Origin of the sequence: Arthrobacter sp. AL05, from assembly GCF_029960715.1 — a bacterium.
Taxonomy (GTDB): Bacteria; Actinomycetota; Actinomycetes; order Actinomycetales; family Micrococcaceae; genus Arthrobacter.
On the sequence record NZ_JASBRC010000009.1, the window covers coordinates 1 to 168,577 of the forward strand.

The following is a 168,577-nucleotide window of genomic DNA, read 5'->3' on the forward strand; positions in this document are numbered from 1 at the left end:
CGTTAACGACGTCCATAATGACGCCGCCCTTGAGCATCTCCGCCATACCGCGCTTAACGCGGCTGCTGCCCGTAACGCTCTGTGCGGACGCGCCGGCTTCGCTGCTTACATCAGGTGTAGACACAAAAACCCCTATGGGTAGATAGTTGACCTCGCCGGAGCGCTGACGGCGCACAAGAACCGCTTCGCACGCACCGGGTTACCGGATCCATTGGCCGGCACAGCTAATACTAGTCCCCCGTTGCGTGGCGCTGAATTTCCGTTACACCCCGGGCCGCCGTCGAAGGCGCACGCTCAGGCCGCCTGTTCGGACGCGGTGCCTTCGGTCGATTCGATCCACTGGCGGTGCACTGCGATGATCCGCTGGACGATGGTGACGAGGCTCGCGGCGGCCAGCAGAATCAAGGTCACAAAAAGCACCACGCTCGGCAGGCCCAGGCCGGTGAAGCCCGTCACCACCAGCACGGACACCAGCCGCTCGGCGCGCTCTGCAATGCCCACGTTTGCCTCGAAGCCCAGCGCCTCGGCCTTGGCCCGGGCGTAAGAAACCACCATGCCCAGGACCAGGCAGAGGATGGCGGCCACGGCGATGGCGATGTTCGCCCCGCCGGTGAAGAACCAGACCGCGACGCCGGCGAACAGTGCCCCGTCGGCCACCCGGTCCAGGGTGGAGTCCAGGAAATTGCCCCAGCGTCCCCCGCCCTTGTGCATCCGGGCCATAATGCCGTCGATGACGTCGGAAAAAATGAACGCAGTGATAAAAAGCGTCCCCCACCAAAGCTGGCCCAGCGGGTAGAAAACCAGCGCCCCGACCACCACGCCTAGGGTTCCGACGATGGTCACGGCGTCCGGGGAGACGCCGATCCGCAACAGCCACCGGGCGAGCGGGGAGAAAAGCGCGGTGAAGAATCCGCGCGCGTGCCTATTGAGCATCCGTGGCCCCGACAGTCGCCTGCCCCGCGCCGTTCTCCTGCGGCCACGCGTCAGCCACTTGCTGACGTACCTCGCCCAGGGTCTGCGTGATGGCCTTGGTCTGGGCGATGATCGGGAAGAAGTTTCCGTCCCCGCCCCAGCGCGGAACCACGTGCTGGTGCAGGTGCCCGGCTATGCCGGCACCGCCGGTTACCCCCTGGTTCATGCCCAGGTTGAATCCCGTCGGATTGGCGACCTTGCGCAGCACACGCATGGCCGTCTGGGTCAGTTCGGCGAATTCCGCCGTTTCCGCCACGTTTAGGTCCGTATAGTCGGGAATGTGCCGGTACGGGCACACCAGCAGGTGGCCCGGGTTGTACGGAAAGAGATTGAGCACCACATAGCTGGTCCTACCACGGTGGACGATCAACGAATCATCGTCATCGCGGTCCGGCGCCACGCAGAACGGGCAGTCGTCCACGTTCTTGAACTGGTTCTGGCCGCCCTTGATGTACGCCATGCGGTGCGGAGTCCACAGACGCTGGAAGGCGTCCGGCACCCCGGCCAAAGCAAAGTCGTCCGTCACGCCAGCATCCCCCGGATAGTCCGGGGCGGCACCTGTGGATTCCCGCATCGCTGGTCCCTGTCCGCTAGCTGGTCCGGTTACGGACGGCGTCGACGATCCGCTGGACGGCTTCAGCAACCGGCACACCGTTGTCCTGGCTGCCGTCACGGAAGCGGAAGGACACGGCTCCGGCTTCGGCGTCGTCGCCCCCGGCGATCAGCACAAACGGGACCTTGTCCTTGCTGGCGGTGCGGATCTTCTTCGGAAAACGGTCCGAGGAAATGTCCACCTCCGCACGGATGCCGGCGGCCTTGAGCCGGCCCACAACGTCGAACATGTAATCGTTGAACGCCTCGGCCACCGGAATGCCGACCACCTGGACGGGAGCCAGCCACGCCGGGAAGGCACCGGCGTAGTGCTCGGTCAGGACCCCCATAAAGCGTTCAATCGATCCGAACAGCGCGCGGTGGATCATCACGGGGCGCTGGCGGCTGCCGTCGGCGGCCTGGAACTCGAGTTCGAAGCGCTCGGGCAGGTTGAAGTCCAGCTGGATGGTGGACATCTGCCAGGTGCGGCCGATCGCGTCGCGGGCCTGCACGGAGATCTTGGGGCCGTAAAACGCGGCACCCCCCGGATCGGGAACCAGGTCGAGTCCGGATTCCTCGGCCACCTCGGCGAGGGTCCGGGTGGCTTCCTCCCAGATCTCATCCGAACCCACGGACTTCTCCGGGTCCTTGGTGGAGAGCTCCAGGTAAAAGTCGTTCAGGCCGTAGTCCTTGAGCAGCGCAAGGACGAAGTTGAGGGTCTTGGTGAGCTCATCCTTCATCTGCTCGCGGGTGCAGTAGATGTGGGCGTCGTCCTGGGTCATGCCCCGGACCCGGGTGAGGCCATGCACAACGCCGGACTTCTCGTAGCGGTAGACGGAACCGAATTCGAACAGGCGCAACGGCAGTTCGCGGTAGGACCGGCCGCGGGAGCGGAAGATCAGGTTGTGCATCGGGCAGTTCATCGGCTTCAGGTAGTAGTCCTGGCCGGGCTTGCGGACGGTGCCGTCCTCGTTGAGTTCCGCGTCGATGTGCATCGGGGGGAACATGCCGTCCCGGTACCAGTCCAAGTGGCCGGACACCTCGTAGAGGTGGCCTTTAGTGATGTGCGGGGTGTAGACGAACTCGTAGCCGGCCTCGACATGGCGCTGACGGGAGTAATCTTCCATCGCTTTGCGGATGATGCCGCCCTTGGGGTGGAACACCGGCAGGCCGGAACCCAGCTCGTCGGGGAAGGAAAACAGGTCCAGTTCAGCCCCGAGCTTGCGGTGGTCGCGACGCTCGGCCTCGGCCATCCGCTCCTGGTAAGCCTTGAGTGCTTCCTTGGTGGGCCACGCGGTGCCGTAAATGCGCTGCAGCTGCTTGTTCTTCTCGCTGCCGCGCCAGTACGCCGCTGAGGAGCGGGTGAGCGCGTAGGCGTTGGAGATCAGTTTGGTGTTGGGCAGGTGCGGTCCGCGGCACAGGTCACACCAGACGGCTGTGCCTTCCTTGCGCTCGACGTTGTCGTAGATGCTCAGCTCGCCGCCGCCCACTTCAACACTGGAGCCGTCGGCGTCGGAGCCTGCGCCCTTGAGGCCGATCAGTTCAAGCTTGTAGGGCTCGTCCTTCATCGCCTCACGCGCTTCGTCCTCGGTAACCACACGGCGGACGAACTTCTGGTTCTGGTTGATGATCTTCTGCATCATCTTTTCCAGAGTCTTCAGGTCCTCCGGTGTGAACGGCTCCCCAACGTCGAAGTCGAAGTAGAAGCCGTCGGTGATGTACGGGCCGATGCCCAGCTTGGCGTCGGGGCGCAGCTGCTGGACGGCCTGGGCCATCACATGGGCGGCGGAGTGCCTCAGGACGTTAAGGCCGTCGGGGGAATCGATGGTGACGCCCTCAACTGCCGCGCCCTCGGGCAGCGGCTGGTCCAGGTCCTTCAGCTCGCCGTTAATGCGGGCCACAACGACGTCGCGGCGCTCAAAAAAGAGTTCCGCGCCGGTGGTCCCGGTAGCCACCTTGGTCTCTTCGCCATCGACGAGAAGGGTGATCTGCTGGGCATCTGACACGGGTGTCTCCTATTCAAAGTTGAGGCTTCGTAGCTTGTGGCGTACGGGGGCCACAGCCAGCCCCGTCCATGCTATCGGTTTCTGCAGAGGCCAACCAACGCGCCACTCAGCCTCCCAGCCCGGTAATGGCGAGGTGGCGGCTGATGCCCTCCAGCGGGCCCGGCGGCTCAGCTTCCCGGTAGTCCGGGATCCCGGCCGCCGGGGCCGGGAATGGCAGGGTCTGCGTGCGGCTCAGGTCCCAGGCCATGCTGGCGCTGATACTGATCCCCCTCGGTCCGGTCCGCCGGGTTGTTCCCCTGATCAGCAACAACCGGGTGCCGAACAGCAGCGGGCCTGTAAGCTCCTGGGCTTCATGGAAGAATACCGAGTCCACACAGCCCGTGCCGTCGTCGATGCTGATGAACACCACGCGCCGGCCTCCCCGCATGGGAGGGGTCTGGGTGGCGACCCGGACCCCCGCGACCAGCACCTCGGTGCCGTTGCGCAACCCCAGCAGCTTGTCCGCGGTGGTGACGCCGAGCCGGTCCAGCATCGGCCGGTGGCTTGCCATCAAGTGGTCGCTGACATCCACGGCCATCAGGTCCAGTTCGGCCCTGACGGTGTCCACCAGGGTCGGCGCAGGCAGCCCGGCCTTGAGGTTTTTCAACTCGACATCACCCAGCGGCAGGGACAGCTGACCATCGATCACGTCGATGCCTTTGCGGTGCGGCCGGCTTTGCAGGGCCTGCAGGTGATGGACCAAGTCCGCCCGGTTCGCGGCCCCGCCGGCGGCCCGGTGCAGGGAATCGAAAGCACCGAGCTGCGCCAGCCGCTGGATGCTGGGCCTGCTCAGCCGGGACCTGGCCCGCAGGTCCGCGAGCGAATCATAGGGCTGTCCTGCCACGATCCGTTTCAGCTCGGACCCGGAGAGTCCATAGATGCCGTTCAGGCTCAGCCGGATACCCAGTCTGCCGCGGTCCTGACCGGTATCCACACGTTCCACCCGGTACTCGGCGTGACTCCGGTTGATGTCCAGGGGCAGGATCGGGATTCCCAGCCGCCGGGCCTCGGCCACCAGGAGCCGCTTGGGATACATGCCCGGATCGTGCTCCCACAGTCCGGCGAGGAACGCCTCCGGGTGGTGGGCCTTCAGCCAGGCCGACTGGTAGGTGGGTACGGCAAAAGCAGCGCCGTGGGCTTTGCAGAACCCGAAGCTTCCGAAGGCCTTGAGCGTTCCCCAGACCTTGTCCACCACTGCGGGGCTGTACCCCCGGGCGCGGGCTTCCTTCCGGAAGAACTCCTCCACCTTTCCTTCGAGTACATCGTTGCCGAGGGCGCGGCGGAATTCGTCGGCCCGCGCCAGCCCGCATCCGGTCATCACGTCGAAGGTCTTGAGGATCTGCTCATGGAACACCGTGACGCCGTGCGTCTCCTTGAGGACGGGCTTAAGGTCCGGGTGCGGATAAACCTCGGGTGCAAATCCATGCCGGTACTCCAGGAAAGGCCGGACCATATCCGATTTCATCGGACCAGGCCGGAACAGGGAGATATCGATGATCAGGTCATTGAACTCCCTGGGCGCGAGCTTGCCGATCAGCTCGCGCTGACCGGGTGACTCGATCTGGAAACAGCCCAGGGTATGGGTACTGCGGATCAGTTCATAGGTGGGTTCGTCGTCGAGCGGCACGGCGTTGAGGTCGATCTGACCGTCCTCGGCGATGTAGTCCGGCCCCGTCCCGTCAGGCCCTGCCGGATGTGCGCCTGCGGCGACCACCTCGGCTTTGGAGGGATGGAGCCGGATCACTTCGCGGACGGCGAAGGCCATGGCGCTTTGCATCCGGACACCCAGGACGTCGAGTTTGAGCATGCCCATCGGGTCCATGTCGTGCTTGTCGAACTGGCTCATCGGCAGACCCAGCCCGCTGGGCTGGACAGGCGTCCGGTCCAGCAGGGTCGCATCCCCCAGGATCACCCCGCAAGGGTGCATGGAGATATGGCGCGGCAGCCGGTCCAGCCGTTCGGTGAGGTCCACCAGCAGATCCAGCTGCTGGTTCCCGCTGAAGTCGCGCTGTCCCACCCGGCCGGCGAATTCCTTCAGCTCAGGCTTCTCCACGAGCGCTTCACGGAAGTTCCGGGCTGAAAATCGCCACAACTGCTTGGCGATGTCCCCAATCTCGCCTTCCTCCATGCCCAGTGCCAGGCCGGCGTCTCGCACGGCACCGCGAGCGCGGTAGCCGTTTTGCATACTCATCAGGGTGACGCGCTCGGACCCGAAGCGCTCAAAGATCTTCCGGTACACGTTGTGCCGTTCAGCGCTTTCGACGTCGATGTCGATATCCGGCAGGGTGGCACGGTCCCGGGAGAGAAAGCGTTCGAAGATCAGGTCGTGCTGGAGCGGGTTTACCTGGCTGACGTCGATCAGATAATTGACCAGGCTGGAGGCCCCCGAGCCTCGGGCCGCTGCCCGTACCCCCATGTCCAGGATCATCCGGGACACCTCGGCCACGGTCAGGAAGTACGCGGCGAAGCCCAGGTTGTCGATGATTCCCAGCTCATGCTCCAGCCGCGAACGCAGTTCCCCGGCAGCTTTGCCGGTGATCCCCGGGAACCGCCTGCCGATGCCGGCCTCGCAGCGCAGGATGAGTTCGGCGAGGGGATCCCCGGCGATTCCGATCACTGTGGCTTCCGGCACCACGGGCTGTTTCCAGCCCATGTCCGTTACCGGGTCCATCCTGCAGCGGTCCGCGAGCGCCTCGGTCTGCGCCATCAGGCTTTTGAGGTCGGCAGCGCCGTATCCGGCGGCGTGCATGATCTCCTTGCCCAACTGCAGCATCTGGCCGGAGGATTTCAGCCAGCCCTGCCCGTTGGGCTGAAGCAACGGGGCGGCGGAAAGCTCGGGCAACGATTTCAGCGTGCGGGCGGAATCCAGCACGTCCGCGGTAGCCGCCCCGTCCTCGGCGACGTAACGCACGGCGTTGCTCAATACAGCGGGAACCCCGTGCTCAGCGGCAAGCTTGAGCATCCGTACAGCGTGGGCGGTGCTCAGCGGTTCCCCGGGCGGACTGAGCTGGCTGACCACCTCGGCGGCGATTGTTCCCGGGGGCATGGCATCGAGCCAGCGTTTGAACAGGGTGCGGGGGCGCAGGTAGCGCCTCCCGCCCATGGCACGTCCCACGTCGGAGTCCGGGCCGATCAGCACGGTCAACACCGGCTTGAGCGTTTCCGGGTGCAGGGTCCGGGAGGCCAGCTCGGACCTGGTCACCGCGACCGGCACCGCTCCCCCGGCCTTGCCCGTGGTGCGGGCATGCGCATCGGAGATCAGCCGGCACAGCGCACGGTAGCCCGCACCGCTGTTGTTCCCGTGGGCCAGCACAACCACACGTCCCGCTACCTCGGTGCGGAGGTCGCCGTCGTCGTCAAAGACCGCAAGTTCCACGCCGGCAATCGGATCAAGTCCCGCAGCCATGCAGGCCTTGAGGTGTTTGACTGTTCCATAGAGGCCGTCACGGTCCGTGCAGGCGAGCGCCGTCGCGCCGTCCGCGGCAGCGGCGGCGGCCAGCTCATCCGGCCAGGAGACCCCGTAGTGGGCGCTGAAGGCGGTGGAAACATGGAGATGCGTAAAGCTCATGCTGATTCGGGCGCAAGGAACGGACGCAGGGCGTCGTGGATCCGCAGCAGGCGCCAGCGTCCGCTGCCCACATGCCGGGTGAGGTCAAGGGTGAGGCTGTCGGTGTCGGTGTCGGTGGAATCTGCCGGGCGCACCTGCACCCGCCAGATCTCGTGATCCACCAGCCCGGGACCGCTCCCCAGCGGTGCCCGCTGTTCCTCAGCCCACCATTGACGCCGCTCGTACCAGCGGACCGGTTCCGCACAAAGGATGTAGTGGCGGCCGGCCCAGCCGAGCGTCAAAGGCTCGCCCGAAGGGGTGCAGACGACGTCCACGGTCTCGCTGAACATACCCACTGCGCCTCCCGGACCACACCATGTGAAAAAACGACCGGTAGAAAAACGATCGGCAACTATTCGAACATATATTCGAACAACTCCAGTCTACGACGGTCCTTCGGCAAAACCTAGGTCAGGGGTGGACGGACGTACGCGCAGGTAGCAGGATTGAGCCATGAGCTCCCATAACGCACTTCTGAAACACGTCAGCATCGCCGCCGAGGACACGTCCCTGGTGGCGAAGTTCGATATAGACGGAAACATCCCCGGCCAGGGCGCTTATGTGGTGGGGCTCGTCGCGGCAACACCGGATCATTCCCACCAGCGAAGGATGGGGATCGAGTTTATGAACGGGGAGGCGGTGTCCTTCTACTGCTTCAGCCATGACGGTACGGAGGAGAACTTTGACCTTAAGGGTGTCGACCACTCCGGAAACACCATCACCGGGCATTTCCCGCTCAGCACTGTCATGGGCCTGGCCAAGGGCCACCTGATGACGGCATTCAGCGACTGTGACGGCCGGGAGTACCAGTCAAACGTTGCGGTAGAGGAAGCCCTCTAAGCCGCCCGTCAGGAGCTGGCTTTGTAAACCTCCAGCTCGAGCGTGATAAAAGCATCGACCATGGCCCGGTAGGTTTTTTCGATGAGGTCGACGTCGATGTCCTTCTGCTGGGCCGTGGTGCGGACGTGTTCGATCACCCGCTCCACGCGTCCGGGGGCCCGCACCTCGGCGCTGTCCGCTTTGAGGGTTCCGGCGATCCGGATCAGGCGCTCGCGGCGGCCGATCAGGGACACGATCTGTTCGTCCACCTCGTCAACCGCCACCCGGACAGCCGCGAGCTGTTCCCGGTCGGCTTTGGCAGCTTTATCGTTTTCGTGATTTGTGGACATGTCCATGACAGTATCGAAAGATGCAGCCACGAGTCGATTTAATTTCACTGGGTGTCCGCAGCGTTGGCGCCTCCCGTAGTTTCTACGTCGATGGCCTGGGTTGGCCCGTCCACCGAGAAGTCCGCGGCGAGGTTCTGTTCATCCAGGCCAACCACGGGCTCATCCTCTCGCTCTGGGACGCCGGCCAGATGCAGGCAGAAGCCGGCACCGATCCACCCGCCGGCATTCCCTGCATCACATTGAGCCACAACCTGGCCAGCGCCGCGGAAGTGGACTGGGTGATGGCGGAAGCCGAATCCGCCGGAGCGGCCGTTATCGCGGCGGCCAAGACCCAGCCCTGGGGCGGCTATACCGGCTACTTCGCCGACCCCGACGGCTACCGCTGGGAAGTTGCCTTCAATCCCAGCTGGGCGGTCGACGGCGGCGGGAAGGTGACACTCTGAACCGGCCACCCCGCGTGCCCGCCGCAGCACTGCAGCACGGCTGTGTGCGCATCCCTAGAACAGGCTTCCCACCGGCCGGATCAGCTCCGGGGAATCATTTTTGACATTCCCGACCGCGGTACCCACGGCGTCGATCGTCCAGCCCTCCGCAACGTCGTGCGCGCCCGCCCGGACCAGATCGACCAGCCCTGCGGCATCGTCGGCCTGCGGATCCAGCCACGCCTGCAGCGTCGTCCGGTCCATTGGCAGCGGAACCCGGTCGTGCAGGGCCGTGAGCTCGGCCAGCATCCCCCCGGCATAACCCTCCGGCGGCGCGTCGGTAGTCATGATCGACGTCGAGAGCAGCCAGCGTTCCGGGTCATCGTCGGCCTTGGCGGGGTCTTTCCACCATTCGTAGAGACCGGCGAAAACTATCGGATGGCCGTCCTTCGGGTGCACGTAGTAGGGCTGCTTGCCGCGGCCCTGGCCCTTCCATTCGTAGTATCCGTCAGCGGGAACCGCACACCGCCGGGCCCGGGTTGCCTTCCGGAACGCCGGCTTCTCCAGCACACTCTCGCTGCGGGCGTTAATCATCTTGGAGCCGATCCCCGGGTCCTTGGCCCAGGACGGCACCAAGCCCCAGCGGGCGATATGCAACTGCCGGACCGGCGTGCCGTCCACCAGCCGCTCCAGCAGGATCGGCACCTCCGCGGTCGGGGCCACGTTCCACGACGGCGGAATCACGGTCTCCTCTTCGAGTCCCGCGTCGAACTCGGCCAGCAGGTCTCCGACGGCCCTTGCCATCACGTAGCGTCCACACATGGCACCAGCATGCCACTGCGCCCAAACGGTGTCATCCGGCGGTCTTCGAACCCGGGCCCGCGGCGGCCGGCGTCCGGCCGCCGCTTCGCATCAGGGCGCGTCGTCGACGGTGAGGACTATCTTGCCGCGGGTGTGCCCTTCCATATTGAACCGGAAGGCATCTGCCGCCTGCGGCAACGGGAAAGTCCGGGCAATTTCGACCCGGATTTTGTGCTCGTCCACCAGGTCGGCAAGTTCCTGCAGCTCGGCGCCTACAGGGTTGACCCACATCCAGGTCCCGCCGTGCTGCTCCACTTCACTGTCGGCAATCGAGGCGTGCCGGCCCCCGTCGGCCAGGACAGCGAGGGTGGCTTCGAGATTCCCGCCCACGAAGTCTGCGACAACGTCGACGCCGTCCGGACGCAGGGCACGAACCCGCTCCGCGAGTCCTTCGCCATAGCTGACGGGCTCGGCGCCGAGGGAACGCAGGAAGTCGTGGTTCTTCTCGGAAGCGGTGGCGATTACACGGGCGCCGAGCGCCACGGCGATCTGGATTCCGAGGGACCCCACACCGCCGGCGCCGCCGTGGATCAGCACCGTCTCGTCCGCCGTGAGACCCAGCCGGGTGAGTACCTGATAAGACGTCAAACCGGCCAGCGGAAGACCTGCGGAGGCATTCCACCCCAGGGATGCAGGCTTGCGCGCAAGGAGCCGCTCCGGCAGGGCGATGTACTCAGCAAAGCTACCGCCGTGGACGTAGTCCTTGCGGCCATAGGAAATGACTTCATCGCCGGGCCGGAAATGCGGCGCGTCGATCCCCACCGACTCGACAACGCCGGCCACATCCCAGCCGGGGACCGCCGGGAACTGCACGTCCATCGCCGCGTCCAAGTAGCCGGCCATTATTTTCCAGTCGACCGGGTTCACCGACGCCGCCTTGACCTTTACCAGGACCATGCCCGGCCCTACCTTCGGCAGCGGGAGCTCTGCGAATTCAAGGACGTCCGGATTGCCATATTCGCTATAAGTAATTGCCTTCATGCCAGCGTCAACGGCTGCCGCCGGGACCCTATTCCACAACCTGCCGGAGGGTGTCGGGCCTCACCTCCCGGGCGCTGAGCGCACACGGCGCGGGCATTGCCCGGGAATAGCGCGCCGCAGGTTACGGTTATTTCCAGTGACATCCCACTTTTGCCGGCATGGGCGCTGCCATCCAGCGCCGGCACCCAGCTTTGAGGAGAACTTCGTGGACTTTACCCCCGAATCCGGCACCATCACCATGTTTTCGACCACGTGGTGCGGCTACTGCAACCGCTTGAAGAAGCAGCTGGATGCCCAGGGCATCGGCTACACCGAGATCAACATCGAAGAAGTTGAAGGCACCGCCGATCTCGTGGAAAAGCTCAACGGAGGTAACCGGACGGTCCCCACTGTGCTGTTCCCGGACGGCACTGCAGCCACCAACCCCTCCGCGGCTGAGGTCAAAAGCCGCCTTGCGGCTTAAAGCCCACCCTTGAACCGGTAACGAGCGACGGCAGGGTCTCCCCGGAGGCCGTGCCGTCGCTCGTTATGCGAAAGAATGTTGTGCGGCAAAAACCCCGATACAAGCAGAGGAGCTATTCCCATGGTCCATAAAGTCAAAGGCGTCATAGCCCGCTCCAAGGGCGCGCCCGTCACCCTGGAAACCATCCTGGTCCCGGATCCCGGACCCGGGGAGGCCCTTGTGGACATCCTCACCTGCGGTGTCTGCCACACCGACCTGCACTACAAGCAGGGCGCCATCAACGATGACTTCCCATTCCTGCTCGGCCACGAGGCCACCGGCGTTGTCAGCGCCGTTGGACCCGACGTCACCGAGGTTGCCCCCGGCGACCGTGTGGTGCTGAACTGGCGCGCCGTCTGCGGCGAATGCCGGGCGTGCCGGCGCGGCCAGCCGCAGTACTGCTTCAATACCCACAACGCCACCCAGAAGATGACACTCGAGGACGGCACCGAGCTCACCGCGGCGCTGGGCATTGGCGCGTTCGCCGAGAAGACACTCGTCGCCGCCGGGCAGTGCACCAAGGTCGACCCCGAGGCTGACCCGGCCGCGATCGGCTTGCTCGGCTGCGGAGTGATGGCAGGCATCGGCGCGGCCATCAACACCGGAAACGTCAAGCGCGGCGATACCGTCGCCGTCATCGGTTGCGGCGGTGTCGGCGTGGCAGCCGTTGCCGGTGCCGCGCTCGCCGGTGCCACCACGGTGATCGCCGTTGATATTGATCCCAAAAAGCTCGAACGCGCCAAGGACCTCGGCGCAACCCACACCGTGGACTCCTCCGCCGCGGACCCGGTGGAGGCAATCCGTGCACTGACCGGCGGCTTCGGCGCCGACGTGGTGATTGACGCCGTCGGACGTCCGGAGACCTACAAACAGGCGTTTTACGCCCGGGACCTGGCCGGGACCGTCGTCCTGGTGGGTGTGCCCAATCCCGAGATGACCCTGGAATTGCCGCTGCTGGATCTCTTCGGCCGGGGCGGCTCGCTTAAGTCCTCCTGGTACGGCGACTGCCTGCCTTCGCGCGACTTCCCCATGCTGATCGACCTCTACCAGCAGGGCAAGCTGGACCTGGATGCCTTTGTGACGGAACGGATCACGATCGACCAGATCGAGGAGGCCTTCGAGAAGATGCACGGCGGTTCCGTGCTGCGATCGGTGGTTGAACTGTGAGCGGAGGTTCCGCGCAGGGCCTCCGGATCGACCGTCTGGTCACCTCGGGTACCTTCTCGCTCGACGGCGGCACCTGGGATGTTGACAACAACGTCTGGATCGTGGGCGACGAGTCGGAGTGCGTTGTGATCGACCCGGCGCATAACGCCGGTGCCGTGGCCGCAGCCGTTGCGGGCCGGAGAGTGAAGGCGATCCTGTTGACCCACGGACACGACGACCACATCGCCGCCGTCGGCGATTTCCGCGGCCGCGTCGGCGCGCCGGTATATCTGAACCGGGACGACTGGATGCTGTGGGAGCGGGTCTTCCCGGGAACCGAACCGGACCACGCGATCGAGGACGGCGACAGCTTCGAGGTCGCCGGCGCCCGGCTCGTGGCCCTGCACACGCCCGGACATTCGCCGGGTTCCATGTGCTTCCTGCTGGCGGAGGAGGGAACCGTTTTCAGCGGCGACACCCTGTTCCAGGGCGGTCCGGGGGCCACCGGCCGGTCCTACAGCGATTTCCCCACCATCATCGAGTCCATCAAGGGCCGGCTGCTGACGCTGCCGGCGGACACCGTGGTCCGGACCGGGCACGGTGACCCGACCACTGTCGGTGCCGAAGCGCCGCAGCTGCAGGACTGGATCGCCCGGGGCCACTAGGGGCCAGGGACCACCACCGGCAACAAGCAGGCCGGGCACCGCTGGTGCCCGGCCTGTTTGTTCGAACGTTCACGCGGGCCGGAGGCCAAACCGGGGTGAGCTATCCTGCGGGGGCGAACTGCGGGTCGGCATCCGGGACCGTCTCACCGCCGGTGGCTCTTGCCCTCCGCGGCAGGTTCGCGTAAGAGGGAACCATGAGTTCACAACAAGATCTCCTGCGCGGGCGCGTGGCCGTCGTGACTGGCTCGACACGTGGTTTGGGGTTTGCCATGGCCAGGGTCCTGGGGCACAGGGGCGCCACTGTGGTGCTGGCGTCCAGGTCGGAGGTCGACGTCGCGGCCGCCGTCGAGCGGCTGCGCACGGAAGGGATAGCGGCGTCCGGACGTCACTGCGACACCGGAGAACTGGCCGACGTCGAGGCCCTGCGCGAGGAGGCCCTCGGCCGCGGGATGCTCGACATCTGGGTAAACAACGCAGGTGCCGCCGGCGTCTTTGGGCCGACGGCGTCTACCCCGGTCGACGACTTCACGCGGGTGGTGCGCACGAATATCCTCGGCACGTTCCACGGCTCCAGGGTCGCGTTGCCAGTGTTCCTCGCCCAGGGCCACGGCGACCTCGTTAACATCTACGGCCAAGGCGACCAGGGTCCGGTGGCGCTGCAGAACGCCTATACCTCGAGCAAGCGCTGGGTCCGCCAGTTCACCGAGACGCTGCGCCGGGAGACCAAAAGCAGCGGCGTGCGGGTACATGGCATGAACCCCGGACTGGTGATGACGGACATGCTGGGGCACATCACCTCCCAGCCCGGGTACGGGCACCGACTGGGCGGGCTGCAGATCGTCGTCGGACTCTGGGGGCAGACCGCCGACGACGCAGCGCGCCCCATCGTGGAACTCGTCACCTCGGATGCCGCCGAGTACCGGTATCTGAGCAGGACAACAATGGTGACCCGGGGGGTGCGCAACGTGCTGGCCGGGCGCCTGCGGCGCGCCAACCGCATGCCCCTGGACGTCACAGTCCTTGGCGGGGCCGGCCGGGACTGACTGCGCCGCTACGGCCGCACTGAGGCGGTTGTCGAGCTGCCGTCCGCGCCGCGAAACAGCGCGTGAACAGTCGGCAAAGGCCTTCCGAACTGGGGCCCGGGGGTGGCCGGAGCCGGTGGCGGGGAAGGTAGTTTCGAGCCATGACACCTCCCACTTTGCGAAAAGGTGCGGCCGCAATTGCCGCCGTTGCCCTTGGACTTCCTGCAGCCTTCATTGCTCCAACAGGCGTGTCCTTCGCAGACACCGCGGTGCCTGCATCCCAGGTACACGGACGGCAGGACGGCGGCAAACTCGAACTCGGCGCCCCGGATCTTCCCGAGACGCGAACCGTCACCACCTTGGCCCCTGGCCTGACACGGACTTCCATCACCCGCGGCGCTCCGGACGCCGCGCTGTTCTGGACCGCCGAAGTCGCCATCCCGTCCACATCTGCCGATCCCGACGCTCCGGCTTCCGCATTGTCGGATGCAGCGACAGCCGAGGCGGTGGCCCTCAAACTCCGGGACGCCGGAGTCCAGGCGCGGGTTGAGCACGTCCAGTCACCCCAGCTCGCCGACGCCGGCGGAGACCTGGGATACCGTGTGCGCGCCGGCGCGTTTGAATCGAAGGACGCCGGCACGGCAACGATCAGCCAGCTCAAGGCAGCAGGCTACGCCGCCTCCGCCTTGTACACCGGCTGGGACGGTGATGCCGGGACCGCAGGGACAACCCGGGGCCCCTGGAAGCTGGAAGTCCTCACTCTTGATCCGAAGACTTTCCGGGGTGAGCTCACCTCCGGGTTCGGCCCGGACCTGCAGGACCGGGAAACCACAAGCCAGCTCGCGACAGCCGAAACTGCCCTGGCCGGGGTGAACGGCGGCTACTTCGTCCTGGACCCGAGGGCCGGTGCACCAGGCGACCCGGCCGGAACCGCAGTGGTCGGCGGCAAACTGCTCAGCGAACCCGTCGCGGACCGGCCGGCTCTGGTCATCGACGGCAAAAAGAACGAATCATCAATCAAACGGCTGACCTGGAGCGGTCGCATCTCGTCCCCCGGCCACGGCGCGCCGCTGGCCCTTGACGGCCTGAACCGGGTACCGGGGCTGATCCGCAACTGCGGAGGTACCGGCGATCTTCCCACCAACCTGCCCCTGCACGACGCCACTTGCACGGACCCCGACGAGACCGTCGCCTTCAGCGGGGAGTTTGGTCCCTCCACACCGTCCGGTCCGGGACTCGAAGTAATCCTCGATCAACACGGCACCGTAACAGCGGTCAACAACGCCCGGGGTGCAGCCGTCCCGGCCGCCGGCAGCACAGTGCAAGCCACCGGAGCGGACGTGGCCAAGCTCAAGGATGTGGCCATCCTCGGCAAACGCCTCGATGTCGAATCGGACCTGAGCAATGAAGCCGGCAAGGTGGAGAAGACCGGCGGGGCCACCTCCGTCGTCAACGGCGGGCCGATGCTCGTCTCCGGCGGCGTCGAGAACATCACCGCCCGAAAGGACGGTATGGTTCACGCCGACGACAACAACAGTTTCTATTACGGCTGGGTCCACAAGCGCAACCCGAGGACCATCGCGGGCGTCGACGCCCAAGGGCGCACCCTCCTGGTCACGGCCGACGGACGCCAAACCACATCGCTCGGGCTGAGCATCAAAGAAGCCGCCGACGTCGCCCGGTCCCTGGGAATGGTGGACGCCATCAACCTCGACGGCGGTGGCTCCACCACCATGGTCGTAGCCGGCCAGGTCGTCAACTCCCCCTCCGACGCAGCCGGGCAGCGGCCGGTGGGCGACGCACTGCTGGTCCTTCCGCGCCGCAAGAATTGATGCCACCGGCCCGGAAACGGTTGGGCGGACACGGATGGTCAAGGTGGCCGCCCACCGGGGCCGCGGCGCGGGGCTAATGGCACTCCCGGAGAATCTCCCGGAGTGCCAAGATGGCCTCACTACAAAGCCAGGACCCATTGCTAAGCGAAGTGGAGGACTCATGGACGATAGCGGGAGTTTCAGGATTGTGGTGGGGGTGGACGGTTCGCCGCAGTCCAAGGCCGCCATGGACTGGGCAATCGTAGAAGCCAAGCTCCGCAACGGCCAGGTGCTGGCGCTTGCGGCGTGGAACTTCCCCTATGTCGGCGATGCCCTGGGCCAGGTCTGGGACTACGACGTCTTCCAGTCAGATGCCGAGGCCATCCTCAAGGCAGAGCTGGCCCGCGTCACGGACCAGGGAGTGAACATCACCGGACGCGCAGTGCAGGCTAATCCCGGCTCAGCGCTCGTGGAAGCCTCCCGGGCGGCCGACCTGGTGGTCGTCGGTTCACGAGGACACGGAGGATTCACCGGCATGATGCTCGGGTCCGTGTCGGCAGCTACGGTTCATCATGCGCATTGCCCGGTGCTTGTACTTCGCGAACGCAGCACGGAGTAGGTCCCGATGGTGCGGTGCCCCTGGATCTCTCTTGGGCTATCGTGGGGCCATGCCCAGTCAATTAGCTGCTGTTGCCATCGACGCGATCAGGCCAAAAGTGGTCGCCGATTTCTGGTGCGCCGTCCTGGGCTGGCACGTTGTTGAAGCGGACAGCGACGTCATCAGCATTGCGCCGCAGGATAAAACCCGGCCCTCCATCGATGTAATTGCGGTGCCCGAAGGCAAGACCATCAAGAACCGGCTGCACTTCGACCTGCGGGCCGACGGCTTCTCCACTGCCGAGGAACTGGAGCGCCTGCTCGCCCTCGGCGCGCAGCGCACAAATGTGGGCCAAGGCCCGAATGCCAGTTGGGTGGTACTGGCTGATCCCGAGGGCAACGAGTTCTGCTTGCTGTCCCGAACGGTCCAGGACGTCGACCCGGACTAAGCGGTTGAGCCGCCGGCGGACTCAGTATTTGTAGAAGCCTTCGCCTGTCGCGACGCCAAGCTTGCCCTTGTCGATGTAGCTCTCCTTCAGGTACCGGGCGAACGCCTGCGACCCGGCGTCGGCTGAGGACGAGGCGATGTTGTACGCGGTTCCCAGGCCCACAACGTCGTAGATCTGGAACGGGCCGCTCGGTGCTCCGGTAGCAATGCGCCAGGTTTTGTCAATCGTTTCGGGGCTGGCGACGCCCTGGAGCAGCAAGCCGGCGGCCGCATTCAGGAGCGGGACCAGCAGCGAGTTCAGGACGTACCCCGCTTTCTCCTTCTTGATCTCGATCGGCTCCAGTCCGCTGTTTCGGGCGAAGCCAACGACGGCGTCGAACACCGCCGGGTCCGTGTCGGCGGTGCCCATCACCTCGGCAATGTTCTGCGTCCAGATGTTGTTGGCGTAGTGGATGGCAAGGAAGCGGTCGGGGCGGCCGGTGGAATCCTTGAGGTCGCTGGGCAGCAGGGTTGAGGAGTTGGTGGCGAAGATGGTCTTGGCGGGAGCAAGATCCGCGAGCTTGCGGTAAAGGTTCCGCTTGAGCTCAAGCATTTCCGGTACCGCTTCAATCACGAGGTCAGCGTTCGCGACGGCGGCCCCGAGGTCAGCGGTGAGGTGGAGGTTGCCAAGAGCTGCCTCAGCCTTTCCCGCCACGGCGCCGGCAACCGTTTGTTCCCGGTAGATACCGGCGAGGTGATCGAAGCGGGCCCGGGCCTTTTCGAGAGCCGCGTCGTCGATGTCATAGGCCGTGACCTCGAATCCGTGGAAGGCGGCCTGGTAGGCGATCTGCGATCCGAGCACTCCGGTACCGAGCACGGTCAGCGTTTTGATGTCGGGCATTCGAGTTTTTCCTTTCGAGCCGGGCGCTAGGGGCGGCCGGGGTTGACGGACCCGTAGATACTGCGGATCCAGATGGTTGATAACACGTCCAGTGCGCGTGACTCGGCGATGGCGGGGCTCTCCTGGTTGAGCACCGCGGTGATCACCCGCTCGTTCATCAGGTTGAGGCTCACGGCGAGGTCGTGGGCATCGATACCCCGCGGCGCGGCCCCCCTGGCTTGCTCTGAGGTGATCACATCGGTCGAGAAGTCGGCCCAGGACTGCATCGACTTGGACCAGAGCTTGCGGACCTCATCGTTGCGGGAACGGGCCGTGATCGCCGCCGTGGCGACGCCGCGGTGGGACGCGAACACCGCCACGAACATGCCGATGGAACGGGTCCACGCTGCCGCGGGATCGCTTTCGAAATCCCGCGGCAAGTCACCGACCCGGTGTTCCACCTCGGTGATCACGCGGTCCAGAAGCGCCAGCAGCACCTCGTCTTTGGAGGAGTAGTAGAAGTAGAAGGTGGGACGGGAGATGCCGGCGCCACGGGCAAGGTCTTCAATTGAAATGTCGTCGAAGCCCCGCTCGCCGAGGAGCGCCTCGGCGGCAGCAAGGATTGCATCCTGGCGTTCATCCCCCGAGACCCTCGCGGTACGTCGTCCTCGTTGAACCATGCCGCCCATCCTAATCCAATTTTTCGACGCGGTGTTGACTCTGTCAACGCTAAGTCGATAACTTGGCGACATGAGTGAACACGTGGATGTTTTGATTGTTGGAGCCGGGCTGAGCGGCATAGGTTTCGCCAGCCGGTTGAAACGCGAGGCACCCGGGAAGACCTTCGCAATCCTGGAGTCACGCAGCGCCGTGGGCGGCACCTGGGATCTCTTCAGGTACCCGGGCATCCGCTCCGACAGCGACATGTATACCCTCGGCTACTCGTTCCGGCCCTGGGAAGGTGCCAAGGCGATCGCCGACGGCGACTCGATCCGCGAGTACATCGAGGCGACGGTTTCGGATGAGGGCCTCGGATCGCAGATCCGCCTGAACCACCGGGTCATCTCGGCCGAGTGGTCCAGCGACACCGCATTGTGGACGGTCACGGCCACCCGCACGACCGGCAGCGAATACCGACAGGACGATCCGTCGTCGACCGCCGAGGAAGTGACGTTCACCTGCTCCTTCCTGTCCGTCTGCTCGGGCTACTACCGTTATGACGAAGGCTTCGCCCCGGACATCGAAGGCGCCGACACTTTCGCCGGATCGATGGTGCACCCGCAGCACTGGCCGGCCGACCTCGATTACGAGGGCAAGCAGGTGGTGATCATCGGCAGCGGGGCTACCGCAGTGACGCTCGTGCCGTCGATGGCGAAGTCTGCCGCCAAGGTCACCATGCTGCAGCGCTCCCCCACGTACATCGCGCCCGTCCCGTCCCGGGACCACCTGGCCGACCGCCTCCGCGGAAAGCTGCCCGCTCAACTGGCTTACGACGTCGTCCGGGCCAAGAACATCCTCTTTTCGATGTTCACGTACCAGTTGAGCCGGCGGCGGCCGGAAACAATGAAGGCGATTCTACGCAAATCGGCAGTCGCCAAGCTGCCGGCCGGATTCGCCGTCGACACGCATCTGGCCCCGTCGTATCAGCCCTGGGACCAGCGGGTCTGCGCCATCCCGAATGGGGACCTTTACCGGGCGATCAGCGCCGGTACCGCCGACATCGTGACCGACGAGATCTCGCGGATCACTCCGGACGGAATTGATCTGGCCTCGGGCAGGTCAATCCCGGCGGACGTGATTGTCACGGCAACAGGACTGAACCTGCTTGTGATTGGCGGGATGACCCTCACCGTCGACGGCGAGCCGGTGGACGTGGGCCGAACTTTGACCTACAAAGGCATGATGCTCGACGGCGTGCCCAACTTTGCGCTCACTATCGGCTACACCAACGCATCATGGACGCTCAAAGCCGATCTGGTCGCGGGATACATCTGCAGGCTGCTCAAGCACCTCGACCGCCGGAACCTGCAGTGGGTGGCACCCAAAGCACCCGCCGAGGTCGCGGGCGCTGAGCTGACGTCCCTGATTGACCTGAAGGCCGGCTACATCCTGCGCGGCGCCGACAAGCTCCCCCGGCAGGGGGCAGAGTCGCCCTGGCGGCTGCACCAGAACTACTTCCGCGACTTCGCCCTGCTTAGGGCCGGCCGGGTCACGGACCACGTTCGTTTCGGCCGGCGCGGGCAGCAGGTGCGCGGATCCGGACGGACGACGACGGCGGCGGCGCTCCCGGATCCGCTCGACCTCCCCGGCACCGGGCACGTCGACGTCGGCGGTGCGCGGTTTCGCTACCGGAAGACCGGCAGCGGGGATCCCATGCTGCTCCTGCACGGCATCGGCCAGAGCCTGGAGGACTGGAACGAGCAGCACGAACGGCTCGCGGCGCGGCACACCCTCATCAGCGTGGACCTGCCCGGCTTCGCCTACTCCGACCGTCTCTCCGGACCCGCGACTTTGGCCAAGCTTGCCGGCTCTCTGCCTGCCTTCCTCGACGCCGTCGGGGTGCACGAGCCGCTGCCCGTGATCGGCAACTCGCTTGGCGGCGCCGTTGCCATGAAACTGGCGGCGGACCATCCGGACCGCGTCTCAGCCCTCGTACTTGCCAACAGCGCCGGGTTCGGCCAGGAGGTCGCGCTGGTCCTGCGCCTGCTCACGGTCAGGCCCCTCGCGGCTCTGCTCACGCGTCCTGCTGAGGCCGCTTCCCGCCGAACTGTGGAGTCGATCTTCTACAACAAGGCGCTGGTGACCGATGCCCGGGTCGGCCAGGCTTACGCCCTGTCGCGACGGGCGACGCACCGCAGGACCCTGCTCGAGGTCGCCCGCGATCTCGGCACCGTCTCCGGCGTCAGGGCAGAATGGCGGGCTGACCTCATGGCGGCCCTGGCGCAGTCGGACATTCCGATGCTCGTGGCCTGGGGCGACCACGACCACGTCCTCCCCTTCAGCCACCTCAAGGCGGCGACCGCGGCATTGCCACGCGCCGAGTCCCACGTCTTCCCAAAGACGGGTCACATGCCCCAGATCGAAACACCGGACGAGTTTGCAGCGGTAGTGGAGGACTTCCTCGCACGGCGCGTCGCAGACCGCCGGACGGCACGCCGCTGATCCGCCCTTCGGGGCCAGTCCTGACGGATTTTGGCCGCTTTCATCAGCAAGGAGACCAGCCCCTGGCGGGTGCCGGCAGCTTCACTCCCGGCACCCGTCAGCTGAACAGGCTGCCGAAGTCGCCGTAGGCCAGGGCTGCGTAGCGGGCGTAGGTGTCGAGCACTGCCGCCTCGACGGCATCCACGTCCAGGTGCGGGACAAGGTCGTTGACGGCGCCCGCGGTGGCAGGGTCCCAGTCCAAGCCCAGGGCCGCGTAGCTTGCCTCCAGCACGGCGCGGATCGGCACCGAGTTCTGCACGACGATAACCGAGCTGAACAGCCAGCCACCGGCCACCACGCGCTGCGCGGTACCAACGAGTTTGAGCTGGCGCCGGGGCACCTGCGGATCCTGCCCGTGGACACTGAACTCGCCCGGGCAGTATTCACCGGGAATCTCCCCCACCGCCGCGTCGACGCCGGCGGTCCGCAGGGCGCTCGCAAGCAGTTCGCCAAAGAAGGAGAAACGCCCTTTGGCTCCGGCGATCGCGTCTGTGGCCGGTTCCAGGTGATCGATCACCAGCGTGCCCTCGTGATAGGCGGCGGCGCGTCCGCCTGCCTTGCGGATCAGCGGCTCGAACCCCAGCTCGCGGCAGGCCAGCGCCGCGGCATCGAAGCCCGGCAGGTGGGTGTCCCGCTGCCCGAAGGCCACCGTGGGCGCCGGGCGGTAGAGCCGGAGCATGGCCCCCGCTTCGCCGGTTTTGACCTTCCGGAGCAGCTCCAGGGCGAGGTCCAGGTCCGCGGCTGCCCCCAGCGATTCTTCCTGCCGGAAAATCGTCAGCGTCCGTGCTGCGCCAGCGGCCTCCGGCATCTTGTTATGCTCCCTTATGCTCATCTTGCAATTCCTCGTCGTGGCCGCCGCATTCGCCGTCATCGATTCCATCTGGCTCAAGTCGATGAGCAAGTTCTATCGAAGCCATCTCGGGCACCTTATGGCAGACAAACCCAATCTAGGGTACGCCGTTGTGTTCTACGTGCTGTACATCGCGGGGATCGTCTTCTTCGCGCTCCAGCCCGCGCTCGACGGCGGCAGCTGGCTCACCGCACTCGGCTACGGCGCCGCGCTGGGAACCTTCGCCTACGCCACCTATGACCTGACGAACGCTTCGACCCTGAAGAACTGGCCGCTGGTCATCGTGGTGGCGGACATTGCCTGGGGCGCTGTGCTGACCGGCCTTGCCACCGTCGTCGGCTGGCTCGTGTTCCACTAGGCGGCGCTCCACCGGCGCCAGCGCGGATGGCGCCGGACGGGCCGGCCGCGCGCTAGGACTTCCGGAGCGTCAGGATCTGCTCGGCGCGGCCGAACGGGCCGTTGAGGTCGTGCAGCACGGTGGACGTCAGGCCAATTCCGTCCGTACCGAACGAGACTTCGTTGTCCAGTCCCAGCCACTCCCCTTCGGGGCGCCGGTACATGTGGATCTGGAGGTCCAGGTTGGGAAAGGCGTAGCTGCCGGTGCCCGGCGGAACGCGGGCGGCAATGCCGTTGGCGGTGTCCACCAGCCCGATCAGCCGGGCGAGGTCACTGCTGTCCGCTGTGTCCGTCAGCGGATGGTCCGTGTGCAGCCAGACGGTGCCCGAACCGGCCCGGTGTCCGTCCGCGATCCGCATCTGCAGCGAGGCAATGTACCCGCCCGGCCAGACGGTGGCCGCGTCGTACGGTTCGCAGTCCTCCGGTGCGGGGATCTTCGGGTCCTCAAAGGCCGCGACGGCTGAAGTGTCGGAAGTGATCATCCGCCACGCCGTGGCCCGGATCGCGGTGCGGCCGCCGGCCACCAGTTCGGCCTGCAGCAGTTCGATGGTCCGGCCCGGCCGCAGGGTCGTGGTGACAACCTCGAATTCGCCGCCCGGAATCAGCCCGAGGATCTCATAGCTCAGCCGTGCCATCCGCATATCGTTGCGCGGGTTATGCCGTGCAAGGCAGTCGGCCATAATGCCCGAGGCGGGTGCCATGTGCTGTTCGTGTACATTCCAGGCTCCCTGGGCGTGGATGGTGGAGCGAAAACGCCCGCCGCCCAGCGATTCGTAGTAGAAATTGCCCTCGGCAAGCACCGGTAGTTCAAAAGTCAACGTCTGCCCTTTCGCGTGGCTGGTAATCCCAGAACACACTATCGCTTCCGCTGCGCCGGCAGGCCGGCCCTCAACCGGGCAGGTTTCAGTCTTCTACCCGGACACCGCGCCAGAAGGCAACATGGTCCTTGATCTGCCGGGCGTCCGCCTTTGGCTCGGCGTAATACCAGGCGGAATCATCGTTGCGCTGGCCGCCGACCACAAGGCTGTAATAGCTGGCCTTGCCTTTCCAGGGGCAGACGGTGCTGTAGTTGCTCTCCTGAAGGTAGTCGGAGTTCACCGAGGACAACGGGAAGTAGTGGTTTCCCTCCACCATGACAGTATTTTCGCTCTCCGCGATGACCTTGCCGTTCCAGATTGCCTTTGCCATGATGTTCTCTTCCGTTGGTGGATCGGACGCCTGTTCAGGCGGGCGCGCCCCGCTGCCCGCCATTGGTTCAACGACGGGGGCCGCCCAAAGATTCCACTGGAACGGCCGGGAACCGCGGCGTTAAGTCCCCGCCGATTCACTCGACTGGGTAGACTCGGAAGTGAATTCCCGCGACTATCCGCTGAAGAGGTGCCCCCTGATTCGAGTCATCAGCTACAACCTGCGTAAGCACCATGCCAGCGGCGAGCTGGTTGATCTGGCGCACAATTTTGGCATTGATGCCTTGTGCCTGCAGGAATGCGACACTGACGATCTCCCGGACACGATCGGTGATCTGCACCTTGCCGACTCCACCAAAGGCAACCGGCTGGGCCTGGCGATCTACTACCGCAGGGACCGGTTCCGCGCCTATGAGACGAAGACTTTCGCGCTGAAGAAGTCCCTGCATGACCGGGTCCTGTCCCCCGCCCACGAACGGCTCATCGGTACCCGGGTGGTGGACAACGAAACGGATCACAACCTCGTTATCGCTTCCTTCCACGCGGCTCCTTTGACCGCTTCGAACTCACTGCGGCGGAACCAGATCCATGCGGCCCATGCGGAATTGCTGAGCATGGGCGGTGGCCTCATGTCGCTGATGGTGGGCGACTTCAACTACCCGTTTTTCACGAAGTACCTCACGGAGGAAATGAAGGATGCCGGCTACGACCTGACCCTCAGCGACCGGCGCACCTACACGCGCTACAAGGTGTTCAAGGGACACTTTGATTTCGCCACCTCGCAGGGCCTCAATATCGAAAGCGTGGAAACCCTCCCCCGGGGCGCCTCAGACCACCTCCCCATCCTTATCTCGGCGGAGTACGGCCAGGACGCCACCGGCACCTCCTCGTCCCCAGCTGCGTAGGCAGTTGCACCGTGCGGGGAGCTTGGGTGCCCAAAGCCCCGCCCGGGCTCCTGACGGTGCGCAACTATAAGCGAATCTGGCTGAAATCGGATCTGATGGCCGGCGCGGCCCTCAGTGCCTTCCTCATCCCCACCGGAATGGCGTACGCCCAGGCCGCCGGGCTGCCGGCAGTCACAGGCCTCTACGCCTCGATCATCCCGCTGCTCGTCTACGCCGTCTTCGGACCGTCCAGGGTCTTGATTATCGGACCGGATTCCAGCCTGGCCCCGATGATCGCCGCAGCCCTCCTGCCGCTCGCCGGCGAGGATCCGGACCACGCCGTAGCCCTGGCCGGTCTCCTGGCGCTGATGATCGGCGGGCTGCTCCTGGCGGGCAGGATCCTCAGGCTCGGTTTTGTCACCAACCTGCTGTCCAAACCCATCCGCGTTGGCTACCTTAACGGAATCGCCGTGGCGATTATGCTCAGCCAGTTGCCTAAACTGCTCGGCTTCCCGTCCCCCGGCGGCTCGCTTGTTGGCATCGCAACGGGCACCTTCACGGAAGTGGCACGGGGCGCCGTTCAACCCCTCGCGTTTTTGTTCGGCGCGGGCACCATCGCCGTCATCGTGGTGTGCCGTGTTCTGCCCTGGAAGCTCCCCGGCGTGCTGATCGCCGTCGTGGCGGCCACCTTGCTGACCGCGGCACTGAACCTGGCGCCGGCGCTCCCCACCGTCGGAGCCCTGCCCCGCGGCTTGCCGCTCCCGGCCCTCGGCGGAGTCAGCTTCGCTGACGTGCTGGCCTTGGTCGGCCCGGCGGCAGGCATCGCGCTGATTGCCTTTGCCGATACCTCGGTGCTCTCCAAAAGCCTGGCCGCCCGGAGCGGAGCGCACGTCAGCGGGAACCAGGAAATGGGTGCCCTCGGCATGGCGAATCTGGCCAGCGGCCTCTTCGGCGGATTCCCAATCAGCGGCAGCACCTCGCGGACGCCCATCGCCCTCGAAGCCGGCGCCAAGAGTCCGTTGGGCGGAGTCTTTGCCGCCGTTCTCGTGGCGCTGTTTATGGTCCTGGCGCCCGGCGTCACATCGTACCTGCCCGCACCCGTGCTGGCAGGTGTGGTTGTGGTCGCCGCGGCGTCGATCTTCGACGTCCGAACGCTGCTGCGGTTGCTCAAGATGAGCCGGACCGAGGCCGCACTGCTGGTTGCCACGTTCCTGGGCGTCGCCTTTGTGGGGGTGCTGGAGGGGATTGTTGTCGCCATCGGCCTGTCCCTGATCGCCTTTGTCCTGCGCGCACTGGACCCCTACCGAACCGAACTGGGCAGCGTGCCGGACGTTCCCGGCTACCACGACCTGAGCCGGCATCCCGAGGGCCACCGGGTCCCCGGCCTGGTCATCGTCCGCTTCGATGCGCCGCTGTTCTTCGCCAATGGGGCCGTCTTCACCGATCACATCAGGATGCTCGTCGCCGGCACGACCCACCCCGTGCACTGGGTGATTGTCGCGTCGGAGGCCATCACAGGCCTGGACACCACAGCACTGGATGACCTTGTGGCGCTCGACGACGAGCTCGCGAGGGGCGGGATCAGCCTGGTCTTCGCCGAGATGAAGGGTCCCATCAAGGACCGGCTGATCCGGTTTGGGGCCAGCAGCCGGTTTGGCCCGGAACACTTCTACCCCACCGTCTCCAACGCGGTGCGAAGCTACAAGGCAGCCTTCGGCCTAGAGTAGGGCAGGGCCTCAGTCCTGCAACGTGATCACGTCGATCGTGCCGTCCGGCCTGACCGTCACGAGTACACGGCGTCCGCTCACGCCCTGGAGTTCACCGACCTGCCCGATGGCGTGGGTGCGGGCCCGCCGTCATGGTGCCTTTAGGCCCCACCCCGCCCTGACCTGCTGTTTCGCCGTCGGATTCCCTTGAGGATAAGCCAGCCGGCGACGGCAGCCAAGGCAGCGTAGGCGGCAACGTTGAAAAAGCGGGAGTACTCGTCAATGAGCCGGTACTGCGCCCCGAGCAGTGCCCCCAGCCCGATTAGCAGCGCGTTCCAGATTCCGCTCCCCGCAACCGTGAACGCGCTGAAGGTGCCGAGGTGCATCCGCCCGGCGCCGGCAGGCAACGAGATCAGGCTTCGAACGCCCGGCAGCAGCCTGCCGAAAAAAACCGCGGACTTTCCATGACGGCTGAACCAGTCTGCGGCTTTTTCACAGTCTTCCCGGTCCATCAGCGGGACCCTCGACAACCACCGAATGGACCGCTCCAGCCCCAGCCGCGCCCCCAGCCAATACAGCAGCAAGGAGCCAAGGTAGGCACCCAGGGTACTGGTGCCCAGCACGAGAGCCATGTTTATGCTCCCCTGCCGCGTGAGGAACCCCGCCAGCGGAAGGATGACCTCGCTGGGAATGGGCGGGAAGACCGTCTCCGCCAGGGTAAAGAGTCCCACACCCCATTCACCAAGGGCGTCAACTGCGCGCGCGGCTAGACCGGCCAGGCCACCCACCCCGTCGACGCCATCGACAGCAGGCACTACGCTCGGGAAATGGGAATCGTTCGGAAAATACGTGCTGTCCTCGCTCTCGTGTTGATCGGACTGGCGGGGACCGGTCCGGCGGCACAGGCCGTTACCGCTTCCGACATCGTTGTGGAGGACAAGGCGGGCGTACTTGACCAAAAAACCCTCCTGCCTGCAATCCGGCAGATTGATTTCTACCAGCCCACCAAGGTGGCCGTCTACACCTACAGTGGTGCGGCGTCGGATAACCTCAACGAGGAAGTCCTGCGCTTCGCCCGGTCCGAACATCCGGAATGGATCAGCGAGGACGGGCAAAAATGGGCGAACGGGCTCTATATCTTCGCCCTGGACCCGGTGGGCCGGCATGTTGGCACGTACATGGGCGAGGACCGGAAGGTCTCGCTGGATCAGCGCGAGGACATCCAGAACGCTACCAAGGAGCTCTTTCGCGATGCCCAGTGGACAACCGGCACCATCGCCGGCATCCAGCGCGGCGCCGAACTGATCAACCAGCCCTGGTACCGGTCCACAGCCTTCCTCGTCGCGGCCTGGGGTGCCGCGGCTGCCGCCGTGGCCGGCGCCGCGACCTGGCTGATCGTGCGGTGGCGGACCAGGCTCAGCAGCCGCAAGGAACAGGCTCGCGGCGACGCGAGCTACGCCAGCGTCAGCATGGACCTCCAGGTCACCGAACTGAACGCCGGCACCATCCCGGAAGCGTCCCGCTACGGCAGTACAGTGCTGGAAAAGCACCGGACCTTTATGGCGAAGTACCGCACGGCCACCGGTCTCTCCAACCAGGTCCATTCCTTGTCCGCCAGGGACCTCAGCCGCCGGCCGAACCTGAAACTGATCCGCAGCTACGCCGACGCCGCCGCCGAATTGGATGCCCTCGACGACGTTATCGCCGACACCAATGCCCTGCTCAATCGTGGCTCCGTGTGGGCGCCTGCCTGGGACCGGCAGCTCGCTCCGTTCCGCGCCGACCTCGCGGCAATTGAACAGATGCTCAGCAAGCGCAACGCCGGGGGCAACACGGCGACCGCAGCGGCCCTGCGTTCGTTCCGGGACACAAGCCACCGCGATATCGAAAGGTGGACGGCGGAACTCGCGGACGGAACCATCAGCCCTGAGACGGCCCTGGACCGGCTGCGGGACGCACGCACCCAGCTCTCCGAGCTGCTCAGGGACCACGCGGATACCGTCATCGCCGGCTACGCCAAAAACGAAAAGGAAGCCAACCTGATGCGCAAGGAAATGGAAAGCGCCCAGGCCGGCAGCAAAGCCAAGTACGGGCGTACCTACGAGCCCAGCATCCTTGGCACCGTGTACCCGGCCTACTACTTCTTCTCCGTTCCCACTTTCAACTCCGGTTTCAACACCGGTGTCAGCAGCGTCGGAAGCGCCCGCGGCGGCGGCGGCACCACCGGCTACGGCGCAAGCGGCGGAAGCTTCTCCGGGTCCGGCAGTTCATCCAGCTTCTAACGGTTCGGCCGGAATTGACCCTACCGGAGAGCCGAACTGCGGCGTACGCTCGAACTCCCGGGGTGCCGGGCAGCGAAGGAGTGATGCAATGCACAAAGTCATTCTGATGTTTCAGGTATCCCTGGACGGATTCATCGAGGGGCCGGGGCAGGACCTGAGCTGGCATCGGGTCGATGAAGAACTGCACCAACATTTTAACGAAGAGCTCCGCGGCATGGGAGCGTTTCTAGACGGCCGCGTGACGTACGAGATGATGGCCGAGTACTGGCCCACGGCCGCCCAGGACCCGTCCAGCACGGCCCCGGAGATCGAGTTCGCCGGGATCTGGCGGGACATGCCCAAGGTCGTCTACTCCAGGACCTTGTCGAAGGCCGGCTGGAATACGCAGGTGGTGCGCGAGGTCGTTCCCGGGGACGTGAGGCGGCTCAGGGAACACTCGGATGGCGACCTTGCGCTGGGCGGTGCAGAGCTCGCGGAGGCCTTCAGGCGGCTGGGGCTGATCGATGAGTACCGGATCTATGTGCACCCGGTCCTGCTTGGCCGGGGCAAGCCTTTGTTTCAGGCGGCCGATGACATCACGGCGCTCCGGCTGCTGGAGAGCCGTACCTTCGGCAGCGGGGTGGTGTTGCTGCGGTATTCCCCGGAGCCTGCCTCCGGGCAGACCGAAGGCCGGTGATCCGCTGCCCCCAAGGCAACCGATCGACCGGCCTTCAGTACAGTGCCTGCGGTTGTGCTAGCCGGCGCGGACGAACGTTACGGGCCCCGTGGCGGTCAGCCAGGACAGCGGGTGGGCCATGGTGGCGTTGACACCGTTCATGCCGCCGCTGATGGCCTGGCCGTTGCCGGCGTAGATGGCAACGTGGCCGGACTGGACAATGATGTCTCCGGGCTGGGGGTCGCCGACTACCTTCCCGTAGTTCATAAAGCCCATCGGACCAATGTCACCAACCGGGATGCCGGCAGCGTTCAGGGCCTTCTCGACCATCGCGGTGCAGTCCTGCGTGATGCCGACCTGGCCGTACGCCACGGCCAGAAGGGTGGCATTGACCCCGCCGGCAGCCGGGGCAGCAACAGGAGCCGCTGCCGGCGCAGGTGCAGCCTGGACGTTGACAGTAGCCTTCGCGGCGGCAGGGGCGGCAGGGGCGGCCGCACGGGCCGGTGCTGCGGGGGCCGCGACGGGCTGGGGTGCCTCGACCACGGGCGCCGGGGCAGTCTCAACGACGGGGCGTTCGAAGGTGATCTGCACAGCGGAGTCCGCCATAACCGGGGCGGCGACCACGCCCTTGACATCGACGGAACTCGCGGGTGCGGAGTCGCGCTGGGCAGGCACGTCCGCTGCATTGGCGGCCATCGCGCCGCTGAAAACCATTCCGGAAGCGGCGGCGAAGACTGCGGCCTGACGGCCGATGGTGCGGCGGGTACTGCGAAGATCGTCGCGGTTGGGCGCGTGAGTGTTGCTGAAAGTCATTAGTTGAGCCTCTCCCAATGCCTGCGGGGTGAGCTGTCGGATTCGGATGGGAGACACCCGGCCGCACGCGGACCCGATCATGTCGGGCCGTGCGGCTTCACCCCAAGACCCCTGGAGAACAGCGGGCCAAAAGTGGTTTCCCCGTCTCTGCCGGACGTTGCTGCGAGTTATCCCCGCGCCGCGGCAGAGTTAGGCAATCGGCTGGGGAGAGCCCGTCTCGGAGACAACAGGCACCTAACAAAGATAACGGAATGATCACAACATGTCACGTTGCGGTAACGGCGGACCGGGCTGCGGGGGCCCGCTGGCCCTTCCCGCACGCGGTCACAGGCATAGGATGTTGCCAACACCGTCCCCCGAAGCAGAGGCCCGAAAATGACCGCTCCCCACGCCGCCCGGCCCGCTGTGGCAATCTGCCAGCTCAGTAACCAGCCGTTGGCGGACTTCAGTGTCAACACCGAACTGCTGGTCCTGGAAAACGGGGAAGTCCACGTTTCGACGTGGGACGCCGAGCCACGCGACGGCGGCTTCGATGTTCGCGTCCTGAATGACCGCGTGGATACCCTCGGCTACATGGTGATCACGGATTGGGAGTTCTTCGACGAAAAGGCCTACGCCGTTGTGGAGCGCCGACCGGGCCACACAGGGTAGCTTGCCGGCCGGGACGTCCGGGTCAGAACTCCAGCTCCGGCCGGTGCCGTTCCATCTCGGCGAGCATCAGGGCCACCGCGACGTCGGTGACCGCACTCTCGCCGTCCTGCCCCGACTCCGCTCGGGGTGGGCACGCCAGCGCCGATCGGGCGTGACGCACGAACCGGGGCCAGTCCCCTGCGCCGGTGCGGAGTGCGCGCAGCGGGGACAGCAGGGCCGCGCGGCGCAGCCAGCCGTCGGGATCCCGAATCCAACGGTCCAGGACGCTGTCGGCGCGCACCCTGCCGACGACGTCGAGCCCGGCGATCAGGGGACCAACGACGTCGATGGCCAGCGGATCAACCAAGGCGCCCAGCCGCGCACTCCGCACAAATCCCTCGATCCGGGTCAGGTCCGTATTGGTCAGCACGCCCACTTTTGACTGCAGCAGCACAACGGCGGCGAGGCGGCGTTCAAAGACCGGCACGTCCCACAGCTCGGAGCCCAGGGCGGTGATGTCATCATGGGTCAGTTCTGGATGGCGGCGGAGGGTGTCACGGACGGTTCCGCGGACGGCTCCGACCGATGCACCGTAGTACCGGTGATTGCTGCCGTGCCTGGCCTCAGCGTCCTCGGCTCGGCTCCACGAGGACTCGCGCTGGAGGGCCGCGTCAATAGCATCACACGCATAGCTCATGGGGATATTCTCCCGCAGACCCTGGGCTGTTGATGATCCGGACCGCAAGGGGCGAGCCAACGGGCCCCGCTGCTCAAGACTCCTTGGGCCGGACAACGAGCACAGGGCAGGGCGCGTGATTGATGATCTGTGTTGCCACCGATCCCAGGTGCAGCCCGGGGAATCCGCCGTGACCACGCGCCCCCACGACAACGAGGTCGGCAGCCTTGGCGGCGTCGAGCAATGCAGACGCCGCCGAATCGCCGTGAACGACCTCTCCACTGGCTGCCACGCCCTGGCTTTCAGCAGTCTCCAGGGCAGCAGCCTGCAACGTCTCGGCTGCGCGTCGGGGGGAGTCCTCTGCCACAACTTCGCCGGCGGCCGTTTCCAACAGTGCGGGGTACCAGGCGAGCGGGGGCTTGCTCCAGGCGGTGATGAGGCGAATCCGGCCATTGCGGCGCTTTGCCTCATCCACGGCCCACTTCAGTGCACTGTCCGAATTCTCTGAGCCGTCAAAACCAACCACAATGACAAACGGGCCTGTACTGGTCATGTCTTTTCCATTCTCTAGATTCAGTGGGCGAGGTGGGCGAGTCGGTCGTGGCGGGAGCGAAAGCCGGTGCCAGTGGCCTAGACCTCGACGGCGGGTTTCAGCCCCTTCGCAAAGGCTGCCTGGCCCACGTGCTGGAGGCAATCGGCAAGGGTGCTGACCAGCCGCGCCCCAAGGGTGACGGGCGGGTCCCAGCGGGTATCGACAATGCGGTCGAAGTCCTTGTCGCCGAGGGATTCCAGGAACTGCACGGTCTGCCGGTGAACCGCGTCATAGTATTCCGCCAGGAGCTCCGGGGAGGCTTTCACCGCGTCGACCTGGTCCGAAGTATGGCGGTATCCGGTGTCTTTGGCAGCCAGGGGCAGATCAAAACGATCCGCAAACCCCTCCGCAATCCAGACCTGTTCCAGTCCTGCCGCAGCGGCGAGTTGCGCGTCCTCCACCCGGCTGAGATGCCAGATCAGCCAAGCCATCGAGTTTCCGGTGCCCGCTGGCCGACGGAGGAGGGCCGTACCGTCACTCCCGTCAAGGGTGTCTGCCACGGTTTCACGGAGCCGGCCGAAGGCGTCCAGCAACAGTTCGTTGGATTTCATCGAGTCCCCTCATCGAGTAGCGTCGCTCCGCCCCATGCTTGCACGGAGAACACTCCCCCGGATAGGGCCGAATCGATCCTAAGTCCGGCCTGATCTTCGATCCTGCGTCCCGCCTTCAGCACACGCCTTCAGCACACCGCCTTCAGCACACCGCCGCCGTGCGAACGTATTCAGGAGAGCAGCGCCTGCACCGTCACGTAGCTTGCGACCAGCAGAACCAGGACGCCGAAACTTCGCTTCAGGACTTTGTCCGGGATCCTGGTCCCGAGCCTGCCGGCAAGGAGGGACGTGACCATGGCCGCGCCGGCGAAGGCGGACGTCACGGCCCAGTCGATCTGCAGGTCCCCGAGGTGTGCAGCAAAGCCGGCCACCGAGTTGATCACGATGATCACCAGTGAGGTGCCAACGGTCACAGCCATCGGCAGGCCCAGGACAAGGGTCAGGGCGGGGACGATCAGGAAGCCGCCCCCCACTCCGAGGAGACCGGTCAGGAACCCCACGACGGCACCGGTGGCGATTGCCTTGGGCAGGCAGCTGCGCCAGTTGACGCCTCCGCCGGGCAAGGCGCAGGAACCGCCGGACGCCTTGGACGGAAGCATCATCCGGATCCCGGCGAGGACCATAATGGCGGCGAAGGCGAGCAGCAAAACCTTCGGGTCGAGGAGCCGGTTAACGAAAGCACCAAGATACGCGGTAGCCGTGCCGGCTGCGCCGATGATAAGAGCCAGCCGCCAGTTCACACCGCCCCGCAGCCGGGGCAACACCGCGACGGCGGAGGATGCTCCGACCACAACCAGCGACGTCGGGATTGCCGCACTCAGCGGCAGCCCCACCCCGTAGACGAGGGCGGGGACGGCCAGGATGGACCCGCCGCCGCCAACCAAGCCCAGCAGGCCGCCGACGATCAGTCCGAACGCCGCCGCGGTGATGATCACGCCTTGATGCCCAGGTTCTGCAGCGCCTGGTGTGCGGTGGGCTCATTGACCGAACGGTTCCAGGGCATCTTGGAAAGCATCTGGCCCATGGCGCAGCTGTTGGTCGCAGCCGAGAACGTCAGCCCGGCGCCAATGCCGCCGGCGAGCAGGCCCAGTTTCGGCGAGAGGAACCTGCTGCCCACCACACTGGCCAAGACCAGGGATCCGGCTGTCATCCGGACCTGGCGTTCCATGGCCCAGGTGCTTTTGCCCTTGACTACGTTGCCGCCGGCGGCAGCGAAGGCAGGAACCCCGCCGGCCAGCACGCTGGCGCTGCCCAGGCCAACGGCGTCGAGGTACTTTCGGGCCTGTTCGGCCCGGCTTCCGGACTGGCACACCAGGACCACGCGGGTGCCCATCTTGGTGGCAAACTCTTCAGTATGTTCACTGAGCATGGGCAGCGGAACATGGTAAGAGCCCTTGATATGCAAGGAATCAAACTCGGCGCCGCTGCGAACATCGATCACCATCAGGTCATCGTGGTTGTCCTCCCAGTCCTTCAGGGTGGACGCGTCAATGGTCTGCGGCGCGGGGCGGGCTGAGGCGGTGTTGGGTGCGATAGTCATAATCTCTTTCGGTCTGGCTTGGGCGGTTCCGGCGGTTGGGCGCGGAAGCGGAGGGTGGCCTGGCAGCTCAAAACTGGGAACGATGCCCCGGCACACCCGTAAGGGGTCAGCCTGTGGGGAGTCCGGCCGCGGTCCAGTCCAGCATCCCGCCGGTCATTGTGAAGGAAGTAAAGCCGGCCGCTGCCAACTGCTCGGCGGCGGCTTCGCTACGCCGGCCACTGCGGCAGACGGCAACCACACGGCGGGATTTGTCCAACTCCCCCAGCCGGGCCGGCAATTCACCCAGTGGGATGTGCTTGGCTCCGGCGATCATGCCGGATGCAACTTCATCGGCCTCGCGAACATCCACAATCTGGATGTCGCTGTCCTTCTGGAGGTGGTCGCTAAGCTGCTGGGAGGTCATGTCCATGGGGTTGCACCTTTCGGGATGCTGGTACGGCTACGTGGCGAATCCGGCCCTATACAACATACCCCTCGGGGTATGTGGTTTCAAATTTCAGGCCCGGGTCCGGGCCGATCCCCTCGGCATCGACGTCCCGGGAGGCGCCGGCACCTCAGGCCAGGCGCAGGAACAATCCTCGTATTTCCTCAAGTGTGAGTTGCTGGCCCGCCGCGCCGTCGGGAGTTGTTGCCTCAGGTTCAGGCGGCGCCCCGGCGAGGCACTCGCCCATCGCTGCCGAAATGAGCTCGAAACCCGCCTTGTCCAAGGCGCCGCGGACAGCCGAGAGCTGGGTGACTACACTCCCGCAATCGGGCCCGGACTCGACGGCGGCAATCAGGGCTGCGAGCTGCCCGTGGGCCCTTTTGAGCCGGTTGACAGTCCGGCGCCGGCCGGCATTATTGCCCGGGGTTGGCGCCGGAACGCTGGCTACCGAGGACATGCTCAATCACTTCCGCGGCGATATAACACAGGGCCATATGAAACGGGGTGACCATTGCGGTACCACTCAGTAATGCCGCCCAGGACGTTTACCGCGTCGTAGCCCTGCTCCACCAGGTGCGCTGTGGCCCGCGCACTGCGCCCGCCGGAGGCGCACATAACGTAGACCGCACGCCCGATCGGAATGTCGCCCAGGGAGTGGCTCAGCCGCGACAGCGGCAGGTTCCTGGTGCCCGGAACATTGGCCTCGTTATACTCCTCAGCCTCCCGGACATCGATAATGGGGACCTCGGGTGCGAGCGCTGCCAGATCATCAACAGAAATGCTTTTCATACCGCTTTCCTTCCGGCCTCCCGGGGCTCCGGGCACGGGCCTAATTCTTCCATTGTGATACCCCCGGGGGTATATAGGCAAGCGCCGCCTCCCGAGCGGACAATGTCCGGAACCCAACAAAGGAGCGGTTGCGGTTATACCCCCGGGGGTATACAGTTGAGGCATGGCAACCCTCGACATCTCCGAAAAGACCTTCAACGACACCATTTCCGGCAATGACATTGTGCTGGTGGACTTCTGGGCATCATGGTGCGGCCCGTGCCGGATGTTTGCACCCACCTTCAGCAAGGCTTCGGAGGTGCACGCCGACGTCGTGTTCGCCAAAGTCGACACCGAAGCCGAACAAGGCCTCTCCGCGGCCGCCAACATCACCTCCATCCCCACCCTGATGGTGTTCCGCGAGGGCATCCTGGTCTTCTCCCAGCCCGGCGCCATGAACGCCGCCGGCCTTGAGGAGCTCATCACCGCCGTGAAGGGGCTCGACATGGAGGACGTCCGCAGCAAGATGTCCACCGCAGCCGCGTCCTGACCACTCACTAGCGCCCTCAAGACAGGGCTCCCAGCCGAATCAGCTTCACCACCACAACCAAGGAGAAAACCAATGTGTAGTCCCGTCCGTTGCAACAGCTGTGGCAAGATCACCTGGGCCGGTTGCGGCGAGCATGTCGATTCCGTTATGGCCGACGTCGCCGCAGAACAGCGCTGCACCTGCAAGTAATCCGACGGCGGGCCGGGAAGCTTCTTCACCAACTGGTGGAAGGCTTTCCGGCCCGTCTTCGCAGCGCTCCGGGGACCGCCCTGGGCTAGCATAAGCAGACGGCGTAGCTTCGCTCCACTTCGCACCCGACGCCCTCTTGACCGCCTGCCCGAGGGGATCCACCGCCATGTCAGACACCGCCGCAACCCGCTCCGCTGAAGGTTCCGGCGGCTCCCCGGGCGGCTCCGGCAAACCTGTCCGGTGGGGAATCCTGGGCACCGGATTCATCGCGGGGCTGCAGACCTCGGATCTGGTCGGGCACGGTTTCAGCGTGCAGGCGGTGGGATCCCGCGAGCCGGCGAGAGCCAGGGAGTTTGCCGCTGGATTTCAGCTGCAGTCTTCCCATGGCAGCTATGCAGCCCTGGTAAACGACCCCGACGTCGATGTTGTGTACATTGCTTCGCCGCACCCCTTTCACTACGAGCACGCGTTGCTGGCCCTCAACGCCGGAAAGCACGTGCTGGTCGAAAAGCCGTTTGCCATGAATGCGTGGCAGGCCCGGGCCGTGGTGGACCTGGCCGAGTCGAGCGGACTGGTTGCCCTTGAGGCCATGTGGACGCGCTATCTGCCGCACATGGTCCGTATTCGTGAGTTGATCCGTTCAGGGGCCCTCGGCGACGTCCGGACGCTGATTGCGGACCACAACCAGAACCTGCCCAAGAACCCGGAGCACCGGCTCAACGATCCCGCCCTCGGCGGTGGCGCCCTCCTTGACCTGGGTATTTACCCGGTGTCCTTCGCCTTCGATGTGTTCGGGAACCCCACCAGGATCCAGGGAGCCGCCAGCATGACAGCTACCGGCGTCGACCGCCAGAGCTCGATGATCTTCGACTATCCGGATGGACAGCAGGCCGTCCTGCAGTGCGCGCTGGACACCGCGGGGCCCAACCGGGCCGCCGTCATCGGCACCGAAGGCCGCATCGAAATCGATCCGGTCTGGTACACCCCCACCGGCTTCACCCGGTACGACGACGGCGGCACCGTCGTCGAGCGGTTCGACGAACCGGTCACCGGCCGCGGCATGCAGTACCAGGCGTGGGAAATCGAGCGGCTCATTGCCGCCGGCGCAACGGCAAACGATATCCTTTCGCCCCGCGAGAGTGTGCAGGTCATGCTGGCCCTGGACGCGGTCCGGAGCCAGATCGGGCTTTCTTACGCCAGCGACGAGCGGTAGCGGCCGCCAGTGCCACCGGCTAAGGACGCGAAGCCCGTGCCGTGGCATGCGTTGGACTCGGCAGCCGTCTTTGCCAGGCTGACGTCCGGGCCCTCCGGACTCACCGCAGCGGAGGCGTCCCGTCGACTGGGCGATGCCGGGTCCAACGAACTGACCGTCGCAGCAGCCACGCCCTGGTGGCGGGTGCTGGTGCGGCAGTTCGTCAGCCCGTTGATTGGGATCCTGTTGACCGCCGCCGTGGTCACCCTCATTCAGCAGCACTGGGTGGATTCCGGCGCGATTTTCCTCATCCTGTGTATCAATGCCGCCCTCGGGTATGTCCAGGAGCGCAAGGCTGAGGCTGACGTCCGGGCGTTGCAATCGCTCTCCACGCCCTCATGCAGGGCCTTGCGGGACGGCACCGAACAGGTGGTTGCCGGGCCTGAGATTGTGCCCGGCGATGTGGTGCTGCTCGAAAGCGGTGAACGTGTCCCGGCCGATCTCCGGCTCTTCGAAACCACCGGCCTGCAGCTGGACGAGTCTATGCTCACCGGCGAGCCCTTCGCCGCCACCAAACGCACCGAACAGCTGCCGGCCGATGTTTCCGACGCGGATCGGGCAAATATTGCCTACAGCGGCACGTTCGTGGGCAGTGGGAGGGGCAAGGGAATTGTTGTTGCGACCGGGGCCGGAACTGCGCTGGGTGAAATCAATGCCCTCGTCCAGGGCCCACCGGGCAAATCACCGCTGCAGCTGCTCACCCGGAACCTGGAACGACGAATTGGCCTGATCATCCTTGCGGCACTTGTCTTCATCTTCATCGCCGGGCTGGTGCTGGGAAACGACGTCTCCACCATGTTCCGGATATCCGTGGGACTGGCGGTAGCCACCATCCCGGAGTCCCTTCCCATCGTGCTCACCGTGGCCCTCAGCCTCGGCGTGTCAAGGATGGCGAAGCGCAATGCCATCATCCGCACCCTGCCCGCCGTCGAGACCCTGGGCTCCACCACAGTCATCGGATCAGACAAAACAGGGACCCTGACCGAGAACCGGTTGACGGTGGAAAGGCTTTGGACCACTGCGGGCCCCCTGGAGATTTCGGCCGGAGACCACGACGGCGGCGCGGACACGGCCCTTGTCCGGGCTGTTCTGCGTGCCGGTGCCTTGACCAACGAGGCAACGCTCTCCTCCGAGGACGAGGACTTGGAGTACTCCGGCGACGCCGTTGATGCTGCCATGGCGAAAACCGCCGTGGCCCGGGGCGCCATCAGTGAACAGGACCGTACCGCCCAGGCCCTGCGCCACCAGCCCTATGAACCGCATCTGCGGTACTCGCAGACAATCCACGCCGACGCCCAAGGCGGGCGGACGCTGTACGTCAAAGGGTCCCCGGAAGCGGTCATGGACGCAGCCGGCACAATGGCCGGCCGGGCCGGCGAGGACCCGCTGGACAAGGCATTGATCCATGCGGCCAATGCGGAGATGGGCCGGGATGGCCTGCGCGTTATCGCCACCGGGTCCCGCAGCCTGGCCGCCGGCGAGGAAATCCCTGCCGTATTGCCGCCCCCGTCCGGGCTTATGTTCCTTGGCATGGAAGGAATGACCGACCCGCCCCGGGCCGGAGTGGCTGACGCGATCGCACGGTGCCGGCTGGCCGGAATCAAAGTCATGATGATCACCGGCGACCACCCGGTCACCGCGACGGCCATCGCCGGGCGGCTCGGGCTCTCGACGGACAAACCTGCCCTGACCGGTTCCGAAATGGCGGAGCTGGACGATCACATGCTCGCCGCCCGCCTGCAACAGACTTCCGTCGCGGCCCGGGTCTCCCCGGTGGAGAAACTCAGGATCGTCCACGCCCTCCAGAACGCCGGCAACGTGGTGGCCGTCACCGGCGACGGCGTCAATGACGCCCCGGCGCTCCGGGCCGCAACGATTGGCGTCGCGATGGGCCAATCCGGCACGGACGTGGCCCGGGAAGCAGCCGACGTCGTTTTGACCGATGACAACTTCGTCACCATTGTGCACGCGGTAGAAGAAGGCCGGGTCACTTTCGCCGCCATCCGCAAAACCACGTATTTCCTGCTCTCCACCGGGGCCGCAGCGTTGGTAGCTGTGACGTTGAGCGTCTTCGCCGGCACTCCCCTGCTGTTCCTTCCCGTGCAGATGCTGTGGATGAACGTGGTGACCAACGGGGTCCAGGACATTGCCCTGGCGTTCGAACCGGCGGAAGGTGATGAACTCAGCCGCCCTCCGCGGCCCCCCTCCGACGGAATCCTTTCACGCACCCTCTGGTTCCGGGCCGGAATCACCGGTGCCTGGATGGCGCTGGCAGTGCTTTTGAGCTTCATCGTGGAGCTGCATGCGGGTTACCCCGAAATCCATGCCAGGACCCTGGCGCTGACAGTGTTCGTGATGCTCAGTTTCTTCCAGGTCTTCAGTTCCCGGGCCGAGAACAAGTCGCTTTTCCAGCTCAGGCTGCTGGCCAACAAGCCGCTCCTTTTTACTTCCGTGGCCGCACTCGGCCTGCACTGGGCCGTCATGAGCTGGCCGCTCACCGCCGGACTGCTCGAGCTCACTGCGTTGAGCGCCGGGGAATGGCTCCTTTGCGCGGCCATCGGATCGACAGTGCTGATCATTGTCGAAGCAGAAAAGGCGGTCCGGCGCTGGGCCCACCGCCACGATGCCCCGGCCACGTAACGTCCGCCGGGTATCCTGCGGCACGATGCCGGCCGTCATCAGCGCAACGGGTCTCCGCCGGACACGGCCGTCCTGACGTGCTCATACTTGTCCACCAGCATGCGTTTTTCCGCGCTTGTATAGCTGTGCAACTCCATACTTTCGCGCACCTCGCCCAGCCCGCTGTGCAGTGCCTCCAGCGCAGCCCCTCGCCGGTCACACCAGGCGACCTCTTCGAACAGTGCCAGGAGCCTGCTTCCAACCGCAGCGTCCTGAAGGCCGTAGTGGCGGATTTGCGATACGGCAATGGACAAAAATTCGTAAAACCGGGGCCGGGCCAGGATGACCCGGACCGTGCCGTCAGAGTCTCTAATCCGCTCGTCACTAAGGTCGCGCCCCACCAGTTCGCACAACAGGCTGGACAAGTGTCCGATGACGTGGACCGCCGTCGTCGGATCGTTGGTCCCGGGAGACAATGCCCGGGCCGCGACATCGGCCAGCTGGCGGAAACCAAAGGCGGGATCCTGGTCGTCGGTGCGTTCAAAGCCGATCGTCACCTCGGCACCGATCTTCGCCGTGAGCTCCTCCAACTCCGCGGACGAAAACGGCCTACCGGCCGAAGCCCAGACCGTGGCGAACGGAACGCCGGCAATAAGGGAAGCCCCGGGCCGCTGATCGAGCCGGATGACTGCCCCGGACTTCCGGGCGGCCGCAGCCAGGCCTGCAGCGTCGACGGCGGACAGAAAACCCGAGGACGAGGACATAATCCGTTGACCCCGCGGGTTTTCCGCTACGCCAACGGCGGTGGCCGCGCCGACGCTGGGCGGTGCGTCCGTGGCTCCCGGTGCCTGGTACTGCGGAATGACGCGCCGAATGGTGGCCGAGGTTGCCGTGTGGACATTGCGCATCATCGACTCGACGCGGATCTCACGGGTCAGATGCGCGAGGAACAGCACTAGACCCACAACGCTCGCGATGGCCAGCAGAAAAGCCACCGTGACGGCGATATCCGGGACGAATTCGCTCCCGGTGGAGGTGCTGCTGCGGACAGTCCGCAGCACCGTCAGCGAATACGAGAACGTTCCCAGGAACAACGCCAGGGTCCCGTGCACAAAACTGTCACTGGTGAACGTGCGCAGCAGCCGGGGCGAAAACTGGCTGCTAGCCAACTGCAGCGTCACGACCGTGAGGGAAAAGGTCAAGGAGGTGACCGTGATGAGGGAGCCCGAAATCGACTGCAGGACTGCCCGGGCGGCTTCCGGCCCACCGCTGAAGAGGTACCTCTGCAGCACTTCGGGCAGCTGCTGATCCACCAGGTCATCGAGTATCGGCAGTCCGACGCCCAGCGTGACGGCCAGCGCTACCGCCACGACCGGCAGGGGCCAGAGCCGGGAACGAAAGGCTGCGCGGATCGTGTAGATCCGCGCTCGAACGCTTGAAACGGCAGCTCTGCGGGGCCGTTTCTCCGTGGTGTCCATCATGATGCGAGTCTAATGGCCGTCCGCGCGCCTAGGATAAAAGCCCAAGGACAGCACAATATGCGATCAAGCCGAGCTGTGGCCGTCGCCGGAGGGAATGCCGTGGTTGCGACGCTGACGCTGGTTTTTGCGGTTCTCCTGCTCCTGGCGGTTCTCATCTCGGAACGGGCCAGCCGGACGATTCTTTCCACGGCGGTGTTGTTTCTTTTGGGCGGGTTCGCTTTGGGCGAGGGCATGCTCGGGGTCCTTCCGGTAGCGCCCGGGGATCCGGTCGTCGGGGCCCTTGCCCAGCTTGCCCTGTTTTCTGTGTTGTTTACCGACGGCATGAAGGTGGGGCTCTCGGACCTGCGGTCTGCGTGGCGTCTGCCGGGCCGGGCGCTGCTTCTGGGGCTTCCACTGACGCTCCTCATTACGGCCCTGCTGGCCCATTTTGTGGCCGGGATCCCCTGGCTGGAAAGTTTCCTGCTGGGCGCGGTGCTGGCACCGACCGATCCGGTGTTTGCGGCCGCCATTGTGGGCCGCGCCGAAGTCCCTGGCCGCTTGCGCCACCTGCTCAATGTCGAGTCGGGCCTCAATGACGGCCTGGCCCTGCCGATCGTTCTGGTGCTCGTTGCGCTCGGCGGCGGCGGGGACCTTGAGCTGGGACTCCTGGCCGAGGAGATCGTCCTGGGACTGGTGGTCGGCGTCCTGGTGCCCCTGATTGTCATCCGGCTGGAACGGCTGCCCTTCCTCAAGGCGACAAAGGGTCTTCAGCCGCTGGTAGCGGTATCGATCGGACTGCTCGTACTCGCCATCTGCCTGGTGTCCGGGGCCAACCTCTTCCTGGCCGCCTTCTCCGCCGGTATCACCGTGGCAACCGCAGGACCTGGCTTCCGTGCAGAATTTGAGCAGTTCGGCGAGCTCGTCTCAGAGCTGCTGAAACTCGCCGCCATCCTGGTCTTCGGTGCGCTGATCACCCCAACATTCCTGTTCGGCGAAATTGCCTGGACCGGGTGGATCTTCGCGGTCCTGGCAATTGTCGTGGCGCGTCCTCTTGCCCTGCTGGTCTCGTTCCTGGGCACCGGGCTGCCGGCCAAGGAACAGCTCTCGGCAATGTGGTTTGGCCCGAAGGGCTTCGCCTCGGTGGTGTACGGGTTGCTGGTCCTCGAAGCCGGCGGGGAATACGCCGATGAGGTATTCCATCTGGTGGCGCTCGTCATTGTCCTGTCCATCCTGGCGCATTCCTCGACTGACGTCCTGGTCGCCAAGCAATTCGAACGGGTCACGCCGAACGCTCCCCCCACGCCAGGGTAGGTTCCCGGAAGATCAGGTTCCCCGGTGCAGCGGGACCACCAGCACCGGGACTCGGGAAAACTCAAGAAGCCGAAGGGTGTGGCTGCCGATATAGGGGGCTGCGCTTCCGGGACGGTCCACCAGGGCGACGACGATCAAGGCTGCGCCGATCTCCCGGGCCTCGGCCAGGATTTCCGCTGCTACCTTGCCGGAGCGCTGCTTGAAGGCCACCGCCACGTCTGCCGCAGCGGCCAGTGCGGCCACGTGGCTGAGCGCCGCTTCGGCTGCCAGGTCAGCGTGTTTGGCCAGGGCCGCCGGATCAATGCTCCCGGGGTGCCGGTCCAGCGCCCCAGGTTCCCGGACGGTGACCACGCTCAGGCCTGCGCCGAGCCGGCGCGCGTAGTCGACGGCGACTTCGGCCGCCCGGAAGGCAGCACGGGAATCATTCACTGCCACCAGGATCACATTGCTCATGGTTCCTCCTCCGTGGCCGAAGCCTGCGGTGCCCTGCCGCTGTTCCTTGAGGCCCGGTCAGCGGCCCAGCGCAGGCGGAGGCTTTCTTCCAGCTCCTGTGCGTCAAGCTGCCGCCGGATTTCCAGCAGCTCATTTTCCAGTCGGGGAATCCAGCGGTTCTCCACCGCCCGCTGCCGGGTCCGGGTACCGGCAAGTTCAGCGGCTAGAAGCAGTTCCGCCCGTTGGACCGCGGCGTAGCGCACGCCCGCTTCAAGGGCGCTGCGATGAACGGCGGCGGTGTAGGACAGTGCCGAGCTGCCGCCGGACCGGGCCGCCGCCGGGAGCGAACACTGGGGGTCTTCCGGATACATCACACCCATCGCACTGCCCCACCGCATCCGGACTTCGGCGGGATCCGACGGGACTGCAGCCTCGAGTTGACGGGTTCCGTCCAGGGCGGCGGCGCGGCGCAGCCAGGCCGCGGCTTCCGTTGCCAGCTGTTCCCATTCCCCGCGGGCCAGCTCCGCGCGGAGCTGGAGCCGTTCCAGCTCGTCGGAGAGGATGTGCTGCTTGCGGTCCAGCAGGCGCGCGCCGTGCCGGGCAGTCACCAACCGGCGCTCGATCCGGACCTTGCCGGCCCTCCCCATCCCGCTCACGGCTGTTCGTCTCCGCGGGGCAGGTAGCGGTCCAGGAACGTCGTCGAGACCATGGTCAGCTCTTGTTCCGGCAGCGCGGCGAGCGCCGTCCACGCCCGGCCGAGGGTGTCGTCCAGGGAGCGGATTTCGTCCCGCCCCTGGTTGAAGAGTCCCTCTTCCACGAGCGTGCGGTACTTGATGTAGCTTCGGTCGGTTTCACTCAGGGCCGCGGCGCCTACCAGCTCAGCCAGTTCGGTGGCCTGCCGGGCCCGGGCCATGGCTGCGAGCACCTGGGCCGCAACGTCGAGATGGTCCTCGCGCGTCCGGTCCTTGCCCGCCCCGCTGCGCATCAGACGCGACAAGGAGGACAGGACATCGACCGGCGGGTAGATGCCGCGCGCAGCGATATCGGCGGCAAGGACAATTTGTCCTTCCGTGATATAGCCCGTCAGGTCCGGCACGGGGTGGGTAATGTCCCCGGCCGGCATGGTCAGTACCGGCACGATCGTCACCGAACCGTCGTGGCCCTTGACCCGGCCGCAACGCTCATACAGGGTGGCGAGATCGCTGTAGAGGTAGCCGGGGTAGCCCCGGCGTGCCGGGATCTCCCGCCGGGCCGCAGACACTTCACGGACCGCTTCGGCGTAACTGGTCATGTCTGACATGATCACCAGGACGTCGTGGCCCTCGGTGTAGGCGAGATGTTCGGCAACGGTCAACGCGATCCGCGGAGTGAGGATGCGTTCGATCACCGGATCGTCAGCGGCGTTGAGCAAGAGCACCAGCTCTCCCCCGGCCGAACGTTCTTCAAGGCGGTCCCGGACATAGGCGATGTCCGCATGGGTCAACCCCATGGCGGCGAACACCACCCGGAACGACTTCCCGCCGGAGGTCGCCTGCGCCGCGATCTGGGTCGCCAGCGTTAGGTGTGGCAGGCCCGGGACGGAGAAGATGGGGAGTTTCTGGCCCCTGACCAGCGTCGTGAGGCCATCGATGACCGATATGCCCGTCAACACCGGTTCCTGCGGGGGTTCACGATAGACCGGGTTCAGCGGCCACCCGCTGACCGGAAGGGTTGCGGTGCCCGTCACCGGCGGGCCGCCGTCGAGCGGCTCTCCGCGTCCGTTGCAGACCCGTCCGAGCCAGTCCGTTCCCACCTGGATATGCAGCGGACGGCCCTCAAAGCGGATCCGGATGCCGTCCAGTGCCATTCCGTCGGTGCTTTCGAGAACCTGCAAGGTGGCGAGGTCCTGATCCACTTCAAGGACCAGGCCATGCCGGCGCTCGCCGCCTTCCATGTCGACGGTAGCAAATTCGTCCCAGCCCACACCCTCGATCCCGCCCGCAACGAGCAGCGGCCCGCGGAGCTCCCGCACGTCCCCGTGGGAGATCCGGGCGGCGAAAGATAGCGGTAGCGGTACAGGTTCAGCACCTTCGGCCGTCCGGCGGTTGGCCATCGGACCGTCCTGGTCAGTCACTGCAGGGCCTCCAGTGCTTGTAGTACCTCGACGCTGCGGGCTTTGACAGCCGCCGCGTCCGAGGGCCCTGTTTCTTCACGCGCCCGCAGGACCGGACCCAGATCGGCCTCCTCAATGGTGGTGGCTGCGACGCCTTTTTCCACCAGTGCCTGGCAGGCGTCGACGACGTCGAGCACAAGGTCCAGCAAAGCGGCACCTTTTTCTGCCGAACAAAAGCCGTCGTTGGCGCTCAGCGCGTTCTGCATCAGGACGCCGTCGCGCAGCAGGCGGCCACCGAGCAGCACCATCCGTTCATGGCCAGGCAACGATGAGGCGCCGATGATTTCCGCGAGCTCGGCCAGTCGGTCCGCCTCGGCCAGCAGCGCTGCAGCCCGGGCCCGGCGGGCGGCCCATCCCGGGTTCCCGTTGGCAGCATGCCAGCGGCCGAGGGCTTCCGCGTCGCGGGCAAAAGAGCCGGTCCAGCTGACGGCTGGATAGTGCCGGGAATAGGCCAGATCACGGTCCAGCATCCACAGCGACCGGACGAACCGCTGCGAGTCCGTGGTCACCGGTTCCGTCATGTCGCCGCCCGGCGGCGAAACAGCGCCGATCACCGTCACGGATGCCGTGTTCCCGCCGAGTGTCGTCACCCGGCCGGCGCGCTCGTAGAAGGACGCTAATTCAGATGCGAGATTGGCCGGGTAACCCTCCTCGGCAGGAAGGTCACCGTTGCGGTTCGCGAATTCACGCAGCGCCTCTGCCCACCGGGAGGTCGAATCCGCGATCACTACAACGTCGTAGCCCATGTCGCGGTAATACTCCGCCACGGTGATCCCGGTGAAGATACTGGCCTCCCGCGCCATCATGGGCATATTGGAGGTGTTTGCAATGATGACTGTCCTGTCGATCAGTTTCCCCCCGGTACGCCCGTCCTCAAGCTGCGAGAGCCCGTCGAGGACGTCTGCCATTTCGTTGCCGCGCTCCCCACAGCCCACGTAGACGATGACGTCGGCATCGCTCCATTTCGCGATCTGCTGCAACATCATGGTCTTGCCCGTGCCGAAACCCCCGGGAACGGCCGCAGCGGCTCCGCGTGCCACCGGAAACATCAGGTCGAGGACCCGTTGGCCGGTATGCAGCGGCACCGCAGCCGTGAGCCGGGACCGGAATGGCCGCGGCCGGCGCACCGCGCAGCGCTCGGACAGGGTTACCTCGCGTCCGGAAATCACTGCCACTTTATCCAGCACGTGGACCTGGCTTTCCGGTGCCAGCCAGGTGAGCTCCCCGGAGACTCCGGCCGGCACCAGCACACGGTGCACCACCGACCCGGACTCCGGCACGGTACCGAGGACATCGCCGGCAGAGACTTCCGACCCGGCAGCCGCCTCCGGCCGGAAGGTCCACTGGCGGGCCAGGACGGTGGGGTCTTCAGCGGATCCGGAGCGCTCGGGCGTGAGCCACATCGGCGCGGAGGACAGCGGGCGCATCAGCCCGTCAAACACCTGGCCGAGCAGGCCCGGACCCATCAGCCCCGAGAGCTCCCCGCCGGTGGGGACAGCGGCGTCGCCGGCTTTGAGTCCGCCAGTGTATTCGTAGGCCTGCAGCGTTGCCCGGCTCCCGGCTATCGCCACCGTCTCGGCGCTGATGCGCCGGGGCCCGACGGCGATCAGCTCAAGCATGGACAGGCCTTCGGCCCCCTCGATCTCCACCAGCGGACCGCTGACACGCTTCACCGTGCCCTCCGCCCGGGCTGCTACCTGGTCCACAACTCACTCACCTCAGGCATGGCGTCGAGGGTCATCTCGGCGAGCAGGGGAAGGGAAAGGTCCAGTCGGCGCGAGCCCGCTTCGGCAACGACGCCCCCGTCGGGGCTGGTGGAGACGACGACGTCCGGGCCCAGCAGCTCCCTGCACCGGGCCGTCAGTCGATCCATCAGCCCGGTGTACCGGGGGTCGGACGTGAGGCCGCGGACTGCCTCACGCAGCCCGCGGTGGAGTTCCAGACGCAGGGAATTGCGCTGGGCGAGGACCAGTTCATGAGCCTGGCGGCGTACCCTCGCCGAACGCAGGACGGCTTCGGAACGGGCTGACTCCCCGCCCTCCTTGGCCGCCGCGCCGAGAATTTCCGCGGCTTCGGCCCGTGCGTTGGCCAGCAGCTCGTTTGCTTGCCTGCCGGCACTGTCCCGGAGCTCGGCTGCCTGCTTTTCGGCCGCCGCCCGGAGTGCGCGGCGCACCGGTTCCAACGCCTTCTGTGATTCCGTTGCGAGCCCGGTCATGAGGGCAGCACCACTGTCATGGGCGAATGGGGATCGGCCAGTAGAAGCTGCAGCGCCTGCGCTGAACGGGGCGTGAGGAAAACGATTGCCGTGTTCCCGGGCAGCTCCGTCCACGCACGACGGATCTCCTGAGCAGAGGCTGCGGAGAAAACGCTCACGCCCGCGAGCCGGAATCCGTCCAGCAGCGTCGGCTCGCCGATCGCGGCAATAATGTCGGTCAAGGTTCCAGCTCCCCCTCAGGCCTTGCCAATAAGGATGATGGCGATGATGAGGCCGTAAATGGCGATCCCTTCCGCCAGCCCCACCACAACCATGGCCCGGCCGAAGATTTCCGGGCGTTCACTCATTGCAGCCAGGGCAGCGGATCCGGTGTAAGCGACAGCAAAAGCCGCCCCGATCGAGGATCCGGCAACGGCGATGGCGGCGGCGATCAGGGCTGATCCGCCGGCACCTGCCGGGGTGTCGGCGGCTGCTGCGGCGAGGGCCGGGACCGCTGCGCCTGCCGCGGCTGCGGGCGCAGCGCTCAGCGCGCCGGCCAGTACTGCCAGGGATCCTCCCATCACCACGACATTGAGTGCGGCGAGGATCTTGAACGCGGACTTTCGCCAGCGCCTTACGCACAGGATGGCCCCAGTGGCCGCGAGGAGAAAAACAGGAACGGTTCCGAACCAGAGATTCACAGGAGTTGCCTTTCAGCCGGTATGCCGGACGGAGCACTGGACGAATCGTCGCCAGGACCGGAAGCGGCGGTGAGTTCCGGGGACCACGGCGTGAAGGGGCGCCCCTCGGATTGGAAGATGCGTGAAAACAGTTCGTAGTATTCAAGGCGGAGGGCTTGGATGCCTGCAACCAGGGCCTCAAGGGCAAAGGTGACCGCATTGCCCACAATGAACAGCACAATGGCGGCCGCAGCACGCCAGTCCGGGGCCCACAACGCCGTCGTCCCGTTCCAGACCACCATCAACAGCGCAGCGTGCGTCAGTCCGAAGGCTGCCAGACGCGCGAAGGAGACAAGGTTCGAGCCGAGCCGGATGACGGTATCCACCAGTTCGATCACGGCCTGGAAGCCGGCAGTGGCTCCTCCCCCGGCCTCAACGAAGAGTCCGATGAAGATAAAGACCAGCGCAGCGAGCGAGACAACGACGGCGGCCGCCGTCAGGATCCCGGTGCCGGTGCCGACCCCCCAGACGAGGAGTCCGACGGCAACGAACAACAGGGAACCCGCGATGCCGGAGCGGGAATAGAGGGCATAGCCCCAGCCACCCTCCCTGACCCGGTTGATGGTTCCGATGGCATAGGCGCCGGCAAGCAGGAAAGCCCCCACCCCGAGTCCGGCCACCAGGAGCGGCACCGGATTCGCCAGGGGTTCCAGCCACAGCACGGGTATCAATCCGGTGGGACCGAACGCCTCCCCGTAGAGTGCCCCGAAAACCATGGCGGCCAGGCCGGCGCCGGTCACGAACAGCCAGGTCCTTTGCAGCTTGGCCAGCTTCTTGATCCGGCCACTTCGCAACAGGAGTCCGACGGCGAGCAGGACCGCCCCGTGTCCCACATCGCCAAACATCATCCCGAACATAAGCACGTAGGCAATGCCGGCGAGGCGCGAAGGGTCCAGATCTGCGTAGGGAACCGTCCCGTAAGTGTCCACGAGGGTCCGGGACACTCGGCTCCGGTCCCCGCCGGCGAGCATCGTGGGTGGCTGTGTCCACCTCGGCCGGGGCAGCGGGACAACGGCCGCCCCAAGTGGCGCCAGCGTGGCTTCCAGTGCGGGAATCTCACGCCGCGGCGTCCAGCCTACGAGCGCCGCCGAAGGCCCGGAGGCGATGAAGGCAGCCGCCGCCTTATCCAGTTCTTCGGCGTCGTTGCCCGGTGTGTACGGGAGGTCAAGCTCGACGACGGCGCTGGCCGCCAGGTCCACGAGCATTTGGCGCCGGTTCTGCTCGGGCACCACCAGGGCCACCCGTTCCATCCGGACCGGGGCCAGCGATTCACGCTGCCTCATCGAGCACCTCGCTTGATCCTGCACCGGCGGCAGCGGCCGCCAGCGCCGCCCGGACACGCCAAGCATCCACGGACAGCACAGCGATGGCGCCCAGCACCACATCCGGGCCCGGCATGGAACCGCGCAACAACCGGAATCCGTCCTTCTCCACCCCCGCGCGTGCCCGGGCCTCCGCACGCCACAGCTCTTTCGGTGATGCAATACCTCCGAGGACCGTCCGCAGCGACGGCGGAAGCGCGGATGAAAGCTCGGCGATGGTCCTGGCGGTTTCCCACGAGCGGCCGAGCACGGGGTGCAGCAGGTGCAGCACCGGCGGCGCCGGGGATTCGGCGTCGACGGTGAGGATCCGGGCCGCGATGAGAACGCACGCCGCACCGCACCACGGCTGCGCCGGCGGTGCGGCAGCGGCCAGCCGCCGCAGCCAGGCGACGGTCAGGGCGTCCCGGAGCGGGCCCTGGCCGGCAGCGCCGACGTCGCCCCAGGCCGTCGCGCGCAGGGTGATGGCGAGATCCTCCGGTGATCCCGCGGACCGCACACGGGGCCATGCGGTCGCAAGTGCACCAAGCCGATACGGCTCCGGCGCCTTTGCTCCACCGCCGAGCTGGTGGGCCAAAGCCGTGATGTTCTCGATCTCAAAAGCCCCCGCTGCCGCCCGGGCGAGTGCTGTGCCCGATGCCGGGAGCCACCCGGCAAGCACCCGCAACTGCCACAGGACGGTCTCCTGGACGGCCCGCTGGGCAGCGGCGAGTCCTGCGGCCGCACCGAGACGTTCCGCGTAGCTTGACTCCTGCAGCGCGGACAGCGCCCGGTCCAGGTTCGGCAGGGCCGCCGTCGTGCGGCTGGCGCCGGCACCTACACGGCGCTGCGCCATGGACCGTGCCCGCACGGATGCCGCAACCCAGTCCGCTTTCATTGTTGCCCGGCGCGCTGCGGGGCCAGGAGCACGTTGATGACCTTGTCGACGGCGGCGGGGATGCGGGCCGCACCGGACTCTTCCAGGGCTGCGGCCTCGTGGTGTGCCTGCTCCAGCGCCTGCGAATCCCGGTCCGCTGCTTCCTTGGCCACCCGCGTGGCTGCATTTGCCCGCTCGGCCGCGGCGTCCAGCCGCGCCTGGGCGACGATGGCCGACGCCTGCACCCGCGCTTGGGAAACGTCGCTTTCCGCGGCGGCCCGCGCGTCCTCCACCAGGGCCGCACACGTCAGCACATCAGCGGCAAGTGCTGCGAATACCGGTGCCAGTTCAGCGGCGGGACCCTGGTTGTCCGCGGCAGGCACACCGGCCGGACCCGCCGGGCCAGGGGCGCCGACGGGCCGGAAACGGTCCAGGATACTTAACCGCGGCATATCCGGTAACCGGGGGCGTTGGCGGCACACGTGAGCATCTTTTCAGCATCCACGCAGATGCCTACGGCAACAAGGGCACAACGGCCCGCCCGGTGTTGGCCCCTAGTGGTTGGCGACTTCGTCCCGGTCGCCTTCGCGGTGGGCCTTGATGCTGTCGGCGACGGCCATGGCGACCAGCACCAGCACGCTTATGGCCGCCGCGCCGACTTTCGGCAGCGGCAGGGTCGCCGCGGCGAGGAGGGCAAGCGCCACGAACGCTAAGGGGCGGGACGCCGGCAAGTCCCCGTCGACCCGCCACAGGTACCACCCCTGGGCGAGGACAAACAGGGCCGGGCCGCCGAAAATCATCAGGTTGGTAAAAACGTCCGTCGTTTCCAGCGGGTGCGCAATTGCGATCTCGTCGCCGACGGATGCAAGGATCAGGCCCGCCACCATGCCCATCAGCGCGTAGATGGCCTTGCGGCTCAGCCGGGCAGGGTCCGGGCTATTCTTCAGCGTTTCCATCGTGACTCCCTCGGAGCGGCGGAAGTAGCTCCACCACAACGCGATCGTGCCGATGATCGCCACGCCGGTGACGAGGCCTGTAGGTACATCCAGTTTGACGCCGACCACGGTTGATCCGGTTACCAGGATGGTGTCGCCGAAGGCGATCAGCAGGAAGAGCCGGCACCGCTCGAACAGATGCTCGCCAACGAAGGGAAAATGCCGCGTATCCGTCCGCCGTCCCGGCAGCGGGTGCCCGGAGACAAATCCCAGGAGGTCGATCAGCGCCGCAGCGCCCCAAAGTGCCAGCCGCAGCTCGCCGTCGGCCATGGCGCCCGGAATCCAGAGGAACGTGGTTCCGAGGATCCAGACCAGCATGCGGCCGTGATGATCGTGCATGGTCTTCTCAAGCCCCAGCCGGAGGGCCCAGATGTTTCGGCCGATCTGCAGCGGCAGGTAGAGGGCGACAAACAACCAGCCGCTCTCACCGAAGGCCTCACCGAGGGTGCTGTTCATAAAAAAGCCCAGGAACATGGTGGTCAGCAGCATCCAACGGACCGGGTTCTTTTCCGTGTTGGTCAAGGACGTCAGCCAGGCGGTAAAAGACCACACACTGAACACGGCCAGGAATAGGATGGCCGTCTGCCCGGCTCCCACCCAGTCACGGTGCTCGAGCAGGTGGTGGGAGATCTGGTTAAGGGCAAAGACGTAGACCAGGTCGAAGAAGAGTTCCAGTGGACGGACCTCAGCGTCGTCAGGATGCCGCGTCATGCCGGCCGCGACGCCTGCCTCAGTGGCGGGTCCGTCGTCGTGCGCGTGGTGGTCCGGTTGCTGCACAGGGGTGCCTTTCCTGGCCAGGCCGGATGAATACACCGGCACAAGAAATTGCTGCCTGCGGGTCACCCCCGGATCCGCTCGGCAACGCTGAGTACAGTGTGCCACGCACCCCCCGGGGTTCGCCCGTCCGACGCCGGCAGGGAAGTGCGCAAGCGGGCAGATTCCCACGCTGAGTTGCCCACGCCACCGGCGCACACAGACTGCCCGGCGAGTCCCAGCAGGTCCCTCGAACGCTGAGACGCTCCCTGCTGACCACGGGCAGTCGGAGAATCGATCTTTTGTTCAACAATTCCTTGCGTAGATTGTTCAACAGTCTGTAGAGTGGCGGAAGACAATAATTGTGACGCCAGTCACCCAATCGTTGGGAACTCCCATGGAAACCACCTCCGTCAAGGCCGGCCTCAAGCCAGCCGCCCGGCGTTCGGCCCTGCTTGGCGCCATGTTCCTGATGGCCACCAGCGCCATCGGCCCGGGCTTCATCACCCAGACGACGGCCTTTACCGTCCAGCTCGGCGCCGCCTTTGCCTTCGCGATCCTGGTCTCCATCCTGGTTGACATCGCCGTGCAGGCGAACGTCTGGCGGATCATTGGCGTCTCGGGCCTGCGGGCCCAGGAGCTCGGCAACAAGGTTCTGCCCGGCGTCGGATGGTTCCTCGCCGCGCTGGTCTTCCTGGGTGGCATCGTCTTCAACATTGGCAACATCGCGGGAACAGGGCTCGGGACCAACGCGATGATGGGTGTGGATCCCAAAATCGGCGGGGCGCTGTCCGCCGTCGTGGCCATTATGATCTTCCTCAGCAAAAGGGCCGGGGTGGCCCTGGACCGGATCGTGGTGATCCTCGGGGCCCTGATGATCCTGATGACGCTGTATGTTGCGGTGGTTTCCGCCCCGCCTCTGGGTGAGGCGCTCAAGAACACCGTGATGCCGGAGAAGGTCGACTTCCTGGTCATCACCACCCTCATCGGCGGCACCATCGGCGGCTACATCACGTACGCGGGTGCCCACCGCATGCTTGACACAGGCATCACCGGCGTCGAAAACGTCAAACAAATCACGCAGAGCTCGATCGTCGGAATCCTGGTCACCTGCGTGATGCGCATCCTGCTGTTCCTGGCGATCTTCGGCGTCGTCGCCGGCGGCGTGGCGCTGACCGGCAGCAACCTGGCAGCTTCGGCATTCCAGGCAGCAGCCGGCGATATCGGCATGCGCGTCTTCGGCGTCATCCTGTGGGCAGCTTCCATCACCTCCGTGATCGGTGCGGCGTACACCTCGGTCTCCTTCGTGACGAAGTCCAGCACCAAGGCGCGGACCCGGAACCTGATCACCGTCGGCTTCATCGCTTTCTGCAGCGTTGCCTACCTGCTGATCGGCCAGGCCCCGCAGCAGCTCCTGATTTTCGCCGGCGCCTTCAACGGCCTTATCCTCCCGGTTGGTTTCGGCGTGCTGTTGTGGGTGGCGTGGCGGCGTCGGGACCTCCTCCACGGCTACGTCTACCCGAAGGGGCTGCTCATTATGGGAGTGGTGGCCTGGCTGCTGACCCTGTTCCTTGGTTATAGCTCGCTGACCAGCCTGGCGAAGCTGTGGTCCTAGAACCCATGATCTCTACTCCGGTCAATCCGCGGTCCGCCGTCGTCCCTCCTGAAAACCCGGCTGGCCTGCTCCCGGCGGCGGCACGGTCCCTGTTCCGCGCCGGCCTTGTGACTCCCACCTCCGGCTGGAGCAGCGGCTACGCGCAGGCCAATCTGATAATTGTTCCCAAGGCGCAGGCGTTCGACGTGCTGCTGTTTGCCCAACGCAACCCTAAGCCGTGCCCTATCCTGGGCGTCCTGGACGCCGGGGCGACCTCCGGAGCGCTGCTCGCCGGCGGCGATATCCGCTCCGATGTGCCCAAGTACGTGGTGTACAAGGACGGCGTGAAGGTCGACGAGCCGACCGACATAACGGATCACTGGCGCGATGACCTCGTTACGTTCATTGTGGGGTGCAGCTTTACCTTCGAATCTGCCCTGCAGGACAACGGCATCCGGGTGGCGCATATCGACCAGGGCACGAACGTGCCCATGTACCGGACGTCGGTTCGCTGCGACCCGGCCGGCACCATGGCCGGGCCGTTGGTGGTCTCCATGCGCCCCATGCCGGCATCCCTGGTGGCGGACGCCGTTCGGATCACCTCCCGCTATCCGGCCGTGCACGGCGCCCCGGTCCATGTCGGCAACCCCGCAGAACTTGGCATCGCTGATCTGGGCCGGCCGGACTTCGGCGACCCGGTCCGCATCCCGGACGGCCAGGTGCCGGTATTCTGGGCGTGCGGGGTAACTCCGCAGGCAGCCGTGATGGAATCAAAACCTGCACTGGCCATTGGACATGCTCCGGGGCACATGCTCATTACGGACGCACGCGATACGTCCTACCAGGTCCCGTAGGCCAGCGGACTACGAGCTCCGAGCTCCGAGCTGGACTGTTGACGGCGGTCCGCCGGAATCCCAATTCTCCCGAGGGCAGCTGGGCTCAGCGTCGAAACTCGCCCGGCCGCAATTCACGCTGATGATCGCGTAGCTACGATTCGCCGAGCGCAATGTCATCGCCGGGTTCTGCTAGTCCAGAACTTGAAGTGCCAGAACTTGCAGTGATCGGAGGTTGTGGCCTGTTTCCTTGGCCCGGGAAGTTACGTCTGGGAAGTAGACGTCTGGGCGAAGAGCCGTGCCGAAGCCCGCGATGCCGCGCCTCGTTCATCCGAAGCCGTCTGCACGCAATGTCGACACTCGTCTGCACGACCCACGATGTGTCCGTGCCGGGAGCCTTGGGTTCTTGCGGGCACCGTCGTCGCTTTGGGCGCGCAACGCTTCGCAGGTGGCGCGCTTATCCAAGGTGCTATCGATTACGATGACGCGCATCTCGCCAGTGTGAAGCATCAGTTGATGATTTCGCCCCGCTCGCTCGAGAGCAGCACCGATAGCCGTTCCCGCCACGTCTGCAGCTGTTCGGGTGTCAGTCTGGCCCACTCGGTGATCTCGCCGCAAATCCTCAACGGGTCTCTGCTCCGGTACGACAGGGTGGGGTTACCAGGGAACTTCTTGTCGGTCACGTTGGGGTCGTCCTCGAACGCTCCGGTGGGCTCGACCACATACACCCGTGGAGTCGTCGCGCCCTCTGCAAGTTCCGCGGCGATTTCCGCTGCGAGGCCGGCTCCGTCGGCAAGAGCTGTGAAGTAGATATGGTTCATCACGATCTCGGGGCGGTAGTTCGATCGGTTGCCCGATGTGAGCAAATCGCCCACCTTCAAATCCGCGACCGTGCCATGGAAAAAAGGGCCCTCTTCGAGCGGTCTGGACACCTGGACTCCTTCTGTTGGCATACTCAACTCCGCGAGTATGCCACGTCAGCAGTCCCTTGCCGCAAGTCCCCCTCAGCGCTTTATCCTGAGAGTAGTGGAGGTACAACCTGCATTGCAGCGAGTAGCACGACTCCGCAGAAGAGGTTTGCTTAGCGCGAGGTCAGGACGCCGTATTGGCGCCGCGCGGCGACACGCACGCACGAGGACGCTCGGTAAGGAATCGCTCACCGGACACAAGGATCCCGGACGTTTGGTGATCTCAGCGAACAAGCACCGAATCTGAGATCTGTTGCGTGGCTTGTTCCGGCGTGCGGCATGGGGTGTCGATGACCTCGGCTTCATCATGCAGCCAGGTTTGAGCTGCCTGGGCGTCCGGTTCCAGGTACGCGAAGCGGAATGTTGACGGGGCGAGGCGCGACCGCCACTGCGGCGGCGGAGGGGGCAGCCAACGACGGCGCCTCCGCCGCGGTCACGTCGCTGGCTTCCTTGGTTCCACCGGAGCAGGACCCCAGTGCACTGCCGAGCAGCAGCACGCCGGCGGGGATGAGGAAGCGCTTCATCTTGAAGAACGGCTTAGTGTGCGGTTAGCAAGGTGGTAACAAGCCTTTCTGCTGACGTCCGTGCATCGTTTCCCTACGCCTCGGGCTTCTCGCCACGGAACCCCCGCTTCATGAAGTCCTTCGCTCAGGAGTGGCCGGACTTCCCAATGTTGCATCAGCCTGTTGCAACATTGCCTTGGGGCCACAACGTCATTCTTGTGGACAAGCTCGGCGACGCTGAGACCCGGCTCTGGTACGCAAGGTCTGCCGTCGACAAACGTGCTCCCGGAATGTTCTGTCTCATCACATTGAGACCAGACTCGACGAGCGCACGGGTAATGCCGTCACCAACTTTACGCAGACTTTGCCGCCAGCTGAGTCGGACCTAGCCCAGCAGGCATTCAAGGACCCTTACGTCTTTGACTTCCTGTCGCTGACAGGCCAGCAGAATGAGCGTGGGTTAGAGGATCAGCTGATTGGCCACGTGGAGAAGTTCCTCCTGGAAGTTGGCCAGGGTTTCGCCTTTGTGGGACGCCAGTTGCAATTGATAATCAGCGGTGATGAATTCTTTGCCGATCTGCTCTTCTACAAGTTCAAGCTCAGGTGCTTTGTGGTGGTCGAACTGAAGGCAACGGCGTTCAAGCCGGAGTATGTGGGCCAGATCAATATGTACATGTCTGCGGTGGACGATCTGCTGGGCCATGCGGAGGACAAACCCACCGGATTCAACTCAAGCCGCTCATCTTTTTGTCCTGCCTTGAACAACTGCCCGGTGTGCGGCCCATGGAACTGCTTTTGAGATCTGGTCGTCGTGATTCAGACGCCCGATTCGCTGAATGCGCCGACGATAATCGTTTCGAAGGCCTCGCGCGTACGACGATTCTCCACATTCTCGGCGACGCGAGGGGCAAGTTCGGCATGCATTTCCTGAATCGCCATATGGAGGTCGTCGCTGCCGGGGTCAAGGCTTCGGTACGGCGCCGCGTGGACGTCCATATTGATGAATTCTGCGAGTAGTGCTTCCGTCAACACCTGGAGTACCAGGACGGCTGCCTGCGCTCCGAACTCGGCCTCGATCCTTGCAGCGGCAAGGCCGGGTCCCTCACCCGCGGACAGAGTTGCCCAGCCGTCACTCAGAGGAAGGGCTTCGACCTCACAAGGGCTCAGACCCGAATCCTCCACAGGAAGGGAGAGCTGCCCAACGCAGTGCCGCCAGTCCGCGGTATACGTCAGCCCGTCCTGATCGACGCCCGCAACGACGACCGGATACATACTCAGCTCCAGCATCGGCAGACCGTGCTCATCTACTCCGGCGACGACGAGTTCCATCGCGAAGCTGCCGTCAACGTGCAGGTGGTTCTCTTCGTACATGTTCATGGTTTTGACCTTTTATAGGTTCGGAGTGGCTTGAGACGCGAGAAGACCCCCGCCGGCGATGCCGTGCGGAGGTCTTCTCCTGATGATGCGATTGTGTTCCGCATTGCGCTACAAATGCAAGAAAGCTTGTCTAAGACAGTCTCAATGTGGTGCAACTTCCGTTTCACCGTCAAGCCACGCAGGGGCCGCGCCCCGGGAAACACATACTGACTAAGCGAAGACGGTCTTTTCGACCTTCCACTGCATCAGTCGCGGGTAGACCCAGAAGGTGTAGATGCCCAGCGTGATGATGCTCAGGAGCGCCCATTTGATCCACAGTCCGAAGATGCCCCACCCGGTGCCGACGAAGAGGAGCTGCCGGCCGTGAAGATAGGTGTTCTTGGCCCGCCATCGCTCCACGAGGACAAGGGCGAACGGGTAGCAGATTCCAATGGTGCAGATCGTAATCAGCACGCCGAGAATCTGGGTGCCGAACCAGGATGCGGCCCCGCCACGGAACTGATAGATCTGGGCCACAGGGACGGCCCCGGCGCCGCTGGCCACTATGGTTCCGGCGTCTGCGGCGGGCATTTGCCCAGATGGCGAAACGTGCTCTTTGTTGATGCTCAAGGAATCCCCCAATTGATAACGCGAAAGTGAACAGTTGAACTGTAAGGGTCGAGAGGGAGCCGGGCACCCCCGGACACGGCTCCACAGTTGCACTACCCCGGGATCTGGATCCGTGCGGCTTCCTGCATCAGCGGGGTGGAGATCATCACGGTCGAAGCACCGGCCGCGGTGTCGAAGGCAATGAATCCCCGGGTCTTGTCACCCGGCAGAACGTCGCCGGAACCAAGCTGGTTGTCCGCGAAGAGGTTCAGATCGGCTTTTCGCCCGTTGGAGTCCTTGGCCGAGAAGTAGAACGGGTTGGAGCTGGTTTTGCCCGTCTCCGTTTCCCACAGGACGTCCAGGAGCAGGTAGCTTCCACTCTTGGGTGCCGCCGCGAAGGCAGTGGTGGTGACAGCGTCAGTGCGGACGGCAGAGACAATCGTGATCTTCGCGACGTTGCCGTTGCCCATCTTGACGCTGAACGGAGCGCCGACGGCGGGTCCGGCAGGCGCCGCCGGTGGAGCAGGTGGAGCAACAGGGGCGGCCGGCGTTGCGGCCGGCGCAGCAGCTGCCGAAGAAGCAGGTGCTGCTGCCGCAGGAGCTGAGGTCGCGGCCGCCGGCGAGGCATCGCTGGCCTGCTTGGAGCCCCCGGAGCACGAGCCCAGGGCCATGCCCAGCACCAGGACTCCGGCGGGGATAAGGAAACGCTTCTTTTTGAAGAACGGCCGCGGCTGAGGCGCTGCAAGCGCAGTGGTCAAGGGCTGTTCCGAAAGTTCGTGGGACATGTGGTGCCTTTCCAAGGTGAATGAATGATGCGAGGCGTGGAACTGTTACTGCTTTTCCCATTTGCCGCAGCGGCTGGACTTGAAGTCCTGCCCGCCGGAGAGCGCCACTGAGGGCCGGCCGCCGCCGGGGAGATCGTTGTCGATAATGGTGCTGCCGTTGCTTCCGGTCGCGTAGATGCCCCAGTAGCAGGAGGAGCCGACGTCGGCAGTGGCCCGGTAAGTGCCGGCCTCAAGGTCCTTGCCGACCGTCCAGGTGCCGTCGGCGATGGTGTTGGCCGCCTTGGTCTTCTCGGCGCCGGTCACCGCATCTTCGCGTATTTTGACGGCCGCATCGGCGGTTTTGACGGCCGCATCTGCCTTGCCAACCTCAAATTCCCTGGCCGTGAGCTTCGCTTCGCGGGCGGCATTGCCGTTCTGAAGGGTGTCGTACTTCGACTTCATCGACTGGTAGTCGGTCTGAGCCGAGTCGCGCTCAGACTTCGCAGCGGCTTCCTCCCCCGCCAGCGCCAGGTAGGCGTCGCTGGACCTCGGGTCAGGCAGCGTCGTGCCGAGCACCGTTCCGCCGGCCAGGAGCGCGATGGCGGCGACAGCCAGCAGGGCCCGCTTCTTGCGCGCCGGCTTCAACTTCCCCAGGAACGGCGTCTCGTCCGTTCCGTGGCCCGTGACGGAGTTCAACATGATCTCGTCCTCTCTTTGCTGTAGCTACTGAGCGGCGGCGGGATACCGGTCCCCCAATGCGTGGTTCCCCGCCGCCGTCGCAGCATCGGAGGATTCCCTCGGCGCTGCAGAACCGAAGCTACGGCGGCCCTGCACCGGCACGACGAAAGACCACTGATAACCCCCCTTATCAGCACTCCAGCAGGAATGTCACCACATCCCGTTAGGCTTGGGGCGACGTCGTAAGGAGACGCACATGACCAAAGCAGAAGCCCTGCGTATGACCCTTTCCGACGTCGCCGCACTGGCGCAGGTCCAGCGGCCCGTCGTGTCCATTTGGCGCAAACGCAGTGCCGGGTCAGCTCACCCGTTTCCCGAGCCCAGCGCGCTGGATAGCGGCCGTGAACTGTTCGACGCCGATCAGGTCGCCGGCTGGCTGGACGCTACCGGACGCGGCAACAACCCTGATGCCGTGAACGACGCCGCCGCTTTCGCCCGGATACCCGTAACGGCGGCCGGCGGCGTCGAAGGGAACACCCTGGCTGCCCTCACCGCCCTCCTGACTCTCAAGGCCATGACAGGAGCCGGGATTGGAACCCTGACCACAGCTGAACTGCTGGACGCCGCGGACGAGTGCGACCCCGATGACGGGTTTCTTTACTCGGAACTGGAGGCCCAGGGCCCGTCGCTCGCTGCTACCGCAGCGTTCGCGGACCGGCTGGTGGACAGCGCCTACAACGCACCTGCCGCCTTTGAACAGCTTCTGGCCGCCCGGTTCCGGGCGGGGCTGCGGGAGCACTCGGATACCGCCCTTACGGAATCTGCCGTGGAGCTAATCGCCGCCGCGGCGGTCGAACTGTCCGCGGTGCTGGGCGGGAGTCCCGTCTTTGCCGACTCCACCCGCGGCGGCAGCGACCTCCTGATGGGCGTCGTGCACGCTTCCGGCGAGGGTGCGCCCGTCACCTTTCTGACAGCGGACGACGACGGCGGCGCCGGCCGGCTGGTGCGTCGCCGCCTGCGCGTCCATGGTGTGGACTCCGGACAGATCCGTGTCGAGACCAGCGGCGAATTCGCCATGCATGGAGCCGTGGTCCATGTGGCGCAGTACCCATCCCCCGGCCAACCAGGCATGGACGCCACCCAGATTCTCTCCGCGGTGGAACACCTTGTCCTCCAGATGGACGACCAGCAGCGGGCGGTCATCATTGCCCCGGCACGTGTTCTCTGCGATGTTCCGCTGGCCGCCGGGGCCGCGGGTTTGCGTTCGGGGCTGCTGCGCACCGGCCGGGTACGTGCCATTGTCCGGCTGCCCCAGGGCCTGCTGCGGTCCAAGCCCCGCGAAGCGCAGGCGCTGTGGGTGCTGGGACCGTCGTTCGCAAAAGTACCGATTGCGGAACGCTGGACCATGGCGGCGGACCTCAGCGCCTGTGCCCTCACCGACGACGTGAGGCAGGACCTGGTGAGCGACATGGTCGCCTCTATGGGTAACCGCGCCACCGTGCGCGCCCACTCCTTCAGGTTTGCCCGACTGGTCCAGACCCGTCTGCTGCTGGCCGCCCGGACATCCCTCGTGGCAGCTCATCACCCCGGGCCGGCTCCGAGTTCCGGCGGCGCGGGGGCTGTCCTTCGCGTCGAGGAACTGGTGCGTCTGGTCGGAGCCGGAGGAACGAAGCCATCAGCTGACATGGCCGTTCTCCCGGGAGGTCCAGCCACGAAGGCCCAGCCCGCCGCAGTCCAGGGACTTCTGGCCGCCGGCACCCTGAAATACATCAAGGGGAACCGGATTGTCGATGCGGACCTGGCGCCGGGCGGCACCACACGGGTCCTGGGGCCGGCCGAGCTGCTCCACCCGCACACCGCCCCGGCCCGGTACATCAGCTTGCTGGAGTTCGCCGCCAGCAACCCCGGGGGCCGGCTCACCGAGCCCGGCGACGTCGTGTTCTGCACCAGCCCGCGTCCGGCGGCCACTGTTGACGCTGACGGCGGCTCCGCCGTCGTGTTCCCCGCGAGGGTGCTGCGGATCGACGCCGGGGACCCCGGCGGGCTGCTGCCCGACGTCGTCGCCGCGGACATCAACGCACTGTCCGGCAGGGACAAGGTCTGGCGGCACTGGCAGCTGCGCCGCCTGCCGGAGGCCCAGCGGGAGAAGCTTGCCGAAACGCTCGCCCGGCTGCAACACGGGCAGCATCTGGCCCGCGAACGCCTCAAACGGCTGGAGGAACTCGCTACCCTGATTACGGACGGCGTAGCGGGCGGAAGCCTCACCCTGACAGACCCCAGCACTAAGCTCGCCGAACCACAGACCAAAGGAACCCAGTAATGCCCCCGAAATTAAAGGTGGACCTCGCCCCGTCCACCATGAAGGAACTCAAGGACACCCTCTGGAAGGCCGCGGACAAGCTGCGCGGTTCCATGGACGCCTCCCAGTACAAGGACGTCATCCTTGGCCTGGTGTTCCTGAAATACGTCTCGGACGCTTTCGAGGAGCGCCGCGCCCAGATCGTCACGGAGCTGGAAGCCGACGGCCTCAATGAGGACCAGATCGCCCAGCTGATCGACGACGTGGACGAGTACACCGGCCGCGGCGTCTTCTGGGTCCCTGCCCGTGCCCGCTGGGACTACCTCGCGGAGAACGGCAAGGGCCTCGCCGCCGCGATGGGCGAGGCACCGAAGAGCATCGGCCAGCTGATCGACGAGGCCATGGACCTCATCATGGCCGCCAACCCCACGCTGGCGGCCACGCTTCCCCGCATCTTCAACCGCGACAACGTGGACCAGCGCCGCCTCGGCGAGCTGCTGGACCTGCTGAACTCGGCCCGCTTCACGGGCCAGGGCGTCAGCAAGGCCCGCGACCTGCTCGGCGAGGTCTACGAGTACTTCCTGGAGAAGTTCGCCCGGGCCGAGGGCAAGCGCGGCGGCGAGTTCTACACCCCGGCCGGCGTGGTCCGGGTGCTCGTGGAGGTGCTGGAACCCAACCGCGGGCGGGTCTATGATCCCTGCTGCGGCTCGGGCGGCATGTTTGTCCAGACCGAGAAGTTCCTGGAGCACCACCAGAAGGAGGGCTCGGACATCTCGGTCTACGGCCAGGAGCTTAACGAGCGCACCTGGCGGATGGCCAAGATGAACCTCGCCATCCACGGCCTCAACGCCAACCTCGCCTCCCGCTGGGGCGACACCTTCGCCCGGGACCAGCACCCCGAGCTGACCGGGACCAACGGCGCCGACTTCATCATGGCCAACCCACCCTTCAATATCAAGGACTGGGCCCGTTCCGAGTCCGACCCCCGCTGGAAGTACGGCCTCCCGCCGGCCGGAAACGCCAACTACGCCTGGATCCAGCACATCATCTCCAAACTCGCCCCGGGCGGGTCCGCCGGCGTGGTCATGGCCAACGGCTCCATGTCCTCCAACTCCGGCGGCGAGGGCGAGATCCGCGCCCAACTCGTGGAGGCGGACCTGGTTTCATGCATGGTGGCACTCCCCACCCAGCTCTTCCGCAGCACCGGCATCCCCGTCTGCACCTGGTTCTTCGCCAAGGACAAGACCGCTGGCAAGAACGGCTCCGTGGACCGCACCGGGCAGGTCCTGTTCATCGACGCCAAGAACCTCGGCTACATGGTGGACCGCGCCGAACGCGCCCTGTCCGATGAAGATATCGCCAAGATCGCCAACACCTACCACGCGTGGCGCGGCACTGCGTCGGCCGTCGAGGCCGGCCTGACGTACGACGACGAAGCCGGCTTCTGCTATTCGGCCACGCTTGCGGAGATCAAGGCTGCTGATTATGCGCTAACGCCGGGACGGTATGTTGGGGCGGCTGAGCTTGAGGACGACGGCGAGCCGATCGAGGAGAAGATCGCACGGCTATCGAAGGAGCTCTTCGAGCAGTTCGACGAGTCGGAGCGGCTGGCGCAGGTTGTGCGCGAGCAATTGGGGCGCCTGGATGTCTAGGAATACCTCCATCGGCGAACTAGCAGCTCTCGGTGCCCTCCAGTTCGGAGACGGTTACAGAACCAAACGAAGCGAGCATGGCCAGCCGGGTTACCGGATCATTCGTGTTGCCGACGTGATGGACGATGCTGTCAGCTTCGAGGGACCGGACTTCGTTTCGGCTGATTACGTCAGGGCCATCGGAACGAAATTGGGACATCCCGGTGACATCCTTCTGACCACAAAGGGGACTGTTGGCCGAGTGGCCGTTCTACCCGAAACCGGTGAGCAGGTTGTTTACAGCCCGCAGCTCTGCTATTTCCGGGTTCTGGATTTCGATGTAATAGCCCCGCGCTTCCTACGCTACTGGTTCAGTAGCCAGGAGTTCTGGCTTCAAGCCGCGGACAGAATGAACAACACGGACATGGCCGCATACATAAATCTGGCGGACATCCGGTCCCTCAAGATGACGCTGCCATCGATTCACAACCAACAGGCAATTGCAGAGGTGCTCGGTGCGCTCGACGACAAGATCGCCGCCAACACCACACTCCTGGCCACACTCGATTCGCTCCGCCGTGCCAGATTCCACTCGATGCTCAACAAGGAGGTGTTGGAACTACCACTTTCTGGCACAGCGGAGTTCGTTAACGGCAAGGCATTCACAAAGAACGCAAGCGGGACCGGCCGGGTAGTTATCAGGATCGCCGAGTTGAACTCAGGACTGGGTGGTTCGACAATCTACAACGACATCGAGGTTGGGGAACGGCATCTGGCCCGCCCGGGCGACATCTTGTTTGCTTGGTCTGGCTCACTGACTCTGCACCGGTGGTACCGCGACGAGGGAATCATTAACCAACACATTTTCAAAGTGATTCCCAATGCCGGGTTCCCCCACTGGTTGGCGTACGAATTGATCCAAAACAAGCTCGATGCGTTCAAATCGATCGCTGCCGACAAAGCAACAACTATGGGGCACATTCAACGCAGGCACCTCGACGAGCCAGTTCGAGTACCGTCCGAACGCAGCGTGAAGACTAACAACGAAGCAATGGAAGCCTTGTGGAAGCGAAGTCTGCTTGCTGAGAGGGAGAGCTTGGAGCTGGCCACCACCCGCGACGCATTGCTCCCCCAGCTCATGTCCGGGAAGCTCCGTGTCAAAGACGCTGAGAAACTGTTAGTGGAGGCCGGCGTCTAGCTGTGCACCAAACTGCACGCCGGCCCAGAAGATCCATGCCCCTCGTGTGCCGCTTTCACAGGGACTCCAGACGACGCGGCAACGATGCAAGGACTGGCGGCCACTTTCCAATCTTGCAAGTGGTCCTTGCAACTTTGCCGGAACGGCGTGTCCTCAATGTTGCAAGGCTGTTGCAACATTTTGCGGACACCCGCGGCCTTAGCGGATGGCGTCAGACGCTTGGCTAAGCTGGACAGCAACACGACATTGGGGGAACAACCGTGAACACAGCATCCATCAAGATACCCGCGCTCGGCTTTTCGGAGGCCGACTGGGAGGGCGTCGCACTCGACCGGCTGGCTGAGCCGCTCGGCTGGCAGCCCAAAGCCGGCCAGGACATCGCACCCGGCACGGGTGAGCGCGACTCCTGGGACGAGCTGCTGATCCGGCCGCGGCTGCTCGCGGCCCTGCAGCGGTTCAACCCGGCGGTCCCGGTTCAGTATCTGCAGCAGGCCCTCGCGGAGATCGCCGCGCCCAAGTCCAAAGACGCCGTCGCCGAGAACCACCGCATCCACGGCTACCTTGTGGACGGTTTCCGGCTAAGCTACATCGACTCCGACGGCACCGAGGCCAACCCCACCATCCGGCTGCTCAGCACGGACCCGGACCAGAACGACTGGCTCGCCGTCAACCAGGTCACCCTCATCCAGGGCGACTACAAACGCCGCTTCGACCTCGCGCTCTACTGCAACGGCATGCCCGTCAGCATCATCGAGCTCAAGAAGGCCGGCAGCTCCCACGCCGACGTCGCCGGGGCGCACGCCCAGCTGCAGACCTACCTGCGCGAGTTCCCCCTGGCGTTCCGCTTCTGCGTATTCACGCTCGCCTCGGACGGCATCGACGCCAAATACGGCACGCCCTTCACGCCCCTGAATCACTTCTCCCCTTGGAACGTCGACGACGACGGCGTCCCCCTGGCGCCGGGCTATATGGAAGACGGCGAAGCCGTCACGGCGCTGGAAACCGCCCTGCACGGGCTGTATAACCAGGACCGTTTCCTGCAGCTCCTGCAGAGCTTCACCGCGTTCGACGGCGGCTCCGACGGGCTCACCAAACGCATCGCCAAACCGCACCAGTACTTCGCCGTGACCAAGGCCGTGGGCAGCACCGTCCAGGCCGTGGAGAGCAACGGCAAGGCCGGCGTTGTCTGGCACACGCAGGGCTCGGGCAAGTCGATGGAGATGGAGCTCTACACCAACCTGGTGGCCCGGCACCCCAGGCTGAAGAACCCTACCGTCGTCGTCATCACGGACCGCAACGAACTCGACGGACAACTTTTTGAGGGCTTCTCCCGCAGCCTCCTGCTGGCCGAATCGCCCAAGCAGATCAAGAAACGCTCCGAGCTGCGCGAGGAATTCTCCAACCGCACCACCGGCGGCATCTACTTCACCACGCTTCAGAAGTTCGGCCGCAGCAAGGCCGAGAAGGACGCTGGCACCGACCACCCGCTGCTGTCCGACCGGCGGAACATCATCGTGGTGGTGGACGAGGCGCACCGCAGTCACTACGACGACCTCGACGGCTACGCCCGGCACCTGCGCGACGCCCTGCCGCACGCGACGCTCATTGCCTTCACCGGCACCCCGATCTCCTTCGATGACCGCAACACGCAGGACGTCTTCGGCGACTACATCGATGTCTACGATCTCTCCCGGGCTGTGGAGGACGGCGCCACCGTGCCGGTCTACTTCGAACCGCGGCTGATCAAGGTGGGACTGGCCTCTGAGGTCACGGAGGAAATCCTGGACCGGGCCGCCGACGAGGCGACCCTGGGCCTGGACGACACCGAACGGTCGCGGATCGAGGCGAGCGTCGCCGTCGTGAACGCCGTCTATGGCGCGCCCCAGCGGATCGCCGCGCTGGCCGCGGACCTCGTGGCGCACTGGGAGAACCGCAGCGCCCGGATGCACAAGTTCATCGAGGCGCCCGGCAAGGCCATGATTGTCGGAGGGACACGGGAAATCTGCGCGAAACTGTACTCGGCGATCGTGGAACTGCGGCCGGACTGGCACTCGGATGACCTAGGCAAGGGCAAGATCAAGGTGGTGTACTCGGGCAATGCGACCGATGGGCCGCCGGTCTCGGACCATGTGCGCCGCGACTCCTTGAACGCCCAGATCAAGGAGCGGCTCAAAGACGTGGATGACGAGCTGGAACTGGTGATCGTCAAGGACATGATGCTCACCGGCTACGACTCCCCGCCCCTGCACACCCTGTACTTGGACCGGCCGCTGAAGGGCGCGCTGCTCATGCAGACCCTGGCCCGGGTGAACCGCACCTTCCGCGGCAAGGAGGACGGGCTGCTGGTGGCGTACGCCCCACTGGCGGAGAACCTGGCCAAGGCGCTGAGTGAGTACACGCGCTCGGACCAGGACAAGAAGCCGGTCGGGAAGAACATTGATGAGGCTGTTGGCCTGACGGTGTCGCTCGTAGATTCGCTGCGTGCCCTGCTCGCCGGGTACGACTGGAAGGCGGTGCTGATGAAGGGCGGCAACAAGGCGTTTCTGAATGCCGTGACCGGCGCGGTGAGCTATCTGCGCAACCCGGGCACACCCGGTAACCAACCAGCCGACGGCGAGGAGTCGCTCGCCGCCCGGTACCGCAGGTTCTCCAGCCAGCTGTCCAGAGCTTGGGCTCTGTGCTCAGGGTCGGAGACACTGGCGGAGCTGCGCCCGGAGATCCAGGTTTACGAGGAGATCCGGGTCTGGATGGCGAAGTACGACGCCGCCGACCGGCAGGCCTCCGGCGAGCCGGTGCCTGAGGACATCCAGCGGCTGCTGGGCGAACTGATTGCCTCGGCCACTTCGTCCGGCGAGGTCCTCGACATCTACGAGGCCGCCGGCATGCCGAAGCCGTCATTGGATGACCTGACACCGGAGTTCATCGCCAAAACCCAGCAGGCGCGGAACCCGCAGCTGGCCATCGAGGCGCTGCGCAAGTTAATTTCTGACGAGACCGTTACGGCCACCCGGAACAACGTGATCCGCCAGCGGGCCTTCTCCGAGCGCATCACCGAGCTCATGAAGAAATACACTAACCAGCAGTTGACCTCAGCCGAGGTCATTGCCGAACTGGTGGAACTGGCCCGCGAAGTGGCTGCCGAAGCCAAACGCGGGGCGCACTTCACTCCCCCGCTCAACTCGGACGAGCTCGCCTTCTATGATGCCGTGGCTTCAAATGAGTCGGCGGTGGAGGTCCAGGGCGAAGGCATTCTGGCGGACATCGCCCGTGAGCTGGTTTCGGTCATGCGGCGGGATGTGCGCACCGACTGGACCGTCCGCGACGATGTCCGGGCCAAGCTTCGGTCCTCGATCAAGCGGCTTCTGGTACGTTTCGGCTACCCGCCGGACAAGCAACCCGAGGCCATCAAGCTGGTCATGGAGCAGATGGAGTCGATGGCCCCGCGGTTCGCTGAGGCCCGTGGCTAACCGCACCGGAGTTTCCGCCGTCAGGCGGTCGCAACAAACAACACGAAAAAATGGGGAAATGACTACTTACGAAACATCCACTGGAAACGCGATGCCGGAGGTACCGCCGACTCCGGACCACGAACCGCAGCTAAAGTCCAAGAGGCTGAAGTTAGCGAAGCTCCGGTCGGCCAACGGCGCCCGGATCATTTTGGGGGCGCTGCTGGGTCTGCTGATGATCATCACATGGATCGTCAACAACCCGGCCTTTCAGAGTGGCAGCAGCCCTTCCGATTGGAAGTCCGGGCTCAGCGCAGCCGATCTTAAGAACACCATGAACAACGGCGAGACAAAGGGCGCACCGCAGCAGACTGTTGTCAACGGTTGGTACGCCAATGACATCGCCGCTGTCACTGCCGCGCAGAACACGTATATTGCGGCGAGTTCCGCCAGGAATGGGAATCTTTTGATGCTGCTGGGGATTGGAGCGGCAGGCGAACTGATCATCCGTGGTGCGGAGCGCGCACGCATCAACCTCCGAGCTACCGCGTAGCGAAGGTCGCCTGCACGTCGCCGGAAGTCACTTCTGGTAGACGTCCCGACGGTGCCCGAGGTTTACGACCACTACCAAGAGCACGTCGTCCTGGATGGTGTAGATGATCCGGTAGTCGCCGACACGGACCCGATACCCGGGACGGCCGCTCAAAGCAATTGCTTTGGGCGGCCGTGGGTCTTGGCCTAGCAGCGCGATCGCACCTTGAATGCGTTCTTTATCCTCGGGATGAATTTTTCTCAGTGCGCGGATGGCGGCAGGTCTAAGCTCAATCCGGTAGGGGCTCATGCCCAGCCCAGATCCGCCTTCACTTGTACCCAGGGAATGTTCTCGCCTTCTTCCGCCATTGCGGCATCAAACGCCGCAATGTCCTCGACTTCTTCCAAAGCATCAAGCATCTGCTCATATCGCTCAGGCGATACTAGAACCGCCGCCCGATGTCCGCGGCGTTCGATAAATACCGGCTCAAACTCGGCCTTCTCGATGAGCTCCGGCAAGTGTGATCGCGCGTCCGTGATGTTGATGGTCGACATGCAACAAATGTACATCCGAGAGCATCAGATGTACATCTGCCGCATCCCCGCCGAAGGAGAGAAGAAGACTAGAAGTCCCAGTCGTCATCCTCGGTATTAACAGCCTTGCCGATCACGTAGCTCGAACCGGACCCCGAGAAGAAGTCGTGGTTCTCGTCAGCGTTCGGCGACAGGGCCGAGAGGATCGCCGGGTTCACGTCCGTGACGGAGGCCGGGAACATGGCCTCGTAGCCCAGGTTCATCAGGGCCTTGTTGGCGTTGTAGTGCAGGAACTTCTTGACGTCCTCGGCCAGGCCGACGGAGTCGTAGAGGTCGTGCGTGTACTGGACCTCGTTCTCGTACAGCTCGAAAAGCAGCTCGAACGTGTAGTCCTTGATCTCCTGCTTGCGCTCCTCGGACAGGCCCTCCAGGCCCTTCTGGAACTTGTAGCCGATGTAGTAGCCGTGCACGGCCTCATCGCGGATGATCAGGCGGATCAGGTCAGCGGTGTTCGTCAGCTTGGCCCGCGAGGACCAGTACATCGGCAGGTAGAAGCCGGAGTAGAACAGGAAGCTCTCCAGCAGCGTCGAGGCCACCTTGCGCTTCAGGGGATCGTCGCCCTGGTAGTAGTCCATGACGATCTGCGCCTTCTTCTGCAGATTCGCATTCTCGGTGGACCAGCGGAACGCCTCGTCGATCTCCTTGGTGGAGGCCAGCGTGGAAAAAATGGAGGAGTAGCTCTTGGCGTGCACGGACTCCATGAAGGCGATGTTCGTGTAGACGGCCTCTTCATGCGGGGTGATCGCGTCCGGAATCAGCGAGACGGCGCCGACGGTGCCCTGGATGGTGTCCAGCAGGGTCAGGCCGGTGAACACGCGCATGGTGAGCTGCTGCTCGTCGGGCGTCAGCGTCGCCCACGACTGCACGTCGTTAGACAGCGGGATCTTCTCCGGAAGCCAGAAGTTGTTGACCAGGCGGTTCCAGACGTCAACGTCCTTCTCGTCTTGGATGCGGTTCCAGTTGATCGCATCAACATGGGTGAGAAGCTTTACTTTTGCTGTCATGACTCCGACTCGCTTTCTGCAGAGAAACTGGGTTTGGCTGAGTCCTCGATGCAATAGCTGCACTCGGCGTTCTCGATGCCTTTGTTGGTGTGATGTCTGGTGTGTGCGCTGCGCTGGCTGGCAGGCTTGGGCTTGCCTTTTTGAGCGGCTGACAGCTTCGCCCGGGTTTCCGCGCTTAGCTTCTTGCCAAAGTTAGGATTCCCCGGCCCCTTCCTGGCGTCGGAAAGAGCCCTCCGTGATTCCTCACTCATCGTATGGCCAAAGCCCGGGTGCTCCGCTCCGAACTTACCAAAGTTGGGATTGTCCGCACCGGAGTAGGTTCCCTTGCGGTCCTGAGACCACTTCCCGCGTTGCTCCAGGCTGTGCCTGCCACCGTAGAAGGGGTTCTCCGGCCCGGGCCGGAGAACCCCTTTCCGACCCGTGCCACGGATACTTGCGGCTTCCCGCATCTCCTCAGTCCACACAACTCCCGTGGGACCCAGACCGCCGTCGGAGAGATTCAGGAGACGGTCTCCCTCACGCCGCAGATAACTGATCCACTCGATCTCGGCCCGGCCGAGCTCCGGCAGGCCTTCAATCCAGTCCAATTCATCTGCAATGAGATCAGCCGGATCATGCTTTCGGAGCCAATCGTAGAAGGGCGTCTTTCGCCCTTCAGCGGCAACGCGCAGGTGCTGATGGAAACGACGACTGGCCGTCTTAGTCGTGATACCGACATAGCGGTACTCGACCTCCCGCCTAAGCCGGATGCCGTAGACCAAGCCGCCCGTCGCCGTCGTCGGTTCCATCATTTCATCCCTAAAGCAAATCAACCTATTTCAGTTGATTACAACATACACGAGACACAATTTTCCACCTCAGTCCCTTCCAGCGCGAGCTGGCGGAGACGGATGTAGTAGATGGTCTTGATGCCCTTCTTCCAGGCGTAGATCTGGGCCCGGTTGATGTCGCGCGTGGTGGCGGTGTCCTTGAAGAACAGCGTCAGGGACAGGCCCTGGTCCACGTGCTGCGTGGCAGCGGCGTAGGTGTCGATGACCTTCTCGTAGCCGATCTCATACGCGTCCTGGTAGTACTCCAGGTTGTCGTTCGTCAGGTACGGCGCCGGGTAGTACACGCGGCCCAGCTTGCCTTCCTTGCGGATCTCGATCTTGGACGCCACCGGGTGGATCGAGGAGGTGGAGTTGTTGATGTAGGAGATCGAGCCGGTCGGCGGGACAGCCTGCAGGTTCTGGTTGTAGATGCCGTGCTCCATGACGGACGCCTTCAGCTCGCGCCAGTCATCCTGGGTGGGGATGTGGATGTTCTGGAACAGCTCGGCAACCTTGGCCGTCTGCGGGACCCATTCCTGGTTCGTGTACTTGTCGAAGAACTCACCTGTTGCGTACTTGGACTTCTCGAAGCCGCCGAAGGTCTGGCCGGTCTGGATGGCCAGCCGGTTGGAGGCCCGGACGGCGTGGAACACCACCGAGTAGAAGTAGATGTTGGTGAAGTCGATGCCCTCTTCGGAGCCGTAGTGGACCCGCTCGCGGGCCAGGTATCCGTGCAGGTTCATCTGGCCCAGGCCAATTGCGTGGCTCTGGTCGTTGCCGCGGGCGATCGAGGGGACCGAGGTGATGTTGGACATGTCCGAGACGGCCGAGAGGGACCGGATGGCCGTTTCGATGGTCAGGCCGAAGTCCGGCGAATCCATGGCCTTGGCGATGTTCAGCGAACCCAGGTTGCAGGAAATGTCCTTGCCGGTGGTCTCGTAGGACAGGTCGTCGTTGTACGTGGTGGGCTGGGAGACCTGGAGGATCTCCGAGCACAGGTTGGACATGATGATCTTGCCGTCAATCGGGTTTTCCCGGTTCACGGTGTCCTCGAACATGATGTACGGGTAACCGGATTCGAACTGGATCTCGGCGAGGGTCTGGAAGAACTCGCGCGCCTTGATCTTGGTCTTTTTGATCCGGGAATCGTCAACCATCTCGTAGTACTTCTCGGTGACCGAGACGTCGGAGAACGGCATGCCGTAGACGCGTTCGACGTCGTACGGCGAGAACAGGTACATGTCCTCGTCCTTCTTGGCCAGCTCGAAGGTGATGTCCGGGATCACGACGCCGAGCGAGAGGGTCTTGATCCGGATCTTCTCATCCGCATTCTCCCGTTTGGTGTCCAGGAAACGGTAGATGTCCGGGTGGTGGGCGTGCAGGTACACCGCGCCGGCACCCTGGCGGGCACCGAGCTGGTTGGCGTAGGAGAAGCTGTCCTCGAGGAGCTTCATCACGGGGATGACGCCGGAGGACTGGTTCTCGATCTGCTTGATCGGCGCGCCGACCTCACGGATGTTGGTCAGCGCGAACGCCACGCCGCCACCGCGCTTGGAGAGCTGCAGGGCGGAGTTGATGGAACGGCCGATCGACTCCATGTTGTCTTCGATGCGGAGCAGGAAGCAGGAGACCAGCTCGCCGCGCTGGCGCTTGCCGGCGTTCAGGAACGTGGGGGTGGCCGGCTGGAAGCGGCCTTCGATGATTTCGTCGACCATCTGCAGCGCGAGCTGCTCGTCGCCGCGGGCCAGGTGCAGGGCCACCATGCAGACGCGGTCCTCGTAGCGCTCCAGAAAACGCTTTCCGTCGAACGTCTTGAGCGTGTAGGAGGTGTAGAACTTGAACGCGCCGAGGAAGGTCTCGAAGCGGAACTTCTTTTTGTACGCGCGGTTGTAGAGCTCGCGGATGAAGTTCATCGTGTACTGGTCGAGGGTTTCGCGCTCGTAGTACTCGTTCTTCACGAGGTAGTCGAGCTTTTCCTCAAGGTCGTGGAAGAAAACGGTGTTGTTGTTCACGTGCTGCAGGAAGTACTGGTGGGCAGCCTCGCGGTCGGCCTCGAACTGGATCTCCCCGTTCGGGCCGTAGAGGTTCAGCATCGCGTTGAGCTCGTGGTAGCCCAGGCCCTGGAAAGCGGCCGGCATGGCCGGCTTCTCGCCGGGAACGGTGTGCTTCTCGACGGCGGAGCTGGTCTTCTCGGCTGAGCCGAGGGAGCCCGGCCCGGTCACTTCGGTGTCTGCGACAGTCGTGTCCAAAATTCTTCCAATCCTTGGTGAACCCGGCTGACGTCTTCCGGCGTCCCCATAAGTTCAAATCGATATAAGTGCGGGACCTGGCATTTCGCGGCAATAATGTCGCCGGCCATGCAGTAGTTGTCCCCAAAGTTCGTGTTGCCTGCCCCGATCACGCCCCGGATTTCTTCCCGGTTGCGCGGATCGTTCAGGAAGCGGATGACCTGCTTCGGAACGGAACCTTCTCCCCCGGTGCCGCCGTAAGTCGGGAGCACCAATACAAAGGGCTCGGTGGCCACCAGCGCCGGTTCCCGCCCATGGAGCGGAATCCGGGCGGCGTCGATGCCCAGCTTCCCGACGAAGCGGGCGGTGTTTTCCGAACTGGAGGAGAAGTAGATGAGGTGACTGGCAGTGCTCCGGACCGTAGCCGGGTTCCGGTCGTCTGCCGCCGGCGAAGTGTGGGCCGTTGCCGTTGCCACTGGTGCCATGGGTGTCACCTCATCGAACGTGATTTCGTGTCAAGCGTTTTAGGCGACGGCGACGGCGTACGCCTGCGCCAGTTCTTCGATCTTGTCGGGGCGGAAACCGGACCAGTGGTCCTGGTCCGTGACGACAACCGGGGCCTGCATGTAGCCGAGGCCTTTCAGGCGCTCGAGGGCATCCGCATCCTGGGAGATGTCGACGCTCTGGTAGGTGATGCCCTTCTTATCCAGCGCGCGGTATGTCGCGTTGCACTGAACACAGGCCGGTTTCGTGTAAACCGTAACGGTCATGGTCCCTGTCCCCTTTGTTGAAGTCTTTGGTACTGCGTAATCCACGGCGAACTGCGTGCTGCGCAGAGGCTGTTGCTGGTGAGCTGAGGCTCTGGTGCCAGTGGTCCGGGCGGGCCGGTCCGGGACAGGAATCCTGATCCGTTACTGGTCTTGCCTGGCGAGCACTGCTGCTCCGCTGGAACTGTATGTCGATACTACATGTTGTGCAAGAGCCCGATGTGGACCCCAAGATGATGTATTACAAGTATGTCATTTAATGCACCATCAGTCCACAGGCAGGGTGGCTCAAAATGTCCGGAATTCCGCCGTTTTGACGGACGAAATCCACAGGCTGTGGAGTACCTTTGCACAATTAACTCCCTGCGTGTCGTGGGGTGGACGGCGTGTCGCGGGAGCCGGGAACCGGGTCCCGGCGTGGCGTTAAGCACCCGGCGTGGTGTCCGGAAACACGAAGAAGGCGGACACCCCCCGGGTGCCCGCCTTCGCCGGCGTGCGGCGACTCAAAGTTGCTGTTACCTGCCGGTCTCCGGCCTGCTGCAGAGAATCTGCTCCACGCCCATCCGGCGTTCGGCAAAGCTGCGCAGCGCGCCGACCAGGTACAGCCGCCAGACCCGGGCGACTTCCGCCCCCATCATTTCGACGGCGGCCGCGTGGTTCTCCTCGAACCGCGCGTACCAGGCCTCGAGGGTCCGGACATAGTCACGGCGCATGCCCTGCACGCCCTCGACCTCCAGGCCAGCGTCTTCCAGGAAGCCCAGCGTGTCCCCGACCGGACGCATGTGCATGTCCGGGGCAATAAAGGACTCGATAAAAGGACCCCCGCCGGGATGCTTGCCCCGCCGGGACATTTGCTGGACCAGCACCCGGCCACCAGGGGCGAGGTTATTAAACAGGGCGGCGGCGTAGACGGGGTAATTCTGCTGGCCAACGTGTTCGCCCATTTCCAGGGAGGCGACGGCGTCGAACGGTCCGTCCGGGATTTCCCGGTAATCCTGGACCCGGATCTCAACGCGCCCCTCAAGGCCGCGTTCCTTGATCCGGGCGTCGATGAACGCCTTCTGCTGCACGGAGAGGGTGACGCCGACGACGTCGACGCCGTAGTACTGCGCCGCATGCAGGCTCAGCGAGCCCCAGCCGCAGCCAACGTCCAGCATCCGCATCCCCGCCTTGAGCCCGATCTTGCGGCAGACCAGGTCCAGCTTGTCCCGCTGGGCGTCTTCCAGCCCGTAGTTCGGGGACGAACTGCCGTCCGCTGCCCGATCCGTCCAGTAGCCGCTGGAGTAGGCCATCTGCGGGTCCAGGATCAGCGCATAGAAATCGTTGCTGAGGTCGTAGTGGTGGCTGATCGCGGCACGGTCCCGGAGGAGGCTGTGCAGCCGTCCCTTGACCCTGGCCTGGCTGGCCGGCGGCGGCGGCGGCGCGCCGAGAGCCCCGGCGGCGCGGGCAATCCGTGCGACGCCGGCCAGCACCGCCGGCGTGGGGCGGATACCGGCGAGGCCCCGGTCCCGTACCACCTTCCAGAGGTGCTCGAGGGTGCTGTTCAGGTCGTCGTCGAGATCCAGCTCACCGGTGACATATGCCTGCGCGGCGCCCAGCTCCCCCGGCGCCCAGAGCAGGCGCCGGATGGCATCCGGGGAGTTGAGCCGGACCACCGGGGCGCCGGCCGGACCGGCCTCGCTGCCGTCCCAGGCGACGAGCCGGACGGGGAGCTCCCCGCCGGCAAGCGGCCGCAGGACCTCCTCGACCATTGTGGCCAGCGGCGCCGTCATTCGGCGGATCCGTTGTTCGACTCGCCCACTGTCCGACGGTCCAGCACGATCTGCTGCACGTCGAGGTAGCCGGTTTCGAAGCCTGCCCGGGAGTAGCAGAGGTAGAACAGCCACATACGCTGGAAGATCTCATCGAAGCCCAGCGCCCGGACCTCGGCGGAGCGGGCCATAAAGCGCTCTTCCCAGAGCCTGAGCGACTGGGCGTAGTGCTCCCCCATGGCCAGGCGTTCGCGCACGCGCAGTCCCGTCTGCTTGGCCGTGGTGTCCTCGATGGCGCGCACCGAGGGAATGACGCCGCCGGGGAAGATGTACTTGTGCACCCAGGTGTAGCTGGTGCGGGTGGCCATCAGCCGGTCGTGGGCGATGGTGATGGCCTGGATGGCGACCTTTCCGCCCGGGGCCAGGAGACGCTCGATCGTCTGAAAATACGTAGCCCAGTATTCGAAGCCCACGGCTTCGATCATCTCCACGGAGACGACGGCGTCGTACTCGCCTTCAACCGCGCGGTAGTCCTTCAGTTCGATTGTGACGGCGTCGGCGTACCCCGCGTCGGCGACCCGCTTGCGGGCAAGTTCCTGCTGCTCGCTGGAGAGGGTGACGGAGTAAACGGTGGCCCCGCGCTGTGCTGCCCGGAGGGCGAGCTCGCCCCAGCCGGTGCCGATTTCCAGCACCCGGGTGCCCGCCCCGACGCCGGCCTTGTCCAGCAGGCGGTCGATCTTGGCCTGCTGCGCCGCGGCAAAACCGTCCCAGGCCACGCTCTTGAGGGCCTCGCCGGTCTCCGGGAACAGCGCACTGGAGTAGGTCATGGTCTCGTCCAGGAACGTGGAAAACAGTTCGTTGGAAAGGTCATAGTGCCGGGAGATGTTCGAGCGGGTGTTCTGCTCGGTGTTGCGTTCCTTGCGCGGCTGGCGCGGCAGGTAGAACGCACGCAGTTTCTGCAGCGGCTCCGGCACGAGGGTCCCGACGCGGGCGGCAAAAACCTCCATCACGGCTGTCAGGTTGTCAGCGTCCCAATCGCCGGCCATAAAGGACTCGCCCAGGCCGATCAATCCGCCGTCGCCGAGCCGGGCCGCAAAGGCCTGGGGACGGTTCATGGTCATAACCGGGTAGCGGTGGCCCGGCGTGGCTGCCTTGCCCAGGACGGTCCCGTCCGGGTAGCGGACCTCCAGCGGGAGCCGGCGGACCGCGGCTTTGAAGATGGCGTCAGCAGCACGGCCGGCCAGCCGCGCCTTCAGGCTTGAGGGGACTGTGGCGATGCTGGGCCAGATGGCGGCGTCAACCACCGCCGGAGGCTGCGGAACGGTGTAAGGGGCTGCGGCCTCATTCTCGCGGCGCGCCGCGCCCGATCCGGTCGCTTCGGTCATTGTCACTGTACTGCCTCCTGGGAAGGGTGGTGCGGTCGTTTGATAAGGGGCAGCCGGCGTGCCCACAGTTTGATTCCCTGCCAGCGGATCTGCGCCGAGACGCGCAGCGGCGCAAGCGGGACGGCGAGCGCCGTGGCGAGGATAGTCCGCACCGTGGCGTCGTGCCGTTCACCGTCCATGCTGGCGATAAAAGGCCGGTGCCCTTCGCGTTCCAGCACTATCGAGACGGCGAGCCGTGCGCCGGGTTCCGGCAGTTTCATCCGGTACTCGCCGTCGACGTCGTTGAACGGTGAAACGTAAAAGGCCTTCGGCACGCTGGCCCGGCCGGCGTCGTCCGTCTCCAGCAGGTAGCAGTGCCGTTCACCGTAGGTGTTATGGACCTCCGCCACAACGCAGCGCAGTTCCCCGGCAGCGTCGTGGCACCAGAACAGGCTCAGCGGATTAAACACGTGCCCGAATACCCGGGCACTGGCAAGCATCGTGATCCGGCCGCCGCCCAGAATGATCCCGCGGGTGGCCAGGAACGCCTCCACGTTCCCGCGCAGCGTGCCCTCCGGGTCACCCAGATGGTCCGCGACACGAAAATCGGCCAGCGGACGCAGCAGCCGGGGCACCCTGGGCAGCCGGTCGACGTCGACATACCAGCTGTAGCTGCGGTACGTGAAAGCGTTCTTCAGCGGGGTGCGCCGCACATGCGCAATCGAGGTGCGGTAGATGGCCGCCGCGGCGCTCATAAGCCCTCCGCGGCGGCGCTTTGCAGGTCCGGATCGATCGCGACGGCGCGGTACTCCGCGTTCAGGGCCACGGCTGGGACGTCCCAGCTGCGACCGAGCCGTTCCGCGGCCCGGACCCCGGAAAGGGCGCCGTCTTCGTGGAATCCCCAGCCGTGGTAGGCCCCGGCGAAGGCCAGCCGCGCGTCCCCGAGGGCCAGGATCTGCCGCTGGGCCCGGAGCGATTCGGGTGTGTACTGCGGGTGCTCGTAGACCATCCGGTCAAGCACCGTATGGTCGGCAATCAGCTCGGACTCGCCGAGGCTGACGATGTAGCGTCCGCCGTCGGCGGTGTCCAGCCGCTGCAGCCGGGTCATGTCGTAGCTGACCAGGACCTTGTCCGGGCGGGCGTCACAGGCGGGCAGCCGGTAGTTCCAGGACGCCTTGGCATTGTCACTGGCGGGCAGCACGGCGGCGTCGCGGTGGAAGACGGTGTGGTTGACCGAGTACGGCATGCCGCCGAGCGCGGCCTGCTCCGCGGGCGAGGCGTCGGTGAGCATGCCCAGCGCCTGGGCCGGGTGGGTGGCGATCACCACGGCGTCGAAGTTTTCGGTGCGGAAGCCGGCGTCGGCGTTTCCGGTCGTTAGTTCCACGCCGTCCGCGTGCCGGCGCACGCCGGTGACCGGGCTGGCGAGCCGGATATCGTCAAGCGTGGCCGCAAGCTTGTCCACGTAGGAGCGTGAGCCGCCGGTGACGGTGCGCCACTGCGGTGAACCGGATACTCCGAGCAGGCCGTGGTGGCCGAGGAAGGTAAAGAGGTAGCGGGCCGGGTACGCGAGCGCCGTGGCCGGGTCGCAGGACCAGACGGCGCTCACGATCGGGGTCATAAAGTGCGAGATGAAGTAGCGGCTGAACTTCTCCCGGGCCAGGAACTCCGCCAGCGTGATGTCGGTACCGGCCGGATCCGTCTCGGCGAGCAGGGCGCGGGCCTTCCGGTAGAAGCGCATCACCTCCAGCAGCATCAGCAGGTATCGTCCGCGCAGCAAGGTGGCAGGCCCCGGAAGGATCCCGCGGCCCTTGGCCCGGGCACCGGCGTATTCCAGACCGCAGCCGTCGCAGCGGACGGACATGGACATTTCGGAGTCCTGGGTTTCAACGCCCAGCTCCGCGAAGAGCCGGAGCAACGTGGGGTAGGTGCGTTCGTTGTGAACGATAAAGCCGGTGTCGATGCCCAGCACCGGCCCACCGTCCTGCGGCACGTCGTGGGTGTGGGCGTGGCCGCCCAGCCGGGAATCGGCTTCGAAGACGGTGACAGAGTCCTCACGGTTCAGGACGTACGCGGCGGTCAGCCCCGCCACGCCGCTGCCAATCACGGCGATCCGCCGGCCTTGCGGAATCCCTGCTGCATCTGACACTGATTTGCTCCTGTTGGCTGCTCTATCCATTGCCTGGATCGTCCTGGTTAAACTTCTTACGGGCAATTCGTCGCCGAGGCGCCCGCGGATGTGTGCGGTTCCCCAGCTTTCTGCTTGAAACCAATGTGCCAGAATGAAGCGGGATTGCGGTCCCGCCTCACCGGAATCCGAGAAGGGCACCCCTTGATTAACCCCGTCCATCTGCGGACACTGGTCGAAGTGACCCGGCTCGGGTCCTTCGCGGCCGCCGCCACGCGCCTCGGGTACACGGCGTCGGCCGTTTCCCAGCAGATGTCCGCCCTGGAGCGTGACACCGGCGTCGAACTGTTCCAGCGCTCGGCCCGCAGCATCCACCCCACCGAGGCCGCCCAGGTTATGACCCGGCACGCGGCCAAGGTGCTCACCGACATCGAGGCGCTGATGGCGGCGGCCTCCCGCACCGGTGACACCACCCGGCAGGAACTCCGGCTGGGCATCTTCCCCAGCCTGGCCACCTATGTGCTGCCCCGGATCCTGGCGAACCCGGCCTGGAAGAAGCTTGGCATCGACCTGCGGGTCTCCGTCGCTGAGCCGGCCCAGACCATCCAGGGCCTGCGCACCGGCGGCGAACTCGACGTCGCCTTGGTGTACCAGGTGGGGCAGTCGGGCCTCGCCTGGCCGCACACCGTCAACCGGCAGTGGATCGGCGATGACAACTTCCGGGTGGTGCTGCCGGCCGCCTGGGGCATCGGCACGGATTCGAAGATCGCGGCCGACCACCTCTCGGACATGCCCTGGATTGTGCATCATCCCGGCACATCCGACGCCACGGTGATCGAGCGCCTCTTCGCCAGCTGCAACCTGCACCCCCGGGTGGTGGCGTACAGCGATGACTTCCATGCCAGCCTGGAAATGGCCGCGGCCGGGCTGGGGGCTGCGCTGGTTCCCGAACTGGCCCTGCTGCACCGCCCGGCCGGTGTGGTGGTGCTGGACGTTCCGGAGATCCGGCTGGCCCGCAACGTTTTTGCCCTGCTGATCAATGAAAAGCAGACAGCCCAGGTGCAGCTGTTTGTCGAGCTATTGGGCGAAACGTTCAATTCACCGTCCGTCCAGCGTGCCGTCACCGGCAACGGGTGAGTCAGTTCTTGCGGAACCGCTTGCCAACGGGTGCCACCAGCGTGCTGACGACCCAGCGTTTGGTTTTGTTGTAGGGCGGATAAATCAGTTCCAGCGTGTCCGGCCGCAGCGGCTTGGCCAGGGTTGCCCGCTCGTGTGAAAAGGTCCGCAGTGAATACTCCCCGTGATACGCGCCCATTTCGCTGGCGCCGACGCCGCCGAACGGCAGCCCCGGAACCATCAGGTGCGCCGCGGGGACGTCGAAGCACAGCGCTCCCGACGATGTCTGGTCCGCGAATGCCCGGCGGGTGCCCTCGTCGCCGCTGAACACGTACAGCGCCAGCGGCTTGGCGCCGTCGTTGATTCTCCGGATGGCTTCCTCCCGCCCGGCGACGGGAACCAGCGGCAGCAGCGGACCGAAGATCTCCTCCCCCATCAGGGCGTCCCCGGGAGCGGGCCGAAGCAGGGTCGGGGCGAAGTACCGGGTCGCGGCGTTCCGTTGGCCGCCGTGGACGACTGTGCTGCCGTCGGCGAGGGCCGCGAGGCGCGCGAAGTGCTGATCGTTGACGATCCGGCCGTAGGAGTCGCTGCGGGAAGCATCCGGCCCGAAGAGCTCGCCGATTGCCTTAACCAGCTCTCGCTCCAGCGGCACCAACACGTCCTTGGTGGCCAGGACATAGTCGGGCGCCACACAGGTCTGCCCGGCATTTATGAACTTCCCCCAGGCGATCCGCTTGGCTGCCCCGGCCAGGTCCGTGGAGGCGTCCACATAGGCCGGTGACTTGCCGCCGAGCTCCAGGGTTACCGGTGTCAGGTTCTCCGCCGCCGCGCGCAGCACCACTTTGGCGGCCGTTTCCCCGCCGGTGAAGAAGATATGGTCAACCTCCGCAGCCAACAGCGCAGTGGTTTCCGGGATTCCGCCTTCCACCACCTGCACCGCCCCGGCCAAATATTCGGGAATCCACCGGGCCAGGGCCGCCGAGGTCGCGGGCGCGTGCTCGCTGGGTTTCAGCACGGCTGTGTTGCCGGCGGCGAGCGCACCGGCCAGCGGCGCCAGCAGCAACTGCAGCGGGTAGTTCCAGGGCCCGATCACCAGCACCACGCCGAGCGGGGTCAGCTCGGTCCAGGCTTTGGCGGGCCGGACCGCAAGCGGCACGGCGACGGCACGCGGCCGCAGCCATCCTTTGAGGTTTTTTTCCAGATGCGCGGCTTCTGCTGTGACAAATCCGACTTCCGCCAGCAGCGACTCGGTCGCGTGTTTGCCCAGATCGCTGCCCAGCGCTTCGGCAAAATCGTCGCTGTGATCGGCCAGCATCCGGCGCAATCCGGCGAGCCTTTCAAGCCGCCAGGCCAACGGACGCGTGGCTCCGCTGTCAAAAATTTCACGGGCGCGGGCGACGGCGGCGGCTGCGGGTTGCATGTCATAAATGTACCCGGACGTTGCCGCCGGCAACGGTGTCCGCACCCTGGCTGCCAGGAATCCCTGCTCCCAGCCGGCTCTCAGGCAGTTAGGCTAGAAGGATGGCCGAAAATACTAGACCCCGAATCGTAGAACGGTGGGTCTTCTGGCCCGCTGCAGTGCTGGTGACCGTTTTCGCGGCATTTGCACTGCTGGCTCCCAAGACCGCCGAAGCAATGTTCAGCACCATCCAGTCAAACATCGTGAACTCCTTCAACTGGTACTACGTCCTGATTACCAGCTTCTTTGTTGCCTTTAGCCTCTTCCTTGGCTTCAGCCGTTTTGGCGACATCAAGCTCGGCCACGACGACGACGAACCCGAGTTTTCCCTGCTGGCCTGGTTTGCGCTTCTGTTCGCAGCCGGCATGGGCATCGGCCTGGTTTTTTATGGTGTCAGCGAACCGCTGAGCCACTTCGCCAATCCCCGGCCCGGGGTGAGCGGTACCCCCTCGGAACTGGCCCAGCAAGCGCTCAGCCAGACGTACCTGCATTGGGGGGTCCACGCCTGGTCCATCTACGTGGTGATCGGACTTGCCCTCGCCTACGCGATCCACCGCCGCAAACGGCCCGTGTCCATCCGCTGGGCCCTTGAACCGCTGCTGGGCAAGCGGGTGCAGGGTTCGTGGGGAAACGCCATCGACGTTGTCGCCTTGGTGGGCACCCTGTTCGGCGTGGCGACCTCCTTGGGCCTGGGTGTGCTGCAGATCAGCGCCGGGCTGGAAAGCATCAACCTGGTGGAAGCCAGCCGTGGCTCCGAAATCGTTATTATCATCATCATTTCCTTCTTCGTCCTGCTCTCCGTCCTCTCCGGACTGACCAAGGGCATGAAATGGCTCTCCAGCATCAACCTCGTGCTCGCCGGCCTGCTGGTGGTCTACCTGCTGGTCTTTGGCCCGTCGACCTTCCTGCTGCGCGAATTTGTCCAGTCCATGGGCGCCTACGTCCAGAACTTCGTTTCGCTCTCCTTTAACGTCAATGCCTTCACCGGTGCTGCCGGCGAAGCATGGCAAGCCTCCTGGACCTCGTTCTACTGGGGCTGGTGGATTTCCTGGGCCCCCTTTGTTGGTATTTTCATTGCCCGGATTTCCAAGGGCCGCACGGTCCGCCAGTTTGTTGCCGGCGTCATCCTGGTCCCGACCCTGATCGGCATCCTCTGGTTCAGCGTCCTTGGCGGCACAGCCCTCGCTGTCGAACTCGGCGGCAACGGCACACTCCTGGAATCCGACGGCAGTGTCAATGTCTCCAGCGCCCTGTTCAGCATGCTCGACTTCATCCCCGGCACTCCGGTCCTGACTGTGGGCGTCATCCTGCTGATCGCCATTTTCTTTATCACCTCCTCGGACTCCGGGGCCCTGGTGATGGGCATGATCGCCACCGGCGGCCAGGTCAACCCGAAGAAACGCATCAGGACCTTCTTTGTCCTGATCACCGCGGTCCTGGCCATCTCCCTGCTGATCTCCGGCGGGCTGGTGGCCCTGCAGACCGCGGCGATTATCATCGCGCTGCCTTTCAGCGTGGTGATGCTGCTGATTTGCTGGTCCACGTTCATCGCCTTCAGCCGTGAGCGCCGGGCCTACGACAGGGCCCGCCGCGCCCAACTGGTAGACCACATCGGTGACTTCTACGGCCTGGAAGTGGAAGAACTCGCCGAGAACGGGATCCTCGGCAATACACCGCGCTGGATGCAGCTGCTGCGCCGCCGCGGCGCCCCGGCCGGGACGGCAGTCCCGGCGGAAATCCTGCCAAGCCCCGAGCCATCCACCGCGGCCGTCGACACCCTGATGGCCGAGGCGCCGCAGCCACGGCACGCCTCGGAACGGGCCCTGGCGATCGAAAACGCCGAGTCCCATGACGTCCTGATCTCCGACGTTGACAACGTTGTGGAACACGATCCGTTTGTTTCCCGGGATGCCAAGGACATCCCGGACCGGGGCGATCAGGAACCCTCGCGCTGGTGATCCTGCGCTAAAAAGGCAGGGCGAACGCTGGAACGGAGCGGTATTCAGGGCTATGTTGAAAGTATGAGCAAGGTAGCCAGCCAGCATTTCGGAGAAGTCGAGCTCAACCACGGGAGAGACCATAATTTCTCCGCCAAGCATGATCTGGCGGGTCAAACCCTGGAGCTTGACTTAAATGTCCAAGCGCACGACCACTTCGATGAAGCGGCCCTGCGCAAGGTCGACTACCGCCTCCGGTTCCTGCCCGAGCTTGTGGACGAGGTCCGCGACATGATCGCCGAGGAACTCGATGAAGACGGAACCAGCCCGCAGGAATACCGCCATTTTCACTGCAACGCGATTAAGGCCGAACACCTGCAGAAGGTCTTTGGCATCACGGACAAGAGCCAGCTGACCAATGAGGTATTCCTCAAGGCCCTGAAACTGGGCCATGTGGGGATTTTCCCCGGCCAGCCGGAGCGCTACTTCGTCCTGGATTTCACCCTCGGAAACCATTTCACCGACGAAGTCCTGGTCGCTTCGGCGGACGAGGACGGCGTCGTGGATGATGAGATCCTCTGGGAGAGCTGACTTCACGGGCACAACTTCAAACGTACGACGCCGGCCGGTCACCTTTGCGGGGTGACCGGCCGGCGTCGTTCCTGGCGCTGGGCTAGTTGGCCGCCGCAAGCAGCCCGGCACGCACCGTGCGGGTGGCGGCGACGAGGTTGCGCAGGGATTCTTCGGTTTCGGCGTAGCCGCGGGTTTTCAGGCCGCAGTCCGGATTGACCCAGAGCTGGCGGGACGGGACGTGCCTGACGGCGGTGCTGAGCAGCTCGGTGACTTCCTGCTCGCCCGGGACGCGCGGCGAGTGGATGTCATACACCCCCGGGCCGACGCCGCGGCTGAAGCCATGGGACTGAAGATCATGCACAACCTCCATCCGGGACCGGGCGGCCTCGATCGAGGTGACGTCGGCGTCGAGGCCGTCGATCGCGTCGATGATGGCGCCAAACTCGGAGTAGCACAGGTGCGTGTGGATCTGGGTCGCATCCGCGGCGCCCGCGGTGGCGAGGCGGAAGGAGTTCACCGACCAGTCCAGGTACGCGGCCTGGTCCGCCGTGCGCAGCGGCAGGAGTTCGCGCAGGGCTGGCTCGTCCACCTGGATGACCTTGATGCCGGCAGCTTCGAGGTCCGTGATCTCATCGCGCAGGGCCAGCGCCACCTGGTTGGCGGTCTCGCCGAGCGGCTGGTCGTCGCGGACGAAGGACCAGGCGAGGATGGTGACCGGTCCGGTGAGCATCCCCTTCATCGGCTTGCCGGTGAGCGACTGCGCATAGCTGGCCCAGTCCACTGTGATCGGTGCACCGCGGGTGACATCGCCCCACAGGATGGACGGGCGCGTGCAGCGGGAGCCGTATGACTGGACCCAGCCGTGCACCGTGACGTCGAAGCCCTCGAGGTTTTCGGCGAAATACTGGACCATGTCGTTGCGCTCCGGCTCACCATGAACCAGGACGTCGAAACCGAGCTCTTCCTGCAGCTCCACAACACGCTTGATCTCATCCTTCATCAGCAGCCCGTACTGTTCTGCGCTGATCAAGCCCTTGTTGGCGCGGGCCCGGGCGGTGCGGATCTCACCGGTCTGCGGGAAGGAGCCGATGGTGGTGGTCGGCAGTGGGGGCAGGTGCAGCGCCGCAGACTGCGCGGCTTCGCGGACGGCGTAGGCGGAGCGGCTGAAGTCGGCCCCGGTCAGCGCGGCGGTGCGGTTCCGGACCTCGTCGCGGCGGACGCCCTTGGCTGCGGCACGGTCGGCGATGATGCGGGTGGCCGCCTCGATGGCGGGCCGGGCTGCTTCCGGCCCGGCCAGCCAACCGGCCAGGGTAACAACTTCGGTAGCCTTCTGGTCGGCGAAGGCGAGCCAGCTGCGCAGCTGCTCGGGGAGCTGGACTTCCTCGTCGACGTCGTGCGGAACGTGCGCGGTGGTGGTGGAGGTGCTGACGGCCAGCCGGGCGACGGACTTCCGGAGCTCGGTGAGCTTCCCGGCCGAGGCGGCAAGATCGTTGCGCCAAATGTTGTGGCCGTCCACAACGCCTGCGACGAGGGTTGTATTGCCCAGCGCGGCCAGGGCCGCCGCGGCGGGCACACCGCCCTTGTAGACGTCCAGGTGCAGGGCGTCGATGCCGGTGGCGGCGAGCGTGCCGAGCTGGCCGTCAAGCGCGCCGTAGGGGGTGGAGACGAACAGCCGGGGGCGGTTGGCGGCGGCGGCGAGCACCTCGTAGGAACGGGCTACGGCGGCCTGGATCTCTTCGGCGGGGGTGTCCTGGTCCACCACCAGGGCGGGCTCGTCGAGCTGGACCCAGCTGGCCCCGGCGGCGGCGAGCTTCTCCAGCAGGACTGTGTACACCGGCAGGACGTCCGCCAGGCGCGAGAGCGGGCTGAAGCCGGCGGGGGCGTCCCCGGAGGCCTTGCTCAGCAACAGGAAGGTGACCGGGCCGACGAGGTACGGCCGGGTCTCGACGCCGTTGGCCAAAGCGTAGGCGAATTCCTCAACGATGCGGCTGGAAGTCAGCGAGAAATCGGTTTCCGGGCCGATTTCCGGGACGAGGTAGTGGTAGTTGGTGTCGAACCACTTGGTCATTTCCAGTGGCTGCTGGTCTTTGGTGCCGCGGGCCAGGGTGAAGTAGCCGTCGATGCCGAGCTGGCCCCCGGCATCCAGGAGGTTACCGAAGCGGGCGGGCACCGCGCCGAGGTGGGCGGCGGCGTCGAGCACCTGGTCGTAGTAGGAGAAGGTGCCGGGCACTGCTGCCGCCTCGGTCAGGCCCAGGCCCTGCAGGCGCTTGGCGGTGCCGAGCTGGATCTCCTTGGCTGCGGCATCGAGGGCCGCGGCATCGATGCTGCCGGCCCAGTAAGCCTCGACGGCCTTCTTGAGTTCGCGGCGCCGGCCGATGCGCGGGTAGCCCAGGATCGAAGCGGACGGGAAGGGGGTGAGCGTGTCAGTCATGGGAAGTCCTAGAAGTTGGTGGTGTGGTGCGGAGGAGAGTTTTTGGTGAGCCGTCAGCCGGCGAGCTGTCGGCGTCCGGCCGTGCGCTGGTGGTTTCTGTGCCGGCTGGCGCTCCGCGGGCGCGGCAGCGCGAGTTTGTCCAGCACGTCCAGTGCAGCGGCATGTTCATTGAAGGTATAGAGGTGCAACCCGGGGGCTCCGGCGTCCAGCGCCGCGTTAGCCAAGTCCACTGTGGCGCCGACCCCGATCCGGGTCCGGTCGGTGTCGGTGCCCGCGGCGGTGAGCCGGTCGATGAGGACCGGGTCCGGCGCGACGCCGGTCAGCTCGCTGAGGCGGGTGAGCCGGCGGACGCTGGTGAGCGGCATAACCCCCGGAATAATCGGGATGGTGACGCCGGCCCGGCGTGCCCGTGCCAGCAGGTCCGCGTACTGGCCGGTGTGGAAAAAGACCTGGGTGATGGCAAAGTCCGCGCCGGAGCGCTGCTTGGCCAGGAGCACCTCCACATCATGCGCTTCGCTCGGGGACTCCGGGTGCCGGGTGGGGTAGGCAGCGACGCCGATCGCCACCTTACCGGCGCAGAGCAGCGCGGACCGGCGCTGTTCGACCCGGCGGATGAGCTCAATCAGGTCCTGTGCGTATCGCAGCGAACCCGCGGGCGGCACAACGCCGCCTTTGGGCTGGTCGCCGCGCAGGGCAAGGATGCCACGCACGCCGACGTCGAGCAGTTCGCCGATGATGTCGGCGAGCTCCTGCGGTGAGTTTCCAACGCAGGTCAGGTGCGCCAGCGGCCGCAGCGTGGTCTCCTGGACAAGCCGGTTGATCAGTTCGACGGCGGTGGTCCGGTTCGAGCCGCTGGCGCCGTAGGTCACGGACACGTAGTCCGGGTCCGTGCTTTCGAGTTCGCCGATGGTGGTCCAGAGCGATTCCGTGGCAGCGGGTGACCGCGGCGGGAATAGCTCGTAGGAGAGGGCGACAGGAGCCGTTCCGGCAAGATCTGGATGGGTGTCAATAAGGCTTGGTGGAGACATTTGCGTCCTTGGCTGTGACCACTGACGGCGTTGCCGTCGGTGAATTGAGTTTGGGGAACACGGAGGAGACTCCAGCAGGACGCAGCCGCGACTGTTACGCCTGATACGAAGTATTCCGTGAGCAAATGTCAGGCCCACATGGGGGCACCCACACCCTCCTGGGCCGCCGGTGGGCAGGCCTTCAGCGGAGGATCGCTGACACGTTACCGGGGTAACTTGGATAGAACTTTACGGCCCGCCCGGTCAGCGTTCAAGTCCACTGCCGAATTAAGACGTGCTCTTACGGAACTTTCCGGCTGGTGACAGAACATTCTTCGCTTTAATGCGCCAGGGGCCGGTTTGCGGACGGTATACCCGGCGGAAGTGTTGGCGCCGGCATCTGCCTTTCACACCCGCGCAGGACTATTCTTTTGCCATGATCCAGCTTCCAGCCAGCTACCAGGAGTACCTCGCCGGCAAGAGCGAGAGTTTCATCAACGCCGTGCGTCCCATTTTGATGCAGTCCGCGGCGGACAAGATGCACGGCGTCCGGGTTGTGGTGCACCCGCACGACCACCAGGCCCATCTGGACTCCACCATCCCGTTCGGTTCCGTTGTGGAGGACATCGACTGACGCCTGCCGGCAGGCTTTAGCCGTCCAGCAGGAGGCGCTGCGAGCGCGGTGCCAGCGTGTGTTCAAGCACGAGGCAGGCGGCGCCGACAGCGCCGACGTCCTCGCCGACGCCGGTGCCGACCACTTCGATCTCGTGGATCTTCCGGGTGGCGCTGCCGTCCCGGACGAGCTCCGGGACCCGTTCAAGGTAGCGCTGTGAGAGGCAGGTCCAGAACGGGCCGCCGAAAACCACACGGTCCACGTCCAAGGCGTTGGTAACGATGGAGACGGCGCGGGCCACCAGCACGGCGGAATGGTCAATGATCGCCTCGGCCCGGGGCTCGCCTGCGACCGCCGCCGCGCACAGCGCGGCGAAGCTCTCCTGGAGGGCAGGACCTGTCTGGACCGCAAGGGGTCCCGCCAGGACCCCCGTTTCGACGGCGCGGGCCACCAGGACCTGCGGGATGCAGGAGGACAGGACGCAGCCGCGCGCCCCGCACACGCACGGCGGGCCGTCAGGATCCACGATGATATGCCCGATCTCGCCGGCGTTGCCGGAGGTGCCGCGGACCACCTCGTCATTGAGCACGATCCCGCAGCCGATGCCGGTGCCCATGTACATAAACACGAAGCTGCCGGAGCCGCTCGGACCGCCCGCCCAGGTCTCCGCCACAGCGGCGCTTGTTACATCCTTATCCACGATGGTGGACAGCCCCGTCGCCGCTGCGAGCGCATCCCGGAGCGGCACTCGGTCCCAACCGAGCAGGAGCGGAGGGTCAACCACCGAGCCCTCCTCCAGGTCGATCGGTCCGGGAGAAGCGACGCCGAGGCCGGCGATCCGCGCGGGGTCGACGCCGGAATCCAAGATCAGCTGCTTGATTTCGGCGGCGATGGTGTTGATAACGGCGCCGGGATCCGAGCCCATCGGGGTCTTGATCCGGGAATGCTTGACCACTGCTCCGACCAGGTCCAGCACGACGAACGTTATGACGGCGGGATCCAGATGGACACCCACGGCGTACATCCCGGAGGACTTGAGCCTGAGCATGGTCCGCGGCTTGCCCGGGCCGGTGCCTTCCTTGCCCGCCTCGTAGATCAGGTCCTGGTCCAGCAGCCGCCGGGAGATGTTGGAGATCGTCTGCGGGGACAGCCCGACAATCTGCGCCAGTTCCACCCGGCTAAGGCCCGCCGGGGACCGACGGATGGCGTCGAGGATCACCGTGAGGTTGAAATCCCCCATCCGCGGCAAGTTGGTTCCGCGCCTCGGCGAGGGCTGGCGGATTTCAGGCACTGATACCCCTAAACGTCTTTGGCTGCGCACTGCTTATCTCAGAATCGTACGTTAAGCTCCGGTGGCGGCCCATACACCCCGCTTCACACTGCAGCGGATTTCCGGATGCTCGCTGTCACGGTGAATTTAGGGTTTCTTCCGACCTCGCGGGTGGGGCCAATAAGCCGCTGCAGCGTGGGCCGGTAGTGCAGGTGGCTGTTGAACACCGTCCAGAGCTCCCCGCCCGGAGCCAGCACCCGGCCTGCCGCCTCGATAAGTTTGATGCCAGCCCCGGAATGCACCGCCGCACCGACGTGGAAGGGCGGGTTGAGCAGGATTAGCCCGGCGCTGGCCTCCGGGAGTGAGCCCATCGCATCGTCCTGCAGGGCCGTGATCCGGTCACCGAGGCCGTTGGCCTGCGCCGTGGCTCGGGCGGACTCGACGGCGGCGGCGGACTGGTCCGTGGCCGTGACCCGGGAACCGGGGTGGCTGCGGGCATACATGGCGGCGAGGATGCCGGTCCCGCAGCCGAGGTCGACGGCGTGCCGTGCGGCCGGCATCCGGGGCAGGAACTCCAGCAGGAACCGGGTGCCGATGTCCAGCCCGGTGCCGGCAAAGACTGCGCCCCGGGCACAGACAGCCAGTCCCAGGTCGGTATTGACCGCCGTGCTGGGGAACGGCGGGGCCCCGGTGGCGGGGCGGGGACGCCGGGCCAGCAGGATCCGGGACTTTTGCCGGGCACGCTGCGGCTGGACTTCACCGAAGTGACGCTCCAGCACGGCGTTCATGCCCAGGCTCATGTGTTTGACCCGGCCGCCGGCCAGCAGCACAACGTCGGGCGCGGCGTAGCGGGCGACGGCGTCGGCAATCTCCTCGAGCTCAGCCAGCGACTTGGGCAGCTGGAGCAACACCAGGGTGGCACCGGACAGCAGCCCGGCGCCGAGCGGAAACGGCTCAAAACCGCCGTCGACGCCTAGCTTCTCCGCGTTGTTGCGGAGGGCACGTTCCCCGGTGATGAGGTCCTGGTGCACACGGACCGGGCCATTCAGCGCGCCCGGCTCCCCGGTGTTCCACCTGTTCAGCGCCAGCGCGCCGAGGGTCAACGCTCCGTACCGGTCCCCCACGATGGCCAGCCGTCCGCCCGGAGGCAGCAGCCCGTCCGCGAGCAGTCCGCCGGCGGCCTCGAGCAGGAGCGGGTCCGTGGCGTCCCAGGCCTGCAAGTTGGGCGCCTCCACATCCGGAGACCTGCCCAGCCGGGAGAAGAGGGATTCAAGAGTGTTGTCCGCCACGCGCGAGTTGCCGCCTTATGTGAGTCCGGTGAGTGAGTGTTCAGGACGGGTAAACGAAGTCCCCTGCCAATTTATCCTGCCCGCCAAGTAAACGCAGGATGCCTGCCACCGCGGACCGGCCCGCCCGGTTGGCACCGATGGTGGACGAGGACGGACCGTAGCCCACCAGGTGGACCCGTGGTTCCGCGGCCACCTGCGTGCCGTCCATGGCGATCCCGCCGCCCGGGCCGCGCAGGTGCAGCGGGGCGAGGTGTTCAAGCTCCGCCCGGAAGCCGGTGGCCCAGAGAATCACGTCGGCGGCCAGGAAGCTGCCATCTGCCCGCCGCACTCCCCCGGGCTCGATGCCGGTGAACATGGGCTGGCGCTCCAGGACACCGCGGTCCGCGGCCGCGCGCAGGGCCGGGGTCCAGAGCAACCCGGTCACCGCGACGATGCTTTGCGGCGGCAGTCCCTGCCGGACGCGTTCTTCCACCAGCGCGACGGCGTTGTGCCCGGCCCGGCGGTCAAAGTCCGTCTCCCGCCAGACCGGTTCCCGGCGGGTGAACCAGCTGGTCCCGGTGACGTGGGAGATCTCGTCGAGCAAACCGACGGCGGAGATTCCCCCGCCCACCACGATCACGTGCCGGCCGCGGAACTCTTCGGCGGAAACGTAGTCCGCAACGTGCAGCTGCCGCCCCTGGAAGGTGGCCCGTCCAGGGTAGATCGGCCAAAACGGCCGGGTCCAGGAACCGGTGGCGTTAATGATGGCCCGGGCGGACCAGTCGCCGCCCGTGCTGGCGATCCGCAGCCGCCCGTTCGGCTCCGCGTCCTCCCGGGTGACCGACCGGACTTTGACGGGGCGCTCGACGGCGAGCGAGAGCTCGTGTTCGTAGCCGCCAAAGTACCTCGGCAGGAAGCTGGAGCTCGCTTCGTCCGGGTCGACGGCGGGCTGCGGCCGGCCGGGCAGGTCGCTGATGCCGTTGACGGTGGACATCCGCAGGCTCTTCCAGCGGTGCCGCCAGGCCCCGCCTGGACCGTCCTCCCCGTCGAGGACATGGTAGCTGCCGGCCGGCCCGCCGGTTCCTCCGCCCTCGGCCGTTCCTCCGTTGTCGGGGCGGGCCGTGGCCGGGACCAGGCCGCGGCGGCGCAGGTGGTAGGCGGCGGAGAGCCCGGCTTGGCCACCGCCGATAACAACCACGTCGGCGGACCTGAGCGTCCCGTCACCCGCTGTGGACATTACGGCTCACATTTTCTTGACGACACTGGATTTCAGCTGCATGGGTCCGACGCCGTCGACCTTGCAGTCGATGTTGTGGCCCCCAACCCCGTTGACCAGCCGGATTCCGCGGACTTTGGTCCCGACTTTGATGACGGTGGAACTGCCCTTGATCTTCAGGTCCTTAATGACCGTCACTGTGTCCCCGTCGGAGAGGACGTTGCCAACGGCATCCTTGACCGGTGCTGGTTCCTGTCCGCCGGTCTCTGCTTCCGCTGCGGGCGACCATTCGTGGGCACACTCGGGGCAGACCAGGAGCGCACCCATCTCATAGCTGTATTCACTGGAGCATTCCGGGCACGGCGGCAGGGTCTCATTCACGACCCCAACAGTAGTCGAGGTGCCGGGCCGAATCGCGGGAAGGCCGGCATTGCTAAGCTGAGCTCCCCAGAGTGAAGGCGGCGCCCCATGGCCCAGAGCCCAGTTCAACCCCACCGCCCGGTCCCAACACCGGGTTCGCCTCCCGTGCCGGGGGATTCCCGGCTGCGCTCCGGCGTCCGGACTGCAGGCAGGATGCTGCTGGGAGGATTCCTGTTGCTGGCCGGTGTCAGCCACCTGAGCTGGGCGCGGGAGGCGTTCCATGCCCAGGTGCCGCCATGGTTGCCGTTGGACGTGGACTTTGTGGTGGTTGCGTCCGGACTGGTGGAAATCGGCCTGGGCGTTGGCCTGCTGCTGATCAGGCGGCGGCGGGTTGCCCTCGGTTGGCTGGTCGCTGCCTTTTTTGTCGCCGTTTTTCCCGGGAATATCTCCCAGTTCGTAACCGGCACCGATTCGTTTGGTCTCAACTCGGACACCAGCCGCGGGATCCGGCTGCTGTTCCAGCCGCTGCTGGTGCTCTGGGCCTTGTGGTCCACGGGCGCCTGGCGGGCCTGGCGGATGAATCGGCGCGCCGGCCGGTAGACCGGCACCGCTGCCTGCCCTTGTCCCGGCTGGTTCGTGCATTGCAGCCGGCAGCCCGCTCCGGGCCCAAAAATTCCCCGAAAGACAAAAGGTCCTGCTCACTGAGCAGGACCTTTTTCGGTGGAGCTGAGGGGACTCGAACCCCTGACCCCCTGCATGCCATGCAGGTGCGCTACCAGCTGCGCCACAGCCCCGAACGTGCCGGGAAATCCGTCCTGCGAAGGAACGTCTCTCCGGAAGCAACCTGTTTATCTTAAACCACAATTCCGGTTCACGCGAATCGGCGGGCCGGCTCGGAGAAACCGGCCCGACCCCGACGTTCCACGCCCGGGCCGGACAACCGCCATACGCAAAAAATCCGCCGGAATCTTTCGATTCCGACGGATTATCCGGTGGAGCTGAGGGGACTCGAACCCCTGACCCCCTGCATGCCATGCAGGTGCGCTACCAGCTGCGCCACAGCCCCGAATTTTCGCTGCCCCGACCCCGCCGGCTTTCGCCTCCGGGCTCCGTACTTGGTCCGGATTTCTCCGAAGCAACTCAAATATCTTAGAACAGTCTTTCGGAAAATTCCAAATCGGGCATATTCCGCAGCTGCATGCCGGGTTACTCCGCTTCGGGGCCCGCCGCTGCCTGCGCGGAAACGTCGTCGCCAAGCTGAAGGTCCACAACGGGGCAGTCCTTCCAGAGGCGCTCCAGGGCGTAAAACACGCGGTCTTCCTCGTGCTGGACGTGAATAACGATGTTGCCGTAGTCCAAGAGGACCCAGCGGCCGCCGGAGCGGCCCTCACGGCGGATCGGCTTGAGCTCGAATTTGGAGAGTTCGTCTTCGATGCCGTCCACAATGGCATTAACCTGGCGTTCGGACGGCGCCGAGGCAATCAGGAAGATATCCGCCAGGGCCAGCCGTTCGCTGACGTCCATGGCGACGATGTCCTCAGCGAGCTTCTCGGCAGCCGCTCGGGCTGCGTGGCGGGCTGAGGCGATGGATGAATCTGTTGCAGTCACGGGACTCCTTATTGGGTACAAAAGTGTTGGGTAAAAAGCGTTATGGGTAACAAGCGTGTGTTCTGAAACTGCGCGGGTGGCCACCGGGCGGAAGCGCGCGGCCCGCAGCGAAGGTGGCTAGCCGGAGATGGCAGTGACAATCAGCGTGATGCCGGCGATCAGTGCCAGCACCCCCAGGGCCAGTACCACCAGGCGCAGGCGCCGCGCCCTGCCCAAACCGGCCGTGACCGCGTCCAGGGGTTCAAGCCCGTAGGCTGCGCTTGCGGCCACCGGCGAGCCGCCGGCGAAGTCCTCCTCGGACCGGAGCGTTGGCGGTTCCCCCGCCTCCGGCTGGGATTCTGCCGGCGGCACGGACGAAGCACGGGCAGCGGCCTCGGCGCGGGCAAGCACCCCGGCACGACCGGTCGCAGGGCCGGGTTTGCGCTGGCGGGATGCACCGGGGCGGTGGCCGCCGGACTTGCGGTTGTCACCAACCCGGGGGCCCGGGTTGGTGACAACCGGAACGTGTGAGGTGGCAGGGCGCTTCAGGACCGGCCGCTCCACGCCCGGAAACTGGACGAACTCCAGGGGTGTGACCATTGCCAGGTTATTAGCTGTGGTCGGATCATTGCGCACCGGCTCCGGCACGCTGTTCTGCTCGGCCAGCTTCTGCTTCGCGGCGGCACGGCGTCCCAGTACTGCGGCCCGTTCGGCCACGGCGATCTGCTCCGCCAGTGCGCGCGGATCCACGGCATCGGCGTCCACGGCGTTGATGTGTTCCATCTTGGCCAGTTGGTTCTGCGCCTGCTGGGCGAGGAGTTCGCGTGCGGCGAGGGCCTGTTCCACGCTCATCCCCACGGCGCCCGGAGCTCCCGGGCCGGCTACGGCTTCCTCGTCCGCCGGGGCGGCGGTTTCCGCACCCGCGGCCGGCGCGTCGGCTTCCGCCCCCGGCGGGGGCGCGGAGGGGCTGACCCGGGTGCGGGGCGAGGCAGGGACGATCAGATTGGCGGACGTTGCCGGGGCTGTCTCGGCGGCCAGCTGCAGCAACCGCAACTGGCGACGCGTCGGCGGTCCGCCGGCGGCGAGGTTGCCTTCCTTCTCGGCTAATTCCTTGATGGTTCGCAAGGTGGCGCGGTCGCGGGCCCGGATCTGCGAGGACCGTTCGGTTCCCGGGGAACTGCTGACCGAGTCGACCGGGCCGGGAATCCGGCGCCGGCCGGTGGTTTCCGCTTCGGTGGGTTCACCGGGATCAACGGCGTCCGGCCGCGGGGCATCCTTGTTTGCGGCGTCCTTGTTTGCGGCGTCCTTGTTTGCGGCGTCCTTGTTTGCTGAGGCCGGGCTATTCGAGGCAGGGGGAACCGCGCCGGAAGCGGGGGCACCGGGCTCCCGGCGTTCATCTCTGGCCTGTCGCAGTTCGCGACGGCTGCGGATTGGTGGCTGTTCCTGACTCATTGCAAACTCATTCGATGCTGGCGGGGTGGGCTAACTCGGTACTGCGGTCGTAGCGTGCGGCGCCATTTCCGGCGGAGGTGTCCCCGACGTCCGGGTGGCCGCCGTACAGTCCGTATTTGGCGATGTACTGCACTACACCGTCCGGCACTAAGTACCAGACAGGGTTTCCTGCAGCTACCCGGGCGCGGCAGTCGGTCGAGGAGATTGCCATCGCTGGCACCTCGAGCAGGCTGACGTCCTTGCGGCCCATTCCGTCCAGGACGTGTCCGGGCCTGGTGACGCCGACGAAGTGCGCAAGGGACCACAGCTCGTCAATGTCCTTCCAGGACAAGATCTGCGCCAGGGCGTCGGCGCCGGTAATAAAAAACAGGTCCGCCTCCGGGCGCAGGGTTCGGAGGTCACGAAGGGTGTCGATAGTGTACGTGGGACCGGGCCGGTCCACGTCCACCCGGCTGACGGTAAAGCGCGGGTTTGACGCCGTGGCGATGACTGTCATGAGGTAGCGGTGCTCGGCCTCGCTGACCTTTTTGCTCATCTTCTGCCACGGCTGGCCGGTCGGCACAAAAACCACTTCGTCCAAGTCGAACTTGGCTGCCACCTCGCTGGCGGCAACAAGGTGGCCGTGATGGATGGGATCGAAGGTACCGCCCATCACGCCCAGACGCAGACGGCGCCGGGCACCGCGCTGCGTCACGATGGCGGAAATATTAGTGGCCTTGGCTGTGATCGTGCTTGTTCGGGTGCTGGCGGTGCGGATCCGCGTGCTCCTCAACGGCTGCATGGCGCCTGCCCAGGTTGCCGTAGGACAGTGTGACCGACAGCATGACCATCAGCAGCGCGAACATCACGGCGCCAATTACGATCGGCGGTGCGATGAGCGGCGCGAGTTCCTCGTGGCCTGATCCGCCCACGGCGGCGACGATTGTGGCGATCTGCTGGGACAGCATGTTCTCCCCTAGTGAGTTCACAATTTAACGACGGCGGATATCCCCGCCGTTCCGGACTTCTGTTCCATGTTACAGCGTTGCTAGGACCTGATCTGGCCCTCGCCCTGGACGATCCATTTGGTGGTGGTCAGTTCCGTCAGGCCCATGGGTCCGCGGGCGTGCAGCTTCTGGGTGGATATACCCACCTCGGCGCCGAGGCCGAGTTCACCGCCGTCGGTGAAGCGGGTGGACGCGTTGACAATAACGGCGGCCGAGTCAATCTCGGCAATAAACCGCTCGGCGTTGCCAAGGTCATTGGTCAGGATGGCCTCGGTGTGGCCGGTGGACCAGGTTCGGATGTGCCTGACGGCGTCCTCCACGCTGTCGACCATGGCCACGGCAAGGTCCAGGTCCATGTATTCGGTGGCCCAGTCCTCGTCCGTGGCGGGGACCGAGTCTATCGAGGCGGGCAGTGCAGCGCGGATCCGATCGTCGGCATGCAGCGTAACGCCGGCGTCGCGCAGGGCAGCGGCGACGGCGGGCAGCACTGTCGAGCCGGAGTGGACCAGCAGGGTTTCCACGGTATTGCAGACGCTGGGCCGTTGGGTCTTGGAGTTCAGCAGGATCTCCACGGCCATCTCCTCGTTCGCGGAAGCGTCCAGGAAGATGTGCACATTGCCTTCGCCGGTCTCAATCACGGGAACATTGGCGTTGGCCACAACGGACTGGATGAGGTCACGGCCGCCGCGGGGAATCAGGACGTCCACCCGGCCGCGTGCACGCATCAGGGCGTTGGCTCCTTCGCGGCCGAACTGGTCAACACTTTGCACTGCGTCGGCGGGCAGGCCCACCGACTCCAGGGCGTCACGGAGCACGGTAACGAGCGCTGCGTTGGTGGCGGCGGCGGCGGTTCCGCCGCGCAGGATGACGGCGTTGCCACTCTTGAGGCCGAGCCCGGCGATGTCCACCGTGACGTTGGGACGCGCCTCGTAGATGGCGGCGACGACACCCATCGGGACGTTGACCTGGCGCAGCCGCAGCCCGTTGGGCAGGGTCTGGCCGCGCACTACGTTGCCGACCGGATCCGGCAGGTTGGCGAGGTTCTCCAGGGCGGCGGCGAGGCCCTGGATGCGGGCATCGGTGAGGGTGAGCCGGTCCAGCAGCGCCGCGGAGGTGCCGTTGGCCTTCCCGGCGGCCACGTCCGTGGCGTTGGCGGCGAGGACCCCTGCCTGACGCTCCAACAGCGCTGCGGCGATCGCGCGCAGCCCCCGGTCCTTCCAGGCCCGGTTGGCGCGGGACATCCTGCGGCCGGCGGCACGGGAACGGTCGGCGATGGCGTGGACGGCGGCCTCGACGTCGGCCGGTGAAAGCGAGGATGGTTCAGGCACGGAAGAGCCCGTGGTTGAGTCGATGGAATTCGCTGCGGATTCGTGAATCAGTGCCTCAGTCATCATTCCAGTCTAGGCGAGCCTCCCGGTTAGACCAGAACCAGGTCATCTACGTGGATGACCTCCCGGTCGAAGCCCCTGCCCAGCGACTCCCCCAGTTCCACTGTGGAACGGCCCAGCATTTGCGGGAGCTCATCGGATGAATAGTTGACCAGCCCGCGCGCAACGACTGTCCCATCCGCTGCAACCATCTCGACGGCGTCGCCGGATTCAAAGGTCCCTTCCACGGCAGTGACGCCAGCCGGAAGCAAGGAGGTGTGGTGGTCGCGGACGGCTGTGACGGCGCCGTCGTCGAGGATCAGCCGGCCCTGCACATGGGCGAGGTGGGCCAGCCACATCATCCGCACGGACTTTCGTCCGCTGTTGACAGTGAACAAGGTGCCGACGTCCTCCCCCGCCAGTGCGGCGGCAGCGTTTGCCGTGGAGGTGACCAGCGCGGGGATACCGGAATCCGCGGCCATCGTGGCGGCTTCGACTTTGGTCTGCATTCCGCCTGTTCCGACCCCCGCCTTGCCGGGCGAGCCGATGGTGACGTCCTCCAGGTCCGCGGGGCCGTCGACCCGGGGAATGCGCTTGGCACCTTTGGCGGGCGGGCCGTCGTAGAGGGCATCGACGTCGGAGAGCAACAGCAGGGCATCGGCCCGGACCAGGTGCGCCACCAGGGCGGACAAGCGGTCGTTGTCGCCGAAACGGATCTTGTGCGTGGCCACCGTGTCATTTTCGTTGACAACCGGCACAACGCCCAGGTTCAGCAAACGGTTCAGCGCCCGGAACGCATTCATGTGGTGACTGCGCCGCATCAGGTCATCTGCGGTCAGGAGCACCTGGCTGACGGTAATCCCGTGGGCACCAAAGGCGTGCGTGTAACGGGCCATCAGCAGCCCCTGGCCCACGCTGGCGGCGGCCTGCTGGGTGGCGAGGTCCCGGGGACGCTTCGTCAGGCCCAGCGGCGCGAGCCCCGCGGAGATCGCTCCCGAAGACACCAGGATGATTTCGGTGCCGCTATTGCTTTTGGCCGCCAGCGCGTTCGACAGTTCGATCAGCGCGTCCTCGGAGATTCCGCCCTTGATACTGGTGAGCGACGACGAACCCACCTTGACCACAATGCGGCGAGCCCGGGCGAGCAGCCTGCGGTCGTTGGTTTTGGGTTCCTCGATGACAACTGCGGACTTGTCGCTCACGTGTTAAGGCTCACTCCTCATTCTCGGTGTCAAGGGCGCTTTCCTTAAGCGGCTTGGGCCGGCGGCCGCTGACGGATTCAGTCCAGATACCGGCTTTGCGCTCGGCTTCGAGCTCGGCGCGGGCCGCAGCCTTGGCCTCGCGGCGCTCCACCTGTTCATCGCGCTTTTGGCCACGGGTGGGGCGGTCGCCGATGTCGGCAAAGCGCACGTCGGTTCCGCGGGGTGCTGCCAACAGTTCGGCGCCGGCCATCATGGTCGGCTCCCAGTCGAAGACGACGCCGTCGTCTTCACCGATGACCACCATGTCGCCCGGGGTGGCGCCCTGTTTGAACAGCTCGTTTTCTACGCCGAGCTTAGCCAGTCGGTCAGCAAGGTAGCCGATAGCCTCCTCGTTGGTGAAGTCGGTCTGCTTGACCCAGCGCACGGGCTTGTCGCCGAGGACGCGGAACAGCGGCTCCAGGTTCTTCTCCTCGCGGCGGATTTTGAAGCCGGACTCGTTGACGGCGCGAGGTTTGAGTACCGGGGCGTGGACCTTCGGCGGCGCGGCAGCAATGGCGTCGCGGGCAGCCTGGACGATCTCGCCCATCGCGAAGCCAAGCTGGCGGAGACCTTCGTGGCTGGTCGCCGAAATTTCGAAGACCTTGAAGCCGCGGGATTCGAGTTCGGGGCGGACAAATTCTGCCATGTCCTTGCCGTCCGGGAGGTCGACCTTGTTCAGGGCGATCAGGCGCGGGCGCTGGTTCAGCGGAACAACTTCACCGTCGGAACCGGCATAGCTCATGTCCACCGCGTATTTGTCCAGCTCGGCTTCGATGACGGCGAGGTCCGAGAGCGGATCGCGGTCTGATTCGAGCGTGCCGCAGTCGAGCACATGCACCAGGGCGGCGCAACGCTCAACGTGGCGCAGGAAGTGGTGGCCGAGGCCCTTGCCTTCGCTGGCGCCTTCGATCAGGCCGGGGACGTCGGCGATGGTGAAGCGCACCTCGCCGGCCTGGACCACACCGAGGTTCGGGATCAGGGTGGTGAACGGGTAGTCGGCGATTTTGGGCCGGGCGGCAGACATCGCGGCAATCAGGCTGGACTTGCCGGCGGAGGGGAACCCGACCAAGGCAATATCGGCGATGGATTTCAGTTCCAGGACAACGTCACTGGATTCGCCTTCGATGCCGAGCAGGGCGAATCCCGGGGCGCGGCGTTTCTGCGAGGAGAGCGAAGCGTTGCCCAGTCCACCGATGCCGCCGGCCGCGGCGATGTATTCGGAACCCTCACCGACCAGGTCTGCGAGGACCCTGCCGTCCTTGGACTTGACCACGGTGCCCTCGGGAACCGGGAGGATCAGGGTTTCGCCGTGCTTGCCGGCGCGCCAGTCGCCCATACCGGGTCCGCCGTTGGTGGCGTGGCGGTGCGGGGCGTGGTGGTAATCGAGCAGGGTCGTGGTCTGGGGGTCCACGCGCAGGATAACGTCGCCGCCGTTGCCGCCGTTGCCGCCGTCGGGACCGCCGAGCGGCTTGAACTTCTCGCGGTGAACGGAGACACAGCCGTGGCCGCCGGTACCGCCGGATACGTGCAGTACTACCCGGTCTACAAAGCTCGCCACGTGGATCTCCTCAGTGCTGTTCCCGTAAGCGTGCAAAGACGCTCAGGATGATTGTAATGCGGTTAAAACACCGGTGGAGCGGACCTAATGGCCCGCCCCACCGATTTAAAACGTAGGTACTACTCTGCAGCTGCTGCAGCCACAATGTTCACAACGCGACGACCGCGGCGGGTGCCGAACTCGACGGCTCCGGGAGCCAGGGCGAACAGGGTGTCGTCGCCGCCGCGGCCAACGCCGGCGCCCGGGTGGAAGTGGGTTCCACGCTGGCGGACGATGATCTCGCCTGCGGAAACTACCTGACCGCCGAAGCGCTTGACGCCGAGGTACTGGGCGTTCGAGTCACGACCGTTGCGAGTGGAACTCGCGCCTTTTTTATGTGCCATTTGGAAATGCCTGCCTTAAAATTCTGGGGAATCTGCTGAAAACCTGAACAGTAACGAGTAGTTACTTGATACCGGTGATCTTGACCTTGGTCAATTCCTGACGGTGACCCTGGCGCTTTTTGTAACCGGTCTTGTTCTTGAACTTCTGGATGACGATCTTGGGACCGCGAAGGTCCTCAAGGATCTCAGCCGTAACCTTTACCTTGGCCAGGTCCGAAGCAGCAGACATGACCTTGTCACCGTCTACCAGGAGCAGTGCGGGCAACTCAAAGGTGCTGCCGGCTCCACCGGGGACGCGGTTCAGGGTAACGAAGTCTCCAACGGAAACCTTCTCTTGCCGGCCGCCTGCGCGGACAATCGCGTACACCACTGGGGAACTCACTTCTCTCGACGTTTATTACTAGATTTGCGTGCGGAACCTGGGTCCAAAGTTGATGGTCCGGCTCACGCTGTGCCTCTACGCCGGTGGGTTCCCCGGGGGAACCCATGAGCTATCCCGTGGACATTCGCACCTGAAATCAAGTGGAGCGTCCTCAAGGTCATAACCCAAGTGTTGGCGTAAGCACCGAAGATCTAGACTACGCTAATTTTGCCTTCGGCCGCAAATGAGGCTGGTTCCGAAGGGAGGTACGTGATAGGTGACACCCTGTATGGACAGGACGTTGCCGCAACGACTTCCGGAACCGCGCCTCCCTATCGTACAGGCTCCCTGCTGTCCCGCGGCTCAGGCGTGCACGCGCGGCGCGTCGAAGAAGTCCACTTCGTAGCGGGCGGACTGCCGGAAGGCCACGGTCATGGCGTCCCGTTCGCCGGGTGAGGCCGCCCGGGCTGCGGTGTCGGTGTGGGCGATGGCCTGCCGGGTGGCGTCGGCGAACTCCGGATCGGCGTAGGTGCGCAGCCACGCGGCGTAGGGGTGCGATTCCGGCGCACCCGCGGCGAGGAACCGGTTGTGCAGTGCCTGTCCCACCTCGGCATAGAGCCAGAAGCACGGCAGTACCGCAGCGATCAGCACTCCGTAGCTCCCGGTGACCGAGGCGGCCAGAAGGTGGTCTACGTAGGACTTGGTGACCGGTCCGAGCGTCCGCTCCGCCGTGCGTCCGCGCAGCCAGGTCCGGTGCAGTTCGGCTTCGACGCTGAGGCAATTCTGTGCGGAGCGGGTCCAGAAGAGCTGTTCGTCTTCCGTGGGTGCGATCGCGGCGGCCCGGGAGAGGACCCGCGAATAGCCGTTCAGGTACAGGGCGTCCTGTCCGAGGTAGTACGCGAAGTCCTGCTCCGGCAAGGACCCGTCCGCCAGGGCCGTGATGAAGTCCAGGCCGTAGATGGCCTCGAGGTCGGCAGCAGCGGTTTCCCGCAGCCCACGGGCGAATTCACCCGCGGCAGGGACCCGGTGCAGTTCGCCGCCGCCGGCACCCGTACCGTGATGGGCGGTCTGATGCTGGACATGGTGGAAGTGATGGACCGGGCCGTTGCCGCTGCCGACGTCGAGGTCCGCCGAGGTGCGCAGCGCCCCTTCCAGCCACGGCTTAACTTCCCGCAAGGCGGCCTCCCAGTCCCCGACCCGGGCCTGCACGGTCGCCATCGCCGCGGACAGTGAGCATCCCGTTCCGTGGCTGTTGCTGGTGCGGACCCGCTCCCCCGGTACTACTATGACGTCCCGGGCCAGGACCCCGCAGGTGTTGACGAGCGCGTCCGGGCAGCCGTCGCCGTGCTCGCCGGCTCCGCCCGCAGCGCCGGTGCCGTCGAGGTGGCCGCCCTTCACCAGGACGGTCGTGCCGGTGCCGGCGGCAAGCCGCTTGCCCTGTTCCAGCGCCGCAGCCCAGTTGCCGGCGACGGGTTCGTTGAGCAGAATCGCGAGTTCGGCGAGGTTCGGCGTGATCAGGTCCGCGTAGGGCAGCAGTTCTTGCAGCGCCGATTCGGCCGGCGCCTGCAGCAGCCGGTCACCGCTTGTGGCCACCATCACGGGGTCCAGCACCACAATGGCGGGCCTGACCTTCGCCAGCCAGGTCCGGACGGCGTCGATCACGGCGGCGTCCCCCAGCATCCCGATCTTGACGGCGTCGATCCGGATGTCGGCGCTGACCGCGTCAAGCTGGGCGGTCAGGAAATCTGCCGGCGGGACGTGGATGGCGCTGACGCCGCGTGTGTTCTGTGCGGTCAGGGCGGTGATGGCGGCCATGCCGTAGCCGCCATGCGCGGCAATGCTCTTCAGGTCCGCCTGGATCCCGGCACCGCCGGAGGGGTCCGAGCCTGCGATCGTGAGCACCCGCGGGATCCGGGATGCCGGGGCTGCGGGGACAGCGGGAAGAAACGGGGAGGCGGCGGTCATGGGAGACATCCCTTCGCCGGTGCTAACCGGACAGGTTCAACGGGTCTGGATCTCAGCCGGCTCGATGCGCGGCACCCCGTGTCAGGGACCAAGCCTAGCCGCATCCTTTAACGAAGTCGCGGGCACGGCCCGAACCTGGCGTATTGCTACGCGGCCCGGACCGCACCCGCGGCCTTCCCGAACTTTCTTGGGGTTAGAGTTCCGAGGCCGGAACGCCGACGCCGAGGATAATCGGTTCGTTTGTGGCCGGTTTGGCCGCCGGCGTTGTTGCTGCTGCCGGGGCCTTTGCCTCGTGTACCGAAACGGCAGCCTGCGGCGCTTCCCGGCGCTGCTCTACCGAGGTTTCGTTGGCTGCTCCCTGCGCGCGGCTGGCGCTGCGGTTGCGCCGTCCGCGGCGGGCACGGGAGGCGCCGGCCTCGGGGGCCGCCTCCGTCTGGGAGCCTGGCGCCTGGGCGCGGCCCGGGCCGGTTCCGCCGGCACGCGCCGGAGCCGCCGGTCCAGTCCGGGCTGCGGCCGCCTTCGCAGCCGGTGCAGCGGGATCCGCCGCGGAGACTTCCCCGCTGTCACCCAGCTGGGCGAAAGCCTCGGTCAGCAGGTCCATGGTCAGCGCGGGCGCACCCGACTCGTCGGCATGCTCCACAAACGGCAGTGCGACTTGTTCGCCGCCGAAGGTCAGCACGGCGCCGGGACGTCCGGCAGCCTCCTCCGTTGCGGCCAGCTCGACGGCTGCCTCAACAGCGGCCTGGCGGACCCCGGCGTCGACTCCCGTGGCCGCTTCATCGTCATGCAGATGGGCAGCATGCGCCGCCGCAGCGATATTCGCCAGCGCGTGGCGGGTCGCTTCGGCCTTGGCATGGCGTTCAGCGTCGGTGGGCTCGGGGTGCGCTGCGGCCGGCACCGACTGTTCGTCCGTGCCCTGGCCGCCCCGTCCGCGGCGGCGGCTCTTGCGTTCGGTCCGCGGGGGGGCAGGCTGCTCCGCACGGGGAATGTGATGCTCGGCGGCAACGACGTTGGCGCGGCGGTGCTCCACCGGCTCGTCGTGGGTCACAATGCCGCGGCCGGCGCAGGCCTCGCACTGTTCGCCGAAAACTTCCAGCAGCCCGGTACCCATCCGCTTCCGCGTCATCTGCACGAGGCCCAGCGAAGTCACCTCCGCGACCTGGTGTTTGGTCCGGTCCCGGCCCAGGCACTCCACCATGCGGCGCAGTACCAGGTCCCGGTTCGATTCAAGCACCATGTCGATGAAGTCGATCACGATAATGCCGCCGATGTCGCGGAGCCGGAGCTGCCGGACAACTTCTTCGGCCGCTTCGAGGTTGTTTTTGGTGACGGTTTCCTCAAGGTTGCCGCCGCTGCCGGTGAACTTGCCGGTGTTGACGTCCACCACTGTCATGGCTTCGGTGCGGTCGATTACGAGCGAGCCGCCGGAGGGCAGGAAAACCTTGCGGTCCAGTGCTTTGTGGATCTGCTCGTCGATGCGCCAGGCACCGAAGATGTCCGAGTCCTTGGTCCATTTCTCCAGCCGGCCGACAAGGTCGGGGGCTACGTAGGTCACGTAGGCCTCGATGGTGTCCCACGCTTCCTCACCGGAGACGATCAGCTTGGAGAAGTCCTCGTTGAAGACATCACGGACTACCTTGATGGTCAGATCGGGTTCGCCGTAGAGCAGTTCGGGGGCAAGGATCTTAGTTGAGCTCGACTGGCCCTCGATCCCTTCCCACTGGGCACGGAGCCGGTTGATGTCGTGCGTGAGTTCTTCCTCGGACGCACCCTCCGCGGCGGTGCGCACAATAACGCCAGCATCCTCGGGCAGGCGGTCCTTGAGGATCCGCTTGAGGCGGTTGCGTTCGACGTCGGGCAGCTTGCGCGAGATTCCGGTCATGGAACCGCCGGGTACGTAGACGAGGTAGCGGCCGGGCAGCGAGATCTGGCTTGTGAGGCGGGCGCCCTTGTGCCCGACGGGATCCTTGGTGACCTGGACCAGCACGGAGTCGCCGGACTTCAGCGCGTTCTCGATCCGGCGCTGCTTGCCCTCGAGGTTGACGGACTCCCAATTGACCTCGCCGGCGTACAGCACGGCGTTGCGGCCGCGTCCGATGTCGACGAAGGCGGCTTCCATCGACGGCAGTACGTTCTGGACCTTGCCCAGGTAGACGTTGCCGATCAGGGAATCCTGCTGGGTCTTCGAGACAAAGTGCTCGGCCAGCACGCCGTCCTCGAGGACGCCGATCTGGATTCTGTCATCGCGCTGGCGGACGATCATTTGGCGGTCCACCGATTCGCGCCGGGCCAGGAACTCGGCCTCGGTGATGACGGTGCGGCGGCGTCCGGTATCGCGGGATTCGCGGCGGCGCTGCTTTTTCGCCTCCAGGCGGGTGGAGCCCTTGAGCGAGGTGACACGGTTGTTCACCGGAGCCTCGCTGGCTGTGCGCGGCGCACGGACGCGCGTCACCGTGTTGGGCGGGTCGTCGTCCTCCCCGCCGGTCAGTTCCAGATCCTGCTCGCCGCGACGGCGGCGGCGACGGCGGCGGGAGGTCACGCCGTCTTCGAGCTGCTCGCCAGTGCCTTCTTCAGCGTCATCCGCGTCGTCGGATTCGTCTTCGGAACCCGGTTCGCTCTCAGCTCCACGGCTGCTGCGGCCGCGGCGACCGCGGCTGCGGCGACGGCGGCGGCTTCCGGCGTCCTCGCTCTCGCCTTCTTCGTCGTCGTCGTCGTCAGCTTCCGCTGCGGCGGCAGCCGGGGCCGGGACAGGGCGGGCCGCGGCGGCCAGGTCGGGTGCCTGGAAGATCATTGAGGTAACCGCTCCCGGCTCCATGAACAGCGAAGCGGCAGCCGAGGCTTCCGCCGGGGCTTCAGCAGCCGGGCTTTCAGTTGCCGGGCTTTCAGCTGCCGCGGCGGCTGGGGCTGCTGCCGGGGCCTCGGCGGCAGTTTCATCCGCGACCGGGCTGGCGGCGGCGGTAACGCCTGCGGTTTCCGTGGCGGCGGCTTCCGGTTCCGCACTGGCGGCCCCGTCAGCTGCGGTCCCTGCGGCCGGGGCCTTGGCCTTGGCGCGGCTGGCGCGGCGACGGACGGGCTTTTCGGCCGGGGCGTCGGCGGCCTCGGCTGCGGCTGTCATTCCGGCAGGGACATCAGAGGGAACGTCCGGGGTCTGTGCCGGGTCCGCAGCAGGAACGGATTCGGCCGGCTCGGCTACCTTGCGGGCACGTGAGCGGCGGGCGGGGGCCTTGGTTTCGGCGGCCGGAGCGTCCGGCACCTCCGCGGGGACCGCGGTGTCCGCGACGGTCTCCGCGGCGCCTGTACCGCTTTTGGGAAGGGTCTTGCGGCGGGTCCGGACGGGCCGTTTCGGCGGTGACGCGGCCGCTGATTCATCAGCTGCCCCGGCACTTGCGGCCAGCACGTCTTCGTTGCCTGTTACAACCTGGTCATTATCCATATATGGCGACACTCCTGCCCCTGACATGCCGCCACATCCGGCACCCGTTGGGGCAAATATTTGTCAACACCCGCGGGCATTGACAGAAGTCAATTGAATACCCTCAGGTTCGCACCGGCAGTGGGGTGCGGCAGCCCTGGAGAGCCGGCGGAATTGCTCTGAAACCCGTTGATCTACACACCACAACCAGGTGCCGTCCAATGGCATTGCGGGACAGCCTGGATCAGAGGATCCGTGGCTCCCTGCTCATCATTGGCGGTCTTGGGAACAAAATCGCCGGACCGGGACCCGGATGTGGATCGGGTTCCAGCCACGATCATTGTCTCACAGGACACGTCCGAGCAGGCGTAAGCGGGGCATCCGGCCTGCCCCGTGGACCGAATCCCCCATGAAGGCAACAGCGTCCGGACTCCCTCCAGGGTCCGGCGATACAATCGGACCAGTTGCATCCAAGCGAAGGACATCCATTCCATGCCCAGCATCTCCAGCGCCACCGACGAGGCAGCCGTGCGGCAGCAACGCCGCGGCACCTCAGCCGACGCACTTCAGCTGCCGCCGATGACACGCGACCGCCCGTTCGCGTGGCTCCTGCTGATCACCGGCGTCGTTGGCTGGCTGGCCTCCGGGGCCCTGGTGCTGGAAAAGCTCGAGGTACTCAAGGATCCGAACCATGTAACAGTCTGCGATGTGAACCCATGGATCTCCTGCGGGCAGGTTATGCAGACCTGGCAGGGTTCGGTGTTCGGCTTCCCCAACATGTTTATGGGAATCGTGGCCTTTGCGGTCATCATCACCACAGCCATGGGAATTCTCTCCGGAGCCGCGTTTGCCCGCTGGTACTGGCTGGGGCTGCAGGCCGGCGTGACCCTTGGCTTCGGGTTTGTGGTCTGGCTTTGGTCGCAGGCGCTGTACTCCATCCATATCCTCTGCCCGTTCTGCATGATCGTCTGGGCCGCCATGATTCCGCTCTTCGTCTGGGTCACAGTCCGCAACGTAACGCACGGCGTGATCAGGCTGCCGGCGGGCCCAACCAGGATCCTGGGCGACTCCGGCTGGGTCATCACCGCGCTGCTTTACGTCGCAGTGGTTGCCACCATTTTCTTCGCGTTTATCCAGGTCTTCATCGGAACCTCCGGCTACTGAACCGAAGTACACCGGTTAACCGCCGCGAGGTGACAGCTAAGGCCAATGTTCGACTCGAACATTGGCCTTAGCTGCCACCTCGCGGCTGGGCGGTCAGGAACCTAGAACCAGATCTTGATTTCGCGCTCCGCGGACTCCGCCGAGTCCGAGCCGTGGACGAGGTTCTGCTGGACCTTCAGGCCCCAGTCGCGGCCGAAGTCGCCGCGGATGGTGCCCGGCGCCGCCGTCGTGGGGTCGGTGGTGCCGGCGAGCGAGCGGAAACCCTCGATCACGCGGTGTCCCTCGAAAATCGCGGCTACTACCGGACCGCTGAGCATAAACTCGACGAGCGGCTCGTAGAACGGCTTGCCCACGTGCTCCTCGTAGTGCTGCTCCAGCAGTTCGCGGCTCGCATCAACCTTCTTCAGCTCGGCCAGGGTGTAGCCCTTGGCTTCAATCCTGGCGATGATGCTGCCTGTCAGGTTGCGGCTAACGCCGTCGGGCTTGATCAGGACGAGGGTGCGCTCAATGCTCACAGCTGCTCCAATGTGTAGGGGTGGGGTTCGGAAATAAGTCTAGTTGCTTTGGCCCTCGGGGTGGGATGCGTCCCAGGCGGCCTGGTCGTGGTCCCGCTGGGCGGCTTCCCGGTCAATCCGGATGCCGGTGCGGATGCCGTACCACCAGGCCAGCGCGAAGAGGCCACCGACCAGGAACATCGCCGGTTCCAGGATCCCTGCCAGGATCAGCACGATTTGCAGGATCCAGCCCAGCGCCACACCCCACGGCCGGGAAAGCACGGCGCAGGTGAAGGCGTAGATGAGGCTCAACGCGATGCCAACGGAGAAGATCAGGACCGGCGGGAATTCGTCCCGCCGCAGCCCGAACACGGTAAGGGTGCCGAAAAGGATCACAAACGCTTCAAGGAGCAGCACCGTGGAGGCGAACATAACCTTGGTGGAGCGGCGTTTTTTGGGCATACCGGGGCGCCACTCGCGCTGGGCCTTGGTAAGTTTCGCCATGGTCTACGCGTCCGCCTTTCCGAGCAGGATCCGGGCTTCGGCGACGAGCGTGATGGAGCCCGTGACCAGGACGCCGCCGGCGAGATCGTCATTGGCTTCGGCGCGTTCCACCGCCCATTCGAGGGCGTCGTCGAGCTTCTCGGCCACGTGGATGGTGTCCTCGCCGTACCCGAGGTCCACCGCGAGTTCCGCAAGGTCCTCGGCCGGCACGGCGCGGGGCGAATTGGACTGGGTGAAGCAGTACTCTGCGGAGAGCCCGCCTAGGGATTCCTTGAGTTGGCGCAGGATTTCCTCGGCGTCCTTTTCCCGCAGCACGCCGACCACCACCACAAGCTTTGTGAAGCTGAACGCTTCATGGATGGCTTCGGCCGAGACCCTGATACCTTCGGGGTTGTGCGCGGCGTCCACGATGATGGTCGGTGCGGTCCGCACCACTTCGAGCCGGCCCGGCGAGGTGACCGAGGCGAAGGCCTCCTGCACCAGCCCGGGGTCGAGCGGCTTTTCAGCGCCGAAGAAAGCCTCCAGCGCAGCGATCGCGACGGCCGCATTCTCGGCCTGGTGGGCCCCGTGCAGGGGCACAAGAAGGTCCTCGTAGCGGCCCGCGATGCCCTGGATGGTGACCATCTGGCCGCCGACGGCGACGGTGCGGTTTTCGACGCCGAACTCAACGCCCTCAAAGCGGAACGGGACGGCCGTTTCCTTGGCTTTCTCCAGCAGCACCTGGGCCGCGTCCCGGGGCTGCGCGGCGCTGACCAGGAAGCCGCCCGGCTTGATGATGCCGGCCTTTTCGTGGGCGATCTCCTCGGTTGTCTCGCCCAGCAGGTCCGTGTGGTCCAGCGAGATGGGCGTGACCACAAAGACCTCGCCGTCCCCGACGTTGGTCGCGTCGGTGATCCCGCCCAAGCCAACCTCAATGACGGCTACGTTGACCGGCTGGTCGGCGAAGACTGCGAAGCCCAGTATGGTGAGGCATTCGAAGTAGGTCAGCCGGGGCTGGCCCGCGGCCTCAAGTTCGCTGTCCACGATGGCAAGGTAGGGCCGGATCTCGTCCCAGATCCGAACGAACGTCTCATCCGGCACCGGAGCGCCGTCGATGCTGATCCGTTCGGTGACCTTGGACAGGTGCGGGCTCGTGTAGCGCCCGGTGCTCAGGCCGTGGGCGCGGAGCCCGGCCTCGATCATCCGGGCAGTCGAGGTCTTTCCGTTGGTGCCGGTGACGTGGATGATCGGGAACGCCTTGTTCGGCTCCCCCAGGATGTCCATCGCCCGGTGCAGCGGGGCCAGCCGCGGCTCCATCTTGTTTTCCGGGGCACGCCCCAGCAGCTCGGCGTAGACACTTTCTACGGAGAATTCGTCGGTCATGGCTTAGGCCTCAATTTTCTCGACGGCGATGTGCAACTCGGTGCCGTCTCCGTTGGAGGACAGCCCGAGTTCCACGGTGAGCGTTTCGGTGGATACCAGGTTTTCGTGCACCCGGATGGCGTCGATGACGTCCACGGGCGCCGCGACGGTGGTCCTGATCCGGTCGCTGACATTGAGCCCGGCATCCTTGCGGGCCTGCTGGATGCTACGGACCATGTCCCGGGCCAGGCCCTCGGCCTCGAGCTCGGGTGTGACCTCGGTGTTGAGCACCACAAACCCACCGCCCGGGAGCACGGCTGCCGCGCGCGAACCGGCGCCTTCAGCGGCTTCGGCGACGACGGTTTCCAGGGTGTATTCCTGCGGCTCGAGATCGAGCCCGCCGACGGTCACAACACCTGCCTCGCTGACTGACCAGTCGCCGGACTTGGCGCCCTTGATGGCCTGCTGGACGTTCTTGCCCAGCCGCGGTCCGGCGGCCCGGGCGTTGACTACGAGCTTCTGCTCGATCCCGAACTCCGCCGGCGAGGCGCCCCCGGCGTCGAGCAGGCGGACGGACCGCAGGTTCAGTTCGTCGGCGACAACACCGGCGAAGCCCGCCAGCGCGTCGGCGCCCGGTGCCACAACAGTGAGTTCCTGCAACGGCAGCCGGACCCGGAGGTTGGCGGCCTTTCGCAGTGAGGATCCGGTGGAGCAGATCTGCTGGATCTTATCCATCGCCTCGACGAGTCCCGGGTTGGCCGGGAAGAGCTCAGCGTCCGGCCAGTCGGCCAGATGCACGGAACGCGCGCCGGTGAGGCCGCGCCAGATCTCCTCGGAGACCAGCGGCAGCAGCGGGGCCGCGACCCGGCACACCGTCTCCAGCGCCGTATAGAGCGCGTCGAAGGCATCGGGGTTTTCGTCGAAGAAGCGCTGCCGGCTGCGGCGGACGTACCAATTCGTGAGCATGTCCAGGTAGCTGCGCAGTTCATCGCAGGCGCCGGAGATGTCGTAGCTGTCCAACTGGGCGGTCATATTTCGGACCAGGTCGCCGGTGTTAGCCATCAGGTACTGGTCCAGGGTGTCGGCGTAGCCGTCATGGCGCAGCTTCGCATCGTAGCCGGACGCTGTTCCGTCCACTGCGTTCGATGCGTTCGTGTACAGCGTGAAGAAGCTGTAGACGTTCCACAGCGGCAGGATGACCTGGCGGACGCCGTCGCGGATGCCCTGCTCGGTGACTACGAGATTCCCGCCGCGCAGGATCGGGCTGGACATCAGGAACCAGCGCATCGCGTCGGAGCCGTCCCGGTCCAGGACCTCGGAAACGTCAGGGTAGTTCTGCAGGCTCTTGGACATCTTCTGCCCGTCCGAGCCCAGGACGATGCCGTGGCTGATGACGTTGCGGAAGGCGGGCCGGTCGAACAGTGCGGTGGAGAGGATGTGCAGCATGTAGAACCAGCCGCGCGTCTGGCCGATGTACTCGACGATGAAGTCCGCCGGGTTGTGGGTGTCGAACCATTCCTCGTTCTCGAACGGGTAGTGGACCTGACCGTAGGGCATGGACCCGGAGTCGAACCAGACGTCCAGAACATCCTCGACCCGGCGCATGACGGATTGGCCTTCCGCCGGGGTCCGCGGATCATCCGGGTTCGGGCGGGTCAGTTCGTCAATAAACGGCCGGTGCAGGTCGACCTGGCCGTCGTTGTTTAGCGGCAGGCGGCCGAAGTCGGCTTCGATCTCGGCGAGCGAGCCGTAGACGTCGGTGCGCGGGTAGTCCGGATCGCTGGACTGCCAGACCGGGATGGGGCTGCCCCAGTAACGGTTCCGGCTGATCGACCAGTCGCGGGCGTTGGCGAGCCATTTGCCGAACTGGCCGTCCTTGACGTTGCCCGGGATCCAGTTGATCTCCTGGTTCAGCTCGGACATCCGGTCCTTGAACTTGGTGACCTCCACGTACCAGGAGGACACGGCACGGTAGATCAGCGGGTTGCGGCAGCGCCAGCAGTGCGGGTAGCTGTGCTCGTAGCTGGCCTGGCGGACCAGGCGGCCCTGGGCACGGAGTACCTGGGTGATGGGCTTGTTGGCTTCGAAGACCTGCAGCCCGGCGATCCCGGCGAGGTCGCCCTGGCCGAACAGCGGCAGGAACTTCGCGCCCTCGTCGACCGAAAGGACCACGGGGATCCCGGCTTCTTCACAGACTTTCTGGTCGTCTTCACCGTAGGCGGGTGCCTGGTGGACGATGCCGGTGCCGTCGGTGGTGGTGACGTAGTCCGCCACAAGAAAGCGCCAGCCGTTCTCGGTGCCGTACTTCTCGGCGTCGGAGAAGTAGTCCCAGAGCGGTTCGTAGGTCAGCCCTTCAAGCTCGACGCCGGTGTGCCGGGAGGTGACGGCGGCTTCGGCAGCCGCCACACCCTCGGCGCCGTCGCCGTAGCCGAGGTCTTTGGCGTAGGCGCCAAGGAGGTCCCCGGCGAGCAGGAAACGCCCGGTGACCGGGGCATCGGCGGATGCGGCTTTGATCCCCTGCGGTCCGGCCGGCAGCACAACGTAGGTTATGGCGGGCCCGACGGCGAGCGCCAGGTTCGTGGGCAGCGTCCAGGGTGTGGTGGTCCAGGCGAGCGCCTGGACCCCGGCGAGCTGCTTTGACAGTTCCGAGTCCCCCGCAGTGATGGGGAAGGTGACCGTGACGGTCTGGTCCTGGCGGTTTTTGTAGACGTCGTCGTCCATCCGCAGTTCATGGTTGGACAGCGGCGTCTCGTCCTTCCAGCAGTACGGGAGCACCCGGTAGCCATTGTAGGTGAGGCCCTTTTCGTGCAGTTGTTTGAAGGCCCAGAGCACGGACTCCATGTACTCGACGTTGAGTGTCTTGTAGTCGTTCTCGAAGTCGACCCAGCGCGCCTGGCGGGTGACGTAGCTCTTCCATTCGTCGGCGTACTTCATCACCGAGGCGCGGCAGGCGTCGTTGAACTTGTCGATGCCCATCGCCTCGATCTGGGTCTTATCAGTCATGCCCAGCTGTTTCATGGCTTCCAGCTCGGCGGGCAGCCCGTGGGTGTCCCAGCCAAAGCGGCGTTCGACGCGGCGGCCGCGCTGGGTCTGGTAGCGGCCCACGAGGTCCTTGGCGTAACCCGTCAGCAGGTGGCCGTAGTGCGGCAGGCCGTTGGCGAAGGGCGGGCCGTCGTAGAAAACGAACTCGTTGCTGCCGGGCTTTCCGCCGGGAAGGTCGGACTCGCGCTGATCGATGCTGGCCTGGAACGTGCCGTCTTCATCCCAGTACCTGAGGATGCGCTCTTCGATCTCCGGGAACTTCACGGAGGCCGGTACACCAGAGGTGCTCGCGGCAGAGGTGGTGGCGCCTGCGCCGGACGGAGCAGCGGAGGCCTTCGGGTAGTAAGTCATCTCGACATCCTGGGTTGAGCTAGTGAACAAGTGGATTCATTCAGGATGCGAGGACGGCTCCTGCACTGTCTTTCGACAACACCGGCACCGCGGTACCACCTCACTTACCGTCACCGCGTGCGCCCCCTGGAGGGACCAACGGCGGCGGCCGCTCATTACTGCTGTGACGGGCTTACCCGTCCGGTTCTACCGGTCCCGGTCCGCTTAATGCGGCATCGGGACGTTCTTCCGGAAGCTCACCGGTGATGGCCGGGTCGAAGCTGCTACAAGAAGTCTAACAACTGTCGCGGCTCCGCTGTGCCTGCACCGAGTCCCGCTGCGCCGGAACCTGGGCCGGGCCACCCCGCGGTCAATATCGACCACGGGGTAACCAAGCCCGTCGGTGCGCTACGGCCGCTCAGCGGCCGGTCTTGAGCTCGAAACTGCGCGGCAGCTTTATGCCGGATTCGGCCATAACGTCCCGCAGCCGGTCCGGGTAGTCCGTGATGAGGCCGTCTACCCCGAGGGCGATCAGGGCGCGCATGGTGGGCTTGTCGTCGACGGTCCACGGAATGACCTGCATGCCGGCGGCGTGTGCCCGGCTGACCATGTCGGCGGTGACATACGGGACGTAGTCCTGATCGGTGACTGCGCCATCCTGGGGCGTGCCGTGTACCGGGGACACGGCATTGACCCCAAGGGAGGCCGCGGCCGCGACCAGATCCCCGCCAAAGTCGTCCGCGTCGATACCGCCCAGCCACGGCGAGCTGCCGGGCTGGCCGGCCTCAAGGAAGTCCTTGTTGGTCAGGGCAACGGTGGGGATCTGCGGCTGGCGTTCCCGGACCAGGCGCAGCGAGCCCCAGTCGAAGCTTTGGATGGAGACCCGGCTTTGCATGTGCGCCTTGTTGATTTCCTGCAGCGCGACGTCCACGAACTGCTCCCGCGGGGCGGTCTCCTCGGGCGCTCCGGCTTCGACCTTCGTTTCGATATTAAACCGGACCTGGCTGGCACGGTAGGACCGGGCCAGCGCAAAGACCTCGGCGAGGGTGGGCATTTTGGCGCCCGGGGACGCTGCCTGGCCCGGGAATTGAGGCTGGGTCAGCGAACCGCAGTCCAGGCTCCGGACCTGTGCGAAGGTCAGGTCCTTGACGTATTTGCCGACGTAGGGAAACTGCGGGTCGCCCGCCGTCACCGGCGCGGTGTCCTGGCACTTTTTGTCGCTGATCTTGCGGTCGTGGGTAATCACCTCGCGGCCGTCTTTGGTGATCTGGAGGTCAAGTTCAAGCGTCGAGACACCGGTCTCGAGGCCCTTCGCGAACGATGCCAGCGTCGACTCGACGGTGAGACCGATGCCGCCGCGGTGCGCCTGAAGGTCAAAGTCGTGGTCGGCGCCTGTGCCCGAATCGCGGGAACGGGTGTCGGCGGCGTCGGCCTGGGCCGTGGCGGCGAGGAGCAGGGCGGCGCTCAGTACTGCGGCGCCGAGCTTGGTCGTGGTGCGCATGGGGATGAGTCTCCACTCTGGTGGTGTGCAGTTGCACCCGCCACGGTCCCCGCCCGCGGCCAACAGCGCACCACCCCTGGCCCACGGCAGAGCCAAGTGCAGATGAACGCCGGGCGTCCGGTTTCCGGTGGACCCCGGCGGACCCCGCCTAGCTTTTGCGGATCAGCTTGTGGTTGGCGGCCTGCGCTACCGGCCGAATCACAATCTGGTCGAGGTTCACGTGGTGCGGCGCCGTGACGGCGTAGCGGACGACGTCCGCGACATCCGCTGCGGTGAGCGGCTTCTCAACTCCCTGATAGACCTTGGCGGCGGAGGCCTGGTCCCCGAGGCGGTTCAGGGCGAACTCCTCCGTCTGCACCAGGCCGGGCGCCACCTCAATAACGCGGAGGTTGTGCTCGGCCTCTTCGAGGCGCAGGGCACCGGTCAGCGCGTGCTGGCCGAACTTTGCCGCGTTGTAGCCGCCGCCCCCCTCATAAGCGGACAATCCGGCCGTCGACGTCAGATTCAGGACAGTACCCTCGCCAACCGCACGCAGCATTGGCAGGAAGGCCCGGATGAGCTTTAAGGTGCCGAGAACGTTGACCTCGAACATCCATTCCCAGTCCTCGGTCTTTGCCCCGGCCACCGTGTCCGCGCCGCGGGCGCCGCCGGCAATGTTGATCAGGGTGTCGATCCCGCCGGCGCGGGTCACCTCGTCCACCAGCCGGGCGACGGCGGCGTCGTCGGTCACGTCCGCCGGAAAGGCGACGGCGCCGGTTTCCGCGGCAAGCGCCGCCAACCGGTCCGCGCGGCGGGCCACGGCGTACACCGTCCAGCCCGCGCTCCGGAGCGCCCGCACGGTGGCCTCGCCGATTCCGGTGCTGGCGCCGGTTACTACTGCCGCTTTGTGCTGGATTCCCTCAGTCATGGCACCACCCTAGTGGATCAGCGCACGGTGCTGGATTCAAGGTCCTCGTCCTCGAGGCCGAGGACCTTGAGCTTGCCGCACTTCCGGTCCGCGAGGTACTCCTTCATTTCTCGCTTGTTGACCGGCAGCAGCAAGTAGACCCCGAGCAGGTTCACGGAGGCGCAGACGAACAGTGCAGCGTCGGCGAAGTTCAGCACCTGGGTGAAGGTCAGCACGGTTCCCACGACGGTAAAGATCAGCACGGTTCCCACGACGGTAAAGAAACGGAAGACCCACTTGCAGCTGAGCTCGGAGGCCTTGCTCCGGCCGAAGAGGTATTCCCAGGCTTTGAGCCCGTAATAGGACCAGGTGATCGGGGTGGAGAAGGCGAAGAGCGAGACTGCCACAGAGGTCTTGAGACAGCGGAACTGGATAAAGCCGAAGTAGATCGTGAAGACCACACCGGCGCCGATGATCCAAGCCACGACGGCCGGAAAGCTCACCTCACCGATAGTGATGGGGAAAGACAATATCTGAGAAGCTCCCGGTGACCGGCTGAAAGACCGTATCTGCCGTGCTTTCTACGACCGTCAGCCAGCCGATTCCGCAGGAGGCAGCTTGTGTTGGCAGCGCTTGGGAAATTGACATTCCTCCACTAGCACGCCAATCAACCGTGATCGCTATCACATTTCGAATCCCCTACGGCATTTGCGGCTCTCTTTGATGGGTATCTGACACGGTTCCCGGTGGCGGAATCGCGTAAGAACAATCGATCCGACCTCGGTGCTGATGCCCCGCCTTCCCGCCGTTGCCCTGCGGGGTCCTCCGGCCGTGGAAGAATTGCCCCATGGCTGAAGACACGCAGGGTACAGACACGCCCACCACCGCCCCCATCAATGTTCCGGACAAGCCCGCCCTGGAAGGGCTGGAAACCGCGCTTACCCGGCGCTGGCTTGACGACGGGACCTACAAGTTCAACCCGGACACCACCCGGGAGCAGGTCTACTCGATCGACACTCCCCCGCCCACCGCGTCGGGTTCGCTGCACGTCGGCCACATGTTCTCCTACACCCAGACCGACGTCCTGGCCCGCTACCAGCGGATGACCGGCAAGAATGTCTTTTACCCGATGGGCTGGGACGACAACGGCCTGCCCACCGAGCGACGCGTGCAGAACTACTTCGGTGTGCGCTGCGACCCCACGACCGCATACGACGCCGGCTACCGCCCCCCGGCGGAGCCGGCCAAAAACCAGCGCGACTTCGACGTCGTCTCGCGCCGGAACTTCATCGAACTCTGCGAGGAGCTCGCGGTCGAGGACGAGAAGGTCTTCGAGAACCTGTTCCAGACCCTCGGCCTGTCCGTGGACTGGGACCTGACGTACCGCACCATCGACGACAAGTCCCGTGCCATCTCCCAGCGTGCCTTCCTGGCGAACCTGGCTGCCGGCGATGCGTACATGGCCGAGGCGCCCACCCTGTGGGACGTGACCTTCCGCACCGCTGTGGCCCAGGCCGAGCTGGAGGACCGCGAAGTTGCCGGCGCGTACTACCGCTTCCCCTTCTTCACCGAGGGCGGCGAGAAAATCTTCATCGAGACCACCCGCCCGGAACTGCTGGCCGCCTGTGCCGCGCTCGTGGCGAATCCCGACGACGAACGCTACCAGCCGCTGTTCGGCAAGAAGGTCACCTCCCCGTTGTTCGGCGTCGAGGTGGAGGTCAAGGCCCACCCGCTCGCCAAGGCGGACAAGGGCTCCGGCATTGCCATGGTCTGCACCTTCGGCGACCTTACCGACGTCACCTGGTGGCGCGAGCTTCAGCTGCCCACCCGCGCGATCGTGGGCCGTGACGGGCGCATCATGGGCGAGACCCCGGAGTGGATCACCACCGCCGAAGGCCGCGCGCACTTCGAGGCGATCGCCGGCAAGACCGTGTTCAGCGCCAAGGAAGGCGTGGTGGAGCTGCTGGCGGCAGCGGAACTGCTCGACGGCGAGCCGAAGAAGATCATGCACCCGGTGAACTTCTTCGAGAAGGGCGACAAGCCCCTTGAAGTTGTAACGTCACGCCAGTGGTACATCCGCAACGGCGGCCGTGACGCCGAACGCCGTGAGCGGCTCATTGCCCGCGGCCACGAAATCGAATTCCACCCGGCATTTATGCGTTCCCGCTACGAGAACTGGATCTCCGGACTGAACGGCGACTGGCTCGTGTCCCGCCAGCGCTTCTTCGGTGTGCCCGTTCCCGTCTGGTACCCGCTGGACGCCGACGGCAACCCGGACTTCGCAGCTCCGGTCGTCCCGTCCGACGCGCAGTTGCCGGTGGACCCCGCAGCGGACGCGGCACCCGGCTACGAGGAAGCCCAGCGCGACGTTCCGGGCGGTTTCACCGGTGACGCCGATGTGCTGGATACCTGGGCCACCTCCTCGCTGACCCCGCAGATCGTCGGCGGCTGGAGCACCGACGAGGCTCTCTTCGCCAAGGTTTATCCCTTCGACGTCCGCCCGCAGGGCCACGACATCATCCGGACCTGGCTGTTCTCCTCCGCCGTGCGCGCCGACGCCCTGCAAGACTCCGCTCCCTGGAAGCACGCCGCCATCTCCGGCTGGATCCTGGACCCGGACCGCAAGAAGATGTCCAAGTCCAAGGGCAACGTGATCGTTCCGACCGATGTGCTGGAGGAGTACGGCTCGGACGCCGTGCGTTACTGGGCGGCTTCGGCCAAGCTCGGCGCGGACACCGCCTACGAGATCGCGCAGATGAAGATCGGGCGCCGGCTCGCGATCAAGCTGCTCAACGCCTCGAAGTTTGTGCTGAATCTCGGCGCCACCGAGGACTCCGTCGTTTCGGGTGACCTCGCGGTGCTCAGCAATCCCCTGGACCGGGCCGTGCTGGCCCAGCTCTCCGAGGTGGTCCGCCTGGCCACCAAGGCGTTCGAAAACTACGACTATGCCCGCGCCCTGCAGATTTCCGAGAGCTTCTTCTGGCACTTCACCGATGACTACGTGGAGCTCATCAAGGACCGCGCCTACGGTGCCGCAGGCGAGACTGAACAGGCTTCGGTCCTGGCAGCACTGGCGACGAGCCTGGACACCCTGCTGCGCCTCTTCGCCCCGTTCCTGCCGTTCGCCACGGAGGAAGTCTGGAGCTGGTGGCGGACGGGTTCGGTTCACCGTGCACAGTGGCCCTCCGCCGTCGAAATCGACGGTGACACCACGTTGCTGGCCACCGTAGGGACCGCGCTCAGCGGGATCCGGAAAGCCAAATCGGAGGCCAAGGTCAAGCAGCGCACCGAGGTCCTGTCGGCGACCATCACGGCTCCGGAGTCCCTCACAACCCAGCTGAAAGCCGGCCTGGCCGACCTGAAGGCCGCGGCCAACGCCCGGGAACTGATCCTCGTGGGCGGCGACGGCGAACTGACCGTCGGCGACGTTGTCCTGGCCCCGGCCGAGGAGACCGGGCAAGCCTGACGGCTGTCCGCTCGGGAGACCAAAAGAGGGACCTCCGCCCGGCTCACGCCGGGCGGAGGTCCCTCTTTTGTCCGGCTGATCCTTGCTTTCCGGGGCCTCAGATCCCGGTTGCGGCCTCGAAGTGCGTCAGCACCGGCGGTGCGGCCAACAGCTCCCCCAGTCCGCTTGCGCCGGCGCCTGCGCGCCACGCGCGGTATGCGGAGTCGTGTTCAATCGACTCCCACCGTTCCACCACCAGAAAGTGTGCGGGGTCGTGGCTGTCGACAAGGACATCAACACCGAGGCAGCCGTCAAAGGCGCGCGTGTCGGCGAGAATACCGCGGAGCACCTCCGCCGCCGTGGGAAGGGCTTCTGCCTTCAGGGTCAAGTCAAGGTGGGCTGTGATGGGCATGGAGCTCCAATGGTCGCAGGTGGCAGAGGGGACACCCGGCCTGGATGCCGGCCACCACGGCACCCGGAGCGGTGCCCTGCCATTGGTGGCAACAGCGGTGCCGGGCCAGTTGTTCCTGCGACTTTGCTGAACAGGCGCAATGTGAACCGGTCGGATTTTGGGGCAACCCGCATTTTGCCCTATAACCCGCATTTTGGGGCAAAGGGGAAGCCCCATCAGCGTTTTGCCGTTGGTGGGGCTTCGACTTTCGATTGCCACGTGACGTCTCAGGCAATCTGGCGGGATCCTTGGATTTCCAGGTCTTCCTACCTCGTCACTGGTAGCCATCATCTGACTGTGCCGTAGGCTGCGTCGGATAAGTGTCACTGAATCGTTGGTTCCCGCGTCCCGCTTCTTCCGAAGTGGGTAAGTTCAATTGTGATCCTGCCCTGCCGGATACGCAAGAGCCCCGAAGGAACTACACGCGGGTAGTTCCTTCGGGGCTCTGGTTGTGCCTCGGGCTTCTAGCTGAACACGGGGCTTTCGGTCCGGCTGCGCTTAAGTTCGAAGAAGTACGGGAACGACGCCAGGGTCACTGTGGCGTCCCACAGCCGTCCGGCCTCCTCGCCGCGCGGAATGCGCGTCAGTACCGGGCCAAAGAAGGCGGTGCCGTTGAAGGCGACCACCGGTGTGCCGACATCCTGCCCGACCAGCGAGATGCCTTCCTCGTGGCTGCTGCGCAGCTCGGCGTCAAACGCGTCGCTCTGGCCGGCGGCCGCCAGCTCCGCCGGGAGGCCGACCTCCGCGAGGGACTTCGAGATAACCTCGGCGATGTCAACATTGCCCTCGTTGTGGATTTTGGTACCCATGGCGTCGTAGAGGGCCTTCACGTATTTTTCGCCGTGCTGCTGGGCAGCGGCCGTAATGACCCGCACGGGGGCCCAAGCCTTGGTGAGGAACGCCCTGTAGTCCTCCGGGAGTTCTTCACGGCCCTCATTCAGCACGGCCAGGCTCATAACGTGCCACTGGACGCTGACATCGCGGACGTCCTCTACCTCGCCAATCCAGCGGGAGGTCACCCACGCGAAGGGGCACATCGGGTCGAACCAGAAGTCGGCTTCGTTAGTCGTTGCTTCTTGGGTCAGGGATTCAGACACGGTTGTTCTCCTTAAGGAAGTCTGCCGGGAAACATGCGCTGCTGCGGATCCAGCACCCGGGCGCGCCATAGGTGACAGCGACCGGCGCACCATGTTTATTCCGGGTCAGGCCGACTTACGGCGCTTGAGGTCGTGGGCGATCAACGTGGGCGCTGCCTTCTTGGAGACGACGTCCTCCGTGATAACGACGGTGGCAATGTCCTCGCGGCTCGGCAGGTCAAACATCACAGGGAGCAGGACCTCCTCCATGATGGCGCGAAGCCCTCGGGCCCCGGTGCCGCGTTCCAGTGCCTGATCGGCGATCGTGTTAAGGGCTTCCTCGTCGAACACCAGCTCAACGCCGTCGATCTGGAACATCTTCTGGTACTGCTTCACCAGGGCGTTCTTGGGGGTAGACAGAATCTGGATGAGCGCCGCCCGGTCCAGGTTGGAGACAGTGGTGATGACGGGCAGGCGGCCGATGAACTCAGGGATGAGCCCGAACTTCAACAGGTCCTCAGGCATCACCTCGCCGTAGGAGTCGGTGTTGTTCTTGACCTCGTTGAGCGGGGCGCCGAATCCGATGCCCTTGCGGCCGGACCTGGAGCCGATGATCTCCTCGAGACCGGCGAACGCACCGGCCACGATAAAGAGCACATTGGTGGTATCGATCTGGATGAATTCCTGGTGCGGATGCTTGCGGCCGCCTTGCGGCGGAACCGAGGCGACAGTGCCTTCCAGGATCTTCAGCAGGGCCTGCTGCACACCCTCGCCGGAAACGTCCCGGGTGATGGAGGGGTTCTCGCTCTTGCGCGAGATCTTGTCGATCTCATCGATGTAGATGATGCCTTGCTCGGCCTTCTTGACGTCGTAGTCGGCGGCCTGAATGAGCTTTAGGAGGATGTTCTCCACGTCCTCGCCGACATAACCGGCTTCGGTCAGTGCGGTGGCGTCGGCGACGGCGAAAGGTACGTTGAGCCGTCGGGCAAGCGTCTGCGCAAGGTACGTCTTGCCGCAGCCGGTAGGCCCGATGAGCAGGATGTTCGACTTGGCGATCTCGACCTCATCGTGGTGTACCCCTTCGGCGAGGCTGCCGCTCTTAGGGGCGTGGCCCGCCTGGATGCGCTTGTAGTGGTTATAGACCGCTACGGCGAGTGAGCGCTTGGCCGGCTCCTGGCCAATCACGTATTCCTGCAGGAAATCGAAGATCTCGCGGGGTTTTGGCAGCTCAAAACTGCCCAGGTCAGCCACTTCGGCGAGTTCTTCCTCGATGATCTCGTTGCAGAGTTCAATGCACTCGTCGCAAATGTAGACACCGGGCCCGGCAATGAGCTTCCGAACCTGCTTTTGGCTCTTTCCGCAGAAAGAACACTTCAGCAGATCCGTGCTCTCGCCAATCCGAGCCATATGTGAACCCCTTTGTATTTTGCTGCCGGCCGTGTTCTTCGCCTGCGCAGCGCTGCACCCGTTACTGGAATCACGGACCTTCCCCAGGGAGGCCAACCGTGACATGTTCCACTCTAGGTCACTTTCGGCCTATTGAGTGGAAAGCAGACACCGGTGCGGCCACGTCAAGTGGCGCACCGGTGTCGGGAACTGCTGCTTAGCTACTTGGTGATTGCCTGGGGCTTCATCTTGCGTGAATCCAGCACCTGGTCGATCAGGCCGTACTGCATGGCCTCGGCAGCGGTGAGGATCTTGTCGCGCTCGATGTCGTTGTTGACCTGTTCCGGGGTCCGGCCGGAGTGCTTGGCCAGCGTGTCCTCAAGCCAGGACCGCATCCGCATAACCTCGGCTGCCTGGATCTCCAGGTCGGACGCCTGGCCGCCCTGGCCGCCGGACAAAGAGGGCTGGTGAATGAGGACGCGGGCGTTGGGAAGCGCGAGGCGCTTGCCCGGTGTGCCGGCTGCAAGGAGCACAGCCGCGGCACTGGCGGCCTGGCCGAGGCAGACGGTCTGGATCTCCGGGCGGATATACGTCATGGTGTCGTAGATCGCGGTCATAGCGGTGAAGGACCCGCCCGGGGAGTTGATGTAGAGCGTAATGTCGCGGTCCGGGTCAGTTGACTCCAGCACCAGCAGCTGGGCCATCACGTCGTCGGCCGACGCGTCGTCAACCTGGACGCCGAGGAAGATGATGCGGTCCTCGAACAGCTTGGTGTAGGGGTCCTGGCGCTTGAATCCGTAGGGGGTGCGCTCTTCGAACTGCGGCAGCACGTAGCGGCTGCTCGGCAGGTTGCCGGCAGTCGAACCGAAGTTGTAATTCATGTTCATTGCTCCTGAAGTCATTGCTGTCTGCGTGCCGGTCAGTTCTCGGTGGCTGTGTCTGTGCCGTTGTCACTGCCGCCGGCGTTGGTTCCGCCGCCGCCGGCCACGGAGCCCGCGTGCGCGGCAATCTTGTCGAAGAAACCGTAGTCGAGGGCCTCCTTGGCCGTGAACCACTTGTCGCGGTCGTTGTCCTTGAGGATGGTCTCGACGCTCTGTCCGGTCTGGTCAGCGGTCAGCTCGGCCATAACCTTCTTCATGTGCAGGATGAGCTCGGCCTGGATTTTGATGTCCGATGCCGTGCCGCCGATGCCGCCCGAGGGCTGGTGCATCAGGATGCGTGCGTTCGGGGTGGCGTAGCGCTTGCCCTTGGTACCGGAGGAGAGCAGGAACTGTCCCATCGAGGCGGCGAGGCCGGTGGCGACGGTCACGACGTCGTTGGGGATGAACTGCATGGTGTCGTAGATGGCCATGCCGGCCGTCACGGACCCGCCCGGTGAATTGATGTAGAGGTAGATATCCTTCTCGGGGTTCTCGGCCGAGAGCAGCAGCAGCTGCGAGCAGATCGCGTTGGCGTTCTCGTCGCGGACCTCGGAGCCGAGCCAGATGATGCGCTCTTTCAGCAGGCGGTTGTAAATGTAGTTGTCCTGGGCTGCCGGATCGACAGTAGCCATCCGGGGTGCCCCTGCTTGCTGTGACATATGTACTTCCCTCTCGCTGGCGACGGTGATGCCACTGGACGACATCACTGAACTTTCCTACATGGACACTAACGGTTTTTCGGACCGCTTTGTGCGCAGGCGCGGGGCTGTTCGCTGACGGCGCACGACTGGCCGGGAGGGTTCGTCACAGGCTTAAAAGGCAGCACCCCCGGATCAAAGATCCGGGGGTGCTGCTGGACTGCGGAAGCGGAAGGTATTAGAACTTCACGGCTGCCGGATCATCATTTGTGCCGGTCTCGGTTGCCGCTTCCTCGGAAGCGCTTTCCTCGGCCTCGGCGGTTGCCTCAACGGTTGCCTCTTCGTCGCCGGGGCGGACGAAGTCGCTGAGGTCGACGGCGTTGCCCTCAGAGTCGGTGACCTCGGCCTGGCCGAGGACTACGGCCAGTGCCTTGCGGCGGCGGACCTCGGAAACCATCATGGGGACCTGGCCGCTCTGATCGATGATCTGGGCGAACTGGTTCGGGTCCATGCCGTACTGGCCGGCGGTGGTCACGATGTAGTCGATCAGCTCGTTCTGGCTGACGTTGACTTCTTCCTTCTCGGCGATGGCGTCCAGGATGATCTCGTTCTGGAAAGCCCGCTCGCTGTTGGCCTTGACCTCGGCGCGGTGCTCCTCGGTGTCGTGATCGCCTTCACCGTGCGCGTTTTCGGCGTTGAAGTGCTGCTCAAGCTGCTCTTCGACGACGGAGGCCGGTACGGGAACCGCAACGAGCTCAACGAGCTTGTCGAGGACCTTGTCACGGGCTTCAACGCCCTGCTCGACGACCTTGGACTCCGCGGCCTGCTTGGTGAGGTCCTCGCGGAGTTCGGCCAGGGTGTCGAACTCCGAGGCCAGCTGGGCGAAGTCGTCGTCAGCCTCGGGCAGCTCGCGCTCCTTGACGGACTTGACGACGACCTTGACCTGGGCGGACTCACCGGCGTGCTCGCCGCCCACCAGGGTGGTGTCGAAGATCGCATCCTCGTCGGCGCTGAGGCCGGTGACAGCTTCATCAAGGCCCTCAAGCATGGTGCCGGCGCCTACCTGGTAGGACAGGCCCGAGGCGGAGTCAACTTCGGCGCCGTCGATCGTGGCGGTGATGTCGATGGTGAGGAAATCTTTGTCGGCGGCGGGGCGGTCCACGGACTTCAGCGTGCCGAAGCGGCCGCGCAGCTCATCCAGGGCCGTCTCGACGTCGGCGTCGGTGGAAGCAGCGGCTGCAACCTCAACCTTGATGCCGGCGTAGTCGGGCAGCTCGATCTCGGGGCGGACGTCAACCTCGGCGTGGAACTTCAGCTCACCGTCGGTGGCGGACGGATCCGGAACTTCGGTGATTTCGACCTCGGGACGGCTCAGCGGACGGATGCCTGTTTCCTGGACTGCCGCCTGGTACCAGCCGTTCAGGCCTTCGTTGATGGCAGTCTCCAGCACATAGCCACGGCCAACGCGCTGGTCAATAAGCTTGGAGGGGACCTTGCCCTTGCGGAAACCGGGGACCTGGATCTGCGAAGCAACGGTCTTATATGCCTCTGCGATGCTGGGTTTCAATTCCTCAAAGGGGACCTCAACATTGAGCTTGACCCGCGTGGGGGTGAGGTTCTCGACAGCGCTCTTCACAGTCTAAGTACTCCTGGTTTTTAGGGGGTGGGGTTCTGCACCGCCAAGGTCTGGCGGCAACTGCAGAGTCGGGGTGACAGGATTTGAACCTGCGACTTCCTGCTCCCAAAGCAGGCGCTCTAGCCAAGCTGAGCTACACCCCGTAAGTGCACAGAACAGTCTACGGTCATATCGTGCCGGTTTGCACATTTGACACTGGGGCCCTGAATTAGGTTTAGTTGTATCCGGCTTGAACAGCCACCCGGAAGTTTTGCTGGAAGTCTCCTGCAAAGTCCCGGGGACGTAGCTTAATGGTAAAGCCTCAGTCTTCCAAACTGATTACGCGGGTTCGATTCCCGTCGTCCCCTCGGAAATATGACGAAAAAGCCCCTCTGCGGAAGGGCTTTTTTGTGCCCGTTTGGCCGCTAAGCCCTAACCCCCGCACGGGCCCGCCGCCAGCAAGGAACCCGATGGCCCGCGGCCCGCAAAGAGTTCTCTCACCCCTGGCAGGAAGGGCACCAATAGAGCTTGCGGGCCCCCAGGTCGGTCAGCGCCACCGGCGTTCCGCAGTTCCGGCAGTCGAGACCCTGCCTCCGGTAGACGAAGTGGGACTCGTCCGGGGCGGGCAGCTGGCCACGGTGCCCGCCCGCGGCGAGGCCGGCCCAGCAGTCCGGGGGTGTTGTGATGATCCTGCCGTCACGGACGCCGTCGGACATCACCGCGACGCTGTCGTCCCAGAGCTCCCGGGCAGCAGCGGCGGAGAGCGAGCGGCCCGGCAGCCAGGGGTCCAGCCCCTGCCGGAACAGCAGTTCGGCGCGGTAGACATTGCCGACGCCGGCGATGACCTTTTGGTCCATCAGCAGGGCCGCGATCGGCGTGCGCCGGGCCCGGACAGCGGCAACAAAGGAGTCCCGGTCCCCGGGCAGGTTTCGCAGCGGATCGGGTCCGAGTCGGGCGAGCACGGCGGCAGCTTCGTCTTCGGTAACCACTTCGCACGTCGTTGCGCCGCGCAGATCGGCCCAACCGTGTACCCCGGCGAGACGGACCCGGACGGCACCGACCGGTGCCGGCGGGCCCGAATACGTTGCCGGCTCAGCCGACGCCCCGTCGTCAAAAATCTCCCGTTCCCCGACTTTCCTGGGCGCCCCGATGCTCGACGCGCCCCGGAAGCCTGCGTCTCCACCGAAATCCCAGGCCCCGTAGAGGCCCAGGTGGACGTGCAGCGCCAGCCCGTGGCCGAACGCCAGGAAGAGGTGCTTCCCGTGCGCGGTGGAGCCGGTGAGCGTGTGGCCGTCCAAGAGTGCCGCGCCCCGGACAAAACGCCCCTGCGGACTCGACACCGCTAGCTGCTCGCCCGTAAAGACGTCGCCGAACTGGCGGGCCAGCCGGTGGACCGAATGCCCCTCCGGCACTAGGCGAGGACCTCGCCGGTGCGCTCATAGGCGGCGATCTTGCCGATCCGGCGGACGTGGCGGACGTCGTTGCTGAATGGTTCCGCCAGGAACGCCTCGATGATTTCGGTGGCCTCCTCGACGCTGTGCTGCCGGCCGCCGACGGCGACCACGTTGGCGTCGTTGTGATCTCGCGCCAGCTTCGCCGTGGACAGGTTCCAGGCCAGCGCCGCCCGGACGCCCTTGACCTTGTTCGCTGCAATCTGCTCGCCGTTGCCGGAGCCGCCCAGCACGATGCCCAGGGCTTGTGTGCCGGCTTCCTGGTCCGCCACGACCGCAAGAGCGGCATTGATGCAGAAGGAGGGGTAGTCATCCAGGGCGTCGTAGGCCGCGGGTCCGTGGTCGACTACCTCGTACCCCCTGGCGCCAAGATGGGCGACGAGGTGGGCACTGAGTTCCATGCCGGCGTGGTCGGTGGCGATGTGCACGCGCGGGAGGTCAGGAAGGGTCACGGCGTATCCGTTCGGTGGGGCAGAGCAGTGGGGTCACCGGGTCTGCGGTGCGGTCTGGGAAGCTGCTTCCAGCTTACTAGGGCACGGGACCGAGCCGGCCGTTCCGCCTGCCGGCAGTTCGTCACACACCGGCGGCTCCGCCGTCCCGGTGCGCGCGTGCGGCCACCCGTGAGATGACCTGGGCTACGTTCTCCGCAGTGGCGGCGCTCCCGCCGCTGACGGTAACGGTCCGCCCGTCGGAACGGCCCACAACAATTGCCGGTCCGCTGCTGACCAGCAGGGCAGTTGTGCTGCCGTGGCTGCGGTAACCCCAGCCGCCAAAGTCGGCCGCCCGGATCTCCTGCTGTGTCGCCGACTCGATGGCGCCGGCCGGAACATCCAGTACCCGGACGAAGCCGGCGGCGAAGACGCGCAGGCCGCCCCGGTCCACCCGGATGCGGGCGAACAGGCACGCCGCCGCCAGCAGGGCCAGGGCTACAAGCAGGGCCGCCAGCCAGGGCAAGGCGATGGTGAGGAGTGCGGCTGGAAGCACTGTGGCGACCCCGAGCATCACAAAGACGGAACTGCGGGCGTGGACCCACAGGCTCACTGCATCGCGGGCCAGCCCGGGATCGATTTCGCGGGCCAGGGCCGCCGCCACGGCCTTCTCGTCGTCGGCGGACCAGCGTTCGTCGGCCTTGAAAACAAAGCCCATCACGAAGCCCAGGCCCAGTGCCGCTCCGCTTCCCATGGCGAGTACTGTGACATCCACCTGGGCCTGCCTCGCATTGCCGAGCCCGAGCTGACCGACCAGCACGGCTGCGAGGACGGCGGTGATGAACAGGCTGACGAACAGACCGGCGCCCATCATGATCCGGCGCATCACCGCCGGGCGGGACAGCGGTACCGCCTGCAGCAGCACGCCGCCGCCAAGCAGCACGATCAGGGCGGCGCCCACTCCGGTCACGGCCGGGAACGGTGCGAAGTCCGCCGCGCCGCCCTCAGCCCAGCGCACTGCCAGCGGCTCGGGCAGCTCCGTGCGGATCAGCAACGCGCACACCACAAACGCCGTTGCCAGCATCAGCGGAAACCCCAAGGCGAAGCGCAGTGCCCTGGCGTCTACGGAATCCCGGAATCTATCCATATCCACCACGCTACCCCCGGGTGATGAGGGCTTCGGTATCGTGGTGGGACCTAACGCAACTTGCCAAGCACCGCAGAAGTGAAAGAATGATTTCACAATACTTGTTCGCCCATCCGCACAGCATCCCTGGAGGCTCCCCTTGCCCGGAATGAACCTGACGCGCGCCGAAGCACGCGAGCGCGCCGAACTGATCGCCGTCAAATCCTACGAGGTCGAGCTCGACCTGACCCGCGGAGGGAAAGTCTTCGGCAGCACCACCGCTGTGAAGTTCACGGCCGTGCCGGGGTCCTCGACGTTCATCGACGCGGTGACCGACGCAGTGCACAGCGTGAGGCTGAACGGCCGCGAGCTGGACCCTGCAGCGGTCTCCGACGGAGTCCGCATCCAGCTGCCGGATCTCGCAGCGGACAACGAGCTACGGGTGGTCGCCGAGGCCCCCTACATGAATACGGGCGAGGGCCTGCACCGGTTCGTGGATCCGGTGGACCAGGAGGTCTACCTCTACACCCAGTTCGAGGTTCCGGATTCCCGGCGGATGTTTGCCGTGTTTGAACAGCCCGACCTCAAGGCCAGCTTCACGTTCACGGTGACTGCGCCCTCGCACTGGGATCTCATCTCCAACTCCCCCACCCCGGTGCCGGTGGAGACCATCCCCGGCCCCGACGGCGGCGCCCGCTCCGTCTGGGAATTCAGCCCCACCCCGCGCCTGTCCTCCTACGTCACGGCGCTGATCGCCGGGCCGTACGAATCGGTGCGCAGTGAAGTAGTGTCCGCCACCGGGAAAGTCACTCCGCTGGCCGTCTTCGCCCGCAAGTCGCTGATGCAGCACCTCGACGCGGAAAACATCTTCGAACTCACCCGGCAGGGCTTCGAGTTCTTTGAGGCGCAGTTCGGCTGCCCGTACCCGTTCGAGAAGTACGATCAGCTCTTTGTGCCCGAGTTCAACGCCGGTGCGATGGAGAACGCCGGCGCCGTGACCATCCTGGAAGGCTACGTCTTCCGCAGCAAGGTCACCGACGCCCAGGTGGAGCGCCGTGCCATCACCGTGCTGCACGAACTCGCCCACATGTGGTTCGGGGACCTTGTGACGATGCGCTGGTGGAACGACCTCTGGCTCAATGAGTCCTTTGCCGAGTACATGTCCCACCTTGCCGCCGTCGAGAACACGGCATTCGACCACGCCTGGACCACCTTTGCCTCGGTGGAGAAATCCTGGGCGTACCGCCAGGACCAGCTGCCGACCACCCACCCGATCTTCGCCGAGATCAACGACTTGGAAGACGTCGAAGTGAACTTCGACGGCATCACCTATGCCAAGGGCGCCTCGGTGCTCCGGCAACTGGTGGCCTGGGTGGGTCCGGAGGAATTTATGGCCGGCGTCCGCGAGTACTTCCGCAAGCACTCCTGGCAGAACACCGAGCTCAGCGACCTGATGGTCGAGCTCGAAAAGGCCAGCGGCCGCGACCTGGACCACTGGGGGAAACTCTGGCTGGAGACCGCCGGCGTCAACACCCTGACGTCGGAACTGTCCGTGGGTGCGGACGGAAGCATCTCGTCCTTCGCCATCCTGCAGACCGCCACCGAGACCCAGCCGACCATCCGCCCGCACCGGCTCGCCGTCGGCTTCTACAACCTCAATGGTGCCGGGAAGCTGGAGCGCGTGCACCGCGCGGAACTCGACGTCGACGGTCCGCGCACCGAGGTGCCCGCCCTGGCGGGGCTCGCACAGCCGGACCTGATCCTGCTCAACGACGATGACCTCGCCTACGCCAAGGTCCGGCTGGACCCGAAGTCCCTCGCCACCGCCACCGCACACCTGAAGGACATCGGCCAGAGCCTGCCCCGCACCCTCGTCTGGGGTTCGGCATGGGACGCGGCGCGCGACGGCGAGACTCCGGCCCGCGGCTACGTGGAGTTGATCCTGGCCAACATCGCGGAGGAATCCGACTCGTCAGTGACCATGGTCCAGCTCCGCCAGCTGGCCACGACGCTGAACTTCTATGTGGCAGCGGACCACAAGGAAGCCACCGCGACCGCCGCGGCCGGCCGGCTCTGGGAGCTTGCCGCCGGCGTCCGGGCCGGCTCCGACGCACAGCTTCAGTTCGTGAAGGCCTTTGCCCTGTTGGCCCGCAGCGCCGGTCAGTTCGATACCGTCGCCGGGCTGCTTGACGGCTCCCTGAAACTGGCCGGCCTGACCGTGGACCAGGACCTGCGCTGGGAACTGACCACCGCCCTCGTGGTCGGCGGCCAGGCCGGGCAGGAGGCGATCGACGCCGAGCTCGAGCACGACAACACCGCCACCGGACAAAACGCGGCGGCCCTGGCGAAGGCGGCCATCCCCACCGCCGCGGCCAAGGCTGCGGCCTGGGAGTCGATTGTGGTCACCAACGAACTCTCCAACGCCCTGCAGGGTTCGGCGGTCGCCGGCTTCACCCGGGTGCTGGACACCTCACTGCTGGAGCCTTACGCGGAGAAATACTTTGCGGCCGTCCCCGGCGTGGTCAGGGACCGCACCCACGCCCTGGCCCAGCAGATCGTCGTCGGGCTCTACCCGGCCCAGCTGACCACACAGGCCACGGTGGACCGCACGGATGAGTTCCTGGCCTCGCTGCCGGCGGAGAGTGCGGCGCTGCGCCGAATGATGTTGGAGAACCGCGACGGTGTGGCCCGTGCACTGCGGGCCCGGCAGGCCGACGCCGGCTAGGGAGCCGCTTAGGGAGCCGCTTCCCGGAGTCCCGCCCAACTAGCTCGCAGCAAAGGCCGTTTTGGACGCTCATAACGACCCCTGCTGCCAGCTAGTTGGGCAGGGATGTGTTTTAGGCTGGGATGATGAGCCTCGACGAACACCGCTACGCGCTGACTGTCCGCTGGACCGGGAACCTTGGCGAGGGGACGGCGTCGTACCGCGGGTATGCACGGGACCACGACATCGAGGTTCCCGGGCTGCCCGTCCTGCGGGGCTCCGCAGACCCGGCCTTCCACGGCGACCGGACCCGTTTCAACCCGGAACAGCTCCTGCTGGCCGCACTCTGCCAGTGCCATATGCTGTCCTTCCTGCACGTTGCGGTGAAGCACGGTGTAGTGGTCACGGCTTATGAAGACCGGGCCGAGGGGCTGATGCGGACCAATCGGGACGGCAGTGGACAGTTTGAGTCGGTCACGCTCAGGCCGCGGGTGAGCACTGCCGAGCCGGTCACGGAGGACGTGATGGCGGACCTGCATACCGCCGCGAACAAGGTCTGCTTCATCGCCCGGAGCGTCAACTTCCCGGTGCTGCACGAGCCGGTCACGGCGCCGGCAGGCCGGCGGGACGTGGTTTCGCCGTAGTTTCCGGATCCAGGTGCCCGCCGGACCCCTGGAGCGCGGCCGGGTAGGCTGCGCGCGCTCTGCTCCGCGGGCAGCCGCTACGGCGCTACTGTTGAACCAGACCAGAGCTTTATGCGCCCGCCGGACGCCGCAACAAGGAGTACTCCCCCGCCGATGATCAGCCTGACCAGCGCCACACCCATCACCGCTCCGGACATCTCGGCCATCAACGTGCCGGGGGTCCTCATCAGTCTGGGGGTCGGCGTCGCCATCTGGCTGGTGGCGTCCGTCGTGATCGGCGGAATCACGAAACGGGTCGCCGCGGGCAGCACATTCTTCAAAAAACCTCGGTTCCGCTGGGTGGCTCCCGCGTTCCGCGCCCTGGACCATGAGCGCAGAGTCCAGCGGGCCAACACAATCGGGGCACTTCTCAGCAGCGTGGCAGGCGTCCTGGTAGCCGTACTCACCGGCGTATACGTGCTTAAGAACCTGAACGTGGACGTCGCGCCGATCCTGACCAGCGTCGGAATCCTCGGAATTGCCTTGGGCTTTGGCGCCCAGCAGCTGATCCGGGACTTCCTGTCCGGCATTTTCATCACCATCGAGGACCAGTACGGCATCGGCGACATCATCGAGACCTCCGAGGTGGTGGGCACTGTGGAATCGATGAACCTTCGGATCACCCGGGTGCGGGCCGAAGACGGCGCCATCTGGTACCTGCGCAACGGCGAAATCCTGCGGGTGGGCAACCGTTCCCAGGGCAATTATGTTCCGCCCGGAAGTCCAACGGCGGACACCGAAGACAGCACACCCCAGCAACAGGCCGGAGAGTAGAGCCATGACAATTCCCAGCGCCGGCGGACCCGGACAGCCCAAGCAACTGCTGCAGAACGATCCGTTCAGCAGGCCGGGCTACACCGACAACTTTTACGATGCAGTGGGCGGCCACAAGACGTTTGTTAAGCTCATTGATGTCTTCTACGACGGCGTCGCATCGGATCCATTGCTGCGGCCGATGTATCCGGAGGAGGATCTGGGCCCTGCCCGGCGCCGTTTCCTGATGTTCCTCGAGCAGTACTGGGGCGGCCCGACGACGTATGGCGAGGAACGCGGGCACCCCCGGCTCAGGATGCGGCACCAGCCCTTCCGGGTCACCCCGGAGGCCAAGGACCGCTGGCTGCATCACATGCGCTCCGCGGTGGATTCCCTGGACCTCCCGCCGCTGCACGAGGGGACGCTGTGGGACTACATGGAGCGGGCAGCACTGTCCATGGTGAACAGCCCGTCCGAATCCTGAGCTGCGCCCGGCGGACGCCGCAGAACGAGCCGTGGCTAACGAGCCGTGGCTACTGACGGTCCTAGAGTCCTGAACCGGAGCGGGCCAGGACATGCCCCCGGGCCCCGCTGAGCCGGAACCAGCGCCCGGACCGGTAGAGCTGCTGCCCGCCGTCGGCGAGGAAGCCGAGGGTGAGGGCCGCAAACGCGGCACCCAGCGGCAGTCCGCCGGCTCCCTCCAGCTCCCGGCCCCAGACAGTGGCGCGGGCGTTGTTGACGATCAAGGCGCCGGGCTGGTCCGGGATGATGGCTGCAATCTCACTGATACCGGCCTCGGCGGACCTGCGCAGGGCGGAATCAGACAGGGTGGCCACGGCCTCCCACCCCGTGCGGGGAGCGCCGACGCCGGCCCACGATTCGGTAACGGTGACCGGCGGCAGCGGGAGCTCGACGTCGTCCTGGCCCGCGCGCGCCAGCCGATCCAGCACCGCGGAGATTGGGACGGTGACGTCAGTGTCCGCCGGCTGCGCCAGGGCCATGGTACGCAGGCCGAGGATCGTCGGTGTAGATTCGCCCAGCAGCCGTGGCCGCAGCACACACACGTAGGCGGCGAGCACCCGGCCGGAGGCCTGGAGGCGGATGGCACCGTCGTCAATGGACTTGGCGCGGGCCGCGAAAGTGCGCAGGTCAGCGAGATCGCGGGGATCGGTGAACTGCAGGGGCAGGGTGAGTACGTCAGACACAATATCGACTCTACCGGCTGTGCCTCGTTGGGACCGCGGCGGAGGGACGTCTAGAGTCAAACCATGACTGAAGCCGAAGCCGGATTGCAGGGACCACCGACACAGGACCCCACCTCCTCGCTCCTCCAACTGCTGAACCTCGGAGAGCTGGAGGGTGCCCGGACAGATGAGGACATCTTTATGGGCCCTTCCCAGCAGCAGCCCAGGCACCGGGTGTTCGGCGGCCAGGTACTCGCACAGTCGCTGATCGCCGGAAGCAGGACGGTGCCCGACGGGCGCGGCGTGCATTCCATGCACGGCTACTTCCTGCGGCCGGGGGACGCTAACAAGCCGATTACCTTTGGGGTCCAGCGCCTCAGGGATGGACGATCGTTCTCAGCACGGCGGGTGCACGCGTACCAGGAGGGCATGCCCATCCTGTCGATGATCGCGTCGTTCCAGGACCCGGATGAAGGGATCGAACACCAGTCCGAGATGCCGTCCGGCATCCCTGCCCCGGAGTCGCTGCCGAGCACCGCTGACCTGTTGGGAAAGTTCGATCATCCGGTGGCGCGCCACTGGGCCTATGAGCGGCCTTTTGACATCCGTCACGTTGACCCTGCCCTCTACGTTTCGGCCAAGGGCGAAAAAGCCCCGCGCAATGCCGTCTGGATGAAGACGTTTGGACCTATGCCGGATGATCCGGAGCTGCACCGCGCCGCGCTTGCCTACGCGAGTGACTACACGCTGTTGGAATCGATCCTCCGCAAGCACGGGATGAGCTGGATTACCCCCGGGATGTCCGTGGCCAGCCTGGACCACGCGATGTGGTGGCACCGGCCGGTCCGGGTGGACGAGTGGCTGCTCTACGTGCAGGAATCCCCCAGCGCCCAAAGCGCCCGCGGCCTGGCCACCGGCAAGATCTTCAGCCGTGACGGCCGCCATGTGGCAACCGTGGCGCAGGAGGGCATGATCAGGGTTCCCACCGACCTCAAGAGCAAGGTCAAGGGGGCCGTCCAGACCAAGGTCCTGGAGCACCAGATGCGCAAGGCTGAACGCGGCTGATGCAGGGATGACCATGGCCGGCTCCCCGCGGGGAGCCGGCCATGGTCATCCGTGCAGTGCGGCGCTGGCCTAGTCGCGGGTGAGGCGACGGTGGGTCACGCGGTGCGGCTTGGCTGCGTCCGCGCCCAGGCGCTCGACTTTGTTCTCCTCGTAGGATTCGAAGTTGCCCTCGAACCAGTACCACTTGGAGGGGTTCTCCTCGTCACCTTCATAAGCCAGGATGTGGGTGGCCACCCGGTCCAGGAACCAACGGTCGTGCGAAACCACAACGGCGCAGCCCGGGAATTCGAGCAAAGCGTTTTCGAGGCTGCTGAGGGTCTCGACGTCGAGGTCGTTAGTGGGCTCGTCGAGCAGCAGCAGGTTTCCGCCCTGTTTAAGGGTCAGTGCCAGGTTCAGGCGGTTGCGCTCGCCACCGGAGAGCACCCCGGCCTTCTTCTGCTGGTCCGGGCCCTTAAAGCCGAAGGCAGCAACATAGGCGCGGGACGGCATTTCAACCTGGCCGACCTGGATGTAGTCGAGTCCGTCCGAGACAACCTCCCAGAGGGTCTTGTTCGGGTCAATACCGCCGCGGCTCTGGTCCGCGTAGGAGATCTTGACGGAGTCACCGATCTTCAGCTCGCCTCCGTCGAGGGGCTCGAGCCCGACGATGGTCTTGAACAGGGTGGTTTTTCCGACGCCGTTGGGGCCGATAACACCGACGATGCCGTTGCGCGGCAGGGTGAAGGACAGCCCGTCGATCAAGGTGCGGTCCTCGAAGCCCTTCTGCAGGTTCTTCGCTTCCAGGACGAGGCCACCCAGGCGCGGTCCCGGCGGAATCTGGATCTCTTCGAAGTCCAGCTTGCGGGTGCGGTCAGCCTCCGCAGCCATCTCCTCGTAGCGGGCCAGACGGGCCTTGGACTTCGTCTGGCGGCCCTTGGCATTGGAGCGTACCCACTCAAGTTCCTCGGTGAGCCGCTTAGCCTGCTTGGCGTCCTTTTTGCCCTGGACTTCCAGGCGGGCGCGTTTTTTCTCAAGGTACGTGGAGTAGTTGCCCTCGTACGGGTACAAGTGGCCGCGGTCCACTTCGGCGATCCACTGGGCCACATGGTCCAGGAAGTACCGGTCGTGGGTGACGGCGAGGACGGCGCCGGGGTAGGCCGAGAGATGCTGTTCAAGCCACAGCACGCTCTCCGCGTCAAGGTGGTTAGTGGGCTCGTCGAGGAGCAGCAGGTCTGGCTTCTGGAGCAGGAGCTTGCACAGGGCAACACGGCGACGCTCACCGCCGGAGAGCAGGGTGACGTCTGCGTCGGCCGGCGGGCAGCGGAGGGCGTCCATGGCCTGCTCGAGCTGGGAATCGAGGTCCCACGCATCGGCGTCGTCGATCGCTTCCTGCAACTGGCCCATTTCCTCCAGGAGGGCATCATAGTCGGCGTCGGGATTGGCCATCTCTTCGGAGATGTCGTTAAAGCGCTGGATCTTGCCGTAGATCTCACCGACACCTTCCTGGACGTTGCCCAGGACGGTCTTGTCCTCGTTGAGCGGCGGCTCCTGGAGCAAGATGCCGACCGTGTAACCGGCGCTGAGCCGGGCCTCGCCGTTGGAGGGGGTGTCCAGCCCCGCCATGATCTTCAAAATGGTGGACTTGCCGGCACCATTCGGGCCGACGACGCCAATCTTGGCCCCCGGGAAGAAGGACATGCTCACGTCATCGAGGATAAGTTTTTCGCCAACGGCCTTTCGGGCCTTGGTCATTGTGTAGATAAATTCCGCCATGCCTACAAATCTAGTGGTTCGGCCGGGATAACTCACATCCTGTAGCCCTGGGGTACTCCGTGACGGCGGGCCGGACTCAACCCGGGGTACCAACGAAACAGCGGCCATCAGCGAGGACCGGCAGGACGGACGCCGTGACCGTGCCATTGCGAAGCTGGGCGATGATGCAGTTCCGGTCTACCTGCACGGCAACTTCAACCGCGTCCGTGTCCAGCCCGGTGGGGGTCTTGCTTGCCGTGACCTCTCCACTGTCGGCGGGGAACCCCGCGTCCGTCAGTGCGGTGCGGATCCTTTCCGTCCCGGGCTTCGCGTCGGCCGCGGCGAGCGGCCGAAGGGCTGCTTCGAGCCGGGCTTTTGCGTCCGACAGCGCAGCGTCCGGGGCGGGAATGGTGGTGCCGCCGTGCGCGACGCCGGCTACCCCGGCGGACGGAGTGGCTTCGTCTCCGCCGCCGGATTCCGACGGCGCCGAGCACCCGATCCCAGCCGTGAACACCAGCGCAAGAACCAGGGCGAGCGCACTGGCCCGCGCCGGGACGGATGCTGCGCCGCGGCTGCCGGTTCTGGATCGCTTCACCCGGTCATTCTGGCACGGCCCCGGGGCTGCCGCATTGAACCCGCCAGGGGTTGGCTGCAACACGGCCGTCGCCGCTGCGCCGATGGGTCAGCGGCCGGAGCGTCAGGCGGCGGCCCCTTTCAACTCCCCCGTTTCCTCGTCGAGTTCCTCTACGTCGCCGCTGATTTCGTCGACAAAGACTGCGCGGGAAGCGGGTCCGTCATCCTCGTCCCGCCCTTCGTGGCCTTGGTCCTCCAGCTGCCCACCCTCGGGGCTGCCGTCCGGGAAAGCGGGCGGCGAACCGGAGGGACCCGAGGCCGGCGCCGAGCCATTGGCGGCCGTCCGGATGAAGTTGGCGGAACCCCACATAAGGTCGTGGCCGACTGACTCGGCATCGATCTCGACTGCGTGGTAGATCCGGCCGTCCTTTTCCCAGCTCCTTAACTTTAGCCGGCCCACCACGATGACTCGCTGGCCTTTCTTGATGCTGCAACCGATGTTTCCTGCCAGCTGCCGGTAGCCCTGGACCGTAAACCAGTTGGTGTTGCCGTCCACCCAGGCGTTCGTGGCGCGGTCGTACCGCCGTTCGGTGGACCCGATGCGGAATTTCGCCGTCGCCACCCCACCCGGCGTCGTCGAACTCGTGATCTCCGTGGCGACGAAGCCACGGACCGTGATGTTGTCACTCATGCTCATGTCCTGTCTCGAAATGTTGTGCCTAGCCGACTCCTTCAGCATCGCGCCGGGAAGCGGACTCCGCGAGGAGCAAAAGGGGCCATGTGGAAAACCCGGATCCGGCCCCAGCGGGGTGTCGGCTGCACTGTCCGGGCTACCGGGTGTTCCTGACAGCGGACACTCTGAGGGCACGGTAAACTCGTGGAGGCATCTCCCGGCAGCAGCCGGCAGTTATGCCGTCTTGCCCCAGTAGCTCAGGGGATAGAGCAGCGGCCTTCTAATCCGCCGGTCGGGGGTTCGATTCCCTCCTGGGGCACCAGAGTGCGGCTCTGGCCTGCCGGAACGTTCCGCAGGTCAGGGCCGCACTTTTCGGCAGCGGGCGCGGTTCCGGCACGTCCTCGGCCCGCACACTGGCCAGACGCGCTCACCCCGGCAGCATCAGAGCGGGCGCGGTTCCGGCACGTCCTCGGCCCGCACGTCGACCTTCTGCGATCAGCACACTTAGTATTAGTACACAAGCACGGCGCCAGGCATGACGGCGCGCCCGCACGCAACGAAAGGTACGCCGCCATGACGCAGACACCCCGGGAATTTGATCCCCACGATACCAACGACGCCGGGACCCCCCGCTACCCGGAATCGGCCCCCGCCGCGTCCGGACCGGCGGGGAACCCTGCAGAGCCGCCGGCAACCGGCACCGAACGGGCCTCCGCCCCTGTCACGATTCCGGCCAGCCCCGCGAGGCCGCCGGAACACAAGGACACGCCGCTGCCGCACCAGCCCGAGGCATCGGCGCCCGCCACGGAACCGCGCCGGGTTACCCGTGCGGGTATGGTCTGGGCAGCTGTCGCCGCAGCACTGGTCGTGCTGATCCTGCTCATCGCCTTTATCCTGCAGAACCAGGAATATGTCCTTGTGAAGTTCTTTGGCCTGGAGGGCTCGGTGCCGCTCGGCATTGCACTGTTCATCGCGGCAGTTGGCGGCGGCGTGCTGGTCGCCATCGCCGGAGCCGCCCGCATCATTCAGCTGCGGCTCGCCGCGCACCGCCAGCGCGTCGGCCGACGTGCCGGCACGGGGACGCATACCCGCTGATAACGTCCGGCCCCGGCGACGCAATGCCGGGACTCGCCGTCGTACGCCCCGCCGCCCCGGCTTGCCCGCCACCACCATCTAGGGCCGGGTCAGGATCAGCGGACCGTCTTTTGTGATCGCGACGGTGTGTTCGCTGTGTGCGGCACGGCGGCCGTTGGCCGAGCGAAGCGTCCATTCGTCATCGTCGTGGAAGTACTCATCGTTGCCGCCCAGGATCAGCATCGGCTCGATGGCGATGACAAGACCTTCAGTCAGCTTGATGCCGCGGCCGGGCCGGCCGTCGTTGGGAACGTGCGGATCCGCGTGCATGGTCGTGCCGATTCCGTGGCCGCCGTGGTCTGCCAGCATCCCGTACCCTGCGCGGCGTGATGCACCGCCGACGGCGTAGCCCAGGTCCCCCATCTTGTTGCCGATCCTCGCGGCCTCGATGCCCCGGGCCAGTGCCGCGTCCGTTGCATCAATCAGCGCCTGGTCCGCCGGGTCGGCGGTGCCGACGATAAAGCTTATGGCAGCGTCGCCGCACCAGCCCTCAAGGAACGCGCCGCAGTCCACGCTGAGCAGGTCACCGTCCTGGAGCCGGTAGCCGTTCGGGATGCCGTGCACCACGGCGTCGTTGACGGACGTGCAGATCACGCCGGGAAACGGCACAGCGGCCCACCGTGGCTTGTAGTTCAGGAACGCCGGTGTTGCCCCGGCGGCGGCAATAGTCGCCGCGGCCACCTCGTCCAGTTCCTTCAGGGACACACCAACTGCGGCGGCCTCACGGACGCGCTGCAGCGTGATGGCCACTACCCGGCCGGCTTCGCGCATCAGGGCAATTTCGGCGGGCGTCTTGATCATTGACATGAGCTCCACTCTAGGGCCCGCCGGAGCGTAGCTAAAGTGTCCTTATGGCCACCGCTGAACTTCTGTCCGCGATCCGCTCCCGCCTGCAGGCGGCAGCAGATCCCGCGCGGGCAGCCAGGGCGCAGGCCTACCTGAAGTCCGGATTGCCCTCGCTGGGGGTCCGGGTTCCCGAGATCCGTCGGATCGTCAAGGCAGCCGCCGGCGAACTGCCTCCCGGCTCCCTTGAGGACTTGCTCTCCGGCGTCCTGGAATTGTGGCGCAGCGCAAACTGGCGTGAAGAACGCCCCGCGGCCATCGATCTCACTGGCCTCAAGCTGGCCACCGGTGAGTTGGGCATGCTGCCGGTCTACGAGGAAATTATCCGCAGCGGAGCCTGGTGGGACCTGGTGGACGGAGTGTCGCACCGGCTGTGCGATCTGCTGCAGACACACCCGGGGCAGGTGTCCCCCGCGCTGCGCCGCTGGAGTACCGACCCGGACTTCTGGATCCGGCGCGCCGCCATCACGGCCCAGCTGGGCGCCAAATCCGCAACGGATCGTGCCCTGCTGGCAGCAGTTATCGAGCCCAATCTGGCCGACCGGGAATTCTTCATCCGGAAGGCAATTGGCTGGGCCCTGCGTGACTACGCCGGCACGGATCCGAAATGGGTCCGGGAGTTCGCGGCACGGCACCGCGAAGAGCTCAGCCCGCTCTCCCTGCGGGAAGCCCTCCGGAAGCTTAAATGATCGGGCGGCCGCTGACTGGTTCCTCTGTTTTGCTGAAGAGCAGCTTGGTCTTGGGGTCGAGGAAGATCAGGTACAGGGCAAACAGCAGGGCGATGATCGCCGCGGCATTCCGGGCCAGGGCCAACGCCAGGCCCAGATCGGCTGTCTGCAGGTACGGGAACACTTCCAGCTGGTCCGAGATGGCGTACACCATAAAGAACGACACGATGAAGTAGAGCGCCTTGACCTGCCAGTCGTCCCGGATGCCGGTGAGGGCGAAGAGCGGGATCAGCCACACCACGTACCAGGACTGGATCATCGGGGCGAGGATAACGACGGCGGCGAACGCCAGCGCGAGCCGCCGAATCAGGCGGTCGTAGTCGCCGCGGAAGATCTGCCAGGCGATGATGCCGAGCGCAAGCAGCTTACCGGCGTCGTAGACCCATTTGGCCAGCCCCCAGCCGTCGAGTCCGAAGGCGTTGAAGATCGAGGCGACCACCAGGCCCAGCAGCCCGACCGGGGCGTACCAGATCCAGATGCTGCCCGGCGCGGAGAGGCCGTTAATCCAGCCAAAGCCGAAGCCGTTGACCAGGCTCATGGCGTACAACAGGGCGAGGCTGATGCCGGCGGTGAGCCCCCAGAAAACGAATTTCCGCGGCCAGCCGGCGTTCTTCCCGGCCCAGAGCAAACCAATGAAGGGCAGGAAAACGATGGTGATGGGCTTGACCGAGACGGACAGGGTCACCAGGACCAGGCCGAGGATGACGCGCCGGGTCGCGCAGTAGTACAGCCCGGCCAGGGCCAGACCGATCATCAGGGCGTCGTTGTGGACGCTGGCGATGAAGTTGGTGAGGAAAAGCGGATTGGCGGCGGTCAGCCACAGCGCGCGGTGCGGGTTAACACCGTGGAGTTCGGCGAGCTTGGGCACGTAGACGATGCACAGCACAATCCCCGCCAGCGCGGCAAGGCGGAAGAGCATAATGCTGGCCTCGGGGTGCACGTTGGTGGACCAGACCACAAACTGCTCGATCCAAAGGAAGAGCTGTCCGTAAGGCACCGGCGCCTCGGTCCACATTTTGTCGGCCCCAAGCTGGAAATAGTTCGACAGCGCGGAGATGCCGTTTTCGTAGGGGTTGAAGCCCTCCACCATCAGGCGGCCCTGCCCGATATAGGCGTAGACGTCGCGGCTGAACAGCGGGACCGAGAACATCATGGGCAGCCCCCACAGCGCCACCGCCTGCAGGGTCGCCCTGCGTGCCTGCGCACCCCACACCCGCACGCGCTGGCCAAGCCTGAGCCAGGACCGGACCAGGAGCATCCCGCCGACGGCGAGCAGCACAATGCACAGGCCAACCCCGATTGCTTCGGTGCGCATCCAAATGAACAGCGGGACGCGGCGGAGGTCCGAGGCGGGCGCCAGCCAGCCCACGCCGAGGGAACCGATCGCCATAAAAAGGGAGCCGATGAATCCCGCCAGCAGCGGCGAACGTGCATTGTCAACCTCAGCAACGGCTGCCGCCGGGAACGTGCCGGCAGCCGCTTTCCCCGCCGCAGGCACAGGCGCCGTCATCTCAGGATCGTCCAATCTGTTGTGGGGCTCATTCCACCCGCTGCCGGCCGTTGGAACGGGCCCGGGGCACGCCGCGGAGACAAACAATTCCGTCGCCCGCGTACCCGAAATCCTAGCACCGGACCGCCCGCGGGCGACGAAACGGTAGGCTGGGCGCGTGCCTATATCTAATGAACGCATTGTCTGGATCGACTGCGAAATGACCGGCCTGGACACCAAGGACGACGCCCTCATCGAGGTAGCCGCGCTGGTGACGGACTCTGAGCTGAATATCCTCGGTGACGGCGTCGACGTCGTTATCAAACCCGACGACGCGGCCCTCGCGCAGATGAACGACTTTGTCCGCGACATGCACACCCGTTCCGGGCTCCTGGCGGAGCTGCCACACGGCAAGACGATGGCGGAAGCCCAGGGCATCGTCCTGGACTACATCAGGAAGTGGGTGCCGGATCCCAAGAAGGCGCCGCTGGGCGGCAACTCGGTCGGCACCGACCGCGTCTTCCTGGCCCGGGACATGCCGGAACTGGTGGAGCACCTGCACTACCGGGTGATCGACGTCAGCACCATCAAGGAACTCTCCCGACGCTGGTTCGCCAGGGCCTACTTCCAGTCCCCCGCCAAGCTCGGCGGCCACCGGGCGCTGGGCGACATCCAGGATTCCATTGATGAACTGCGCTACTACCGTGAGGCTGTCTTTGTGCCGGCTCCGGGTCCGGACAGCGTCACCGCACGGCGGATCGCCAGCAGCATCACGGGAACGGCCGGGGAATCCGCTGCCCAGACCCCTTCCGGGCAGCCGGCGACGTAGCCGCTGCGGAGTAATCTGCGCCACGTTTGCGGAAATTTTTGGCGAAAACCCAAAAAGTGGCACAAGCGGCCCCGAAGAGCAGGTAAGCTATTTGTCGTTGCCTTTTCAGCCAGCCGGTCCGCCGGAAGGCATGGCGGGGCACATGGTGGGCGTAGCTCAGTTGGCAGAGCGCCTGGTTGTGGTCCAGGAGGTCGCGGGTTCAACCCCCGTCGCTCACCCTCATCAAGGACGGCAGTAAGTGTCCGACCTTAGACGAAGGCCGTACCGGATATCCGGTGCGGCCTTTGTTGTCTGTCCATGGAACCGTGAACGAAAGGAAACGCGATGAAGCGCACGATTTTTGAAGAAGACCACGAGATGTTCCGTGAGATGGCTGCCGAGTTCAACACCCGGGCCGTAGCGCCGCACTACGCCCAGTGGGACACGGACCACATGATGTCCCGGGCCCTGTGGACCGCCGCCGGTGAACAGGGCCTGCTGGGACTGGCCGTGCCGGAGGAGTTCGGCGGCCTGGGCATGAACGACTACCGCTTCCGCGCCGTGCTGGATGAGGAATTCGCCAGGAGCAACCACCTCGCCGTCGGCCTGGCCTTCCATCTCCACGATGACATGGTCCTCCCCCACCTGCTGGCCTACGGCTCCGAGGAGCTGAAAAGCCGCTGGCTACCCGGCATGGTCTCCGGCGAAACGGTCACCTCGGTTGCCTGGACGGAGCCAGGTGCCGGATCGGACCTCCGCGGCATCCGCACTAAAGCCGTGCGCGAGGGCGATGACTGGCTGATCAGCGGCCAGAAGACCTTCATTGGCAACGGCATCTCCGGTGATGCCGCCCTGGTCCTGGCCCGCAGCGACGGCAGCACCGGCCGCGGAAACCACAACTCCTTCTCCCTGTTTATGGTCCGGAAGGGCGAGGGCTACAACACCGGCAAGCAGCTGGACAAGATGGGGCTGAAAGCCTCGGACACAGCGGAACTGTTCTTCGACAACGTCCGCGTCCCGCACGCCGACCTCGTCGGTGAGGAAGGAAAGGGCCTGCAGTACTGCGCGGAGCAGCTCCCCCAGGGCCGACTGGCCATCGCGGTGGCGAGCTCCGCCGTCGTGCGTGCCGTTTACGAGTCGACCGTGCAGTACACCAGGGACCGCAATGCCTTCGGCGAGCGGATCATCGATTTCCAGAACAGCCGCTTCGAATTGGCCGACATCCTCACCGAGGTCGAGGTCACCGAAACGTACGTTGACAGGGCCATCCAGGCCTTTAATGCCGGAGAGCTCGACGCCGCGACCGCCGCACGCGCTAAACTCTGGGCGTCCGAGCGGGCAAAGTCCGTCACGGACCGTTGCCTGCAGCTGCACGGCGGCTACGGCTACATCCTGGAATACCCGGTGGCGCAGGCCTACCTCGCCGCCCGGCTGCTGACCATCTTCGGCGGCACCAACGAAATTATGCGCGACGTCGTCGGCCGCACCATCGCCGGCTGACCCGCCACCACTTAGCACAGAGGAACGTTTCTGACATGACAGTTCTGCCCATTACGATCTGGGGCGAGCCCGTACTGCACCGCCGGGCAGCTGAGGTTGCAGCCTTCGACGACGAGCTCCGGACACTCATCGCGGACATGTTCGAGACCAACGACGCCGCCAACGGCGTCGGTCTCGCCGCGCCCCAGGTCGGCGTCGGCAAACGGCTCTTTATCTACAAATACGACAACGACGACGGCGCCCCGCCGTCCGGCGCCGTCGTCAACCCGGTGCTGACCCTCTCGAAGATTTCCGGCGCGCTGCCGGATCCGGACGAGGAGGAGGAAGGCTGCCTGTCCTTCCCCGGCGGGCAGTATCCGCTGAAGCGGGCGGAATGGGCCCGGGTACAGGGCTTCGACGGCGACGGCAACCCCGTTGATTTCGAGGCGACCGGCTGGTTCGCGCGCGTGATCCAGCACGAATTCGACCACCTCGACGGGAAGTTGTACGTCAACAAGCTGATCGACCGGTATTCGCGCCAAGCCAAGAAACAAGCCAAAAAGAGCGGCTGGGGCGTCCCTGGCCTGACCTGGATGCCCGGTGTGGATCCGGACCCCTTCGGGCATTAGGGCGGCCTGCGCGAAGGTGTCCGCCGGTCTCCCGACCTTTGCGCCCGGGTCCGGTATTGCACCGGCGGTTCCCGGCCGGCACGCCAGTGCGGCCGGCCAATGTTGGGCAAACCCGGCGGCGTGGCCCCCTGGCAGCCCGAGCCGCAGCCTTAGGAAACGGGTTTGGCTGGTGTGCCCGTGCGGCCGAACCGCGGCGGCAGGACCAGGAGGAACATGATGGCTGCGATCACCACGGCGGCGGCGTAGATCGTGACCAGATGCGTCGCAAGCGGGGCCCCGTTGTACATGGTGACTCCGACGGCCAGCAGGGCGACGGCGAGCACCACCACGGCAAAAAACTGCTGCCGCCGAAGGCCGGCAAGAAGTAACGCCGCAGGCACCACATACCAGAGTATGCTCGCCGTGCCCATTGCGTTGATCTGGGCGATCACGGGTGCCGTGCCGGGTATTGCCGCGACGACTGACCCGAAAAACATCGCACCGCAATGAAGTACCAGGCCCGCGACTCCGGCCACCGCAAGCACCAGCTCACCCGGAGTGACGCGCCGGGCCAGCCGGGCATGCGGGACTGCCGGGGCCAGAAGCCGGATTACCAGCAGCACACCGGCGATCCCGGCAAGGCTTAACAGAAATTCATTCGACATCCTCCCAGCCTACCGAGCCGCCCCGGCCGGGCATCAGCCGCTGCGGCCCGCCGGCTGTGCCCCGTTAGCCGTGCCCGGACTTCAGCAGGATGGCCGCATGATCGGGAACGTAGCGGAACAATTCCCGTGGCGGCCGGGTGTAGTTGACCGCCCGCGGCCGTTCCGGCAGCGTCACGGGCTCCGTCCGAACCTCGGTGTAGTCGATCCCGGCGAGCAGATGGGCGATCATGTTGATCCGGGCCCGGCGCTTGTCCTCGGCCTCGACTACATACCAGGGCGAGTCGGCGGTGTCCGTCTGCATAAACATGTCGTCCTTGGCCCGTGAATAGTCTTCCCAACGGAGGATCGCTTCCCGGTCCATCGGCGAAAGCTTCCATTGCCGCATCGGATCATCCAGACGCGATTTGAACCGGCGTTCCTGTTCCGCATGGCTGATCGAAAACCAGTACTTGAACATCAGAATACCGTCCTGGATCAGCAGGCGTTCAAAGACGGGGCATTGGGCCATAAAACGCTTGTGTTCCGCTGGCGTACAGAATCCCATCACATGTTCGACGCCGGCTCGGTTGTACCAGGAGCGGTCCATCAGGACGATCTCCCCGGCCGCGGGAAGATGCTCCACATAACGCTGGAAATACCATTCGCCGCGCTGCCGGTCCGTCGGGGCGGGCAACGCCACAATCCGGGCAACCCGAGGATTCAGGTATTCGGTCACCCGCTTGATGGCGCTGCCCTTGCCGGCGGCGTCGCGTCCCTCGAAAATCACCAGGACTCGCGCTCCGGTGCTGCGGACCCATTCCTGCAATGAAACGAGTTCAGCCTGGAGCCGGGACAGCTCGGCCTCGTAGACGCCGAGCGGCAATCGCCCGGAGTGTCCGGCGGCATCTCCCTTGGCTCGCTTGCGATCATCCTGTGACGTGCCGGAGCCAGCCTTGCCGCCGCCGGCCTTGCGATGTGCCATGGTCCCCGTTCCACCTTCCGCGGCGGGATCTCCTGCCGCGTGCCCTGCCGTGCCCATTCTTGCCGAGCAAAGGACCGCCCACAAGGGGCCGTCCGGCCGGGTACACCGGCGGTGCGCAGCCCTATGCTTAGGCCATGCCAGACCACAGACCTACGCCGATGCAGCCGATCCTCACACTCACCGTAAATCCCGCGCTGGACATCAGTACTGCCACGGAGCATGTCATCAGCGGCCACAAGATGCGGTGCGGCGCCAGCCGCCTGGACCCGGGCGGCGGCGGGGTCAATGTCTCGCGGGTGGTGCAGCGCCTGGGCGGCCGCACCCTGGCCATCTACACCGCCGGCGGACCCACCGGAGAGGCATACCGCAGGCTGATCGAGGCCGAACGCGTTCCCACCCTCGCCGTGCCGATCCACGGCAATACCCGGGAGGACTTCACGGTCGATGAGACCACCACCGGCAAGCAGTTCCGTTTTGTCCTCCAGGGCCCCGAATTGACTGAGGCCGAATGGCGTTTGTGCCTGGCACTGGTGGCGGATTCACTGCCCGCCGGCGGCTATATCGTGGCCAGCGGCAGCCTCCCGCCGGGGGTTCCGGACGACTTCTACGCCCGCGTGGCACGGCTGGCGAAGCTGCATGGTGCGCGCTGCATCGTCGACGCGTCCGGTCCGGCGCTGGCCGAAGCCCTCGCCGAGGGGGTATTCCTGGTGAAGCCAAGCCGCCGTGAACTGGGGTTGCACTTTGGCACAACTCTGGAGGGCGAAGAGAGCGAAGTCGAGGCTGCCGCGGCGTTGGTTGCTGACGGCGCCGCGGAACACGTCGCCTTGACGCTTGGCGGCGAAGGAGCCGTACTCGCCTCGGAGTCCGGGATCCTTCGGCTGGCCGTACCGCGGGTGCACGTTCGCAGCACCGTCGGAGCCGGGGACAGCTTCCTCGCCGCTTTTGTGCTCCGGCTGGCCCAGGGCCGCACCCTGGCGGAGTCGCTCCGGGCCGCGGTGGCTGCCGGGAGCGCTACGGTGACCACACCGGCCACCGAACTTTGCCGCCGCGATGAGGTCGAACGCCTGGAGGCCGAACTCAACATCCGGGCCGCCGCCGACGGGATCCCCGCAGAGTGAAGCTGCGACCGGCTCCCCTGGCGCTCGGGATGCTGTTTGCTGCGGGAACGGCCGGCTGCTCGGGCTCCGCGCCAACGCCCTGCCCTGCCCTTGCGTGGTTCAACTCCCTGAGTGTGACCCTGGACGGCAATTCTCAATTGGTGAGCCTGGTCGAGTTCTGCGCGGAGGACGTCTGTTCGGTGCGCTACGCCGCAGGCGGCGGCGTCCTGGCCCGGCGCGAAGTACAGCTGGACTGGACCAGGGTGGGCGGCAGCGAAGCATGCGGCGGTCCGGCAACAGCCGGCCCCGTCAGGCTCACCATCTAAGCACGCTGCGGCCCGTGCCGGTTCTTCCCGGGGAGGGGAGGGAGCCGCTTGGCCAGCCAGCTCAGGGTCAACAGCTCAAAGTCACTCCAGCTGCCTTTCCGGGGCGGACACCGCCGTGTCCTGAAGCTCGTCCGGAGCCACACCAGGACCGCGCGGTCATCCGGCCGGGCGCACGCAGCCTACCGGGCAGCCGGCACAACAGTCTGCTGTTCGGGACAGGAGGCGAGGATCCGTTTTATGGCCTCCTTCTCCGCCGGGGTGACCCACAACAGGTAGGCAGCCTTGACCGATATTTGCCGGGCCACGTAGTGGCAACGCAAGGCCTTGTTCGGTGGAAGCCAGGTCGCGGCGTCGGATGCACTCTTGTCCTGGTTCGCAGCCCCGTCGACGGCGATCAGGTTCAGCGGATCGTTTGCCAGATGCTCCCGCTGCCCGGCGCTCAACTGCTGGGCACCCTTCTGCCAGGCGTCGCCCAGGGCCACAACATGGTCGATCTGTACGTCTTTGCTGCTCCCGCTTCCCCGCCGGAACCTGATCTGCTGGCCGGTGTATGGTTCCCGGAGCGTTCCGGCGGCCACCTGGCAGGTGGATCCCCCGGTGAACTCGAGGTCCGAAAGGTCGCGGCGAAGGATGTCGTTTCGGGTATCGCAACCGTTCAGGTCCACGTCGAGCCATGCCTGGCCGAATGCCCCGCGGTCATAGTCGGCCCGGGCTGCCCGGCCCTTGACCGCCAGCGTTTCGAGCAGCACAGCAGCGGAGCCAGCCGGAACGGGACGCACGGAAGCGACCGCATTCATCCAGCGCGCCGCCAGCACCGGCGCCTCGCCGGGCCCCCCTCCGGGGGGTTCCACAGCCGCGAACTGCCCGGCGGTGAAAAACCAGCCGAGCCCCGCTGCTACGGCGAGGGCCACTGCGGCAAGCAGGGCCCACGCCTGGCGGGACCGCCGTCGTGACTGCCGGAATTCCGGCCATGTCCGGGTCACACCCGCACCAGGGCACACTGCCGGGTGCCGGTCCGTTCCGGGGCGGGACGACTTCCTTCCACCCCTGAAGGCTAAATCCGGTCTCCGCCGCCGCCGCAGTTTTCCACAGTGTGGAGGACAGGTGCCCGGCTAGTTCTCCTTCGTCACCCGCACAAGGTCCTCGTTGGCGAGGGACATCAGGGATTCGAGTTGCTGGACCCGCGCCTCGTCTACCTCCCCGGCCGCATACTTGGTGCGTGCATCGTCGAGGAGCCGCTTGGCTTCCTTAACGTTCCGGTGCGCGACGTCCAACGCGTGTTCAAGAGTGGTTTCGTGGTCTACTGCCGGGTTTTGTTCCATTGAACCATTGTGGTGCGCATTCCAGGTCGATTCCAGCGGACCGGCCGGGAATGCGCCACAGAGTTCAGAAATGTCCGGTCAGGCGGTGACCTCAACGCGAAGACCGGCTGCCTGCAGGGTGGCAGCCGCGTCCTTGGCGGGGAACGACGGCGGGTTCACGCCGGCCATTTCCTCCATAACGCGGACCACCTGGCAGCTGTAGCCGAACTCGTTGTCGTACCAGACGTAGAGGATAACGTTCTTGTCGTTGGTGATGGTGGCAAGGCCGTCGATTATTCCTGCCCGGCGTGAGCCGACGAAGTCGGTGGAGACAACCTCCGGCGAATCGATGTAGTCGAGCTGCTTGCGCAGCTCCGAGTGCAGCGACATTTCCCGGAGGTAGTCGTTGACCTCATCCTTGGTGGTGCCGTTTTCCAGGCTCAGGTTCAGGATGGCCAGGGACACGTCCGGGGTGGGCACCCGGATGGAACTTCCCGTCAGCTTGCCGAGCAGCTCCGGGAGTGCCTTCGCCACTGCCGTGGCCGCCCCGGTCTCGGTGATCACCATATTCAGGGCGGCGGAGCGTCCGCGCCGGTCACCCTTGTGGAAGTTATCGATCAGGTTCTGGTCGTTGGTGAAGGAGTGGACGGTCTCCACATGGCCGTGAACGACGCCGTACCGGTCGTTGATCGCCTTCAGGACAGGAGTGATGGCATTCGTGGTGCAGGAAGCCGCGGAGACGATCCTGTCCGCATCGGTGATCGTTGCGTGGTTGATGCCGTGAACGATGTTCTTCAGCTCGCCCTTGCCCGGAGCAGTTAGCAGAACCCGGGATGCGCCCTTGCTCTTGAGGTGCTGGGAGAGTCCGTCGGCGTCGCGCCAGCGTCCCGTGTTGTCGACGACGAGTGCGTTGTGGATGCCGTAGGCGGTGTAGTCGATGGTGGCGGGGTTGTCCGAGTAGATGACCTGGATCTGAACGCCGTTCGCGGTGATGGTGTCGTTTTCGAGGTCCACCTTGATGGTGCCTTCGAAGGAACCGTGGACCGAGTCGCGGCGCAGCAGGCTGGCACGCTTGGCAAGGTCATTGTCCGAACCGCGGCGGACCACAATAGCGCGCAGCCGCAGCCCATGCCCGCCGCCGGCCTTTTCGATCAGGAGCCGGGCCAGGAGCCGGCCGATGCGGCCAAATCCGTAGAGGACGACGTCGGTGCTGGTGCGGTCGTCGGCGCCGCGCTTGCCCACAACATCGGCCAGCTCCGCACGGAGGAACTCGTCCAGGGTGGCACCCTTGCCCTCGACGCGGTACTTCTCGGTGAGGCGGGCGACGTCGATGGCTGCGGCGCCGAGGTCCAGCGTGGTCAGGGCGTCCAGCAGCGGGGCGGTCTCCTCAAGACGCAGTTCTTCCTTGCTCATCCGACGGGCGAAGCGGTGTGCCTTCAGGATGTTCATGGTGGACTTGTTGATCATGCTGCGGCCGTGGATGGACGTCACCACGTTGTTCTCGCGGTACAGCCGGCCGATCACCGGGATCATGGCCTCGGCGAGCGCCTCCCGGCCCATCCACGTATCAAGACAAGAATCTGACGTCTGGCTCACAGAAATACCTTCCTAAAATCCACCACATACGGCGCCGTATGCGGAAGTCGGCTGCCGGAGGGTGTCCGGAACCTGGGCTCCGGGGATTCGGTCCACCCCGGGCGCACGTGTCAAGCAAAACGAAAGCCGCCGGCTGCGAACGCAGACCCGACGGCAGAACATCTACGTTCGTCTTCCATTCTACCGGCGGCCCGGAAGGGACCGGTGCCCCGTTACGCGTGAAATGACTCACACGCGGCCCGGGTTAGCCCGTCGTGCCCACCGGCACACCCAACGCAGGACAGCTGCGACGCCGGGCTCTGGCGCCCTCCGGCCTAAGCAGCTGCCCGCTACCCTCTAGGATGTTCCTATGGGACTAATAATCACTCTACTTATCATCTGGCTCGTTTTGTCCGTCCTCGGCTTTGTCGTCAAGGGCCTTCTCTGGCTGGCCGTCGTTGGCCTGATCCTCTTTGTGGCAACCGGCGTCTGGGGCTGGGTGAAGCGGAAGGCCAAGGCCTAACACTGCCATTGGTCCATACCGGCGGTGGCCGGCACCTTTCGGTGCCGGCCACCGCTTTTTTGGTGCGCGGCGGGTGCGCGGCAGCGCGCACCGCAGCGCGCCGCGGGGTTTGTCGTTACGCGGCCTAACCGGTGGTGTGGGTGGATGGGTTGACCGATACGCCGGGTTCTGTGTTCCCGCGCCGTTGCCAGCACAGGAATAGCGGCCATCCATCTACGAACGCCGTTGCCGGCGCCCTCCAGCAGCCTACCCGGACACTCGGGCGGGCAGCCCTCAAACGTGTCCTGTCTGGCCTTGCTCCGGGTGGGGTTTACCTAGCCTTCCCGGTCACCCGGGAAGCTGGTGGTCTCTTACACCACCGTTTCACCCTTACCTGCCCTGCCGGCTGTGCAAGCACACCCGGCACGCAGGCGGTCTGTTCTCTGTGGCACTGGCCTGCGGGTTACCCCGAGTGGGCGTTACCCACCACCCTGCCCTGCGGAGCCCGGACGTTCCTCGAGCCACTTGCGTGACGCGCGGCCGCCTAGTCAACCCATCCGCCGTCTATTCTACGGTCACTGCGGGCCGGCCCGGCAACACCTCCGGCGCCGGGCCTATGATCGGGGAATGGACGCGTCAGAACTGAGCCGGCGCCGTTTGCTGGAGCTGGCGGGAATCGGAGTGGGTGCGTCCGCCCTGGCAGCCTGCGCTCCCGGAATCCCGTCCCCTGCCGCGCCACCGCCGGCGCCGCCTGCGGGTCCCGCGGGTGGGCAGGCGAACCCGACGGCGGGTTCGACCCGGACGCCTGCTGTCCCGTTGACCGTCCGGACCAGGACGGGATCATTTGTTTCGGTGTTCCGCCCCGGAATCAGCACCGGCTGGTCACTGGCCGCCCCCGAAGCCCCGCCCGGCGCGGCGCGGCCCGATCTGCCGCTGGCGGTATTCCTGCACGGTCTCGGCGGCAGCCACACGGTGCTGCTGGAGGAACTGGCCGCCCACGAGGCGCTTCGGCGGCACCTCGACGCCGGCGGTCTGCCCTTCGGGATAGCCGCCGTGGACGGCGGAAACAGCTGGTGGCACCCCCGCGCTGACGGCAGCGACACCCAGGCAATGCTGATCCAGGAGTTCATTCCGTTCCTCGGCGGCCAGGGGTACGACCTTGGCCGGATCGGCCTCTTTGGCCTCTCGATGGGCGGCTTCGGTTCGCTGCTGCTCGCCTCGCAGGGCCGCTTGCCCGGTGTACGGGCCGTCGCAGCCATGAGTCCGGCTCTCTGGGACCACTACGACCCGCGCACCGACAGCGCCTTCGACGGTCCGGACGACTTTGCGGCCCATAACGTGTTCGCGCTCCGCCCAAGACTCGCAGCGCTGCCCAAACGAATCGACTGCGGGACCGCGGACACCCTTGCCGGAACGGTTCGCCAGTACCGGGAGGGGCTCCCGGGCGCCGTCGAGGGCGGCTTCCAGCCCGGCGGCCACGACTCCGGCTATTGGCGCTCCATCCTCCCCGAGGTCTTGTCCTTCCTGGGCCGGAACCTGGCCTGAACTTCGGTCGGAAGCTGCCGGCGGCCGGCCCGCGCAGGACGCGCCGCTAAGCTTGGACGGTGCTGATTCTGCTGCCGCCCTCCGAAGGCAAGACTCCCGCCACGGCCGGCGACGCCGTCGACTGGGCCACCTTGAGCTTCCCCGAATTGAACAGCTACCGTGCCAAGGTGCTGGCGGGCCTTGGTACGGTCAGCGCCCACGAGGACGCCCTGGCGCTGTTGGGCGTTGGCGCCTCCCTCTGGGCCGACGTCGAGCGGAACACCAGGCTGCACGCCGAACCGGCAGCCCCGGCCCACCAGGTCTACTCAGGGGTGCTTTACGACGCCTTGGACTACAACAGCCTCACGCCTTCGCAGCGGAAAAGAGCGGACGCTTCCGTGCTGGTCATTTCGGCACTCTGGGGTGCCATCCACTTCGGGGACCGGGTGCCGGCGTATCGGTTGTCAATGGCCGCTGCGTTGCCCGACGTCGGACGCCTGGCATCTTTTTGGAAGCCGCACCTCAGCGCGGCGCTCGCGACCGTCACCGCTGGCGAACTGCTTGTGGACTGCCGTTCCAGCACGTACGCCGCCGCGTGGGCTCCGCCGCCGCCGCAGACCGTGGCCGTGAACGTGTTTACCGAGGCCAAAGGCGTCCGGAAGGTCGTCAGCCACTTCGCCAAGCACACCCGTGGCGAGCTCGCCCGGCACCTGCTGAGCCGGCGGGGTCCGGCACCGCAGACTCCCGCCCGGCTGCAGAAAGCCGCGGCCGAAAAGTGGACAGCGGAACTGGTCGAGGGCACGTCCCGGAAGCCGCACACCCTCAACCTGATCCTGCCCAACTAGCTCGCAGCAGGGGTCGTTTTGAGCGCTCAAAACGACCCCTGCTGCGAGTCAGTTTGTGGTTACACCCATTCGGACGAGCGGACCAGGATGCAGCCGGAATCCGGGCAGAACACCACTTCGTCCTCGGCCGCAGCCTTGATCTCGGCGAGGTCCCCCGGGCTCAGCTGCATACCCGAACCCTCGGACGTTCCGTGGAAGAGCCGGGCCGCGCCCACGCCGCGCTTCGCCAGGGTCTTTTCGTAGACCGCCAGGAGGCCGGCATCCAGGCCTTCGGCGAACTGGGCGCGATTGCCCCGCACCACAGTTGCCTCGGCTGCGATCTCCGCGAGCCGCTCGTCAAGTTCGGAGCGGATGGAACCGAACGAGCCCTGAATGTCGTCAACGATCTGCTGCTGGCCGGCCTGGCGCAGGCGGAGCGAGTCCAGCCGTTCCAGGACTTCCAGCTCAATGTCCTCAAGGTCGGAGCGGCGCTTGTTCAGTGACACGAGGTCACGCTGCAGCGCCACGAGGTCCTTCGACAGGCCGGTGCCGCTGTTGAGCCTGGCCTCGTCGCGTTCAATCCGGGAGGCGACCTGCTCCACGTCGGCTTCGGCCCGCTTGAGCTCGAGTTCGGCGTCGTGGACCGCCACCTTCGCGGCGCCAAGTTCCCCGCTGGCCACGCCGAGGGCAGCCTCAAGATCGGTGATCCGTGGGTCGCTTTCAAGGCTTCGGCGGCGGTTGGACAGGGATTTGAGCTTCGCATCAAGTCCCTGCAATTCGAGCAACTTCAACTGTTCCGCCGGTGCTGCCTTGGCCACTATTTACCTCCGCTAAATCCCTGCCGGCCGCAGCCGGGCGCCGTGTCGGCGCTCCCTAGACTCTAGCGCCTAGCGTACTCCCCGGCCTCGCTAGCTCACCCGGGGCACCTCGCACGCCAGGCTTAGCCCGGAGTCAGAATGAAGTCCCACGGGTCGCTGTTGGTGGTGCTGACCCGGATCTGCACGTTGTGGCCCTGGTCTCCCAGGACGTTGCCCAATGCCTCGGCGGCGGCAGGCAGCCACAGCCACTCGCTGGCGAAGTGCGAAACGTCGATGAGGTAGGGCCTGTTGTTGACGGCCTCCTCCCGGGCTTCCGACGCCGGATGGTGCCGCAGGTCGGCCGTCAGGTAAACATCGGCGTCGGCGGCCCGCACCGCGTCCAGGAGCGAATCTCCGGCCCCGCCGCAGACGGCGACGCGGCGCACCAGCCCGTCCCGGTCCCCGGACACCCGAACTCCCCCGGCGACGGCCGGGAGGATGCCGAACACGCGGGCGGCGAACTCGCCCAGGGTGAGTGGTTCGGCCAGGTCGCCGACCCGCCCGATCCCCTCTTCGGGCAGCCCGTTGGACGCCGGAGACAGCGGGGCAACGTTCTGCAGGCCCAACGCATCGGCCAGCACATCCGAGACGCCGCCGACGGCGGAATCGCCGTTGGTATGGACCGTCAGCAGGGCGGTCCCGGTTTCGATCAGGCGGTGCACGGCCCGGCCCTTGGCGGTGGTCGCGGCTACCGAGGTGACACCTTTGAGCAGCAACGGGTGGTGGGTGATGAGCAGCTCGGCGCCGAACTCGATCGCCTCCTCGATCACCTCAAGGGTGGGATCGACGGCGAAGAGGATCCTGCCCACCCCGGCGGCGGGGCGTCCGGCCACAAGCCCCACCTCATCCCAGTCCTCGGCCAGTGATTCGGGCCACAGCTCCTCGGCGGCCAGCAGGATCATGCCCAGGGTAGGCTGCCGCTCCGTTTCCCCGGATCCATGGCCGGCAGCGTCGGTCCCTTCGAGAGGGCCGGCTGAAACGTCGGTGTTTACAGGTTCCATACCCCCATTTTTACCCTATTGGGCGGCGGCCCCTGCAGGCGCCGGGAATCTTCGGGGCCCTTCAACCATTGAAGAGGACATGAGAACTTTTGTCCTCGGCGGAGGCTGCTTCTGGTGCCTCGACGCCGTCTACCAGAAAACCAAAGGTGTCAGCGCCGTCGTTTCGGGCTACTCCGGCGGCCATGACCGCAACCCCGACTACTACGCAGTCTGCTCCGGAACCACCGGCCACGCCGAGGTGGTGGCAGTGACGTTCGATGAGCAGATCGTCCCGGCGGAAATCATCCTGGACATGTTCTTCGCACTCCACGACCCCACAACCCTGAACCGTCAGGGCTACGACGTCGGCACTCAGTACCGCTCCTCAATGTTCTACGAAACGACTGAGGAAAAGATCCTCTTCGAGGAGGCGATCGAACGGAACCAGTCGCTGTGGGCGCATCCGATTGTCACGGAGGTCAGCCGGCTGCCGGTGTTCCACCGGGCGGAGGAAATTCACCAGGACTACTACGGCAAATTCCCGGAGCAAGGTTACTGCCAGGTGATCATCAATCCGAAGCTGGCCAAGGCCAGGAAATATTACTCTTCATGGCTTAATGCTTAGCTAGGGCCTGTGGGCCCTCGTTAGGCTGACCTCAGCATTCCCCCTCAACAGACAGGTGCAGACACCCATGGCACGGATCTATGACGATGTTACCCAGCTGGTCGGCGGCACTCCGCTGGTCCGGCTGAACCGGCTGACCGAAGGCCTTGACGCCACAGTGGCGGTCAAGCTGGAGTTCTACAATCCGGCCAACAGCGTCAAGGACCGGATCGGCGTTGCGATTGTCGATGCTGCGGAAAAGTCCGGCGCCCTCAAGCCCGGCGGCACCATCGTCGAAGGCACCTCAGGCAACACCGGCATCGCCCTCGCCATGGTCGGCGCTGCCCGCGGCTACAAGGTCATCCTGACCATGCCGGAAACCATGTCCACCGAGCGCCGCGTGATGCTCCGCGCCTACGGTGCCGAGATTGTGCTGACGCCCGGCTCCGAGGGCATGCGTGGCGCCGTCGAAAAGGCCCAGGAGATCGTCGCCAACACGGAGAATTCCATCTGGGCGCAGCAGTTCGCGAACGAGGCCAACCCCGAAGTCCACCGCCAGACGACAGCCGAGGAGATCTGGTCCGACACTGACGGCAAGGTGGACATTTTCGTCGCCGGCGTTGGCACCGGCGGAACCGTCACCGGCGTCGGACAGGTACTCAAGGAGCGCAAGCCCGACGTGCAGATCATCGCCGTCGAGCCGAAGGACTCAGCCATCCTCAATGGTGCCGCACCGGGACCGCATAAGATCCAGGGCCTCGGCGCCAACTTTGTGCCCGAAATCCTGGATACAAACGTCTACGACGAGGTTATGGACGCCACCCTTGAGGACTCGGTCCGCGTGGCCCGGGACCTCGGCGTCAGGGAAGGCATCCTCGGCGGAATCTCCTCCGGCGCGATCGTTTGGGCGGCCCTGGAGCTCGCCAAACGGCCGGAGAACGCCGGTAAGCTGATTGTTGCTATCGTCTGCGACTTCGGTGAGCGTTACATTTCCACGGTGCTGTACGACGACATCCGCGGCTGAGTCCGGCCACTGTCCACGATTTTTGTAGAAAGGTCTTTGTGAGCTTTTTCGCAAGGCTGAAGGAAGACCTCGACGCCGCCAGGTCCCACGACCCGGCGGCTCGAGGTTCCTTTGAGAACTTCTTTGCCTACTCCGGCCTGCACGCGATCTGGGCGCACCGCCTGACGCACCGGATGTGGCAGGACCCGGCGCTGCGCTTCCCGGCGCGGCTGATCTCCCAGCTGGCGAGGTTCTGCACCGGCATCGAGATCCACCCCGGCGCAACCATCGGCCGTCGCTTTTTCATCGACCACGGTATGGGTGTGGTCATTGGCGAGACCGCCGAAATCGGTGAGGACGTGATGCTGTACCACGGGGTGACCCTCGGCGGCCGGTCGCTGGCCAAGGTCAAACGCCATCCCACCATCGAGGACCGGGTCGTGGTCGGCGCCGGCGCCAAAATACTTGGCCCCATCACCATCGGCCGGGACAGCGCCGTGGGTGCCAACGCCGTGGTGGTCAAGGACGCCCCGGCAGAGTCGATCCTCACGGGAGTGCCTGCCACCTGGCGGCACCGGGACGCGCAGCGGGAGACCAAACCGGGCGTCGACCCGGCGGAATACCTGATCGAATACCGGATCTAGGCGGTACTCACCGATTCCCGGGCCGGCCAGCTGGCCTGCGTTACGCGGGAAACCGTTTGTAGATGTTCCAGATGACAACGTCGAAGGCCCGGTCCGGCAACAACCGTCGCAGCATCAGGATGGCCCGGGCACCCTTGCCTACCGGGTAGCGGGTCCTGGGCCTTGGTGACGTCGCGGCGTGGACGATTGCGTCGGCAATGACGGTCGCGGCGGTGGACATGGCGGAGCCCTCGGTCGATGCCAGCGCAGCCGCGACGACTTTCGCCTGGTCCATGTAGGGTCCGCGGCCGGAGGTGGCCAGCAGGCTGTCACCGGAAATGGCGCCCCATTCCGACTGCGTTCCCGCCGGCTCGATGATGGAGACGTTGATGCCGTGGGGTTTGAGTTCAACCCGCAGTGAATCGCTCAGGCCCTCGACGGCGAACTTCGTGGCGTGGTACCAGGCTCCCAGCGGCTCATACATTTTTCCGCCGATCGAGGACACGTTGATGATCCGCCCCCGCCCGGCGGCCCGCATTCCAGGGAGCACCAGCTGGGTCATCCGGGCCAGCCCGAAGAGGTTGACGTCAAATTGCCGCCGCCCCTCTGCCAGCTCCACTTCCTCGAGTGAACCAAAGGAGCCGTAGCCGGCGTTGTTCACCAGGACATCAACCCGGCCGTGCACCGCGATCACCTGTTCGATGGCCGCCGTCATGGAGTCCTCGTTGGTGACGTCAAGCGCAACAACGCTCACACCGTGGGCTTTGAGGGGCGCCATCTTCTCCACCCGGCGGGCCCCGGCATACACGGTAAAACCGCGGGCAGCGAGTTTCCATGCCGTCTCATAGCCGATTCCGGCGGAGGCTCCGGTGACGAATGCTACGGGCTGGCTCATCTGCTGCACTCCTGGGACGGGTACTGGGGACCACGGCTGGCGGCCGGGTATCCGGGGAAAACCGAACGGCCGGTGCTCCCAGAGTAGCGGGAAGCACCGGCCGTCGGTCAGAGGCGGAAGCTAGTGGGTATCCACTGCCTCAATTTCAGCCTTGTCCTCGCCCCAGAGGGTGTGGAAGGTACCCTCGGTGTCGACGCGGCCGTAGGTGTGCGCACCGAAGAGGTCGCGCTGGCCCTGGATCAGGGCGGCCGGCAGGCGCTTGCGCCGCAGGCCGTCGTAGTAGGCCAGCGAGGAGGAGAACACCGGCACGGGGATGCCGAGCTGGACGGCGGTGGCGACGACCCGGCGCCAGGCCGGGAGGACGTCGGCGATCGCCGTGGTGAAGGCCGGGGCGAACAGCAGGTTGGCCGGCTTCTCGTTCGCGGCGTAGGCCTTTGTGATCTCCTTGAGCAGTTCGGCACGGATGATGCAGCCGCCGCGCCAGAGGGAGGCGATCTCGTCCAGTTTCAGGTCCCAGCCATATTCCGTGGCAGCGGAGGTGAGCATGTCCAGCCCCTGCGCGTAGGAGACCAGCTTGGAGGCGTACAGCGCCTGGCGGACATCCTCGACAAAGCTCTCCGGGACCTCGACGCCGGCTTCGCCGCCGGCCAGCAGCTCCTGGGCCAGCTTCCGCTGTTCCGTCTGTGAGGACAGTGCCCGGGCGAAGACCGATTCGGCGATGCCCGAGACCGGGGAGCCCAGTTCAAGGGCGGAGATGACGGTCCAGCGGCCGGTGCCCTTCTGGCCCGCGGCGTCCACCACAACATCCACAAACGGCTTGCCGGTCTTAGCGTCCACATGGCCAAGGACCTCGGCGGAGATCTCGATCAGGAAGGAGGCGAGGTCGCCCTTGTTCCACTCTGCGAAGATCTTGGCCTGCTCGGCCGGTTCGATGCCGGCGCCGGAGCGCAGCAGGTCAAAGGCCTCGCCGATCACCTGCATGTCGGCGTATTCGATGCCGTTGTGGACCATCTTGACGAAGTGGCCGGCGCCGTCGGTGCCGATCCAGGCGCAGCACGGCTTGCCGTCGACGTGAGCGGCGATCTTTTCCAGCAGCGGGCCGAGGGCGTCGTAGGACTCCTTGGAACCACCAGGCATGATCGAGGGGCCGTTGAGGGCCCCCTCTTCGCCGCCGGAGACACCGATGCCAACGAAGTGCAGGTCCTTCTTGGCGAGCGCTGCTTCGCGGCGGCGGGTGTCCTCGTAGTGGGAGTTGCCGGCATCGATGATGATGTCGCCGGCTTCCAGCAGCGGTTCGAGCTGTTCGATCACGGAGTCGACCGGCTTGCCGGCCTTGACCATGATCAGCACGCGGCGTGGCTTCTCCAGCGAGTCGACGAGCTCCTGCAGGGTCTCGGTGCGGATGAAGTCGCCGTCCTGGCCGTGCTTCTCGAGCAGGGCGTCTGTCTTCTCGACCGACCGGTTGTGCAGGGCCACCGTGAAGCCGTTCCGGGCCAGGTTACGGGCCAGGTTGGCCCCCATCACCGCAAGGCCTGTGACACCGATGTGTGCTGACATCAAAACTCCCATTCATTTCTGTGCAACGAGTGCACTTCGTCCCGCGCGGAGGGCGGAAACTTTCTTCTGAGGATCAGTGGTTGTCAATAAACCATATGTATTTCAGGGGGCTGCTGGAAAGCAGAGCCCACGTGGCTGAATATGGCGCGTCACAAACAGTCTATGATTCCCGCGGCCGCTCCGCCGGTCCACGCCGTAACGACGGTTCGTTCAGCTTCCGCCGCACTATGCTTACGACTATGTCAACCAGCCTCCACCACCGCGCGATTGAGCACCTCGGCAGCCGGATTGTCGCGGGACAGCTCCCGGCCGGTCACATTATGCTGGCCGAACACCTCGAAGGTGAACTCAGCGTGTCCCGTTCGGTGGTCCGCGAAGCAGTGCGTGTGCTGCAGTCCCTCGGCCTGGTGGAAACAACCAAAAGGGTGGGGATCCGGGTCCTCCCATTCAGCCGCTGGAATCCGTTCGATCCGCAGGTGATCCGCTGGCGCCTTGCCGGCGAGGGCCGTGGAGCGCAGCTGCGCTCCCTCGCAGAGCTGCGCACCGCCGTCGAACCCGTTGCCGCCGAGCTGGCCGCCACCAACGCCCCGGAGTCGATCCGGCGGGAGATCGTGGAAGTTTCCCACGCCATGCGCGACGCCGGCCGCGCCGGGGACGTGCCACGGTTCCTTGAGCTCGATATCCACTTCCATTCCCTGCTGCTAACGGGCTCCGGAAACGAGATGTTTGCGAACATGGTGGGCCAGGTGGCGGAGACCTTGACCGGACGCACGGTGCACGGCTTGATGCCGGACCACCCAAGCAACTCGGCGCTGCAGTGGCATGTGGACGTTGCCGAAGCCATTGCCGCCGGGAACCCGGCGGCGGCCCGTGAGGCTTCTGACCGGATTATGCGAGAGACCATTTCGGAGATGGAACCAGGGTGGAAGAATCAGCCCCGGATGTTCGTACCCCTGAAGCGGCCTTAGCCACAAATTGCAGGACGTGGGGTTCCACGCCGGCGGGGACCCCACCCCGGCCGGGGTTCTAAGTCAACAGGATGGTCCCATGACCGAAGTTGAGACCGTTGTTGCCATCGCCGTTCCCCTGGAAGCAGAACCTGTGGAACGGATCCGCGCCGTCGACGCGTCCGTGGCCGTGCTGTATGAGCCCGGATTGCTGCCAGCAACCCTCATCTGCAGTGGATCCAGGCCTTGGCGGCCGGTGCCGGCTGCGCGGTCAAGGCTTCGGGGCTGGACAAGGAGTCCCTCAGGAAACTGAGAATCACCACCTCGGCGGGCGTGCACGCGTTGCCCTTGGCGGAGTTCTCCGCGCCGGGTATCCTCAACGGCTTCAAAGGCACCGAGGACCTCGCCCGGGACCAGGCGGATAAATTCTGGCCGGAGGTCCGCACCCCCACCCGGCTGGTCAGTGGCTCATATCTTGTCATCACCGGTCTCGGTGAGATCGGGCTGGAGACGGCCCGGATCGCGCGTGCGCTGGCATGAGCGTGAGCGGCACCAAACGTACCGTGGAGGCGCTCGACAGAATCGCGGAGGTAACTGACAACGAGGGCCTTGCCGGGCTGCTGCCGGCCGCCGACGCCATCGTCAACACGCTGCCGGGTACTGCCAGCACCGAGAAGCTGTTCGACCGGAAGATTTTCAGCGCCAAGAAGCCGGGCACCGTGTTCATCAACGTGGGCCGCGGCAGCGTGGTGGACGAGGACGCCCTGCTGGAGGCACTCGACTCCGGTCAGGTGTCCTATGCGTGCCTGGAAGTGTTTGCGGTGGAACCGCTCCCGGTGGACAGCCCGCTGTGGGACCACCCCAACGTGCTGGTCTCCCCGCACAGCTCTGCCCTCAGCGCTGCAGAAAACCAGCTCACTACGGACCGCTTCTGCGCCAATCTGCGGATCTTCCTCGACGGCGGCGACCTCCCCCACCTGGTGGATCCCGTCCACTTTTACTAGGCGCTGCGGGTACTAAGCGGGCCGACGCCGGGAGGGCCCGTCCCAGCGGCCTGCTCGGCAACGTCTCGTCCCACGTGCTGCCATGAATTAGACCATCGAATAGGCATTTTCGCTGGGCGGCATGGCCATCCAGGTGTTTTATATTTCCCACTTTTCACGGTATATTCATTACAAGCCTTCCACCGCGGCATCCCCCAATAGTCGCGGTGGAAGGCTTTTCCATTGCCCGGCTCCTATGCCCGCCTTTACAGGTTTGGCCCCGCTGCAGCGCAGTCAGCCGGCGGCCCCGACGCCGTGTCTAGGCCACGTCCGCAGTGGCCTCCCGGAGCCGCCAGCCGCCGCCCAGGCCATCCCGGATTATTTCCATGGTGGTAAGCGCGGAGCCTGCGTTCCGGCCAAGGCGCACCTGGACCTGCCACACCTCGACATCGACCCGGCTCAGTCCTTTGGGCATCCGCCGCTCCGCCTCCCACCAACTCACCCGCTCGAACCAGCGGACCGGCTCGGCGCCAACAATCCATTCGCGGCCGCCTCGCAGCACTGTTTTGGGCCGGCCGTTCGGACCCGATTTCACCATCACGTGTTCCATGCATGTCACGATAGGGCGGGGCTGCGACAATTTTCCGTGCGCATCTCCTGGCCGGGATGCAAGCAGTCTGACGGGCCGGGATCAACCGACCACCGAGTAAGCGGAATACCTGAAGTAGTGGTTACGCCGTGGTTCACGGCGGGGATCCACGTGGGGCGGCGGAATGAACCATGGGATGCCGCCGCTGACCTGGATGGTCCATTTCTCCTTGTGCACCAGGTGGTGGTGATGTGAACAGAGAAGGGTGCCATTTTCTGTGCCTGATGTCCCGCCCCGCGACCAATAGGTGATGTGGTGGGCTTCGCACCATGACGCCGGAATGGTGCAACCCGGAAAGGCGCACCCCAGGTCCCGTGCGGTGATGGCTTTGCGGACGTGGGGCGGAAAGACCCGCGAGGCCCTGCCGACGTCCAATATCCTGCCTTCTCCCCCCAGCACCACCGGGATGATGTCGGCGTCGCAGGCGATCTTCCGAACGGTCGATGCGGTGACCGGCCCGGTGAGCAGGAAGCTTCCCCCGGTACTGGCGGTGCGGCCTTCCAGGTCGTCGAGCAGGTCCCGGTAGGCGATGGTGACCATCACCTGCGGCCGGAGTCCACCTGCGGAAGGCAGCGTTCCGGACGCCAGGGCCACTGAACAGGCGCCCACGAGGCCGTCGAGATGCTTTTGCGGCCGGGATCGGCGGTCCAGGCCGTTCACTGCCGCCTCCTGGCCGGTTCCGCCGAGCGGGCCGGACTGGGTGCGTGGATTCGTGGCGGTGTTCATGACCGTCAGCAACTGCTCGAACTGCTCTGCGGTGGCGAAGATCTCGACATGCTGCAACCCAAAACGCGGTCGGCGCACGAAGGCTCCCTGAACCTGCCGCAACACTTCCTCGGCAGGCTCCGCGCCGTCCTGATCCAGGGCGTCGGTCCATCGGCGGGCTACCCGGACTAGAAAGTCGGGGTCATGCTCGATCGCCGTCAGGGTCAGGGCGTGTTCCATTCGCTGCGTGGCTTCAGCGGTGCAACGGTGACGGACCCGATCCAATGCGCTGGTGATGAGACTTGCCGAATGCGAGGCCACGGAGCCGGCCGCCACGGCCGCGCTCAGTTCCCCGTGACGGGGTGGCACCGGCTGACCGGTGATGCCGGTCTGCGGCAGGATGCTCGCGCTCAGGCACAATCGGCGTCGGACTTCCGCGGCGCTGACTCTCAAGCTGGCCCGCAGAAACTCGGTGGAATTGCGGTAGCCATCGTCCGCCGGTTGCGCCGCCGGGCCGCGGGCGGCTTCTTCTGCAGACCATCCAGTGGCCCACGAGGTCACCGCCGAACCCCCTGCAGCTGCTTCCTTTCGGGCGCGGTCCACGGCGCCTGCCGCGAGGACCTGAAAGTAATCCATCACCCGGGAGATATCCTCAACGCGGCGTGCAAAGTCAGCAGCCCCGGCGAAACCCAGCAACGCGGCGTCTCCCGCCGCCGTCGAACTCATCGAGCGGAGGAGCCTCAGAACATGGTCCAGGTCCGGCGCGGTCTGCTGGCCGGCGGTCTCGACAGTTTCCCGGAAGGGAAGGAAATCCTCGGTGGTCTCCATAAACTCGATGCTGCCACCGGGGTGTGACAAAAAGGGGCCGGCGCCGAACGCCGATCACTCAGTCCAGATGGCTGACCCCTGCGCCGGAACGATCGTGGGCTAAGGGATGTTTGCAATCTCTCACGGGTGGTGGCGACGCCCACAGCTGGAGAGGGCTTTACATCCCTGTGCGCCGCGACACCTCGTCTGCGACGGTCAGGAGGGCCGTTTCGAACGCTGCCAATTCCTTATCGGAGAGGCCCGTGGTGGATGAAGCGATCATCGTATTGAACTGGGCGTGAATGTCCGCCACCACCGAGTGTCCGCTATCGGTCAGCTCCAGGCACAAGCTGCGGCGGTCGTTGGGATGGGCAAGCCGTTCAAGCCACCCCAGATTTACCAGCCGGGTTGAGATCGCCGTAATGGCGCCGGTGGTCAGTTCCATGTGTTCCGCAAGCTGCTTCGGTGTCACGCTGGCCTGCTCAGCAATCCAGAACAGAGCCCGCAGTTCACTGGGCGACAGGCCGTGGTCGGTGGCGATTTTCTCGCGGTTACGCTCCAGTGCTCGGACGAATCTGACGGCTGCATAGGGAAAGCCCGCGAGGGCGTACGTCGTGCGCGGTGTCTCCCGTCCCATCGCCCCTCCTGATCGAGGACTGTATGCCTCGGTTGTCCTGCCTGGTTTCTTGGTGGAAAAAAATCTAGATAAGTGACCTAGTAACTTACTGACTAAGACAACTATAATTCATAGTACGGCCGGGTTTTCGAAAACCGCGCTCGGACACCACACAACGATGGAGGATCCGTGATTACTGACTCTCTAACAAAGGGCCAATACGATACCGTCTACAACTTCCTGTCTCTGGTCATCGCGTCGCAGCTATTCACGGCACTATTTCTGCTGATCGCGTTGCCGCGGATCCTGCCGCGTTACCGGCAAGCGATAACGGTGGCCATCATCGTCTGCGGCATCGCTGCTTACCACTATTTTAGGATCTTTGACTCCTTCCGGGCGTCGTTCGTGACTGAGGCAGTGGGCGGCGAGGGAGACTATACGCAGGCCGTTGGCCAGTCGTTCAACGAGGGATATCGTTACGTCGATTGGCTGCTGACGGTGCCGCTGCTGCTGTTTGAACTCATTGCCGTGCTCGCGCTCGCGCGATCAGCTCAAAAACGGCTCATCCGGCAACTCATCCCGGCTGCCGCGCTCATGATCATTCTCGGCTACCCGGGCGAAATCAGCGGCGACAACGGAATTCGCGGACTCTTCGGTCTGCTCTCGACCATCCCGTTCGTCTACATCCTGTACGTCCTGTTCGTGCAACTCACCAAGTCCTTGGGCAATCAGCCCGTCGCGGTGCGGGGCACCCTCAGCCGGCTGCGCTTCCTCCTCCTTGCGAGCTGGCTTGTCTACCCGATCGCGTATCTGCTCCCAGTGCTGAACATTGCGGGCTCGGATGCCTGGGTGTTCAAACAGGTTGGCTACTCGGTCGCTGACATTGCGGCTAAGTCAGTCTACGGGCTCATTATCTTCTATGTCGCTCGGGTGAAGTCCTACGAAGACGACCCGGAGTTTGCCAGGATCGAAATGTCGAAGGACGATGCCGTGGCAGTCCGCAGGTAGCCTTCCTCGGTCGCTCCGGCCAGCCGCTCCCGAGAACGCCGCGGCCAACCCGGAGGAACACGGCAAAAACCCCGCCAGGCGGCCGGACGGCTCGCTACTGACGGGGTTTTACTTGTGGGTCCTACCGGGATCGAACCGATGACATCCACGGTGTAAACGTGGCGCTCTACCAGCTGAGCTAAAGACCCAAACCGCTGATTCGGCGCTTGGGCGCTTGAACCAACGAACAGTTACTGTACCGGATGAACCCGGCGGAGCGCCAATCGGACCCCGAACGGTTCAGATCGGCGGCAGTTCGGACGCGAGCCAGCTAAGTGCTTCACTGACTCCGGCATCGAGCTTGATGGCGGCGAGTTCATCCCCTCGGGTCTGGCCCCGGTTGATGATCACAACGGGCTTGCCGTGCTTGGCGGCATGCCGGGCAAACCGCAACCCGCTCATCACAGTCAGCGAAGAACCGGCCACCAGGAGCGCCGCAGCCTCGTCCACGATGGAATAAGAACGTTCCACCCTGTCCTTGGGAACGTTCTCGCCGAAGTAGACGAAATCCGGCTTAAGCAGGCCGCCGCAGGCCGGGCAGTTGGCCACCACAAAAGTCCGGATCAGGGCGGCATCCTCGACTGTGGCATCGGCGTCGGGAGCCATTTCCACCGCCCCGGCGGCCAGCGCCCGGTCCAGGAAGCCGGGATTCAGTTCGGTCAGCACTCCCGCCAAGAGTGTCCTGCTGTAACGCCTGTGGCACGAAAGACAGGCGACCTGGTCAAATCGTCCGTGCAGGTCAACCACGTTGATGCTCCCGGCGGCCTCGTGGAGCCGGTCCACGTTCTGGGTGATGAGCCCGGTCAGCAGCCCCCGGCGTTCCAGGCGGGCGACGGCGGCGTGGCCTTCATTGGGGTCGGCGCGGCGCAGGTGGGACCAGCCGATGTGGTTGCGCGCCCAATAGCGGCGCCTGTTGTCCGCTTCGCCGATAAATTCCTGGTACGTCATGGGCGCCCGTGGAGCGGCTCCCGGCCCGCGGTAATCCGGGATGCCCGAATCCGTGCTCAGCCCGGCGCCCGTCAGCAGGGCGAAGCGCTCCCCCGCAAGGACGCCGCGGATCTCCTGCAGGACCCCGAGTTCGTCCGATGCCGGCTCGGCGGCCGGGACCGGGACCGGGGGAAGACTGGCAAATCCAGTCATGCCGATTCCGGGCCGCCGCGTCCGCACCGTCTCAGATCCCGACGAGTCCCGCCAGGGCGGCGCGGTAGTCAGCGAAGTCCCGGGCCCGGCCGCGGGGATTCACCACCACGTAGCGCACGATTCCGCTCGCGTCGAGGATGAAGGTTCCGCGTTTCGCCATGCCGCTGCCGGCATCAAAGACGCCGAACTGCGCGGCGACGGCACCATGCGGCCAGAAATCCGCCAGCAGGTCGAAGCCGTAACCTTCGCTTTCGGCGTAGGCCCGGAGCGCGAACTTGCTGTCCACGGAGATCCCCAACACGGCCGCATCGGCATCCGCGAACAGCGCCAGGTTGTCCCTGATTTCGCACAGTTCCCCAGTGCAGATGCCGGAGAAGGCGAAGGGGAAGAACACCAGAACAACGTTGCGGCCGCGAAACTCCGAGAGCCGCACAGGTTCGCCGAATTGGTTCAGCAGTTCGAAGTCCGGGGCTTCCTCGCCGACAGCGGGAACGCTGCGGGACTCATACGCAAGGTCCCCGGCGCTGGCCGCGACGCCGGTTTGGGTCACTTGTTCTTCCGTGTGACCAGACGGGTGGCGCTCCAGTCCTTGGAGACGCCCGCGGAGGTGGTGTAGTGCAGCCCGGCGGTGGGCGCAGCATCCTGGATGTCGGCCGGCGAAACGTAGCCAACGCGCCCGGACTTCGGCGTCAACACCCAGACAACGCCGCCCTCGGTCAGCGTGGTCCTCGAGCCGACGAGGGTGTCAACGAGGTCGCCGTCACCGGATCGCCACCAGAGAATGACTGAGTCAACGACTTCGTGATCATCCTCATCAAAGAGTTCCGAGCCGGTGAGATCTTCGATGTCGTCGCGCAGATCGAAGTCGACATCATCGTCATAGCCGAATTCCTGAATCAGGTCCCCGGTTTTGAATCCCAGTTTTTCCGCCACATTTACCGAAGTGGCGGCGTCGGCCTCGCTCACGTGTTGCTCCTATGTTTGGTGTTTTCAATAGCTCTAGTGATTTCCATTACTCCAAGCCAACACCCTTTGCGCCTGCGCTTCAAGCTGTTGGCCCCGCGATCCGCCATATTCTGCGTCACACAGGGCGATCCTAGCGCCGCGGTGCGGCACATCGTCACACAACCAGTATGCCGGTCAAATACGAACCGGCGCCCACCCGGCGGCTACGCATCCCCCAGCTGTCGGAGCTAGAGTGGCTGATGACGACTACGCCTGTGAGGGCGGACGCCCCGCTGACCAAGGCGGGGAGAGTTGTGATTGGACCGTGTCCGGCGCACATGACCGGGCAGATGTAACCGATACGTCGCACACGTCGCGTTCACGCCAGGCAGTTACCCTGCCGCAGCTGAGGGCGCCGATGAATGCGCTCAAAGAGAGGTTGGACGTGGCTGCAGGAGAAGAGACCTCCCATATCCTTAGCGGGTTGACTAACCAGCTGCCTGATCGTGATCCGGAAGAGACCGCCGAATGGCTGGAGTCCCTGGATGACTTGATTCAGGAACAGGGCACCGAGCGTGCCCAGTACATAATGCGCAGCCTGCTTCAGCGGGCCGGCGCGCAAAGCGTGGGTGTTCCGATGGTCACCACCACCGACTACGTCAACACCATCCCGGTGGACCAGGAAGCAGAGTTCCCCGGCGACGAGGAAATCGAGCGGAAGTACCGGGCGTGGCTGCGGTGGAATGCGGCGATTATGGTGCACCGGGCGCAGCGCGCCGATATCGGCGTCGGCGGACACATCTCCACCTACGCCGGAGCCGCGACCCTCTACGAGGTCGGGTTCAACCATTTCTTCCGCGGTAAGGATCATCCCGGCGGCGGTGACCAGGTCTTTTTCCAGG

Annotated in this window: 165 protein-coding genes, 7 tRNA genes, 1 other RNA gene, 2 pseudogenes and 2 riboswitches; of the genes and pseudogenes, 62 read left to right on the forward strand and 113 right to left on the reverse strand. The window is 65.5% G+C overall.

Going from position 1 to position 168,577, the window contains the following annotated elements; all coding sequences use genetic code 11:
• The 6 genes and pseudogenes from QK287_RS11925 to QK287_RS11950 form a co-directional block, all read right to left on the reverse strand.
• Nucleotides 1-124, reverse strand: a pseudogene (locus tag QK287_RS11925) (pyridoxal 5'-phosphate synthase lyase subunit PdxS); the annotation flags it as partial.
• 170 nt (nt 125-294) lie between these two features.
• The gene (gene pgsA, locus QK287_RS11930; protein WP_226775089.1) at nt 295-933 is read right to left on the reverse strand and encodes a phosphatidylinositol phosphate synthase; all 639 of its coding nucleotides are present in this window, start codon (nt 931-933) and stop codon (nt 295-297) included.
• Nucleotides 923-1,546, reverse strand: coding sequence for an HIT domain-containing protein (locus tag QK287_RS11935; protein ID WP_226775088.1), 624 nt, complete (start codon nt 1,544-1,546; stop codon nt 923-925). Before QK287_RS11935 ends, pgsA begins: the two co-directional genes overlap by 11 nt.
• Before the next feature lie 16 nt (nt 1,547-1,562).
• On the reverse strand, nt 1,563-3,569 hold the full coding sequence (gene thrS / locus QK287_RS11940) for a threonine--tRNA ligase (protein WP_226775087.1): 2,007 nt from the start codon (nt 3,567-3,569) through the stop codon (nt 1,563-1,565).
• Nucleotides 3,570-3,675: 106 nt separating this feature from the next.
• Nucleotides 3,676-7,176 carry a DNA polymerase III subunit alpha gene (gene dnaE / locus QK287_RS11945; protein WP_226775086.1) on the reverse strand — a complete coding sequence of 1,167 codons (3,501 nt, stop codon included), beginning with the start codon at nt 7,174-7,176 and terminating at the stop codon, nt 3,676-3,678.
• Entirely contained in the window at nt 7,173-7,511 is a 339-nt protein-coding gene (locus QK287_RS11950; protein ID WP_226775085.1) for a DUF6504 family protein, read from the reverse strand. The genes dnaE and QK287_RS11950 overlap by 4 nt, the downstream gene beginning before the upstream one ends.
• A gap of 157 nt (nt 7,512-7,668) precedes the next feature.
• On the opposite strand from QK287_RS11950, the gene QK287_RS11955 reads away from it, so the two are divergent.
• Entirely contained in the window at nt 7,669-8,055 is a 387-nt protein-coding gene (locus QK287_RS11955) for a hypothetical protein (protein ID WP_226775084.1), read from the forward strand.
• A gap of 8 nt (nt 8,056-8,063) precedes the next feature.
• On the opposite strand, the gene QK287_RS11960 is transcribed toward QK287_RS11955, so the two are convergent.
• Nucleotides 8,064-8,390, reverse strand: a complete 327-nt coding sequence (locus QK287_RS11960; protein WP_226775185.1) for a chorismate mutase — start codon at nt 8,388-8,390, stop codon at nt 8,064-8,066.
• A gap of 14 nt (nt 8,391-8,404) precedes the next feature.
• Between QK287_RS11960 and QK287_RS11965 the strand changes: the two genes are divergently transcribed.
• Nucleotides 8,405-8,827 (forward strand): VOC family protein, encoded by a 423-nt coding sequence (locus QK287_RS11965; protein ID WP_282360201.1) that lies wholly within the window; start codon nt 8,405-8,407, stop codon nt 8,825-8,827.
• Between the two features lie 54 nt (nt 8,828-8,881).
• Here the strand turns inward: QK287_RS11965 and QK287_RS11970 are convergent, their stop codons facing one another.
• Nucleotides 8,882-9,628 (reverse strand): SOS response-associated peptidase, encoded by a 747-nt coding sequence (locus tag QK287_RS11970; RefSeq protein ID WP_226775082.1) that lies wholly within the window; start codon nt 9,626-9,628, stop codon nt 8,882-8,884.
• 90 nt (nt 9,629-9,718) lie between these two features.
• The gene (locus QK287_RS11975; RefSeq protein WP_282360203.1) at nt 9,719-10,648 is read right to left on the reverse strand and encodes an NADP-dependent oxidoreductase; all 930 of its coding nucleotides are present in this window, start codon (nt 10,646-10,648) and stop codon (nt 9,719-9,721) included.
• Nucleotides 10,649-10,853: 205 nt separating this feature from the next.
• On the opposite strand from QK287_RS11975, the gene QK287_RS11980 reads away from it, so the two are divergent.
• The 7 genes from QK287_RS11980 to QK287_RS12010 all read left to right on the forward strand — a co-directional run bounded on the left by QK287_RS11980 (nt 10,854) and on the right by QK287_RS12010 (nt 16,840).
• Nucleotides 10,854-11,111, forward strand: a complete 258-nt coding sequence (locus tag QK287_RS11980; protein WP_024367105.1) for a mycoredoxin — start codon at nt 10,854-10,856, stop codon at nt 11,109-11,111.
• 120 nt (nt 11,112-11,231) lie between these two features.
• Nucleotides 11,232-12,317 carry an S-(hydroxymethyl)mycothiol dehydrogenase gene (locus QK287_RS11985; protein ID WP_226775080.1) on the forward strand — a complete coding sequence of 362 codons (1,086 nt, stop codon included), beginning with the start codon at nt 11,232-11,234 and terminating at the stop codon, nt 12,315-12,317.
• Nucleotides 12,314-12,961 carry an MBL fold metallo-hydrolase gene (locus QK287_RS11990; RefSeq protein ID WP_282360207.1) on the forward strand — a complete coding sequence of 216 codons (648 nt, stop codon included), beginning with the start codon at nt 12,314-12,316 and terminating at the stop codon, nt 12,959-12,961. The genes QK287_RS11985 and QK287_RS11990 overlap by 4 nt, the downstream gene beginning before the upstream one ends.
• Nucleotides 12,962-13,155: 194 nt before the next feature.
• Nucleotides 13,156-14,004, forward strand: a complete 849-nt coding sequence (locus tag QK287_RS11995) for an SDR family oxidoreductase (RefSeq protein WP_226775078.1) — start codon at nt 13,156-13,158, stop codon at nt 14,002-14,004.
• Between the two features lie 140 nt (nt 14,005-14,144).
• Nucleotides 14,145-15,815, forward strand: coding sequence for a phosphodiester glycosidase family protein (locus tag QK287_RS12000; RefSeq protein WP_226775077.1), 1,671 nt, complete (start codon nt 14,145-14,147; stop codon nt 15,813-15,815).
• A gap of 160 nt (nt 15,816-15,975) precedes the next feature.
• Nucleotides 15,976-16,413 (forward strand): universal stress protein, encoded by a 438-nt coding sequence (locus QK287_RS12005; protein WP_282360209.1) that lies wholly within the window; start codon nt 15,976-15,978, stop codon nt 16,411-16,413.
• Nucleotides 16,414-16,462: 49 nt separating this feature from the next.
• The gene (locus QK287_RS12010) at nt 16,463-16,840 is read left to right on the forward strand and encodes a VOC family protein (RefSeq protein ID WP_282360210.1); all 378 of its coding nucleotides are present in this window, start codon (nt 16,463-16,465) and stop codon (nt 16,838-16,840) included.
• Between the two features lie 21 nt (nt 16,841-16,861).
• Here the strand turns inward: QK287_RS12010 and QK287_RS12015 are convergent, their stop codons facing one another.
• Complete coding sequence (locus QK287_RS12015; RefSeq protein WP_226775074.1) at nt 16,862-17,719, reverse strand: 3-hydroxyacyl-CoA dehydrogenase; 858 nt, start codon at nt 17,717-17,719, stop codon at nt 16,862-16,864.
• A gap of 26 nt (nt 17,720-17,745) precedes the next feature.
• Nucleotides 17,746-18,378: a TetR/AcrR family transcriptional regulator gene (locus QK287_RS12020; RefSeq protein WP_282360211.1), complete on the reverse strand. Its 633-nt coding sequence runs from the start codon at nt 18,376-18,378 to the stop codon at nt 17,746-17,748.
• Between the two features lie 70 nt (nt 18,379-18,448).
• Here QK287_RS12020 and QK287_RS12025 point away from each other — a divergent pair, with 70 nt between their 5' ends.
• Complete coding sequence (locus QK287_RS12025) at nt 18,449-20,860, forward strand: alpha/beta fold hydrolase (RefSeq protein WP_282360212.1); 2,412 nt, start codon at nt 18,449-18,451, stop codon at nt 20,858-20,860.
• Between the two features lie 97 nt (nt 20,861-20,957).
• Here the strand turns inward: QK287_RS12025 and QK287_RS12030 are convergent, their stop codons facing one another.
• A complete protein-coding gene (locus tag QK287_RS12030; RefSeq protein WP_226775184.1) occupies nt 20,958-21,707 on the reverse strand; it encodes a lipoate--protein ligase family protein in 750 nt (249 codons plus the stop codon).
• Between the two features lie 16 nt (nt 21,708-21,723).
• Here QK287_RS12030 and QK287_RS12035 point away from each other — a divergent pair, with 16 nt between their 5' ends.
• Nucleotides 21,724-22,107 (forward strand): DUF2177 family protein, encoded by a 384-nt coding sequence (locus QK287_RS12035; RefSeq protein ID WP_226775071.1) that lies wholly within the window; start codon nt 21,724-21,726, stop codon nt 22,105-22,107.
• Nucleotides 22,108-22,159: 52 nt separating this feature from the next.
• Here QK287_RS12035 and QK287_RS12040 read toward each other — a convergent pair whose 3' ends face one another.
• Nucleotides 22,160-22,963 carry a thioesterase family protein gene (locus QK287_RS12040; protein ID WP_226775070.1) on the reverse strand — a complete coding sequence of 268 codons (804 nt, stop codon included), beginning with the start codon at nt 22,961-22,963 and terminating at the stop codon, nt 22,160-22,162.
• 85 nt (nt 22,964-23,048) lie between these two features.
• Nucleotides 23,049-23,333 carry a DUF427 domain-containing protein gene (locus QK287_RS12045; protein WP_226775069.1) on the reverse strand — a complete coding sequence of 95 codons (285 nt, stop codon included), beginning with the start codon at nt 23,331-23,333 and terminating at the stop codon, nt 23,049-23,051.
• 199 nt (nt 23,334-23,532) lie between these two features.
• On the opposite strand from QK287_RS12045, the gene QK287_RS12050 reads away from it, so the two are divergent.
• Both QK287_RS12050 and QK287_RS12055 read left to right on the forward strand, forming a co-directional pair.
• On the forward strand, nt 23,533-24,237 hold the full coding sequence (locus QK287_RS12050) for an endonuclease/exonuclease/phosphatase family protein (protein WP_226775183.1): 705 nt from the start codon (nt 23,533-23,535) through the stop codon (nt 24,235-24,237).
• A gap of 26 nt (nt 24,238-24,263) precedes the next feature.
• Entirely contained in the window at nt 24,264-25,943 is a 1,680-nt protein-coding gene (locus tag QK287_RS12055; RefSeq protein ID WP_226775068.1) for a SulP family inorganic anion transporter, read from the forward strand.
• A 140-nt stretch (nt 25,944-26,083) separates the two neighbouring features.
• Here QK287_RS12055 and QK287_RS12060 read toward each other — a convergent pair whose 3' ends face one another.
• Nucleotides 26,084-26,737, reverse strand: coding sequence for a DedA family protein (locus QK287_RS12060; RefSeq protein WP_226775067.1), 654 nt, complete (start codon nt 26,735-26,737; stop codon nt 26,084-26,086).
• Between the two features lie 12 nt (nt 26,738-26,749).
• Here QK287_RS12060 and QK287_RS12065 point away from each other — a divergent pair, with 12 nt between their 5' ends.
• Both QK287_RS12065 and QK287_RS12070 read left to right on the forward strand, forming a co-directional pair.
• On the forward strand, nt 26,750-28,204 hold the full coding sequence (locus tag QK287_RS12065) for a DUF5129 domain-containing protein (protein WP_226775066.1): 1,455 nt from the start codon (nt 26,750-26,752) through the stop codon (nt 28,202-28,204).
• Between the two features lie 88 nt (nt 28,205-28,292).
• Nucleotides 28,293-28,880 (forward strand): dihydrofolate reductase family protein, encoded by a 588-nt coding sequence (locus QK287_RS12070; RefSeq protein WP_282360213.1) that lies wholly within the window; start codon nt 28,293-28,295, stop codon nt 28,878-28,880.
• A 57-nt stretch (nt 28,881-28,937) separates the two neighbouring features.
• On the opposite strand, the gene QK287_RS12075 is transcribed toward QK287_RS12070, so the two are convergent.
• Nucleotides 28,938-29,672 (reverse strand): hypothetical protein, encoded by a 735-nt coding sequence (locus QK287_RS12075; RefSeq protein ID WP_282360214.1) that lies wholly within the window; start codon nt 29,670-29,672, stop codon nt 28,938-28,940.
• Between the two features lie 4 nt (nt 29,673-29,676).
• A riboswitch (cyclic di-AMP (ydaO/yuaA leader) is annotated at nt 29,677-29,875 on the reverse strand.
• Nucleotides 29,876-30,047: 172 nt separating this feature from the next.
• Here QK287_RS12075 and QK287_RS12080 point away from each other — a divergent pair.
• Nucleotides 30,048-30,323 (forward strand): hypothetical protein, encoded by a 276-nt coding sequence (locus tag QK287_RS12080; protein WP_282360215.1) that lies wholly within the window; start codon nt 30,048-30,050, stop codon nt 30,321-30,323.
• A gap of 22 nt (nt 30,324-30,345) precedes the next feature.
• On the opposite strand, the gene QK287_RS12085 is transcribed toward QK287_RS12080, so the two are convergent.
• The 8 genes from QK287_RS12085 to QK287_RS12120 form a co-directional block, all read right to left on the reverse strand.
• Nucleotides 30,346-30,999, reverse strand: coding sequence for a DNA alkylation repair protein (locus QK287_RS12085; RefSeq protein WP_282360216.1), 654 nt, complete (start codon nt 30,997-30,999; stop codon nt 30,346-30,348).
• 73 nt (nt 31,000-31,072) lie between these two features.
• Nucleotides 31,073-31,531: a universal stress protein gene (locus tag QK287_RS12090; RefSeq protein WP_282360218.1), complete on the reverse strand. Its 459-nt coding sequence runs from the start codon at nt 31,529-31,531 to the stop codon at nt 31,073-31,075.
• 77 nt (nt 31,532-31,608) lie between these two features.
• Nucleotides 31,609-32,121 carry a DinB family protein gene (locus QK287_RS12095; RefSeq protein ID WP_282360219.1) on the reverse strand — a complete coding sequence of 171 codons (513 nt, stop codon included), beginning with the start codon at nt 32,119-32,121 and terminating at the stop codon, nt 31,609-31,611.
• A gap of 170 nt (nt 32,122-32,291) precedes the next feature.
• Nucleotides 32,292-33,056: a sulfite exporter TauE/SafE family protein gene (locus QK287_RS12100; protein ID WP_226774511.1), complete on the reverse strand. Its 765-nt coding sequence runs from the start codon at nt 33,054-33,056 to the stop codon at nt 32,292-32,294.
• Nucleotides 33,053-33,661, reverse strand: a complete 609-nt coding sequence (locus tag QK287_RS12105; protein ID WP_226774512.1) for a rhodanese-like domain-containing protein — start codon at nt 33,659-33,661, stop codon at nt 33,053-33,055. The genes QK287_RS12100 and QK287_RS12105 overlap by 4 nt, the downstream gene beginning before the upstream one ends.
• Before the next feature lie 106 nt (nt 33,662-33,767).
• Nucleotides 33,768-34,070 carry a rhodanese-like domain-containing protein gene (locus QK287_RS12110; protein WP_226774513.1) on the reverse strand — a complete coding sequence of 101 codons (303 nt, stop codon included), beginning with the start codon at nt 34,068-34,070 and terminating at the stop codon, nt 33,768-33,770.
• Between the two features lie 145 nt (nt 34,071-34,215).
• A complete protein-coding gene (locus QK287_RS12115) occupies nt 34,216-34,542 on the reverse strand; it encodes a metal-sensitive transcriptional regulator (RefSeq protein ID WP_226774514.1) in 327 nt (108 codons plus the stop codon).
• Nucleotides 34,543-34,544: 2 nt separating this feature from the next.
• Nucleotides 34,545-34,874 carry a rhodanese-like domain-containing protein gene (locus QK287_RS12120; RefSeq protein WP_282360220.1) on the reverse strand — a complete coding sequence of 110 codons (330 nt, stop codon included), beginning with the start codon at nt 34,872-34,874 and terminating at the stop codon, nt 34,545-34,547.
• Nucleotides 34,875-35,037: 163 nt separating this feature from the next.
• Between QK287_RS12120 and trxA the strand changes: the two genes are divergently transcribed.
• From trxA to QK287_RS12135, 3 genes are all read left to right on the forward strand, one after another.
• Nucleotides 35,038-35,403, forward strand: a complete 366-nt coding sequence (gene trxA / locus QK287_RS12125; protein ID WP_226774516.1) for a thioredoxin — start codon at nt 35,038-35,040, stop codon at nt 35,401-35,403.
• A gap of 355 nt (nt 35,404-35,758) precedes the next feature.
• On the forward strand, nt 35,759-36,805 hold the full coding sequence (locus tag QK287_RS12130; protein WP_226774517.1) for a Gfo/Idh/MocA family oxidoreductase: 1,047 nt from the start codon (nt 35,759-35,761) through the stop codon (nt 36,803-36,805).
• A gap of 36 nt (nt 36,806-36,841) precedes the next feature.
• On the forward strand, nt 36,842-39,484 hold the full coding sequence (locus QK287_RS12135; protein ID WP_282360221.1) for an HAD-IC family P-type ATPase: 2,643 nt from the start codon (nt 36,842-36,844) through the stop codon (nt 39,482-39,484).
• 38 nt (nt 39,485-39,522) lie between these two features.
• Here QK287_RS12135 and QK287_RS12140 read toward each other — a convergent pair whose 3' ends face one another.
• Nucleotides 39,523-40,944, reverse strand: a complete 1,422-nt coding sequence (locus QK287_RS12140) for a DUF2254 domain-containing protein (RefSeq protein ID WP_282360223.1) — start codon at nt 40,942-40,944, stop codon at nt 39,523-39,525.
• Between the two features lie 57 nt (nt 40,945-41,001).
• Between QK287_RS12140 and QK287_RS12145 the strand changes: the two genes are divergently transcribed.
• Nucleotides 41,002-42,234: a cation:proton antiporter gene (locus tag QK287_RS12145; RefSeq protein WP_282360224.1), complete on the forward strand. Its 1,233-nt coding sequence runs from the start codon at nt 41,002-41,004 to the stop codon at nt 42,232-42,234.
• 12 nt (nt 42,235-42,246) lie between these two features.
• Here QK287_RS12145 and QK287_RS12150 read toward each other — a convergent pair whose 3' ends face one another.
• The 11 genes from QK287_RS12150 to QK287_RS12200 form a co-directional block, all read right to left on the reverse strand.
• Nucleotides 42,247-42,687: a universal stress protein gene (locus tag QK287_RS12150; RefSeq protein ID WP_226774521.1), complete on the reverse strand. Its 441-nt coding sequence runs from the start codon at nt 42,685-42,687 to the stop codon at nt 42,247-42,249.
• Complete coding sequence (locus QK287_RS12155; RefSeq protein WP_282360303.1) at nt 42,684-43,313, reverse strand: V-type ATP synthase subunit D; 630 nt, start codon at nt 43,311-43,313, stop codon at nt 42,684-42,686. The genes QK287_RS12150 and QK287_RS12155 overlap by 4 nt, the downstream gene beginning before the upstream one ends.
• A 5-nt stretch (nt 43,314-43,318) precedes the next feature.
• Complete coding sequence (locus tag QK287_RS12160; RefSeq protein ID WP_282360226.1) at nt 43,319-44,779, reverse strand: V-type ATP synthase subunit B; 1,461 nt, start codon at nt 44,777-44,779, stop codon at nt 43,319-43,321.
• Entirely contained in the window at nt 44,776-46,524 is a 1,749-nt protein-coding gene (locus QK287_RS12165; RefSeq protein ID WP_282360228.1) for a V-type ATP synthase subunit A, read from the reverse strand. The genes QK287_RS12160 and QK287_RS12165 overlap by 4 nt, the downstream gene beginning before the upstream one ends.
• Nucleotides 46,512-47,033 (reverse strand): hypothetical protein, encoded by a 522-nt coding sequence (locus tag QK287_RS12170; RefSeq protein ID WP_253032621.1) that lies wholly within the window; start codon nt 47,031-47,033, stop codon nt 46,512-46,514. Before QK287_RS12170 ends, QK287_RS12165 begins: the two co-directional genes overlap by 13 nt.
• Nucleotides 47,030-47,254, reverse strand: a complete 225-nt coding sequence (locus QK287_RS12175; protein ID WP_282360229.1) for a V-type ATP synthase subunit F — start codon at nt 47,252-47,254, stop codon at nt 47,030-47,032. The genes QK287_RS12170 and QK287_RS12175 overlap by 4 nt, the downstream gene beginning before the upstream one ends.
• Before the next feature lie 15 nt (nt 47,255-47,269).
• Nucleotides 47,270-47,713, reverse strand: a complete 444-nt coding sequence (locus QK287_RS12180; RefSeq protein ID WP_282360230.1) for an ATP synthase subunit C — start codon at nt 47,711-47,713, stop codon at nt 47,270-47,272.
• Entirely contained in the window at nt 47,710-49,035 is a 1,326-nt protein-coding gene (locus QK287_RS12185; protein ID WP_282360231.1) for a V-type ATPase 116kDa subunit family protein, read from the reverse strand. The genes QK287_RS12180 and QK287_RS12185 overlap by 4 nt, the downstream gene beginning before the upstream one ends.
• The gene (locus QK287_RS12190) at nt 49,022-49,906 is read right to left on the reverse strand and encodes a hypothetical protein (protein ID WP_282360232.1); all 885 of its coding nucleotides are present in this window, start codon (nt 49,904-49,906) and stop codon (nt 49,022-49,024) included. Before QK287_RS12190 ends, QK287_RS12185 begins: the two co-directional genes overlap by 14 nt.
• 38 nt (nt 49,907-49,944) lie before the next feature.
• Nucleotides 49,945-50,379: a hypothetical protein gene (locus tag QK287_RS12195; RefSeq protein ID WP_282360233.1), complete on the reverse strand. Its 435-nt coding sequence runs from the start codon at nt 50,377-50,379 to the stop codon at nt 49,945-49,947.
• Nucleotides 50,380-50,481: 102 nt separating this feature from the next.
• Nucleotides 50,482-51,699, reverse strand: a complete 1,218-nt coding sequence (locus QK287_RS12200) for a low temperature requirement protein A (protein WP_282360234.1) — start codon at nt 51,697-51,699, stop codon at nt 50,482-50,484.
• Between the two features lie 373 nt (nt 51,700-52,072).
• On the opposite strand from QK287_RS12200, the gene QK287_RS12205 reads away from it, so the two are divergent.
• Both QK287_RS12205 and QK287_RS12210 read left to right on the forward strand, forming a co-directional pair.
• Entirely contained in the window at nt 52,073-53,290 is a 1,218-nt protein-coding gene (locus QK287_RS12205; RefSeq protein WP_282360235.1) for an NRAMP family divalent metal transporter, read from the forward strand.
• 5 nt (nt 53,291-53,295) lie between these two features.
• On the forward strand, nt 53,296-54,123 hold the full coding sequence (locus QK287_RS12210; protein ID WP_282360236.1) for a putative hydro-lyase: 828 nt from the start codon (nt 53,296-53,298) through the stop codon (nt 54,121-54,123).
• A gap of 488 nt (nt 54,124-54,611) precedes the next feature.
• Here the strand turns inward: QK287_RS12210 and arr are convergent, their stop codons facing one another.
• Nucleotides 54,612-55,034, reverse strand: a complete 423-nt coding sequence (gene arr, locus QK287_RS12215; protein WP_282360237.1) for an NAD(+)--rifampin ADP-ribosyltransferase — start codon at nt 55,032-55,034, stop codon at nt 54,612-54,614.
• Between the two features lie 341 nt (nt 55,035-55,375).
• Nucleotides 55,376-55,594 (reverse strand): hypothetical protein, encoded by a 219-nt coding sequence (locus QK287_RS12220; protein ID WP_282360238.1) that lies wholly within the window; start codon nt 55,592-55,594, stop codon nt 55,376-55,378.
• A 32-nt stretch (nt 55,595-55,626) separates the two neighbouring features.
• Between QK287_RS12220 and QK287_RS12225 the strand changes: the two genes are divergently transcribed.
• Both QK287_RS12225 and QK287_RS12230 read left to right on the forward strand, forming a co-directional pair.
• A complete protein-coding gene (locus QK287_RS12225) occupies nt 55,627-55,962 on the forward strand; it encodes a DUF1016 N-terminal domain-containing protein (protein WP_282360239.1) in 336 nt (111 codons plus the stop codon).
• Complete coding sequence (locus tag QK287_RS12230; protein WP_226774534.1) at nt 55,938-56,372, forward strand: PDDEXK nuclease domain-containing protein; 435 nt, start codon at nt 55,938-55,940, stop codon at nt 56,370-56,372. The genes QK287_RS12225 and QK287_RS12230 overlap by 25 nt, the downstream gene beginning before the upstream one ends.
• Nucleotides 56,373-56,389: 17 nt before the next feature.
• Here the strand turns inward: QK287_RS12230 and QK287_RS12235 are convergent, their stop codons facing one another.
• The 4 genes from QK287_RS12235 to QK287_RS12250 form a co-directional block, all read right to left on the reverse strand.
• The gene (locus QK287_RS12235) at nt 56,390-56,950 is read right to left on the reverse strand and encodes a hypothetical protein (protein ID WP_282360240.1); all 561 of its coding nucleotides are present in this window, start codon (nt 56,948-56,950) and stop codon (nt 56,390-56,392) included.
• 210 nt (nt 56,951-57,160) lie between these two features.
• Nucleotides 57,161-57,520 (reverse strand): DUF898 family protein, encoded by a 360-nt coding sequence (locus QK287_RS12240; protein WP_282360241.1) that lies wholly within the window; start codon nt 57,518-57,520, stop codon nt 57,161-57,163.
• Nucleotides 57,521-57,651: 131 nt separating this feature from the next.
• A complete protein-coding gene (locus QK287_RS12245) occupies nt 57,652-58,323 on the reverse strand; it encodes a DUF4352 domain-containing protein (RefSeq protein ID WP_226774537.1) in 672 nt (223 codons plus the stop codon).
• A gap of 45 nt (nt 58,324-58,368) precedes the next feature.
• Entirely contained in the window at nt 58,369-59,001 is a 633-nt protein-coding gene (locus QK287_RS12250; RefSeq protein ID WP_282360242.1) for a hypothetical protein, read from the reverse strand.
• Nucleotides 59,002-59,236: 235 nt separating this feature from the next.
• On the opposite strand from QK287_RS12250, the gene QK287_RS12255 reads away from it, so the two are divergent.
• The 5 genes from QK287_RS12255 (at nt 59,237) to QK287_RS12275 (ending at nt 68,107) form a co-directional block, all read left to right on the forward strand.
• Entirely contained in the window at nt 59,237-61,300 is a 2,064-nt protein-coding gene (locus QK287_RS12255; RefSeq protein ID WP_282360243.1) for a hypothetical protein, read from the forward strand.
• On the forward strand, nt 61,300-62,931 hold the full coding sequence (locus tag QK287_RS12260; protein ID WP_282360244.1) for a class I SAM-dependent DNA methyltransferase: 1,632 nt from the start codon (nt 61,300-61,302) through the stop codon (nt 62,929-62,931). Before QK287_RS12255 ends, QK287_RS12260 begins: the two co-directional genes overlap by 1 nt.
• The gene (locus QK287_RS12265) at nt 62,924-64,108 is read left to right on the forward strand and encodes a restriction endonuclease subunit S (protein WP_282360245.1); all 1,185 of its coding nucleotides are present in this window, start codon (nt 62,924-62,926) and stop codon (nt 64,106-64,108) included. The genes QK287_RS12260 and QK287_RS12265 overlap by 8 nt, the downstream gene beginning before the upstream one ends.
• 260 nt (nt 64,109-64,368) lie before the next feature.
• Nucleotides 64,369-67,575, forward strand: a complete 3,207-nt coding sequence (locus QK287_RS12270) for a type I restriction endonuclease subunit R (RefSeq protein ID WP_282360246.1) — start codon at nt 64,369-64,371, stop codon at nt 67,573-67,575.
• 58 nt (nt 67,576-67,633) lie between these two features.
• Nucleotides 67,634-68,107, forward strand: coding sequence for a hypothetical protein (locus tag QK287_RS12275; protein ID WP_282360247.1), 474 nt, complete (start codon nt 67,634-67,636; stop codon nt 68,105-68,107).
• 27 nt (nt 68,108-68,134) lie between these two features.
• On the opposite strand, the gene QK287_RS12280 is transcribed toward QK287_RS12275, so the two are convergent.
• The 11 genes from QK287_RS12280 to QK287_RS12330 all read right to left on the reverse strand — a co-directional run bounded on the left by QK287_RS12280 (nt 68,135) and on the right by QK287_RS12330 (nt 78,748).
• Nucleotides 68,135-68,395 (reverse strand): type II toxin-antitoxin system RelE/ParE family toxin, encoded by a 261-nt coding sequence (locus QK287_RS12280; RefSeq protein ID WP_226774545.1) that lies wholly within the window; start codon nt 68,393-68,395, stop codon nt 68,135-68,137.
• On the reverse strand, nt 68,392-68,640 hold the full coding sequence (locus tag QK287_RS12285) for a type II toxin-antitoxin system Phd/YefM family antitoxin (protein WP_282360248.1): 249 nt from the start codon (nt 68,638-68,640) through the stop codon (nt 68,392-68,394). The genes QK287_RS12280 and QK287_RS12285 overlap by 4 nt, the downstream gene beginning before the upstream one ends.
• Nucleotides 68,641-68,708: 68 nt before the next feature.
• Nucleotides 68,709-69,683: a class 1b ribonucleoside-diphosphate reductase subunit beta gene (nrdF, locus tag QK287_RS12290; protein ID WP_282360250.1), complete on the reverse strand. Its 975-nt coding sequence runs from the start codon at nt 69,681-69,683 to the stop codon at nt 68,709-68,711.
• Nucleotides 69,680-70,474, reverse strand: a complete 795-nt coding sequence (locus QK287_RS12295; protein WP_282360251.1) for an NUMOD3 domain-containing DNA-binding protein — start codon at nt 70,472-70,474, stop codon at nt 69,680-69,682. The genes nrdF and QK287_RS12295 overlap by 4 nt, the downstream gene beginning before the upstream one ends.
• Nucleotides 70,475-70,509: 35 nt before the next feature.
• Nucleotides 70,510-72,630: a class 1b ribonucleoside-diphosphate reductase subunit alpha gene (gene nrdE, locus QK287_RS12300; protein WP_282360304.1), complete on the reverse strand. Its 2,121-nt coding sequence runs from the start codon at nt 72,628-72,630 to the stop codon at nt 70,510-70,512.
• Between the two features lie 80 nt (nt 72,631-72,710).
• A complete protein-coding gene (gene nrdI / locus QK287_RS12305) occupies nt 72,711-73,205 on the reverse strand; it encodes a class Ib ribonucleoside-diphosphate reductase assembly flavoprotein NrdI (RefSeq protein WP_282360252.1) in 495 nt (164 codons plus the stop codon).
• A gap of 39 nt (nt 73,206-73,244) precedes the next feature.
• A complete protein-coding gene (gene nrdH / locus QK287_RS12310) occupies nt 73,245-73,490 on the reverse strand; it encodes a glutaredoxin-like protein NrdH (RefSeq protein ID WP_253032606.1) in 246 nt (81 codons plus the stop codon).
• A gap of 512 nt (nt 73,491-74,002) precedes the next feature.
• On the reverse strand, nt 74,003-75,259 hold the full coding sequence (locus tag QK287_RS12315; protein ID WP_282360253.1) for a cyclopropane-fatty-acyl-phospholipid synthase family protein: 1,257 nt from the start codon (nt 75,257-75,259) through the stop codon (nt 74,003-74,005).
• Nucleotides 75,256-76,629: a cyclopropane-fatty-acyl-phospholipid synthase family protein gene (locus QK287_RS12320; protein WP_226774551.1), complete on the reverse strand. Its 1,374-nt coding sequence runs from the start codon at nt 76,627-76,629 to the stop codon at nt 75,256-75,258. Before QK287_RS12320 ends, QK287_RS12315 begins: the two co-directional genes overlap by 4 nt.
• Complete coding sequence (locus QK287_RS12325; RefSeq protein ID WP_282360254.1) at nt 76,626-77,357, reverse strand: DUF1365 domain-containing protein; 732 nt, start codon at nt 77,355-77,357, stop codon at nt 76,626-76,628. The genes QK287_RS12320 and QK287_RS12325 overlap by 4 nt, the downstream gene beginning before the upstream one ends.
• The gene (locus tag QK287_RS12330; protein WP_282360255.1) at nt 77,354-78,748 is read right to left on the reverse strand and encodes an FAD-dependent oxidoreductase; all 1,395 of its coding nucleotides are present in this window, start codon (nt 78,746-78,748) and stop codon (nt 77,354-77,356) included. Before QK287_RS12330 ends, QK287_RS12325 begins: the two co-directional genes overlap by 4 nt.
• Before the next feature lie 183 nt (nt 78,749-78,931).
• On the opposite strand from QK287_RS12330, the gene QK287_RS12335 reads away from it, so the two are divergent.
• Nucleotides 78,932-79,864, forward strand: coding sequence for a LysR family transcriptional regulator (locus QK287_RS12335; protein ID WP_226774554.1), 933 nt, complete (start codon nt 78,932-78,934; stop codon nt 79,862-79,864).
• Between the two features lies 1 nt (nt 79,865).
• Here QK287_RS12335 and QK287_RS12340 read toward each other — a convergent pair whose 3' ends face one another.
• Nucleotides 79,866-81,263 carry an aldehyde dehydrogenase family protein gene (locus QK287_RS12340; protein WP_282360256.1) on the reverse strand — a complete coding sequence of 466 codons (1,398 nt, stop codon included), beginning with the start codon at nt 81,261-81,263 and terminating at the stop codon, nt 79,866-79,868.
• A 101-nt stretch (nt 81,264-81,364) separates the two neighbouring features.
• On the opposite strand from QK287_RS12340, the gene QK287_RS12345 reads away from it, so the two are divergent.
• Together QK287_RS12345 and QK287_RS12350 are read left to right on the forward strand one after the other, a co-directional pair.
• Nucleotides 81,365-83,260: a BCCT family transporter gene (locus QK287_RS12345; protein ID WP_226774556.1), complete on the forward strand. Its 1,896-nt coding sequence runs from the start codon at nt 81,365-81,367 to the stop codon at nt 83,258-83,260.
• Nucleotides 83,261-83,323: 63 nt separating this feature from the next.
• Complete coding sequence (locus QK287_RS12350) at nt 83,324-83,830, forward strand: DUF2004 domain-containing protein (protein WP_226774557.1); 507 nt, start codon at nt 83,324-83,326, stop codon at nt 83,828-83,830.
• An 82-nt stretch (nt 83,831-83,912) separates the two neighbouring features.
• Here the strand turns inward: QK287_RS12350 and metE are convergent, their stop codons facing one another.
• Together metE and QK287_RS12360 are read right to left on the reverse strand one after the other, a co-directional pair.
• A complete protein-coding gene (metE, locus tag QK287_RS12355; RefSeq protein WP_282360257.1) occupies nt 83,913-86,243 on the reverse strand; it encodes a 5-methyltetrahydropteroyltriglutamate--homocysteine S-methyltransferase in 2,331 nt (776 codons plus the stop codon).
• Between the two features lie 53 nt (nt 86,244-86,296).
• Complete coding sequence (locus QK287_RS12360; protein WP_282360258.1) at nt 86,297-87,271, reverse strand: methylenetetrahydrofolate reductase; 975 nt, start codon at nt 87,269-87,271, stop codon at nt 86,297-86,299.
• 415 nt (nt 87,272-87,686) lie between these two features.
• On the opposite strand from QK287_RS12360, the gene QK287_RS12365 reads away from it, so the two are divergent.
• Nucleotides 87,687-87,884 carry a hypothetical protein gene (locus QK287_RS12365; RefSeq protein ID WP_226774560.1) on the forward strand — a complete coding sequence of 66 codons (198 nt, stop codon included), beginning with the start codon at nt 87,687-87,689 and terminating at the stop codon, nt 87,882-87,884.
• A gap of 16 nt (nt 87,885-87,900) precedes the next feature.
• On the opposite strand, the gene QK287_RS12370 is transcribed toward QK287_RS12365, so the two are convergent.
• The 4 genes from QK287_RS12370 to QK287_RS12385 form a co-directional block, all read right to left on the reverse strand.
• Nucleotides 87,901-89,103, reverse strand: coding sequence for an ROK family transcriptional regulator (locus QK287_RS12370; RefSeq protein ID WP_282360259.1), 1,203 nt, complete (start codon nt 89,101-89,103; stop codon nt 87,901-87,903).
• 134 nt (nt 89,104-89,237) lie between these two features.
• Nucleotides 89,238-90,422, reverse strand: a complete 1,185-nt coding sequence (locus QK287_RS12375; protein ID WP_282360260.1) for a class I SAM-dependent methyltransferase — start codon at nt 90,420-90,422, stop codon at nt 89,238-89,240.
• Nucleotides 90,423-90,462: 40 nt separating this feature from the next.
• Nucleotides 90,463-91,638: an FAD-dependent oxidoreductase gene (locus QK287_RS12380; protein WP_282360261.1), complete on the reverse strand. Its 1,176-nt coding sequence runs from the start codon at nt 91,636-91,638 to the stop codon at nt 90,463-90,465.
• A gap of 6 nt (nt 91,639-91,644) precedes the next feature.
• On the reverse strand, nt 91,645-91,998 hold the full coding sequence (locus QK287_RS12385; protein ID WP_253032594.1) for a zinc ribbon domain-containing protein YjdM: 354 nt from the start codon (nt 91,996-91,998) through the stop codon (nt 91,645-91,647).
• A gap of 192 nt (nt 91,999-92,190) precedes the next feature.
• Between QK287_RS12385 and QK287_RS12390 the strand changes: the two genes are divergently transcribed.
• Complete coding sequence (locus QK287_RS12390; RefSeq protein ID WP_282360305.1) at nt 92,191-92,577, forward strand: hypothetical protein; 387 nt, start codon at nt 92,191-92,193, stop codon at nt 92,575-92,577.
• A gap of 121 nt (nt 92,578-92,698) precedes the next feature.
• On the opposite strand, the gene QK287_RS12395 is transcribed toward QK287_RS12390, so the two are convergent.
• The 13 genes from QK287_RS12395 to QK287_RS12455 all read right to left on the reverse strand — a co-directional run bounded on the left by QK287_RS12395 (nt 92,699) and on the right by QK287_RS12455 (nt 106,310).
• Nucleotides 92,699-92,771 (reverse strand) — tRNA-Ala (locus QK287_RS12395).
• 199 nt (nt 92,772-92,970) lie between these two features.
• Nucleotides 92,971-93,043 (reverse strand) — tRNA-Ala (locus QK287_RS12400).
• A gap of 140 nt (nt 93,044-93,183) precedes the next feature.
• Nucleotides 93,184-93,585, reverse strand: coding sequence for a ribosome silencing factor (gene rsfS, locus QK287_RS12405; RefSeq protein WP_226774565.1), 402 nt, complete (start codon nt 93,583-93,585; stop codon nt 93,184-93,186).
• Nucleotides 93,586-93,702: 117 nt separating this feature from the next.
• Nucleotides 93,703-95,016 (reverse strand): hypothetical protein, encoded by a 1,314-nt coding sequence (locus tag QK287_RS12410; protein WP_282360262.1) that lies wholly within the window; start codon nt 95,014-95,016, stop codon nt 93,703-93,705.
• 7 nt (nt 95,017-95,023) lie between these two features.
• Nucleotides 95,024-95,710 carry a nicotinate-nucleotide adenylyltransferase gene (nadD, locus tag QK287_RS12415; RefSeq protein WP_282360263.1) on the reverse strand — a complete coding sequence of 229 codons (687 nt, stop codon included), beginning with the start codon at nt 95,708-95,710 and terminating at the stop codon, nt 95,024-95,026.
• A gap of 13 nt (nt 95,711-95,723) precedes the next feature.
• Nucleotides 95,724-95,963 carry a hypothetical protein gene (locus QK287_RS12420; RefSeq protein ID WP_226774568.1) on the reverse strand — a complete coding sequence of 80 codons (240 nt, stop codon included), beginning with the start codon at nt 95,961-95,963 and terminating at the stop codon, nt 95,724-95,726.
• Between the two features lie 80 nt (nt 95,964-96,043).
• Nucleotides 96,044-97,393, reverse strand: coding sequence for a glutamate-5-semialdehyde dehydrogenase (locus QK287_RS12425; protein WP_282360264.1), 1,350 nt, complete (start codon nt 97,391-97,393; stop codon nt 96,044-96,046).
• Between the two features lie 26 nt (nt 97,394-97,419).
• Nucleotides 97,420-98,571 carry a glutamate 5-kinase gene (gene proB / locus QK287_RS12430; protein WP_226774570.1) on the reverse strand — a complete coding sequence of 384 codons (1,152 nt, stop codon included), beginning with the start codon at nt 98,569-98,571 and terminating at the stop codon, nt 97,420-97,422.
• A 10-nt stretch (nt 98,572-98,581) separates the two neighbouring features.
• Complete coding sequence (gene obgE / locus QK287_RS12435) at nt 98,582-100,168, reverse strand: GTPase ObgE (protein ID WP_226774571.1); 1,587 nt, start codon at nt 100,166-100,168, stop codon at nt 98,582-98,584.
• Nucleotides 100,169-100,287: 119 nt separating this feature from the next.
• On the reverse strand, nt 100,288-100,551 hold the full coding sequence (rpmA, locus tag QK287_RS12440) for a 50S ribosomal protein L27 (RefSeq protein ID WP_069952019.1): 264 nt from the start codon (nt 100,549-100,551) through the stop codon (nt 100,288-100,290).
• Nucleotides 100,552-100,612: 61 nt separating this feature from the next.
• Nucleotides 100,613-100,921: a 50S ribosomal protein L21 gene (gene rplU / locus QK287_RS12445; protein ID WP_226774594.1), complete on the reverse strand. Its 309-nt coding sequence runs from the start codon at nt 100,919-100,921 to the stop codon at nt 100,613-100,615.
• 354 nt (nt 100,922-101,275) lie between these two features.
• Complete coding sequence (locus tag QK287_RS12450; protein ID WP_282360265.1) at nt 101,276-102,877, reverse strand: bifunctional hydroxymethylpyrimidine kinase/phosphomethylpyrimidine kinase; 1,602 nt, start codon at nt 102,875-102,877, stop codon at nt 101,276-101,278.
• Nucleotides 102,869-102,966: riboswitch (TPP riboswitch) on the reverse strand. It overlaps the preceding gene by 9 nt.
• Before the next feature lie 104 nt (nt 102,967-103,070).
• Nucleotides 103,071-106,310, reverse strand: coding sequence for an Rne/Rng family ribonuclease (locus QK287_RS12455; RefSeq protein ID WP_282360266.1), 3,240 nt, complete (start codon nt 106,308-106,310; stop codon nt 103,071-103,073).
• 471 nt (nt 106,311-106,781) lie between these two features.
• Here QK287_RS12455 and QK287_RS12460 point away from each other — a divergent pair, with 471 nt between their 5' ends.
• On the forward strand, nt 106,782-107,453 hold the full coding sequence (locus tag QK287_RS12460; protein WP_282360267.1) for a vitamin K epoxide reductase family protein: 672 nt from the start codon (nt 106,782-106,784) through the stop codon (nt 107,451-107,453).
• A 101-nt stretch (nt 107,454-107,554) separates the two neighbouring features.
• On the opposite strand, the gene ndk is transcribed toward QK287_RS12460, so the two are convergent.
• The 7 genes from ndk to QK287_RS12495 all read right to left on the reverse strand — a co-directional run bounded on the left by ndk (nt 107,555) and on the right by QK287_RS12495 (nt 116,054).
• A complete protein-coding gene (ndk, locus tag QK287_RS12465; protein WP_226774575.1) occupies nt 107,555-107,968 on the reverse strand; it encodes a nucleoside-diphosphate kinase in 414 nt (137 codons plus the stop codon).
• Nucleotides 107,969-108,007: 39 nt separating this feature from the next.
• Nucleotides 108,008-108,451 carry a DUF4233 domain-containing protein gene (locus QK287_RS12470; RefSeq protein WP_282360268.1) on the reverse strand — a complete coding sequence of 148 codons (444 nt, stop codon included), beginning with the start codon at nt 108,449-108,451 and terminating at the stop codon, nt 108,008-108,010.
• A gap of 3 nt (nt 108,452-108,454) precedes the next feature.
• Complete coding sequence (locus QK287_RS12475; protein WP_226774577.1) at nt 108,455-109,813, reverse strand: folylpolyglutamate synthase/dihydrofolate synthase family protein; 1,359 nt, start codon at nt 109,811-109,813, stop codon at nt 108,455-108,457.
• Between the two features lie 3 nt (nt 109,814-109,816).
• Nucleotides 109,817-113,185, reverse strand: a complete 3,369-nt coding sequence (ileS, locus tag QK287_RS12480; RefSeq protein ID WP_282360269.1) for an isoleucine--tRNA ligase — start codon at nt 113,183-113,185, stop codon at nt 109,817-109,819.
• A gap of 397 nt (nt 113,186-113,582) precedes the next feature.
• Nucleotides 113,583-114,665 (reverse strand): glycerophosphodiester phosphodiesterase, encoded by a 1,083-nt coding sequence (locus tag QK287_RS12485; RefSeq protein WP_282360270.1) that lies wholly within the window; start codon nt 114,663-114,665, stop codon nt 113,583-113,585.
• A 148-nt stretch (nt 114,666-114,813) separates the two neighbouring features.
• Complete coding sequence (locus QK287_RS12490) at nt 114,814-115,572, reverse strand: SDR family oxidoreductase (protein WP_282360271.1); 759 nt, start codon at nt 115,570-115,572, stop codon at nt 114,814-114,816.
• A 17-nt stretch (nt 115,573-115,589) separates the two neighbouring features.
• Complete coding sequence (locus QK287_RS12495) at nt 115,590-116,054, reverse strand: alanine:cation symporter family protein (protein ID WP_282360272.1); 465 nt, start codon at nt 116,052-116,054, stop codon at nt 115,590-115,592.
• Between the two features lie 344 nt (nt 116,055-116,398).
• On the opposite strand from QK287_RS12495, the gene valS reads away from it, so the two are divergent.
• The gene (gene valS, locus QK287_RS12500; protein ID WP_282360273.1) at nt 116,399-119,017 is read left to right on the forward strand and encodes a valine--tRNA ligase; all 2,619 of its coding nucleotides are present in this window, start codon (nt 116,399-116,401) and stop codon (nt 119,015-119,017) included.
• Between the two features lie 97 nt (nt 119,018-119,114).
• Here valS and QK287_RS12505 read toward each other — a convergent pair whose 3' ends face one another.
• The 7 genes from QK287_RS12505 to QK287_RS12535 form a co-directional block, all read right to left on the reverse strand.
• Nucleotides 119,115-119,408, reverse strand: coding sequence for an antibiotic biosynthesis monooxygenase family protein (locus tag QK287_RS12505; protein ID WP_282360274.1), 294 nt, complete (start codon nt 119,406-119,408; stop codon nt 119,115-119,117).
• A 503-nt stretch (nt 119,409-119,911) separates the two neighbouring features.
• Nucleotides 119,912-120,544 (reverse strand): DsbA family protein, encoded by a 633-nt coding sequence (locus tag QK287_RS12510; RefSeq protein WP_282360275.1) that lies wholly within the window; start codon nt 120,542-120,544, stop codon nt 119,912-119,914.
• Nucleotides 120,545-120,649: 105 nt separating this feature from the next.
• Complete coding sequence (gene clpX / locus QK287_RS12515) at nt 120,650-121,930, reverse strand: ATP-dependent Clp protease ATP-binding subunit ClpX (RefSeq protein WP_226774585.1); 1,281 nt, start codon at nt 121,928-121,930, stop codon at nt 120,650-120,652.
• 200 nt (nt 121,931-122,130) lie between these two features.
• Entirely contained in the window at nt 122,131-122,790 is a 660-nt protein-coding gene (locus tag QK287_RS12520; protein WP_226761217.1) for an ATP-dependent Clp protease proteolytic subunit, read from the reverse strand.
• A gap of 38 nt (nt 122,791-122,828) precedes the next feature.
• Entirely contained in the window at nt 122,829-123,461 is a 633-nt protein-coding gene (locus QK287_RS12525) for an ATP-dependent Clp protease proteolytic subunit (RefSeq protein WP_226774595.1), read from the reverse strand.
• A 244-nt stretch (nt 123,462-123,705) separates the two neighbouring features.
• Nucleotides 123,706-125,103 (reverse strand): trigger factor, encoded by a 1,398-nt coding sequence (tig, locus tag QK287_RS12530; RefSeq protein ID WP_282360276.1) that lies wholly within the window; start codon nt 125,101-125,103, stop codon nt 123,706-123,708.
• Between the two features lie 68 nt (nt 125,104-125,171).
• Nucleotides 125,172-125,246: transfer RNA gene (locus QK287_RS12535), tRNA-Pro, on the reverse strand.
• Between the two features lie 133 nt (nt 125,247-125,379).
• Here QK287_RS12535 and QK287_RS12540 point away from each other — a divergent pair.
• Nucleotides 125,380-125,450, forward strand: a tRNA-Gly gene (locus QK287_RS12540).
• A gap of 129 nt (nt 125,451-125,579) precedes the next feature.
• On the opposite strand, the gene QK287_RS12545 is transcribed toward QK287_RS12540, so the two are convergent.
• The 3 genes from QK287_RS12545 to QK287_RS12555 form a co-directional block, all read right to left on the reverse strand.
• Nucleotides 125,580-126,494, reverse strand: a complete 915-nt coding sequence (locus QK287_RS12545; RefSeq protein WP_282360277.1) for a DNA-formamidopyrimidine glycosylase family protein — start codon at nt 126,492-126,494, stop codon at nt 125,580-125,582.
• Nucleotides 126,494-126,985 carry a ribose-5-phosphate isomerase gene (locus QK287_RS12550; protein WP_282360278.1) on the reverse strand — a complete coding sequence of 164 codons (492 nt, stop codon included), beginning with the start codon at nt 126,983-126,985 and terminating at the stop codon, nt 126,494-126,496. The genes QK287_RS12545 and QK287_RS12550 overlap by 1 nt, the downstream gene beginning before the upstream one ends.
• Nucleotides 126,986-127,106: 121 nt before the next feature.
• A complete protein-coding gene (locus QK287_RS12555) occupies nt 127,107-128,108 on the reverse strand; it encodes a hypothetical protein (RefSeq protein ID WP_226774589.1) in 1,002 nt (333 codons plus the stop codon).
• Nucleotides 128,109-128,256: 148 nt separating this feature from the next.
• Here QK287_RS12555 and pepN point away from each other — a divergent pair, with 148 nt between their 5' ends.
• From pepN to QK287_RS12575, 4 genes are all read left to right on the forward strand, one after another.
• Entirely contained in the window at nt 128,257-130,812 is a 2,556-nt protein-coding gene (gene pepN, locus QK287_RS12560; RefSeq protein WP_282360279.1) for an aminopeptidase N, read from the forward strand.
• Between the two features lie 125 nt (nt 130,813-130,937).
• On the forward strand, nt 130,938-131,435 hold the full coding sequence (locus QK287_RS12565) for an OsmC family protein (RefSeq protein WP_282360280.1): 498 nt from the start codon (nt 130,938-130,940) through the stop codon (nt 131,433-131,435).
• Between the two features lie 153 nt (nt 131,436-131,588).
• A complete protein-coding gene (locus tag QK287_RS12570) occupies nt 131,589-132,248 on the forward strand; it encodes a mechanosensitive ion channel domain-containing protein (RefSeq protein WP_226774925.1) in 660 nt (219 codons plus the stop codon).
• A 4-nt stretch (nt 132,249-132,252) separates the two neighbouring features.
• On the forward strand, nt 132,253-132,711 hold the full coding sequence (locus QK287_RS12575) for a globin (protein WP_282360281.1): 459 nt from the start codon (nt 132,253-132,255) through the stop codon (nt 132,709-132,711).
• A gap of 61 nt (nt 132,712-132,772) precedes the next feature.
• On the opposite strand, the gene QK287_RS12580 is transcribed toward QK287_RS12575, so the two are convergent.
• On the reverse strand, nt 132,773-133,432 hold the full coding sequence (locus QK287_RS12580) for a hypothetical protein (protein ID WP_282360282.1): 660 nt from the start codon (nt 133,430-133,432) through the stop codon (nt 132,773-132,775).
• Nucleotides 133,433-133,495: 63 nt separating this feature from the next.
• Between QK287_RS12580 and QK287_RS12585 the strand changes: the two genes are divergently transcribed.
• A complete protein-coding gene (locus tag QK287_RS12585) occupies nt 133,496-134,476 on the forward strand; it encodes an acyl-CoA thioesterase II (RefSeq protein ID WP_282360283.1) in 981 nt (326 codons plus the stop codon).
• Between the two features lie 69 nt (nt 134,477-134,545).
• Here QK287_RS12585 and ettA read toward each other — a convergent pair whose 3' ends face one another.
• The 3 genes from ettA to QK287_RS12600 form a co-directional block, all read right to left on the reverse strand.
• A complete protein-coding gene (gene ettA, locus QK287_RS12590) occupies nt 134,546-136,228 on the reverse strand; it encodes an energy-dependent translational throttle protein EttA (RefSeq protein WP_226774929.1) in 1,683 nt (560 codons plus the stop codon).
• Between the two features lie 76 nt (nt 136,229-136,304).
• The gene (locus tag QK287_RS12595) at nt 136,305-136,802 is read right to left on the reverse strand and encodes a hypothetical protein (RefSeq protein ID WP_282360284.1); all 498 of its coding nucleotides are present in this window, start codon (nt 136,800-136,802) and stop codon (nt 136,305-136,307) included.
• A 102-nt stretch (nt 136,803-136,904) separates the two neighbouring features.
• Nucleotides 136,905-137,471: a single-stranded DNA-binding protein gene (locus QK287_RS12600; RefSeq protein WP_282360285.1), complete on the reverse strand. Its 567-nt coding sequence runs from the start codon at nt 137,469-137,471 to the stop codon at nt 136,905-136,907.
• A 228-nt stretch (nt 137,472-137,699) separates the two neighbouring features.
• On the opposite strand from QK287_RS12600, the gene QK287_RS12605 reads away from it, so the two are divergent.
• Nucleotides 137,700-137,775: transfer RNA gene (locus QK287_RS12605), tRNA-Arg, on the forward strand.
• 251 nt (nt 137,776-138,026) lie between these two features.
• Nucleotides 138,027-138,548 (forward strand): lipopolysaccharide assembly protein LapA domain-containing protein, encoded by a 522-nt coding sequence (locus QK287_RS12610; protein WP_282360286.1) that lies wholly within the window; start codon nt 138,027-138,029, stop codon nt 138,546-138,548.
• Between the two features lie 78 nt (nt 138,549-138,626).
• Here QK287_RS12610 and map read toward each other — a convergent pair whose 3' ends face one another.
• Nucleotides 138,627-139,394: a type I methionyl aminopeptidase gene (map, locus tag QK287_RS12615; protein WP_282360287.1), complete on the reverse strand. Its 768-nt coding sequence runs from the start codon at nt 139,392-139,394 to the stop codon at nt 138,627-138,629.
• Nucleotides 139,395-139,438: 44 nt separating this feature from the next.
• On the opposite strand from map, the gene QK287_RS12620 reads away from it, so the two are divergent.
• Nucleotides 139,439-140,119 carry a DNA alkylation repair protein gene (locus QK287_RS12620; protein ID WP_282360288.1) on the forward strand — a complete coding sequence of 227 codons (681 nt, stop codon included), beginning with the start codon at nt 139,439-139,441 and terminating at the stop codon, nt 140,117-140,119.
• Here QK287_RS12620 and mptB read toward each other — a convergent pair.
• Nucleotides 140,112-141,668, reverse strand: a complete 1,557-nt coding sequence (gene mptB / locus QK287_RS12625; RefSeq protein ID WP_282360289.1) for a polyprenol phosphomannose-dependent alpha 1,6 mannosyltransferase MptB — start codon at nt 141,666-141,668, stop codon at nt 140,112-140,114. The two genes, QK287_RS12620 and mptB, sit on opposite strands and share 8 nt — an antisense overlap.
• 157 nt (nt 141,669-141,825) lie before the next feature.
• Here mptB and orn point away from each other — a divergent pair, with 157 nt between their 5' ends.
• From orn to def, 4 genes are all read left to right on the forward strand, one after another.
• Nucleotides 141,826-142,476, forward strand: coding sequence for an oligoribonuclease (gene orn, locus QK287_RS12630; protein ID WP_282360290.1), 651 nt, complete (start codon nt 141,826-141,828; stop codon nt 142,474-142,476).
• A 145-nt stretch (nt 142,477-142,621) separates the two neighbouring features.
• Nucleotides 142,622-142,694: transfer RNA gene (locus QK287_RS12635), tRNA-His, on the forward strand.
• A gap of 106 nt (nt 142,695-142,800) precedes the next feature.
• A complete protein-coding gene (locus QK287_RS12640) occupies nt 142,801-143,955 on the forward strand; it encodes an acyl-CoA dehydrogenase family protein (RefSeq protein WP_282360291.1) in 1,155 nt (384 codons plus the stop codon).
• A gap of 35 nt (nt 143,956-143,990) precedes the next feature.
• Nucleotides 143,991-144,563: a peptide deformylase gene (gene def / locus QK287_RS12645; RefSeq protein WP_226774938.1), complete on the forward strand. Its 573-nt coding sequence runs from the start codon at nt 143,991-143,993 to the stop codon at nt 144,561-144,563.
• A 149-nt stretch (nt 144,564-144,712) separates the two neighbouring features.
• On the opposite strand, the gene QK287_RS12650 is transcribed toward def, so the two are convergent.
• Nucleotides 144,713-145,207, reverse strand: coding sequence for a hypothetical protein (locus QK287_RS12650; RefSeq protein WP_282360292.1), 495 nt, complete (start codon nt 145,205-145,207; stop codon nt 144,713-144,715).
• Nucleotides 145,208-145,271: 64 nt separating this feature from the next.
• Nucleotides 145,272-146,069 (reverse strand): polyphosphate kinase 2, encoded by a 798-nt coding sequence (gene ppk2 / locus QK287_RS12655; RefSeq protein ID WP_253033561.1) that lies wholly within the window; start codon nt 146,067-146,069, stop codon nt 145,272-145,274.
• Nucleotides 146,070-146,302: 233 nt separating this feature from the next.
• Here ppk2 and QK287_RS12660 point away from each other — a divergent pair, with 233 nt between their 5' ends.
• Both QK287_RS12660 and QK287_RS12665 read left to right on the forward strand, forming a co-directional pair.
• On the forward strand, nt 146,303-147,286 hold the full coding sequence (locus QK287_RS12660) for a 1-phosphofructokinase family hexose kinase (RefSeq protein ID WP_282360293.1): 984 nt from the start codon (nt 146,303-146,305) through the stop codon (nt 147,284-147,286).
• Nucleotides 147,283-147,591, forward strand: a complete 309-nt coding sequence (locus tag QK287_RS12665; protein ID WP_282360294.1) for a hypothetical protein — start codon at nt 147,283-147,285, stop codon at nt 147,589-147,591. The genes QK287_RS12660 and QK287_RS12665 overlap by 4 nt, the downstream gene beginning before the upstream one ends.
• Before the next feature lie 179 nt (nt 147,592-147,770).
• Here the strand turns inward: QK287_RS12665 and QK287_RS12670 are convergent, their stop codons facing one another.
• The 3 genes from QK287_RS12670 to QK287_RS12680 form a co-directional block, all read right to left on the reverse strand.
• Nucleotides 147,771-148,574, reverse strand: coding sequence for an HNH endonuclease family protein (locus tag QK287_RS12670; protein ID WP_226774943.1), 804 nt, complete (start codon nt 148,572-148,574; stop codon nt 147,771-147,773).
• A gap of 129 nt (nt 148,575-148,703) precedes the next feature.
• Nucleotides 148,704-148,913, reverse strand: coding sequence for a TolC family protein (locus QK287_RS12675; RefSeq protein WP_226774944.1), 210 nt, complete (start codon nt 148,911-148,913; stop codon nt 148,704-148,706).
• Between the two features lie 78 nt (nt 148,914-148,991).
• On the reverse strand, nt 148,992-150,488 hold the full coding sequence (locus tag QK287_RS12680) for a glyceraldehyde-3-phosphate dehydrogenase (RefSeq protein ID WP_282360295.1): 1,497 nt from the start codon (nt 150,486-150,488) through the stop codon (nt 148,992-148,994).
• A 349-nt stretch (nt 150,489-150,837) separates the two neighbouring features.
• Here QK287_RS12680 and QK287_RS12685 point away from each other — a divergent pair, with 349 nt between their 5' ends.
• Nucleotides 150,838-150,990 (forward strand): hypothetical protein, encoded by a 153-nt coding sequence (locus tag QK287_RS12685; protein WP_226774946.1) that lies wholly within the window; start codon nt 150,838-150,840, stop codon nt 150,988-150,990.
• 141 nt (nt 150,991-151,131) lie between these two features.
• Here the strand turns inward: QK287_RS12685 and rnpB are convergent.
• An RNA gene (rnpB, locus tag QK287_RS12690) (RNase P RNA component class A) lies at nt 151,132-151,525 on the reverse strand.
• A gap of 71 nt (nt 151,526-151,596) precedes the next feature.
• On the opposite strand from rnpB, the gene QK287_RS12695 reads away from it, so the two are divergent.
• Nucleotides 151,597-152,514, forward strand: coding sequence for an alpha/beta hydrolase-fold protein (locus QK287_RS12695; protein WP_282360296.1), 918 nt, complete (start codon nt 151,597-151,599; stop codon nt 152,512-152,514).
• Nucleotides 152,515-152,573: 59 nt separating this feature from the next.
• Nucleotides 152,574-153,338, forward strand: a complete 765-nt coding sequence (locus QK287_RS12700; protein ID WP_226774948.1) for a peroxide stress protein YaaA — start codon at nt 152,574-152,576, stop codon at nt 153,336-153,338.
• A 59-nt stretch (nt 153,339-153,397) separates the two neighbouring features.
• On the opposite strand, the gene QK287_RS12705 is transcribed toward QK287_RS12700, so the two are convergent.
• A complete protein-coding gene (locus QK287_RS12705) occupies nt 153,398-154,135 on the reverse strand; it encodes a C4-type zinc ribbon domain-containing protein (protein WP_226774949.1) in 738 nt (245 codons plus the stop codon).
• 122 nt (nt 154,136-154,257) lie between these two features.
• Nucleotides 154,258-155,076: a Nif3-like dinuclear metal center hexameric protein gene (locus tag QK287_RS12710; RefSeq protein WP_226774968.1), complete on the reverse strand. Its 819-nt coding sequence runs from the start codon at nt 155,074-155,076 to the stop codon at nt 154,258-154,260.
• Nucleotides 155,077-155,254: 178 nt separating this feature from the next.
• Between QK287_RS12710 and msrA the strand changes: the two genes are divergently transcribed.
• The 3 genes from msrA to epsC all read left to right on the forward strand — a co-directional run bounded on the left by msrA (nt 155,255) and on the right by epsC (nt 157,405).
• Nucleotides 155,255-155,779 carry a peptide-methionine (S)-S-oxide reductase MsrA gene (msrA, locus tag QK287_RS12715; protein WP_226774950.1) on the forward strand — a complete coding sequence of 175 codons (525 nt, stop codon included), beginning with the start codon at nt 155,255-155,257 and terminating at the stop codon, nt 155,777-155,779.
• A gap of 67 nt (nt 155,780-155,846) precedes the next feature.
• Nucleotides 155,847-156,782, forward strand: a complete 936-nt coding sequence (gene cysK, locus QK287_RS12720) for a cysteine synthase A (protein WP_226774951.1) — start codon at nt 155,847-155,849, stop codon at nt 156,780-156,782.
• Between the two features lie 38 nt (nt 156,783-156,820).
• Nucleotides 156,821-157,405, forward strand: coding sequence for a serine O-acetyltransferase EpsC (gene epsC, locus QK287_RS12725; RefSeq protein WP_226774952.1), 585 nt, complete (start codon nt 156,821-156,823; stop codon nt 157,403-157,405).
• A 40-nt stretch (nt 157,406-157,445) separates the two neighbouring features.
• On the opposite strand, the gene QK287_RS12730 is transcribed toward epsC, so the two are convergent.
• Nucleotides 157,446-158,279 carry an oxidoreductase gene (locus QK287_RS12730; RefSeq protein WP_282360297.1) on the reverse strand — a complete coding sequence of 278 codons (834 nt, stop codon included), beginning with the start codon at nt 158,277-158,279 and terminating at the stop codon, nt 157,446-157,448.
• Between the two features lie 120 nt (nt 158,280-158,399).
• On the reverse strand, nt 158,400-159,836 hold the full coding sequence (gene gndA / locus QK287_RS12735) for an NADP-dependent phosphogluconate dehydrogenase (protein WP_226774954.1): 1,437 nt from the start codon (nt 159,834-159,836) through the stop codon (nt 158,400-158,402).
• A gap of 239 nt (nt 159,837-160,075) precedes the next feature.
• On the opposite strand from gndA, the gene QK287_RS12740 reads away from it, so the two are divergent.
• The 3 genes from QK287_RS12740 to QK287_RS12750 all read left to right on the forward strand — a co-directional run bounded on the left by QK287_RS12740 (nt 160,076) and on the right by QK287_RS12750 (nt 161,787).
• Entirely contained in the window at nt 160,076-160,804 is a 729-nt protein-coding gene (locus QK287_RS12740) for an FCD domain-containing protein (RefSeq protein ID WP_226774955.1), read from the forward strand.
• Nucleotides 160,805-161,029: 225 nt separating this feature from the next.
• Nucleotides 161,030-161,323: a hypothetical protein gene (locus QK287_RS12745; RefSeq protein WP_282360298.1), complete on the forward strand. Its 294-nt coding sequence runs from the start codon at nt 161,030-161,032 to the stop codon at nt 161,321-161,323.
• A 2-nt stretch (nt 161,324-161,325) separates the two neighbouring features.
• Complete coding sequence (locus tag QK287_RS12750; RefSeq protein ID WP_282360299.1) at nt 161,326-161,787, forward strand: NAD(P)-dependent oxidoreductase; 462 nt, start codon at nt 161,326-161,328, stop codon at nt 161,785-161,787.
• A 298-nt stretch (nt 161,788-162,085) separates the two neighbouring features.
• On the opposite strand, the gene QK287_RS12755 is transcribed toward QK287_RS12750, so the two are convergent.
• The 3 genes from QK287_RS12755 to QK287_RS12765 all read right to left on the reverse strand — a co-directional run bounded on the left by QK287_RS12755 (nt 162,086) and on the right by QK287_RS12765 (nt 164,564).
• Nucleotides 162,086-162,376 (reverse strand): hypothetical protein, encoded by a 291-nt coding sequence (locus QK287_RS12755; protein WP_226774957.1) that lies wholly within the window; start codon nt 162,374-162,376, stop codon nt 162,086-162,088.
• An 81-nt stretch (nt 162,377-162,457) separates the two neighbouring features.
• Nucleotides 162,458-163,948 carry an HNH endonuclease signature motif containing protein gene (locus tag QK287_RS12760; RefSeq protein WP_282360300.1) on the reverse strand — a complete coding sequence of 497 codons (1,491 nt, stop codon included), beginning with the start codon at nt 163,946-163,948 and terminating at the stop codon, nt 162,458-162,460.
• Nucleotides 163,949-164,105: 157 nt separating this feature from the next.
• Nucleotides 164,106-164,564, reverse strand: a complete 459-nt coding sequence (locus QK287_RS12765) for a MarR family transcriptional regulator (RefSeq protein WP_226774958.1) — start codon at nt 164,562-164,564, stop codon at nt 164,106-164,108.
• Nucleotides 164,565-164,732: 168 nt separating this feature from the next.
• On the opposite strand from QK287_RS12765, the gene QK287_RS12770 reads away from it, so the two are divergent.
• Nucleotides 164,733-165,551, forward strand: coding sequence for a bacteriorhodopsin-like (locus QK287_RS12770; RefSeq protein ID WP_226774959.1), 819 nt, complete (start codon nt 164,733-164,735; stop codon nt 165,549-165,551).
• Nucleotides 165,552-165,666: 115 nt separating this feature from the next.
• Here QK287_RS12770 and QK287_RS12775 read toward each other — a convergent pair.
• From QK287_RS12775 to QK287_RS12790, 4 genes are all read right to left on the reverse strand, one after another.
• Nucleotides 165,667-165,739, reverse strand: a tRNA-Val gene (locus QK287_RS12775).
• A 91-nt stretch (nt 165,740-165,830) separates the two neighbouring features.
• The gene (locus QK287_RS12780) at nt 165,831-166,757 is read right to left on the reverse strand and encodes an NAD-dependent protein deacetylase (protein ID WP_282360301.1); all 927 of its coding nucleotides are present in this window, start codon (nt 166,755-166,757) and stop codon (nt 165,831-165,833) included.
• A 4-nt stretch (nt 166,758-166,761) separates the two neighbouring features.
• Complete coding sequence (locus QK287_RS12785; RefSeq protein ID WP_282360302.1) at nt 166,762-167,280, reverse strand: peroxiredoxin; 519 nt, start codon at nt 167,278-167,280, stop codon at nt 166,762-166,764.
• Nucleotides 167,277-167,696 (reverse strand): DUF3052 domain-containing protein, encoded by a 420-nt coding sequence (locus tag QK287_RS12790; RefSeq protein WP_226774962.1) that lies wholly within the window; start codon nt 167,694-167,696, stop codon nt 167,277-167,279. The genes QK287_RS12785 and QK287_RS12790 overlap by 4 nt, the downstream gene beginning before the upstream one ends.
• A 397-nt stretch (nt 167,697-168,093) precedes the next feature.
• On the opposite strand from QK287_RS12790, the pseudogene QK287_RS12795 reads away from it, so the two are divergent.
• Nucleotides 168,094-168,577 (forward strand): annotated as a pseudogene (locus QK287_RS12795) (pyruvate dehydrogenase (acetyl-transferring), homodimeric type); the annotation flags it as partial.

Excerpts from the sequence above, each read along its gene's own strand:
- pgsA (WP_226775089.1), bottom strand. The coding sequence starts at position 933 with ATGCTCAATAGGCACGCGCGCGGATTCTTCACCGCGCTTTTCTCCCCG.
- QK287_RS11935 (WP_226775088.1), bottom strand. The coding sequence starts at position 1,546 with ATGCGGGAATCCACAGGTGCCGCCCCGGACTATCCGGGGGATGCTGGC.
- dnaE (WP_226775086.1), bottom strand. The coding sequence starts at position 7,176 with ATGAGCTTTACGCATCTCCATGTTTCCACCGCCTTCAGCGCCCACTAC.
- QK287_RS11955 (WP_226775084.1), top strand. The coding sequence starts at position 7,669 with ATGAGCTCCCATAACGCACTTCTGAAACACGTCAGCATCGCCGCCGAG.
- QK287_RS11960 (WP_226775185.1), bottom strand. The coding sequence starts at position 8,390 with ATGGACATGTCCACAAATCACGAAAACGATAAAGCTGCCAAAGCCGAC.
- QK287_RS11965 (WP_282360201.1), top strand. The coding sequence starts at position 8,405 with ATGCAGCCACGAGTCGATTTAATTTCACTGGGTGTCCGCAGCGTTGGC.
- QK287_RS11970 (WP_226775082.1), bottom strand. The coding sequence starts at position 9,628 with ATGTGTGGACGCTACGTGATGGCAAGGGCCGTCGGAGACCTGCTGGCC.
- QK287_RS11975 (WP_282360203.1), bottom strand. The coding sequence starts at position 10,648 with ATGAAGGCAATTACTTATAGCGAATATGGCAATCCGGACGTCCTTGAA.
- QK287_RS11985 (WP_226775080.1), top strand. The coding sequence starts at position 11,232 with ATGGTCCATAAAGTCAAAGGCGTCATAGCCCGCTCCAAGGGCGCGCCC.
- QK287_RS11995 (WP_226775078.1), top strand. The coding sequence starts at position 13,156 with ATGAGTTCACAACAAGATCTCCTGCGCGGGCGCGTGGCCGTCGTGACT.
- QK287_RS12000 (WP_226775077.1), top strand. The coding sequence starts at position 14,145 with ATGACACCTCCCACTTTGCGAAAAGGTGCGGCCGCAATTGCCGCCGTT.
- QK287_RS12005 (WP_282360209.1), top strand. The coding sequence starts at position 15,976 with ATGGACGATAGCGGGAGTTTCAGGATTGTGGTGGGGGTGGACGGTTCG.
- QK287_RS12010 (WP_282360210.1), top strand. The coding sequence starts at position 16,463 with ATGCCCAGTCAATTAGCTGCTGTTGCCATCGACGCGATCAGGCCAAAA.
- QK287_RS12015 (WP_226775074.1), bottom strand. The coding sequence starts at position 17,719 with ATGCCCGACATCAAAACGCTGACCGTGCTCGGTACCGGAGTGCTCGGA.
- QK287_RS12020 (WP_282360211.1), bottom strand. The coding sequence starts at position 18,378 with ATGGTTCAACGAGGACGACGTACCGCGAGGGTCTCGGGGGATGAACGC.
- QK287_RS12025 (WP_282360212.1), top strand. The coding sequence starts at position 18,449 with ATGAGTGAACACGTGGATGTTTTGATTGTTGGAGCCGGGCTGAGCGGC.
- QK287_RS12030 (WP_226775184.1), bottom strand. The coding sequence starts at position 21,707 with ATGCCGGAGGCCGCTGGCGCAGCACGGACGCTGACGATTTTCCGGCAG.
- QK287_RS12035 (WP_226775071.1), top strand. The coding sequence starts at position 21,724 with ATGCTCATCTTGCAATTCCTCGTCGTGGCCGCCGCATTCGCCGTCATC.
- QK287_RS12045 (WP_226775069.1), bottom strand. The coding sequence starts at position 23,333 with ATGGCAAAGGCAATCTGGAACGGCAAGGTCATCGCGGAGAGCGAAAAT.
- QK287_RS12065 (WP_226775066.1), top strand. The coding sequence starts at position 26,750 with ATGGGAATCGTTCGGAAAATACGTGCTGTCCTCGCTCTCGTGTTGATC.
- QK287_RS12070 (WP_282360213.1), top strand. The coding sequence starts at position 28,293 with ATGCACAAAGTCATTCTGATGTTTCAGGTATCCCTGGACGGATTCATC.
- QK287_RS12075 (WP_282360214.1), bottom strand. The coding sequence starts at position 29,672 with ATGACTTTCAGCAACACTCACGCGCCCAACCGCGACGATCTTCGCAGT.
- QK287_RS12080 (WP_282360215.1), top strand. The coding sequence starts at position 30,048 with ATGACCGCTCCCCACGCCGCCCGGCCCGCTGTGGCAATCTGCCAGCTC.
- QK287_RS12085 (WP_282360216.1), bottom strand. The coding sequence starts at position 30,999 with ATGAGCTATGCGTGTGATGCTATTGACGCGGCCCTCCAGCGCGAGTCC.
- QK287_RS12090 (WP_282360218.1), bottom strand. The coding sequence starts at position 31,531 with ATGACCAGTACAGGCCCGTTTGTCATTGTGGTTGGTTTTGACGGCTCA.
- QK287_RS12095 (WP_282360219.1), bottom strand. The coding sequence starts at position 32,121 with ATGAAATCCAACGAACTGTTGCTGGACGCCTTCGGCCGGCTCCGTGAA.
- QK287_RS12105 (WP_226774512.1), bottom strand. The coding sequence starts at position 33,661 with ATGACTATCGCACCCAACACCGCCTCAGCCCGCCCCGCGCCGCAGACC.
- QK287_RS12110 (WP_226774513.1), bottom strand. The coding sequence starts at position 34,070 with ATGGACATGACCTCCCAGCAGCTTAGCGACCACCTCCAGAAGGACAGC.
- QK287_RS12115 (WP_226774514.1), bottom strand. The coding sequence starts at position 34,542 with ATGTCCTCGGTAGCCAGCGTTCCGGCGCCAACCCCGGGCAATAATGCC.
- QK287_RS12120 (WP_282360220.1), bottom strand. The coding sequence starts at position 34,874 with ATGAAAAGCATTTCTGTTGATGATCTGGCAGCGCTCGCACCCGAGGTC.
- trxA (WP_226774516.1), top strand. The coding sequence starts at position 35,038 with ATGGCAACCCTCGACATCTCCGAAAAGACCTTCAACGACACCATTTCC.
- QK287_RS12130 (WP_226774517.1), top strand. The coding sequence starts at position 35,759 with ATGTCAGACACCGCCGCAACCCGCTCCGCTGAAGGTTCCGGCGGCTCC.
- QK287_RS12140 (WP_282360223.1), bottom strand. The coding sequence starts at position 40,944 with ATGATGGACACCACGGAGAAACGGCCCCGCAGAGCTGCCGTTTCAAGC.
- QK287_RS12145 (WP_282360224.1), top strand. The coding sequence starts at position 41,002 with ATGCGATCAAGCCGAGCTGTGGCCGTCGCCGGAGGGAATGCCGTGGTT.
- QK287_RS12150 (WP_226774521.1), bottom strand. The coding sequence starts at position 42,687 with ATGAGCAATGTGATCCTGGTGGCAGTGAATGATTCCCGTGCTGCCTTC.
- QK287_RS12155 (WP_282360303.1), bottom strand. The coding sequence starts at position 43,313 with ATGGGGAGGGCCGGCAAGGTCCGGATCGAGCGCCGGTTGGTGACTGCC.
- QK287_RS12170 (WP_253032621.1), bottom strand. The coding sequence starts at position 47,033 with ATGACCGGGCTCGCAACGGAATCACAGAAGGCGTTGGAACCGGTGCGC.
- QK287_RS12185 (WP_282360231.1), bottom strand. The coding sequence starts at position 49,035 with ATGAGGCAGCGTGAATCGCTGGCCCCGGTCCGGATGGAACGGGTGGCC.
- QK287_RS12190 (WP_282360232.1), bottom strand. The coding sequence starts at position 49,906 with ATGGCGCAGCGCCGTGTAGGTGCCGGCGCCAGCCGCACGACGGCGGCC.
- QK287_RS12195 (WP_282360233.1), bottom strand. The coding sequence starts at position 50,379 with ATGCCGCGGTTAAGTATCCTGGACCGTTTCCGGCCCGTCGGCGCCCCT.
- QK287_RS12205 (WP_282360235.1), top strand. The coding sequence starts at position 52,073 with ATGGAAACCACCTCCGTCAAGGCCGGCCTCAAGCCAGCCGCCCGGCGT.
- QK287_RS12210 (WP_282360236.1), top strand. The coding sequence starts at position 53,296 with ATGATCTCTACTCCGGTCAATCCGCGGTCCGCCGTCGTCCCTCCTGAA.
- QK287_RS12220 (WP_282360238.1), bottom strand. The coding sequence starts at position 55,594 with ATGAAGCGCTTCCTCATCCCCGCCGGCGTGCTGCTGCTCGGCAGTGCA.
- QK287_RS12235 (WP_282360240.1), bottom strand. The coding sequence starts at position 56,950 with ATGAACATGTACGAAGAGAACCACCTGCACGTTGACGGCAGCTTCGCG.
- QK287_RS12240 (WP_282360241.1), bottom strand. The coding sequence starts at position 57,520 with ATGCCCGCCGCAGACGCCGGAACCATAGTGGCCAGCGGCGCCGGGGCC.
- QK287_RS12245 (WP_226774537.1), bottom strand. The coding sequence starts at position 58,323 with ATGTCCCACGAACTTTCGGAACAGCCCTTGACCACTGCGCTTGCAGCG.
- QK287_RS12250 (WP_282360242.1), bottom strand. The coding sequence starts at position 59,001 with ATGTTGAACTCCGTCACGGGCCACGGAACGGACGAGACGCCGTTCCTG.
- QK287_RS12255 (WP_282360243.1), top strand. The coding sequence starts at position 59,237 with ATGACCAAAGCAGAAGCCCTGCGTATGACCCTTTCCGACGTCGCCGCA.
- QK287_RS12260 (WP_282360244.1), top strand. The coding sequence starts at position 61,300 with ATGCCCCCGAAATTAAAGGTGGACCTCGCCCCGTCCACCATGAAGGAA.
- QK287_RS12265 (WP_282360245.1), top strand. The coding sequence starts at position 62,924 with ATGTCTAGGAATACCTCCATCGGCGAACTAGCAGCTCTCGGTGCCCTC.
- QK287_RS12275 (WP_282360247.1), top strand. The coding sequence starts at position 67,634 with ATGACTACTTACGAAACATCCACTGGAAACGCGATGCCGGAGGTACCG.
- QK287_RS12280 (WP_226774545.1), bottom strand. The coding sequence starts at position 68,395 with ATGAGCCCCTACCGGATTGAGCTTAGACCTGCCGCCATCCGCGCACTG.
- QK287_RS12285 (WP_282360248.1), bottom strand. The coding sequence starts at position 68,640 with ATGTCGACCATCAACATCACGGACGCGCGATCACACTTGCCGGAGCTC.
- nrdF (WP_282360250.1), bottom strand. The coding sequence starts at position 69,683 with ATGACAGCAAAAGTAAAGCTTCTCACCCATGTTGATGCGATCAACTGG.
- QK287_RS12295 (WP_282360251.1), bottom strand. The coding sequence starts at position 70,474 with ATGATGGAACCGACGACGGCGACGGGCGGCTTGGTCTACGGCATCCGG.
- nrdE (WP_282360304.1), bottom strand. The coding sequence starts at position 72,630 with ATGCCGGCCGCTTTCCAGGGCCTGGGCTACCACGAGCTCAACGCGATG.
- nrdI (WP_282360252.1), bottom strand. The coding sequence starts at position 73,205 with ATGGCACCAGTGGCAACGGCAACGGCCCACACTTCGCCGGCGGCAGAC.
- nrdH (WP_253032606.1), bottom strand. The coding sequence starts at position 73,490 with ATGACCGTTACGGTTTACACGAAACCGGCCTGTGTTCAGTGCAACGCG.
- QK287_RS12315 (WP_282360253.1), bottom strand. The coding sequence starts at position 75,259 with ATGACGGCGCCGCTGGCCACAATGGTCGAGGAGGTCCTGCGGCCGCTT.
- QK287_RS12325 (WP_282360254.1), bottom strand. The coding sequence starts at position 77,357 with ATGAGCGCCGCGGCGGCCATCTACCGCACCTCGATTGCGCATGTGCGG.
- QK287_RS12340 (WP_282360256.1), bottom strand. The coding sequence starts at position 81,263 with ATGCAACCCGCAGCCGCCGCCGTCGCCCGCGCCCGTGAAATTTTTGAC.
- QK287_RS12345 (WP_226774556.1), top strand. The coding sequence starts at position 81,365 with ATGGCCGAAAATACTAGACCCCGAATCGTAGAACGGTGGGTCTTCTGG.
- QK287_RS12350 (WP_226774557.1), top strand. The coding sequence starts at position 83,324 with ATGAGCAAGGTAGCCAGCCAGCATTTCGGAGAAGTCGAGCTCAACCAC.
- metE (WP_282360257.1), bottom strand. The coding sequence starts at position 86,243 with ATGACTGACACGCTCACCCCCTTCCCGTCCGCTTCGATCCTGGGCTAC.
- QK287_RS12360 (WP_282360258.1), bottom strand. The coding sequence starts at position 87,271 with ATGTCTCCACCAAGCCTTATTGACACCCATCCAGATCTTGCCGGAACG.
- QK287_RS12365 (WP_226774560.1), top strand. The coding sequence starts at position 87,687 with ATGATCCAGCTTCCAGCCAGCTACCAGGAGTACCTCGCCGGCAAGAGC.
- QK287_RS12370 (WP_282360259.1), bottom strand. The coding sequence starts at position 89,103 with ATGGGGGATTTCAACCTCACGGTGATCCTCGACGCCATCCGTCGGTCC.
- QK287_RS12380 (WP_282360261.1), bottom strand. The coding sequence starts at position 91,638 with ATGTCCACAGCGGGTGACGGGACGCTCAGGTCCGCCGACGTGGTTGTT.
- QK287_RS12390 (WP_282360305.1), top strand. The coding sequence starts at position 92,191 with ATGCTGCTGGGAGGATTCCTGTTGCTGGCCGGTGTCAGCCACCTGAGC.
- QK287_RS12410 (WP_282360262.1), bottom strand. The coding sequence starts at position 95,016 with ATGAGTCAGGAACAGCCACCAATCCGCAGCCGTCGCGAACTGCGACAG.
- QK287_RS12420 (WP_226774568.1), bottom strand. The coding sequence starts at position 95,963 with ATGCTGTCCCAGCAGATCGCCACAATCGTCGCCGCCGTGGGCGGATCA.
- QK287_RS12425 (WP_282360264.1), bottom strand. The coding sequence starts at position 97,393 with ATGACTGAGGCACTGATTCACGAATCCGCAGCGAATTCCATCGACTCA.
- rpmA (WP_069952019.1), bottom strand. The coding sequence starts at position 100,551 with ATGGCACATAAAAAAGGCGCGAGTTCCACTCGCAACGGTCGTGACTCG.
- QK287_RS12450 (WP_282360265.1), bottom strand. The coding sequence starts at position 102,877 with ATGACCGCCGCCTCCCCGTTTCTTCCCGCTGTCCCCGCAGCCCCGGCA.
- QK287_RS12455 (WP_282360266.1), bottom strand. The coding sequence starts at position 106,310 with ATGGATAATGACCAGGTTGTAACAGGCAACGAAGACGTGCTGGCCGCA.
- QK287_RS12460 (WP_282360267.1), top strand. The coding sequence starts at position 106,782 with ATGCCCAGCATCTCCAGCGCCACCGACGAGGCAGCCGTGCGGCAGCAA.
- QK287_RS12470 (WP_282360268.1), bottom strand. The coding sequence starts at position 108,451 with ATGGCGAAACTTACCAAGGCCCAGCGCGAGTGGCGCCCCGGTATGCCC.
- QK287_RS12475 (WP_226774577.1), bottom strand. The coding sequence starts at position 109,813 with ATGACCGACGAATTCTCCGTAGAAAGTGTCTACGCCGAGCTGCTGGGG.
- ileS (WP_282360269.1), bottom strand. The coding sequence starts at position 113,185 with ATGACTTACTACCCGAAGGCCTCCGCTGCTCCGTCCGGCGCAGGCGCC.
- QK287_RS12485 (WP_282360270.1), bottom strand. The coding sequence starts at position 114,665 with ATGCGCACCACGACCAAGCTCGGCGCCGCAGTACTGAGCGCCGCCCTG.
- QK287_RS12490 (WP_282360271.1), bottom strand. The coding sequence starts at position 115,572 with ATGACTGAGGGAATCCAGCACAAAGCGGCAGTAGTAACCGGCGCCAGC.
- valS (WP_282360273.1), top strand. The coding sequence starts at position 116,399 with ATGGCTGAAGACACGCAGGGTACAGACACGCCCACCACCGCCCCCATC.
- QK287_RS12505 (WP_282360274.1), bottom strand. The coding sequence starts at position 119,408 with ATGCCCATCACAGCCCACCTTGACTTGACCCTGAAGGCAGAAGCCCTT.
- clpX (WP_226774585.1), bottom strand. The coding sequence starts at position 121,930 with ATGGCTCGGATTGGCGAGAGCACGGATCTGCTGAAGTGTTCTTTCTGC.
- QK287_RS12520 (WP_226761217.1), bottom strand. The coding sequence starts at position 122,790 with ATGAATTACAACTTCGGTTCGACTGCCGGCAACCTGCCGAGCAGCCGC.
- QK287_RS12525 (WP_226774595.1), bottom strand. The coding sequence starts at position 123,461 with ATGGCTACTGTCGATCCGGCAGCCCAGGACAACTACATTTACAACCGC.
- QK287_RS12555 (WP_226774589.1), bottom strand. The coding sequence starts at position 128,108 with ATGGATAGATTCCGGGATTCCGTAGACGCCAGGGCACTGCGCTTCGCC.
- pepN (WP_282360279.1), top strand. The coding sequence starts at position 128,257 with ATGAACCTGACGCGCGCCGAAGCACGCGAGCGCGCCGAACTGATCGCC.
- QK287_RS12565 (WP_282360280.1), top strand. The coding sequence starts at position 130,938 with ATGAGCCTCGACGAACACCGCTACGCGCTGACTGTCCGCTGGACCGGG.
- QK287_RS12570 (WP_226774925.1), top strand. The coding sequence starts at position 131,589 with ATGATCAGCCTGACCAGCGCCACACCCATCACCGCTCCGGACATCTCG.
- QK287_RS12575 (WP_282360281.1), top strand. The coding sequence starts at position 132,253 with ATGACAATTCCCAGCGCCGGCGGACCCGGACAGCCCAAGCAACTGCTG.
- QK287_RS12585 (WP_282360283.1), top strand. The coding sequence starts at position 133,496 with ATGACTGAAGCCGAAGCCGGATTGCAGGGACCACCGACACAGGACCCC.
- ettA (WP_226774929.1), bottom strand. The coding sequence starts at position 136,228 with ATGGCGGAATTTATCTACACAATGACCAAGGCCCGAAAGGCCGTTGGC.
- QK287_RS12600 (WP_282360285.1), bottom strand. The coding sequence starts at position 137,471 with ATGAGTGACAACATCACGGTCCGTGGCTTCGTCGCCACGGAGATCACG.
- QK287_RS12610 (WP_282360286.1), top strand. The coding sequence starts at position 138,027 with ATGACGCAGACACCCCGGGAATTTGATCCCCACGATACCAACGACGCC.
- map (WP_282360287.1), bottom strand. The coding sequence starts at position 139,394 with ATGTCAATGATCAAGACGCCCGCCGAAATTGCCCTGATGCGCGAAGCC.
- QK287_RS12620 (WP_282360288.1), top strand. The coding sequence starts at position 139,439 with ATGGCCACCGCTGAACTTCTGTCCGCGATCCGCTCCCGCCTGCAGGCG.
- mptB (WP_282360289.1), bottom strand. The coding sequence starts at position 141,668 with ATGACGGCGCCTGTGCCTGCGGCGGGGAAAGCGGCTGCCGGCACGTTC.
- QK287_RS12640 (WP_282360291.1), top strand. The coding sequence starts at position 142,801 with ATGAAGCGCACGATTTTTGAAGAAGACCACGAGATGTTCCGTGAGATG.
- def (WP_226774938.1), top strand. The coding sequence starts at position 143,991 with ATGACAGTTCTGCCCATTACGATCTGGGGCGAGCCCGTACTGCACCGC.
- QK287_RS12650 (WP_282360292.1), bottom strand. The coding sequence starts at position 145,207 with ATGTCGAATGAATTTCTGTTAAGCCTTGCCGGGATCGCCGGTGTGCTG.
- QK287_RS12660 (WP_282360293.1), top strand. The coding sequence starts at position 146,303 with ATGCCAGACCACAGACCTACGCCGATGCAGCCGATCCTCACACTCACC.
- QK287_RS12675 (WP_226774944.1), bottom strand. The coding sequence starts at position 148,913 with ATGGAACAAAACCCGGCAGTAGACCACGAAACCACTCTTGAACACGCG.
- QK287_RS12685 (WP_226774946.1), top strand. The coding sequence starts at position 150,838 with ATGGGACTAATAATCACTCTACTTATCATCTGGCTCGTTTTGTCCGTC.
- QK287_RS12695 (WP_282360296.1), top strand. The coding sequence starts at position 151,597 with ATGGACGCGTCAGAACTGAGCCGGCGCCGTTTGCTGGAGCTGGCGGGA.
- QK287_RS12710 (WP_226774968.1), bottom strand. The coding sequence starts at position 155,076 with ATGATCCTGCTGGCCGCCGAGGAGCTGTGGCCCGAATCACTGGCCGAG.
- msrA (WP_226774950.1), top strand. The coding sequence starts at position 155,255 with ATGAGAACTTTTGTCCTCGGCGGAGGCTGCTTCTGGTGCCTCGACGCC.
- cysK (WP_226774951.1), top strand. The coding sequence starts at position 155,847 with ATGGCACGGATCTATGACGATGTTACCCAGCTGGTCGGCGGCACTCCG.
- QK287_RS12730 (WP_282360297.1), bottom strand. The coding sequence starts at position 158,279 with ATGAGCCAGCCCGTAGCATTCGTCACCGGAGCCTCCGCCGGAATCGGC.
- gndA (WP_226774954.1), bottom strand. The coding sequence starts at position 159,836 with ATGTCAGCACACATCGGTGTCACAGGCCTTGCGGTGATGGGGGCCAAC.
- QK287_RS12740 (WP_226774955.1), top strand. The coding sequence starts at position 160,076 with ATGTCAACCAGCCTCCACCACCGCGCGATTGAGCACCTCGGCAGCCGG.
- QK287_RS12755 (WP_226774957.1), bottom strand. The coding sequence starts at position 162,376 with ATGGAACACGTGATGGTGAAATCGGGTCCGAACGGCCGGCCCAAAACA.
- QK287_RS12760 (WP_282360300.1), bottom strand. The coding sequence starts at position 163,948 with ATGGAGACCACCGAGGATTTCCTTCCCTTCCGGGAAACTGTCGAGACC.
- QK287_RS12765 (WP_226774958.1), bottom strand. The coding sequence starts at position 164,564 with ATGGGACGGGAGACACCGCGCACGACGTACGCCCTCGCGGGCTTTCCC.